This is a genomic window from Phenylobacterium sp. (assembly GCF_036563285.1).
GTDB lineage: Bacteria > Pseudomonadota > Alphaproteobacteria > Caulobacterales > Caulobacteraceae > Phenylobacterium.
The window spans coordinates 108,658-329,306 of record NZ_DATCMR010000011.1 but is presented as its reverse complement, the minus strand read 5'-3'; the positions used below and the strand labels follow the sequence as shown (position 1 = coordinate 329,306).

The window sequence follows — 220,649 nt, the reverse complement described above, 5'->3', positions numbered from 1 at the left end:
GCGCCACCCGCACCTGGATGCGGTAGCCGTCGAGCTTCAGCTCGTGCAGCCAGGCCGCGCCGGCCGGCGGCTCGGCGACCAGCTTCGGGTGCTGGAACTCCACGAAGCCGGGCACGGGCTGGGCCACATACTGGCGCTTCGAAGGCGGCAGGCGAGGGGCGGGCATCGAGCCCTGGAGTCGGCTGGCGGGCCGGCGGTTCCGGAACGGCCGCAAGTCCGCGTCTCCAGGTAGAAAACCCGGGTCCGCTACACGCGGAAGGCATCATTTCGGCCCCGTCCGGAACCGGCCGCCGCGGCCTGGACTCACCAATCCGACCGCTCAAAAGGAGGCCGTCTTGGACATCCACCGGGAGCACGAGCAGAAGCTCGCCGCCGCCCTGCGCAACCTCGTCGAGCAGATCGACATCAACGACTACCGCGACAGCATGGGCCACGACGCCAAGAAGAACCGCGCCTTCCGGCAGGCCCAGGCCATCGTGGAGGAGTTCTGCCTTACCCACGAGGACCTGTGCGCGGCCATGCACGAGCACGGCTACGACGTCGACCGCCTGACCCGCCACTTCGCCGCGGCGCACTGACCGCGCGCGCCGAAATCGCGATGAGCGATTTCGGCTGACTGTTGGTGATGGGCTTCGCGGCCGGACCGTTTTGAAATCAGAAGATTTCGAAAAGTCCTGCGGCGCCCATGCCGCCGCCGACGCACATGGTGACGACGCCGTACTTCGCGCCGCGGCGCTTGCCCTCGTAGAGCAGGTGGGCGGTGCAGCGGGCGCCGGTCATCCCGTAGGGGTGGCCGATGGAGATCGAGCCGCCGGAGACGTTCAGCTTCTCGTTGGGGATGCCGAGCTTGTCGCGGCAGTAGAGCACCTGGCTCGCGAAGGCCTCGTTGAGCTCCCAGATGTCGATGTCGTCGATGGTCAGGCCGTTGCGCTCGAGCAGCTTCGGGATCGCGAAGACCGGGCCGATGCCCATCTCCTCCGGCCCGCAGCCGGCGACCGCCATGCCGCGGTAGGCGCCGAGCGCTTCGAGGCCGCGCTTCTCGGCTTCCTTGCGCTCCATGAGCAGGACCGCGGCGGCGCCGTCGGAGAGCTGGCTGGCGTTGCCGGCGGTGATGAACTTGCCCTCGGGGACGTAGCGGCCGCCCTTGAAGACCGGGTTCAGCTTCTTGAGGTCTTCCAGGGTGGTCTGCGGCCGGTTGCCCTCGTCGGCGGAGATGGTGATCTCCTTGTCGGCCGTCTCGCCCGTCTCCTTGTTGACCAGAACCTTCATGACCGTGGTGACGGAGACGATCTCGTTGTTGAACCGGCCTTCCGACTGCGCCTGGGCGGTGCGCTGCTGGGACTGCAGGGCGTACTCGTCCTGCGCCTCGCGGGAGACGCCGTAGCGCTCGGCGACGATCTCGGCGGTCTCGATCATCGAGGTGGCGAGCTCGGGCACGTGGTCGCGCAGCCACGGGTCGCCGGCCATGAAGCGGTTCATCTTGTCGTTCTGCACGAGGCTGATGGACTCGATGCCGGCGCCGATGGCGATCGGGGCTCCGTCGTTGATGATGTACTTGGCGGCGGTGGCCACGCCCATCAGGCCCGAGGAGCATTGGCGGTCGATGGTCATGCCCGAGACGGTGTTGGGCAGGCCGGCGCGCAGGGCGGCCTGGCGGGCGATGTTGTTGCCCGTGGTGCCCTGCTGCAGGGCCGAGCCCATGGCCACGTCGTCGATCTCGCCGGGATCGACGCCGGCCTGGTCGACGACGGCCTTGATGGCCTGGGCGCCGAGGGTCGCGCCATAGGTGTTGTTGAACGCGCCGCGGTAGGCCTTGCCGATGGGGGTCCGCTTGGCGGCGACGATGACGGCTTCACGCATGAGGGTGGATTCCTTGAAACTCAGGCTTGCTTGAAATCGGAGAACTTCTGGCCGTCGGCGGCCAGCTTCTCGAGGAGGGCCGGCGGCTTGAAGTCGTCGCCGTGCTGGCCCTGGAACTCCTGCATCTTGGCCAGCACGTTCTGCACGCCGACCTGGTCGCCGTAGTACATCGGGCCGCCGCGGTAGACGGGCCAGCCGTAGCCGTTGACCCAGACCACGTCGATGTCGCTGGAGCGGATGGCCTTGCCTTCCTCGAGGATCTTCGCGCCCTCGTTGATCATCGGATAGATGCAGCGCTCCAGGATCTCCTGGTCGTCGATCTTGCGCGGGTTACGGCCCGACTTAGTGATGAAGTCGTTGATGATCTGCTCGGTGACGGGGCTCGGCTTGGCGGTGCGGTTCTCGTCGTAGTCGTAGTAGCCCGCGCCGGTCTTCTGGCCGCGGCGGTCCATCTCGCAGAGCACGTCGCGGATGGTCTCGCCCTTGGAGTTCTCCTTCACCCAGCCGATGTCGAGGCCAGCCAGGTCGCTCATGGCGAAGGGACCCATCGGGAAGCCGAAGTCGTAGAGCACGCGGTCGATGTCCCAGGGCATGGCGCCTTCCATGACCAGCTTCTGGGCCTCGCGCTGGCGCTGGCTGAGCATGCGGTTGCCGATGAAGCCGGGGCAGACGCCGGCCAGGACGGCCACCTTGCCGATCTGCTTGGCGAGCTTCATCGAGGTGGAGATGACGTCCTTGGCGGTCTTCTCGCCGCGGATTACTTCCAGGAGCTTCATGACGTTGGCGGGCGAGAAGAAGTGCAGGCCGATGACGTCCTGCGGCCGGCTGGTGACCGAGGCGATCTCGTCGACGTTCAGGTAGCTGGTGTTGGTGGCCAGGATCGCGCCCGGCTTGCAGATGCGGTCGAGGTTGGTGAAGACGTCCTTCTTGATGTCCATCCGCTCGAAGACCGCCTCGATGACGAGGTCGCAGTCGGCCAGCGCCTCCTGCTCCAGCGCGCCGGTGAGCAGGCCCATGCGCTTCTCGGTCACGGCGGGGTCGGCGCCGCGGGAGCGCTCGTAGTTCTTGCGGATGGTGGCCAAGCCGCGGTCGAGCGCGTCCTGCTTCAGCTCGACGATCGTCACCGGGATGCCGACGTTGGCGAAGTTCATGGCGATGCCGCCGCCCATGGTGCCGGCGCCCAGGATGCCCACCTTGTTGATGGCGCGGCTGGGGGTGTCGTCGGGCACGTCGGGGATCTTCTGGGCCTGGCGCTCGGCGAAGAAGTAGTAGCGCTGGGCGGCCGACTGCGGGCCCATCATGAGCTCGCCGAACAGCCGGCGCTCTTCCTTCAGGCCCTCGTCGAACGAGCTGGCGTTCACCGCGGCCTCGACGGCCTTGATGTTGTTCTCCGGGGCGTTGAAGCCGCGCATCTTGCGCGCATTGGCCTTGCGGAAGTTGGCGAAGATCTCGGGCTTGCCCTTCGCCTCTTCGAGCTTGGCGTTGTTGTCGCGCACCTTCACCAGCGGCTTGCCTTCGGCGACCGCACGATTGGCGAAGTCGAGGGCGCCCTGGCGCAGCTGGCCTTCGGGGACGATCTCGTCGACGAGGCCCATCTCGGCCGCGGCTTTGGCGGGCACGTGCTGGCCGGAGGTGACCATCTCCAGGGCCTTCTCGACGCCGACGATGCGGGGCAGGCGCTGGGTGCCGCCGGCGCCCGGCAGCAGGCCGATGTTGACCTCCGGCAGGCCGACCTTCGCCGAGGGCACGGCGACGCGGTAGTGGGCGCAGAGCGCGACTTCCAGGCCGCCGCCCAGCGCCGTGCCGTGGATCGCGGCGACGACGGGCTTGGGCGCGCCCTCGATGATGTCCTGCACCTCCTGCAGGGACGGGCCCGACATCTGGCCGCCGAACTCGGTGATGTCCGCGCCGGCGATGAAGGTGCGGCCGTCGCAGATCAGGACAATGGCCTTGGCCGGCGAAGCGATCGCCTGCTTGAAGCCTTCCGCCAGCCCCTCGCGGACCTTGGCCGACAGCGCGTTCACCGGAGGCGAGTTGAGCGTGATCACCGCCACGTCGCCATCTTGCGTCAGCGTGGTCACCGGATTGATCTCGGGCATCGAAGCGTCCCCTCGAGTGAAGAATTCAAACGCTTGTTAGCGAGCCGGCCGCAGGCGCGCGAGTCAAATGTGCGACGGCCTGTCGCGCCTGCTATGAAGCCGCTTCACCACGAGGAGGAGGACGGGGATGGCGCTTAATCTGTTTTCGCTGGAGGGGCGCGTGGCGCTGGTCACCGGCGGCTCGCGCGGCATCGGCAAGATGATCGCCAGGGGCTTCGTCGACGTGGGCGCGAAGGTCTACATCTCCTCGCGCAAGGGCGCCGACTGCGACGCCACCGCCGAGGAGCTCGGCCCCAACTGCATCTCCATGCCCCAGGACATCTCAACGGTAGAGGGGGTGAAGTCGCTGGCGGCGCGGATCACCGCCGTCGAGCCGAAGCTGGACATCTTAGTGAACAACGCCGGCGCCGCCTGGGGGGCGGACTTCGACGAGTTCCCGGAGAGCGGCTGGGACAAGGTCATGGACCTGAACCTGAAGTCGCCCTTCTTCCTGACCCAGGCGCTGCACGGGGCGCTCAAGGCCGCAGCCAGCGACGACAAGCCGTCGAAGGTGATCAACATCGCCTCGATCGACGGGATCGCGCTGAACCCGCTGGAGACCTATTCGTACCATGCCTCCAAGTCGGCCCTGATCTACCTGACGCGGCGGCTCGCGGCGCAGCTGGTGAAGGACCGCATCGTGGTCACCGCCATCGCGCCGGGGCCATTCGCCAGCCAGATGAACCGCGCGGCCCGCGACCACGGGGACGAGGTCGCCAAGCGCGTGCCGCTGGGCCGCATCGGCCACGACGAGGACATGGCGGCCGCCGCCATCTACCTGGCCAGCCGGGCCGGGGACTATGTGGTCGGCGCGACGATCCCGGTGGACGGCGGCGTGGCGCTGGCCACGCTCCCGCGGGAGGCGATCAGCGGCTGATGTCACATCCCGTGTCAGGCCTATTTGCACGACTCAGCGCGACATCTATCGAGGCCATCTAAGTCTTTGATTCGCTTTGTCAAAGATCGTCTCTTGAGTGTATCGCATGGTGTGCCGGACGCCCCAGGGCGGCTGTTCACGATTTGTGTCAGCTCGCGCGCCACGCGGTTGGGGGGCACGGATTGCGGCTGACTGCGCTATGAGCGTGGTGACCTGACGCGAACCTGACCGCCCCTTGCCCGACGCGCCTCCCAAGACGACCGCCCGAAGAGCCGGCCTGGTGCTGGCGATCGTGGGCGTGGTCCTGCTGGTGATCGCGGTGGCGCTCTACGCCTCGCGCAAGATCATCGCCCGCGAGGCGCTGACCGGCTGGCTGGAGAGCCGCGGCATCGCTTCGGAGGCGGAGGTGCAGGCCTTCGGGCTGACGGGCTTCACCGGCCGGCTGCGGGTCGGCGACCCGAACAACCCGGACCTTACGGCCGAGCGCGCGGAGGTGACCTACGCCCTGCGCGGCCTGCGTGTGGAGGTCCGCTCGGTCAAGCTGGTCAAGCCGGTCCTGAAGGCGAGCTTCCGGGGCGGCAAGCTCAGCGCCGGCGTCCTCGATCCGCTGATCGATGAGTTCCGGCGCCGGCCGCCGCAGCCGGACGCGAGGAAGCCGCGGATCGAGATCGAGGACGGGCTGCTGCTGCTGGCGACGGACTACGGGGCCTTGCGGGTCTCGGCGGACGCGGTGTTGGAGGACGGGCGGCTCGTGACGCTGTCCGCGGCCTCGGCGCCCACGCGCATCCAGGTCCAGGACGCGGGGATCGATGCGGGCGTGGGGGCGGCGCGACTGCGCGTGGTCAGCCGCTCGAACCGGCTGGACGCCACCCTTGACGCGCCGATCCGCGCCGCCACCACGCCGGCCGCCGCAGTGCGCAACGGGCGGCTGCGCGTGGCGTTCACCGGTCCCTATCCCGACCTGGAGAAGAAGCGGGGCGAAGGTCCCGTCGTGCTGCGGGCCAACCTCACCGGGGAGCAGGTCTCGGTCGGGGGCCAGCGGCTCGGCTCGGCGCAGATCTCGGCGGCTTTCGACGGGCGCACCACGGGCTGGATCGACACCCTGGCCGTCAAGGGCCGGGCGAGCGCCGACCTGCGCGCCTCGTCCGGCGACTTCGGCCCCGCGAGCGCAGAGGGCCTCCGCGTGGCGGCGAGCGCCACCGAGGTGAGCTGGACGCGGCGCGGCGGCGACGCCGTCTCCGCCCGGCTCAAGTTCAACGGAACGGCCGATGCGGTGGCGGCGCAGGACCTGAGGCTGCAGCGGGTGCGCGCCGCCTTCTCGGGCCCGCTGACGGTGGACGGCGACGGCGCGTCCGTCTCTCTCTCCGGGGGCGCCAACGGCCACGGCGGATGGAGCGGCCTGGGCGCCCCCGTCGCCGGCGACTCCCGCGAGATCGTCGCCGTGAAGCGCGGCGTGCGCAGCTTCGCCTTCCAGGCGCCCGGGGTGGCGCTGAGCTACGACCGCGGGCCAATGCGGCTGGCCATCCTGCAGCCGATCTCTCTGCGGCCGGACGCCGGCGGCCTGGTCCGGCTCGCGCCGCGCGACGACGACTATCGGCTGACCATGGCCGGCGGCGGCCTGCCGCAGGTCGACGCCTACGTCACCCGGTTCGCCCTGCAGTCCGGCGGCGCGACGGTGGGCGGGCGAGCGAAGGCGGGGTTGTCGATCGGGCCGGTGGAGCGCGGCGTCTTCGACGTGGCCGGCACGGTGCGGATCGGCGACGGGGTGAAGTTCACTGCCGACCGCTGCACGGTGTTCAGCGCCGCGAAGCTGGAGCTCGGCGAGAATGACGTCGAGGGCCCGTCCGGCCGGCTGTGCCCCGACGGCCGCCCGATGCTGGAGCTGGGCAAGGGCCGCTGGACCCTGGCCGGGCGCGCCCAGGGCGCGGCGGGCGCGGTCCCGTTCCTGCAGGCCAGGGTCACCGAGGGCAGCGGCCGGATCGTGCTCGGCCAGGCCTCCGGCCGCCTGCACCTGACCGCGGCCGTCTCGGACGCCCTGGTGGCGGACGCCGCCCCGAAGACCCGGTTCTATCCCGTGCGGATGGCCGGCCGCGCCCTGCTGGCGCGCGAGCGCTGGACAGCGGACCTGGCGTTCCGTACGCCGGCCGGCGCGCCGGTGGCCACCGCGCGGCTGGAGCACCTGGGCCTGGTGGGCTCCGGCGGGGTGGACATCGACACCGGGGCCCTGACGTTCGCCGACGGCGGTCTGCAGCCGCGGCAGCTCTCCCCGCTGGCCGAGGCGCTGGGGCCGCCGGTGACCGGCTCCGCCCGCTTCCGCGGCGGCTTCCGCTGGATCGTCGGCGAGGTGACGAGCTCGGGCGTGGTCGACATCCCGCGGCTGGATTTCGCGAGCCCCGCCGGCCGAGTGACGGGCCTGTCCGGCCAGGTCGCCTTCACCAGCCTCGCCCCGCTGATCGCCGCGCCCGGCCAGCAGCTGCGCGCCGAGGCGGTCGACGCCGCCCTGCCGCTCACCAACGTCACCGCCACCTTCGCCCTGCAGGACGAGGTGCTACGCATCTCCGGCGGCGAGGCGGCGGTCGGCGGCGGCCGGGTCCTGGTGGAGAGCCTGGAAGTGCCGCTGGACCCGAAGCAGCCCACCAAGGGGGTGGCGGTGTTCGAGGGCGTGCAGCTGCACGACATCGTCGAGGCATCGCCGTTCGGCGACCGCATGGAGCTGGACGCCAAGGTCTCCGGCCGGGTGCCGTTCGAGGTGACCGGCCAGCAGGTCCGGGTGCGCGGCGGCAGCCTGCGGGCCATCCAGCCCGGCCGGATCTCCATCCATCGCGCGGCGCTGACGTCGGTGGCCGCCGAGGGCGCCGTGGAGACGCCGGCCGGCGCGCCGACGCCGGAGGCCACCACGGACACCTTCACCGACTTCGCCTACCAGGCCATGGAGAACCTGGCCTTCGACAAGCTCGACGCGACCATCGAGAGCCGCGACAACGACCGCCTGGGCGTGCTGTTCCACATCGTCGGCCGCCACGATCCGCCGCAGCACCAGGAGATCAAGCTGTCGATCATGGAGCTGATCCGGCGCGACTTCATGAACCGCAAGCTGCCCCTGCCGTCCGGGGTGGGGGTGGACCTGACGCTCGATACGAGCTTGAATCTCGACGAGCTGCTGCGCGATTACGCGGAGTACCAACGGCTGCGCAGTTCAGGCGCCGTTCAGCCATGAGTCGCCAAAAAGGGTCCCGGGAAGATGGAGACGACCGCATGATCGCGCGACGCCGATCGCTGGCGGCCTTGGGGGCCCTAGCACTCACCACGGCCGGGCTCGCCGCCTGTTCGCCGACCGTCACGGTCGACGTGAAGCCGATCACCATCTACGCCAAGCTGGACGCCGACGTCCGCTTGCGTCTGGACGAGGAGGTCAAGGCCTTGATCCAGAAGAACCCGAACCTCTTCTAAGGAGGGGTCAGAAAAATGCAGGGACGTGATTTCATCGGGATCGGCGCGGCCGTTATGGCAGCGCTTGTTCTCCCCTCCGCGGCGATCGCCCAGTCCGCAGCCGCCAAGGCCACCGTCGACCGCGCCAAGGCGGCCGGCGTCGTCGGCGAGCAGGCCGACGGCTTCCTGGGCTTCGTCACCGACGCCGCCGATCCGGCGATCCGCTCCGCCGTGGCCGAGATCAACGCCGGCCGGGCGCAGGTCTACCGCGAGGCCGCGGCGCGCACGGGCGTCAGCCCCGAAGCCGCGGGCGCGGCGGCCTATGTCCAGGTCGTGCAGACCAAGCTGAGGCCCGGCGAGTTCTACAAGCCCGCCGGCGGCGGCTGGCAGCGGAAGTAGACGGCAGCGCCTAGCTTGTGTCATCCCCGGTCGTCGCCTCGCGGCGTAACCGGATGACGCCGGGTGGGATCAGCGCGGCGGCTGGGCGGCCATGCGCTCGAGTTCGTCGTCGTCCGGCAGCTGTCCGGACGGGGTGATTTCGTTCACCGCCTCCGGCAGTTCGCGCGAGAGGTCGGCGAGCAACTGCTGGCGGGGCAGGCCGGTCTGCTGCTCGAGCTCGTGGATGGTGTCTTCGCCGAGCGCGTCTTCCAGCTCCGCGGGCGCGAGCGTCTGGTTTGGCTCCGTGGACACCCAGGAATTCACCTGCTGGCCATAGCCCTTGCGCTGCATCTGGCCGATCAGGCCACCGAGCGCGCCGGCGCCGCCCAGGCCGCCGAGGATCGACCCCAGGCCGCCACCGCCGCCGAGGATGCTCCCGAGGCCGCCGCCCATGCCGCCCGCTTGCGTGGAGGCGGCGCGGCCCTGACCGCCGGTGTCGAAGCTGCGGTCCTCCTGCGGCCGGGTATGGCTGCGGGCCGCCTTCACGAGGAGGGCCAGCAGTACGCCCGCCGCGAGCGTCTGGCCCATGCCGCCGCCGCGCCCGTGGCGCATGCCGCCCCCGAACATGCCGCCGCCCAGGCCGCCGCCGAAGCCGCCGCCTCCCATGCCGCCCATGCCGCCTCGCATGGCGCCGCCGATGATGCTGTCGAGAAGTCCCATGATCTCACCTCTTGTCCGGGGTCGGCGCGCCAACCCGCAGGTGAGACCGATGGTTCTAGCGAAGCCTAGTCGAGCGCGCGGTAGGCCGGCAGCGTCAGGAACTCCTCGAAGGTCTCGGAGAGGCTCATGTCGGTGAAGATCTTCACCGCTTCGGCAAACCGGCCGCGCTCGAAGGCTTCGGCGGGCAGGGTGGCCTTCAGGGCCTGCATCTCCTCGTCCAGCAGCTGGCGGAACAGCTCGGGCGTGACCTCGCGGCCGTCGGACAGGGTCGCCTTGTGGCGGATCCACTGCCAGATCTGGGCGCGGCTGATCTCGGCGGTCGCGGCGTCCTCCATGAGGTTGTAGAGCGGCACGGCGCCCTTACCCCTGAGCCAGGCCTCGATGTACTGGACGCCGACGCGGATGTTCTCGCGCAGGCCGTGCTCGGTGCGCTCGCCCTCGTGGACGCGCAGCAGGTCCTCGCGGGTGACGGTGACGTCCTCGCGCAGCTTGCCGAGCTGGTTGGGCGCCGGCATCAGGCGGTCGAACACCTCCATGGCCACGGGGACGAGGTCCGGGTGGGCGACCCAGGTGCCGTCGTGGCCGTTGCCGGCCTCGCGCTCCTTGTCGGCGCGGACCTTGGCGAAGGCGGCCTCGTTGGCGGCCGGGTCGCCCTTGACCGGGATCTGGGCCGCCATGCCGCCCATGGCGAAGGCCCCGCGGCGGTGGCAGGTCTGGATCAGCTTCAAGGAGTAGGCGGATAGGAAGGCCGAGCCCATGCCCATGACGCCGCGGTCGGGCGTCAACGCCTCGGGGTGGGTCTTCAGGCGCTTGATGAAGGAGAAGATGTAGTCCCAGCGGCCGCAGTTGAGGCCCGCCATGTGGTCGCGCAGCTCGTAGAGGATCTCGTCCATCTCGAAGGCGGCCGGCAGGGTCTCGATGAGGACGGTGGCCTTGATGGTCCCGTTGGGCACGCCGAGCGCTTGCTGGGCGTAGACGAAGACCTCGTTCCAGAGGCGCGCCTCCAGGTGGCTCTCCATCTTCGGCAGGTAGAAGTAGGGGCCCGTGCCGGCGGCCAGCGTCGCCTTGGCGTTGTGGAAGAAGTACAGGCCGAAGTCGAAGAGCGAGCCGCTCATCTCCTCGCCGTCGACGAGGGCGTGGGCCTCCGGCAGGTGCCAGCCGCGCGGGCGGACGATCAGGGTCGCGACCTGGTCCTTGAGCGCATAGCTCTTGCCGGTGGTCGCGTCCGTGAAGCCGAGCTTGCCGGCCCAGCGGTCCTTCAGGTTGAGCTGGCCCTCGATCATGTTGGCCCAGACCGGCGAGGAGGCGTCCTCGAAGTCGGCCATGAACACCTTCGCGCCGGAGTTCAGGGCGTTGATGATCATCTTGCGGTCCACCGGCCCGGTGATCTCCACGCGGCGGTCCTGCAGGTCCGCGGGGATCGGGGCGACCGTCCAGTCGCCGGCGCGGACCTTGGCGGTCTCGGCCAGGAAGTCGGGGGCGGAGCCGGCGTCGAAGCGGGTCTGGCGCTCTTCTCGCAGCGCCAGGAGCTCGAGGCGGCGGTCGTTGAAGCGGCGGTGCAGCTCGGCCAGGAATTCCAGGGCTTCGGGCGTCAGGATCTCCGCGGCGCGGCCGCCGAGCTCCTGGGTGATCTGGACCGCGGGACGGGTGGCGAGGTCGACGGACATGGGCGCGCTCCGGACTCGGGCGGGAAACTCTGGGAGAGGCGAAAAGGTGGAGGCCCCGCCGAGATCGGCAGGGCCTCCGTTAGAGCGCTTAGACGTTGGCGAACTGGTTCATCGTGTTGTGGACGCCGCCGGCCTTCAGGGCGGCTTCGCCCGCGAAGTACTCCTTGTGGTCGTCGCCGATGTCGGACCCGGACATGTTCTGGTGCTTCACGCAGGGCACACCCTTGCGGATCTCCTCGCGCTGGACGCCAAGCACGTAGCCGAGCATGCCCTGCTCACCGAAGTATTCCTTCGCGAGGTTGTCCGTAGACAGAGCAGCCGTGTGGTAGGTCGGCAGGGTGATGAGGTGGTGGAAGATGCCCGCCCGCTTGGCGCCGTCCGCCTGGAAGCTGCGGATCTTCTGGTCGGCCTCGATACCGAGCGGGGTGGCGTCGTAGTCGGCGCTCATCAGCTTGGCCTTGTCGTAGGCCGAGACGTCCTTGCCTTCCTTCTCCCAGGCTTCGAAGACCTGCTCGCGGAACTTCAGCGTCCAGTTGAAGGACGGGCTGTTGTTGTAGGCGAGCTTGGCGTTCGGAACGACCTCACGGATGCGGTCGACCATGCCGGCGATCTGCTCGACGTGGGGCTTCTCGGTCTCGATCCACAGCAGGTCGGCGCCATTTTGCAGCGAGGTGATGCAGTCGAGGACGCAGCGGTCCTCGCCCGTGCCGGGGCGGAACTGGAAGAGGTTGGACGGCAGGCGCTTGGGACGCAGCAACTGGCCGTTGCGGTTGAGGACCACGTCGCCGTTCTTCATGTCGGCGGGCGAAATCTCTTCGCAGTCGAGGAAGCTGTTGTACTGGTCGCCAAGGTCGCCCGGCGCGTTGGAGACGGCGATCTGCTTGGTGAGGCCGGCGCCGAGCGAGTCGGTGCGGGCCACGATGATGCCGTTGTCGACGCCGAGCTCCAGGAAGGCGTAGCGCACGGCGCGCAGCTTCTGGATGAAGTCCTCGTGCGGGACGGTGACCTTGCCGTCCTGGTGGCCGCACTGCTTCTCGTCGGAGACCTGGTTCTCGATCTGGATGGCGCAGGCGCCGGCCTCGATCATCTTCTTGGCCAGCAGGTAGGTGGCCTCGGCGTTGCCGAAGCCCGCGTCGATGTCGGCGATGATCGGGACCACGTGGGTCTCGAAGTTGTCGATCTTGTCCTGGACCTGCTGCTCCTTGGCCGCGTCGCCGGCCTTGCGGGCGGCGTCGAGGTCGCGGAACAGGCCGCCCAGCTCACGAGCGTCGGCCTGCTTCAGGAAGGTGTAGATCTCCTCGATCAGCGCGGGCACCGAGGTCTTCTCGTGCATGGACTGGTCCGGCAGCGGGCCGAAGTCGGAGCGCAGGGCCGCGACCATCCAGCCGGAGAGGTAGATGTAGCGGCGCTTGGTGGAGCCGAAGTGGCGCTTGATGGCGATCATCTTCTGCTGCGCCACGAAGCCGTGCCAGCAGCCCAGGGACTGGGTGTAGTTGGCCGGGTCGGCGTCGTACTCCGCCATGTCCTTGCGCATGATGTCGGCGGTGTACTTGGCGATCTCGAGGCCGGTCTTGAACCGGTTCTGCAGCCGCATGCGGGCCACGGCCTCGGCGTCGATGCCGTCCCAGGTTCCGCCCTTGCTCTTGATGAGCTGGCTCATCTCGATGATGTGGTCTTGATAGGCCATCGCCCCGAATCCTCACGCACAAGAGAAATGCCCGTCGTTGACAGGCGTCACGTGGGCTTAACGCTTGAAATCCTTGGGGCGAAGCAGAGCCGTGGCGCCAAAAGGATTGTTTGTCACAGTACATCGTTGTCATAGTTGTAAATCTGTGACAATCAGACAGACATGGCCCTGGCGAGCACCGACCGAAAGCTGTTCCTCGGCGCGAGGATGAAACGCCTGCGCCGCGAGCTGGGGCTCACCCAGACGCGGATGGCCGAGGACCTGGGCGTCTCGCCCAGCTACCTGAACCTGCTGGAGCGCAACCAGCGGCCGGTGACGGCCCAGGTGTTGCTGCGGCTGGCGGAGGCCTACGACCTCGACCTGAAGAGCCTGTCGTCGGACCCGGAGTCGGCCAACGCCACGGGGCTTTCGGAGGTGTTCTCCGACCAGATGTTCCGGGACTTAGGGGTCGCCCGCCACGAGATCGCCGAGGTGGCCGACAGCGCGCCGGGCGTGTCGGAGGCCATCGTGCGCCTCTACCGCGCCTACCTCGACCAGCGCCGGATGGGCCAGCTGGGGAGCGTGGGGCGGCCGGAGGACGGGACGCTGGACAGCCCGGTGGTGACGCCGTCGGACTGGGTGCGCGACTACATCCAGGCGCAGCGCAACTACTTCGGCGAGCTGGAGGACGCCGCCGCCGAGCTCGCGGCCGAGCTGAAGCCGGAGCCGCAGGACTTCCCCGGAGCCGCGCGCGAGCGGCTGTTGAAGCGCCACGGCATAGGGGTGCGGGTGGTGCCGGTGGACGTGCTGCCGGAGAGCGTGCGCCGGTTCGACCACCATCGCCGGCGGCTGTTCCTGTCGGAGGTGCTGACCGGCGCCGGGCGCGCGTTTTCGCTGGCGTATCAGCTCAGCGTGCTCGAGCACGGCGAGCGGCTGAACGCCATGGCCGACCGCGCGGCGCCGCCCGACCGGCCGACCCGCAACCTGCTGAAGGTGAGCCTGGCCAACTACCTCGCCGCCGCGGTGCTGATGCCCTACGCGGCCTTCCAGGAGGCGGCGGAGAAGACCGGCTACGACATCGAGCTGATCCGCGCCCGCTTCGGGGTCTCCTTCGAGCAGGCCTGCCACCGGCTGACGACGCTGGCGCGGCCAGGCGCCCGCGGCGTGCCGTTCTTCATGGTCCGCGTGGATTCGGCGGGCAACATCTCCAAGCGGTTCGCCGGCGCGACCTTCCCGTTCTCGCGGTTCGGCGGGGCCTGCCCGCGGTGGAACATCCACTCCAGCTTCCGCACGCCCGGGCGGATCGTCACCCAGATCATCGAGACCCCGGACAACCAGCGCTACTTCACCATCGCCCGCACGGTGGCGCGGGTGGCGACGCCCTACGCCGGCGACGAGAACGAGCTGGCCATCGGGATGGGCTGCGAGCTGAAGTACGCCGAGCGGCTGGTGTACTCGCGCGGCCTGGACCTGCGCGAGCCCATGGCCACCGCGATTGGGCCGGCGTGCCGCATCTGCGAGCGTCCGGCGTGCCCGCAGCGGGCGGCCGAGCCGATCAGCCGCACGCTGACGGTCGACGACTTCACGAAATCCATCTCGCCCTATCCGTTCGCCTCGGCCTGACGTGGCGTAACCTACTGGCGCAGCACGGTTTCGCGTGCGCAAATGACCGTCGAGGGAGGGCGGCATGGCGGCCAAGAATGCGGTCAAGGCGACCGACAGGTTCGAGCGCAAACGCGAGGCGATCCTGGACGCGGCGACGCCGATCCTGAACCGGCTCGGCGTGAAGGGGCTGACGCTCGGCGTGGCGGCTGCGGCCGTGGACCTCTCGACCACCAGCGTCACCTACTATTTCCGCCGCAAGGACGACCTGGCGGCGGCCTGCATGCTGCGCGGCGTCGAGGCCATGCAGCAGATGGTGGAGACGGCGCTGGCGGAGCAGACGCCGCAGGCGCGGCTGCACCGGCTGCTGGCGCTCTACCTGGAGCGGATGAGGGCGACGGCGATCCGCGAGGCGCCGCCGCTGCCGCTGCTCAACGACCTGCGCGCGCTGGCCCAGCCGCAGCGGGGCGAGGTGGGCCAGGCCTTCGGCCGCATGTTCCGCAAGGTGCGCCAGGTGTTCGACGCGCCGGAGCTGTCGTTCCTCACCCGGGGGCGGAAGACGGCGCGGACGCACATGCTGCTCGAGCAGCTGTTCTGGTCGTCGGCCTGGCTGTCGAAGTTCGACCCGGAGGACTATCCGCGGCTGACCGAGCGGATGTTCGACATCCTGGTGGGCGGGCTGGCGGCCGAGCGCTCGGACTGGGCGCCGCAGACCATCGCGATGGCCGAGCTCGCGCCGCGCGACCGCCACGAGGCCAACCGCGAGACCTTCCTGCTGGCGGCGACGCGGCTGATCAACGCCCGGGGCTACAAGGGCGCGTCGGTGGACAAGATCTCCGCCGAGCTGAACGTGACGAAGGGCAGCTTCTACCACCACAACGAGGCGAAGGACGACCTGGTGGTCGCCTGCTTTGAGCGCAGCTTCGAAATCATGCGGCGCGTGCAGCGGCTGGCCTTCGCCCTGCCGGCCGACAACTGGACGCGGCTCTCCAGCGCCGCGGCGACGCTGGCGGAGTTCCAGCTCTCCGACCACGGGCCGCTCCTGCGCACCACCGCGTTGACGGCGCTTCCCGAGCCGATCCGCAAGCGCATGGTGACCCACGCCAACCGGGTGTCCGACCGGTTCGCCTCCACGGTGTCGGACGGCATCGCCGACGGATCGATCCGGCCGGTGGACAGCTTCATCGCCGCCCAGATGATCAACGCCACCCTGAACGCCGGCTCCGAGCTCGGCTACTGGGTGCCGGGGATCAAGCAGAAGGCGGCGCCGGCGGTGTTCGTCCGACCGCTGCTGATGGGCGTCTTCGAGCGCTAGGCCGGGTCGGGCATGCCGTCGCGGTCGCGGTCGCGGCGCGCCATGATCTCGTTCGGCTCCAGCTCGTCGAGCCTGGCCATCTCCGTGCGCGCTTCCGGGAAGGCCCGCAGCAGCTCGTCGATCTTGGCCTGCAGCGCCTGGGTGTCGCGGGTCTCGGCGCGCTGGATGAACAGCGTCATGAGCCAGGTCACCAGGGTGGCGATCCCGTGCATGTCCATGCTCTCGCGGTCGAAGACCACCCAGGCGACGGTGTAGAGGCCCAGCACCAGGAAGGCGGCCGGATGGCCGGTCATCGCGCCGAGGCGGGTGAGGTGATGCCAGGGGGACTTGTCAGCCATGCCGCGCCAACGCGGGGCGGTGTGGGCCGTTCCGGCTCAGCGCAGCTTCGACGTGGCGGAGGCGGCGAGCTTGCGCAGGGTCTCGCCGTGGCTCGTGCGGCTGATCCTGTAGCCGACGAGCAGCAGGACGGCGGTGCCGTAGAGCACCGTCTGCACCGGGATGTAGACCAGGCCGAGGCTGCGGATGACCGCCTCCGGCACCGCGCCGGGCGCCACGCCCTTCGGGAACTGCACCGCGCCCACGATCAGGCCGGCGGCGAAGATGCCCAGGCCCGTGGTGGCCTTGTTGGCGAAGGCGATGGCGGCGAAGAACAAGCCTTCCTGCCGGCGCCCGGTCTTCAGCTCCTCGTCCTCCACAACGTCGGCGATCATGGAGGAGAACAGGATGTTGGCGACGATGCCCAGGCCCACCGACAGCATGTTGGTGACGAAGATGGTCGGGAAGATCAGGTCGGACTCGTTGGACGGGAAGGCGCCCAGCAGGCGAAGCCCGATCGGGCCGATGGAGAAGGCCAGGCCCAGCGGCAGCAGCAGCATGGCGGCGGGCTTCTTGTCGAAGCGGGCGGCGATCCGCGGCGCGAGGATGAAGGCCAGCACGGCCGCCGTCAGGCTGGAGAAGCTGAACAGCGCGATCTCGGCCGAGGTGAACTCCCAGTAGTAGGTCGCAAAGTAGAGGTTGATGGCGAACCCGAGCCCGATGCCGGCGTAGAGGAAGAAGGCCGAGCCCAGGATGGCCAGGAAGTTGCGGTTCTTGAGCGTGCCGAAGAGTTCGCGGGAGAGCCGGGCCAGGGTGACCCGCTCGGCGGGCGGGGCGCGCAGGTTGGGGATCTGGCGGTGCGTGCCCACCGAGGTGACCAGGATCGCGAACAGCATCAGGCCGGCGGCGAACAGGCCGTAGCTGGCGTAGCCGGCGGAGTTCAGCTGGCCGACCGGGAACTGCGCCGTGGGCTTCAGGAAGACCGCCAGCGCCAGGCCGTACATGGCGAGGCCGCCGGCCCAGCCGAACAGGTACCGCCAGCTCAGGAGCCGCGTGCGCTCGTCGTATTCGGTGGTCAGCTCCGCGGCCAGCGCCGCCGACGGGATCTCGTAGCAGCTGATGAAGGTCCGGATGAGCACCGCCACCCCCACCAGGTAGGCGAGCAGGGCCCCGTCGCTCCACCCGGCCGGCGGGTTCCACAGCAGCAGGTAGGAGATCGCCACCGGTATGGCGGCCCCGTACATCCACGGATGGCGCCGGCCCCAGCGCGAGCGGGTGTTGTCCGAGAGCTGGCCGATGATCGGGTCGATGAAGGCGTCGAGGATCAGCGCCAACATGATCGCCAGCCCCACCGCCTGGGCCGGCAGGCCCATCACCTGGGCGTAGAAGAACGCCAGGAAGTAGGAGAAGCCGTTGTCCTTCACCCCGAAGGCCACCGAGCCGAAGCCGTAGAAGAACCGAGTGGGCAGGCTCAGGCGCCTGGCGTGCCGGCCGATGACGGCGTCGTTCAAGGGCGTCCTCCGTCCGGCTCTCGCGGCCGTCTGAGGCGACGGTCGGCCACACGCGCAGGAGCGTCAACGCAATTCCGACCGCCCGGTACGGCCTAAAAGGAAAGGGCGCGCCGCGAACGGCGCGCCCAGTGCTGTCAGCCCTGGGGAGGCTGCCTAGAAGCGGTATTGCAGCTCCACGCCGTAGGTGCGCGGCGGGGTCAGGGCGTAGGTGAAGCCCAGGCCCTGGAAGCCGAAGGTGCGGTTGGGCGTCGGCGCCGGCAGGCCCGGCGTAACACCCGGCGTGCCGGTGGCGTAGGTGCCCGTGCGGCGCGAGCCGCCGGCCCCGCCCGCGTAGCCCAGCTCGTCGAAGACGTTCTTCACATAGCCGATGATCGAGTACCGGTTGTCCCGGTCCCGCCAGGTGGCGCGCAGGTCGACCTGGTCCCAGGCCTTCGAGGCGTTGGTGTCCCGCTCGAACAGGCTGGAATACTCCTTGTCGCGCCAGATGTAGCTGACCGAAGGCGTCAGCGTGCCCGCGTCGAAGTCGAAGGTGTAGGTGGCGTTGATCGCCACCTTGTTCTTCGCCGCCTGCGGCAGGCTGTTGCCCGAAAGGTTCTGCGGCCGGGAGAAGAAGCCGGTGTTCACGTCACATGAGCCGACGGTCGGCGCCGGGACCGTGCCGCAGGCCACCAGCGGGGTGTACGGCGTGGCGCCGGGCGCCTGCGCCAGGGGGTCGTCCGGATCGAACACGCCGGTGAGTTCTTCGACGTGGGCGTCGTTGTACGAGTAGTTGAACAGGATCGTGAGGTTGTCGATCGGCGCCCAGGTGGTCTCCAGCTCGACGCCCTGGCTGATCGACTTCGGCACGTTGAGGAAGCGGCTCTGGCTGACCGCCAGGGTGCCCGTGTTGTTGGCCACCGTCAGCGGCGCCTGCAGGTTCTCGTAGTTGTAGTAGAAGACGGCGAGGTTGGCCTGGAGGGTGCGCCCGAAGGTCTTCTTCAGGCCGACTTCGAAGGAGTCGATGAACTCCGAATCCGTGAACGGGAACTCGCCGAGCGTGGTGGTGATGCCGGAGTTGAAGCCGCCGGCCTTGTAGCCGCGGCTGTAGCGGGCATAGGCCATGGTGTCGGGATCCGGATCCCACTGCAGGCCGGCGGTGCCGGTCACCGCCTCCCATTCCGCCGCATAGTAGCGGGTGGCGAAGCCGAAGCTGTCGAAGGTCACGCCGCCGCGGCTGCCGGGCCGCGCCACCACGCCCTGCGGCGTGATGTTCGTGGCCCCGCCGGTGTAGACGACCGCCGCCGTCACATCGACCGGAGGCGCGAGCGTGCCGAGCGTCTCCGGGGTGGTGCCGCAGGCGGTGGTGGCGAAGCAGATCACCCGCACGGATTCGACGCCGGTCTTCTCGTCGTGGCTGTAGCGCAGGCCAAGCGTGGTCTTGAGCGTCTCGGTGAACTGCCAGTCGATCTGGCCATAGGCGGCGTAGGAGACCATCTCGAAGGTGGGTCGGTCGTCGTAGAGCCGCCGCTCGAAGGAACGCGGCACCGGGCCGGTGAGGGCAGGGACCGCCGGGGTCGGCACGTTCAGGATCTGCGGCTGCTCGTGCAGGGTCGTGAAGACCGGCTGGTCGTAGCCTTCCTTGTAGTAGTAGAGGCCGCCCAGCCACTGGAAGTCGCCGTCGCTCGAGGAGCTGAGGTTCAGCTCGTGGCTGTAGTTGTAATACTTCTCCTGGTAGGTCGACGTCTGCCGCGGGAAGATCGTCAGGGGACCGCAAATGCCCGCGGCCACCAGTGCGGGCGAGCAGGTGGCGCCCGTCCGCAGCGGGATCTGGAACGAGACGATGGCGCCCGTCCCGTTGTCCTGGAACAGGGTGTATTCGTAGTGGTTGCCGCCCACCACGTACCTCAGGTCCATGGTGTCGAAGTGCCAGGTCCACTCGGAGGCGACCACCCAGGTCTCGTCGAGCGAGACGGACTGGGCGATCCGGTTGGCGAACTTACGCGGGTCGGAGCTCGCGGGGTTGACGCAGCCGGCGGGTGAGGCGTTCACGACGTTGATCACCGTCGGTCCGGCTGCCGTCGCCGGCGCGCAGGCGAACCCGGCGCTGACGTTCTGGGCGCCGAACTCGCCGAAGGCCGTAGGGCTGGGCGAGAACCCGGCGCGGGCGCCTGGTCCGCCGCCGCCATTGTTCCAGCCGGACAGGGCGAGCTTCGCCCAGGCGTCCAGCTTGCCGTCGAACATCTGGGCCTGCAGCTGGCCCTCGGCGTACCACTGGTCGACCACGTTGCCTTCCGAGGGCATGCCCGGGACGATGTTCTCGTAGTAGCCCTCGCGCTGCTTCTCCCAGTTGATGCCGAAACGCGCCTGCAGGTCGGGCGCGAGAGAGCCCGAGAAGGCGGCTTCGAAGAGGGTGCGCTCGTAGTTCGCAATCGTCGCGCGGACTTCACCGTAGAAGTCCTCCGTCGGGCGCTTGGAGATCACGTTGATCGCGCCGCCGATCGAGTTGCGGCCGTAGAGGGTGCCTTGCGGGCCGCGGAGGATCTCCACCCGGTCCACGAAGATCGGCGTCTTGCCCGCCTCGACGGTGGAGGTGGTGTAGATGCCGTCGGAATAGGTGGCGACGGCGGTGTCGATCGGGTGGGCGTTGGTCAGGCGGCCGACGCCGCGCAGGCTGATGCGGTCCGTGGCAGTGGAGTAGTTCAGGCCGGGCGTGAAGTTGGTCAGGTCCTGGACGGTGTTGATGCCCACCAGGTCACGCCGCTCGGAGGTGAAGGCGGACACCGCCACGGGCACGTCCTGCAGGGACTGCTCCCGCTTTTCGGCGGTCACCACCAGCTCCTCGATGGTGTTGGTGCGCTCCTGCGCCTGGACGGTCGTGGCCGCCAGACAGGCGCTCGCAAGCGCGCTCATCGCCATTAGGCGGTGTTTGAATTGCATTGGTTCCTCCCCCGAAACCCTGGTTTTTGACGCTTATGTCTGCGCCTCGGGGGGGAGCCTGCGCCTAAGCTGACGCTTCCGTCAACCAGCGTGTCCGACCGTCCATTCTGAGCGGCGCCCTGACAGCTCCGTCGCCCTGGGTTGCCCCGGCCGCTGCCGCGTACCGCAGATACAAAAAGGGCGCGCCGTCGCCGGCGCGCCCTCAGTGTTCGTGTCTGAACCGTCTAGAAACGCTTCTGTAGCTCGATCCCGAAGGTCCGAGGCGGGATGAACGAAACGCCCTGCGTGATCAGGCCACGGTTCGGGCCTACGTTGCTCAGGGTGCCGCCCCCCATACCGACTTGGCCGAGGTTGTCGGTGAGGTTCTTCACGAACCCGATCACTGTGATGTCGCCGTCCGCATTGTTCCAGATCGCCCGCAGGTCGATCTGCTCCCACGCCTTGGCCTTGTTGTAGTAGCGATTGAAGACCGAATAGTACGTCTCGGAACGCCAGACGTAGCTGGCGGAGGTCGTCAAGCCGCCCCCGAACAGGTTCTCGATCGTATAGTTGACGTTCAAGGCAACGCGGTGCGGCGTCGAGGCGCCGAGGGTCTGGCCAGCCAGGTCCTGCACCTTGTTGGTCGGGGTGAAACCCGGATCGGTCGGGACGGGCTGGGCGCCGGGCTGAATGGCCAGGGGATCTTCCGGATCGAGGAAGCAGCAGCCCTCGTCCACCTTGGCGTCTAGGTAGGCGTAGGTGAAGTTGACCTGCAGGTTGTCAATCGGCTGCCAGATCGTCTCCAGCTCGAAGCCTTTAATCGTAGCCTTCGGCAAGTTGGTATAGAAGCTCTGGTTGTTTTGGGTGAACTCGTTGAACGCGCTCATCACGGCCTGGATGTCCGTGTAGCCATACCAGAATGCGGAGACGTTTGTCTGGAAGTTGCCGAAGAAAGTCTTCTTGGCGCCGACTTCGAACGCGTCGACTTTCTCCTCGGTGGTGGTGACCAGCGGGCTCAGTGTCGTGGTCGCCGAGTTGAAGCCACCCGCCTTATAGCCGCGGCTGTACTTGCCGTAGACGAGGGTGTCGGGATCGGGTTTCCAGTCGAGGCCCAGGGTGCCGCCCCAGCCTTCCCAGCTGTTCTTCAGCACCCGTGTCCGCAGGCCAGTGCCGGGATCCACGAACGGGTTGACGATCTGCGACGGATCGAACGGCGTGCCGTTGGGGCGCAGAGTGCCGGTGCCGACCGCCAGGCTGGTGAAGTCCAACGGACGGCCGGTGGTGCGTGAGAAGACGGCGGGGCAGGCGGCGCTGGTGCCCAGGAAACAGATCAGGCGTGCGCCTTCGACAACCGTCTTCTCGTCCCAGGTGTAGCGCAGGCCGGCGTGCAGGACGAAGGTTTCGCCGAAGTCCCAGTCGAGCTGGCCGAATACCGCATAAGATTCGCTGCGGGTGTCGGAGTCGGCGATCGCGTACGTGCGGTTCGGGTTGGCCGGCGTGGGTCCGCCAGTCGAGGCCAGCAGCGGGGTCTCGAAGCGGGCGTCATCACGCACCCGGGCGTCCGTGGGCGTGTAGTTGGACTCTTCGCGGAACTGGAACAGGCCCAACAGCCAATGACGCGGGCTGTCGCCGGTCGAGGCCAGGTTGATTTCGTTCGAGAACCACACCGGTTCTTCATTGTAGATGTTGTAGAGCGCCGGGAAGATGGTGGTGCCGGCAGTCGGCACGATCTGGGTCGAGGTGCCCGCAAGTCCGCCTGGAGCGCCAACCGTGCAGGTGGCGGTGCCGGGCAGAGGCGTGCCAGGCGGGCAGGGCGGCCGCAGGGTGTACGGCGTCGACCTCGCGGTGCCGTCAACGTCCGTCTGCAGGCGATAGTTGTACCACGTCCGGCCGGTCACGTAGCGAACGTCCCAGCCTTCGAGGTGCAGGTTCGCGTGGAGGATGTAGGTCTCTGAGTCGATGTTGATCTGGTTCGGCGTATCGCTCTCGAAGCATCGATCGCAAATGCTGCTCGCCACCGGCGAGGTGTTGTTGAACTGAGCCCATGACGACCCCGGCGTGGTGCTCGGGAACACGCTGGTGGGCGCGTTGATGTTCGTGACCATCGCGGTGTTACGGGCGCCCCAGGTCACACCCTGGCGGCCGCCGGCCCCGCGGCCGAGCGCGTCCCACTTCGTCTGCTCGCGCTTGAAATACCAGTCGAACTTGTCGGTGATCTCACCCTCGAGGCTGAACTCGTAGTTCCAGACGGTGCCGCGGCCGCCCTCGGAGGGCCCGCCCCCAACGTTGGTGTAATACCCCTCGGCCTGATCAAGCCAGGCCCCGGCGAAGCGGCCGCGCATGCCCCAGAAGAGCGGCCCGCCAACGGTGGCCTCGTATTGCTGGTAGTCATAGTTTTGCCAGCCGGCCCTGACTTCGGCCTCGAACTCGTCCGTCGGACGCTTGGAGATGAAGTTGATGGCGCCGCCGATGGCGTTGCGGCCGTAGAGGGTGCCCTGCGGGCCGCGGAGCACTTCCGTCCGCTCGACGAAGATCGTCGACTTGTTCGCGTTGTACACGGACGAGGTGTAGAAGTTGTCGTTGTACATCGCCACGCCGCCTTCGGAGGCGCGGTTGTTGGTCAGGCGGCCGATGCCCCGCATGGTGAGGCGGTCGTTGCCGGTGTTGTAGGCCAGGCCCGGCGTGAAGTTGGTCAGGTCCTGCGCCGAGGTGATCCCCAGCACTTCGCGCCGCTCGTCGGTAAAGGCGGTGATGGCGACCGGCACGTCCTGCAGCGACTGCTCGCGCTTTTCCGCGGTCACCACCAGCTCTTCAATCGTGGTGCCCGACTGGGCCTGGGCGAAGGCGGCGGTCGCCGCCATGGAAGCGCTCACAAGCGCGGTCATCGCCAGAAGGCGGCGTTTAAAGAGCATGGTTCCTCCCCAAAGGACTGAAATGACGCTTGTTGTTCGCGCTTGGAGGAACCCTGCTGCGCTGCGGCGCGGGCGTCAACCGTCGCATAACCGCGATCACATTTCGCAGGCGTGTCAAAAGCCGGCAGTGGCCGCCAAACCACATATTCAAAGTCGCGGCGCCGACATTGGGGCTCCTGCCGTTGCCGGCGCCCATAGAAAAGGGGCGCGCCGCGAACGGCGCGCCCCCCAAAGCTGCAGTCCTGCGACGGACTAGAAGCGGTACTGGACCTCCACGCCGAACTGGCGCGGGGGGATGTAGGAGAGCGACTGGTTGACGAAGCCGTTCAGCGGTCCCGGCGAGGTGATCCGCGATGCGCCTGCGCCCACCTGGCCGTTCTCGTCGAAGACGTTCTTCACGTAACCGATGACGGTGACGTTGCCGTCCTGCTGGTTCCAGAGCGCCCGCAGGTCGACCTGATCCCAGGCCTTCGCGCGGTTCTCTTTGGTGTTGAAGACCGAGTAGTAGGTCTCCGAGCGCCACACGTAGCTGCCCGACAGGGTCAGGTCGCCGCCCACCAGGTCCTGGATCGTGTAGTTGGCGTTGAAAGCCACGCGGTGGGGCGTGGAAGCGCCCAGCGTCGCGCCCGACAGGTCCTGCAGGCCGAGCGTCGGACGATCCGGATCCTGGTAGCAGCCAAGGCCGGTCGCCTTGTTGCAGCCGGCGTCGTCCACCGTCGCGTCGAGGTAGGCATAGGTGACGTTCAGCTGCAGGTTGTCGATCGGCTGCCAGATCGTCTCCAGCTCGAAGCCCCAGATCGTGGCTTCGGGGAAGTTGACGTACAGCGCCTGGTTGGTGCCGAGGATCGGGTCCGGGGTCGACATGACCGCCTGAATGTCCTTGTAGGCGTAGTAGAAGGCCGAAGCGTTGGCCTGCAGGTTGCCCATGAAGGTCTTCTTGGCGCCGACTTCGAAGGCGTCGATCTTTTCGGAGTCCGTCGTCACGCTCGGCGACAGGGTGGTCGTCGCCGAGTTGAAGCCGCCGGCCTTATAGCCACGGCTGTACTTGGCGTAGACCAAGGTGTCCGTGTCGGGCTTCCAGTCCAGGCCCAGGGTCCCGCCCCAGCCCGACCAGTCGGACTGGAGGACCCGGTAGACGAAGCCTGTGGTGGGGTCGAACGTGGGGTTGACGATCTGCGAGGGGTCGACCGGCTTGCCCGCGTTCGGGTTGGGCTGGCCGTTCGGCAGGGTCGCCGGCTGCAGGGTGCTGGTGCCCACCGCCAGGCGGGTGAAGTCCAGGGCCGCGCCGCCGGTGAGGTTGGTCACCGCCGCCGGGCACGCCGGGCTGGGGGCCGTGCGGCAGATCAGGCGAGCGCCTTCAACCACCGTCTTGCTGTCCCAGGTGTAGCGCAGGCCGGCGTGCAGGACGAACTGCTCGCCCAGCTCCCAGTCGGTCTGGCCGAAGATGGCGTAGCTGTTGCTGCGCGTCTTCGAGGTGGCGACCGCATAGGCGCGATCGGCGTTGGGCGCAGCCGGGAGACCCGTCGTGGCGACGCGAGGCGCGCCGAAGAAGGGGTCGTCCGGCGCACGGGCGTCGATCGGGGTGTAGTTGGACTCTTCGCGGAATTGGTAGAGGCCGAGCAGCCACTGGGCCGGACCGTCGCCAGTCGAGGCGAAGTTCAGCTCGTTGGAGAACCAGGTCGGCTCTTCGTTGTAGAGGTTGACCAGGCGCGGATAGAGGGTGGTCCCGGCCGCCGGCACGAAGAACGACGGCGCACTGCAGACGCCCGCCGCGTTCGGCGTGGACAGATAGGGCAAGCCGGTCGGGTTACAGGCCGACGGGGTGATCACGTTGGGCGTGGCGCGGGTGATGTTGATCGGCGCAGATCGCGCCGTGCCATCCACGTCGGTCTGCAGGCGGTAGTCGTACCAGGTGCGGCCGCCGACGTAGCGCACGTCGAAGCCGTCCAGGTGCAGGTTTGCGTGCAGGATGAACGTCTCGGAGTCGATGTCGATCTGGTTGGGCGTGTCGGCTTCGAAGCAGCGGTCGCAGAGCGAGCTCGCGAGCGGGCTGGTGTTGTTGAAGTTCGCGTACGCCGCCGTCGGCGTGCTCGCGCTCGCCAGGAACAGCTGCTGGGCGGTCGGCGTGACGCCGACGGTGACCCCCTGGCGTCCGCCGGCCCCGCGGCCGAGCGCGTCGGTATTGAACTTCTGGTAGCGCGCCCACCAATCGAACTTGCCTTCGAACAGCTCGCCGTCGAGTTGGGCGTCGATGTCGTAGACCGTGCCGCGGCCGCCTTCCGACGGGCCGCCGGCGACGTTCTTGTAGAAGCCTTCGCCCTGCTCGAACCAGGAGCCGCCGATGCGGCCGCGCAGCGCTTCGCCGAGGATCGGGCCGGACATGGCGAACTCGAACTGCCGGGTGTCGTAGTTGGCGATCTGGCCCCGGACCTCGGCGTAGAACTCGTCGGTCGGGCGCTTGGCGATGAAGTTCATCGCGCCGCCGATGGCGTTGCGGCCGTAGAGGGTGCCCTGCGGACCCCGCAGCACTTCCGTCCGGTCGATGAACAGCGAGGAGCGCGACGCCGAGTAGACCGACGAGGTGTAGAAGTTGTCGACGTACATGGCCACGCCGCCTTCGGAGGCGCGGTTGTTGGTCAGGCGGCCGATGCCGCGCATGGTCAGGCGGTCGTTGCCGGTGTTGTAGCTCAGGCCCGGCGTGAAGTTGGTCAGCTCCTGGGCATTGGTGATGCCCAGAACTTCACGGCGTTCGTCGGTGAACGCGGTGATGGCGACCGGCACGTCCTGCAGCGACTGCTCGCGCTTTTCGGCCGTGACGACCAGTTCCTCGATGGTGTTGCTCGACTCGTCCTGAGCCAGGGCGGCAGTGGCCGTCAGCGACGCGCTCACGAGCGCGGTCATCGCCAGAAGGCGGCGGCGGAAATTCATGAATCACTCCCAAAAAAATCTTGGCCGGCTCGAAACGAGAGCGCGGGCGCCGGACGCTGATAAGGAGCGCTTCGGGCGGTCAACGGCCGCCTCTGCAGTGGACGTGGTAAATTCATAAAAACGGTATTGGCGGCTCTGACAGTTGCCGCAAAGACGCACTTTTTGACCCAACTGAACGAGGTTCAGTGTTCGCGGTTACGTCAAAAACGGCGGGGTCAGCCGACCGTCAGCACGATTTTGCCCAGGTGCGATCCGCTCTCCAGGTGCGCGTGGGCCTGCGCCGCCTGCGTCAGGGGGAAGGTGCGGTCGACCTGCGGCTTCACCTTGCCGGCCGCGATCCAGGGCCACACGACCCGCTCGACTTCGGCCGCCAGCCGGGCCTTCTCGTCCGCCGGGCGCGGCCGCAGGGTGGAGCCGGTGACCACGGCGCGCTTCTGCATCAGCCGCCAGATCTGCAGGGCGACCTCGCCGCCCCCCAGGCTGGCGATGAAGACGATGCGGCCGCCGGTCTTGAGGGCGTCCAGCTCCTTGGCGAAGTAGTCGCCGCCGACCATGTCGAGGACGACGTCGACGCCGCCCTCGCGCTTGGCGACCTCGGCGAAGTCCTCCGCCGTCACGTCCACGGCCACGTCGGCCCCCAGCCCCCGGGCCGCCTGGGCCTTGTCGGCGCCCCGCGCCGTGGCGATCACCCGGGCGCCGGCCGCCTTGGCCATCTGGATGGCGGTGACGCCGATGCCCGAGGTGGCGCCGTGCACCATCAGGGTCTCGCCGGCCTTCAGCGCGCCGTGCTCGAAGACGTTGGCGTAGACGGTGAAGACGGTCTCCGGGAGGCTGGCGGCCTGAACCAGGTCAAGTCCGTCCGGGATCGGCAAGGCGTGCCGGGCGTCCACGACCGCATATTCCGCATAACCCCCGCCGCCCAGCAGGGCGCAGACGCGGTCGCCCGCCCTCCAGCGGCCCGCCGCCTCGACCACCTCGCCGGCGACCTCCAGGCCCATGGTCTCGGGCGCGCCCGGCGGCGGCGGATAGCCCCCCATGCGCTGCAGGATGTCCGGGCGATTGATGCCGGCCGCAGCCACCTTGATCAGGATCTGCCCGGCGGAGGGCTGCGGGCGGTCGATCTGCACGGGCTTCAGGGCCTCGGCGGGGCCCTTGCCGCCCTCCACCGCGATGGCGGTCATCGTTTCGGCCATGGGTGTGTCCCTCGTGATCTTGCGTCCGCGCGCCTAGCGCGGTTGGATAGCCACATAAGCGGGGGCCGGCCAAGGAGGCTCGCGAAAGACATGGAAGAACCGGCGGAAATTCGTCTCGGCCGCGGCCAGCGGCTGCTCGAGGCCGTCCGTGAGGACCTGGACCTGTTCGGCGTCGCCGAGCTGGAGGAGCGCATCGAGGTGCTGCAGTCCGAGATCGCCCGGGTGCGCGCCCAGATCGAGCGCAAGCGGGCCGGACGGGCGGCGGCGGACGCGCTCTTTTCGTCGCGTCCCGCTTGAGGCGGACTTGCGCTATGACCCTTGGCACAACGGTTGCACGGCCGCGCAGGACATGATGCGCGCGTTCAACTGCAGGAAAGCCGGGGCTAAGGTAACAAGATGAACGATGTCGTCGCGGCCCCCTGGCGCGCCCACGTGATCCAGGACTTCGCCCGCTCGGAGCTGTTCGAGCGGACCTTCGAGGAAGGCATGGCCCTGGTCGAGGAGACCGCCGCCTACCTCGATGGCGCGGGGCGCCAGGAATCCAAGCTGCTGTCCCGCAACGCAGCGCTCGCCTACGCCTCGGAAAGCATGCGGCTTACGACCCGGCTGATGCAGGTGGCCTCGTGGATGCTGGTGCAACGGGCGGTGCGCGAAGGCGACATGGACCCGGAAGCCGCCTGCGAGGACCGCTACCGCCTGGCTGCCGAGGAGGTGTGCCGCGGGGCGCCGGCGGAGGCGCCGGAAGAGGAGCTCCCGCCCGGGCTGCTGGCGCTGCTGGCGCGCTCGGAGAAGCTCTACGAGCGGGTCCGCCACCTGGACCGGCGGATGTATGTCGAGGGCGTCGACACCCCGGCGATCGCCAGCCCGGTGCTCTCGCAGCTCGACCGGCTGAAGACGGCGCTCGGCGGGTTCTGAGCGCCGATCTCAGGACAAAGAAAAACGCCGCGGATCGCTCCGCGGCGTTTTCGTTTTCCGGATCTGGCTGCCGCCTATTTCCGCGTGAACGCGCCGAACTTGGCGTTGAAGCGCGATACGCGCCCGCCGCGGTCCATCAGCTGGTGACCGCCGCCGGTCCACGCCGGGTGGGTCTTCGGGTCGATGTCCAGGTTCAGCGTCGCGCCTTCCTTCCCGTAGGTGGAGCGCGTCTGATAGGTGGTGCCGTCCGTCATCACCACGGTGATGAAGTGGTAGTCGGGATGGGTGTCTTGTTTCATCGGAGCGGCCAAACTGATGCGGCCGCCTGCGAGGGCGGCCTTGAAGGAAGCGCGCGTATAGCCGAAACCCGCCCCCGCATGCAAGATGTGAGCGTATGAGCGAGCCGGGGACGGATGTCGCGGCCCGTGGACGGCCGAGCGCGGGGCAGACCCTCGCCCAGACGGTCTCGGAAGCCGCCGAGCGCCGGGCCCGCAGCCGCAATGTCGGTGCGCTGCGCCGGCTGGCGCCCTACGCCCGCATGCATTGGGGGGATGCGAGCCTCGCCGGCGTCTTCCTGATCCTGTCGTCCAGCGCCACCTTGGGGATCACCGGGGCCGTGCGGCTGCTGGTGGACAACCTGACCAGGCCCGGCGCCATGGAGGGCGCGGCGGCGGCCGGCATGGACCGTTGGTTCCTGCTGATGGCCGCCGTGGCGGTCGGGCTGGCCCTGGCCACGGCGCTGCGGTTCTTCTTCGTGACCAAGTTCGGGGAGCGCGTGGTCGCCGACCTGCGGATCGCGGTCTACCGGCACATCCTCACGCTCGATCCGGCCTTCTTCCTCTCCACGCGGACGGGGGAGGTGCTGTCGCGGCTGACGACCGACATCCAGATCGTCGAGAGCCTGGTGGGCACCTCGATCTCGATGGCGCTGCGCAACCTGCTGACCCTGATCGGCGCGTTGATCCTGCTGGTGATCGTCAGCCCGAAGCTGACCGGAATCGTCCTGCTGACCTTCCCGGTGATCATCGCCCCGATGTTCCTGTTCGGCCGGCGGGTGCGCAAGCTCACCGCCACCACCCAGGACCGCTTCGCCGAGGCGATCGGCTTCGCCGGCGAGAGCCTGGATGCGCTGGAGACCGTGCAGGCCTTCGGGCGCGAAGGCTTCGCTGCCGCCCGGTTCGGCCGCGCCGTGGAGGCGGCGTTCGGCAAGGCGCTGCAGCGGATCACGGCCAGGGCGGTGATGACGGCGATGGTCATCGTGCTGGTGTTCGGCGGCATCGTCGGCGTCTTCTGGCTGGGCGTGCACGCGGGCCTCAGGGGCGAGATGAGCTGGGGGGCGCTGTTCCAGTTCGCATTCCTGGCCTTCCTGGCCGCGGGCGCGGTGGGGGCGCTTGGCGAGACCTGGGGCGACGTGCAGAAGGCGGCCGGCGCCATGGAGCGCATCGGCGAGCTGCTGGACGCCCGACCCGGGGTGGCCGCGCCGCCGAAGCCCACGCCGCTGCCGGTCCCCGCGCGGGGGGAGGTGGCGTTCGAGGATGTGACCTTCGCCTATCCCGGGCGTCCGGACCTGCCGGCGCTCAAGGGCTTCTCGCTATCGGTGAAGGCCGGCGAGCGGGTGGCCCTGGTGGGCCCCTCCGGCGCCGGGAAGAGCACGGTCTTCCGCCTGCTGCTGAGGTTCTACGATCCCCAGGCGGGCGTGATCCGGGTGGACGGCGTCGACCTGCGCGAGGCCGACCCGTCGCACGTGCGGGCGCGCATGGCCCTGGTGGCCCAGGACTCCCCACTGTTCTCGGGCTCCGCGGCGGAGAACATCCGCTTCGGCCGCGAGGCGGCCTCCGACGAGGAGATCCGCGCCGCCCTGCAGGCCGCCCAGGCCGAAGCCTTCCTGGCGGCCCTGCCGCAGGGCCTGGACACGCCGGTCGGCGAGCGCGCGCGGGGCCTCTCCGGCGGCCAGCGCCAGCGGCTGGCGATCGCCCGCGCCCTGATCCGCGAGGCTCCGATCCTGCTGCTCGACGAGGCGACCAGCGCGCTCGACGCCGAGAACGAGCGCCTGGTGCAGCGGGCGCTGGATCAGGCGATGCAGGGCCGCACGACCCTGGTCATCGCCCACCGCCTGGCGACGGTGCTCAAAGCCGACCGCATCGTGGTCATGGACGAGGGCCGCGTGGTGGAGGAGGGCACCCACCAGGAGCTGGTGGCGAAGGCCGGCCTCTACGCCCGCCTGGCCGCCTTGCAGTTCGGCGAGGCCGCCTAGCCGCGGGCCTGGACGGCGAGTGCGGGGAAGTCGCTGAACACCCCGTCCACGCCGGCCGCGTAGATCGCACGCAAGAGGGCTTCGGTGTCGCCGTGCTCCGCCGCGGCGGTCCCGCGCTTAAGCTTCGGGGGCAGGAAGGCGTTTTCGGCGCGCACGGTCCAGGGATGCACCTGAAGCTTTGCGGCGTGCGCCCAGGCGACCAGCTGGGTGGGCGGGCCGAGGCCGCCGTCGACGATCGGCACCACCAGCGGCCACTCGGGGCCAACCCCATCGGCGAAGGCGGCGATGGCCTTCAGGCCCTCGGGCGACTTCACGTCCACGGGCGCGGGGCCCTGGCCCACCAGCATCACCCGCCGCGCGCGGCAGATGCTCAGCAGCGTGCGCAGCGGCCCCGGCTCAAAGCACTGCACGAAGACCGGGGCGGTGGGGCTGTTCAGGTCGTTGCGCGCGAGCAGGGTCGTGAGCCGCACCTCCATGTTCAGGCCGATGCGGCTGAAGTAGGTCGGGTGCTTCATCTCCGGATAGAGGCCGATGGTGCGCCCGGTCCGGCGGGTCTCGGCCCTGGCGAGGTCGATCACCTCCTGGAAGGTCGGGATCGCCTCCTGGCCGTCGAACGTCGCGCTCCCCGGCCGCAGCGCCGGCAGCCGCTCGCGGGCGCGCAGGGTCTTGAGTTCCGCCAGGGTGAAGTCCTCGGTGAACCAGCCCTCGACCTTCTGGCCGTCGATGTCCTTGGTCGTTTTGCGGGCGGCGAACTCAGGCCGCTTCGCCACGTCCGTGGTGCCGGAGATCTCGTTCTCGTGGCGGGCCACGAACTGGCCGTCGCGGGTCAGCACCAGGTCGGGCTCGATGAAGTCGGCGCCCTGCTCGATGGCCAGTTTGTAGGCCATCAGCGTGTGCTCAGGCCGCAGCCCACTCGCGCCGCGGTGCGCGATGACGAGAGGCTTCGGCTTCGGCTGGGCGAGAACCGGAGTGGCGGCCAGGGCGGCGGCTCCGGCGAGCGCAGTGCGGCGAGTCAGGTCCATGGGCGGACCTTAGCCCGATTATTTGGCGGCGCGCAGACGGTCCAGCAGCAGGGGGTGGATCTCCAGGTTGCCCGCGCAGACCGAGCCGGCCGCCACCACGTCCGTCCCGCCCTCGGCGTCGGTGACCTTGCCCCCGGCCTCCGAGACCAGCAGCGAGCCCGCCGCGATGTCCCAGGCCTGCAGGTCGCGCTCCCAGTAGCCGTCGTAGCGGCCGGCCGCGACCCAGGCGAGGTCGAGCGCTGCTGAGCCGAAGCGGCGGACGCCCGCCACCCGCTGGCTGAGCTGGTGCAGCTCCTTGAGGAACCGGGCGTGGCTGCCGTGGCCGAGGTAGGGGATGCCGGTCGCCAGCAGCGCCTCATCCAGCCGCGAACGGCCGGCCACGCGCAGGCGCTTGTCGTTGACGAAGGCGCCCTTGCCCTTCTCGGCCCAGAACAGCTCGTTGGTGACCGGGTTGTAGGTCACCGCGGCCACCACGGCGCCCTCGCGCTGCAGGGCGATGTTGATGGCGAAGTGCGGGATGGCGTGCAGGAAGTTGGTGGTGCCGTCCAGCGGGTCGACGATCCAGGTGTGGGTCTTGTCGGTGCCCTCGATCATCCCGCGCTCTTCGCCCAGGAAGCCGTAGCCGGGCCGCGCCTTGGTGAGCGCCTCGAAGATCACCTGTTCGGCGCGCAGGTCGGCGGCGGAGACGAAATCGGCCGGCGCCTTCTTGGCCACCTGCAGCTCGCCGATCTCCCCGAAGTCGCGGTTGAGCCCGCGCGCCGCCTTGCGCGCGGCGTCGCTCATCACCTTCAGGAGGGCCGACTGGGTGCTCACGGTGTAAAAGATCTCGTCGCGCTTTAGAGGGCGCGGAACCTAGTGGCGGGGCGGGATCGGCGCAATGGGGATGAACGAAGGCAAGATGTGGGAGGCGCGCTGCGCCTGCGGAGAGCTGTCGATCCGGCTGGCGGGCGATCCGCAATACGTATCGAGCTGCTGCTGCCAGGCCTGCCAGCGACGGAGCGGCAGCTTCTATGCGGTCACCGCCTTCTTCGCGCACGACCAGGTGCTGGAGCAGCGGGGCCCAAACACCGTGTTCCGTCGGATCGGCGACAGCGGGAAGCCACTGGACTTCCACTTCTGCCCGAGCTGCGGGTCGACGGTGTGGTGGGAGCCCGGCGCGCGGCCGGACCGCATTGCGGTGGCCGGCGGCTGCTTCGCCGACAAGAGCTTCCCCTCGCCGCAGCGGCTGATCTGGACCGAGGAGCGCCACCCCTCGATCTGCGTGGCGGACGACCTGCCGACGTTCGAGCGGGCGCCCTCCTAGCCGCGGTCGGCGAGGCCCAGGGCGATCTCCTCGTTGAAGCGCTTCACCGCGGCGGCGGGCCCCTCGGCGTGGCTCCAGATCCCTGCCGAAACCGCCAGGAAGTCCGCGCCGGCGGCGGCGAGCCCACGGGCGGTGTCCACCGTGATCCCGCCGATCGCGACGCAGGGGACCAGCATGTCGGCCTGCCAGCCGGTGAGCAGCTCGGGCTCGGCGCGGGTCGGCGCGTCCTTGGTCCTCGTCGGGAAGAAGGCCCCGAAAGCCACGTAGTCCGCGCCACCCTCGGCGGCCTCCATCGCCAGGTGCAGGCTGTCGTGGCAGGTGACCCCGACCATGGCGTCCTTGCCCATGATCCGGCGCGCCTCGGCGAGCGGCGCGTCCTCCTGGCCCACGTGCACGCCGTCGCAGCCGAGGCGGGCGGCGAGGTCGGGCCGGTCGTTGAGGATCACCGCCACCCCGCGGGCCTGCGCGATGGGCGCGAGCGCGTCGACGGCTGCGGCGATCACCTCGTCGGGCGTGTCCTTCAGCCGGATCTGCAGGGCCGCCACGTCGCCGGCGTCGAGCGCCTGGGCCAGCAGGTGGCCGAAGCCGGCCAGGTCTTCGAGCCGGGGCGGGGTGATCAGGTAGAGGCGGCAGAGCGGCGGAGCCATGCTCCCTTATGCCTAGATGATGAGCGCTCTCAACCCATAGGCCACGGCCGCGGTGGCCGCGGACCCGGCGATGGCCAGTCCCACGAACCAGGCGAGCCGCTTCCAGAGCGGGGGCAGGGGGGCGCCGGGCTCCGGCGGCGGCTCAATGATAGCCCGCATCGGCGCTCACCTTGCCGCGGAAGATCCAGTAGACCCAGACGGTGTAGCCGAGGATGGCCGGGAGCAGGATCGCCACGCCGACCAGCATGAACGCGAGCGCATTGTCGGCCGAGGCCGCCTCCCGGAAATCCATGTCGTACGGGACGATGTTCGGGAAGAACCCGGCGGCGAGCCCCAGGTAGCCGGAGAAGAACACCGTGAAGGCGCCCACGAACGGCCAGCCGTGCGAGCGGCGCCTCAAGCCGATCGCCAGCACCGCCAACCCGAGCACGCCAACGAGCGGGATGGGGGACAGCATGGCCAGCCTGCCGAGGTCGAAGACGCCGTCCTCGAAGCCCCAGCGCGCGGCGATCCGCGGATGCACCACGAGCGTCGCCAGGCTTACCGCCGCCAGCAGGATCGCCGTCGCCGCCGCCGCGATCCAGGCCCAGCGCCGCGCGCGGCCGTGGAGCTCGTCCTGCGTCTTCCAGATCAGCCAGCAGGCGCCGAGCAGGGCGTATCCGGCCAGGAGTCCTGCCGCCACCAGCAGGGTGTAGGGCGTCAGCCAGTCGAAGCGGCCCCCGGCGAACCGGCCGTTCTCCAGCGTCACCCCCTGGATGAAGCCGCCCAGCACCAGCCCCTGGGCGAGGGTTGCCAGGATGGAGCCCGCCGCGAAGGCGGCGGTCCAGAACCGCTTGCCGCGCCGGCGGCCCCTCAGCCGGAACTCGAACGCCACGCCGCGCAGGATCAGCGCCAGCAGCATGATCAGGATCGGGATGTAGAGCGCCGGCATCAGGGCCGCGTACGCGTAGGGGAAGGCCGCCAGCAGGCCGCCGCCGCCCAGCACCAGCCAGGTCTCGTTGCCGTCCCAGACCGGCGCGACGCTGTCCATCATCACGTCGCGCTCCTGCGGCGAGCCGGCGAAGGGGAAGAGGATGCCGACGCCGAGGTCGAAGCCATCCAGCAGCACGTACATCAGGACCGCGACGGCGATGATCCCGGCCCAGATCAGCGGCAGGTCGAGGCTCATGTACGCTCCTTGGGCCGGTCCTCCGGATCGCCCGGCGCGGCGCCCAGGGCGTACCCGGGTGGGCGCGGCTTCAGCGGCGGCTCGGTGTCCTGCGCCGGGACCGGCTGCGGGCCCTCGGCGATCAGCCGCAGGATGTAGAGCACGCCGGCCGAGAAGATCACCGCGTAGACGATCAGGAAGGCCAGCAGCGATCCCGAGACCTCGCCACCGGTGATCGGCGAGACCGCGTCGCGGGTGCGCAGCACGCCGGTGATCACCCAGGGCTGCCGGCCGACCTCCGCCACGATCCATCCGGCGATCACCGCCACGAAGCCCATCGGCGACATCAGGATGGCGGCGCGCAGGAACAGCGGCCGGTTCTCCGGCCCGCCGCGCCAGATCAGCCATGCGCCCCAGAGGCCGAGGCCGATCATCGCCAGCCCCAGGCCCACCATCACCCGGAACGCCCAGAAGACGATGAACACCGGCGGCCGGTCCTGCGGCGCGAACGACTTCAGGCCCTTGATCTCGGCGTCCGACCGGCCCGCCACGATCCAGCTGCCGATCTTCGGGATGGAGATCTCCCAGCGGTTCCTCTCGGCCCCGCGGTCCGGCCAGGCGGCGATGTGGAAGGCCTGTTCGGTGCGGGTCTCCCAGAAGGCTTCGATGGCGGCGAGCTTCGCGGGCTGCACCTCCAGCACCTCCTTGCCGGAGAGGTCGCCGACCACGAGCTGCAGCGGGGCGACTACGGCGAACATGCCGATCGCCATGCGCAACGCGATGCGCGACTCCGCGTCCTCCCGCTCCTTCAGCAGTCGCCAGGCCGAGGCTCCCCCGACCACCAGGGCGGTGGTCAGGAAGGCGGCCAGCAGCATGTGGGCGAGCCGCTCCGGAAAGGTGTCGGTGAAAACCACCTGCCAGAAGTCGGTGGCCCTGAGCGTGCCGTCCGCCAGCCGCTCGAAGCCCTGCGGGTACTGCATCCAACTGTTGGCCGCGATGATCCAGAACGCGGAGATGATGGTGCCGATGGCCACCAGCGAGGTGGCGGCGAAGTGCAGGCGGGGTCCCACCTTGCGCCAGCCGAACAGCATGACGCCCAGGAAGCTCGCCTCCAGGAAGAAGGCGGTCAGCACCTCGAAGGCCAGCAGCGGTCCGATCACCGGCGACGCCACCGCCGAGAACTCGCTCCAGTTGGTGCCGAGCTGGTAGCTCATCACCACCCCCGTCACCACGCCCATGCCGAAGGAGATCGCGAAGATCTTCACCCAGAAGAGGTAGAGCGTCTTGAACGCGTCCTTCTTCGTGAACAGCCACAGCCCCTCGAGCACGGCCAGGTAGCTCGCCAAGCCGATGGTGAAGCTCGGGAAGATGATGTGGAACGCGATGGTGAAGGCGAACTGCAGCCGCGACAGCAGTAGCGCGTCGAAATCCATGACCCGTGGCCTCGCGGGCGCCGCAGCGCCGCTCCCGGCTTCCAAACGTCCGGGCGCGCCCTTCAGTGCATAGCCAGCTCAATTGCTAAAGCGACGGTTTCTCACGAACTCCGCGCCCCAGAGCGGAACCATTCAGTTGCGAATGACTTGCATCCGCGTTCGCAACTGAGTAGATGTGTCTGCGAAGGTCAGGAGCCAACAAGGCCCATGTACGTCTGCAACTGCAACGGCATCCGGGAGCGTGAGGTCCGCGCGGCGATCGCGGCGGGCGCCAGCCGTCCGGCGGAGATCTTCAAGGCCTGCGATTCCAAGCCCCAGTGCGCCCGCTGCGTCTGCGACATGCGCGAGATGCTGCAGGAAGAGCGCGAGATGCTGCGCTACGCGGCCGAATAGGGCCTCTGCCGCGCCCGTTTCAGCGAGCGCAAATCACTTGCAAACATAGGCTTTGACAGCCTCCGCGGGCGGGCCGAGTTTCCGCGCCTGTCCATCCAGCGGAGGCATATCGTGCAAGGCGACAAGGCGATCGTCCGGCTCCTGAACCAGGTGCTCACCAACGAGCTGACGGCGGTCAACCAGTACTATCTGCACGCCCGGATGTACGAGAACTGGGGCTTCGCCAAGCTCGGGAAGATCACCTACGAAGAGTCGATCGGGGAGATGAAGCACGCCGACAAGCTCATCAAGCGCATCCTCTTCCTGGAAGGCCTGCCCAACCTGCAGGACCTGCACAAGCTGCGCATCGGCGAGAGCGTTGGAGAGGGCCTGGCGGCGGACCTCGAAGTGGAGGCTGGCGGACGGCAGCTGCTGGTGGACGGGGTGAAGCAGTGCGAGCTCGCCCAGGACTACGTCTCCCGCGACCTCCTGGCGGAGATCCTCCGCGACACCGAGGAGCATATCGACTTCCTGGAGACTCAGCTCAGCCTCCTCAAGAGCTTGGGCGAGCCCAATTACCTGCAGAGCGCCATGGGCGAGCTCGGCGACGAAAGCTGAGCCGGAACCAAGGGTCCGGTTCCCGACTTTCGAAAACGAGGGATGTCAGGGAGGCCGCGATGCCCGCCGAGACCTATCCGCCTGCGCCTGGATTTTCGGTGCGCCCGGTGCTGACCGGCGTCGCCATCGCCGCGGGCGCAGTGGCCGTCTCGGCGCTGCTGGCCCGCAGCCTGGCGCCGCCCGAGGACAGCTATGAGGTCTACTCCGACTACGACGCGCCAGCGGCGAAGCTCGAGAAGCCGCAGCGGAAGCTGTTCGGCCTGGTGTGGGCGCCGGCCTTCCTGGTGCTGACGCTGTCGGGCCTGCGCCTCTGGTTCGCGCCGCGCAGCCGTCAGCGCACCGAGGCGCTGACGCTCTGGGGCCTGACCCAGGCGATCAACGCGGTCTGGATGGCGCTTGGCCCAGCCCGGCTCGGGGGCCGGCTCGCCACCGCGGTGGCCTCGCTGGGCGCCGCCGGCGCCTACGCCTGGCGCGCGCACCGGGTCGACCTCAGCGCGGCGCGCATGGCCGCGCCCTACCTCGCCTGGTTACCGAGCACGGAAGCCAAGCCGGCCAAGGTCACCGTCCACTAGGCAAGGCGAGCGGCCGCTTCTAGGCTCCCCCCAAGAAAGACAAGCCTTTGGGAGAGGGGCGGGCATGGCGGCTGCGGCTGAACAAGCGCAAACGCGCGTGGGTGGAAGCCACCTGAGGGTGATCGCCGGGGCGTCGGCCGGCACGGTCTTCGAGTGGTACGACTTCTACCTCTACGGCTCGCTCGCGGCCTTCATCACCCAGCACTTCTTCTCGGGCGTCAACGAGACCACCGGCTTCATCCTGGCCCTGATGGCGTTCGCGGCGGGGTTCGCGGTGCGGCCGCTGGGGGCCGTGATCTTCGGCCGACTCGGCGACCGCTGGGGCCGGAAGAACACCTTCCTCGTCACCATGGTGCTGATGGGGCTCTCCACCTTCACGGTAGGCCTGCTGCCCAGCTACGGGCAGATCGGGGTCGCCGCGCCCGTGCTGCTCGTGGTGATGCGGCTGATCCAGGGCCTGGCGCTGGGCGGGGAGTACGGCGGGGCGGCCACCTATGTGGCCGAGCACGCGCCGCCGGGCCGGCGGGGCTTCTACACCAGCTGGATCCAGACGACCGCGACGCTCGGCCTGTTCCTCAGTCTCGTGGTGATCCTGCTGGTCCGCCACTGGCAGGGCGAGGAGGTGTTCAAAGCCTGGGGCTGGCGCATCCCGTTCCTGGTCTCCGCCGTCCTGCTGGCGGTCTCCCTCTGGATCCGGCTGAAGCTCAACGAGAGCCCGGTGTTCCAGCAGATGGTCGACGAGGGGAAAGGCACGACGAAGCCGTTGGCCGAGAGCTTCCTTCGCTGGCCGAACCTGAAGCTGGTGATCCTGGCTCTCGTGGGGCTGACCGCCGGCCAGGCGGTGGTCTGGTACACGGGCCAGTTCTACGCCCTGTTCTTCCTCGAGCGGATGCTGAAGGTGGACGGGCCCACGGCCAACAGCCTGGTGGCCATCGCGCTCCTGCTTGGCACGCCTTTCTTCGTGGTGTTCGGCTGGCTGTCGGACAAGATCGGACGCAAGCCGATCATCCTGGCCGGCTGCCTGCTGGCGGTGCTGACCTACTTCCCGGTGTTCAAGGCGATCACCGGCGCGGCGAACCCGCAGCTGGCGGCAGCGACCGCCAGCGCCCCGGTCACCGTGGTCGCCAACCCGGACGACTGCAGCTTCCAGTTCGATCCGATCGGCAAGGCTGCCTTCACCAGCGGCTGCGACGTCGCGAAGTCGACGCTGGCCAACGCCGGCGTCTCCTACGCCAACGCGGCCGCACCCGCGGGCCAGCCGGCGTCGATCACGATCGGGCAGAAGACCGTCCCCAGCCTCGAAGGGCGCGGCATGGCGCCGGCGCAGTTCAAGGCGGCCAAGGACGCCTGGACCAAGGGCCTCGCCGCTGAGCTGAAGGCGGCAGGCTACCCCGCGAAGGCCGAGGCGGCGCAGGTGAACAAGCCGCTGGTGGTGGCACTGCTCTGGCTCCTGGTGCTCTACGTGACCATGGTCTACGGCCCGGTCGCCGCGGCGCTGGTGGAGATGTTCCCGGCCCGCATCCGCTACACCTCCATGAGCCTGCCCTACCACATCGGCAACGGCTGGTTCGGCGGCTTCCTGCCGACTACGGCCTTCGCCATGGTGGCCGCCACCGGCAACATCTACTACGGCCTCTGGTACCCGATCGTGGTGGCGGCGGTGACCTTCGTTGTGGGGCTGCTGTTCGTGCGCGAGATGCGCGGCAATCCGATCGAGGCCTAGTCGCGTTCGTCCAGGTCGTGCCGCGCGGAGTAGAAGGCCAGCCAGGTCAGGAAGCCGCCGAGCGCCAGCGCCAGGACGGCCGCGCCAACCAGGTACGGCCACAGCGGCCCGAGGCTCCAGCCGTTCGGGGTCGGTTCTGACGCGGAGAAGAAGAACCAGCCCGCGGCGACGGCGAAGGCGGCCAGCGCCGCAAACGCGATCCCGAGGACGAGGATGTGCCTGCCCATCGCGCAGGCAACCGCGGCGGGCAGGCGCTTGTTCCGGGCGGCCTACTCGGCCGCGACGCGGGTGATGCCGATCTTCGGCGCGAGCTCGCCGGCGGCGTAGCGTTTGGCCATCGCCGACATCGGCAGCGGCTTGATCTTGCCGGCCCAGCCCGCAGTGCCGAACTCCTCGAAGCGCTGGATGCAGACCTTGCGCATGGCTTCCTTGGCGGGCTTCAGATAGCTGCGCGGGTCGAACTCGCCCGGCTTCTCGGCGAACACCTTGCGGATGGCGCCGGTGATGGCCAGGCGGTTGTCGGTGTCGACGTTGATCTTGCGCACGCCGTTCTTGATGCCGCGCTGGATCTCTTCCACCGGCACGCCCCAGGTCTGGGGAATCTTGCCGCCGTGCTCGTTGATGATGTCCTGCAGTTCCTGCGGCACCGACGAAGAGCCGTGCATCACCAGGTGGGTGTTGGGCAGGCGGCGGTGGACTTCCTCGATGACGTGCATGGCCAGCACGTCGCCGTCGGGCTTGCGGGTGAACTTGTACGCGCCGTGGCTGGTGCCCATGGCGATGGCCAGCGCGTCGACCTCGGTGGCCTTCACGAACTCGACGGCCTGGTCCGGATCGGTGAGCAGCTGGTCGTGACCCAGTTTGCCCTCGAAGCCGTGGCCGTCCTCCTTCTCGCCCATGCCGGTCTCCAGCGAGCCCAGTACGCCGATCTCGCCCTCGACGGATGCGCCCACCCAGTGGGCCATGTCCACCACGTTGCGGGTGACCCGCACGTTGTACTCGTAGTCGGCCGGCGTCTTGGCGTCGGCCATCAGCGAGCCGTCCATCATGACACTGGTGAAGCCGTACTGGAGCGCGGTGGCGCAGGTGGCTTCGTTGTTGCCGTGGTCCTGGTGCATGCAGAGCGGGATGTCCGGATACATCTCCGCCATCGCGTCGATCAGGTGCTTCAGGACGATGTCGTTGGCGTAGGACCGAGCGCCTCGGGAGGCCTGCATGATCACCGGCGAGTCGGTGGCCTCAGCGGCCTCCATGATCGCCAGCGCCTGCTCCATGTTGTTGATGTTGAAGGCGGGCACGCCGTAGCCGTTTTCGGCGGCGTGATCGAGGAGCTGTCGAAGGGTAATGCGAGCCATTTCCTAGCCTTGCTTTTCTATCGGGCCAGGGCCGCCACCCCAGGCAGCTCCTTGCCTTCCATCCATTCCAAGAACGCGCCGCCGGCCGTGGAGACGAAGGTGAATTCGTCCACGACCCCGGCTGCGTTGAGGGCTGCTACCGTATCACCCCCGCCGGCCACCGCCACCAGCTTGCCAGAAGTCGCAAGCCGGGCAGCTTCCTGCGCAGCTTGAACGGTCGACTTGTCAAAGGGTTGCACCTCGAACACGCCAAGCGGGCCGTTCCAGATCAGGGTATGGCTCTGACGCATCGCCTCGACGATGTCGGAGAGCGTCTGCGGGCCGGCGTCGAACACCTTGCGGCTCTCGCCGAGCGGCGTCTCCTTCGAGAGCGCCACCACTTCGGAGGCTGCGCCGGGCTCCAGCGCCTCGGCCACCACCACGTCGCGGGGCAGGATGATCCTGCAGCCCGAGGTCTCCGCCTTGGCGAGGATCTCGCGGGCGGTATCGGCCATATCCTTCTCGCAGAGCGAGCCGCCGATGTCGTAGCCCTGGGCGAACTGGAAGGTGTTGGCCATCCCGCCGCCGATGGCGAGGTAGTCCAGCTTGCCCACCAGGTTGTTCAGCAGGTCGAGCTTGGTGGAGACCTTCGCCCCGCCGACGATCCCCATCACCGGCCGCTGCGGCTTGCCGAGCGCCGCGTCCAGCGCCTCCAGCTCGCGGCGCATCTGCTCGCCGGCGTAGGCGGGCAGCAGGCGGGCGATGCCTTCCGTGGACGCGTGCGCCCGGTGGGCGGCGGAGAAGGCGTCGTTCACGTAGAGGTCGCCGTTGGCCGCCAGCGCCTGGGCGAACTCGGGGTCGTTCTTCTCCTCGCCCGCATGGTAGCGGACGTTCTCCAGCAGAAGGACGCCGCCGCCCGGCAGGGCCTGGATTGCGGCCTTGGCCTCCTCGCCCACGCAGTCGTCGGCGAAGGCCACCGGGCCGCCCACCAGCTTGGCCAGCGGCTCAACGACCGGGCGCAGGCTCATCTCCGGGACGCGCTTGCCCTTGGGGCGGTCGAAGTGGGCGAGCAGGACCACCTTGGCCCCGCCGGCGCGCAGCTTCTCGATGGTCGGCAGGGCGGCCCGCAGGCGGGTGTCGTCGGTGACCCGGCCGGCATCCATGGGGACGTTGAAGTCGACGCGGACCAGCGCCCGCTTACCGTTCAGGTCAGCGTCGTCGAGGGTGCGGAAAGCCATGGCGATGCTAGGCGATCAGCTTCGCCATATGGACAGCGGTGTCGCTCATCCGGGTCGAGAAGCCCCATTCGTTGTCGTACCAGGAGAGCACGCGAGCGAGCTGGCCTTCGATGACCTGGGTCTGGGGCAGGGCCGCGCAGGACGAGAAGGCGATGTGGTTGAAGTCGGCGGAGACCAACGGCTCTTCCGTGACGCCCAGGATGCCCTGCAGCGGCTTGGTCGAGGCGGCGGCCTTCAAGGCCTCGTTGATCTCGTCCTTGGTGACGCTGCGGCCCGGCACGAACTTCAGGTCCACGACCGAGACGTTCGGCGTCGGCACGCGGATCGACGAGCCGTCGAGCTTGCCGGTCAGCTCGGGGATGACCAGGCCCAGCGCCTTGGCCGCGCCGGTGGAGGTCGGGATCATCGACATGGCCGCGGCGCGGGCGCGGTAGAGGTCCTTGTGCAGGGTGTCTAGGGTCGGCTGGTCGCCCGTGTAGGAGTGGATGGTCGTCATGTAGCCGCGCTCGATCCCGCAGAGGTCGACGAGCACGCGGGCGACCGGCGCCAGGCAGTTCGTGGTGCACGAGGCGTTGGAGATGATCAGGTCGTCGGCAGTCAGGCTCTCGTGGTTGACGCCATAGACGATGGTCTTGTCGACGCCGTCGGCCGGGGCGGAGACGATCACCCGCTTGGCGCCGGCTTCAAGGTGGGCGGCGGCCTTCTCCTTGGTGGTGAAGAGGCCGGTGCACTCCAGCGCGATGTCGACGCCGAGGTCCTTGTGCGGCAGCTCGGCGGGGTTGCGGATCGCCGTCACCTTGATGGGCCCCAGGCCCACGTCGATGGTGTCGGCGGTGGTGGTCACCTGGCCGGGGAAGCGGCCGTGCACGCTGTCGTACCGCAGCAGGTGGGCGTTGGTCTCCACCGAGCCCAGGTCGTTGATCGCCACCACCTCGATGTCGCGGCGCGCGTGCTCGACGATCGAGCGCAGGACCAGACGGCCGATGCGACCGAAACCGTTGATGGCGACGCGAACGGGCATGCGAAGGGCTCCTCAGGTGACGACTTGGCGCAGTTGGCGGGCGTTCTTGAGGGCGGGGGCCCCCAAGTCAACCCCTGCAAAGGTCAAGTCTGGCAATGGATTGTGACGGGCCGACCCCCGGCCGCCCCGCGTGGCTCAGCCTGTACAATCCACGAGCCGGGCGATGGTGCCCCGCCTGCCCTCAGGCGCCGAACAGCCAGCCTGCGCCCAGCGAGGAGAGCTGGACGTTCTGCAGGACCAGCTCGCCGCCGCCGGCCGTGGAGACCACCACGTCGGCGCCAACCTGAGCCACGCTGTACTGCGCGCCGGACAGCAGCTGCACCCGGTCGCCCTCGGCGAAGCTGAAGTCGGTGACCAGGTCGCGGCCGGCCTCGCCGAAGGTGTGGAAGACGTCCGCGCCGGAGCCCCCCGACAGGGTGTCGACGCCGCGGTCGCCGGAGATCCAGTCGTCTCCGCTCCAGCCGAACACCAGGTCGTCGCCCTGGCCGCCGCGGACCACGTCGTCGCCGCCACCGCCGTCGACCAGGTCGTCGCCGATGTTGCCCAGGACCACGTCGCCGCCGTCCTCGCCGAACAGCTGGTCGTCGTCCTTGCCGCCCACGACCCAGTCGCCGCCGGCCCCGCCCGCGAGGGTGTCCTCGCCCTGGTTGCCGTGCATGTCGTCGAAGTCGTCGCCGCCGGCCATGCGGTCGCGGCCGTCGCCGCCGCGCATGAAGTTGCGGCCGCCGCCGCCGGCGATGCGGTCGTCGCCGGCGCCGCCCAGCAGGGTGTCCGCCCAGGGCGTGCCGTTCAGCTCCTGGCCGGGCCCGCCCGCCCAGGGCGGCGGCCCGGGTGGCCCGCCGGGGCCCGCGCCGCGGAAGCCTTCGAAGAGGTCGGCGAAGCCGCGGCCGATGTCGCGCAGGCCCTGGGCCGAGAAGTGCAGGGCGTCTTCCTGGCGGCCGAACGCCTCGGTGTCGAAGCTCGCCGCATTTGGGTCGCGAGCGTCCACCGCCGTCTGGGCCCCGCGGACCTGGCCGGCGAACGGCGCGGTGGTGTTGATCTGGAAGAAGCCGATCTTTCCGTTGGGGTCCTCGAGCCACTGGCCCCGGATGGCGGAGAACAGGGCCTGCAGGTTGGCGCCGTAGTCGGCGGCCTTGTCGTAGCGGGTGGCGTCCTCCTCGCCCTGGCCGAAGAAGACCGCGTCAGGCCGCGCACCGCCGATCGTCGCGCGCGCCTGGGAGAGGACGCGGGTGACCTCGTCGAAGATCTCGCCGCGGCTTTCCGGGGACCAGTCGCTGACCCACTGGCCGTCGTCCCTGTCGAGGCCCGTGCCGCCGTGGGCGACCTTGACGATGCGCAGCTCCTCCCCGGGATGGCGGGCGCGGAACTCCAGGGCGAACTGGACCTCGGGGCCCCAGGCCTGGGCCTGGGCGCCGAAGCCGGTGTTGACGCCGGGCTGCATCGGCTCCCAGGCGCCCGTGGACGGGTTCCAGATCAGGATGTTGGGGTCATAGGTCCACGCCTGCTGGAGCGTGGACGCGTTCATGGCATGGCCGCCAGTATTGGACTGGCCAGCGAAAACGACAAAAGCCAACTCGTTGGTCCCTCGGGCCGCGATGGCGACCGCCGCCCCTCGGCAAACGCCGTCCGCTATTGTCGGGAAGCCGCCACAGCGGCAAGCGGGGCTATTTCAAAGGTTTATGACTTGACCGGCTTCACCTTGGCCGCCGCCTCCCGGGCCCGGCGGCGGGCGTCGTCTATCTCGCCGCCGCGGGCCAGCGCCACGCCCATGCGGCGGCGCTCGTAGCTCTCCGGCTTGCCGAACAGGCGCAGGTCCACATTGGGAACCAAGAGGGCCTCGGCGACGCCTTCGAAGGCAATGCCCTTGGCGTCCAGGCCGCCATAGATGACGGCGCTGGCGCCCGGCTCGCGCAGGCTTGTGTCCACCGGCAGGCCGAGGATGGCGCGGGCGTGCAGGCAGAACTCGCTCATGTGCTGGGTGGCGAGGGTGACCAGGCCGGTGTCGTGCGGCCGGGGCGAGACCTCCGAGAACCAGACCTCGTTGCCCTTCACGAACAGCTCGACCCCGAACACGCCGAGGCCGCCCAGCTCGCCGGTGACCGCGCGAGAGATGTCGCGCGCCTTCTTCAGCGCGGCGGGGCTCATGCCCTGCGGCTGCCAGCTCTCCACGTAGTCGCCCTTCACCTGCCGATGGCCGATCGGGTCGCAGAAGCTGGTGACGATCTCGCCCTTGATGACGCTGCGCACGGTGAGCTGGGTGATCTCGAAGTCGAAGTCCACCAGCCCCTCGACGATCACCCGCGGCTGCTCGACCCGGCCGCCTTCGAGCGCGTAGCGCCAGGCCTCGGCGATCTGGTCGGGCCGCTCGATGAACGACTGGCCCTTGCCGGACGAGCTCATCACCGGCTTCACGAAGCAGGGGAAGCCGGTGACCTCCTGGGCCGCGGTCGCCAGTTCTTCCTCGGACGAGGCGAAGGCGTAGGACGAGGTCGGCAGCTTCAGCTCTTCGGCCGCCAGCCGGCGGATGCCCTCGCGGTTCATGGTGAGCTGGGCGGCGCGGGCGGTGGGGATGACGGTCGCCAGCCCCTCCGCCTCGATCCTGACCAGCTCGTCGGTGGCGATGGCCTCGATCTCCGGCACGATCAGGTGCGGCCGCTCGGCCTCCACGAGTGCGCGCAGGGCCATCCCGTCGGTCATCGCGATCACATGGCTGCGGTGCGCCACCTGCTGGGCCGGCGCATTGGCGTAGCGGTCGACCGCGATCACCTCGCAGCCGAGCCGCTGCAACTCGATGGCCACCTCCTTGCCGAGCTCGCCCGAGCCCAGCAGCATGACGCGCACGGCGGTGGGGCTAAGCGGAGTTCCGAGGCGAGGTGAGTTCATCGAGCGGATCCCACTCAGAGGCGGCGAAGCCGCTTTGAAACACGAAGATCAGGAAGGGCTCAAAGACCACGAAGAAGCTGAGGACCCTTGGTGGTCTTCGTGCCCTTCGCGGTCTTCGTGTCGAATAGGGCTGCGCGCGGCTTAAAGCTTGGCCTTCGCGGCGGCGGCGACGCCTTCGGGGGTGATGCCGAAATGCTTGTAGAGCGCCTTGTCGGTGCCGGACGCGCCGAAGCCGCTCATGCCCACGAACGCGCCGTCCACGCCGATGAAGCGGTCCCAGCCCATGCGGACGCCGGCTTCCACGGCGACGCGGACGGGTGTCTCCCCTATCAGCGCTTCCTGGTAGTCGGTCGGCTGGGCCTCGAAGAGTTCGAAGCAGGGGACGGAGACCACCCGCGTGCCGATGCCCCCCGCCTCCAGCAGGTCGCGCGCCGCCATGGCGACGGCCACTTCCGTGCCGGTGGCGAAGAGCGTCACCTGGGCGGGGGAGCCAGCGCCGGCGAGCTGGTAGGCGCCGCGGGCGCTCATGTTCTCGGCGAAGGGCGTGGTGCGGACTGCGGCGGTCTTCTGGCGGGAGAGCGCCAGGATCGAGGGCGTGGACGTCGCCGACAGGGCCAGCTTCCAGCACTCCGCCACCTCGACCGCGTCCGCCGGACGGAACACGTTGACGTTCGGCATGGCCCGCAACGCCGCCAGGTGCTCCACCGGCTGGTGGGTCGGGCCGTCTTCGCCCAGGCCGATGGAATCGTGGGTGCCGACGTGGATCACCCGGATGCCCATCAGCGCCGCCAGCCGGATGGCCGGGCGGTTGTAATCGGTGAACACCAGGAAGGTCCCGCCGTAGGGGATCACCCCGCCGTGCAGGGCCATGCCGTTCATGGCCGTGGCCATGCCGAACTCGCGCACGCCGTAGTTCACGTAGCGGCCGGAGTAGTCCGGCGTGTCAAGGATCTTGGTGTTCTTCACGTAGGTGTTGTTGGAGCCGGTCAGGTCCGCCGAGCCGCCGACCATCTCCGGCACGGCTGGGAAGAGGACGCTGAGCACATTGCCGGAGTGCTGGCGCGTCGCCGCGGCCGGCGCGGTCTTCTCGGCGTCCGCGATGAAGGCGTCCACCGCCTCGAAGGCGCGCTTCGGCAGCTCGCCGGACACCGCGCGCTCGAACTCGGCCTTCATCGGCGAGGCGGCGAGGCGGGCTTCCCAGGCCTTCAGGTCCTTGCGGCCACGGCGGCCGGCGGCGCGCCAGGGGCGTACGGCCTCGTCGGGCAGCACGAAGGGCTCGTGCGGCCAGCCGAGGTTGTCGCGGGTCTTGACCACCTCGTCCTTGCCCAGCGCCTTGCCGTGCACGTCGTGGGTGCCTTCGAAGGTGGGCGAGCCCTTGCCGATGACCGTCTTGCAGGCGATCAGCGTCGGCCGGTCCTGGCGCGTCGCCCAGGCCAGCGCCCGGCGCACCTGGCCCACGTCATGGCCATCAATCCGCTTCACCGCCCAGCCGGCGGCCTTGAAGCGGGCGAGCTGGTCGGTGGCGTCGGAGAGGCCCACGTGGCCGTCGATGGTGATGTCGTTGTCGTCCCACAGGATCGTGAGCTTGGCGAGCTTCAGCCGCCCGGCCAGGCTGATCGCCTCGTGGCTGACGCCCTCCATCAGGCAGCCGTCGCCGGCCACCACCCAGGTGCGGTGGTCCACCAGCTCGTCGCCGAAGCGCGCCGCCATGTGCCGCTCGGCGATGGCCATGCCGACGGCGGTCGCCAGGCCCTGGCCCAGCGGGCCGGTGGTTGTCTCGACGCCGGGGGTGTGGCCGTACTCCGGGTGTCCGGGCGTGTTGGAACCGACCTGGCGGAAGTTCCTGATCTGGTCGAGGGTGACCGCCTTCACGCCGGTGAGGTGCAGCAGGCTGTAGAGCAGCATCGAGCCGTGGCCGGCGGACAGCACAAAGCGGTCGCGGTCCGGCCAGTCGGGGCGGGCGGCGTCGTACTTGAGGAACTTCGTCCAGAGCACCGTGGCCACGTCGGCCATGCCCATGGGCATCCCCGGGTGGCCCGAGTTGGCCTGCTCGACGGCGTCCATGGAGAGCACGCGGATGGCGTCGGCCATCAGTTTCAGGGGCGCTGGCATCGAGGTCCCGAGTCGGCGGCGGCGTTAAGGAATGGCGCGGCCTCGCACGCACAGGCGCAGGGGTCAACTGGGGCGGAAAAACCCCAGGATTCACAAAGGCCGCGACGCAGCGCTATATCAGGACAGCCAGGACCTGCACCGGAAGGACGGCGGATGAACGGCGGAGACAGCGCGCTCGATCTTGCGGCCAAGCGGCTGGAGCGCGCGATCGCCCTCCTGGAGCAGCGGCTTTCCGAAAGGCTGAAGCACGCGGCGGACGGCGACCTGTTCGACCAGGACCGCGCCCGGCTGGCCGCCGAGCTGGACCAGGCCCGCGCCCGCGAGCGGGAGCTGGAGGAGGCGGGCGCCGAGGCCTCCGCCGCTCTGGGACGGGCGATCACCGAGATCCGGGCGGCCCTGAACGGCCACGCGGGGCAGGAGCACTGACATGGCGCAGATCAACGTCGAGGTGAACGGCCGGCCCTATGCGGTGGGCTGCGAGGACGGCCAGGAGCAGCACCTGATCGAGTTGGCGAAGATGTTCGACCAGCAGGTGCGGATGGTCAGCCAGGACATGGGCCAGCTGGGCGACACCCGGCTGTTCCTGATGGGCGCCCTGCTGCTGGCCGACGAGCTCGCCGACGCCAAGGGCCGCCTGGCCGCGCTGCAGGCCGAGGTCAGCCGCATGCAGGCCGACCGCTCCAAGCTGGAGACCCGCGCGGTCTCGGCCCTGGAGAGCGCGGCCAAGAAGATCGAGGGGCTCGCCGCCTGATTTCCCTCCCCTCCTGGGACGGACAGCCGCGCAGCGGCCAGGGCGAGGAAGTGTGGGGCAGGATCTGGGAGTCAGCGCCTGATCGCGACTGCCTCACCCGGCTCGCCTCCGGCGAGCTGTCCCTCCCCAGGAGGGGAGGGAAACCTTGAGACTGCGCCCCCGGCGCACTACCTTGGGGACGGCGGGTCTGCTGCGGCCCTCGTCGAAGGCAACATATCCCAGAGACCTTAATTCACTCTACGGGAGCTGTCCCTGTCCGGAGCCGTGGCTCCGGGCATACGGCGCCCACCTGGTCTACCAGGTCCGAGGGGATTAGAACGCCCTTCACGGTTCTCGCGGCGCCGCCACCCGTCCTCCCACGTTAGGGGACCCGTGGCCTCGAACCCCGCCAAGTCTACCCTGCGCAAGCACATGCGCGCGCTGCGCGCCCAGCTCGCCGCCGCTGCCCCCGACGCGGGCGCGTTGGCCGCAGCGCGGCTGCCGGTCGAGCGGCTACAGGCGCACCGCGTGTTCAGCGGCTACCATGCCCTGGGCGACGAGATGGACGCCTACCCGCTCATGCGGCGGCTGGCGGACGCGGGCCTCGCCGCCTCCCTACCGGTCGCGAGCCGCACCGAGCCCATGACCTTTCGCCTCTGGGACCCACGCTCCCCCATGGAGCCCGACGAGTTCGGCATCCCCGCGCCGCCGCCGCACGAGGACGTCGTCTACCCCGACCTGGTGATCTGCCCGCTCCTGGCCTTCGATCGCCGCGGCCACCGGCTGGGGCAGGGCAAGGGCCACTACGACCGCACGGTGGAGCAACTTCGCGAGCGGCAGCCGGTTTTCCTCTTGGGCCTCGCCTACGCGGGCCAGGAGGTGGACGCGGTGCCGGCCGAGCCGCACGACCAGCCGCTGGACGCCATCCTGACCGAGACGGAGTACATGGAGGTCAGGTAAGGACCGCTTATGAAATTCGCCTTCTTCGGAGATGTGGTCGGCCGCGCAGGGCGCGAAGCCCTCGGCGAGCATCTCCCCGCCCTGCGTCGCCGCCTGGGCCTCGAGTTCGTGATCATCAACGCCGAGAACGCCGCCGCCGGCTTCGGCATCACCGAGGCGACGGCGCGCGAGCTGTTCGACGCCGGCGCCGACTGCCTCACGCTGGGCAACCACTCGTGGGACCAGAAGGAGGCGCTGACCTACATCGTCCGCGAGCCGCGGCTGATCCGGCCCCTCAACTACTCCGCCTTCTCGGCCGCGCCGGGGCGCGGCGCCCAGCTCTTCGATACGGAGAGCGGCAAGCGGATCCTGGTGGTGAACCTGCTGGGCCGGGTGTTCATGGACGCCCTCGACGACCCCTTCGCCGCCGTGGACAAGGAGCTGGAGGCCTGTCCGCTGGGCGCGGTCGCCGACGTCGTGGTGGTCGACATCCACGCCGAGGCCACCTCCGAGAAGATGGCCATGGGCCACTTCTGCGACGGCCGGGCCAGCCTGGTGGTCGGCACCCACAGCCACGTCCCTACGGCCGACGCGCAGATCCTGCCCGGCGGGACCGCCTACCAGACCGACGCGGGGGCCTGCGCCGACTACGACAGCGTCATTGGCAACCAGAAGGAAGAGCCGCTGCGGCGCTTCACCACCCGCATCTCCGGCGGCCGCTACAAGCCCGCCGAAGGCCCGGCCACGGTTTGCGGCGTCTATGTGGAGACCCACGACTCCACCGGCCTGGCGCGGCGCATCGAGCCCATCCGCATCGGCGGGCGGCTGTCGCAGACCATCCCCTCGCTGGAGACCGTCGCGGCCGAGTAGGCTTGCAATCGCGCGGCGAGGGGCCACCTACAGCCAAGCTTCTGAGGGGAGGGGCCATGCTCGCCCGGTTCATTGTGCGCGCCATCTTCGCGGCGTTCGGCCTGTGGCTCGCCTCGGTCCTGGTGCCAGGGGTGAGGGTGGACGACACCGTCACCCTGATCCTGGCCGCCATCCTGCTGGGGGTGGTCAACGCCTTCGTCCGGCCGGTGGTGTTCGTGCTCACCCTGCCGCTGACGATCGTGACGCTGGGCCTGTTCCTGCTGGTGCTGAACGCGGCGATGATCGGCCTGGTCGCCGTGCTGCTGAGCGGCTTCGAGGTGAACGGCCTGATCGCCGGCGTGCTGGCCGCCATCGTCACCGGCGTCACCAGCTGGATCGGCGACATCGTCACCGGCGGCGAGAAGCGCGAGCGCCGCAGCTAGGCCGGCTGCGCCCCCACCGCGGCGTCGATCTCCGCGTCCGTCAGCCCCTTCTCGCGCAGCACCTCGCGGGTGTGCTGGCCGAGCTTGGGCGCCGGGCGGCGGGGGCTGGTGTCCAGGCCCGGGAAGCGCACCGGCGAGGCCGGGCTCCAGAACGTCCCGCCCGCGCCATCGCCCACCTCCACGAAACAGCCGGCCTCGTGCGCCTGCGGGTTCATCTCCAGGTCGAGCAGGGAATCCATCGGCGCCCAGGCGACGTCGAGGCTGTTCAGCATCGCGCCGGCCTCCTCCAGCGTCAGGGCGTCGAAGGCGGTCTCCAGCGCCGCGCGGACGTAGCGGACCTTGTGCACGTCGGTCATCGGCGGCAGGCACTCGGGATCGTCCAGGATGTCGGCCCGGTCGATGGCCTTGAGCACGTTCGGATAGTCGTCCGCGCTCTTCACCACCACCACGAACCAGCGGTCGTCGGCCGTGTGGAAGAAGCCGGACAGCGCCACCATGCGGTCCTTCTTCGGCTGGGCGGTGAGCACGTCGCCGTAGCGCAGCTGCAGCGACAGGTCCCAGCCGATGGCGTAGGCCCCCACCCGCAGCAGCGCCGTCTCCACCTGCCGACCGCGGCCCGTCTGGCTTCGCTCGTGCACCGCCGCCAGGATTCCGGACAGCGTCGCCAGCGCCGTGAAGTGGTCGCCGAATCCGGGGCGGCTGGGGAACGGCTCCTGGTCCGGCGGGATGGTGGAGTGCGCCACGCCGGAGCGGGCCCAGAAGGCGGTGATGTCGAACGCCGCGGTGTCGGCCATCTCCCCGGTCAGCCCATAGCCGGTGACGTTGGCGTAGATCAGCCGCGGGAAGCGGTCCTTCAGGCTGTCGTAGTCCAGCCCCAGCTTCTTCAGCGAGCCCGGCCGGACGTTGGTGACCAGGACGTCGGCGTCCTCCAGCAGCCTCACCAGCGCCGCGCGGCCCTCGGGGCGGGTGGTGTCCAGCACGATGCCGCGCTTGCCGCGGTTCTCCAGGGTGAACACCGGATTGCCCGGGCTCTCGGCGGTGTCCGGATAGAAGGCCCGCGTGGCGTCGCCGATCGGGCTCTCGACCTTGATCACCTCAGCGCCCCAGTCGGCCATCAGCCCGGCGCAACCCGGCCCGGCGACCCACGTCGCCCACTCCACCACCTTCAAGCCTGACAAGAGCATCGGCGTCCTCCCGGCCGCACAGTGGCCGAGCCGCCGGCAAAGAAAAAGGGCGGGACCCTTAGGCCCCGCCCTAATCTTCAGAGACGTTGGTCGACTGGACTTAGAAGTCCATGTCGCCCATGCCGCCCATGCCGCCGCCCGGCATGCCGCCGCCGCCCGAGTTCTTCTTCGGGGCTTCGACGATGGCGGCTTCCGTGGTGATCAGCAGGCCAGCCACTGAAGCGGCGTCCTGCAGAGCGGTGCGGACCACCTTCGCCGGGTCGATCACGCCGGCCTGCACGAGGTCGACGTACTCTTCCGTCTGGGCGTTGAAGCCGAAGGTCGCCGAGGCGTTCTCGAGGACCTTGCCGACCACGATGGAGCCTTCCACGCCGGCGTTCTCGGCGATCTGGCGGATCGGGGCCTGCAGGGCGCGGCGCACGATGGCGACGCCGGCTTCCTGGTCGTCGTTGTCACCCTTGAAGCCGTCGAGAACCTTCGAGGCCTTCAGCAGGGCGACGCCGCCGCCGGGGACGATGCCTTCTTCCACGGCCGCGCGGGTCGCGTTCAGGGCGTCGTCGACGCGGTCCTTCTTCTCCTTCACCTCGACTTCGGTCGAGCCGCCGACGCGGACCACCGCAACGCCGCCCGCCAGCTTGGCGAGACGCTCTTGCAGCTTTTCCTTGTCGTAGTCGGAGGTGGTGTCCTCGATCTGCTTCTTGATCTGGGCCACGCGGCCTTCGATGCCCGACTTGTCGCCAGCGCCGTCGACGATCGTGGTGTCGTCCTTGGTGATGGTGACCTTCTTGGCCTTGCCGAGCATGTCGAGGGTGACGTTCTCGAGCTTGATGCCGAGGTCTTCGCTGATCAGCTGGCCGCCGGTCAGGATGGCGATGTCTTCCAGCATGGCCTTGCGGCGGTCGCCGAAGCCCGGAGCCTTCACGGCCGCGACGCGCAGGCCGCCGCGCAGCTTGTTGACCACCAGGGTGGCCAGGGCTTCGCCTTCCACGTCCTCGGCGATGATCAGCAGCGGACGGCCGGACTGCACGACGGCCTCGAGGACCGGCAGCAGCGGCTGCAGCGAGGAGAGCTTCTTCTCGAACAGCAGGATCAGCGGCTCTTCGAGGTCGGCCTCCATCTTCTCCGCATTGGTGATGAAGTACGGGGAGAGGTAGCCGCGGTCGAACTGCATGCCCTCGACCACGTCGAGCTCGGTCTCGGCGGTCTTGGCTTCCTCGACGGTGATGACGCCCTCATTGCCGACCTTCTCCATGGCGCGGGCGATCATCTCGCCCACTTCCAGGTCGCCGTTGGCGGAGATGGTGCCGACCTGCGAGATCTCGGCGTTGGTGGTGACCTTCTTGGCCGAGGAGCGGATCTCCTCGACGACCTTCGCGACCGCCTTGTCGACGCCGCGCTTCAGGTCCATCGGGTTCATGCCGGCCGCGACCGACTTCAGGCCCTCGGTGACGATGGCCTGGGCCAGGACCGTGGCGGTCGTGGTGCCGTCGCCGGCCTTGTCGTTGGTCTTCGAGGCGACTTCACGGATGAGCTGGGCGCCCAGGTTCTCGAACTTGTCGGCCAGCTCGATTTCCTTGGCCACCGACACGCCGTCCTTGGTGGAGCGCGGGGCGCCGAAGGACTTCTCGATGACCACGTTGCGGCCCTTGGGGCCGAGGGTGACCTTCACCGCGTTGGCGAGGGTGTTGACGCCGCGCAGCATGCGGTCGCGCGCGTCGGAGGCGAAATAGACGTCTTTGGCAGCCATGGTTGCTGTCCCTTTTCTGAATGCAGTCGCTAGGGCGGTCGGTGCTTAGGCGGCCTTGGCGGCCTTCTCGGGCTCGACCACGCCGAGGATGTCGCTTTCCTTCATGATCAGCAGGTCCTGGCCTTCGAGGCGGACCTCGGTGCCGGACCACTTGCCGAACAGGATGCGGTCGCCGGCCTTCACGTCGAGCGGCTGGATCTTGCCGCTTTCGTCGCGGGCGCCGGGGCCGGTAGCGATCACTTCGCCTTCCTGCGGCTTCTCCTTCGCGGTGTCGGGGATGATGATCCCGCCCCGGGTCTTCTCTTCTTCCTCGACACGCCGGACGAGGACCCGGTCACCAAGAGGACGAAACGCCATGTGTAGTTCTCCGTTCGAGACGGTTGGAATGAGCTCGCGCGCACTTGCGGGGGAGGCTGTTAGCAGTCCCGGCCCTTGAGTGCTAACGACGCTGTGGAGGTAAGAAAACGGCGCTCCGGAGTCAAGACTGCGGCGCCGAGATCGGTCAGGTGGGAGGCCGCCCGCAGAGGCGCAAGCCCGCCGCCGCCTGCCGTAAATCGCCTCAGGCGCCTTGATCCTGCCGTTCCCGTCAGGTTCAACAGACGCGACACTGTTCCTGGAGAGAAACGTCCATGCGCCGCGCCCTTGCGCTTGCCACCCTGACCGCCGCGGTCGCCTTCGCCGGCGCCGCCTCCGCCGAGAAGTGGTCGAAGTTCGCCGACGTGGCCGCCAACGGCACCGCCTGGTCCTACGACAGCGACTACACCTACAAGGACAAGGCCTCCGGCCGCCTGGTGGTGATGCAGGCGATCTCCAAGCCCGACGCCAAGCTGGGCCCGAGCGGCCCCGGCAAGCCGGACGGCGTGGGCAGCGTGGTGGCCATCGACTGCAAGGCCAAGAACCTGATCACGGTTGCGGCCTACCGTCCGTCGGCCGAGTTCGCGATCCCGGCCAACTGGCGCTCGAGCTCGCCGAAGAAGGCCCAGGGCGCCGAGAACGAGGCCCTGCTGGCCGCGGTCTGCCCGCACATCGACCACGTGCCGGTGAAGTAAGGGCCCGTGAGGTAGGGCTGCGCCCCACCTTTCGAAAGCTTAACTGGAAGCCCTGCCGACCCATGCCCTATCCAAAGGCATGGGGCGGTGGCTGAAGCTCATTCCGGTCCTGGCGATCCTCGCCCTGGTGGCGGCCCTGATCCTGTTCGGGACCGACCCCGCCGCGCTGTTCTTCACCTGAGAGAGTCGTGAGCGCTTCGCGGCCGGCGGCATTTTCGCGGCGCGGCCTCAAACGCTTGTTTGATTCTCTTGGAAAAGGGCGCCAAAGGTTACGTCACGCAAGCCCGCCAAGAGCGCTTTGGGAGACCCCCGGATGACCATGACCGCCGAACGGCCGCCGCAAGAGGGCGGCTTCAAGCTGAACCCGCAGGACGACCTCAACGACCTGCGCATGAGCGACAAGGCGCTGCCGCTCTACAACAAGGTGAAGCAGTTCATCCGCGAGGTCGCCGAGCCGGCGTCCGAGGAGTTCCACCGGCTGGGCGAGGGCCGCCCCGACGTGTGGCAGTACGCGCCGGGCCAGCTGGAGGTGCTCGAGGCGGCCAAGGACAAGGCGCGGGCGGCCGGCCTCTGGAACTTCTTCCTGCCCAACGCCGAGACCGGCGAGGGCCTCTCCAACCTCGACTACGCCTACATCGCCGTGGAGCTGGGCAAGGTGCGCCTGGCCTCGGAGATGATGAACTGCGCGGCGCCCGACACCGGCAACATGGAGGTGCTGGAGCGCGTCGGCACGCCGGAGCAGAAGAAGCAGTGGCTGGAGCCGCTGCTGGAGGGGAAGATCCGCTCGGCCTACTGCATGACCGAGCTGAACACCGCCAGCTCCGACGCCAAGAACATCGACACCCGCGCGGTCCGCGTCGGCGACGAGTACATCATCAACGGCGAAAAGCACTACATCTCGGGCGCCGGCGACCCGCGCTGCAAGATCATGATCTGCATGGTCAAGACAGGCGAGGAGAACGCGCCGCCCCACCTGCAGCAGTCGCAGATCCTGGTGCCCCTCCCCACCGAGGGCGTGGAGATCATCCAGGGCCAGCAGGTGTTCGGCGACCCCGACGCCCCGCACGGCCACATGCACATCCGCTTCAACAACGCCCGCGTGCCGGCCTCCAACATCCTTCTGGGCGAGGGCCGCGGCTTCGAGATCAGCCAGCTTCGCCTGGGCCCGGGCCGCATCCACCACTGCATGCGCGCCATCGGCTCGGCCGAGAAGGCGCTCGACCTGATGGTGACCCGCGGCATGAGCCGGGTGGCGTTCGGCAAGCCGATCATCCAGCTCGGCGGCAACATCGAGAAGGTCAGCCGCGCGCGCATCGAGATCGAGGCCATGCGCCTGATGGTGCTGAAGGCCGCCAAGGCCATGGACGTGCTGGGCAACCGGGAGGCCCGCGTGTGGATCCACATGGTCAAGGCCATGGTGCCCGAGCGGGTCTGCCAGATCATCGACCAGGCGATCCAGATGCACGGCGCGCTCGGCGTGTCCCAGCACACCCCGCTGGCCCGCATGTACGCCAACACCCGCACCCTGCGCATCGCTGACGGCCCCGACGAGGTCCACCACATGGTGGTCGGCCGCAACGAGCTGCAGCAGTTCCGCGAAGGCCCGCACGACAGCTCGATGTCGGCGGTCTTCCGCAACTAGGACCCTGGCTCCCTCTCCCGCGGCGCGGGAGAGGGAGGCGGATCGCTTCCGCCCTAGGCCGACCTCACAAGCTGTGCTGAACTCTCCCCAACGAAAGACAGGGGAGGGATCACCATGAAGCGGCTGCTGTTCGCCGCGGGCGCCGTCGTCGCGCTCGCCGCGCCGGGCCTGGCCCACGCAGAGACCGACTGCGCCTCCCTGAAGCAGACGCGGCTCGACCGGGCCGAGGTCACCGCCGCCAGCGTCGAGACCGCGGGCGGCAAGCAGGTCTGCAAGGTCTCGGTCACCAGCCGGCCCACTTCCGACTCCGACATCCGGATCGAGGTCTGGATCCCGCTCGGCCAGGCCTGGAATGGCAAGTTCGTGCAGGTGGGCAACGGCGGGTTCGCCGGCCGCGTCCCCTCCGGCCAGCTCCGCGCCCTGGCGGGCCAGGGCTACGCCGCCGCCGGCACCGACAACGGCCACCAGAGCAATGTGGTGACCTCCGCCGCCTGGGCCCTGGGTCATCCGGAGAAGTTCGTCGACTTCGGCTGGCGCTCGATCCGCGAGACCACGGTGCTCGGCAAGGCCGTGCTGGCCGCACAGAAGGGCCAGCCGCACCAGAAGGCCTACTTCATGGGCTGCTCGGACGGCGGGCGCGAGGCGCTGCTGAACGCCCAGCGCTTCCCCAACGCCTTCGACGGCATCGTCGCCGGCGCGCCTGCGAACTACATGAGCGAGCTGTTCGGCTTCGGCGCTGCGCACCACCAGGCGCTCTCCGCGCCAGGCGGCTACCTCGACGCGCCCAAGCTGCAGCTGCTGCAGAAGTCGGTGCTGGCGCAGTGCGCCGACGGCGGCCCCTTCGTCCGCGATCCGGCGTCGTGCCGCTTCGATCCACGTGCGCTGCAGTGCCGGCCCGGCCAGGACGAGAGCCAGTGCCTTACGCCGGCCCAGGTGCGCAGCGCCACGGTGCTCTACGGCGGCCGGACTGACCCGCGCACGCGGCGCATCGTGTTCCCGGGCTTCACCCCCGGCGCCGAGGCCGCGCCTGGCGCCTGGAACGGCTGGATCACCGGGCCCAACCAAGGCGCGCACAGCGGCGCCACCGGCTACCAGTTCTCCTCGAACGCCTTCAAATATTTCGTCTTCGAGGACCCGACCTACGACTTCCTGAAGCTCGACCTCGGCCGCGGCTTCCAGCGGGCGAAGGCGAAGATGAGCCCGATCATCGACGCGGAGAGCCCCAACCTGCGGGCCTTCAAGGCGCGCGGCGGCAAGCTGATCCAGTACCACGGCTGGAACGACCAGGGCATCCCGGCCAGGTCCTCGATCCGCTACTACGAGGACGTCTCGCGGACCATGGGCCGGACGGACGACTTCTACCGGCTCTACATGATCCCGGGCATGCTCCACTGCGGCGGCGGGCCGGGGCCATCCAACGTGGACTGGCTCTCCGTGCTCGACCGTTGGGTGACCCAGAACCAGGCCCCGGCGGACCTGACGGCGGCCGGCGCCAACAACGCCAGCCAGCTGCTCTGCCCCTATCCGGGCGTGGCGCGGAAGTCCGGCGAGGCCTGGGCCTGCGCGGCGCCGCGGCGTCGGAGCTGAGGCGCATGAAACTGCTCGTCCTCGCCGCCGCGGCGCTGTTCGCCGCGCCCGCGGCCGCCCACGCGGAAGCCGCCTGCGCAGACCTCGCAGCCACGCGCCTGCCGCACGCGGAGGTCACCTCCGCCACGGAGATGAAGGCCGGGAACGTGGACGCCTGCCGCGTCCTCGTCACCAGCCGGCCGACCTCCGACTCCGACATCCGCATCGAGGTCTGGATCCCGCGGGGGCAGGCGTGGAACGGCAAGTACGTGCAGGTGGGCAACGGCGGCCTGGCGGGCGCGATCCCGTCGGCCCAGATCCGCCAGCGCGCGGCCTCCGGCTATGCGTCTGCCGGCACCGACGACGGGCACCAGGCCAATTCCCGCTCGGCGGCCTGGGCGCTCGGCCATCCGGAGAAGATCAAGGACTTCGCCTGGCGCTCCCTGAAGGAGACCAACGACGTCGCCAAGCTGCTGGTCCGCGCGCAGAAGGAGGCGCCGCCGAAGTTCTCCTATTTCGTGGGCTGCTCGGCCGGCGGCCGCGAGGCCTTGATGGTGACCCAGCGCTATCCCGGCGACTTCGACGGCGTCGTGGCCGGCGCGCCGGCCAACTACAACACCCTATCCACCGGCGGCCGCGCCTACATGCAGCAGATGCTGGCCAGGCCCGGCGCCTACCTGGCGCTGAAGGACCTGCAGCTCCTGCAGAACGCGGCCCTGAAGCAATGCGCCAACGGCGAGCCGTTCATCCGCGACCAGCTGGCCTGCCGCTTCGATCCCGCCGTGCTCCAGTGCAAGGTCGGCCAGTCGGACGGCTGCCTGAACGCCGCCCAGGTGGCGGCGGCCCGCGCCCTCTACTTCGGTCGGCTGGACAGCCGCGGCCGGTCCATGTTCCCCGGCTACACGCCCGGCGGCGAGGCCCTGCAGGGCGGCTTCCAGGCCTGGAACACGGGCCCGTCCAAGGACCGCAACTTCGAGGCCTCGGGCCACGCGATTTCGTCGCAGTTCATGAAGTACTTCGTCTACAACGACCCGGCGTTCGACTTCCTGAAGGCGGACCTGGGGGCGAAGTACGACCGTGACCGGCTGAAGGTCGCCCGTGAGCTCGACGCGGTGAACCCGGACCTTTCGGCCTTCCGCCGCCACGGCGGCAAGCTCATCCAGTGGCATGGCTGGAACGACCCGGCGATCCCGCCGCTCGGCTCGATCCGCTACCACGACGAGGTGCGCGGCCGGATGGGCGAGGTCTCGGACTTCTACCGGCTCTACATGATCCCCGGCCTGCTCCACTGCCGCGGCGGCCACGGCCCCGGCGACGTGGACTGGCTGGACGTCATCGACCGCTGGGTCACCCGCGCCGAGGCGCCGACGACGCTGAAGGCCAGCCACGAGAACGGCTCGTCCCAGCTGCTCTGCCCCTACCCGGGCGTCGCCCGCGGCCAGGGCAATCAGGCGGACGGCTATCGCTGCGCCAGCCCGACGCGTCGCCGATGAGCGAGGCCGCTGCGCCCACCGAAGCTGCCGTCCTGCGCAAGGCGGCGCTCCGGCTCGTGCCGTTCCTGGGCCTGCTCTACTTCACGGCCTACCTGGACCGGGTGAACGTCGGCTACGCCGCGCTCACCATGAATGCCGACATCGGCCTCTCGGCGGCGGCCTACGGGCTGGGAGCCGGGATCTTCTTCATCGGCTACTTCCTGTTCGAGGTGCCCTCGAACCTGATCCTGGAGAAGGTCGGCGCGCGGGTCTGGATCGCGCGGATCATGGTCACCTGGGGACTGCTGTCGGCGGGCATGGCCTTCGTGGACGGCCCCACGGCCTTCTACGTCCTGCGCTTCCTGCTGGGCGTCGCCGAGGCCGGCTTCTTCCCCGGCATGATCCTCTACCTGACCTACTGGTTCCCCTGGGCGCAGCGGGCGAAGATCGTGGCCGCCTTCATGATGGCCATCCCGATCTCCAGCGTGATTGGCGCGCCGCTCTCGACGGCGTTGCTGGACACTTCGCTGTTCGGCCTGAAGGGCTGGCAGACCATGTTCATCCTCGAGGGCGTCCCCGCCGCCGTCCTCGGCGTGGTGGTGTTCTTCGTCCTGGCCGACCGGCCGGCGGCGGCGAAGTGGCTGACGCCGGCCGAGAAGCAGGTCCTGCAGACTGCCGTCGACCGCGACCAGCAGGCCGCGCCGCATCACCTCAGCGGGCTCGGCGCGGCGCTCGCCCAGCCCAAGGTGTGGGGCCTGGCGATCGTCTATTTCGGGGCCATCATGGGCAACTACGGGCTCGGCTTCTGGCTGCCGCAGATCGTCAAGGGGTTCGGTGGCCTCACCAACGTCCAGACCGGCCTGCTCAGCGCGCTGCCCTACCTGATCTCTGCCGTGGCCATGTTCCTGTGGAGCCGGCACTCGGACCGCACCGGCGAGCGTCTCTGGCACTTCGCCGGGCCCGCCGTCTTGGGGGCAGCGGCGTTCGTGGTGGCGGCCCAGACCACCGACCCCGTGGCGCAGTTCTCGGCCCTGGCCTTGGCGACCATCTGCATCAACTGCGCACTGCCGATGTTCTGGAGCTTCCCGACCCAGTTCCTGCGCGCGGCCGCGGCCGCGGGCGGGATCGCTTTCATCAACTCCATCGGCAACCTGGCCGGCTACGTCGGCCCCTCCGCCATGGGCTTCGCCAAGGAGGCCACAGGCTTCTACGGCGGCGGCCTGCTGGTGCTGGCCGGCTCGCTGGCCCTGGCGGCGGTCCTGGCCGTGGTGATCGGGCGGCGCAGCGCCGCGGCGACCGTCTGAGCTTGGCTGTACCGCCCGACCGGGTGTAAGCGAACCGCGTTCACTGATGGCTGCGCCCTTGACCATACGGCGCCTCGACCCCGCCGAGGCGCAGGCCGCCGCGTCCGCGCTCGCAGACGTGCTGGTGGATTGCGTGGAGGGCGGAGCCTCGGTCAGCTTCATGGCCGGCCTGGGTCACGGTGAGGCGAAAGCCTTCTGGCGAAAGGAAGCCGCCGCTGGCGACGGACGCGCCATCCTGGTCGCCGAGGACGACAGCGGGCTGGTTGGCGTCGTGCAGCTGATCCCCGCCTGGCCGCCCAACCAGCCGCACCGCGCCGACGTCTCCAAGCTGCTGGTCCACCGCCGCGCCCGGGGCCGCGGAGTCGGCGAGGCGCTGATGCGGGCGCTGGAGGACCAGGCCCGCGCGATGGGGCGCACCCTGCTGGTGCTCGACACCGTCACCGGGGAGGCCGGTGAGCGGCTCTATGCGCGGCTCGGCTGGACACGCCTGGGAGTCATCCCGGACTTCGCGCTGTTCCCGGACGGCCGGCCCTGCCCAACGACGGTCTTCTACAAGGCGGTGGGTGCGTGAGCGGTCTCGCCGCGGCCTTCATCGTCGCCGCGGCCTTCCTCACCGCAACCCTGTCCGGCGTCTTCGGCATGGCCGGCGGCCTGGTGCTGATGGGGGCGCTCGCGCTTGTCCTCCCCGTCTCGGCGGCCTTCGTCACCCACGGCCTGCTGCAGCTGGTCGCCAACGGCTGGCGGGCGATCCTGCACAGGAAGCATGTCCGCTGGGCCATCGTCGGCTGGTACGCGCTGGCGTCGGCGGTCGCCGCACTCGTCGTGTCCCTGCTGAGCTTCGTGCCGTCGAAGCCGCTGCTGTTCCTGCTGCTGGGGCTCGTGCCGTTCCTCACCTGGCTGCCGCAGCGCTGGATCAATCTCGACGCCGCCCGGCCGCCGCAGGCCTTCCTCTCGGGCCTGTCGGTCACGGGCCTGAACCTAACCGCCGGCGTCGCCGGGCCGCTGCTCGACATCTTCTTCGTGCGCACCGAGCTCACCCGCCACGCCATCGTCGCCACCAAGGCGGCCACCCAGGTCTTCGCCCACCTGGCCAAGGTCGTGGTCTACGGCTCACCCCTGCTGGTCGGCGGCGCGGTCGGCCTGCCGCCCTGGTGGGTTTTCGCCATGGCCGTGCCGCTGTCGATGCTGGGCACCTACACCGGCGGCCTCATCCTCGACCGCATGAGCGACGTGAACTTCAAGCGCTGGACGCGCTGGATCGTGACCGCAGTGGGGGTGATGTACCTCGTGCAGGCGGCTCAGCTCTTCGCCGGCCGCTGAGGGCAAAAAAAACACCCGGGACCTTGGGGGTCCCGGGTGAAGTCATTAGGGAGGAAACGCCCAGGATGGGCGAACCTCCAGATATGTACGGAATGGGGCGGCGCAATGGCTCCGCTTGAATTTTTTTTCGAGGAGGCCCGATGGAGCTGAACGCGCAGGTGCTGGAGAACCGCTTCGTGCGGCTGGAGCCGTTCGAGGAGCGCCACAAGGAAGGCCTTCGCGCCGCCTGCGCCGCGGACCCCGACCTGTGGCGCGACCTCTACATCATCTCCATGCTCGGCGAGGATTTCGACCGCCATTGGGCGCGCCTCCTCAAGGAGCGGGAGAAGGGCGTGACGCTTCCGTTCGCGGTCGTGGTCGACGGAGCCGTGCGCGGCATGACCACCTACCTCGGCATCGACCGCACCCACCGCAACCTGGAGATCGGCTCCACCTACTACGAGCCCTCCGCCCGCGGCGGCGCGGTGAACCCGGCGGCCAAGCGCCTCCTCCTGGCCCATGCCTTCGAGGCCGGCGCTGAGCGGGTGCAGTTCCGCGTCGACGCCCTCAACGCCCGCTCCCGCGCCGCGGTGCTGAAGCTCGGCGCAGTGCAGGAAGGCATCCTGCGCCGCGATCGCATCACCTGGACCGGCCGCTGGCGCGACACCGTCCACTTCTCCGTGCTCAGGGACGAGTGGCCCGCCGTGCGCGACCGCCTCGACGCGCGCCTGACTGCATTCAGCTAGGCGACCGCCGCCGCCTTCAGCCGGTGCACGTTCTCCGGCACGTCGAAGAACACCTTGTCGGCGGCCGCCGCGACCTCCTCGGCCGTGTAGGGCCGCCCCGGTGCGAAGCCCTCGGTCTCGACCATCTTGATCTCGCGCACGCCGCGCGACGAGACGCCGAGAATCTTGCCTGAATGCTCCGCCGCCAGGTCCGAGACCATGTACAGCACGCCCGGCGCCACGTTCTCCGGCAGGGACAGCGGATCGGGCTCCTTGTCCTTGCGGCCGGGCAGGTCCGACGTCATCCGCGTGTAGGCCCCGGGCGCGAGGCCCATGACCCGGATGTTGTACTTCCGCCCCTCGATCGACATGACCCGGACCATCCCGTAGATGCCGGCCTTCGCGGCCCCGTAGTTGGTCTGGCCGAAGTTGCCGTAGAGGCCCGACGTCGAGCTGGTCAGCACCATCGACCCGCCGCCGTGCTCCTTCATGTACTTCCACACCGGCATCGCGCAGCAGTAGGTCCCCTTCAGGTGGACCTTGATCACTGCGTCCCAGTCCTCCTCGGACGTGTTGGCGAAGGTCTTGTCGCGCAGGATGCCGGCGTTGCAGACCAGGATGTCCACCTTGCCGAAGTTCTCCAGCGCGGCGTTGCAGATGTTCTCGCCGCCCTGGAGCGTCGAGACGTCGTCGCCGTTGGCCACGGCGCGGCCGCCCGCCGCAACGATCTCGTCGACCACCTTCTGCGCCGCGGAGCGGTCCGCCCCCGTGCCGTCGCGCGCACCGCCCAGGTCGTTGACCACGACCGAGGCGCCTTCCTTGGCGAACAGCCTGGCGTAGGCCGCGCCCAGGCCGTTGCCGGCCCCCGTGATGATCGCAACCTTCCCGTCCAGCAGACCCATCACCATCCTCCCTTGATCTCGTTGGGCGGCATCTTCCCGCCAGCTTCCGCGGGAAGGCAAGGGCTCAGGGCTTGATCCGGGTGTAGCGCCACTCATCGCCCTGCAGCTTGCCCTTCACCTGCCCCTCGACCCGGGCGCAGAGGTCCGCCCCGCAGCGCCGGTAGATCACCCGCTGCGGGAAGTCGTGCGCCAGGTTCTCGAACACCGCCTCGCCGTCGGCGCCCGGCTTGAGCACGAACGGCGTCGGCGGCTGGCTGCCGACGATGGCGGTGAAGGTCACGCCGGCCGGCTCCGCAGTGATCCGGGTGAACTCGATGGAGGGCTTGCGGCCCGGCTGGTTGGTCTGGGCGGCGCCTGCCATCGCGCCGTCCCGCGGCGCCAGCCAGGTTTCCCGCACCACGACGCCATCCCGCTCGCTGACCCAGGAGCCCGCCATCCACTCCAGCTTGGCCACCTCCGCGGCCCCATCCAGGGCCAGGGCCGCGATCAATGCTGCGATCATCCCGCCGCTCCCTTGCGCCTGGCCTTGAAGAACGACTTGAGCATAGCCGAGCTCTCGTCCGCCAGCACGCCGCCCTCCACCTTCGGCCGCCAGTGGCAGGTGGCCTGCTCGAAGAACTGCGGCCCGTGGACCACCGCCCCGCCCTTCGGGTCCTCGGCCCCGAACACCACCCGACCGATCCGCGCGTGGCTGATCGCCCCGGCGCACATCGCGCAGGGCTCGAGGGTGACCACCAAGGTCAGCCCCGTCAGCCGGTAGTTGCCGAGCTTCCGGGCGGCGGCTCGCATCGCCACGATCTCGGCGTGCGCGGTCGGATCGTGGGCCCCGATCGGCTGGTTCGCGCCCACCGCGATCACCTCGCCGGAGGCGGGGTCCACGACCACGGCGCCCACCGGCGTCTCGCCGGCCTCGGCGGCGGCTTGCGCGGCTTCCAGTGCGATGCGCATGGTGCGCGCGTCATGGTCCATGATCCGCACCGAACCGACGGGGGCGCCTCCGGTCAAGCCCGCGCAGGAGAACGCGTCGCCAAGATGCTGGCGCGGGCCGGCGTCGCCTCGCGCCGCGACGTGGAGCGCTACATCGCCGAAGGCCGGGTGGCGCTGAACGGCAAGGTGCTGACCACGCCGGCCGTGAAGGTGGAGCCCGGCGACATCCTCACCGTCGACGGCCAGGTGGTGAACGAGGCCGAGCCCACCCGCCTGTTCCGCTACCACAAGCCCGCAGGCCTGCTGACCAGCCACAAGGACCCCAAGGGCCGCCCGACGGTGTTCGAGGCCCTCCCGGCGGGCCTGCCGCGGCTGATCTCGGTTGGCCGCCTCGACCTCAACTCCGAGGGCCTGCTGCTGCTCACCAACGACGGCGAGCTCGCCCGCGCCCTGGAGAAGCCGCAGACCGGCGTGGTGCGCCGCTACCGCGCCCGCGCCCACGGCCGCACCACCCAGGAGCGGCTCGACAAGCTGAAGGACGGCATCACCGTCGAGGGCGTCCATTACGGCTCCATCGACGCCCGCCTGGACAAGGCCAAGGAGGGGCCGCAGGGCGCCAACCTGTGGATCACCGTCACCCTGTCGGAGGGCAAGAACCGCGAGGTCCGCCGGGTGCTGGAGGCGCTGGGCCTGAAGGTGAACCGGCTGATCCGGCTGGCCTACGGCCCCTTCGCGCTGGGGACCCTCCTGCCCGGCGAGATCGAGGAGGTGGGCCCCCGGGTGATCCGCGAGCAGCTCGAGGGCTACATCGCGCCCGAGAACCTGCCCAAGGGCGACCGCCCGCTGTTCCGCAAGGCGGCCACTGCAACGCCCGGCCGCCGCCAGCGCGTCGAGGCCGCGACGCCGCCGGGCTCCAGGCCGCCGCGGGGCGCAGCCCCGCCCCGCAACGCCGCCGGCAAGCGCGGCCCCGGCATTCTGGAGGGCCGTCCCGCCGCCAAGGGCGAGGCGCCCGCGAAGAAGACCTTCAAGGCGGGCTGGGCCAAGCCGAAGCCCAAGCCGAAGCATCCGCCGAAGAAGCCGGGCGGGCCGAAGCGGCGGGGCTAGATGCGCATCGTCTCCGGCGAGTTCCGCGGCAAGACCCTGGCCGCGCCGGCGGGGGCGAACACGCGCCCGACCTCCGACCGCGCGCGGCAGGCGATCTTCAACATCCTCGAGCACGCCCCCTGGTCCAAGGGCGTTCGCGACGCGCGCGTGATCGACCTCTTCGCCGGCTCCGGGGCGCTGGGCTTCGAGGCGCTCTCCCGAGGCGCCGCCTTCTGCCTGTTCGTGGAGACCGACGAGGCGGCCCGCGGCGCCATCCGCGAGAACGTCGACGCCATGGGCCTGTTCGGCCGCACCCGCGTGCACCGCCGCGACGCCACCCAGCTCGGTGTCCGCCCCGGCGCCGACGGCCCGGCCTTCGACCTCGCCTTCCTCGATCCGCCCTACGCCAAGGGCCTGGGGGAGACGGCGCTCGCCAAGCTGGGGGAGGGCGGCTGGCTCGCCCCTGGCGCGGTCGCGGTGTTCGAGCGCGGCGCGTCGGAGCCGGCCTTCGACGTCGCGGGCTACGAGCTCCTCGACGCCCGGGACTACGGCGCGGCCCGCGTGAGCTTCCTGCGGTACGGCGCCTAGGTCCCGCCCGCGAACTGCACGAAGCTCGGCGGCTTGCGGTAGGCGACGTGCAGCGACGCGCTCAGGGAGAAGGCCGTCAACCCGATCTTCGCCCACATCCGGCGCAGGGACTCGCGCGTATGAAGGCTGATGTGGCCGTTGCGCGGGCCGATGTACCACCAGCGCATGCCGACGACGTCGAACACGTCGGGCTGGGTCACCGTGGAGAAGACGATCACCCCGTCATCGTCCAGGAACGAGGCGATGTCGGCCGCGCCAGTCACGGGATCGGGCATGTGCTCCATCGCCTCGAAGCAGGTGACCAGGTTGTAGCGACGTTCAGGTCGGACACTGTGCGCGGGCGTGAACGGATCGTAGGTCTCGGCCACGGTGAAGCCCGCCTTGCGGAGCTCGCCGGCCAGGACGCCGTTGCCCCCGCCGTAATCCAGCGCCGCCAGCCGCCCAGCGAGGTTAGCGAAGGTCTTCAGGATCATCTGCGCGTTCGCCTGCGGGCGGACGGTGTCGTAGTCCGGGTCCACGGCCGAATAGCCGTCGTTGTAGATCGCCTGCGCGAAATCCTCCGGCGACCAGTCGTCGAAGGCGTCGGTGAAGAGGAACCCGCAGTCGCCGCAGCGCCGGTAGACGACCAGCAGCCCGGCGCTCGGCAGGAACTTGCCGCGCACCTCCTCGCAGCTGCGGTTGAAGTCATGCCCGCCCAGGACGCGGGCCGCCCCGCCGCAGATCTTGCAGGGCAGGTCGTCGGCCGTGAACCGGCGCAGGCGCTGGAGCGGGGGGAGGTCGGCCAAGGCTCAGCGGCGTCCGAACAGCCGCTCGATGTCGGCGAGCTTCAGCTCCACGTAGGTGGGTCGGCCGTGGTTGCACTGGCCGGAGTGGGGGGTGGCTTCCATCTGGCGCAGAAGGGCGTTCATCTCCGGCGCGGTCAAGCGCCGCCCGGCGCGCACCGAGCCGTGACAGGCCATGGTCCCGCAGACCTCCTCCAGCCGCTCCTTCAGCGCCAGGGCCTGGCCGTTCTCGGCGAGGTCGTCGGCGATGTCGCGCACCAGGCCGCAGACGTCGGTCTCGCCGAGCAGGGCCGGGGTCTCGCGCACCAGCACCGCGCCGGGCCCGAAGGCCTCCAGCACCAGGCCCAGCGCCGCCAGCTCATCGGCGCGCGCGGTGACCCGCTCGGCCTCGGCCGGGTCGAGCTCGACCACCTCCGGCAGCAGCAGGGCCTGGCGGGACACGCCGCCCTCCGCCATCTCCGCCTTCATGCGCTCATAGACCAGCCGCTCGTGGGCGGCGTGCTGGTCGACGATCACCACGCCGTCCCGGGTCTGGGCGACGATGTAGGTCTCGTGGACCTGGGCGCGGGCGGCGCCCAGCGGATAGTCCACCGGATCGAACACCGGCGCGGGCGCGTCCGCGAAACCCGGGACCTGCTCCAGCTCGGCGCGGGCGGAGACTTCCGACAGCCCCGGGATCGCCTGGGCGACGGCCGCGACCGCGCCGGGGCTCCAGCCGCCCTGGCGCCAGGCCGAGAACCCGGCCGGGGAGGGCCCGGGCGTGTAGCTCTGTGGGCGGAAGCCGCCGAGCGCCGCGGTCGCCACGGTGGTAGAGGCGCGATGCCCCGCGCCGGCCAGAGCGTGCCGCAGCCCGCCGATGATCAGCCCGCGCACCAGTCCCGGATCGCGGAAGCGCACCTCGGCCTTGGCCGGGTGGACGTTGACGTCCACGAGGCTCGGTTCGAGCTCGACGTACAGCGCCGCCAGCGGGTGGCGGTCGCGGGCCAGGAAGTCGGCGTAGGCGGCGCGCAGCGCGCCCTGCAGCAGCCGGTCGCGCACCGGCCGGCCGTTGACGAAAAGGTACTGGTGGGCGGCGTTGCCGCGGTTGTAGGTGGGCAGGCCGGCGAAGCCGGAAAGCCGCACGCCCTCGCGCTCATGCTCCAGCGCCAGCGCATTGTCGGAGAACTCCCGGCCCATGATCGCCGACAGCCGCGCCAGCCGTCCTTCGGGCCCGGAGGCCTCCGCCGGCAGGCGCAGGGTGCGGCGGCCGTCGATGTCGAGGGCGAAGCTCACCGCCTCGTGCGCCATGGCCTGGCGCTTCAGCTCCTCGGTGATCGCCAGCGCCTCGGCGCGTCCCGACTTCATGAACTTCAGCCGCGCCGGCGTGGCGTAGAAGAGGTCGCGCACCTCCACCCTCGCCCCGTGGGGACCGGGGAAGCCGGCCGGGGCCACCGCGCCCACTGCGCCGCCCTCCACGAATATGGCATGGGCATCCGCCTGCCCCTTCGCGCGGCTGGTGATCGAAAGCCTGGCCACCGACCCAATCGACGGCAGAGCCTCGCCGCGGAAGCCGAGCGTCAGGATGCGGAGCAGGTCGTAGTCGCCGTCCTCCCCGGGCGCGAGCTTCGAGGTGGCGTGGCGCTCCACCGCCAGCGGCAGCTCGTCGGCCGCCAAACCCTGGCCATCGTCGGCCACCAGGATCCGCGACAGCCCGCCGCCGTCGGCCTGCACCTCGATGTTCGTCGCGCCGGCGTCCAGCGCGTTCTCCACCAGCTCCTTCAGGGCGCTGGCAGGCCGTTCCACCACCTCGCCGGCGGCGATGCGGTTGATGAGCTCGGGCGGGAGGCGGCGGATGGGCATTGGAAAGGACCGGTGAGACCCGCCAGTATAGGACGATTCCGGAAAGGCCGATGAGCGTGCGAAATCGTCTCGGCGCCCTCGTCCTGGCGCTGTTCCTCGTAGGCCCCGCCGCAGCGCAGGCCCCGGCGCCGCCGGTCGATCCCGACGCCGTGCTGGTCGAGGAGCTGGTGGTGGTGGGCCGCGAACCCGGGCCCGCCTGGTGGCGCGTGGTGGACGCCGACACCACCGTCTACGTGATGGGGGTGCCCTCGCTCGCGCCCAAGCGCATGGAGTGGGACCGCATGGTCTTCGAGCGCCGCCTGGCCGGCGCGAATGCGGTGATCCTGCCGTTCGTCAACGTCCGCGCAAAGGGGCTGGGAACCGTCGGCTCGGCCTTCAACCTCATGCGCCTGCGCTCCGGCGGCCCGTACGAGGAGAAGCTGGACCCCGCCACCCGGGCCCGCTTCGCGGCCGTGCGCACCAGGCTAGGCCAGCCGGCCCGGCGCTACGCCACCGGCAATCCCTTGGCCGCGGGCGTGCAACTCGCCATCGACTATCGGGACCGCTCGCAGCTCACCAACATGGACCCCGCCAAGCTCGTGAAGCTGCTGGCCGGCCGCGCCGGCGTGCCGGTGGTGGAGAAGAGCTACGATCTGGCTCCGCAGTTGGGGGGCATCCTGCGCACCCCGCCGGCCGTCGGCCGGATCTGCTTCGACGAGGTCCTGGCCCAGGCGGAGGCCGGCCCGGGCGTCACCCTGCAGGCCGCCAAGGCCTGGGCGCAGGGCGACGTCATCGGCGCCCTGGACAACGAGCGTACCTACGAACGCTGCCTCGCCACCATCTCTGGCGGCCGCAGCTACGATGAACGCATGAAGGCCGACCAGGCCGCCGCCATCGAGCAGGCCCTGCAGCGGCCCGGACACGCCATCGCGCTCGTGCCGCTGCGTCCCCTGCTGGCGCAAGGCGGGGTCCTCGACCGGCTGCAGGCCAAAGGCTACGACGTGAAGACGCCCGGCGAGCTGTAGGTCCGGCTAGACGACTATTGTTCTTCACGCCGCCGCTGTTGGGATAAAGTCCCCGTCCGGAAGAGCCGCAGTTTAGGCGCTAGCCGCCGAGGAGCGGACACTGCGGACGTCAGCAATGGGTGGAACGCGGACGTTACGGTCGGTCGGCACTCCCCGCGCCGAGAGTGGCCCGAAGATCAGCGCTGAAGGAAATCCAGTCAAAGCCCTTCGGCACCCTCGGCGGAGCACCCGCTAGCCGTTGCGCAATCTTCGCTGCGAAGAGGCTGGTCAACTCGGCGAGCGTACGTCCCGTCAGGCAGCTCGGCGGCAGCTGGACCGCGACGCAAAGCTGCTTGAACTCCTTTCCGTCCGCGTCTCTGTCCATCCCCAGCCGATTGTAAGGCTTCGCCAATCGCGCGTTATCTTCTTCGTCTACGGCGACGATGACGGCCAGAAACGCATCGACGCCGCTCCCGTAGTTCCTGCTCCTCATCGAAGCCGCGCGATCTTTTAGGGATCTGAGAGCATTCCTCGCCTCCTCAGCGACGTCCTCCCATACAATGCTCGTGAAGCGAACGCGCATGACGGCTCCTACCGCCGTGGATCAAAAGAAGCCACATGCATGTGGTCCAAGGTCCGCCATGGGTCGAAAGCGGACCGCCGCCTGAAGCCGGCAAGCGGATACTCATACCCGCGGCACGAACAGCGGACACTCCGAAGGTCACCTAAGGGTGGAAAGCGGATGTTGCACAATTGGATACCGCAAGTACCCTTCGCCGGACTACCGGGAGCCCACCATGAACCTGCTTCTCGGGATGCCGAAATGGATACCTTGGACATGGCTTGTCGGCTCGCTTGTATTCGTTGTCCTGGGCGAGCTTCGGCAAGCGATCATTGGCCTTGTGGTGGCCTGCTTTTCCTTCTTGCTGAGCTACCGCGTCGCAGCCGTGTTTGGGGTGCGGTTACCTTGGATTGAGAAGGAGGAGCTACCTTCCGAGGGCCGGCACGACTGAAGGTCCGCAACGGGTGGAAAGCCGACCTAAATTTCTGCCAAGCGACGCAGCCAAGCTTCCGCCTGCTTGGGCTCCCCAAGAGCATTAGCGTCGCCCCGGCCTCGCGCTGCCTCAAAGTCCCGATGGAGCGGGAATTGGCCCTCCCCGGCGCGGGCCCTCAACTGATCGATCGTTCCGGCCAGATGCCGCAGATCGTCCAGTTCCGGTGGGTTGCTGGCCGACCGAAGGTGCTCATTCTGCCCGAACAATCCCCACCGACCAGCCGCGCAATCTGTCAGCGCTTTCCTGAGGAGGGCGACGTACTCAGCCTCCAAAGCATGGATCTGCCTGCCCAGACGCTCCGCCCTCGCCATGAGCCGAGGTTAAGGCGCGGGCGTGAATTTCCGCAATGGGTCGGGAGCGGACGTTGGCCTGGATTTGCGAGCGGACGTTCAGCGATGCCCCTCACAGCCGAGCTGCTCGAATCCACGAGCCGCTCGGGCGGGACAGCTTCATGGCCTGCTGAGGACGGCGCTACAGCCCCGGCAGCTTGATGCGGCCGGCGCGTTCGCGCTTGATGACGATCGGCTTGTTCCCGGTGAGCGTGGCGATGCGCTCCGCTTCCGTCGCCGCGTCGACCGGCGCAGGCGTGTTGTCGACGGCCGCCGTGGCCGGGGCCTTCGCGGGCGCCTCGTCCTTCTTCCAGAACATGACGCGGTCGGCGAAGCTCTTGTCCTTGTGGGCCACGTCTCCGAACTCGTCGTCGACCACGTAGCGGATCAGCGGGTCGGCCTTGTCGGCGCCGGCCTTGGAGACCAGCAGCTTCTCGCCGTCCGAACGGATCTGGGCCTCGCGGACGCCGAGCAGGGCGGTGCGCGCGGCGCTTTCCGGCTGCAGCTCCTGCGGACGGGGCTCGCCGGGCGCCGGCGGGCGCAGAGCGTAGTCCGGCGGCACCACTAGCGGCGCCTTGGTCACCACGCGGAACTCGTCGGGGGTCACCTTGCTCATGCCGAGCGCCGCCTGCGTGGACTGGCAGCCGGCGAGGCCGACGCCCGCGGTCAAGGCCGCGATCACGACTGCTCGATTGAAGCTCATCAGAATCAGACGCTCCGAATGGCCGCCCCCGGCCGAAGAGGACGTTTGCCATACCTCAAAGGCGGCATCGAGGCCAAGAACCCTTTAGGACGCAGCCTGCTTCGCCCGCTTCTGGCGGCGCTCGGTGGTCAGCATGTCGATCAGCAGCAGGCCGATGCCGATGTTGATGGCCGCGTCGGCGACGTTGAACACCCACGGGAAGAACCCCAGGGCGGAGACGTCGATGAAGTCGGCCACCGCGCCGAAGCGGATGCGGTCGATGACGTTGCCCAACGCTCCGCCCATGATGAAGGCCAGCGCCCAGGCCATCAGCGGCCGCTCGGCGCGGCGCACCCACACCGCCAGCATCACCGAGACGGCGATCGAGAACGCCGCCAGCGCCCAGCGCACGATGTCGTGGTTTGCCCACAACAGTCCGAAGCTCACCCCCTGATTCCACACCATGGTGAGGCTCAGGGGCCCGGCCACCTGGGTGGAAGGTCTGAGCGGCAGCTGGAAGACCTCCAGGACCCAGTACTTGGATCCCTGGTCGGCCAGGATCACCAGGAGCGCCACGACATAGGCCGTCCACCCCAGCCGGCTTATGCCCTTCATGCCTCGACCTTTTCCCGTTCAGCGTCCCACTCGGCCACCGCCCCGTCGCAGCGCAGGCAGAGCATCTTCGGCGGCGTCACCTCCGGCAGGTAACGCCAGCAGCGGGCGCACTTGCAGCCGTCCGCCTTCGCGGGCTCTACCGCCACCGCCTTCACCTCGGCGAGACGGAAGGCGGCGGCCGGGCCTTCGCCCGACCCCAGTTCCGCCTGGCTGGTGCGGAAGACCTCGGCGGGGTCGAGGCCGCCGAACGCAGACGCCAGGTCCGCGTCGGCCACGTACACCCGCGGCGCGGCCTCCAGCGCGGCGCCCATCCGCTTCTCACGGCGCTCCACCTCCAGCGCGCCGGTGACGACCGAGGTCACCTGCTGCACCTTGCGCCACCGCGCCGCCTCGCCGTCGTTGCGCCAGGCGTCGGGCGTGGCCGGGAACACGCGCAGCGAGTTCGAGCCGCCCTCCGGGAACCGCGTCGTCCAGGCCTCCTCCATGGTGAAGGGGATCAGCGGCGACAGCCAGATCGTCAGGCGGTCGAACACCGCGTCCATCACTGTGCGCGCGGCGCGCCGGCGCAGGCTGTGCGGCGGGTCGCAGTAGAGGGCGTCGCGGCGGATGTCGAAGAACAGCTGCGACAGCTCGTTCTGGCAGAACTCCAGCAGGGCGCGCGAGACGTCCTGGAAGACGTAGCGCTCGTAGGCCTGCCGCACCTCGCGGTCGAGCTCCCACAGCCGGTGCAGGATGAACCGCTCCAGCGGCGGCATCTCCTCGACCGCCACCTCCTCCTCGTCGGTGAAGCCGGCCAGCGCGCCCAGCATGTAGCGTACCGTGTTGCGGAGCTTCCGGTAGGCGTCCGACGTGGTCTGCAGGATGGTCTTCCCGATCCGGCTGTCGTCGGCGTAGTCGATCATCGCGGCCCACAGGCGGATGATCTCGGCGCCGCTTTCGCGGATGACGACCTCTGGGTCGACCGTGTTGCCCCGCGACTTCGACATCTTCTCGCCGTTCTCATCCATGGTGAAGCCGTGGGTGAGGATGGCGTCGTAGGGCGCTCGGCCGCGGGTGCCGGCGCTCTCCAGCAACGACGACTGGAACCAGCCGCGGTGCTGGTCGGAGCCTTCCAGGTAGAGGTCGGCGGGCCAGCGCGTGTTGGGGCGGTTCAGCACGAAGGCGTGCGTCGAGCCGGAATCGAACCAGACGTCGAGGATGTCCTCCACCTTCTCGTAGCGGCTGACGTCGTGATCGCCCAGGAAGTCGCTGTCCGGCCGCGTGAACCAGGCGTCGGCGCCCTCCTTGGCGATGGCCTCGACGATGCGGCGGTTGACCTCGTCGTCGTGCAGCGGCTGGCCTGTCTCCTTGTCGACGAACATGGCCAGCGGCGAGCCCCAGGCGCGCTGGCGGCTGATCAGCCAGTCCGGCCGGCTCTCCACCATGGACCGGATGCGGTTGCGCCCGGCGTCGGGGAAAAAGGCGGTGGCCTCGATGGACTCCAGCGCCGCCTCGCGCAGGGTGCGGCCCTTGTGCTGCGGCGTGTCGATCGGCTCGTCGATGCGGATGAACCACTGCGGCGTGTTGCGGAAGATGACCGGCGCTTTCGACCGCCAGGAGTGCGGATAGCTGTGCTCCAGCCGACCGCGAGCCAGCAGCTTGCCGGCCTCGATGAGCTTGCCGATGACCGCGTCGTTGGCCGGCCCGAACTTCCCGGCCTTCCTGCCCTCGGTCTCCAGCACCTTCAGCCCGCCGAACAGCGGCACATGCTCGTAATAGGCGCCGTCCGGATCGACGGTGTCGGGGATCTCGCGGTGGCCGTGGGCGATCCAGACCAGGTAGTCGTCGGCGCCGTGGCCGGGGGCCGTGTGGACGAAGCCGGTGCCCGCGTCCTCGGTCACGTGGTCGCCGGCCAGCATCGGCACGCCGAAGCCGTAGTGGCGGTCGAGGCCGGCCAGCGGATGGGCCAGCGACATGCCCTGGCAGTCGACCCGCTCGACGCGGTGGAAGCTCGCGACCTTGGCGGCCTTCATGACCTCGCCGGCCAGCTTCTCGGCCAGGATCAGCCGGTCGCCCGGCTTCGCCCACGGCTCGAAGGCGAGCTCGGTCTCCATGGCGTCCACCTCGAACACCGCATAGGCGATGTCGGGGTTGTAGCTGACCGCCCGATTCGCCGGGATCGTCCAGGGCGTGGTCGTCCAGATCACCACGTGGGCGTTCGCTGCGGCGTCGGAGCCCTGGGTTACTGGGAACTTCACCCAGATCGTCGGGCTGGTGTGGTCGTGGTACTCGACCTCCGCGTCAGCGAGCGCCGTGCGCTCCACCGGGCTCCACATCACCGGCTTCGAGCCGCGGTAGAGCTGGCCGGTGGCCACGAACTTGTGGAACTCCGCGACGATCGCCGCCTCGCTCCCGTAGTCCATGGTCGAGTAGCGGTTCTCCCAGTCGCCGATCACGCCCAGGCGCTTGAAGCCGGCCATCTGCACGCCGATCCAGTGCTCGGCGTACTCGCGGCAGCGGGCGCGGAACTCGGCCTTGGAGACCTCGTCCTTGCGCCGGCCCTTGGCGCGCAGCTCCTCCTCGACCTTCCACTCGATGGGCAGGCCGTGGCAGTCCCAGCCGGGCAGGTAGTCGACGTCGTAGCCGAGCGCGAAGCGCGAGCGGACCACGAAGTCCTTCAGCGTCTTCTGCAAGCTGTGCCCGATATGGATCGCGCCGTTGGCGTAGGGCGGGCCGTCGTGCAGCACGAACAGCGGCGCGCCGGCCGCCTGCCGGGCCTTGCGGATCGAATGGTAGAGGTCGGCCTTCGCCCACTGCTCGAGGATCTGGGGTTCCTTCTGCGGCAGGCCTGCGCGCATCGGGAACGGGGTGTCGGGAAGGAAGACGGTCTCGCGGTAATCGCGCGAAGGCTGCTGCTCGGCGTCGTCGGCCATAACTCTATCCAGCTGGTTCGGACTTCAGGGGATGCGGGAAACCCGGCGCGCGCTGGAGGTCGTCCGGCGGCGTCACGCCGGGCGGTTAATTCGCAGAGCTTTCCGAACCGAGGTCATCGGGCGTGGCTCTAACAGAGAGCGTCAGCGAACCCAAGCGCCAGCGTCGGCAAGCGGAGCCGCATAACAGCGTTACCCTAGTTCATCCGCCAGTCAGGAAGAGTCGGGCATCTGGCGGCCCAAGCCCACTGGAGAGGGCAACCTGGTCGTTCCGTCTGCGCTGGTCGCGCCCGACGGGCGACTGTCTCCATGCTCCTTGCGGCCGCGTGGAGGCAGGGGCGGTTCCCTGACCCGGGGACCGCCCCACGCTGTTCGACTCGACCTTGCCGCAGGATGCGCGCACCCTTTTCCGGACGAGGGGGCTCGGGTCCATGAACAACCGGTGGCTGGTGGCGGCAGGCGTGTTGAGCCTCGCCGCGGCGGTGCTGCACCTGGCGGTGATCGTCGGCGGGCCCGATTGGTACCGCTTCTTCGGCGCGGGCGAGCGGATGGCGCGGGCGGCCGAGCGGGGCTCCCCCATCCCGGCGCTGACCACCGTCGCGATCGCCACGATTCTGGGCGTATGGGCGGCCTACGCCTTCTCAGGCGCGGGGCTGATCCCGCGCCTGCCGCTTCTGAGGACGGGGCTGGTGGCGATCACGGCCGTCTACTTGGTTCGAGGTCTCGTGCTCGTGCCGGGCCTGCTGTTCCGGCCACAGCTCGTCGACGCCTTCGCCGTCTGGAGTTCGTTGATCGTGCTGGTCTACGGCGTCGCCTACGCGGTCGGAACCTGGCAGGCCTGGAGCAGCCTCGGGCGTGCGGCCGCGGCCGGTTAAGGCGCCCAGCGCCTCGCGCGCCTGCGCGGCGTCCTTCATGACCTGCTCGGTCATCGCCTCGAGGCCGGCGAACTTCTCCTCGGGCCGCAGGAAGTGGACGAGGTCGGTCTCGATGACCTGGTCGTAGAGGTCCTCGTCGAAGTCGAACAGCCAAACCTCCAGCAGCGGCTTGGTGATGCCCTCGACGGTCGGATTCACGCCGATGTTGGCCACGCCCGGCAGCTTGCGGCCGTCCTGCAGCCGGGTGCGAGTGGCGTAGACACCAAACCGCGGCACGACGTAGTCCGCCAGGTCCACGTTGGCGGTCGGGAAGCCGAGCTTCCGGCCGAGCTGCCGGCCCCGCTGCACCACGCCCTCGATGGCGAAGGGCCGCCCCAGGATACGCGCGGCCTCTTCCGGCCGGCCGTCGCGCAGCGCCTCCCGGATGGCCGTGGAAGAGAACTTCTCCCCGTCGCGGTCTTCCACCGGCTCGGCCACCGAGACGCCAAAGCCCAGATCCTCGCCATAGGCCCGCATGGTGTCCGGGCTGCCGGTGCGGTCCTTGCCGAACGAGTTGTCGAAGCCCACCGCCACGTGCCGCGCGCCCAGCCCCTCGTGCAGCACGCGCGTGGCGAACTCCTGGTCGCTCATGTTCGCGAGCTCGGCGTTCCACGGCAGGACGTAGAGCGTGTCGACGCCCAGCGCCTCGAGCGCGCGCGCCTGCTGGTCGAACTTCATCAGCCGGAAGGCCGGCTCCTCGGGGCGGAAATAGGCGCGCGGGTGCGGGTCGAAGGTGATCACGCCCACGGGAGCCCCCAGTCCCTTCGCCGCCTCGGCGGCGAGCGCGATGACCTTCTGGTGGCCCCGGTGCACCCCGTCGAAGCTGCCCATGGCCACGGCCGCGCCGCGGTCGCCCGCGGGCAGGTCCTGCCAGCCTCGGATCACGCGGACCCGGCTCATGCGCCTCGTCGGGGGACCATGACGACCGCCTCGCCGTCCACCACCGTCTTGCCGTTCACCTGGCAGACGGTCTCCAGCGTCACGTGCCCGCGCTTGTCGTCGAGCGCCTTCACCGTGGCCCGCGCCGTGACGGGGTCGCCGATCTTCACCGGCCGGCGGAAGCGCATGGTCTGCGACAGGTAGATCGCGCCCGGGCCCGGCAGCTTGGTGCCCAGCACGGCCGAGATGTAGGCCGCGCTCAGCATGCCATGGGCGATGCGGCCGCCGAAGGTGGTGGTCCGCGCGTAGGCGTCGTCCAGGTGCACCGGGTTGGTGTCGCCGGAGACCTCTGCGAAGGCCTCGATGTCGCCCACGCCGACCACCCGTGTGATCTCGGCGCTCTGACCCTCGCTCAGGTCGTCGAAATAAAGCCCCTGCACGGCGTCGCTGCTCCCCTGTCCGCCAACCCTTACCAGACGAGGTCGGCCATCGCCCAGCGGGCGGCGAGCCCCTCGATGCTGAGGAGATGCTGGACGATGGCTGGATCGAGGCGGCCATCGCGGATGGTCTCCTCGCCATGGATGCCGCTGGCGATGAACAGGGCGTCGAGGCCCTGGGCGTTGGCGCCGCGGATGTCGGTCCCCAGGCCGTCCCCGATGCAGAGGATGCGGCGCTTGTCGACCGGCCCGCCGAGCAGCTCGCACGCCCGGGCGCAGGCCAGCTCGTAGATCATCCTGTGCGGCTTGCCGGCCATCAGCACCCGGCCGTCCAGCGCCTCGTAGAGCTGCGCCAGGGCCCCGCCGCAGTAGATCAGCTTGTCGCCCCGCTGCACCACGATGTCGGGGTTGGCGCAGATCATCTCCAGTCCCTTGCTTACAGCGTAAGCAAACCGCTCCCTATAGTCCTCCGGCGTCTCCGCCTCGTCGTCGAACGGCCCGGTGCAGGAGATAAAGCGAGCGTCCTCCAGATCGGCAAACTCCAAGTCGAGTCCCTCGTAGAGCGGCGCGTCCCGCTCCGGCCCCAGCCACCAAGCCGGTCCCGGGGCCCGCTCGGCGAGCAGGGTCCGCGTGGCGTCGCCTGAGGTCACCACCTCGGTGAAGGAGTGCCAGGTGACCTCGAAGCCGGCCAGCTGGGCGACCACCGGCGCGTTTGGGCGCGGCGCGTTGGAGATCAGGATCACGGGCCCGTGCTCGGCCTTGAACCGGGCGAGCGCCTCGCGGGCTTCGGGGAAGCTTTCGCGGCCGTTGTGGATCACCCCCCAGATGTCGCAGAGCAGGACGTCGTACTGGTCGGCGATCTCGGAAAGTCCGGAGACGAGGGCGGGCGCGGTCATGGCCGCCGGGCCTAGCCCGCGGCGGAGCGCCGGGTCAATCGCCCGCGTACTCCCAATGCCAGGGCTCGTACGGATAGCCCACGAAGCCGTAGCGGCCGGCGTTGGCCGTAAGCCATCGGTAGATCGGCGTCTGCGCCTGCCATGAGCGGTTGGCGTCCGCCGTGCTGGTGGGATCCGATCCAGGCAAGGCGCCGACGTAGAGGTCCAGCGCGGTGCCGGTGCGGTGCGCCGAGCAGCCGGCCCGGGCCGCCCCGCCGCGCACGTAGACCGCATCCGGCGCGCGGAAGCCGGACACCAGCACCAGGAAGTTCCGGTCCGACCCGGCGCCCGGAACCTCGCGCCGGGCCGCCTCGCGCATACGGCGGTAGGCGGCGAGCGCCTGCGGGGCCAGGTGCACCTGCTTGCGCCAGTAGCCCTCGTCGCGCTCGGCCGGTTGCAACGCCGCCTCGCTTGCTCCCGGCGGGCAGCTCCCGTCGCGGGTCTGGCGCACGAAGGGGCGGCGCAGCATCCAGATGACCCGCATCTTCTCGAAGGTTGCCGGCTCGATCCGCCCTGTGGCCGGCAGGCCGTTCTTTGCCTGCCAGGCCTCCAGCGCCGCGGCGAAACCGGGCGTGCCGCCGCCGCAGGTCGTGCCGATGTCCGCGGCGATCACCGGCTCGTAGACGTCCCAGCCCTGCTCCGGCGGGCCGAACGGCGCCCAGTCGAGGTCCTTCAGCGCCGCGCCGTTTGCCCGCGCGGCCTCAGCGAGGCGGGCGGGCTGGGGGCAGGGAACGGCGGGCGCCGCGGCCGGCGCCGCGGCCGACGCGCGCTCCCGCGGCGAGTCCGCCGGCCGACGCCACAGGTCGCGCGTGGCCAGGAGGCCCACGACCAGCAGGACGACAAGGAGCGCGAGCCACTTCTTCATAGCTCCGGCTCAACGCGCGGAGTTCGGCTTTAGGTCAGCCACGACCGCCGATGGCCCGGCGCAGCGCCGGCTGGCGCAGGAAGGCGGGCGGCGGGTCGGTCTCCGCGAGGACAGCTTCCTTGATCGCCCGCGGCTCGCCGAACAGGTGACCCTGGCCGAAGCGGACGTCGAGCTCGAGGACGTCCACCACCTGGCGCTCGGCCTCCACCTTCTCGGCGATCAGCTCGACGCCGTAGCGGCGCAGGAGGGCGGCGTAGTCCTCCGCCGCCAGGTCCGGCATGGCCCGCAGCACCAGGCGGTCGTCCACCTCGGTGAGCTGGTCGAGCAGCGCCTGGGCGCCGATCTTGACGAACTTCACGTCCGAGCGGGCCAGGTCCTGCAGGTCGAGGTCCAGGTCCACCACCTTGTCGAGGCTGAAGCGGAAACCGAGCTCGGCCAGCTTCGACATGTTGCGCGCTTCGACGGAGCCGCGGCTGTCGAACGCTGCCTGGCCGACCTCGAAGATCAGCGCGCCGGCGAGATCGCGGTTGGTGGCCAGGAGCTCGAGGAACTGCGGGAAGAAGCTCTCGTCGGCGAGACTGGCCATCGAGACGTTGCAGAAGATCCCGACCTTGCGGTCCTTGGTCGCCAGGCGCCGGACGATCTGCACGCAGCGGAACAGCAGCAGGTTGTCGATGGCCGTCACCAGGCCACCCGGTTCGGCGACCATCAGGTACTCGGCAGGCATCATGACCCGGCCGGTATCGTCGCGAAGCCGCGAGAAGCTCTCGTAGAAGACGGTCTTGCGCTGCGGCAGCGCCACGACCGGCTGCAGGTAAAGGTCGACGCGGTTCTCGGTCAGGGCCTCGCGCACCGTGTCCATCAGAGCCGAGGCCTGGCTCGATTGGTGGACCGAGTTGTGGCCCATCCGGCCGTTGTAGGCGGGGATCTCCGAGCCGCGCTCATCCAACCGGTCCTGCATGCGCCCGACCAGCGTCTCCAGCAGGTGGACCTCGGTCTCCAGCTCCTCGCCGCGGTGGTGGTCGAGCTCGACGGCCTCGATCACCTCGCTGACCTTCGCGTCCAGGCGCTCGACCTGATCGATGAGGATCTTCTGGGCCTCGCGCACCGCGTCGATCTCGCTGCGGATGCCGGCGTTCTCGAGCGCACGTGCGATCAGGCCGTGGAAGGCGAAGCAGAGGCCGAAGGCGCCCACCAGCGCTGCGACGCCCGCGCCCCAGCCGCCGCCATTGCGCCACAGCGTCAGCGCCACGGTCAGCGACACGCAGAGGTAGGTCGCGACTAAGAGGCCGAGGGTGAGCCTGCGCATGGTCCCGCCATTCGAATCACCCAGGAGTATCCGACGGCGAATCTTCGGGTGTCGAATGGATTAACGCCGCAGCGGCCGCGCTTGCATCGGGGGGCGGGCGACAACTTATCAACGTTCAGGTATGGATGCGGCAACGAGAAGGCGTGGGGGACTCCATGGCGGTTGAGCACTTCGACGTGGTCGTGGTGGGCGCGGGCCTGTCCGGCGTCGGCGCCGGCTACCACCTGCAGGCCGAGGCGCCGGACCGCAGCTACGTCATCCTGGAAGGACGCGACGCCATTGGCGGCACCTGGGACCTGTTCCGGTATCCCGGCATCCGCTCGGACAGCGACATGTACACCCTGGGCTATTCGTTCCGGCCCTGGCGCGAGGCCAAGGCGATCGCCGACGGACGGTCCATCCTCAACTATGTGCGCGAGACGGCGCGGGAGTACGGGATCGACCGGCGCATCCGCTTCCGCCACCTGGTGAAGCAGGCGTCCTGGTCGACCGAGGACGCGCTCTGGACGGTCGAAGCCGAGGCCGACGGCAAGCCGGTCCGCTTCACCTGCAGCTTCCTGTTCCTCTGCGGCGGCTACTATTCCTACGAGGGCGGATACCTCCCGCAGTGGCCCGGCATGGACCGCTACAAGGGCGCCCTCGTCCATCCGCAGCAGTGGCCGCAGGACCTAGACTACTCGGACAAGCGCGTGGTGGTGATCGGCTCCGGCGCCACTGCCGTGACCATCGTGCCGGAGATGGCCAAGGCCGCCGCCCACGTGACCATGCTGCAGCGCTCGCCGACGTACGTCGTCTCGCGGCCGGCCGAGGACAAGCTCGCCAACACCCTGCGCGAGAAGCTGCCCGCCAAGCTCGCCTACGACGTCATCCGCTGGCGCAATGTGCTGTTCGGCATGTGGTTCTTCCGCCTGGCGCGCCGCAAACCGGAGGCGGTGAAGAAGCGGATCATCGAGATGGTGCGCGCCGAGCTCGGCCCCGACTACGATGTCGAGACCCACTTCACACCCCGCTACAATCCCTGGGACCAGCGGCTCTGCCTGGTGCCCGACAGCGACATGTTCAAGGCGATCAGGTCTGGCGCCGCCTCGGTGGTCACCGACCACATCGAGACCTTCACCGAGACGGGCCTGAAGCTGAAGTCCGGCAAGACCCTGGACGCCGACATCATCGTCACGGCGACGGGCCTGAACCTGCAGGTGATGAACGGCCTGGAACTCGTCGTCGACGGCCAGCACATCGAGCCCGGCCGGACGCTCTCCTACAAGGGCATGATGTACGAGGGCGTGCCGAACCTCGCCTCGGCCTTCGGCTACACCAACGCCTCGTGGACCCTGAAGTGCGACCTGACGTGCGAGTACGTCACGCGCCTGCTCAACCACATGAAAAAGACCGGCCTGCGCCAGGCGACCCCGGTGAACACCGATCCCGGCATCGAGACCCAGCCCTGGCTCGACTTCACGTCCGGCTACGTCACTCGCGCCATGGCCAGCTTCCCCAAGCAGGGGAGCAAGGCTCCCTGGAAGCTGCACCAGAACTACGCCCTCGACCTGATGACCCTGCGCTACGCCAAGCTTGAAGACGGCGTCATGCAGTTCTCCAACCCTGCGCCGAAGGGCGCGAAGGTCCGGTTGAAGGAAGCCGCCTAGCGGGTCGGGATCGGGGTCTCGCCGCGATAGTCGTAGAAGCCGCGGCCCGCCTTGCGGCCGAGCCAGCCGGCCTCGACGTACTTCACCAGCAGCGGGCAGGGCCGGTACTTGCTGTCCGACAGCCCCTCGTAGAGCACGTTCATGATCGACAGCACCGTGTCGAGGCCGATGAAGTCGCCGAGCTCCAGCGGGCCCATCGGATGGTTGGCGCCCAGCTTCATGGCCGTGTCGATGGCGTCCACCGTGCCGACGCCCTCGTAGAGGGTGTAGATCGCCTCGTTGATCATCGGCACCAGGATCCGGTTGACGATGAAGGCCGGGAAGTCCTCGGCGTTGGAGGTGGTCTTACCCAGCGACTTGGCGAAGTTGACGGCGGTCTCGTAGGTCTCCGGACCCGTGGCGATGCCCCGGATGATCTCCACCAGCTTCATCACCGGCACCGGGTTCATGAAGTGCAGGCCGATGAACTTGTCCGGCCGGTCGGTGGCCGAGGCCAGGCGGGTGATGGAGATCGACGAGGTGTTCGAGGCGAGCAGCGTCTTGTCCCCCAGGTGCGGCGAGAGCGCCTTGAAGATGGTCTTCTTGACCTCCTCGTCCTCGGTGGCCGCCTCGATGGCCAGGTCGGTCTGGCCGATGGTCTGCAGCTCGTCTGCCGGCTTGATGCGCTTCAGCGCCTCGTCCATGGCCGCCTGGTCGATGATGCCGCGCACCACCTGCCGGCTCATGTTGCGCTCAATGACCGAGATCCCCTGCCGGATGCGGTCGCGGCTCACGTCGTGCAACATGACGTCGTAGCCGCCGAGCGCCACGACATGGGCGATGCCCGATCCCATCTGACCGGCGCCGATGACGCCGACCGACCTGATTTGAACCATCTAGCCTAGAGCCTCTTGGGCGGTGCTCTTCGCACTCGCGGTATGGGGCGCGCACTTAACAATGGCTACGCCCCTCGCGACAAGGGCTTTGCTGCGCCGCAGCGTAAGACAGCTTGAGTGTGGCGCCTATGCCCCGGCAGGCTCGGGCTCGGCGGCGGGGTCGGATGCGGACGCCTCGGCCAGCAGCCAGTCGCGCAGGGCCTGGATGCGCGCAACCTTGCGGCTGTCGGCGCGCCAGACGACATACATGCCCAGCTCCGAGGGCGCCTCGGCCTCCACGGCGCGGACCAGCCGGCCGCTGCGCAGGTCGCCCTCCACCAGCGTCGAGCGCGCCAGCGCCACGCCCAGGCCCTGCCCCGCGGCCTCCACCAGCATGAGGGAATCGGTGAACACCAGACCCTCCGGCTGCGGCGCGGTGACCTGGAACGGCGCGAACCACAGGGTCCACGGCCGGTGCCGGTGGTGCAGCAGCGGCGCCTTGGCCAGGTCCGCGGGCGAGAGGCAGCCGAGCTTGCCGGCCAGCTCCGGACTGCACACCGGGATCAGCGTCTCGGCGAATAGCCGGACCGCCTCCACGCCGTCCCACCGGCCCGCACCGTAGCGGATGCCCACGTCGATCCCGTCGGTGACGAAGTCGGCGCGGCGCTCCTCCACCTGCAGCTCCAGGTGCCGGCCGGCCGGGTGGGACAGCAGCCGCGGCAGGCGGCTGGGGAACCAGCGGCTGGCGAACTGCGGGTCCATGCTGACCACCAGGGGGTCGCGCTCGGCCGCCTTGGCGAACTCGGCGACTGCGTTCTGCAGCACGCCGACCGCCCGGGTAACCTCGGCCGCGAGCCGCGCGGCCTCGGCGGTGGGGATCATCTCGTTGCCGCGGCGCTCGAACAGCCGGGCGCCCAGCTCCTCCTCCAGCTTGCGGATCTGCTGGCTCACCGCCCCGTGGGTGACCGCCAGCTCCTCGGCCGCGCGGCTGTAGCTGCGGTGGCGGGCGGCGGCCTCCAGGGCGCGTAGTCCGAAGAAGGGCGGCAGGCGGGTGACCATGGCCAAGGTTGTTAGCTCACCTAACGGCCCAAGGCAAAATCTATCGTTCGCTCACGGCCCTGCCCGCACCTACATCAGTGTCACGGCGCGCCGCTCGAATGACCAGCAAAAACAAGGACAAGTGACCCATGAAGAGCCATCTCATCTCCCTGGTCGCGGCCGCCGTTCTCGCCGTCGCGCCCTTCGCCACTGCCCATGCCGCACCGCCGGCGGAGGTGCAGGACTTCCTCGGCCACGCCGCGGCCTCGGCCGACGCAAAGCTCGCTGCGGCCGGGGTGAACCTTGCCGGCCAGCCGGTGAAGGTCCGCGCCACGGTCGGCTCGGATGGGCGCCTCAGCGGGCTTTCCATCGCCGAATCCACCGGCTCGCGCGACACCGACGCGGCCGTCGAAGCCGCCCTGAAGCGTCTGGCAGTCGGCCCCGTGCCGGCCCAGGTCGCCGGGCGCAAGGTGATGCTGACCCTCGGCCAGGCGCCGATCGTCCAGGCCAAGGCGCGCTGAGAGGGGTCCGGCGCGACCCCACAGGCGCCGAACCTCTCTCCAGCGTCTGGGGCGGCCCCTCGCGGGCCGCCCCTTTTTCATTGGCGCCCCCGGCCGGTGCTTCGCGCCCAGACGCCTAGGCCTCCAGTACGTCGCTCCGACGGCTACGTGACCTGCGGTGGGCGCATTTTGACCGTCCGGCGACGCATGTGATGACTGCGAACCGCCGAACGGGACTTGTCGGAACCCCGACTTGGCCGCACCCTAGCGTCGACGAGAGGGAGGCACGGCAGTGAGGAACTATCTCTGGGCCATGGCGGCGGCTGTCATGCTGATGGCTCCGGCCGCCCATGCGGCGCCCAGTCCAGAGGTCACGGAGTTCCTGCGCAAGACCGCTGCCCGCGCCGAGGCCCGGGTCGCCGCCGCTGGCGTGCGGCTGGCGGGTGGTTCGCTCAAGGTCCGCGCCCAGGTGGGCGTCGACGGCCGGCTGGGCAACCCCTACGTGGTGCGCAGCTCCGGCTCTCGCTCCACTGACACCGCGGTGGAATCCGCGCTGCGCTGGATGCCGGTCTATGCCCCGGCCGGCCTCACCGGCCGCAGTGTCACGCTCACGCTCGGCAACGGCAGCCTCGCCCAGCTCGATCCGCCGCCGCAGAACGGCCCGCCGACGGGCACCCGCATCGGTCCGCCGAAGCCGCGGGGCGGCCCGCCGCTGATCCTGCGCCCCGACGCGGCCTACCTGCCGAGCATGGTGAGCTCCTCGCCGATCCGGGGCGAGCCCTCGTAGCCCACAAAGCGAAAGGGCGGCCCCTCGCGGAGCCGCCCCTCTGTCGCCTGGATCCCGGCCCGGCCTGCGGCCGTCGGGATGACTTAGCTCACGCGGTCACTTCCCGACCTTGGTGAGCTCGGCCATCAGCTCCGGGACGGCGGCCTTGTAGTCGGCCACCAGGCCGTAGTCCGCCACCTGGAAGATCGGCGCGTCCGCGTCCTTGTTGATCGCCACGATCACCTTGGAGTCCTTCATGCCGGCCAGGTGCTGGATGGCGCCGGAGATGCCGATCGCCACATAGAGCTCGGGCGCCACAACCTTTCCGGTCTGGCCGACCTGGTAGTCGTTGGGCGCATAGCCCGCGTCCACCGCGGCGCGCGAGGCGCCCACCGCCGCGCCCAGCTTGTCCGCCAGCGGCTCGATGACCTTCTGGAACTCCTCGGCCGATCCCATAGCGCGGCCGCCTGAGACCACGATCTTGGCGCCCGAGAGCTCGGGCCGGGCCGACTTCACCAGCTGCTGGTCGACGAAATGGGACTTCGCCGGCGCGGCCGGGGCCTGGACCGTCTCGACGCTGGCCGAGCCGCCTTCCGCCGCCGCCTTGAAGACGGTTGGTCGCACGGTGATCACCTTCTTGGCGTCGGAGGACTGCACGGTCTCCAGCGCGTTGCCGGCGTAGATCGGCCGCACGAAGGTGTTGGCGTCCACCACGTCGACGATGTCGGAAATCTGCGCCACGTCGAGCTTGGCGGCGATCCGGGGCGACACGTTGCGGCCCTGCGACGTTGAGGGGACCAGGATGGCGTCGTAGCCCGCGGCCAGCGGCACCACGAGGGCCTCGAAGGCCTCGGCCAGGCCCTGGCCCAGCTCGGCGCTTTCCGCATGCAGCACCTTGCGCACGCCCTGGATCTTGGCGGCGGCCTCGGCAACGGCCTTGGAGCCCTGGCCGGCCACCAGCAGGTCCACTTCGCCCGACAGCTTCAGCGCCGCCGTGACCGTCTTGTGGGTGTTGTCCTTCAGCGACGCGTTGTCGTGATCGGCGATGACGAGAACGGCCATTTAGAGGACCCCCGCTTCGTTCTTCAGCTTCATGACCAGGTCGGCGGCGGTTTCCACCTTGATGCCGCCGGCGCGCTTCGGCGGCTCGGTGACCTTAACCACCTTCAGCCGCGGGGCCACGTCGACGCCCACGTCCGCCAGCGGCTTCACGTCCAGCGGCTTCTTCTTGGCCTTCATGATGTTGGGCAGGCTCGCGTAGCGGGGCTCGTTGAGGCGCAGGTCGGCGGTGACGATCGCCGGCAGGTCCACCTCGAGGGTCTGCAGGCCGCCGTCCACCTCGCGGGTCACCTTGGCCTTGCCGCCGGAGGCCTCGATCGCGCTGGCGAACGTCGCCTGCGGCCAGCCCAGCAGTGCGGCCAGCATCTGGCCCGTCGCGGCGTTGTCGCCGTCGATGGCCTGCTTGCCCATGATCACCAGGTCCGGGCTCTCGTCGGCGATGACCTTCTGCAGCACCTTGGCCACGGCCAGCGGCTCGATGTCCTGGGTCCCGGCGTCGATCAGCACCGCGCGGTCCGCGCCCATGGCCAGCGCCGTGCGCAGCGTCTCCTGCGCCTGCGTTGGGCCGATGGAGACGGCGACCACCTCGGTGGCCACGCCCTTCTCCTTCAGGCGCACGGCTTCCTCGACGGCGATCTCGTCGAAGGGGTTCATGGACATCTTCACATTGGCGAGGTCGACACCCGTCTGGTCGGGCTTAACCCGCGCCTTGACGTTGTAGTCGATCACACGCTTGACCGTGACCAACACCTTCATGGGTTGCTAGCGCCTCAAATGAATGGGTGAAAAATGGGTCGGAGGCGGGAATAAAGGTTCCGGCGCGCATTGCAAGCCGGGCGTCTTCGCAGGCGCCGCATTTCCGTCTTTTGCAGGCGCTAGGGCCGGCTTAATAGAGGACCGATGAACCCGACCATCAACCGCATGACCCTGGTCTTCCTCGGCGTCTTCGTCGTGGCCGTGATCGGCGTCGGCGTCTGGACGGTCGGCTGGGCCATCCCCGCCAAGCGCTGCGAGTCAAACCACAAGTGGTGGGACCACGCCCAGCGGGTCTGCGCCACGCCGGTGCTGATCAGCGACATCACCGGCCGCACCATCCAGGACAAGCAGGCCGAGGCCGCCGCCCGAGCCGCCGTGGGCCGGCCGGTCTCCAAGCAGCCCTAGCGGGTCGCTCCGGATCTCCAGAACACCTCGGCCGCGCCGCGGTCATTGGCGAAGCGCGCCGCCACGAACAGGAAGTCGGAGAGCCGGTTGAGGTAGCGCATCGCCGGCCCGCTCACCGCCTCGCCGGCTTCCGCTAGGCGCACGGCCTCCCGCTCCGCGCGGCGGCATACCGTGCGCGCCAGGTGCAGGGCCGCCGCCGCCGCCGTGCCGCCCGGAAGCACGAAGGACTGCAGTTCCGGGAGGGCCCCGTTCAGCTCGTCGATCTCCGCCTCCAGCCGCCCCACCTGGCTCTCGACGATCCGCAGCACCGTCCCTTGGGCCTCGTCGGTCTTCGCGGGAGTCGAGAGGTCGGCGCCCAGGTCGAACAGCTCGTTCTGGATCCGCGCGAGCATTGGGTCGAGCACCGCGTCGGACGCGGTGTGGAGCCGCGCCAAACCCACGCAGGCATTGGTCTCGTCCACCGCGCCGTAGGCCTCCACCCGCAGCGAGGCCTTGCTCACCGGCTCGCCGGTGGACAGCCGCGTCGAGCCCTTGTCGCCCGTGCGGGTGTAGATGCGGTTCAGGGTGACCACGGCCGCCTCAGTGGTTGGCCCGCCACAGGATGGCGCCCACGAGAATGGCCACCGCGATCGCCTGCACGAGCACCCGCAGCCGCATCAACTTGTTGGAGTACGAGCGGCCGAAGTCGCCGCCGCGGTAGAGCGCATAGATGCCGAAGGCGAGCACCAGGGCCACGGCCGCCAGCGCCGCCGGCACGAGGAAATCGAACACGTCCATAGACCCAATCTAGGCCCCAAGGGGCTTTTCGGCCACGCCGAACACCGCTCAAAGAACGGCGCGCAATTCCAAGCTTGACGGGAAGGCCGTCGATCATGTTCAACGACCCCGGATTGGTGGGTCGCGTCGCAAAACAGCCATACTCGGAAGGCAGAACCCAAGGTAGCAGTCCGCCGGTGGTGCGTCGCCCCGCGGACCGGCTCCCTGGAAGTTTGGGGGAAGCCTACCCATATGGCGCTAACGGGGAAATCTGAACACGTTCAGCTAACGTGGCGTGCGAAACGCCCAAAGGCTGACATCGCTCGACCGGCCGGCTTCTACAGCTGACCGGCCATCCTCAAATTGCCAGCTGCCGGGGCGCATGGGACGCCCCATCGAAGGACAGAAATGAAGCACGTCTCTCCGCTTGAAGCCGCCGCCGAGGCCAAGGTGAAGGTCCCGACCCGCCGCGCGCTCGCCAAGCAACAGACCCGCGGCAAGGTGATTGCCGCCGCCCGCCGCCTGTTCAGCGAGCAGGGCTATGAAGGCGCCACGATCCGCGACATCGCCGCGGCCGCGGGCATGTCCACGGGCGCGGTGTTCGCCAACTTCACCGACAAGTCCGACCTGTTCCGCGAGATCTTCGTCAGCGACGTCATCGCCCTCACCGAGGCGATGCGCGACGCCGCCCAGCGCGGCCGCACCGTCGAGGACAGCCTGCTGCGGATGTTCCAGGCCGGCTACGCCTTCTACAAGAACCAGCTCCCGCTGGCCCGGGCGGCGTTCACCGTCTCCTGGTCGCCGGAAGAAGGCCCGATGCTGCGCAACCACGCCGCCGTCCTCGAGCTGCAGGAGCTGATCGTCGACCAGCTCAACGCCGCCGTCGACCGTGGCGAGCTGCGCCAGGAATCGGAAGTGAAGCTGCGGGCGGCCATGCTGTTCGACGCCTACCTGTCGAACTTCCCGCAGGCGATCTTCCAGGGCTGGAGCCTGGAGGCCCTGCAGGCCCGCGCTCGCGACCAGATCCGCATCCTGCTCGCCGGCGCGCGGCGGGGCTAAGGCTTGGCGGGGGGGCGTCCTTTATCCGGGCCGGCCCCCCGTCGTGGCCAGGCCGCACGGCCGCGTGTGGACGCGCCGCCTGCGGCCGACGGCGGCGAGGCGGGCGTCCGCCGCACCCAGAAGGAAGCCACCCGCCGCCGCGTGCTCGAGGCGGCGCGCGAGCTCTTCGACACCGTCGGCTACCAGGGCGCCACGATCCGCGAGATCGCCCGTCAGGCCGGAGTCTCGGTCGGCAGCGTCTTCACCACCTTCGCCTCCAAGGGCGAGATCCTCAGCCAGGTCATGCAGGAGCGGCTCGCTCCGCTCTATGCCGAGCTCGACCGCGTCATGCCGCACCTGCGCGGCTCCACGGCCGACCGGCTGCGGACCATGTTCGGGATCCACTTCGCCTTCGAGACCCCGCGCACGCGCCTGTTCCTGACGCACATCGCCGCCGCGTACGACTGGACCCTGCCGCCCGAGGCCAAGCCCTACGGCAAGACCCCGCGCCTCCAGGAGATCATCCGCGAATGCCTGCAGAAGGGGGTCGTGGAGGGCGACGTCGACCCGGTCCAGGACTTCCAGGAGATCGTCGACCTCCTGATGGCGGCCTATGCCTGGACTTATCGCCTTGCCATCACCCAGAACGCCGACGCCGAGGCCATGACCGCCGTCATGGACCGCCAGATCGGCCTCATCGCGGAGGGCTTTCAGCCCCGCTAATTCGCGCCTTCCAGTAGCCTGCGCGCGATGACCTGCGCCTGGATCTCGCCGGCGCCTTCGAAGATGTTCAGGATCCGCGCGTCGGCGAGCACGCGGCTCACCGGCTGCTCGACCGCGAAACCCGTCCCGCCGTGGATCTGCACGGCGTTGTCCGCCGCCCCCCAGGCGATCCGCGCCGCCACCAGCTTCGCCATCCCGGCCTCGAGGTCGCAGCGGCGGCCCTCGTCCTTCGCGCGCGCGGCGAACCACGCCAGCCGCCGGGCGCCGAGGATCTCCGCCGCCATCATCGCCAGCTTGTTGGCCACCCGCGGGAAGCCGGCGATCGGCTGGCCGAACTGGCGGCGCTGGGCGGCATAGTCCACCGCCAGGTCGAGCGCGTTCTGCGCCACCCCGATGGCCCGGGCCGCCGTCTGGATGCGCGCGCTCTCGAAGGTCGCCATCAGCTGCGCGAAGCCCTGGCCCTCCTGGCCGCCCAGCAGGTTGGCGTTGGCGACCTCGAAGCCGTCGAAGCCGATCTCGTATTCCTTCATCCCGCGGTAGCCGATGACCCCGATCTCGCCGCCGCTCATGCCCGCCGCGGGGAAGGGGTCGGCCGGCGTCCCGCGCGGCTTCTCCGCCAGGAACATCGACAGCCCGCGATGGTCCTTCGACGACGGATCGGTGCGCACCAGAAGCGTCATCACGTCGGCCCGCGCCGCGTGGGTGATCCAGGTCTTGGCGCCGGTCACCCGCCAGACGTCTCCGTCGCGCACTGCCCGGGTGCGCAGGGAGGCCAGGTCTGACCCCGCCTCCGGCTCGGTGAACACCGCGGTCGGGATGATGGCGCCGCTGGTGATTCCAGGCAGGAACCGCTGCTTCTGGTCCTCCGTCCCATGCGCCAGGATCAGCTCCGCGGCGATCTCCGAGCGGGTGCCCAGCGAGCCCGTCCCGATCCAGCCGCGGGAGAGCGCCTCTGAGACCACGCACATGGCCACCTTGCCCAGCCCCGAGCCGCCCCAGGCCTCTGGCGCCGTCAGCCCGAACACGCCCAGCGCCCCCAGCTCCTCGTAGAGCTCCAGCGGGATCAGCTCGTCGCGAAGGTGCCAGCCGTGGGCGTAGGGGGCGATCTTCTCCGCCGCGAAGGCCGTGAACTGCTCGCGCACCGCCTCCAGCGTCTCGTCGAGGCCGCTGGCCTCCAGCGAGGGGCGACCGCGGGCGTCCTCCAGCAGCTCGACGATGCGCGTTTTCACCGCCTGCGAAGCGCCCGGCGCCAGCCGCGCGATGACCGGCCCCAGCCGCTCCGCGGAGACGCCCACGTCCGCCGGCCGGAACATCTCCCCCTGGTTCATCGGCAGGCCGCCGGCGAGCTGGCTCAGGTACTCGTGCGCCAGCAACTGGGCGGGGAGGGCCTCGGCCTCGCCCAGCCGCTCCAGCCCGCGCGCCCAGCCCGCCGTCTGGCGCAGGGTCTCGGCGTAGGCTGCGGCCCAAGCGAGCCCGTGCGCGGCGTGCTGCTCGGCGTCCAGCGTGGCGCGGTCCACGCGGCCCTCGCGGCGGACGCGCGCGTTCACCGCCGCCTGCAGCTCGGCGACCAATGCCGAGGCCTCGCGCGCAGCGAGGTCCAGCAGGTCCGTAAGGGCGGGGAGGGCGAGGCTCATCGGCGGCGACTATAGGGGAAGCTTGCCTTGCGTGGCGTCAGGGGTCTTTGCATAGCCGACACCTGCAGGGAGCCGCCATGATCGTCGTCCACCACCTCAACGACTCGCGCTCGCAGCGCATCCTTTGGCTGCTGGAAGAGCTCGGCGCCCCCTACGAGATCAAGCGCTACGACCGCGACGCGGCGAGCCGGTTAGCGCCGCCCGAGCTGAAGGCAGTCCACCCGCTGGGCAAGTCGCCGGTGATCGCCGACGGGGATCGCACCGTCCACGAGTCCGGCGCCATCATCGACTACCTCGTGCGCCGGCATGGCGGCGGCCGGCTCGCGCCGGCGCTCGGCTCCGACGCCTACGAGACGTACCTGCAGTGGCTGCATTACGCCGAGGGCTCGGCCATGCTGCCGCTGATGCTCAACATGTACGTGGCCCGGCTCGGCGACGCCGGGGCGCCGCTGCACCCGCGTATCCAGAGTGAGATGGCGAACCACCTGGGCTACGTCGACGGCGCGCTGCAGGGCCGCGACTGGCTGCTGGGCGACGAACTCTCCGCCGCCGATATCCAGATGAGCTTCGTGGGCGAGGTCACCGGCGCCTTTGGCCAGCTCGACAGGTACCCGAACATCAAGGCCTGGGTCGCCCGCTTCCAGACCAGACCCGCCTACAAGGCCGCCCTCGAAAAAGGCGGCGCCTACTCGTTCGTGAGGCAGGACGCCTAAAACCGCCCCTCGAACGGGTCATCGAGCAGTCCGTCGAGGAAGTCGAACACCGTCGCCTTGGTGAGCGCGTGCGGGATGGCCGAGAAGTGGTCGCAGCCGACCACCGACACGCCCTTGCCGTGCGGGAACGCCCGGGCGAGGTCCTCCGGGTCTCCGGCGCTGTCGTCCCGCTGGCCGGCCACGATCAGCACCGGCATCGGCAGCGCGCCCATGGCGCCCACGTCCAGCGGCGGGTTCTGCGTCTGGGCGAAGGCCGCCAGCGCCTTGCGATCCTCCCCCTGCTCGTCGGCAAAGTAGCGGAAGCTCCGCTGCATCGGGTTTTCGATCGTCTCCGGATCGTCGGCCAGCATGGCCTCGACGATGCTCGCTCCGCGGCCGGGCGGCGCGGGCTCCAGCATCTTCCCGCCGACACCGCCGAGGATCAGGTTCGAGACGCGGTCCGGCGCATCCAGCGCCACCTGCAGCGCCGTGCGCGTGCCCATGGAGTAGCCGAACACGTCTGCCCGGTGAACGCCGAGGTGGTCGAGCAAGGCGAGGGCGTCCTTCGCCAGGTTCGCCCGGGTGTAGGCTTCCGGCTCATGGAACTTCTGGCTCTCGCCGTGGCCGCGCTGGTCGAGCCCGATCACCCGCATCCGCCGCCGCTCGAAAGCCGTGTACCAGCCGGTCCTGCGCCAGCCCTCGTTGCGGTTGGAGGCGTAGCCGTGCAGCAGGAGGATCGTGCGCTCGGCCCCGCCCGGGGGCTGGATGTCGTCGAACGCCAGGGTGACGCCGTCGGCCGTGGTGAAGCTGCCCATGCGGCGCGACCCTAATTGCTACCGCCGCGCGTGCAAGGACAACTCAGGGGTTTTCCCCAGTCCATTCCCAGTGCCACGGCTCGAACGGATAGTTCACAAACCCGAAGCGGTGCGCATTGGCCAGCAGCCAACGGTAGGTCGGCGTCTGGGTCATATACCGCCGGTTGGGGTCAGCGCTGGAATCCGGCCCGTAGCCCGGCGCCTGGCCTACATAGATGTCCATCGCTAGTCCTGTCCGGTGCGGCGAGCATTTGGCGCGGACGATGCCGTTGCAGTTCTTCTGGGTGGCGCAGCGCGCCGCGTCGTAGGACGGGCTGCGGAAGGCCGAGAAGATGGTCAGGTTGCGCGGGTCGCGCGCGATCTCCGGGTTCTCGGCCTTGGCCGCGGCGACCATCCGGCGGTAGGCCGCGAAGGCGCCGGGCCGCAGCTGCACCTTCTTGCCGGCGTAGCCCTCGAGCGGCGAGCCCGCCGCCAGGTGGATCTCGTTGGCCGGGCGCGGGCAGATGCCGCGCGCCGACATGCGCACGAACGCCCGTCGCGTCTGCATGATCCCCTTCATGCGCACGAAGTCCGGCTCGCTCACCACCCCGTCGGGCAGCAGCCGCTGGTCGCCCTGCCAGGCGGCGAAGGCGGCCGCGAACCCCGCGGTGTCCGGCGCGCAGCCCGTGCCGATCTCGCGCTGGATCAGCGGGACGTAGACCTCCCAGCCGGTCTCCGGCCGGCCGAACGGCGCCCACCTGAGCGTCTTCAGGCTCGCCCGGTTGATCTCCGCGGCGCGGCCCCAGCCGCGGGCGCTGCATTCTTCGACCGGCTTCGGCCTCGGCGCGGCGGGCGTGGGGGCGACGGCCACCTCCTGCGGCGGTTTCACCACCTCCTTCAGCGGGGTCTGGGTCACGCGGAAGAAGACGAAGGCGATCAGCACCATCGCCGCGGCGAAGGCGATCAGGAACCGCAGGACGAGTGAAGGCTTCCTCCTCACGACGCCTAGCAACCCACAAATGATGTCCGAAGGTCCACCATGAAGCCAAACCTGGCCGCCGTCCTCCTGGGCGGGCCTCTGCTCCTCCTGAGCGCCTGCTCCGAGCCTGCGCCCGGCGGTGCGGCCGACGCGCCGGCCCCGCCGCCCGTCGCAGCCGCGCCCGCAGCGACGACCGCGGCCGCCGGGCCGGTCACCGGCTCGAGCACGCCCGCGGGACAGGCCATCGACCAGGCGGCCTGGAGCGCCCAGGCCATGACCCCGGACCAGAAGCGCAACCTGCTGATCCGCGCCCAGGTGCTGCTGGCCCGCGCCGGCTTCTCGCCCGGCGTCGTCGACGGCCAGGACGGCGACAACCTGAAGGACGCGCTCACCGCCTTCGAGACCGCGCAGGGCCTGCCGGCGGACGGCGTGATGGACGCCGAGGCCTGGGCCCGGCTCTCCCAGGGCGCGGGGCCCGTCACCTCGGACTACACCGTCACCCAGGAGGACGTCGCCGGCCCATTCGCCGAGAAGATCCCGACCAAGTACGAGGACATGGCGAAACTGGAGAAGCTCAGCTTCACCACGCCGTCGGAGGCGCTGGCCGAGAAGTTCCACATGGACGAGGCGCTGCTCAAGGCGCTGAACCCGGGGGTCGATTTCGCCGCCGCCGGGACGAAGCTTCTCGTCGTCTGGCCGCCGCTCGACCGGCTGACCACCCCCGTCACCCTGGTCGAGGTGGACAAGTCCAAGCGCCAGGTCCGCGCCTTCGCCGCCGACGGCAAGCTGGTGGCCACCTATCCGGCGACCATCGGCTCGTCCGACATGCCGACGCCCTCAGGCTCCTGGGACGTCACCGCCGTGACCTTCGACCCGGTCTGGAATTACGACCCCAAGAAGCTGAACTTCGGGGACAAGAAGGCCGGCAAGCTGACCATCAAGCCCGGGCCCAACAACCCCGTCGGCGCCGTCTGGATCGACCTGTCCAAGGACACCTACGGCATCCACGGCGCGCCCGAGCCGCGCACGGTCGGCAAGGTCGCCAGCCACGGCTGCGTGCGCCTCACCAACTGGGACGCCCGCCAACTCGCCAGCGCGGTCTCCAAGGGCACGAAGGTGGTGTTCGTGGGGGGCGGGAAGGCGGCGCAGGCGAAGGTCTAGCGGCGCATGTCCCATGCGCCGTCAGGCCTAGTTGCACGAGTCAGCGCGACAACTCTCGAAGTCGCCTAAGCGCCTGATATACCATGGGAAAGATCGTCTCAGACAGTACACGGAGGCGCTCTTTTCGGCAAAGATTCGCTTTGCTGATGTCGGTTCAGCTGCGCCAGCGCAGCACCGCCGGCTCGACGGGGTTAGCGAAGGCGCGGCCCTCGCGGCGGCTGGCGGCCCACTCGCGCTTCAGCTGCTGGTACCACTTGGCCTGGCGGTCGGCGTCGTCGACCCAGAGCAGGGCGGGGTCGTACTTCAGCCCCTGGTTCTGCAGGTTCACCATGTCTCCGTCCTGGCGCAGGAAGGCCCGCGCGCCGGCGGCGATGAACGGCTTCAGGACCAGGAAGGCGGGGTGGTCCGACCAGACGATCTGGGTGATCCGGGTCTTCTTCTCGCTGACCGGGGTCAGGCAGGTCAGCGACAGCACCTGGCGCTTGCCCACCGTCACGTGCTCCCAACGCAGGCCCGGCAGCCGGAAGGTGATCTCGGTCAGCGGCTCGCCGCCCAGGATCGCGTAGGCGCGGGAGTTCTTCGACGGCTCGTGGCGGACCATGGCGAAGCCGGCCTGGCGGGGCTCGAACTTCTTGGCCTTCTCGTGCTGGGAGTGCTTGGAGCGCCACCACCACTGCTGGTGCACGTAGGGGCCGTGCGCCGGGTCCATCAGCCCCACGACGGCGTGGTCGATGTGGCTGTCGAAGTCCATGTGGTCCACGAGCTTGGGCCCGCCGCCCACCACCCCCGGGAACACCGGCGGCGGCTCGGTCGGGTCCGCCTGCCCACGTGGGTCCGAGCCCATCCAGACGAAGACCAGCCCCTGGCTTTCCGCCACCGGATAGCGCCGCACCCGGATGCGCTCGACGTCGAACTGCTGGTCGGCCACCAGGCTCGGGATGGCCGCGCAGGCGCCGTCGGCCCGGAACCGCCAGCCGTGGTAGGGGCACTCCACCGTCTCGGCGCCGCCGGCCTCCTCGTGGAAGCGGCCCGCCGACAACGGCGCGGCGCGGTGCGGGCAGATGTCCCGAAGCCCGAACAGCGCGCCGCCCTTCGAGCGGCCCAGCAGCACCGGCTCGCCAAGGATCTCGTAGCGGGCGAGCTTGCCGGGCTTGAGGTCGGTGGCGAGGGCCGCGAAGTACCAGATGTCAGTCAGGAACCCCTGGCCGAACTTCGACTCCGCCTTGCCTGCCCTGGTGTCGCCCTCGGCCATGAGGGCCTTCTAGCGCGCGTCGGCCCTAGCTCGCCAGCCGGACGAACGCCGCGGCGTAGGGGCCCAGGCTCAGCGTCCCGCCCGCCAGCGCCGCCCCGCGGCTCACGGGCAGCAGCTCGCCTTCGAGGGCCAGCGACTGCGCCTCGGGTCCGAAGTTGAACACGCAGGCGATCGCGTCATCGTCCTCGCGCCGCTCGAAGGCCAGCACCGGGTCGGCGGCATCCAGGAAGCTCAGGTCGCCGGCGGTCAGCGCCCGCGAGCCCTTGCGGAAGGCGATCAGCGCCCGGGCGTAGGCGAGGGTGGAACCTGCGTCGGCGTCCTGAGCCGCGACCGTCAGGCCTTCGTGCTCCTTCGCCGCCGGCAGCCACGGCGCGCCCGTGGTGAAGCCGAGGTTCTCGCCCGGCGCCCAGGGCATCGGGGTGCGGCAGCCGTCGCGGCCGTGGGTATAGGGCCAGTAGAGGTCGCCCACCGGATCGCGCAGCTGGTCCCGCGTCAGGTGCGCCTGCGGCAGGCCCAGCTCCTCGCCCTGGTAGATCAGGGTCGTACCCTTGAGACTGACCAGCAGGGCGAACAGCATCCGCGCCAGCTCGGGCGAGGCGTCGTCCCCGCCGAACCTGCTGACGGTGCGCGGGACGTCGTGGTTCGAGAAGCTGATCGTCGGCCAGTGGAACGGGTAGTCCTTCAGCGTGCGGTAGTGCTCCTTCACGAAGGCCGGCGTCAGCTTCTTCGCCAGCAGCATGACGAAGGTGTAGCCGGAGTGCAGGCCTTCCTCCGGCGTGCAGTAGGCGCCGCAGCGGGCCTCCTCCTCGGAAAACTCCCCGAATACGAACCGATCCCCGTGCGCCTCCACCCGCCGGCGGATGATCTCCAGCATCTCGACGTTTTCCGGGAGATTGGAGTCGTGCAGGTGGCGCTGCAGGTTGCCGGCGTGGCCCCACTCCAGCGGCCCGCGTTCGGCCATCGGCACCGCCGGGTTGTCGGTCAGCGCCTCATCGTGGAGGTAGGTGCCGGCGACGTCGAGCCGGAAGCCGTCGACGCCCTTCTGCAGCCAGTAGTCGAGCACCGACAGGGCCGCTTCCCTAGCCGCAGGCGTGCGCCAGTTCAGCTTTGGCTGCTGCCGCAGGAACTTGTGGTGGTAGTGCTGGCGCCGCTTCGGCTCGTAGGCCCAGGCCGGACCGCCGAACACCGACAGCCAGTTGTTCGGGGCCGTTCCGTCCTGCGCCGGGTCGGCCCAGACATACCAGTCGGCCTTGGGCCCGTCGCGGCCGCCGGTCAGGCTCTCCACGAACCAGGGATGCTCGTCGGAGGTATGCGAGAGGACCTCGTCCAGCACGACCTTCAGGCCCTTGGCGTGGGCGGCGTCCAGCAGCCGCTGGAAGTCCTCGAGCGTGCCGTAGTCGTGCTGCACGCCCTCGAAGTCGGCGATGTCGTAGCCCCAGTCGCGGTTCGGCGAAGGGTGGATCGGCGACAGCCAGATGCCGTCGACACCGAGACTCTGGATATAGTCCAGCTTGGCCAGCACGCCCGGCAGGTCGCCGTGCCCGTCGCCGTCCGAGTCGAAGAAGGAGCGGACGTAGACGTGGTAGAGGACGGCGCCCTTCCACCACGGCTGCGTCACCGCCTCAGACCTCCGCCGCGTCGCGGATGATCCTGCCGACCAGGCCGTACTCGACGGCCTCCTCGGCGTTCAGCCAGTAGTTGCGCTGGGTGTCCTTGGCGATCCGCTCGGGCGACTGGCCGGTCTCGCGGGCGATCATGGCGTTCACCCGGTCGCGCATCTTGATGATCTGCTCGGCCTCGATCTGGATGTCGGAGGCCTGGCCGCGCATGCCGCCGGCCGGCTGGTGCAGCATGAAGCGGGTGTTGGGCAGGCACAGCCGGTTCTCCTTGGCCGCGCCCAGGAAGATCGAGACGCCGGCGCTGGCCACCCAGCCGGTGCCGACCACCTTCACGGGCGCGCCGCAGAAGCGGATCATGTCGTGGATGGTGTCGCCGCTCTCCACGTGGCCGCCCGGCGAGTTGATGATCATCCGGATCGGCTTGTCGCTCTCGGCCGCCATGGCGGTGAGCTGGGCGGTCACCCGCTCGGCCAGGCGCATGTCGATCTCGCCGAACACCAGCACGGTGCGGGACTTGTAGAGCGCGTTCTGGACCGGCCCGGCGGTCAGGGGCATGTCGGGCAGGCGGCCCTTGTCCTCTTCGCCGTCATCGTCGTCGTCGTCGAGCCGGCGGCCCGTCACTTGGTCGACCATAAAAACCTCTCGGGGTGGAGAGACGGAGTTATTGGCCCGCGGGCCCCAGGGCAAGGGGCTTGCTGAACCATTGGGCGGGACGCCACTTACTGGGGCGTGCGCCTGACCCTGCCGAAGCTCAAGCCCGTCTCGCCCGAGGCGCTTCACCTGGCGGGCCTCTGGGCGACCCTGCTCGACCTCGCGTTTGCCGCCGCCTTCCTGGTGGTGGCGGTGGACGCCTGGGCGCCGCCGCAGGACCTGCCCTGGAAGCCGCTGCGCCTCGACCAGCCCGTCGGCATGGCCACCCGGGTGAAGTTCGCCCGCGCCGCCCGCGACCCGGAACTGTGCCGGAAGGTGCTGGCGGAGGGGCGGGTGAGCTTCGTCGAGGTCCCGGAGCGCGACTACGGCGAGTGCGCAACCGAGAACACTGTCCGGGTGCGGGACGGGGCCGCCGTCCCGCTGGCGCCGGCCGCACCCGTGATGACCTGCCCGGTGGCGCTGGGCTACGCCTTCTGGACTCGGCACGTGGTGCAGCCGGCGGCCAGCCAGCACCTGGGGCAGCGGATCAGCCGGATCGAGCACTACGGCACCTACTCGTGCCGCAACGTCTATGGCCGCAAGGAAGGGCGCCGCAGCCAGCACGCCTTCGCCAACGCCGTCGACGTGGCGGCCTTCCGCACCGCCTCGGGCCAGCAGGTCAGCGTGCTGCGCGACTTCCGGCGCGAGGACGGGCGCGGCCGGTTCCTGCGGGAGGTGCGTGACGGCGCCTGCCCCTGGTTCCGGGCGGTGCTCAGCCCCGAATACAACGCCGCCCACCGCGACCACTTCCACCTGGACCACGGCGGGTTCTGGGCGTGCCGGTGACGAGCGCGGGCTCCGCCGATCCCCAGGGTGTCGTCCCGGTCTTCGGCTGCGCCGAAACCGGGATGACACCTCAGCGCTTGGGCCTGAAGGCCAGCATCACGTTGCCGGGCGCCTGGCCGAACATGCCGTAGCCGGAGTTGACGAAGACCAGGCCATTGGCCGCGACGATGGAGGCCGAGTCGATCGACCCGCCCTTGCCCTTCACGCCGTTCACGGTCTGGAAGTCGCGCAGGGTGTCGTAGCGCCAGAGCTCGTCGCCCGTCGCCGCGTCGATGACGAACAGCCGCCCGTCCAGGCTGCCCTGGATCACCGCGCCGTCGATCACCGTGGGCGCGCCGGAGAAGCCGTAGAGCCGTTCGCAACGCGGCGCCTTCTTGTCGCGGCCGTTGGCGCACTCGGGTTTGGCCGAGTAGTGCCACTTGATCTCACCGGTCTTTGCATCGACGGCGTACATGCCGGGCTGCAGCTTGGGATCGATGGGCTCGCCGCCGGGCAGGGGGCGGCCGATCTGGGCGACGGGGACATAGACGGTGTCCTTGTCGAAGGCGATGCCCCAGTGGATGCCGCCGTTGGGCGCGCCGGTGCCGATGTCGCGGCGCCAGACCACCTTGCCGGTCTCCGGCTCCAGGGCCCAGACGGTCCCCGACTTCTGTCCGGCCAGCACCAGCTCGCGGCCGTTGGAGAGCCTGGCCAGGATCAGGGACGCCCCGAAATCGACGTCGCGGTAGACGGTCTCCTTGGGGCCGACGCAGTTGTACTGGTTGGGCCTGGGGTTCGGCCCGCAGCCGGCGTTGAAGATGTCGTTCGGCGTGGCCTGGTGGCTCCAGACCTCCTTGCCGTCCCTCAGTCGGATGGCGATCAGCGCATTGGTGTTGCGGTGCGCCGGGGGCGAGTTGGCTTCGCCGGTGCCGAAGTAGATCAGGCCGCGCTTCTCATCCACCACCGGCGAGTTCCAGATCGGCGCGCCGGAGGGCCCCATCAGGGGCTTGCCGTCGCCGCGGTCGCGGATCGGCTTGGCGTCCTCCATGGTGTCGTAGCGCCACTGCTGGGCGCCGGTCTTCGGGTCCAGCGACAGGACGAAGCCGTGGTTGGTGCAGCAGGTGACCGCGTTGTTGGCCGCCTCCATGATCTCGTACTGGCTGACCGGCACGATGATCCGGTCCTTCAGCACCCGCGGCGTGCCGGTGGTGAGCGTGTAGGAGTAGGCGCCCACCCCCTTGGTCCACAGCGCCTTGCCGGTGCGGGCGTCGACCACGTGCACCGTCGAGTCCAGGCCGGAGAAGGCCAGCACGGGGCGGCCGTCAGCGATCACGCCGTAGGACGCGCTGGTGCGCAGCGGGGCGCCGCCGGGGGTCTTGTAGATCCACTGGACGCACGGCCGGGCGGGATCGCTGACGTCGAAGGCGTACATCGCCGCCGCCTCCGCAACCGGCAGGAACAGGTTGTGGCCCACCACGACCGCTTGCGAGCGCATCATGGTCACGTCCGGGAAACCCACGGCCCAGGCGAGTTCCAGGTTCTTCAGCCCGGCCTTGGTGATGCCGGTCTGCTTGGGGGTCAGCACACGGGTGTTGCGGGCGTCGAAGCCGTAGGTGGCGACGGCGGGGGGCGCCTTCAGGTCGACGGCCTTGCGGGGGCCCTGGCACATCAGGGCGCCCGACCAGGTGTCGACCGTGTCCGTCGAGCGGCCGGTGAGGAAGTTGATCAGCTGGCCCCGCTGCTCGTCGTTCAGCGCGGAGCCCTGCATCTTCATCTTGCCCAGCGTCAGGGCGTAGTTGATCGACTGGAAGCTCATCTTCGAAAGGGTGTCCTTCGAAGGCGAGCGGGTCTGCTCAGGGTTGTCGTGGCAGCCGGCGCAGTTGGTCCGGTAGAGGGCCTGGCCCGGATGCGGCAGGGGCGTCTGCGAAATCGCGGAGCCGGCCCAGGCCAGACCGGCCGCGGCAACGGTTAGGGCGGCAGCCGCCGCCATGTGCTTCAACGAAAGCATCGACGCTTCCCCCAACTTGATGGGCCCTCTGACCGGGGCTTCCCCGCCACGATAGGTGATCGGCGGTCAGGAAGTCGACCCGCCGCGTCGGGCGCTTGACCGGGCGCGTCACGGCGTCGCAAATGGCCGGGAGTCAAACAACTGTTTCAAGGGATGAGCGCCATGAGCGAGGTGATGGACAAGCCGACGGTGCTGCAGGGCGGCCTCTTCGACCTGACCGGCAAGGTGGCGGTGATCACCGGCTCCTCCCGCGGCATCGGACGCGCCATCGCCGAGCGGATGGCCGAGCAGGGCGCCAAGGTGGTGATCTCCTCGCGCAAGGCCGGGCCCTGCGAGGAGGTGGCCAACCTTATCAACGAGAAGAGCCCGGGCCACGCCATCGCCGTGCCCGCCAACATCTCCTCGAAGGACGACCTGCAGCGCCTGGTGGACGAGACCCGCCGGGCGTTCGGCAAGATCGACATCCTGGTCTGCAACGCGGCCTCGAACCCCTACTACGGCAGCCAGCTCGACATCACGGACGACGCCTTCGGCAAGATCCTCCAGAACAACATCGTGGCGAACAACTGGCTGATCTCGATGGTCACGCCGGAGATGCGCGAGCGGAAGGACGGCTCGATCATCATCGTCTCGTCGATCGGCGGCCTGCGCGGCTCGACGGTGATCGGCGCCTACTGCATCTCCAAGGCGGCCGACATGCAGCTGGCCCGCAACCTCGCCCAGGAGCTGGGGCCGGACAACATCCGGGTGAACTGCATCGCGCCGGGCCTGGTGAAGACCGACTTCGCCCGCGCGCTCTGGGACACGCCGGAAGGCGAGAAGCGCGCCAGCTCGGGCACCCCGCTGCGCCGCCTCGGCGAGCCGGACGACCTCGCGGGCGCGGCCATCTACCTGGCCTCGCGGGCCGGGGCCTGGACGACCGGCCAGACCATCGTCGTCGACGGCGGCACGACCTGCTGAGCTAGCGGGCGCGGCTGAGGTCGCGGGCCTTGGCGAGGCGCTCGACGCCGGCGTCGAGGGTGGCGTCGTGCTTGGGGAAGCACAGGCGCAGGATCGTGGTCACCGGCTGCTCTTCGTAGAAGGCGGAGACGGGGATCGCGGCGACGCCGGCGTGCTTCACGGCGCGCAGGGCGAAGTCGCGGTCGGCTTCGGTGACGCCGGAGGCGGGCAGGTCGACGTTGACGAAGTAGGTGCCCTGGCAGGGGAGGACGGCGAAACCCTCGCGGCTGAGGCCGTCGACCAGGCGGTCGCGGGAGCGCTCGAGGTCGCGCGGCATGTCGCGGAACCAGGCCTCGGAATTCTCCAGGCCCCAGGCGACGGCGGCCTGCAGGTTCGGCGGGGTGGTGAAGGTCAGGAACTGGTGGGCGCGGGCGAGCGTGTGGGTGAGCTGCGGCGCCGCGCACAGGAAGCCCACCTTCCAGCCGGTGAGGCCGAACATCTTGCCGGCCGAGCCGATCTTCACGGTCCGCTCGCGCATGCCAGGAAAGGCGATCAGCGGACGGTGGACCGCATTGCCGAACACCACCTGCTCCCAGACCTCGTCGCAGATGGCGACGGCGTCGTGGGCGACGCAGAATTCGGCCAGGAGGGCCAGGTCCTGGTCCGGCAGCACGACGCCGGCCGGATTGATTGGGTTGTTGAGCACCACGAACTTCGCCCCGCCGGAGAAGGCCTCCTCCAGCATGGCGCGGTCGAAGCGCCATGACGGCGGCTGCAGGCTGACCAGGCGCGGGACTCCGCCCGCGCGGCGGATCAGCGGCAGGTAGGCGTCGTAGAAGGGCTGGAAGACCACCACCTCGTCGCCGGGCTCGACCAGGCCGAAGAAGGCCGCGGCCAAGGCCTCGGTGGCGCCGGAGGTGACGGTGACCTCCGCCTGCCAGTCGAGGTCGAGACCCTGGTGGCGGCGGTAGTGCCCGGCCACCGCTCGGCGCAGCTCCGGGATGCCGGCCATGGGCGGATACTGGTTGTAGCCGGTGAGCACCGCCTCGGCGGCCTTGGCGCGGATCGCCTCCGGCCCCGGCGCGTCGGGGAAGCCCTGGCCGAGGTTCACCGCGCCCAGGGTGCGCGCCAGTCCCGACATCTCCTCGAAGATGGTCGTCGGGATGGTTGAGAAAATCGCATTGGTCATCGCGGCCGGTTTTCGCTTCACTTGTCGGCGAAGACCAGCCCGACGGAGGCGCGCATGGAGATCGTCGAGTATCGCCCCGAGCACGCCGAGGCGTTCCGGATGCTCAACGAGGCGTGGATCGCCAAGCACTTCGTCATCGAGCCGAAGGACCGTGAGGTGCTGGAGGACCCGCAAGGCAAGATCCTCGCGAAAGGCGGCAGGATCTTCATGGCGGTGCGGGACGGGCGCGCGGTCGGCTGCGTAGCCATGCTGAAGATGGGGGACGGCGGCTACGAGGTGGCCAAGATGACGGTGTCCGAAGACCTGCGCGGCTCCGGCCTGGGCAAGGGTTTGATGCAGCGGTGCATCGAAGAGGGGGAAAGGCTGGGCGCTCGGCGACTCTACCTGGAGACCAACTCGGGCCTGGCGCCGGCCCTGGCGCTCTATCGGTCGATGGGGTTCAAGGACCTGGCGCCGGCGGAGACGGAATACGCCCGCGCCGACGTCTTCATGGAGCGGCCGTACTAGCTCCGCGCGGCCAGCACCACGCCCAGCAGCACCGCGGCCCAGTGCGCGCCGGCGGCGGCGACCACGTGGCCGTGCCAGATGGCGCGGGCGAACTTCAGGCGCTTGTTCACGTAGAAGACCACGCCGGTGGAGTAGAGCACGCCGCCGGTCAGCAGCAGGGCCAGCGCATACCAGGCGAGGTTGTCGATCATCGGCCCGAGCGCCACGACCACCATCCAGCCCAGCGCCAGGTAGACGCCCACCCAGACCTTCCGGTCGACCCCTTTGAGGAACAGCTTGCCAAGCGCGCCGAAGGCCGCGATCGACCAGACCGCGCCGGTCATGCCCCACGCCCAGGCGCCCGGCAGGTGCAGGGTGAAGGGGGTGTAGGAGCCGGCGATCATCAGGAAGATGCCGGCGTGGTCGAGCCGGCGCAGGACCGGCCGGTACTTGTGGTGGCCGAAGTTGTAGGCGGTGGAGAACGCCAGCATGGCCAGCAGGCCAGCGGCATAGATGGCGCTGCCCACCACCAGGCTGATGCGCCCGGCCGCCACCGCCAGGATCAGCAGCACGATGCCGCCGACCAGGGCCAGCGTCAGGCCGACCACATGCACCACCAGGTCGGCGCACTTGGCGGCCGGGGTGGGGTAATGGCGCGGCGGCTTTACGAGGGGAGCGTCCATGGAGCCTCCATAGAGGCCCCAGATGTCACGCGTATGGCGGCGGCCGTCTAGTCCTCGCGCACGCGCTTCTTGCGGAAGCTGGGGTTGAGCACCTTCTTGCGCAGGCGGATGGACTTGGGCGTCACCTCCACCAGCTCGTCCTCCTCGATGTAAGCGATCGCCTGCTCGAGGGTCGGGCGGCGCGGCGGGGTCAGGCGGACGGCCTCGTCCTTGCCGGAGGCGCGCACGTTGGTGAGCTGCTTGGCTTTCATCGGGTTGACGTCCAGGTCGTCGGACCGGGAGTTCTCGCCGATGATCATGCCCTGGTAGGTCTTCTCGCCGGCGCCGACGAACATGGTCCCGCGCTCCTCGAGGTTCCACAGGGCGTAGGCCGCGGTCTCGCCGTCGGAGTTGGAGACCAGCACGCCCTTGCGGCCGGCGTCGATGGGGCCCTTGTACGGCTCGTAGTGGCTGAAGACGCGGTTCAGGACGCCGGAGCCGCGGGTGTCGGTGAGGAACTCGCCCTGGTAGCCGATCAGCGAGCGGGACGGACTCATCAGCAGCAGGCGGGTCTTGCCGGCGCCGGACGGGCCCATGTCCTTCAGCTCGGCCTTCCGGGCCGACAGTTTCTCGATGACGATGCCGGTGAACTCGTCGTCCACGTCGATCATCACCTCCTCGATCGGCTCCAGCCGCTCGCCGGTCTCCGGGTCGGTCTGGAACACCACCCGCGGGCGGCTGATGGAGAGCTCGAAGCCCTCGCGGCGCATGCTCTCGATGAGCACGCCCAGCTGCAGTTCGCCGCGGCCGGCGACCTCGTAGGCGTCCTTCTCGGCGGTCTCGCTGACCCGGATGGCGACGTTGGACTCGGCCTCCTTCAGGAGCCGGGCGGCGATCACCCGGCTCTGCACCTTGTCGCCTTCGCGGCCGGCGAGCGGGCTGTCGTTGACCGAAACGGTCATGGAGATGGTCGGCGGGTCGATGGGCTGGGCCGGCAGGGCCTCGGTGACCTCCATGGCCGCCAGGGTGTCGGCGACCGTGGCCTTCGACAGGCCCGCGATGGCCACGATGTCGCCGGCCTCGGCGCCCTCGTCCACCGGCTGGCGCTTCAGGCCGCGGAAGGCCAGCACCTTGGTGATCCGGCCGCGCTCGATCTCCTTGCCGTCGATGCCCAGCGCATGGATCGGCAGCCCGGGGACCGCCTTGCCGGACTCGATGCGGCCGGTGAGCAGGCGCCCCAGGAAGGGATCGTTCTCGATCAGCACGGAGAGCATCTGGAAGGGCTCGTCCTTGCGCATCGCCGACCTGGGCTCCGGCACATGGTCGACGATGAGGTCGAACAGCGGCGCCAGGTTGTCGTTCGGCTTGGCCATGTCCAGCGTCGCCCAGCCGTTCTTGCCCGAGGCGTAGAGGTGCGGGAAATCCAGCTGCTCGTCGGTGGCGCCCATGGCGGCGAAGAGGTCGAAGGCCTCGTTCAGCACCCGGTCGGGATCGGCGTGCGGCCGGTCGACCTTGTTGAGGCACAGGATCGGGCGCAGGCCCATCTTCAGCGCCTTGCCCAGCACGAACTTGGTCTGCGGCATGACGCCTTCCTCGGCGTCCACCAGCAGCACGCAGCCGTCCACCATGCCGAGGATCCGCTCCACCTCGCCGCCGAAGTCGGCGTGGCCGGGCGTGTCGATGATGTTGATCCGCGTGTCGCCAGCCTTCCCGTGCCACAGCACGCTGGTGCACTTGGCCAGGATGGTGATCCCGCGCTCGCGCTCCTGGTCGTTGGAATCCATCGCGCGTTCGGCATGCGCCTCGTTGGCGCGGAACACGCCGGACTGGGCGAGCAGCTGGTCCACGAGCGTGGTCTTGCCGTGGTCGACGTGGGCGATGATGGCGATGTTGCGGAGCGACATGAGGACTTCGGGACTTTTCAGGAAAGGCGCGCTTGTAAGCGAGGCGAGGCCGCGCCGCCAGCCGAAGTTGTTCGGGGCGGGCGCGACGACTTGTGCGCTGCACCTAAGTGGGCGCGATGGCCGCTTGCAGCAACGTGCGGGAATGACGCACGTTTTTGCCGGATCTCCGTCAAATGGTGAAGTTTTTTGACGCCCATGGTTGCGCTTGGGTGCAGTGCAGCGTAATAGGATATGTGAGGCGTCGCTGACGTCTCCTGCCCTTGTTGGGCGTTTCCTCCCTATGAACTGGCCGCGCCCGCAAGCGCGGCCTTCTTTTTTAGGCGCTCTTCAGCGCGCTCCAGTCCGCCTGGGCGAGGGTGCGGGTGAGCGCCTCGATGTCGCCCTTCAGCTTGTCGAAGCCGCCGGTGGGGACGAGCTTGGCCTCGTCCAGGTAGAGGGCGCGGTTGATCTCGATCTGCAGGGCGTGGGTGCGCCGGGCCGGACGGCCGTAATGCTCGGTGGTGTATCCGCCGGCGTATGGGGTGTTGCGCGCCACCCGGTAGCCCAGCGCCTCCAGCTCGCGCTCCACCCGGGCGGTCAGCAGACCCGCGCAGGCCGCCCCGAAGCGGTCGCCCAGGACGATGTCGCAGGGCCGTTCGCGCCCCCCGGCCTTAGCCGCCGCGGCCGGCATGGAGTGCCAGTCGATCAGGATCGCGAAGCCGTGGGCGGCGTGCGCCTCGGCGATCAGCCTGGTCAGGGCCGAGTGGTAGGGCCGGTGGGCGCCCTCGATCCGGGCCCGGGCCTCGGCGAAGGTGAGCTTGCGGGCGTAGATCTCCTGGCCCTCCGACACCACCCGGGCGATGGCGCCCAGGCCGGCGGCGACGCGGGCGGTGCGAGCGCGGGCGAACTCCGGCAGCTCGTCGGCGAACATCGCCGGGTCGAGCTCGAAGGCCTCGCGGTTCAGGTCAATGTAGGCGCGGGCGAAGCGGGCGGCGATCACCGAGGCGCCGAGCCCGGCCGAGCCGGCGATCAGGTCGTCGACGAAGGCGTCCTCCGATCGGCGGATGGAGACCGCGTCCAGCGCGGCGGCGGCCATCATGTCGTCGGGGTAGAGCCGGCCGGAGTGCGGCGAGGCGAAAACCAGCGGCGTGGGCGGCGGCTCGCCGTCGGCCTGGGCGCGGCGCAGGTCAAAGGGATCCGCGCACGCGGCCGCATCCCCGGCGACGATCGGCTCCCAAGCGTTCATGCCGTGCATAGAACGCTCAGCGCCCGCATGGGTCAAAGGGTTCATCGCGCCTTTACTCCTGAAGCCTTAGGGTGGAGGCTTCATCCGCCAGCCGAACCGCTCGAGACATGCCCAGGATCCTCCTCGCCGAAGACGACGATTCCCTGCGCGGCTTCCTCGCGCGTGCGCTCGAGCGTGCGGGGTACGAGGTCACCGCCTGCGCCGACGGCGACGAGGCGGCCTCCATCCTGGACCAGGACTGGGACCTGCTGCTGACCGACATCGTCATGCCCGGCATGGACGGGATCGAGGTGGCCAGGCTCGCCGCCGCCCGTCACCCCGGCCTGCGGATCATGTTCATCACCGGCTTCGCCGCGGTGGCCCTCGCCGCCGAGGAAACCGCCCCGGCCGGCGCCAAGGTGCTGTCCAAACCCATCCACCTGCGCGAGATCGTCTCCGAGGTGGAGCGGATGATCGCGGCCTAGCCACGCGTCTGCTTGCGCCCCACGGGGCGCCCCGTTATATCCCCGCCTTCCCGAGACGACCGGATAAGGACGCGTAGCTCAGCGGGAGAGCACCTCGTTGACATCGAGGGGGTCGCTGGTTCGATCCCAGCCGCGTCCACCATCCTCCTGCCTGCCTCCAAATGATCTACAACCGGCGCATGGACGACCGTGCGCTGGAGGCGCTGCGCTGGCAGTTCGAGATGACGTGGCGGCTGGCCGAGCAGCACGTGCTGCCGCCGCTGACCGACGAAATGTGCCTGTGGGCGCCGGCGCCCCGGGCGTGGACGGTGCGGCGGGTGGGCGCCGAATGGGTCGCCGACTGGGCTGACGCGGAGCCGGATCCGCCGCCGGCAACCTCCATCGCCTGGATCGCCTGGCAGGCCGCCTGGTGGTGGTCGGAGGCGCTCGCCCGCGCCGAGGGCGCCCCGCCGCCCCGCCGCGAGGGCGTGCGCTACCCGGGCACGGCCGAGGGCGTGCGCGCGCAGCTGGGCGGGCTGGCGGTCCGCTGGCGCACCGTGCTGGCCAGCCTCGACGCCGAGGCGCTGGCGCGGCCCTCGACGTTCCCGTGGACTGAGCCGCAGCCGTTCGCGACCACGGTCGCCTGGGTCAATTCCGAGCTGATGAAGAACCTCGCCGAGATCGGCCTTCTCGGCCGGCTTCACCTGTCGCGCGAAAAATAATCGAACGGCGCTCGGCCAAAGCGGAACAATGGCCAGACCTCCACAGTTGGGCGCCGGCAAAACAAATGGCGCAGCTGAGGACGGATCACCCTTCCGAGTGCGCCCCAGATGGTCACGCTTGGAGAGCTACACACTATGGCCCACTACCTGAAGATCGCGACGATCGCCCTGGCCGGCCTCGCCGCCACCGCCTGCGCCTCTGGTCCGCGCGAGATGGCGCGGTCCGAGGCCATCAGCCTCGCCAACAGCGCGCCGAGCGTCGCCGCTTCGCGGGCCCATGAGACCACCGGCCTGGCGCTGATCACCTCCGGCGATCGCTGGACCGGCGCGAACATGCTGGAGAAGGCCGTCGACGGCTACGGCGATATCAGCTCGCGCTTCAACCTCGCCACCGCCTACATGCAGACCGGCCGCTACGCCGAAGCCGCCAACCTGTACCGCGGGCTCACCAACGACGGCCAATTCGTCTGGGCCACCACCCGGCGCGACGTCCGCAACCAGCTGCCGCCGCGGCGCTTCAACATCGCCGACGAGTCGGCCCGCCGCCTGGCGCTGATCGAAGGCCGCACGACCTTCGCGTCCGCCAGCGGAGCGGTCGCCGCCGGCGCGTTCGGCACCCCGGTCGCCGCCGTCGTCGGCGTGCCGGCGACCAGCGGCCGGATCTCGGACGCCGAGGCGCTGCGGCGCGACGGCATCCAGTAAGCGCGTTCCAGGAGAGCAGGGGAGGGGCCGGGACGGCGACGTCCCGGCCCTTCTTCGTATCAGCCGCTGTAACATCCGTCCCAGCTGCGCCGCATGCGACCTGCGGCTGTAAAATGTAGGGCGACACGGGTGTTGCGCAGGCGCCGCGTTCGCCGTCCATCGTTAGGCGAACGCTGACATTCCACTGGCGCAAGTCCTGGCTTTCCCCCCTCATTCGTGACGCTCAGCCACCCCGCGGCCCCTGGCCGGAGAGGGGGGCGACGGGAGGAAAGCGATGACCAAGAGCAGGTTCTTCTGCAGCGCGTCCGCCGTTGCGGCGACGCTGGCTTTGGGCTGGGCGGCCGAGGCGGCTGCGCAGCAGGCCTCGGCCGCGCCCACGAACGAGGTGACCGAAGTGGTGGTCACCGGCTCCTTCATCCGCGGCACGCCGGAAGACGCGGCTCTGCCGGTGGACGTGCTGGGCGCCGAAGAACTGGAGAAGCAGGGCTCGCCGTCGACGGTCGAGCTGATGAAGGCGCTGCCCGCCTCCAACGGCGTGATCGGCGACACGAACCAGTTCGACGCCCGCGCGCAGGGCGCGGAAGGCGCCGCCACCGTCAACCTGCGCGGCCTGGGCGCCGCGCGCACGCTGGTGCTGTTCAACGGCCGGCGCATGGTGACCGCGCCGATCGGCCAGGGCGCGCCGGACATCAACCTGCTGCCGTCGGCCGCTATCGGCCGGATCGAGGTGCTGAAGGAAGGCGCTGCGGCGACCTACGGCTCCGATGCCATCGGCGGGGTGGTGAACTTCATCACGCGCAAGAACTTCGACGGGCTGGAGGTCGGCGGCTCCTACCGCTTCATCGACGGCTCCGACGGCGACTGGAACGCCCAGGCGCTGTGGGGCAAGGACTTCGGCAGCTTCAACATCCTGCTCTCGGCCGGCTACCAGCACCGCTCCGAGCTCTCGATCCTGGAGCGCGACTTCACCCAGGTGCCCTACTTCACCAGCCCCGAGAGCGGCTGGTCGACCGGGAACGCCGTCTCGACCTTCCTGCCGCTGGCCCCGACAGCGACCGGCGGCTTCACGCCCGCGGCGGGGCTGCAGCGGGACGTGGGCTGTGCGCCGCTGGGCGGGGTGCCCACCTTCAGCGGCACGACCCCGGCCTGCGCCTGGAACTACACGCCCTACGACAATCTCGTGGAGCGCGAAGACCGGTTCCAGCTCTACGGCGAGCTGAACTGGGACATCGCCGACAACCACCGCTTCCACCTGGAGGGTCTCTACTCGGAGACCGACACGCCGGAGTGGGCCACCTCGCCCTCGTACCTGGCGCTGCAGGCGCCCACCGCGACCACCAGCCCCGCCGTCGCTTCCGGGCTCGCCGCCGGCTACTTCGTGCCGGCGACCAATCCGGGGTTCGTGCTCTACCGGCAGCAGAACCCGACGCAGCTCCCGGCCTTCGCCACCGGCGCATATTTCCCGGGCGTGCTCTACCGGCCGCTCAGCTTCAGCGGCAACCCGCTGTTCGGAGACGGCTCGTCGCGGGGCACGCGTAAATTCAAGGCCTGGCGCCTGTCGGGAGGCTTCAACGGCGAGTTCGACAACGGCATCGGCTACGACGTGGCCGCGACCTACATGACCGACAACCTGGTCCGGGTGGGCTACGACACCGTGGTCAGCCGGTTCCAGCTCGCGCTGCGCGGCCTTGGCGGCCCGAACTGCACCGGGACCACGCCGGGCGCCAACGGCTGCATGTGGTTCAACCCGTTCTCGAACGCCATTCAGACCAACTACATCACCGGCCAGACCAACCCGAACTTCAACGCCTCCGTCGCGAACAGCCCGGAGCTGATCCGCTGGTTCTTCCAGCCGACGGGCACGGACCTGACGAGCACCATCTTCGTGGCCGACGCCGTGCTGAATGGGGAGCTCGGCTTCGAGCTCGGAGGCGGCGCGATCGGCTGGGCCGCGGGCATGCAGTACCGGAAGGAGTGGTATGAGGCCGAGTACGACCTGCTGACCGACCTCAACCGCACCCCCTGCATCGACACGCCGGTGAACGGCAGCACCACCTGCACCGTCCGCAACGGACCCTTCATGTTCCTGGGCGGCGGCACGCCTGCGGACCTGTCGGGCGACGTGTGGGCGGCCTTCGGCGAAGTCAGCCTGCCGTTCTCCGACGCGATCCAGGCCCAGCTGGCGGCCCGCTACGAGGACTATGGCGGGGCGGTCGGCTCGACCTTCAACCCGAAGCTCTCGGTCCGCTGGCAGCTCACCGACATGTTCGCCCTGCGCGGCACGGTGAGCACCACCTTCCGGGCGCCGCCGTTGACCAGCCTCGATCCCGGCCAGGTGACCAGCCTGCAATTCCTGGGCGGCGCCTTCCGGGCCGTGGACATCAGCGGCAATCCGGACCTCGAGCCGGAGACGGCCGACACCTATTCGATCGGCTTCCTGGCGAAGACCGGCGGCTTCCAGGCGGCCATCGACTTCTGGAACTTCGACTTCGCCAACCCGCTGGTGACCGAGCCCGTGGGCGGCATGTTCGCGACCCTCTTCCCGACCGGCGCAGGCACCGGCAACTGCGGCAACGCCGCCTTCGCGGGCCTGCAGTCGCGGTTCGTGTTCGGCACGGGACTAGCGTGCAACGTGGCCAACCTGTCGCGGATCCGCACCTTCGTGGTCAACGGGCCGGCGGTGCAGACCAACGGCGTCGACATACTGGTGAATTACGACGTCGACGATATCTGGGGCGGCCGCGCCGCGGTGGGCGCGACGGTCACCTATACGAACAAGTACTCGGTGGCCGCGACCACGGTGGAGGGCGTCGTTGTGTCCCCCGCCTTCGAAGGCGTGAACAAGCTCAACTACCAAACCCAGATCGTGCCGGTGCCGAACTGGAAGGCCCAGGCCTTCGCGGAATACTCGACCGGGCCGCACAACATCCGCCTGACGCTGAACCACATCGACAGCTACGTGGACCAGCGGACCTCGCCCTACCTGCCCAACGTGCTGCAGGACGCGACGGGCGCCCCGGTGCCCAAGTCCAACAAGGGCCAGAAGATCGACGCCTTCACGACGCTGGACGCCACCTACCGCTTCCAGGCGCCGTGGGACACGACCATCATCCTCGACATCGACAACCTGTTCGACACCGACCCGCCGTTCGCGCGGCTGGACCTGGGCTACGACCCGTTCACTGCCAACCCGCTCGGCCGGACCATCAAGCTGAGCGCGACGAAGCGGTTCTAGGCGCGGCCGATACCCCCTTCTGCGACGCCGCCGGTGCACCGGCGGCGTCTTCTTTGGTGCGCGGCTTTTATGCCACAGCCCCGATCGGCTGCTCGTTTGAGTCGCTGGAACGTGGCGGCCGGAACGGCTGGAGGCTCGGAATGCGCCCGTGAACCTCACAAGTTTCGCGGCCCTGGCTCCGAACGGAATATTTCGAAACTGCGGTATGAGAACGTTGTTTTGAGTGAGTAGTCTGACGCTGCGGAATCAAACACGTAGCGCAAAACCTCGTTCGGGCCCGCCGCGCCTGGTCCTCCGCATGTGTCGCCGCCGAAAAACTCTGGCGGCATTGGTTAAGCCGTCGGATGATCGGCGTGCTCAGGGTCTGAAAACCCCCGCGTCAGACGGGGCGAAGGGCCTCTTGAGGGGAGGAACATCATCATGTTGAAGAGCACATACTTCTGTGGCGGCTCCATTCTGGCCGTCGTTCTGGGCCTCGGCATTTCCACGACCGCCGCCGCCCAGGCCCCCTCCGAAGTGGAGGAGGTCATCGTCACCGGCTCGTTCATCGCCGGGACGCCCGAGGACGCGGCCCTGCCCGTCGATGTCGTCAACGCCCAGGAGATCGAACGTCGCGGCTCGCCCAGCATGGTGCAGCTCATCAAGACGATCCCCTCGTCAGGCGCGGTGATCGGCGAGAACAACCGCTTCGGCGCCGGCAACGGCACCGCCACCATCAACCTGCGCAACCTGAACTCCGCCGCCACCGGCGCGCGCACGCTGGTGTTGTTCAACGGCCGGCGTGTGGCTTTTACCACCCGCTCGCTCGGCTCGGTCGACGTGAACAGCTTTCCCACGGCCGCCATCGCGCGGGTCGAGGTGCTGAAGAGCGGCGCGGCCGCCACCTACGGCTCCGACGCGATCGGCGGTGTGGTGAACTTCATCACGCGGAAGAACTTCGACGGCCTGGAGCTCAACGCCAATTATCAGTTCATCCGGGGCTCCGACGGCGACTATGACCTCAGCGCAGTATGGGGTCACGCCAACGACCGCGGCAGCGTGCTGCTCATGGCGGGACACAGGGCGCGATCCCAGCTTTCCGTGTTCGAACGCGACTGGGCGATCCGGACCGGACCTGAGGGGTACCTGCAGAACCCGCTCGGCGGCTGGGCGGGCACCGGCAACCCGGGCCTCTACAACACCTCGCCCACGGCGCCCGTGGGCTCGCCCAACACCGGCTTCTCCAGCGCGAGCTTCACCGGCAACCTGATGGATATCGGCTGCGCCGTGAACGGCGGCGCGCCCTACGCCCTCACCACGGCCACCGTCAGTCCCACCGCGTGCAATTTCCAGTACACGGTGTTCGACAACCTGGTGGAGAACGAGAACCACTACACGCTCTACGGCGAGGTGAATTACGAGTTCACCGACGACATCGAGTTCCACGCCGAAGCGCTCTGGAACCGCAACCAGACGCCGCTGCAGCACTGGGCCCTGACCGGCCCCAACCAGTATCCGGCGCCGATCCTTGCGTCCGGCGCCTCGCCCGGCGGCGGCGTGTCGCCCTATCCGGCGACGGGCACCTCGGAGCAGTCGCGCTTCTACATCCCGAACACCAACCCGGGCCTGGTCGCGCTCGTCCAGCAGATCAACGCCGCCAGCTGCACGTCGGGACCCCTGCCGTACGGGGTCGACGCCGCCAGTTGCGCCACGGGCCTGGCCGCCGCGCGCGCCCAGGTCGCCAACGCGGCGCTCCATGGCGTGACCGCCAGCCAGACGGCCTGGCGGCCGGTGGGCTTCGCCGGGGCCGCCCACGAGGACGACCGGCACTCGCACTACACCTACAACACCGACACCTGGCGTGCAGTGGGCGGCTTCCGCGGCAAGATCTGGCGCGACATCGGCTTCGACGCCTCGCTGGCGTACCAGGAGATCGACTACCGCTATAACCTCGAGGACACCTCGGTGAACCGCCTGCAGCTGGGCCTGCGGGGCTACGGCAGCCGGGATGGGCACGCGGACCAGTGCACCGCCGCCGAGACGAACAACTTCACGACCAACGCCGGCAACGCCTCGCTGGGCTGCTTCTATTTCAACCCCTTCGCCAACGCGATGGAGCAGAGCCTCTCGGCCGTGCCTGCCAACCCGTTCTACATCGGGTCGAGCGCGGTCCCCGGTTTCAACGAGGCCCAGGCCAACCGGGCGGCGCTGCTCGATTGGATGGTCGAGAAGCAGTACCAGACCAATACGACCAAGCTCTTCGTCGCCGACCTGATCTTCAACGGCGATACCGGGTGGCGACTCTGGGGCGAGGACTCCATCGCCTGGGCCGCCGGCGCCCAGTACCGGTGGGACCGTTACATCGAGAACCCCGACCCGCTGTACGACACCGAGGCGACGCCCTGCGTGGACAGCCCGCCGTTCGGCGACGGCGTGCCGCCCTGCCCGACCACGGGAACCGGCCCCTTCCTGTTCAACGCCAACAACAGCCCGTCCGACGTCTCACGCCAGATCACCTCGCTGTTCGCCGAAGTGCGCGTGCCGGTGACGGACGACCTGGAGGTGACGCTGGCGGGCCGCTACGAGGACTACCAGGGCCTGGGCAGCACCTCGAACCCCAAGCTCTCCGCGCGCTGGCAGGTCAACGAGTGGCTCGCCCTGCGCGGCTCGGTGGGCTCGACCTACCGCGCCCCTCTGGCGACCATCACCCAAGCGACCTTCGACCGGGGCCTGACCAACGCCAGCGGCACCTATCGGGCCAACGATCTCTACGGCAACCCGAACCTGAAGCCCGAGACGGCCGACACCCTCGACGCGGGCGTCATCCTGACGATCGGCCGCTTCAACGCGACCCTCGACTACTGGCAGTTCGACTTCAAGGACCAGCTGACCAGCGAGGCCACCGCCGACCTCCTGGCGCTGGCGATGCCCACCACCGGCGGCTGCGGCCCAGCGGCCCTGCTGGCGAGGCTCACCCTGACCTCGCCGTGCGATCCTGCGGCGACGGCGGCGGTGAACCGGGCGCGGATCCTCTCGTACCGCACGCAGTACATCAACGGCGGCGGCATCAAGACCTCCGGTCTGGACTTCCAGGCCAACCTGGACATCGGCGAGGCGCTGTGGGGCAACCTGCAGGCCGGCTTCGACGGCACCTGGCTTCTGGAGTACAAGGAAGCGCCGTACACGATCGAGGGCGTGCCCTCGAACGCCGCCGGCGTGATCGACCGGGTGGGCACCTTCCGCGCCTCGATCTTCACCGGCTACCACCAGCTCCGGGCCAACGCCTACGTGAACTGGTCGCGGGACGTGCATAACCTGAGGTGGCAGGTGCGGCACATCTCCTCGACCCGTCAGAGTGAGGCCACGGCCCTGTCGCTGGCGCTGAACGTGCGTAGCACGTCGAAGATCGACGAGTACTGGCAGCACGACCTGACCTACACGGGTCAGCTCCCCTGGGACGTCACCCTGACCCTGGGCGTGCAGAACATCTTCGACGCGGAGCCGCCCTTCGCGATCGGCACCCAGTACAACTACGATCCCGGCAGCGGTAACCCGCTGGGCCGCGTCTTCGTGGCTGGCGTCAAGAAGCGCTTCTGACCACCTGCGCGTCTGCCCCTCCCCGCTCGCGGGGAGGGGTTCTCGCTTACGGCCGCGCGCCCTTGGGCAGGGCGGCGATCTCGGCGGGCGTCAGCTTGCGCACGCTGCGCACCATGCAGCGTTGCGGGCCGAGCACCGAGGGCGAGATCACCTCGGCGTCCATGCCCGTGCAGATCGTCGAGCCGCCGCGGCTCCTGAGCGCGATCTGGTGGGCCCAGTCGATCTCGTGGCACGGCCCGAACATCTCGAACTGGAAGACCTCGCGAACGCCCACGCGCACGTTGAGGGTGCGGTCGTCCGGCGCAGCGAAGCCGTTGGCGTTGCGCGCCCAGAAGCACTGCTTCGCGGGCTTGGCCTTGGCGGGCGGCTCCACCGGCGAGGTGGCGCCGGCGAACTGCGGGGCGGCGGCGAGCGCCAGGACGGCCGCCACGGGCGCCGCCCAGATCAATTTCTTCAGCATTCCTTCGGTCCCTGGCTGGGTGTCCCCCGAAGACCTTGGAATATAGGGCGCGGTTCCGGCTTTAGGAATTGCTGCGCCGGGCGGCGCGGCGGGCGAAGCGGCCGGGATCGACCAACTCGGCGAGGTCGCGCGGCAGGGGCGAGGGCGCGCCGAGCGCCAGGGCGGCCACGTGCTCCGCCAGCAGGGGCGCGTGGGCAAAGCCGCGCGAGCCGAAGCCGGTGAGCAGCAGGACGCCGTCCGCCCCCGCTCCGGCCAGGGGCAGGCGGTCGGGCGTCATAGCGCGGATCGAGGCGCGGCCGGCGAGCTCGGCGCCTTCCAGCCGCGCGGCGAGGTCGGGAAAGGCGGCGGCCAGGGTCTCCAGGTTGCGGCGGTGGTCCTCGGCGCGGACGTCGATGGCTCCATCGCCGCGGTCGTGGGTGGCGCCGAACAGCAGGCCGTGGCGGATGGGCAGGACGTAGCCGCCCCACGCGGTCGCCGGGATGGGGGCCAGGCGGGTGTCGGTCCAGCTCGCCTGCCCGCGCACCGCCGTCAGCGGCAGGTCGGGCGCCAGGGTCGCGGAGTCCATGGCTGCGGCCACGATAACGGCGTCGGCCCACAGGATCTCGCCGCCTTGGGGGGTCTCGACCAGCCAGGCGTCGCCGTCGCGGCGAACCCCGCCCACCGTCGCGTGCACCACGGCCCCGATCCAGGCGTCCAGCACCGGGGCGGGCTCCAGGACGAGCGCGGTGCGTTGGTCCAGGCCCGCGTCGGAGGCTTCCAGGGCCTCGGGCTCGAAGAGCCCCGAGGCGGCGATCTTGGCGAACCGCTCGGCGTCGCGTGGGCCGGCGGCGAGTTGCCGAACGCCGCGCCTGAGGATCGCCTCGGGGCCGTCCTGTTCGTAGAGGCGCACGGCGCGTCCGAAGGCCTGGGCGAACAGGCGCGCCGGCGCGCCCAGGCCGGCGTCCAGGCGCGGCGTGACCAAGGCCGCGGGATTGCCGGAGCCCCCGGCGCCGGGATGGTCCTTCTCGATGACGACCGGCTCCGCGCCCAGAGCGCGCACGGCCCGGGCGGCCGAGGCGCCGGCGATCCCGCCGCCGATGACGGCGACGCGGCGCACGGCGGGATCCGGCGGCGCGCGCCCCGGCAGCCGGGCCTCCAGTCGCTCACGCTTGCGGCCGTAGCCCGGCCGCTTCTCCACCTCGAACCCCGCCGCCACGAGGCCGCGGCGAACCTGGCCGGCCACGGTGAAGGTGGCGGCCCGCGCGCCGGGCGCCGAGCGGGCCGCGACCAGGGCCAGGACATCGTCGCGCCACATGCCGGGATTAAGCGCCGGGGAGAAGCCGTCGAGGAACCAGGCGTCGGCCGCGCCTGACCAGCCCGCCAGCGCCTCGGCCACGTCCATCACCGCCACGTCGAGGATCGCGCCGAGCTCAGGTAGGTCGACCCGGTGGACGCCGCGGGCGCGGCCGGGCCAGCGCCTGGTCAGCAGCTCGACGACCGCGGAGAGCTCGGGCCAGCGCGCCAGGGCGCGGACGGACTCCTCGGCGGCGATCGGGTGCGCCTCGACGCTGAAGACGTGCAGTCGCGCGCCAGGCTCTCGGGTGCGGCCCCAGAGGTCGAGCAGGGCTGCGATGTTGAGGCCGGTCCCGAAGCCCAGTTCGGCCACCGTGAAGCGCCGGCGTCCGCTCCAGGCCTCGGGCAGTCCGCAGCCGGCCAGGAAGACGGTGCGGGTCTCGGCCAGGCCGTCCTGCGCCGAGAAGTAGACGTCGCCGAAGATCCGCGAGCGCGGGTGGCCGTCCTCGGTCCAGGTGAGCGGGGTCTGCGGCTCGTCCATGTCCCAAACGCAAAGAGGGCCGCCCTTTCGGGCGGCCCCCTCGTTAGCAGCGATCGCTGCCGGAAGCTTAGTGCTTCTCGGCCGGAGCGGTCGTGGTCGTGGTGGTGGTCGACGCAGCGGCGTCGCCGGCCGGCGCGGCCGGGGTCGCGGCGGTGTCGCCGGCGGCCTGGGCAGCGTTGGCAGCCGCGTCAGCGGCGGTGGCGGCGGCGTTCTGAGCCGTGTCGGCGGCGGCCGCGGCGGTGTTCGCCTCGGTGGTCGCTTCGGCGGCGGCGTCAGCCTTTTCCTCGGCCTTCGGGGTGCAGGCGGCGACGCCCAGAGCGGCGACGACGGCGCCGGCGATGGCCAGCTTGCGGAGCACTTCGGTCATATCCCTGATCCTCATCTAGGAGTGTCAACTGCGCCCGCCGGGCTTTGCGGAGTCCCCTCAGACGCGAGTGGGATATTGCGCTCGTTTGACGTGGGGGCAAGCCCTTTAATCACGGTTTCGTGATCACTTTTTTAGGCTTTGTGTCGCAGGCAGGCCGCGGCCGCGAGCGGCGCGCCTCTATTCGTTCGGCATGTTCGACAGCGCCTCTTCCAGCTCCAGGAAGCTGGGTTGGGCGCCGGATGGCACGCTGCCGCGGCCGATCTCCACCGAAATCTGGGCGGCGTTGCCGTGCAGGTGAGCGACCAGGACGGATTGGATGATCTTGTAGAAGGAGCTCTCCTCCTCGACGATCTCCTTCATCCGGGTCGCGATCGGTCCGACCATGCCGTAGGCCAGGAACACGCCGAGGAAGGTGCCGACGAGCGCCGAGCCGATCATTTCGCCGAGGATCTCCGGCGGCTCGGTGATGGCGCCCATGGTTTTGATGACCCCCAGCACGGCGGCCACGATGCCCAGCGCCGGGAGCGCGTCGGCCAGGCTCTGCATAGCGTGCGGCGGCTGCAGCGCCTCGTGGTGGTGCTTCTCGAGTTGCTTCTCCATCGCGTCCTCGACCTGGTGCGGATCCTCCAGGTTCATGGTCATCATCCGCAGGGTGTCGCAGATGAAGTCGATGGCGAAGTGGTCCTTCATGATCTTCGGGAAGCGGGTGAAGATCGTGGATTCCTTCGGGTTCTCGATGTGGCTCTCGAGCGCGATGACACCCTTCGTCTTCATGGTCTTGGTGAGCAGGAAGAGCAGGGAGAGCAGGTCGCGGTAGTCGGCAGGCTTCCACTTCGGGCCGGCGAACGCCTTGCCCACGCCGGCGCCGGTGCCCTTGATGACCGGCAGCGAGTTAGCGATCAGGAAGCTCGCCACGCCCGCGCCGCCGATGGCCATCATCTCGTGAGGCAGGGCGTGGGTGATCACGCCCATGTTGCCGCCGGAAATGATGTAGCTGCCGAAGACCAGCGCGAACAGCAGCACCAGGCCGATGATCTGGAACATGGACGTAGGGGCTCCCGGTAGTCCCGCGGAGCATCGGGGTTAATGCTTAATGGCCGGTGAGCACGCATTCGGGGTGGCGCCCGGCGCCGGCCGCCCTTAAGCCCGGACCATGCCCGCCCCCGCCGCCCCCGAGAGCGCGCTCCCGCGCAAGGCGTTCGCCATCATCTTCGGCGTCTCGCTGGCGACGGCCATGGGCAACACCGGCCTGATCTCGGTGCTGCCGGCGATCGGGCGGTCCATCGGCATCCCGGACGAGCTGGTGGTGGCGATCTTCTCGCTGTCGGCCCTGCTGTGGGCCTTCTCATCGCCCTGGTGGGCGAGGGCGTCGGACCGCTACGGGCGCAAGCCGCTGATGCTGGTGGGCCTGGCCGGCTTCATGGTCTCCATGGCGCTGTGCGGCGTGGTGGTCAGCGCGGGCCTGCGGCACCTGGCGGCTCCCCTGGTAATCTTCGTGCTGTTCCTGCTGGCCCGGGCGCTGTTCGGCCTGTTCGGGGCGGCCTCGAACCCCGCTACCCAGGCCTATGTCGCGGAGCGCACCCCGCCGGAGAAGCGGACCCAGGCCATGGCCAACCTGGCGGGCGCGTTTGGGCTCGGGACCGTGATCGGCCCGTTCCTCGCGCCGCTCTTCATCTTCCCCGTCGTGGGACTCGCCGGGCCGCTGTTCACCTTCGCGCTCATCGCCGGCGCCATGCTGCTCGTCGTCTGGCGCTATCTGCAGGACGCGCCGGTGCCGCAGGAGGCCAAGCGGCCGCGCCGGCCCGTGACCGGTGCGAAACGCGACACCCCCATGTGGCGCGACCCCCGCGTGACGCCCTTCCTGATCTACGGCTTCGTCGTCGCCTCGTGTCAGACCGCTCAGGCCCAGACGCTGGGCTTCCTGATCATCGACAAGCTCGGGTTCTCCCCGGCCCAGGCCCAGGGGTTCATCGCCATTGCCATGATGTTCGGGGCGGTCGCCGGGCTGCTTGCGCAGTGGGGTGTGATCCGCATGTTCGAGATGACGCCGCGCCAGCTGCTGCGCTGGGGCGTGGGCGTGGCGGCGCTGGGCAACCTGATGGTCGCCCTGTCGCCCGATTACTGGACCGTGGTGGCGGGCTACGCGGTCTCGTCCCTCGGCTTTGGCCTGGCGCGGCCCGGGTTCACGGCCGGCGCCTCGCTGGCCGTCGGCATGGGCGAGCAGGCCCGCGCGGCCGGGGCCATCGCGGCGGTGAACGGGATCAATGTGGTGCTCGCGCCGCTGTTCATGAGCCTCTACCGGCACATGCAGTCCGCGCCTTTCCTGCTGAACCTGGCCCTGCTGATCGGCATGGGCGTATTCGCCTTCACCAACCGCCAGTTAAAGAACGCCGACCCGCAGCCCGCCAGCCGCGAGGCGGCGACGATGGCCACCCTGGAGAAGAGCGACGAGGGGGGTTCGCCCTAGCTCGCGCCGGCTTCGGTCTTAAGCTTCTGGACCATGGCCGGCGAGAGGTAGCCGTCGGCGACGAGGCCGCGGGCCTTCTGCCAGTCGCGCAGCGCCTTGCGGGTGCCGGCGCCCACGACGCCGTCCGGCTGGCCGGGATCGAAGCCCAGGGCCGCCAGCGCCCGCTGCGCGGTCATGCGGTCGACGAGGGCGAGCGGGGTCTCGTCGGGCCAAGCCCTGGCGAGCTTCCCCTGGCCGGTGAAACTGTCGGCGAGCATGCCGACGCCCAGCGCATAGGCCAGGCTGTTGTTGTACTTGCGGATCGCGAAGTGGTTCGGGAACAGCAGGAAGGCGGGCCCGCCGGCGCCGGCGGGGGCCACCAGCTGGGCCTGGGCGGTGGCGTCCCCCGGGCTCCAGGGCAGGCCGTCGGCGCGCTTGACCCCCTTGGCCTCCCACTCCGAGGGCGTGAGCCGCGGGCCCTCGGTGACGCTCCAGTCGAAGCCGTCAGGGACAGAGACCTCGCGCGCCCAGCTCTGGCCGGCCACCCAGCCGGCCTTCTTCAGCAGGTTGGCGGCCGAGGCCAGGGCGTCGGCCTGCGAGCCCCAGATGTCGCGCTTGCCGTCGCCGTCGAAGTCGACTGCCGTGGAGGCGAAGGTCGTGGGGATGAACTGGGTCTGGCCCATGGCGCCGGCCCAGGAGCCCTTCAGCCGGCTCCGCGGGTGCTCGCCGGCCTGGATCACCTTCAGGACTGCGATCAGCTCGCCCTCGGCCCAGTCGCGCCGGCGGCCCTGCGCGGCCAGGCTGGCCAGGGAGCGGACCACGTCCATGTCGCCCTGGATCGCCCCGAAGCCGCTCTCCAGGGCCCAGATGGCCAGCAGGATGTCGCGTGGGACGCCGTACTTCTCCTCGACGGCGGCCAGGAACGTCAGGTCGGCGCGGCGGCGGGCCCCGATCGCCGCCCGGTCGCCGCTGACCACGCCCTTGAGGTAGTCGCTGACCGGCTTGGAAAACTCCGGCTGGCGGCTGTCGAGGCTGGTGGCCCGCGGATCGGGCGTCAGGCCGGCGAGTTCGCGGTCCAGGGTCTCGCGGGTGACGCCCGCGGCGAGCGCGCGGGCGTAGAACTGCTGCGCCCAGACGTCGAACACCATGTCGCCGGAGGCGGTGGGCGGCGTGATCGGCCCGGCCGGCGCCTTCGGGACCTCGGCGACGTGCGGCGGCGTGGACTCCGGCGCAGGCGGCACGGGCGTCTTGCCGGCGGGCGTGGCGCAACCGGCCAGGACGTAGAGGAGAATCAGGGCGTATCGGCGGCGCATGGGCAGAGTCTAGTATCCGACGGCTGGGGCCGGAACATGACAACGCGGTCGCAGGCGAAACCGTTGACTCAAGGCAGGCCCGCCCGTATATGCCGCCGCTCTCTTGTTGAACCCAAGGACGCGGGGCGCGTCCATGCGCCCAGAGATTAGGTCATGAAGGTCAGAAGCTCGCTCAAGTCGCTCAAGACGCGTCACCGCGACTGCAAGCTCGTGCGCCGCAAGGGCCGGGTCTACATCATCAACAAGACCGACCCGCGCTTCAAAGCCAAGCAGGGCTAAGCGCCGCTTCGGCCATGCCGAAGGCGGTTGGCCCGAAGGCGGTCGTTTGGGATTTCGGCAACGTCATCGTGCGCTGGGACCCGCGCACGCTCTATTCGAAGATCTTCTCCGACCCGGCCGAGCGCGACCGCTTCCTGTCGGACGTCTGCACGCTGGAATGGCATGCCGCGCATGACGCCGGCGTGCCTTTCGCCGAGAACCGCGCCCCGCTCCTGAAGGCATTCCCACAGTACGAGGCCCAGATCCTGGCCTGGGAGCAGCGCTGGGGCGAGATGTTCACCGGGGCGATCGCCGAGACCGAGGCGGCCATGCACGAGCTGGCTGTGCGCGGCGTGCCGCAGTTCGGCCTTTCCAACATCTCCCACGAGACGCTGGCCTCGACAAAGGCGATCAGCCCGGCCTTCGCGCACCTGCGGGACGTGGTGGCGTCGGGCGAGGTGAAGCTGATGAAGCCGGATCCGGCGATCTTCCGCCTCGCCTGCGAGCGGTTCGGCTATGCGCCCGCCGACCTGCTCTTCTTCGACGACGGCCTGAAGAACATCGAGGCCGCCCGCGCCGAGGGTTGGGACGTCCACCACGTCACTGATCCGGCGACGATCCGACCGGCGCTCGAGGCCCGGGGGCTGCTCTAGCCGGCAGCGAGGGCCTGCTCGGGGGGCGGCAGCGGCCCGATGAGGTTGCGGCCGGCGCGCTTGGCGTCATAGGCGGCTTCGTCGGCGCGTCGCATGAGGCTCTGCAGCGGCTCTCCGGCGCTCAGTTCCGCGATCCCGCCGCTGACGGTGACCCGCGGCAGCCCGTTCTCGCCGGGCTGGGCGCAGGCGCTGCGCACGCCCTCTGCCAGCAGGCGCGCGCCGGCCAGATCGGTGGCGGGCAGCAGGACCACGAATTCCTCGCCGCCGGCCCGGCCGATCACGGCGTCCGGCGGCGCAACCTGGCGCAGGCGCTGCGCGAAACGTTCGATCACCGCGTCACCGACTGAGTGGCCGAGGGTGTCGTTGACCCGCTTGAAATGGTCGAGGTCGAAGACGACGGCAGCCAGCGGGAGGCGCGAGCTCTCGGCGCGACGAAGCGCCAGGTGGGCAAGCCGGTCGAAACCCCGGCGATTGAGGAGCTGCGACAGGGGATCGGTCTCCGCACTCTGGCGAAGGTCGCCGATCGTCTTCTGCGCCACGATCAGCAGCAGGATCAGGCCCGCCGCCAGCATCAGGATGCCGGTGCTCGCCTGGGAGACCAGGGCGTAGCGAGTGGTGATGTAGGCGCCCAGGCTCGCGCCCGAGCCCAGCGCCACCAGCAGGAAGGGCTTGGTCAGGAAGTTCAGCGCCAGCGTCGCGAAGACAGCCATGAGCGCCAGGTTCAGGGGCCGCCGGGGCCCCGCCCGATAGACCGCGGCCACGGCCAGCAGCGCTGCCACGCAGAACGGGATCTGGTAGGAAAAGCCATAGGCTAGGCTGTCTCGCGGCAGGGTCCAGGTGAAGGCCCGCAGCGACAGGCCCATCCAGATCAGGGTCAACAGCACGTCGAAGCGGGCCTTCTCGCCATGGTAGGCGCCGAAGGCGAAGGAGATGGAGAGGGTTGCGGCAAGGAAGGCGCCGTAACTGACCCATTCGAACACCGCCGGCTGGCCGGAGGTGGCGACCAGGAACTCGGCCGCCGGCGACAACATGCCCAGCACGTAGCAGAGGCTGAAGCCCAGCGCGCGGCGCTGACCCGGGTTGGTGATCGCGAGCAAGGCGTAGCCGGCCGCGAACATGCCCGCGACAGCCACGTTGATCGCAAGAACCCCCTCGGCCCCGTTCATCCGCCGCCCTACGTCTCCGGGCCCACAGCCCGCAGCCCAAAGGATCGCAGGGGCGCGTGTAGGGCGGCTGAAGATTTAAGGTTACCAAATCCTCAGTTACGCCGTTCTTCAGTAGGGGCCGCCGCGGACCAGCTCGAAGAACTCCTGGCGCGTCCGCGGGTCGTCGCGGACTTCGCCCAGCAGGTGGCTGGTGGTCAGGCGCGAGCCGGGGGTGTTGACGCCGCGCATGGTCATGCAGCTGTGCTCGGAGACCAGCACCACGCCGACCCCCTTGGGGTCGAGGATGTCCTGGATGGCGCCGGCGATCTCGGCGGTGAGCTTCTCCTGGATCTGCAGCCGGCGTGCGAAGCCGTTCACCACCCGCGCCAGCTTGGAGATGCCGACCACCCGGTTGCGCGGCAGGTAGCCCACGTGCGCCTTGCCCAGGAACGGCAGCATGTGGTGCTCGCAGAAGCTGACCACCCGGATGTCCTTCAGGATCACCAGCTCGTCGTAGCCGCCCACCTCCTCGAAGGTGCGCTCCAGGTACTCGCGCGGATCCACCTCGTAGCCGCCGAACAGCTCCTTGTAGGCCTTGGCGACCCGCTTCGGCGTCTCGAGCAGGCCCTCGCGGTCGGGGTCGTCGCCGGCCCACTCGATGAGCGTGCGGACGGCGGCTTCCGCGTCCTCCCGGGTCGGCCTGGTCTTCGCTGAATCCGCCATCAAGGGCCCTCCGCGTCGATGCGTCTCAACGGCTGGCATCCAGCCAAGGTTCATGCTCTGGATGACAGGTGGGGCCCCGATCAGTAGGGTCCGCCGCTTCCCGTTCCCTACGACCTGCGAGAGCCTTTTTCCATGGCCGACGACGCCTCCGCCCATCCCGACGTCCTGAACGCCACGGCCCAGGGCCAGATCAAGAGCATCATCGAGCGCGTCGAGCGCCTCGAGCAGGAGAAGTCCGAGATCGCCGAGCAGATCAAGGAGGTCTTTGCCGAGGCCAAGGGCAACGGCTTCGACGTCAAGGTGCTGCGCAAGGTGATCCGCATCCGCAAGCAGGACCGCGCCAAGCGCATGGAGGAAGAGGCGATCCTCGACCTCTACCTCTCGGCGATCGGAGAGATTTGAAGCGGTCCCAACCCGACCCTAAGGCGCAGGCCAAGCGGGCCGCGCTGAACGCGCTGAAGCGCGCCCGCCGCATGGCCGAGCGCGCGGGCGTGAAGCTCTCCGACTGGGAGGGCGAGTTCCTCGGCTCCGTGAGCGAGCGGGTGAAGACCTACGGCCGCGCCTTCGGCGACCCGGAGAAGGGCGCCCCCGGCCAGGCGCTGTCGGCCCTGCAGGCGGTGAAGCTCAAGGAGATCGCCGCCAAGGCCAAGGGCGAGAAAAGAGAGCTGAAGCGGAAGCCGATGCGGCGGAAGCCGAAGGGCTGACGAGCTTCTTTGTTCATGTTTTGTTCTTAATAGTGAAGCTCGACGGCTATATGCTGTTCGAGCGTCGATCCCTGCGCCGCCACTCGCCCTGAGGCGAACAAGGCCGCAGCAGCAAAGAGCCACGCAACTCCCCAGTCCCACCGCCGCAGCGGCCGCGCCGCTGCGCAAGCCCGCTTCTGTGCAGCGCGGGTCAGCCCCTGAAGGAGAGCTTGCATGGCCTATGGCCAGATCGATCCCGCACGCCTGCATGGCGAGGCCTTGCGCCGCTGGTACGAACGAAGCCCAGCAGAGTTGGAAGCGGCGCGCGAAACGAGCGCTGCGAAGCGACATGCGAAATTTTTCGACCAACTACCTCACGAAGAGCCCGACGAGCGGTCGGCGAGTCCGACAGGCAGGAGCCAGGCTCGCGTCGACGGCCCCTCACCGGCATCGCTAAATATGTATCAGCCGGCCGCCGCCTCCCCTTCGCCCGGCTTTTGGGACTACTGGTCGTTCCGCGGCTGCCGTAGCTGCCATGGCTACACTCCGAAGACGCTGCCACCCGTCGGAGGACATTCCCCTTTTCGACGGGACAATAGCGTCCATCGAGGGGACGCAGGCCGACCGAGACCCCGCCGAAGCCTGGGGACGACAGCCTCACTGCGAACAGCAACGGGCTTCAGACACCCGGATCTGCGGCCAGCAGCCTACCCAGCGCGCGATCAGAGTTCTCCCGCGACCCACGGCATGATGTTTTTGCCGACGTCGCGGGAGAACGAAAAATTTCTTACGTCCGCACCTGTGGCGTCGTCCCCGAATTCCAGAGCTGATTGAGGCAGCAAAAGAGTGAGGCTGAAGTCACGTTCGTCCGGGCGTGGCAGGTAGAGCTGGCCGACATTGTCATCCAAGCTGAACTCCAGGTCCGGCGCGAAGGGTTGCAGCCGAATGCGTATCCCTCGATCTCGAAGGGGCGCCGGAGCAACTATTCGACCTTGCACGTTAAGGCTTCGAACATACATCAAGCCACCCTGAAACCGGTACTCGAGGGGGATCGCGTCAGAACTCAAACCCACGTGAAGGGTGCCGTCCCACGTGTCGATCTCAATCAGATAGCCTCCATCGAAGAAGCCGGGATCGCGCGCCGCATTCCGATCGTCGCTGGGGGTCATCGCCGTTTACCTACAAGGTAACAGGCGCTTCGTACTCATTTTGTTCAGGGCCGACAATGCGGCTGTAACGGCGCGTTGAGGTCGCTGCCAATCCTACTGGCTTGATGCGACAGCGTTCGGCTGAGCACCGGCAGCGTTCACCACCTCTTCCAGCCCCTGCTCCTTCACCTTCCTGTAGAGCGTGGAGCGGCCGATGCCGAGCCTACGGGCGACCTCGCTCATGTGTCCGGCGTAGATGCCGATGGCGAGTTGGATGAGGTCGCGTTCGATCTCCTCAAGCGTGCGCAGATGGCCGCGCGCGTCGAGGATGCGCACGGGGGCATCCTTCGGCATCTCGGCCATGAGCTGCTCGGCGGTCGGCAGGGACGCAGGCATGGCCAGCGGCGCGGCCGGCGCGGCCTGCGCCTCCGGGGGAGGAGCGGCCACGCCCGAGATGGCCGGGAAGTCGTGCGGCTGCAGGTAGGGGGCGTCGGCGAGCACGATGGCGCGGTAGACTGCGTTCTCCAGTTGGCGGACGTTGCCGGGCCAGTCGAAGGCGGTCAGGAACGCCATCGTCTCCGGGCTCGCGCCCACCACGGACTTGCCTTCCTCCACGTTGAACCGGCGAATGAAGTGGTCGACGAGGGCCGCGACGTCCTCTTTGCGCTCGCGCAGGGCCGGCGCCTCCACGGGGAAGACGTTCAGGCGGTAGAACAGGTCCTCGCGGAAGCGGCCCTCGGCCACCGCCTGGCTGAGGTCGCGGTTGGTGGCCGAGACGATGCGCACGTCCACCTTGATGGAGCGCTTCGAGCCGATGGGGTCGATCTCGCTCTCCTGCAGCGCGCGCAGCAGCTTTACCTGGATGTCGAGCGGCAGCTCGCCGACCTCGTCGAGGAACAGGGTGCCGCCGTTGGCCTCCTGGAACTTGCCCAGGTGCTTGTCGGAGGCGCCGGTGAAGCTGCCCTTCTCGTGGCCGAACAGGATCGACTCCACGAGGTTCTCGGGGATGGCGCCGCAGTTCACGGCCACGAACGGCTTGCCGGCGCGCTCCGAGGAGCCGTGCACGGCGCGGGCGATGACCTCCTTGCCGACGCCGCTTTCGCCGGTGATCAGGATCGGGATCGAGGACTTGGCCGCCCGCTCGCCCATGCGCTTGACCATGGTCATGGCCGGCGAGGAGCCGATCAGGTCGTCGAAGGTGGTCCGACCCGACTGGTGTTTCTTCAGTCGGTCGACCTCGCCCTTGAGCGCGCCCATGGAGAGCGCATTGCGGATCGAGACGATGATCCGTTCGGGCGCGGCGGGCTTGACGAAGAAGTCCATGGCGCCGGCCTGCATGGCCTGGACGATGGTCTCGACGCCGCCGGTGGCGGTGACCACGATGACGGGCTGGTTGAAGCCGCGGGCGCGCATCTCGGCGAGCGTCTCCTGGCCGGAGATGCCGGGCATCACCAGGTCGAGGAGCACCACGTCGGCCGGCGCGCCGGAGCCAAGACGCTTGATCGCGTCGTCGCCGCTCTCGGCATGCGCCACGTCGAAGCCTTCACGCTCCAGGACAGCCTGGATCAGGCGACGTTGCGTAGGATCGTCATCGACGACAAGGACCGTCTTGGCCATTTGAAAACACCCACCTGCATCGGACGCTCGTCTCGTTGGACGAGGCTCTTATTGGCCCGAATTGGTACAGGGGCGGGGTAAAGGCCGGGTTTCGGAGACCTGAGTCAGGGGTTAACGGCGACGGCGGCCGGCTCCGGCGTTTCCACCGTCTGGACGGCGCCGGCCCCGCTCGTGGCTTCGACCGACGGCTCCGGCGCCGCAGGGGCTGTGTCGGCCGCCGGGATGGCGGCGGCCTCGGCGGCCTGCGCAAGCGGTGCGGCCTCGACCACAGCCGGGCCGGCGGCCGTCGTGGTGACCGGCGCAGTCTCCTCGCCATCGACGCAGTTGCGGGTCAGGCCGCGCAGGAAGCCCCGGCGGGCCCAGCCGGCCATCACCGCCTGCTGCAGGGCGCTCTCCTTGCGGCCGGCGCCGGTGACGAAGCGGATGATGTCCTTGTGCGGGATGGCGCCGCGGATGGCGCGGGTGACCAGCTTAGCGGCCTGGTTGGTCTTCGGCGGGGGCTCGTTGGCGTCAGGCCCCAAGGTCTCGTTCAACGCCGCGAGCTCGGCCGTCGCCGCGGCGCAGACGTCGCCGACCGGCGCGGCATAGGGATCGGCCTTCGCCTGCTTGAGGACGTCGGGCACCTCCGGGCCCCAGAGGCCCAGGCCGGACGGCTCGCCGACGCGGACCGGTCCGGCCCAGGCGCTCAGCGGGCAGGCCACCGCGCCTGCGGCGAGGAGGCTCGCGGCGAGCTTGGCGGTGGGACGGCGCATCCAGGGTCATCTCCGGTCTAAGCCGGAGGGATAAATCCCCCACAAGCCGTAAGGGTTCATGGCGAAGGCCTATCAAAAGCGAACAAAAACCGCGCTTCCCGAGTTGGAGAGGCGGCCAAGGGGGCTCTGACACCGGTGACCGACTGAGGAGAAACCCTGATATGCGTAACTTCATGCGAACGGCCCTGCTGGCCGGTTCTGCCTTCGCCTTGACGGCCGGCGCCGCCGCCGCCCAGGGCTGGATGCCGATGGAACAGCGCCACCAACGGCTGGAACAACGGATCGAGACCGGCGTGCAGAGCGGGCAGCTGACGCGCCGCGAAGCCGTGCGGCTGCGCACCGAGTTCGATGCGCTGCTGCGACTGGAAGACCGCTACATGGCGAATGGCCTGTCCAACTGGGAGCGCTCAGACCTCGACCAGCGCTATGACGCCCTTTCCGCCCAGATCCGGGTGTCACGGCGCGACGACGACCGCCGCGACTACGCCCGCAACGACGACTGGGGCCGCTGGTACGGCGGCGCCAACTGGCGCGACGAACGTGGCCAATGGGTGTCGCTCGACCGTCGTCGGGCGCAGCTCGAGCGCCGCATCAACCAGGGCCTGCGCAACGGCCAGCTCACGGCCTCGGAGGCCGCCCGCCTGCGGGCCGACTTCAACGGCCTGATGCGCGTCGAAGCCCGCTATCGCCGCAACGGCTTCACGCCCGCGGAGATGGCCGACCTCGACCGCCGCTTCGATACGCTGGCGCAGATGATCCGCTTCGAGCGGAACGACCGCGACCGGACCTACGGCTACAACAACTACCGCCGCTAAGCGGTGACCCGCACCTCGGGGGCGCCTTCCAGAAGGCGCCCCACCGCCGCCGCGTGGTCGAACCCGCGGCGGCGGACGAGGTCCAGAACCGAGTCGGCCGTCTCCGGAGCACAGGCGATCAGCAGGCCGCCGCTGGTCTGAGGGTCGGTGAGCAGGTCGCGCCTCCAGTCTTCCAGCCCCTCGCGCAGACGCACCGCGTCGCCATAGCTGGCCCAGTTGCGTCCTGACGCCCCGGTCCGCACCCCCGCGCGCGCCAGCGTCTCGACACCGGGCAGGAGCGGCGGCTTTTCGGTGATCGCCGCCGACAGCCGCGCGCCGCGGCACATCTCCAGCGCATGGCCCAGCAGGCCGAAGCCGGTCACGTCGGTGACCGCGTGCACGCCCGGCGTCTGCGCCAGCTCGGCGCCCACGGCGTTCAGCTGGGTCGTCGAGGCGATCAGCGCCGCATAGCCCTCGCTCGACAGCCGCTCCTGCTTGAACGCCGCGGAGAGCACGCCCACGCCCAGCGCCTTGGTGAGGATCAGCACGTCGCCGGCGCGCGCCGTGCGGTTGGTCAGCACCCGGTCCGGGTGGACGAGGCCCAGCGCCACCAGCCCGTAGATCGGCTCGACACTGTCTATGGAATGGCCGCCGGCCACCGGCACCCCGGCCGCCGCGCAGACTGAGGCTCCGCCCTCGAGGATTCTGCCGATGGTCTCTGTGGATAGCTGCCCCACTGGCATCCCGACGATGGCCAGCGCCAGGATGGGCGCGCCGCCCATGGCGTAGACGTCCGACAAGGCGTTGGTCGCCGCGATCCGGCCGAAGTCGTAGGGATCGTCGACGACTGGCATGAAGAAGTCGGTGGTGGCCACCAGCGCCTGCTGGTCATTCAGCCGCCAGACCGCCGCGTCGTCCGAGGTCTCGGTGCCCACCAGCAGGTTCGGGAAGGCCGCCGCGGCCGGCATCGACTTCAGGATGTCCTGCAGGACCGAAGGCGCCAGCTTGCAGCCGCAGCCGCCGCCGTGGGCCAGCGAGGTCAGGCGGACGGGCGCAGGAGTGGGGCTTGGGTCGGCGAGGCTCATGGGGTCACTATAGGGCATGGGGATCGAGATCATCGAGCGGGCGGACGCGGCGAGCCTGGCGCCGTTCGATATGATCATCGACGTCCGCAGCCCCTCCGAGTTTGCCGAGGACCATGTCCCGGGCGCGGTGAACCTGCCGGTGCTCGAGGACGCCGAGCGCGCCCAGGTGGGGACCATCTACGTCCAGGAGTCGCGCTTCCGGGCCCGGCGCATCGGGGCGGCGCTGATCGCCCGCAACGTGGCGCGGCACCTGGAGACGGCGCTGGCGGACAAGCCCGGCTCCTTCCGGCCGCTGGTCTACTGCTGGCGCGGCGGACAGCGCTCCAACGCCATGGCGACGATCCTGTCCCAGGTGGGCTGGCGCACCGGCGTGCTCGCCGGGGGCTACCGCACCTACAGGCGCCACGTGCAGCACCGGCTGTACGAGGGAGGGTTCGCGGGACAGGTGGTCCTGCTCGACGGCGGCACAGGCTGCGGCAAGACCGAGCTGCTGGAGCTGCTCTCGCAGAAAGGCGTCCAGACCCTCGACCTGGAAGGCCTCGCCGGCCACCGCGGCTCTCTGTTCGGCGGCCTCGGCCGCGCCCAGCCCAGCCAGAAGATGTTCGAGAGCCGGCTGCTGGCCGCGCTCGATGGACTCGATCCCACGCGGTCGGTGGTGGTCGAGGCCGAGTCCAGCAAGATCGGCGACCGCATGGTGCCGCCGGCGCTCTGGCAAGCCATGGCCCAGGCCCCGCGGATCGAGGTCTCCGCCCCCCGTGAGGCCCGCGCCCGCTATCTCGTGCAGACCTACCGCGAGATCGTCGAGGACCGCGCCGCCCTGGAAGAAGCCTTCAGGCGCCTGCCGGTCTATCCGGCCCGGAAGCGCCTGGAGAACTGGCGCCGCCTGGCCGACGCCGGCGAGTACGAGACCCTGGCCGAGGCGCTCATCGAGCTGCACTACGACCCCGCCTATGCACGCGCTGCGACGAAGGAAGAGCGGCCCCGTCTCGAACGTGTCCAGCTGCCGGACCTTGCCCCCGCCGCCTTGGCCCGGGCCGCCGACCAGATCGCGCGGAAGATTGATGCCGGGGTGACCGCCGGGCCGTGCTAGGGACGCGGTCATGAAGACACACAAGGGCACGATCACCCCGAACCGCCGCGACCTCTCCGATCCGCGGTCCTCGCGCCCGTCGTCGCCGACGCCCCGCGCGCCCCTGCTGAACGACCGCCGCAGCACCCGCTAGGGAGACCGCCATGGCCAAGGGTCAGAAACGTTCGAACAAGGAAACCCGCAAGCCGAAGCAGGAGAAGGCCAAGCCGGCCGAGTCCGTCTCGGTCCTACACGTCGAGCGCAAGAAATAGCCGGGCGCTTGCGGCGGGCGCCGTCCCGCGCCTAACTGACGCCCAAGGCCGAGCTGAACGGCCGGGGAGGGCGGACGATGAAGGTCATGAAGCTTGCGCTGGCGCTCGCGCTGGCGGCGGGGATCGGCTCGTGCGGCAAGCCGTCCGGGCCCGGCGCGGTGGACGCCGAGCGGCTGGCCGCGGCCGACCAGAACGCCGAGTGGCTCTCCTATGGCAAGGGCTACTCCGAGCAGCGCTACTCGCCGCTGGAGCAGGTCACCACGGCCAACGTGGGCCAGCTGGGGCTCGCCTGGTACGCCCAGTTCGACACCGACCGCGGCCAGGAGGCGACGCCGCTGATGGTCGACGGCGTGCTCTATACCACCACCGCCTGGTCCAAGGTGTTCGCCTTCGACGCGGCGACCGGCAAGCTGAAGTGGTCCTATGACCCGCAGGTCGCCGGCGCGAAGGGGTTCGACGCCTGCTGCGATGTGGTCAACCGCGGCGTCGCCGTCTGGAAGGGCCGCGTCTTCGTCGGCACCATCGACGGGCGGCTGATCGGGCTCGACGCCAAGGACGGCAAGGTCCTTTGGCAGACCCAGACCACGGACAAGTCGCGCCCCTACACGATCACCGGTGCGCCCAGGGTCGTCAAGGACAAGGTGCTGATCGGCAACGGCGGCGCCGAATACGGCGTGCGCGGCTACCTGTCGGCCTACGACGCCGGGACCGGCAAGCTGCTCTGGCGCTTCTTCACCACGCCCAATCCCACCGGCGCGGCTGACAACGCGGCCTCCGACAAGGTCATGCGCGAGCGCGGCGCGTCCACCTGGGGCGACGGCGAGTGGAAGAAGACCGGCGGCGGCGGGACGGTCTGGGATTCCATGGCCTACGATCCCACCCTCGACCTGCTTTTCTTCGGGGTCGGCAACGGCACGCCGTGGAACCACCAGCGCCGCTCCGGCGGGGTGGGCGACAACCTGTTCCTTTCGTCGATCGTGGCCGTGAAGCCCGACACCGGCGAGTACGTCTGGCACTACCAGACCACCCCGGCGGAGAGCTGGGACTACACGGCCACCCAGCACATCATGCTGGCCGACCTGAACATCGCAGGCCAGACCCGCAAGGTGGTGATGCAGGCGCCGAAGAACGGCTTCTTCTACGTGCTCGACCGCGCCACCGGGAAGCTGATCAGCGCCAAGCCCTACACCAACATCAGCTGGGCGACGTCGGTCGATCCCGCCACGGGCCGGCCGGTGGAAACGCCCAACGCCCGCTACGGGGCGGGGCCCGCGCTCGCGGTTCCGGGTCCGCTTGGGGCCCACAACTGGCAGCCGATGGCGTTCAACGCCAAGACGGGCCTGGTCTATATCCCGACCAACGTCACCCCCTTCGCCTACACGGACGACCGCGGGTTCTCGTACAAGCCCGGCGCGTGGAACGTCGGCGTCGACTTCCTGGCCAACGCGCTCCCGACGGACGCGGCGACGCAGAAGGCTGTGGCCTCGATGATCAAGGGCCAGCTGGTGGCCTGGGACCCGGTGCAGCAGAAGGCGGTCTGGACGGTCGACCACCCCTACTTCTGGAACGCCGGCGTGCTCTCCACCGCGGGCGGCCTGGTGTTCCAGGGCAACGCCCAGGGCGAACTGGCCGCCTACGACGCCGCGAAGGGTGCGAAACTGTGGACCTACAAGGCCGGCAACGGGGTGATCGCCGCGCCGATGACCTACCAGCTGAACAACGAGCAGTACGTGGCGGTGATGGTCGGTGTCGGCGGCGGCGGTCAGATCTCGGCGCCAGGCTTCATGCCGAACCGGCCCAGGCTGCCGGGCCGGCTGCTGGTGTTCAAGCTGGGCGGCAAGGCGACCGCGCCGGAGTTCAAGGTCCCGGTGCGTCCGGCGGCGGACCTGACCAACGTCAATTCCACGGGGGACGTGCAGCGCGGCTTCGCGCTCTTCCACCAGAACTGCCAGGTCTGCCACGGGCCGAACGCGGAGGGCTCGTGGCTGCCCAACCTGAAGGCCTCGCCGATGCTGACGACGCCGGAGGACTGGCGCTCGGTGGTGATCGAGGGCGCGCTCGCGCCTCGCGGCATGGCCAGCTTCGCGCGGTTCATGACGCCGCAGGACGCCGAGGACGTGCGAGCCTTCGTGATCTCGGTCGCCAAGGCGCCGGCCGCGGCCCCGGAAGCGCCGACCGGCGCAAGGGCGGCGCCGGCGGCGAAGTAGCTAGGGCAGCACCGCCGCGAACTGCTCGGCGATCCAGTCGGCCTGGGCCTCGGTGAGGATCAGGGGCGGGGCGATGCGGATGGTGTGGTCGTGGGTCTCCTTGGCGAGGAGGCCGCGCGACTGCAGGGCCTCGCATACCGGGCGGGCGCCGCCGGCTTCGGGGTGCAGCTCGACGGCCAGCATCAGGCCCCGGCCGCGGACGTCCTTCACCGAAGGCGCCTTGATGCCGGCGAGCGAGGCCTTGAGGCGGTCGCCGATGCGGGCGGCGTTGTCGATCATGCCTTCCTCGACCAGGACCCGCACGGCGGCGCGGGCCACGGCGCAGGCCAGCGGATTGCCGCCGAAGGTGGAGCCGTGCTCGCCGGGATGCAGCACGCCCATGACCTCGGAGTTCGAGAGGACCGCTGAGACTGGATAGAAGCCGCCGGAGAGCGCCTTGCCGATCAGGGTCAGGTCGGCCTCGACGCCTTCGTGCTCCTCGGCCAGCAGCTTGCCGGTGCGGCCGAGGCCGGTCTGGATCTCGTCGAGGATCAGGATGACCTTGTGCTTCGTGCAGAGCTCGCGCGCCCGCTTCAGGTACCCGGCCGGCGGGATGATCACCCCGGCCTCGCCCTGGATGGGCTCGACAAGGAAGGCGACGGTGTTGGGTCCGATCACCTGCTCGAGGGCGTCGGCATCGCCGTAGGGGACCACCTTGAAGCCCGGCGCGAAGGGGCCGAAGCCGCCGCGCGAACCCGGGTCGGTGGAGAAGCCCACGATGGCGACGGTGCGGCCATGGAAGTTGTCGGCTGCCACGATGATCTCCGCCTGATCCTCGGGCACGCCCTTGACCTCGTAGCCCCACTTCCGCGCCACCTTGATGGCGCTCTCCACCGCCTCCGCGCCCGAGTTCATCGGCAGGACCTTGGTGGAGTTGGTGAGCGCGCAGAGCTCTTCGTAGAAGTGGCCGAGCTGGTCGTTGCGGAACGCCCGCGACGTGAGCGTCAGGCGCTTCGCCTGCTCGGTCATGGCCTCGAGGATCTTCGGGTGGCAGTGACCCTGGTTCACGGCGGAATAGGCGGACAGGCAGTCAAGGTAGCGCCGGCCTTCCACGTCCCAGACGTAGACGCCTTCGCCGCGGGTCAGGACCACGTCGAGGGGCTTGTAGTTCTTCGCGCCGTAGAGCGCCTCGAGCTCGATCAGCTCCTGGGTGCGGCTGCGGCGAAGGGCGATGTCGTTCATGGGGCTACTCGGCGGCGAGGGTTGCGGCGGAAGGGACGCTGGTGCGGTCGAGGCGCAGGGTCATGCAGTAGGCCGCGCCTCCGGAGAGCATGAAGGGGGAGAGGTCGATCTCGACGAGGTCGTAGCCGTGGGCCCGCAGCTTGGCCTTCAAACTGGCAGGCGCGCGGGCCATGACGACCTTGTGGCCGAGGTTCACGGCGTTGACGCAGAAGGCCTGGGCCTCCTCGTCGGTGGCCTCGACGCGGTGGTGCGGGGCCACGCGGGCGTGGATTGCGGCCAGGCCCGCTTCGGTGAAGGCGGGCGGGTAGTAGAGCACCTCGCCGCCTGACAGCGGGCAGAAGCAGGTGTCCAGGTGGTAGTAGCGGTCGGTGGCCAGCTGCAGGGGCACGACCTCCTGGCCGAAGACACCCTGGATGATGGCCAGCGCGCCGCGGCTGGAGCGGGGGCCGTAGCCGGCCCAGAAGAGCTGGCGGCCGAGGTCCCAGATGCAGTCGCCGGCGCCTTCCTGGAAGAGGCCTTCGGGCAGGTCGATGATGTCCTGGACGATGCCGCGCTTCTTCAGGCGGCTGAAGACGGAGCGGAAGATCGCCTCCTCGCCCTGGCGCTCGGGGCAGCGGAAGCGGGCGAGCAGGACGCGGCCGTCGAGGACGATGGCGGCGTTGGCGGGGAAGACGAGGTCGGGGAGGTCGCGGACCGCGCCTATAGTCTCCACTTGGGCTCCACAGTCCTTGAGGGCTTGCTTTAGATCGGCGGAGGCGGAGCGGGCTTCGGCGAGGCAGGCCTTGGGGTCCTGCTTCCAGGCGCGGGGCTGCATCCACGGGTTGATCTGGTAGCAGACCTCGAAGTGGTCGGGGTCGGTCATGAGGAAGAAGGGGCGGGCGCTCATGGAGATGAGTCTCTCCCGCGGCTCCGCTAGCGAATAGCAGTAAAGCTGCTACTATCTGCGGGAAATGATGGCAGTTTGCGCAGATGAATTGGCGAATCTGATGGATGATCTGGACCGAAGCCTGGTGGCGCTGCTCCGGGCTGATTCGCGGCAGTCGGCGGCGGGGCTGGCGGCCAAGCTGAAGGTCTCGCGGGGTACGGTGCAGAACCGGATGGACCGGCTGCTGGCGCGCGGCGTGATCCAGGGCTTCACGATCAAGACCCGGCCGGAACTGGAGGCCCAGCGGGTGCGGGCGATCATGTGCATCGCCATCGACGGCGAGCGGTCGCAGGCCGTGACCAGGGCGCTCGCCGGCTTCCCGGAGGTGGAGGCGATCCACACCACCAACGGCCGCTGGGACCTGGTCGCCGAGCTCGACACCGGCAGCCTGGCGGAGTTCAGCGCCGCCCTGGACCGCATCCGCACCATCGAGGGCATAGCCTCGACCGAGACCTCGATCCTGCTGGCCACCCAGAAGATGTGACGGCGGCGGCCCGGAGCGTTAAACCGCCCGCCATGAACGCTCCCTTCGCGACCGAGACCCTGCCCGAGTGGCGGCTGGACGACCTCTATTCCGGACGTGACGACCCGCGGATCGAAGCCGACCTGCAGAAGGCGGCGGAGATCACCCGCACGCTGGGCGAGCTGAAGGACCAGTTGATCGCGGCCCGGGCACAGCCGGCGCTGCTGGGCGAGCGGCTGGACCGGGGGATCGCACTCTACGAGGAGGCGACCAACGCCCTCTATGGCGTCGGGGCCTACGGGGCCCTGGCCGGGTCGACCGCGCGGGACGATCCCGCCTGGGGCAAGTTCGAGGCCGACCTGCGCGCCCGCTCGTCCCAGATCGCGGCCGAGAGCCTGTTCTTCACCCTGGAGATCAACCAGCTGGAGGACGCCGAGGTGGAGGCCGCGCTGGCCGCGCATACGCCGGCGGCCCGCTGGCGGCCGTGGATCCGGCGGGTGCGGCTCTCGCGGCCGCACGAGCTGTCGCCGGACCTGGAGCGCCTGCTGGTGGACCGGGGGCCGGCGGTCGCCAACTGGAGCCGGCTCTCCGAGGAGACGCTGGCCAAGCTGACCGCCACTGTGGGCGGCGAGACGCTGACGCTGTCGGAGGCCTTAAACCGGCTCTCCGACCACGAGCGCACGAAACGGCGAGAGGCGGCGCTGGGGCTCGGCGAGGCGCTGGAAGCGCGGAGCGACACCCTGGCGCTGTGCCTCAACACGCTCGCCTTCGAGAAGCAGGTGGAGGACCGCTGGCGGAAGTACCCGGACCCGGCCGCCTCCCGGCACCTGGCCAATGAGGTGGACGCCGACGCGGTCGAGGCGCTGGAGGCCGCGGTGGTGGAGGCCTATCCGGCGGTCAGCCACCGCTATTACCGACTGAAAGCCAAGGCGATGGGGCTGGAGGTCCTGGAGCACTGGGACCGCAACGCCCCGCTCGAGACCACCCAGCCGCGCGCCTACGCGTGGGGCGAGGCCCAGGACCTGGTGCTGGAGAGCTTCGCCGCCCTGGCCCCGAAGTTCGCCGACACCGCCCAGACCTTCTTCGCCCAACCCTGGATCGACGCGCGGCCTCGGGCCGGCAAGCAGTCGGGCGCCTATTCGCACCCGGTGGCCGCCGACCGGCACCCCTATGTGTTCATGAACTTCATGGGCGAGCGGCGCGATGTGCTCACCCTGGCCCACGAGCTGGGCCACGCGGTGCACCAGACGCTCTGCGCGCCGCTGGGCACCTTGTTGTCGGACACCCCGCTGACGCTGGCCGAGACCGCCTCGATCTTCGGCGAGGGGCTGGTGTTCGAACGCCTGCTGGCCAACGCCTCGCCGGCTGAGCGCCGCGGACTGCTCGCCGGCCGCATCGAAGACGGGCTCAACACCGTGGTGCGCCAGATCGCCTTCCACCGGTTCGAGCGCCGCTTCCACGCCGCGCGGCTGGCCGGCGAGCTGTCGCCGCAGGAGCTGTCCGGCCTGTGGCTGGAGGTGATGGGCGAGAGTCTCGGGCCCGCGATCCGGCTGGGCGAGGGCTACGAGCACTACTGGGGCTACATCAGCCACTTCGTGCACGCGCCGTTCTACGTCTACGCCTACGCCTTCGGGGACCTCTTGGTGCGCGGGCTGATGGAGGCCAGGCGGGCGGACCCGGAAGGCTTCGCGCCGCTCTACGAGCAGCTCCTGGCCGCCGGCGGCACGAAGACCTACGTCGAGGCGCTGGCCCCCTTCGGCCTCAACCCGCGCGAGAAGGCGTTCTGGGCGGCCGGCATGAAGCAGCTGGAGCGGCTGGTCGACGAGTTCGAGGCGCTGGTCTAGCCCGGCTTGCGCGCGAAGAAGGCCCAGTAGAGATCGGGGCCGGCGCCGGTCTTGAACTGCAGGTCCGACGCCCGCGGCTCGACGAAGCCTGTGCGACGCATCAACTCCAGCCACATGCTCTTCGGGAGCACGCTGTAATGGTTCGGATTGGCCTGGTGGGCGCAGGCGGTGTCGGGCGCGGGCACCTCGACGTAGAGCACGCCGCCGGGCTTCAGCACCCGGTGCATCTCGGCCAGCGTGAAGTAGGGGAAGATGGAGTGCTCCAGGGCGTGGCGGCACCAGACGAGGTGGAAGCTCTCGTCGGGGAAATCGAGGAAGGAGAAGTCCATCTCCACCACATCCAGCCCCTTGCCGCGGCAGACCTCCAGATCCTCGCCCAGCGTGATGCCCACCGGCGCCAAGCCCGCGTCGCGGAAGAGCTCCAGGGCCAGGCCCTGGCCGCAGCCCACGTCGAGCACCTTGGCGCCCGGCGGGAGGCCTGCGGTCTTGAGCAGGTAGGCGGCCATCTCGCGGGTGACCTTGTCATGCAGGTCGAAAGCGGGCTCGGCGTAGATCTCGCCGCGCACCCGCTGCAGGAAGGCGTCCAGGCGCCGGTAGCGCTCGGGGATGCTCATGAGCCGGCGACCTCCACGATCAGGTCCTTCATCTGGCGCGCCGTCTCCGCCCAGGTGAAGCGCGAGAGCGTCTGGGCGCCGCGGCCCCCGCGAAGGCGCGCGTCCTCGCGGTCGGCGTAGGCGCGTTCCAGCGCGTCCACCAGCTCGTCGGGATCGCTTTCGCCCCAGCCTTCGATGTCCCCAACAGGCGCTTCGACGCCCGACAGCGGCCGCTGTATCTGCAGGACGTAGCTGTTGCCGTCCTCGATCAGGTCCAGGTGGCCGGTGTTGCGCGACAGGACGGTGGGCACGCCGCAGGCCATGGCTTCCATGGCCACCAGGTTGGTGCCGCCCTCGCAGCGGTTGGGGAAGACCGCCACGTCCATCTCGCGCAGCACGGCGGGCAGCATGGGGTTCGGGATGACGCCCAGGTCGAGCAGGTTCTGGGGCTTCACGCCGCTGGCCTGCCCCCAGGCCGCCACGTCCAGCCGGCCCCGGGCGGTGAAGGCCACCGGCGCCACGAGGCCGCTCTCATCGAGGGTGCTCGCCACCGCCGGCCATGGGCTGTGCCAGGCGGTCACCAGCAGCGCGTCGGGGCGGCGCTCGGCGAACCTGCGGAAGGCGGCGAGCACGATGTCCTGTCCCTTGCGCCGCTCGAGCTTGCCGCCGGAGAACACCAGGAAGCGTCCGGGGAACATCCCCTGCCGCGCGCCGGGGTGGAACAGGCTGGGGTCCACCCCCTGGATGATCAGCCGGACGTTGCTCAGACCGTAGGCTTCGAGCAGGCGGCGCTGCCAGTCGGAGCCCGCCACCATCACGGGATAGGCCGCTGCCCGCTGCACGGCCTCGGGCGCCAACCGGGTGTCGTTGAAGAAGGTGACACCGATGGTGGGGGAGCCGTGGAGCACCGCGCCATGCATCGTGGGCTCGGGCTCGAAGCGGTGCTCCAGGCAGTGCAGGACCACGGCCCGGGCGCGAGCTTCCCCTTTCAGGGCCTTCAACTGCTCCACGAGCTCGGCCGAACGCTGCGCGAAGGGGGCGAACGCCAGCTTCCGCAAGGGGTCCAGGGCCAGGTGGTTGTCGACGATGGGATAGGCGCAGGCGGCCTCGATCTCGGGATCGTTCGCCCAGGCGAGCGCCAGGTGTTGGCCGTAGACCCCCCAGCCGTAGAAGCTGGAGATGCTCCAGTTGATGATCACCTGCCGGGCCGCCATGCGCCCTCATCGCGCGGGCCCGTGACAAAGATCAAGGCGGAGCGCTGCCGTAGGGACCAACTTGGCCGTCGCGCGTTTGGGCGGCCGAGGGGCGCCGCTGGTCCGAGGTTTGTGGATGACGATGAGTAAGGTGCGGGCAGGACAGAGGAAGTTCCGCTCGGCAGTGCTCGCCCTGGCGGCCGTCCTGGCCTCGGGCGCGCCGGCGGTGCTGGCCCAGCCGGCGGCTCCGGCGCTGGCGCCCCAGGCCGTGCAGCTCAGCCCCGAGCAGCTGATCGCGGCGGCGGACCTGCTGGCCCGCGCCGACGAGCACGGGCTGTCGCCCGCTGCCTACCTCCCCGCACGACTGCGCGAGCCCGGCGCTCTGCCGGGCCCGGAGGACCATGCCGCCGTGGTGGCAGGCCTGCTGCGCTACGCCCGCGATGTCCACGTGGGCCGCATGGACGCCTCCGAGTTCCCGAAGATCTGGCAGCTGCGCCCGGACCCGTATGATCCCACCGGGGAGCTGTCGCGGGCGCTGGCCTCTGGCCGGCTGGAGCCTTGGCTCGAAAGCCTTGCGCCGCGTTATTCCGGATATGCGGCGCTCAAGAAGGGCCTGACGAAGTACCGGCAGATCGCTGCGAACGGCGGCTGGACGGCCATTCCCGAAGGCCCGGACCTGGCGCTGGGCGCCAGCGGCCCGCGCGTGGCGGCGCTGCGCGCCCGGCTGGTCGCGGAGGACCCCGCGGCGCATGGCCCTGCGGTCTTCGACACCAGCCTGCAGCAGGCGGTGGTCCGCGCCCAGAAGCGCTACGGCATGAAGCCGGACGGGATCGTCGGGAAGCCCACCCTGGCGGCGCTGAACGTCCCGGCCGAGCAGCGGGTGCAGCAGATCGTGGCCAACATGGAGCGCTGGCGCTGGATGCCGCAGAAGATGCCGGCGACCCGCGTGCAGGTGAATTCGGGCGCGGCGATCGTCACCCTGTTCCGCGACGACAAGCCGGTGCTGTCGATGAAGGCGGTCTCCGGCAAGCCGGGCGACGAGACGCCGATGCTGGTCTCCGAGATCCACTCGGTGGTGCTGAATCCGCCGTGGAACGTGCCGACCTCGATCGCCAGCGAGGAGCTGTGGCCCAAGGAGCGGAAGAACCCCGGCTACCTGGAGCGCGCCGGCTACCGGGTGATCTCGACCGAGGGCGGCAGCCGGCTGCAGCAGCGGCCCGGGCCGGACAGCGCGCTGGGCCTCTACAAGTTCGACTTCGAGAACCCGTTCGCCGTCTACCTGCACGACACTCCGGCCAAGACCGGGTTCGAGCGGGTCGCGCGCCAGGCCAGCCACGGCTGCGTGCGCATCGAGAAGCCGGCGGAGCTCGCCAGGGCGCTGCTGGCGGGCGACCCGAAGTGGACGCCCGAGGCGATCGCCGACGCCGTGGCCGGCGGCGAGACCCAGCGGGTGCGCTTGCCCTCCGGCGTGCCGGTCTACATCCTGTACTGGACCGCATTCGCAGGCGCCGACGGACAGATGAACTTCCGCACCGACCCCTATGGCTGGGACAAGCTGCTGCTGCAGAAGGTCGGCGCGCTCGGCTCGGGCAAGCAGGTGGTGGCCAGGAACTGATGCTGCGCTGGGCGCTGATCCTGTCGGCGGTCTGCGTCGTGCTGATCGTCGTGATGGCGCTCACGCGCGGCGGCGAGCGGCCCGCGCTCACCCGCGGCGAGCCGCCGCAACAGGCGCCCGCAGCCGAGCAGGCCGCCACGCCTGCAGCCGCCACCGTAGCTGAAGCCAAGGCCGAGACGCCGCCGGCGGCGAAGGTCGAGCCTACGCCGCCGGATCAGCAGGTCGAGGAAGATGCAGCCGCCGTGGGCATGACCACGGTCGAGCCGCCGCCGGCCGAGCCGGCCCCGGAGAGCCCCTAGGAGCCCGACCAGCGGCGCACGCGGCCGGTGTCCACGTGCACGAAGTTGGAATTCGGATAGTAGCCGACACCACCGGCGCTCACGTCGAGGGCCGCCTTGTGCACGTGCTTGAGATCGACGCCCGCAACGCGGATGTCGATGGCCTGGCCGGTCATGTGCAGGCTCTTCTTGGCCACGCCGCTGCTCTTGGAGTTCAGCTTGGCGTTGGTGGCGGGCGAGCGGTAGCCGGAGATGATCCCGTACGGGCGGTTGCTCTCCAGCCGGGTCTGGATTGCGTGCAGCGCGTCGTAGAGCTTGGGGTCGATGAAGTGGGTGTCGCCGGTGCGCCAGTCCCGCATCACCTTGTTCAGGTCCGCGAGCGCATCGGGAAGATAGCGGCCGTTCTCGAAATAAACGTCGTTGAAGCGGTCGCCCGTGTGCAGGTTCTGCAGCGCCGCGCGGCGGGGGCCCGGCGTCGAGGCCCAGCCCACGGCCGGGGTCACGAGACCCGCCAGGAGGGCGCCGCCGCCCAGGCGCAGCGCATCACGACGAGCAATAAGCTTTTGACCCTGCATGCTTTCCCCGACTTGCAAGCTACGGGCCGAAGATGGCGGAGGCGGTGTTGAGGAACAACCTGAGCCACGGCCCGGTGCGACAGCCTGACGCACCTGCTCGCCGGGAACAATACCGGAGGCGCCAGCGCGCCCTCTCCCGCCAAAGGCGGCAGAGGGTTGGGTGAGGACCGGCTGGGCTGTCTCCGGATGCCAGGACCAAGGGCCCTCGGGCCGGCATCCGGCGCGATCCATCTGCACGAGCCGGCCCTCACCCCGGCCCTCTCCCAAGTCTTCGCTTGGGAGAGGGTGTCGGATATGACGCCCCCATGCCCTGGACCCGCCGCTACGACGAGGCCGAGCCGCAGCGGGTGAACCGCTGGCTGGCGCAGAGCGGGGTGTGCTCCAGGCGCGAGGCCGAGGCGCTGATCGTCGAGGGCCGGGTGTCGATCGACGGGGAGCGGGTGACCGACGCGGGGCGCAAGATCCTGCCGGGCCAGACGCTGACCCTGGACACGCCCGGGGAGGGCCAGGCGCCCACCGGCTTCAGCGTAGTGCTCAACAAGCCGGTGGGGATCGTCTCCGCGCAGCCGGAGCCGGGGCAGGTCCCGGCGGTGCGGCTGCTGACCAGGTCCGCCCTGATGGGCGAGAGCCCGATGATCCCGGACGCCAAGACCAGCCTGGCGCCGCTGGGGCGCCTCGACATGGACTCCCACGGCCTCCTGCTGCTCTCCGATGACGGGGTGCTGGCCAAGGCGGTGATCGGGCCGGAGTCGCAGGTGGACAAGGAGTACCTGGTGCGCGTCACCGGCCAGGTGACCGATCAGAAGGTTGGCCAGCTCCGCTACGGCCTGAAGCTGGACGGGCGGCAGCTACGGCGGGCCAAGGTGGACGTGCTGCGGCCGCAGGTCCTGCGGTTCACCCTCACCGAAGGGCGCAACCGGCAGATCCGGCGGATGTGCGAGCTGGTGGGGCTGCACGTGGTCGACCTGCAGCGGGTGCGCATCGGGCCGCTGAAGCTGGGCGGGCTGCCGCAGGGGCGCTGGCGGGTGCTGACGCCGCAGGAGCGCGAGGCGCTGATCCAGGCCTCGCGCGGCTGAAGCGGCTTGCCATTTTTCAAACGGTTGTTAGTCAGCCTCATGGCTGACGAAGCATCGCCGACGAACCGCGAGACCTACGACGACCGGCCGATCTCCTTCGACCCGAACGAGATGCCGCCGGAGGTCCGCGCGCCGCTGGAGCCGTTCAAGGGCGAAGAGCCGCCGGCGCCGCAGTGGTTCAGGGACGCCATCGCCGTCGAGCCGGAGCGCAGCTTCGTCGACAGCCTGGGCACGAAGCTCGAGGTGCTGACCTGGGGCGAGGTGGGCAAGCCCGGGCTGCTGTTCGTGCACGGCAACTCGGCGCATGCCGACTGGTGGAGCTTCATCGCGCCGTTCTTCGCCGACGATTACCGGGTGGCGTCGATGTCCCTGGCCGGCATGGGCGCCTCGGACTGGCGCGAGCGCTACGCCTTCTCGGACTTCGCGGAGGACGCCGAGGCGGTGAGCCGCGCCGCGGGGCTGTACGAGGGCGGGCGCAAGCCCGTCTACGTCGGGCACTCGTTCGGGGGCGGACAGGTGTTCTACACCGCCGTGAACCGGCCCGAGCTGATGCACGCCGCGGTGCTGGTGGACACCGGCTTCGGGCCGCCGCCGGAGGAGCTGAAGCGGCGCGAGGAGGAGTTCCGCAAGCGCCAGATCGCCAACATCCCGACCCCCGACCGCGGCGGGCGCGTCTATCCCACCCTGGAGGCCGCGCTGGCGCGCTTCCGGCTGATGCCGCCGCAGCCGGCGGAGAACGTCTACATCGCCGACTACATCGCGCGCCGCTCGCTCAAGAGAGCCCCGATGGCCGACGGGTCCGGCGAGGGCTGGACCTGGCGGTTCGATCCGAAGATGTGGGAGAAGCTCGACCGCACGGGCATGGGCCAATCCCCCACGCCGATCCCCGAGGTGCACACGCCGATGGTGCACTTCTACGGGGCCAAGTCGCGGATCGTGCAGATGCGGAAGATGGGCTACCCCTCGCCCTTCCCGCCGGACATGCTCGAGATCGAGATCCCCGACAGCCACCACCACGTCATGATCGACCAGCCGCTGGCGCTGGTGGCGGCGCTGAAGACCCTGCTCGCCCACTGGCCGCGGTAGGCGGGCGGCTTGAGCGGCGCGGCGGTCTCGTGTAGCACCCGCCCCACACACCGGTTCGAGAGACAGGACGAGCGCTTTTCCGATGGCCCAGCACGGTTCCGACTACCACCGCGGCGAGATGGACATCCATGAGCAGCAGTCGACGTTCCACCTGGTGATGGGCATCACGAAGTGGGGCTCGCTGGCCGTTGCCGTGTCCGTGCTGTGGCTGACCATGTGGTTCTGCACGCCCGCGGGCTTCCTGGGCGGGTTCGTCGCCGCCGTGGTGCTGACGGTGGTGGGCATCATCCTGCTGCGCGAGAAGAAGGGCGCCGCGGGGCACTAGCCCGCTCGCTGGACAGACTCCGACGGACGCCCCTATAGCTGGACGAGAGCGTAGGGGGACGAACGCCGCATGCCCGTGATCGCCGTCACGAAAGAGCGTCGCGCAGGCGAGACCCGCGTGGCCGCGGTCCCGGAGACCATCAAAAAGCTCGTGACCGCTGGATTCTCGGTCACCGTCGAGGCCGGCGCCGGCGACGGCGCCTCCTATCCGGACGCCGACTACAAGGCCGCGGGCGCGACCATCGCCAAGACTGCGAAGGACTGCGTCGCCAAGGCCGACATCCTGTTCAAGGTGCGCGGCCCCGAGGCCGACGAGATCGCGGCGCTGAAGACGGGCGCCGTGGTGGTCGCGCTCCTGAACCCGCACCAGGACAAGGCCACGGTCGCAGCCCTGGCCAAGAAGGGCGTCAGCGCCTTCGCCATGGAATTCGTGCCGCGGATCACCCGCGCGCAGGCGATGGACGCGCTGTCCTCGCAGGCCAACCTGGCGGGCTATCGCGCGGTGATCGAGGCGGCCGAGGCCTACGGCAAGGCGCTGCCGATGATGATGACGGCGGCGGGCACTGTCGCGGCCGCCAAGGTCTTCATCATGGGCGTGGGGGTCGCGGGGCTGCAGGCGATTGCGACCGCTCGGCGGCTGGGCGCGGTGGTCACCGCCACCGACGTGCGGCCCGCCACCAAGGAGCAGGTGGAGAGCCTGGGCGCCAAGTTCGTGGCCGTGGAGGACGAGGAGTTCAAGGCCGCCGAGACCGCCGCCGGCTACGCCAAGGAGATGAGCAAGGAGTACCAGGCCAAGCAGGCCGAGCTGGTCTCCAGCCACATCGCCAAGCAGGACATCGTGATCACCACGGCGCTGATCCCGGGCCGGCCCGCGCCGCGGCTGGTGAGCGCCGCACAGGTGGCGTCGATGAAGCCCGGCTCTGTGATCGTCGACCTGGCCGTCGAGCAGGGCGGCAACGTCGAGGGCGTGAAGCTCGGCGAGACGGTGACCACCAAGAACGGCGTGAAGATCCTGGGGACGCCGAACCTGCCCGGCCGCGTGGCGGCCGACGCGTCCGCGCTCTACGCCCGCAACCTGTTCGCCTTCGCCGGCCTGTTCCTCGACAAGGACGGCCAGTTCGCGCCCGACTACGAGGACGAGATCCTCAAGGCGGCCCTGGTCTGCCAGGGCGGCGCGGTCGTGCATCCGCAGCTCAAGGCCTGATCCATGGAAGCCGCCCTGGTCGATCCCACCATCTTCCGCCTGGCGATCTTCGTGCTGGCGATCTTCGTGGGCTATTACGTGGTCTGGAGCGTGACGCCGGCGCTGCACACGCCGCTGATGGCGGTGACCAACGCGATCTCCTCGGTGATCATCGTCGGCGCCCTGCTGGCGGTGGCGGCGCGCGCGCCGGGCGGCGAGCTGACCGGCTCGATCCTGGTGTCGAAGGGCTCTGGCGCGGTGGCCGCGGCCTTCGCCTCGGTGAACATCTTCGGCGGCTTCCTCGTCGTGCGCCGCATGCTGGCCATGTACAAGAAGAAGGCGAAGTAGGCTCATGAACGCCAACGTCGCCGCCATCCTCTATCTTGTCTCGGGCGTGCTCTTCATCCTGGCGCTGCGCGGGCTGTCGTCGCCGACCACCAGCCAGGCGGGCAACCGCTACGGCATGATCGGCATGGCCATCGCGGTGGGCACGACGCTGTGGCTGCTGGGGCCGAACCTCGACCCGCTGACCGTGGGCATGATCCTGGGGGGCGTGGCGATCGGCGGCGTCATCGGCGCGGTGATCGCGCGCCGCGTGGCGATGACCGCCATGCCGCAGCTGGTGGCCGCGTTCCACAGCCTGGTCGGCATGGCCGCCTGCCTGGTGGCGGTGGCCGCGATCCACACGCCGCAGGCCTACGGCATCGCCGGGGCGGACGGCGTGGTGCACCTCAATTCGCTGATCGAGCTGTCGCTGGGCCTCGCCATCGGGGCGGTGACCTTCACCGGCTCGGTGATCGCCTTCGCCAAGCTGAACGGCAACATGAGCGGCGCGCCGATCCTGCTGCCCATGCGCCACCTGCTGAACATCGCGATCGCCGTGGCGATCGTCGTGCTGGTGGCCATCCTGGTGATGAGCGGCGGCTCCGCGCTCTGGGCCTTCTGGGCGATCTTCGCGCTCAGCCTGCTGATCGGCGTCACCCTGATCATCCCGATCGGCGGGGCGGACATGCCGGTCGTGGTGTCCATGCTGAACAGCTACTCCGGCTGGGCGGCGGCGGCGCTGGGCTTCACGCTCGAGAACATCACCCTGATCATCACCGGCGCCCTGGTGGGCTCGTCGGGCGCCATCCTCAGCTACATCATGTGCAAGGGGATGAACCGCAGCTTCGTCTCGGTGATCCTGGGCGGCTTCGGCGGCGACGACGCGGCGGCGGCCTCGGGCCGCGTCGAGACGCGGCCGGTGAAGCAGGGCTCGGCCGACGACGCGGCCTTCATTATGAAGAACGCCAGCAAGGTGATCATCGTCCCCGGCTACGGCATGGCGGTCAGCCAGGCGCAGCACGCCCTGCGCGAGATGGCCGACAAGCTGAAGGAGGAGGGCGTCGACGTGAAGTACGCCATCCACCCGGTGGCCGGCCGGATGCCCGGGCACATGAACGTGCTGCTGGCGGAAGCGAACGTCCCCTACGACGAGGTCTTCGAGCTGGAGGACATCAACGCCGAGTTCCCGACCGCCGACGTGGCCTTCGTGATCGGCGCCAACGACGTCACCAACCCGGCGGCCAAGACCGACAAGACCTCCGCCATCTACGGCATGCCGATCCTCGACGTGGAGAAGGCCCGCACCGTGCTGTTCGTGAAGCGCGGCATGAGCGCGGGCTACGCGGGCGTGGAGAACGAGCTGTTCTTCCGCGACAACACCATGATGCTGTTCGGCGACGCCAAGAAGATGGTCGAGGGGATCCTGAAGTCGCTCTAGCCCACAGGGTCCGGATAGCTGAACCCCATGCCCGGCAGGTGCTGCGGCGCGCCGGCGTCCGGCACCGGCGGCGGCCCGCGCAGGATCACGTAGCCGTCGACCATCCCGTCCCCGTCGATGTCCACGTCGACGCGGCGGTCGCCGCCGCTGGCGGTGGGGGCAAGGGTGGTGAGCGTCCCGGGACCGACGCCGGAAGGGGTGACGCCTTCCGGCGGTACGGGACGGCCCTCGTGGGTGACGATCCGGTCCCCTTCCGCTGCACGGAAGTCGAGGATCACGCCCAGCAGGGTGTCGGCGTGGCCGAGCACGTGCGGCGACACGACGACGAAGGTGTCGGCGCCTTCGCCGCCGTCGGCGGTGACCTGTTCGCCGAGCTCCAGGCGGTCGTCACCTGCGCCGCCCTGCAGAAGGTCCGCGCCGCCGCCGCCTCCGGAGAGGGTGTCGTCGCCGTCGCCGCCGATCACGACGTCGGAGCCTGCGCCGCCGACCAGGCTGTCGTCGCCCGACGAGCCCTGCACGACGTTCGTAGAGGCCGAGGCGACCAGCGTCTCGCCTGCATCGGCGGCCCGGGTCTTGGCCGTGACCGGTTCAGGCGCAGGCAGCGGAGCCTCGGGCGTGACGGCGGCGGCGAGTTGGAGCGGGGCGGCCGCCACGACCTGCGCCGTCGGCAGGGGCTGCGCCTCGTCAGCGTCTGCGGCCATCGCGTGGGCGGCGACCTCGCGGCGATCCGGTGAGGCGTCGTCCTCGATGAGCGCAGGCGGCGGCGGGGTCTCCGGTTCCGGGCTGCGGTCCTCGTGGCGCTCGGGCCCGGTCGGCAGGCCGACGGCGGACTCGTAGAAGAAGGCGGTGGCCACCACCAGCGCGATGAAGGTCTGCGCCTGGCGGGAGAAGGGCACCACGACGGCGGCCTCCCGCTCGGCGCTCCAGGCCAGCCGCTCGCCAAGCGCGCTGGGCAGGTCCTGGGCGCTCGACAGGATGTCGTCGACCGCGTGGTGAACGACGAAGGCGGAGCCGATGCGGGCCACGTGGACCAGCACCTCCTCGTTCTCGTCCTTGACCACGCACCAGGGGTCGCCGTCGTCGGTCACGCCGTAGACGATGTCCACGTGGACGCCGGCGGCGGCGAAGCGCTGGGCCAGCTCTTCCAGGCGCGAGCGCTCGTCGGCGGTCCAGTCGCCGGCGGCGCGTACGCGCTGAACGAAGGGAAGGATGTCACCCATGGAGGCTTGGGAGGTCCTTTAGGAGGGAGGGGGCGTCAGGCCTGCTGGGCTGCGGCCTGTCCCGGCTCGTCGAAGAGGAGCCGGTAAAGCTCAGGTTCGTAGTAGCGCAAGAGGGTGCGCGCGAATTCCTTCGGGTCTTGCCCGAGCGCCACAGCCCAGGCGCCCTGGGTCTCGATAGGGAGCCGGCCGAGCCCGCTCTCCACCTGGCTCACGAAGGTGTAGTAGCGCAGCCCCACCCGCTCGGCGAGTTCGGCCTGGGTCAGGCCGGCGGCCTCGCGGGCGCCCTTCAGCCATCTGCCCGCCTGCTGGCGCAGCCGTTTGGTATGTGCGGCCTTTGCGGCGTCGGGGGCGGGTCTCGGCATCCGGGCTCCAGGAAAGCGAGCGCTTGCAACGGCCGGAAACCGGCGCTACAAGCTGCGTACAGTTATAACTGAACAATCAGTAACGTCACGCGTAGTCGCTTGTCGCATATACCCCCAAACCCCGCAAGCGACGTGACGGAATCGGAGATCTGAGGACCATGAAGCGCCTGTTCCTGTCGGCTGCCGTCATCCCCTTGCTGACGGCTGCAGCGGCCCAGGCCGAGACGAAGATCTCCACGGCCACCACCTCCCCGGTGGCGACCGCTACCCTGGCCAACGGACAGCCTGACGACCTGACGGTGGAGGCCCAAGGGTCCATCAAGCCGACGTCGGCCGGGGTGGCGGTGACTCTCAACTCGAACAACAAGGTGACCAACGCCGGCCAGATCGGCTTCACGGGCGTGAACGACGCCACCGGCGTGCTCGTCCTGGGCGGGTTCACGGGCTCCGTCGCCAACAGCGGCACGATCAGCCTGCTGGAGGACTTCACCCCCGCGGACAGCGACAACGACGGCGACCTGGATGGGCCCTTCGCCCAGGGTTCGAACCGCTTCGGCCTGCGGCTGACCGGAACGAGCCCCTTCGTCGGGAACATCACCAACTCGGGGACGATCAACGTCGAGGGCAACGACTCCGGCGCCATCCGCCTCGACGGTCGGCTGCAGGGCAGCCTGCTGAGCTCGGGGTCGGCGGCCGTGACCGGCGACCGGTCCACCGCGATCTCGGCGGCTTCCGTCTCAGGCGACGTGCGCATCACCGGCGCCGTGTCGGCCCAGGGCGAAGGCTCGGTGGGCGTGACGCTGGGCGACGTGGACGGCGCCGTCGTGCTGCAAAGCCTCATCGCCGCCACCGGCTACCGTTCGGCGACGCGCGCCGCCGACGCGGCCCGCGCGAAGCTGGACGCCGACGACCTGAAGCAGGGCGGCCCGGCGGTGCGCATCTCGGGCAACGTCGCCAAGGGCGTGCTGCTCGACCGGCCGCCGGCCGACAACAGCACCACCGACACCGACGAAGACGATGACGGCGTGGCCGACGCCGCAGAGGGGACGGCGACGCTCACCGCCTATGGCGCCGCGCCTGCGCTCGACATCGGCGGGACCAGCGCTATCGCGCTCGGCGCAGTCGGGACCGGCGATCTCGCGGTTGGCCTGGTCAATCGCGGCACGATCGCGGCCGACGGAGTCAACGACGCAATCGCGGCGACGGCGCTGCGGATCGGGCAGGCCAGCGGCGCCGGGGTCACCGTCCAAGGCGGCGTGAACTCCAGCGGCACGATCCGGTCGCTGGCCTACGGGGCGACCTCGACGGCGGTGCTGGTCAATCCGGGCGCCTCGGTCGCGGCCTTCCGCAACTCCGGCGACCTCCAGGCCAGCGAGCAGGGCGGAAAGCACGACGCGCGCGCCCTGGTCGACCTCTCCGGGTCACTTGCCCTGGTCGAGAACCAGGGGAACATCGCCGCCGTGGTGACGCCGAAGACCGGCGAGACCGCCACCGGCAAGGCCGTCGCCATCGACCTGTCGGCCAACACGACGGGCGCCACGGTGCGCCAGTCGAAGCTCACCGCCACCAGCGCGCCGGCCATCAAGGGCGAGGTCCGCTTCGGCTCCGGCGCCGACCGCCTGGAGCTGCTGGGCGGGACGCTCGCCGGCGACCTTTCGTTCGGCTCCGGCGCCGACGCCTTCGTGATCGACGGCGGCGCGACCGCAACGACCCGGCTGAGCGACGCCGACGGCCTGCTGGCGCTGGACCTGCGCGACGGCCGCCTGGCGCTCTCCAACACCGGCGCGGTGCAGCTCTCCAGCCTGTCACTGGGCGCGAAGGGCGTGCTGGCGGTCACGATCGACGACGCGGCCGGGACGGCCACCCGGCTGAACGTCTCCGGCGCGACGACCGTGGCCAGCGGCGCGCAGCTCGACCTGACCCTCGCCTCGTTGGTGAAGACGGCTAAGTCCTACGAGATCGTCCGCGCGGGCTCTCTGCAGGCGGGTTCGGCGACGGCGAACCTGGTGGGCGCGCCGTTCCTCTACACGGCCACGCTCCGCGCAGACGCGGCGCAGAACGCCCTTGTGGTGGACGTGAAGCCGAAGACGGCCGCCGAGCTCGGCCTGAACCGCTCCGGCGCGCAGGCCTATTCGGCGGTCTTCGCCGCGCTCGACAAGGACGACGGCGTGGAGGCGACCTTCCTCGCCCAGAAGACCCAAACGGGCTTCCAGGCGGCGTTCGACCAGATGCTGCCCGATCATTCCGGCGGCGCCCTGATGTCGGCCCAGGCGATCTCCAGCGCGATCTCCTCGGCCGTCGCCGAGGCGCCTTCGCACGACGACGGCGGCGGCAACGGGATCTGGGCCCAGCAGATCATCTTCCACATCGACCGCGACCGGGACCAAGCGCAGGGCTTCAAGTCGCAGGCGTATGGCCTGGCCGCCGGCGCCGAGATGGTCGGCGACGCCCAGGCCCTGGGCGTGAACCTCAGCTTCGTCACCGACACCTACAAGGACCAGGGCGCCGCGGCCGACGAGCGTGTGGTGATGAACTTCCTGGGGGGCGGCGCCTATTGGCGGGTCCATGCCGGCGGGCTGCGGGCCGGCGCCCGGGCAGGCGTGGCCTATGTGAAATTCGACAGCGACCGCCGCTTCGGCTCGACGCAGGCGAACCTCGCTGCCAAGGCCGACTGGACCGGATGGGCGGCGGAGGCCCATGCCGGCGTCCGGTACGAGGCGCAGCTGGGTTGGCTGGTCGTGCGGCCGGAGCTCAGCCTCGACTACCTGCGGCTCAACGAGGAAGGCTACCGCGAGAGCGGCGGCGGGGCGGGCTTCGACCTGACGGTCGGCGACCGCGAGAGCGACCTGCTCACCGGCCAGGCGCTGCTGGCGATTGGCGCGAGATTCGGCGAGGAGAGCTGGGTGGCGCCGGAGCTGAAGGTCGGCTGGCGCGCAAAGCTGGCCGGCGACGCGGGCCGCACCACGGCCCGCTTCGGCTCCGGCGATCCCTTCACCCTCGATCCGGAGGAGCCCTTCGACGGCGGGCTCGTGGCGCGGGTCGGGGTTCGCGGCGGCGCCCCGCGGGTGCTCTGGTCGGTGGATGCCGGCGGCAGCTTCGACGAGGGCTACAGCGAGTACGACTTCCGGGCCCTGATCCGCTACCTGTTCTGACCTCCTCCCGCCCCCCGGGTGAGCACGGCCGAACTTTTTGTGATGGCCGCACGGCCAAGATTTCGCCTAGAACGTGCGACAGTTCACCGCAGGTGAAGCTGGTGGCCGACGCCGGGGCCCTGGGGACGGGGCGGGCCTCACTCTATGGCGCGGCCGGGCTGGGAGACAGGCGTTTGAGTGAAGCGAGCTTGCCGTCCGACGAGCGCGCGCGACATTGGGTGCTGGAGGCGGCCTTCGGGGCCGCCGCGGCGCTGGCCGCCATCACGGTCGCCCAGGCGGCCTTGCCCGACCGGGTGGAGCTGACCAGCCACAGGCCCCCGCCGCAGGTCATGGCCATGGGCGCGGTGTCGGCGCAGGCGCCTGAGCCGGCGCACCTGATCGCCTTCGCAGATCCCGTGCAGGGCCGCGAGATCGTCTCGCCCTTCGGCCTGCGCCAGCTTCCCTGGGAAGAGAACGGGCGGCTGCACGAGGGCGTCGACATCGCCGCGCCGTTCGGCTCGCCGGTGCTGGCTGCGGCCGATGGCGTCGTGGTCGATGCGGGCCGCAGCTACACCTACGGACGCTATGTGCGGGTGAAGCACGCAGAGGGCCTGACCAGCCTCTATGCGCATATGGGCGCGGTGGCGCCCGACATGGCGCCGGGCCGCGCGGTGAAGGCGGGGATGCCCGTGGGCGAGATCGGCTCCAGCGGGACCTCGACGGGGCCGCACCTGCACTTCGAACTGCGCGACGCCAAGGACCGGCCGCTGAACCCCGGGCTGTTCCTGGGCGAGCAGTTCGCGACCGCCGACGACCTGCCGCTAAAGCAGGCCCGGCGCATTCCACGCGGCGTCCGCAAGGCCTGGGTCTCGCGCATCCCCGAAAGCAAGCGCGAGCAGATGGAGGCGCTGCTGCTCGCGCGCAATTCGCCCAAGGGCGATGGGCCGTTCGGCGCGGTGGCCAAGGGCGGCAAGGGGAGTGTGACCGTCTTCTACGGCGACGGGCGGCCGCACGCGCGCTTCAACGTCGCTCCGATGAAGACGCCGCCGCCCGCCGCCGAAACCGAAGAAGACGCGCCGGTCGCCACGGCCGAGCAGCCGCCGATCTAGCCCGGTGGCCGCAAGCGCCCTTCGCGGGCGGATGGTGGACATCGGCGGCCGGCGGCTTCGCGCCGTCCCGGCCGGTCCGGAGGACGCCTCGCCCCTGATCCTGCTGGAGCACGGCGCTTTCGGCTGCGCCGCGGACTGGGGGGTGGTGCAGGGCAGGCTGGCCGCCAAGGGCCTCCGCAGCCTATCGTACGACCGGGCCGGGATGGGCCTCTCCGAGCCGGGCCCGCGGCCGCGTGACGGCCGTGCAGGGGCCGCGGACCTCGACGCCTTGCTGGCGGCGCTCGGGGAGACCCGGCCGATGGTGCTGGTCGGCCATTCGATGGGCGGGCTCTACGTGCGCCACTACGCCCTGACGCGGCCTGAGCGCGTGCTGGGCGTGGTGCTGGTGGACGCCATGACGCCGGAGGTGATCCGGCTCCCGGCGGGCCCGCAGGCCATCGGCTCGTTCGGGGCGCTGCTGAAGCTGGCGGCGGTGAGCGCGCGCTTCGGCCTGATGCGGCCGGTGGCCTGGATCACCCATGACCTGATCGGGCTGGAGGGCGAGGCCAAGGCCGAGAAGCGCGGCATCCATGGCTCGTCCAGCCATGCCCGCTGGGCGGCGGAGGAGGTGGCCAACTGGACGACCACCTCGCAACTGGCCGGCGCGGCCGACTTCCCACCCAAGCTGCCGGTGGCGGTGGTCACCGCCGGGAGCGAGCGGAACAAGCCTTGGCTGAAGCGCCTGCAGTCGGCGCCGGCGCTGGCATCGGATCATGGCTACCTGGAGCACGTGGCGGGATCGACGCACGCCAACCTGCTGGGCCGCCGGTTCGCCGACCCGGTGGTGCGCGGCGTGGAGCACGTGCTGCGGTTCGCGGGCTAGGCAGGCTCGCGCTCGATGAGGCCACAGGCGGCGACCAGCCGGCCGTGGACCAGCGCCGTCACGCTCACCCCCGCCACGGGCTCGAGGGTGGGGCAGGCCACCCGCCCGTCCTCCACGATGGTGGGCAGGCCGGGTCGGGCGCTGGCGGGCAGGGCCATGACCGCGCGTTTGACGTCCGCGTCCAACTTCCGCGAGCGGCCTTCGAGGCGCTCGACGTAGAGGCCGGGGCGCGTGGCGGTGAATTCGAAGCGGCCGTCCCAGACCACCGCCTGGTCCGGCGTCAGGTAGAGGGAGGTCAGCCCGCCGCGGCGCGCCTCGCCAGCTTCGCGAACGAAGTAGATGTGCTCGTCGTCGGCCTCGATGCGGGCGCCGGCCAGGCTGGCGGTGACCGTCTCGGTCCCGAGAAGCAGGTGGGCGAGGCGCTGGAGCCGTTCGCCGGCCGAACGCTTGTCGCCGCCGCCCGCGCAGACGGCCGCCATGCCGATGAAGGCCACCGCGTCGTCCGGGGGGGCCTTTCGCAGGGCGCTGCGGGCGAGGCGCACCCCGCCCGCCGCATCGAAGCGGCAGGCGTCGCCGAGCGGGTTGGCGCCGGCGCGTGGGATCGGCGGCAGGTCGCCGTCGGCGGTCGCCGCGCGGGCCTGCACCCGCGCCGACTTCGGATCCGCGTTGGCGGGATCGTCGATCCACGTCTCGCCGCGCGCCTGCAGCCAGCCCCGGACCTCGGCGCGGCTCACGCCCAGGAGCGGCCGCAGCAGGAACAGTCCATGGCCTTGCGGCCACGCCGGGGAGGGGCCCCAGTCCTTCGGATCGGGCGTGGTGGAGCCGGCCTGGCGCATCGCCGCGGCCTCGGCCACGTCGCTGCCGGTGTGGCCCATCAGGATCACCCGGGCGCCGGCCCTGCGCGCGGCGTCCGCCAGCAGCCGGTGGCGGGCGGCGCGGGCGGCGGCGGCGAGGCCTGTCGCCGGCTTGGGTTGGTCCCAGGACAGCGCCTGGAAGGCCGCGCCCAGACGCTGGGCGGTGGCGCGGCAGGCCTCGGTCCAGGCGGCGCTCTCGCGGCGGAGCCTGTGGTCCACAGTGAGGATCAGCAGCGGACGGTCTGCGTCTTTGGCCCATTCCGCCGCGAGCAGCGCCAGGGCCAGGCTGTCGCCGCCGCCCGACAGGGCGACCGCGATCGGCTCGTCGGCGTTGCGGATCAGCCGCCGGTCCAGGATCGGCCGGACCAGGGCCGCGAGATCTAGGCCGCGCACTTCGCCTGCGTGGCGGCCGCCTTGGCGCGGGTGTTCACCGCAGCCGGCGCCTTGGGATAGCGCTTCGGCAGCTCGGCCAGGGTCTGGCAGGCGTCCTCGGGCTTCTTCAGCGCGATCAGGGCGCGGGCCAGCTCGACGACGGCGTCGGGCGCCCAGCTCGCCTGCGGCCAGTTGCGGATCGACGCGAGGTAGGACGACGCCGCCTGGGCATGCTGACGGCGGGCCGTCTGGGTCTTGCCCAGCCAGTAGCGCGCCTCCGCCTGACGCGGACCATCGGGGAACTGCTCGAGGTAGGCCTCAAAGGCAGCGCCCGCGCCAGCGTTGTCGCCGGCCTGCATCAGGCCGCGCGCCTCCGTGAACGCCTCCGAGGCGGTCCTTGGCTTGGCGTCCTCGATTGGTGGGGGCGGAGGCTCCGGCGGCTTCTCGAGCGTCGCCACCCGCTGCTCGGCGGCGGCCAGCTTCTCGGTCAGCCCGGCGAGCTGCTCCTTCAGCCTGGCGTTCTCGCGCTTGGTCAGATCCAGCTCGTGGGCGGTGGTCTCCATCGAGCCGTTGATCCGCCGCAGGGTCTGCTCCAGGTCGGCGATGCGGCTGGAGAGCTCCAGCATCCGGGCGTCGGTGTCGGCCGGCTGGACGACCACCGGAGCGCCGGTCTTCTGGGCCTTGAAGACGATGTCGCGCAGTTCGCGCACCACCTTCTCCATCCGCTCCACCCGCCGCGCGTCGCGGGCGTCGAGCGGGTCGTCCATCGGCGTCTGGGCGAGCACCGGGGCCGCCGCCATCGCGAGAATGGCGGCGGGGAGCGCGAGGCGGCGGAGGAGCGGGAAGCGGGACATGGCGACCTAGCGGGCGCCGCTCACGATGTCGGTGTGGGCGTTGCGGTTCTTCGCGTGCGCCTCTTCGCTCGGGCCCGTGTCGATCGGCCTCTCCTTGCCGTAGGAGATGGTGCTGATCCGGTCGGAGGTGACGCCGCGGCCGACCAGGAAGTCGCGCACCGCGTTGGCGCGCCGCGCGCCGAGCGCCAGGTTGTATTCCCGCGTGCCGCGTTCGTCGGCGTTGCCCTCGATGCGCACCCGCACGGCCGGATAGCGCCGCAGCCACTGGGACTGGGCCTCCAGGATGGGCTGGGCGTCGGCGCGGATCTCGTAGCTGTCGTAGTCGAAGAAGACGCGGTCGCCGACGTTGACCGTGAAATCCTGCAGCGAGCCCGGCGCGACCTGCGCCGCGCCGCCCGGGACGGTGCTCTGGCCGATGCCGGTGTCGGGCCGCGTGCTCGGCGCCGCGCCCTTGGGCGCCGGCTTGGTGTCGAAGCTGGGCTTCGGGCGCGTGCAGGCCGTCATCGAAACGGCCGCGGCGGCGAGGAGCGCGATGGCGACGGCGCTCTTGCTGTGGATGGCCTTCATGGTCGTCTCCTTCGGTCTTGTTGTCGGGGTCTCTTGAGCTGGACGCAACCTAGTTGAGCAGCGGCGACCAAGCGGGGTCGGAACCGGACTGCGGGTACGGCACGGGACGCAGGATCCGGCCGGTGACGTCGACGGTCCAAAGCCGCGGCGCGCCGCCGGCGGTCTCGCGCGAGAACATCAGCACGCGCCCGTTCGGCGCCCAGGTGGGGCTCTCGTCGAGGTAGCTGGAGGTCAGGATGCGCTCGTCCGTGCCGTCGGGGCGCATGACGCCGATGTGGAACTGGCCGCCCTCTTCCTTGGTGAAGGCGATGAACTCGCCGGTGGGGCTCCAGACCGGGGTCGTGTAGCGGCCGGCCGCGAAGCTGATCCGGCGCGGGTTCGAGCCGTCGGCGGCCATGATGTAGAGCTGCGGCTGGCCCGAGCGGTCGGAGTTGAAGACGATCTGGCTGCCGTCCGGCGAGAACGAGCCCGAGGTGTCGATGCCCGGGTCGGCGGTGAGCCGGCGCGTGGCGCGGCTCCTCAGGTCCATCACATGGATGTCGCTGTTGCCGCCGCGCTCGACGGAGAACACCACCCGGGTCCCGTCGGGCGAGAAGCGCGGCGCGAAGACCATGCCCTGGAACTCGCCGAGGCTCTCGCGGCGCGTGGTCTCCAGGTTCAGCAGGTAGACCGAGGAGCCTTCGGGCCGCAGCGCCATGTAGGTGATCTCCTGGCTGGTGGAGGAGAACCTGGGCGTCATGACGATGGAGCCGCCGTCGGTGAGGTAGCTGGGGTTGGCCCCGTCCTGGTCCATGATGGCCAGACGCTTGGTGCGTGCGCCGCGCGCGCCGCTCTCGGCGACGAACACCACGCGGGTGTCGAAGTAGCCCTTCTCGCCGGTCAGGCGCTCGTAGATCTGGTCGGAGATCTTGTGCGCCACGCGCCGCCAGTTCTCCGGCGAGGAGGTGAACTGCAGGCCGAGCAGCTGCTGGCCGGCGAAGACGTCCCAGAGGCGGAAGTCGACGGTGAGCTTACCGTCCACCACGGTGACCTTGCCGTTCACCAGGGCCTGCGCGTTGATCTGCTTCCAGCTCTCGAAGGTCGGCTGCACGGCCGGGTCGAGATTGCGCTCGACGAAGCTCGCCGGGTCGATGGGCCGGAAGAGGCCGGAGCGTTCCAGGTTGGCGCTGATCACGCCGGCGATCTCGGCGCCCGAGGCGTCGCCGCCGAACGCGGGGATCGCCACCGGCAGCGGCTGGACGTCGGCGCGGTTCACATTGACCACGATCTCGGCGCGGGCGGGCTGCGCCGCCAGCAGGCCGGCCGCACACGCCAGCGCCACCATCAGGGTCCTCAGGAACGTCATGTCGAGCAGGCCTCGCGGGCGTTGAAGATGACGGCGATGCGGTCGCCATAGAACTCCCGCGGCAGGTTGCGGAAGGGGGCTGCGGCATAGACGGCGCGCACGGCGCGCTCGGCGGCCGCCTGGCCGACGGCGCTCTGCGGGCCGCGTAGGATCTGCCAGCCGGGCTCGCCGGCCACCTGGCCGCCGGCGCTGAGCATGAAGGTGACCTTCACCTGCATGTCGCGGCCGCCCTCGACGGCGCAGTTGGGGTTCCAGCGGCGCTGCAGGTCGTCCACCAGGCCGGCGAGCGCGGCCTGGGCGGCGGCAGGGTCGGTGCCGGTGGTCTCGCGCGCCGTGGTGGCGGTGGACGGCCGGGTGGGGCCCTTGGGCGCGGAGGAGGCCTTCGGCTGACTGCGCGGCACGAGCTTCGACAGGCTCTTTTCCAGCGCGGCGAAATCGAGCGACTTCTCCGGCTTGGCGGGCGTCTTCGGCGCCGGCGTCTGGGCCGCCTTCGGCGCCGGCGCGGGAGTCGGAGGCGTTGGCGTGGGCGGCGGCGGGACGACTTCGGCCGGCGCGTCGGCTACGGGCGCTTCCGTCATGGCGGGCGCCTCGATCTCGTCCTGCACGGCCGGCGGCGGCTCGCCCTGCGGGCCGTTGGAGACGATGGTCACCGGGACCACGCTGCCCACCTGCAGGTCGCGCGCCCAGGGCCAGGAGATGAGCAGGGCCGCGGCGACCGCGCCGTGCAGCGCGACCGATCCCACCATGGCCGGCGACAGCTCGCGCTTGATCACGCCGGCGCCTCCTCGCCCGTCGACACCGGGCCGCCGGTGTCGGTGATCAGGTTGATGGAGGTGAAGCCGGAGGTGGAGAGCGCCGCCATCACCTGGGCGACGATCTCGTAGGAGGCCTTGCCGTCGGCGCGGACGTAGACGGGCTTCTTCGCGTCGGCGCCAGCCTGGGCGCGCATGCGGCCGGTGAGCTGGCTGAAGGCCACCTGGTCCTCGCCGAGGAAGATCGAGCCGTCGGCGCGGATCGAGACGGTCAGCGGCTCCGGCTGGTCCTGCATGGCGCCGGCCTCGGTCTTGGGCAGCTCCACCGGGACGCCGACGGTGAGCAGGGGCGCCGAGATCATGAAGATGATCAGCAGCACCAGCATCACGTCCACGAGGGGCGTGACGTTGATCTCGCTCAGCGTCCCGCGCCGGCCACGGCCGTAGCGGCGGCGGCTGCGGCGGCCTCCGCCAGCGGCGAAGGCGTCGTGGGCGGACAGGCCCATGCCGCTACACCCGGTCCGCCAGCCGCCGCTGGATGGCGGTGGAGAGGTCGTCGGCGAAGCCCTCGAGCCTGGCGGCGAACTTGCCGGCCTTCGTGGAGAAGGCGTTGAACGCGATGTACGCCGGGATGGCCGCGACGAGGCCTATAGCGGTGGCGAACAGGGCCTCGGCGATCGAGGGGGCGACGACGGCGAGCGAGGTGTTCTTCTGGATCGCGATCGACTGGAAGGCGTGCATGATACCCCACACCGTGCCGAACAGGCCGATGAAAGGCGACGCGGTCGCGACGATGGCGAGCAGGCCCAGGCCGTCTTCGACGCGCTGGCTCTCGCGGGCGATGATGGTGTCGAGGACGCGGTCGATCCGCTGGATCAGGAAGGCGGCCTGACTGTCGGAGGCCTGGCCCTTGGCGCGGGCGTCGCGCCACTCCTTCAGGGCGCCCTGCAGCATGCGGGGCAGCGCATGGCGGGGGCGCTCGCCGGCGTCGGCGGCGATGTCCTCCAGGCTGCGGCCCGAGCCGATGGCGTCCTCGAACTTGTCGGCCTGGCGGTTCAGCGCGGCGAAGCGGAAGGTCTTGTCGAGGATCACCGCCCACGACCACAGCGAGGCCAGCGCCAGGCCGACCATCACCAGCTTCACCACCCAGTCCGCCCGCAGGAACAGCGAGACGGCGTTGAAGCTCTCTGGGCTGACGGCCGTGGGGTCCATGCGGGCTCCGGGTGAGTCGTGGGGCTGTGGTTGCCTGAGCCGGTGGCGACTTTAGGGCGCCCCTGCCAACAACGGTTCGACTGCGGCGACAAGTCCCGCCGGCGGTTTTCTGGGCCGTCCGTCGAGGCCGATGCAGGCGGCCTCCACCGCAGCCTCGGCGATCAGGTCGGCGCCGCGGACGATCCGCTGGCTGATGAACAGCCGCGGGCCCTTCATCCGGTCGTAGGTGGTGCGGACGAGCAGCGCGTCGTCGATGCGCGCCGGGCGGCGGAACTCCAGGCCCATGCGCACCACGGTGAAGGCGCCGGGATCCTCGCGCTGCAGGAGGTCGGCGTGGCTGACGCCGGCGACCCGCAGGAAGTCGCTCCGGCCGCGCTCGAAATAGCGCAGGTAGTTGGCGTGGTAGACGACGCCGGTGAAGTCGGTGTCCTCGTAGTAGATGCGCACCGGCAGCACGTGCTCGCGGCCTTCGAGCCAGCCGGCGGAGGGTGCGGTCTCTTTCATTCCTCGAACAGGTCTCCGCGCGCCGGCTTGCCGGTGGGCGGAGGTGCGGTCAATCCCAGATGCTCGTAGGCGCGCGCACAGGCCATGCGGCCGCGCGGCGTGCGCTGGATGAAGCCCTGCTGCAGGAGGAAGGGCTCGATGACGTCCTCGACCGCGTCGCGGGCCTCGGCGATGGCGTAGGCGAGCGTCTCCACGCCGGCCGGCCCGCCGGCGTAGTTCTCGATCAGGGCGCGCAGATAGCGGCGGTCGAGGCTGTCGAGGCCGTGCTCGTCCACCTCCAGCCGGGCGAGGGCCGAGGCCGCCACCTTGCGCTCGATGTGGGCCTCGCCGTCCGCGGCGGCGAAGTCTCGGACCCGGCGCAGCAGGCGGCCGGCGACGCGGGGCGTGCCGCGGGCGCGGCGCGCGATCTCGGCGGCGCCGTCGGGGGTGAGGTCGAGGCCCAGCTTGGCGGCGGCGCCGGTGAGCACCAGCTGCAGCTCTTCGGGCGTGTAGAACTCCAGGCGCAGCGGGATGCCGAAGCGGTCGCGCAGCGGCGTCGCCAGCAGTCCCGCCCGCGTGGTCGCCGCTACGAGCGTAAAAGGCGCGAGGTCGATGCGGATGGAGCGCGCCGAGGGCCCGTCGCCGATCACCAGGTCGAGGACGTGGTCCTCCATGGCCGGGTAGAGGATCTCCTCCACGTTGGCGGCGAGGCGGTGGATCTCGTCGATGAACAGGACGTCGCGCGGCTCGAGATTGGTGAGGATGGCCGCCAGGTCGCCGGCCTTGGCGAGCACGGGGCCGCTGGTGGCGCGGAAGTTGACGCCGAGCTCGCGGGCGACGATCTGGGCGAGCGTCGTCTTGCCCAGGCCCGGGGGGCCGAACAGCAGCACGTGGTCCAGCGCCTCGCCGCGCTGCTTGGCGCCTTCGATGAACACCGAGAGGTTGGCCTTGGCCTGCTGCTGGCCGACGAACTCGGCGAGCGTCTGCGGGCGCAGCGCCCGGTCCTGCGGCTCGAAGGGCTGGGGCTCGCCGGAGACGATGCGGGTCATGACATTCCTCCGCTCATCCCGGCGAAGGCGGGGACCCATGGGGCGTGGCGGATTTCACGCCGCGCTGAGGACGTCCACGGAGTCAGCTTGGGTGCCCGGCTCCGCGGGGATGAGCGGGTTTTAAAAGTCACCGCCCCAGCTCCTGGAGCGCCGCCTTGATGAGGGCGGCGGGGGCGGCGTCTTCGCCGAGCCGGACGGCGGCGGCTTCGACCACGCGGCGGGCGTGGGGCTCGGCGACGCCTAGGCCCATCAGGGCGGCCACGGCCTCGCCGGCGAGGCTCGGCTTGGCGGCTTCGGCGGCGGGAATGGACGCGTGGAAGGCCTGCACCGGGCCGTCGTGGATCGGCTTGTCCTTCAGCTCGATGGCGATGCGGGCGGCAAGCTTGGGTCCCACGCCCTGGGCGCGGGCGATGGCGGCCTTGTCGTCGCGGGCGCAGGCGGCGGCGAGCTCGGGCGGGGAGAGCACGTCGAGGACGGCCAGGGCGGCCTTGGGGCCCACCCCCTGGATGGTCTTCAGGATCACGAAGGCGCGGCGCTCGTCGCGGCTCAGGAAGCCGTAGAGCGTCATGCCGGTCTGCTCGCCCCAGATGGTCTCCACGTGGAGCAGGGCCTCCGAGCCGATCTCCGGCAGGCGGGTGAGCGTGCGCGAGCCGCAACGGACCACATAGCCCACGCCGACCACGTCGATCAGGGCGTCCTCCTCGCCCACCTCGGCGACGACGCCGCGCAGCCGGCCGATCATCATGCCGCCCCGCGTAGCTGACCGCGGGTGCGCGAGTGGGCGTGGACGATGGCGACGGCGAGCGCGTCGGCGGCGTCGGCGGTGGTCTTGCCGGCGGTGGGCAGCAGGCGGGCGATCATGAAGCCCACCTGGGATTTATCGGCTCCCCCCGTCCCGACGACCGCCTTCTTGACCACGGTGGCGGCGTATTCGCCCACCGGCAGGCCGGCGCGGGCCGGGGCCAGCATGGCGCAGGCCCGGGCGTGGCCGAGCTTCAGGGCCGACTGGGCGTTGGAGTTCATGAAGGTCTCCTCCACCGCCGCCTCGTCGGGGGCATGGGCCGCGATCACCGCGGCGATCGCGTCGTAGAGGAAGCACAGCCGCTCGGCGAAGGGCGCCTCGGTGGGCGGGGTGATCACCCCGTGCGCCACGTGGGACAGGCGCGCGCCCAGGCACTCCACCACGCCCCAGCCGGTGCGGCGCAGGCCGGGATCGAGGCCAAGGATGCGGATGGGGCGAATCGGGTTCATGGTCTGTTCCGAAGGTGCCCCATCCGACGCGGGAAAGCTTGCGGAAAGGTGGATGGGAGGAGGCCGCGTATGAGCGGCGCCGCGAGGCCCGCTGCCGGCCGGGCCCGCGCGCCCTAGCCGCGACGGCCTGAGCCCGCACAAAAGCGCCCCCGGGGCCCTGCGGCGCCGGGGGCGTGAGATCGAGCGCAGCGCCGAGGGCTCAATCCCGCGCTGCCCTGTCCCAACTCGCGCCGCTCGCCGCCGTTCCCGGGCCGCCAAACGAAAGGAGCCCGCCGTCTCCGCCGGTCTCCCCTTACGCACTACTCTGAACCGATCGCTTTCGGCGCGATGTCGATGGTCGCGTGACGGTTCAGCGGTTCCTTCACGCCGTCGCCGGTCTGACCGATGAACTGCTTGGCCTCATACGACGGCGTCCGCGGCCGTTTCGCACTGTGGGCGCGGTTCACTTGCCCGACAGCCCCGCACCGGTAGAAAGCTGAGGAGACCGTCGATCAACGGGGATTCTTGGTGAACAAGCTCTTGCTTTGCACTGCTAGTCTGGCGCTTGTTGCAGTGTCTGGCGCGGCTGACGCCCGCAAGATGCCCAAGGCCGCGCCGGTTCCGGTCACGTCGGTTCCGGTCGCGGCAGCGCGGGTGGCTCCGACCGACCCGGTCGAGCTCTACTATTTCCAGTATGGCGATGCTCCGATCTGGCTGCGCAGCGACGCCACCCGGGCTGCGGCCAGCCGCCTGTCGGGCCTCCTGCGCCGGTCGACCATCGACGGCTTCGCCGCCGGTCCGGCGCTCGCCGCCGATGTCGATGCCGCGCTCGCTTCGGCGGCTCCCGGCAACGCGGAGGCGACCCGCGCGTCCGAAGTGCGCATCAGCAAGGCCTGGGTCGCCTACATGCAGCACCTGCGCACGCCGCCCAAGGGCCTGGTCTACGGATACGAGTTGCTCGCTCCGCACCGCCGGCCGGATCAGATCCTGCTCGCCACAGCTGCGGCTCCGGACCTCGGCGCGGCGTTGACCCGAATGTCAGACGTCAATCCGATTTACCGGTCGTTGCGTGACGCCGCGCTGGCCGCGGGAATGACGACTGCGACGCCGGAGCTTCTTTCAAACCTTGAGCGCGCGCGGGTGCTTCCGGCCGTGGGCCGGTTCGCGGTGGTGGACGCGGGCAATGCGACCCTGACGATGTATGAAGATGGCCAGGCGGTGGACCGGATGAAGGTGATCGTCGGAACCCGCGAAACGCAGACGCCGATGATCGCGAGCATCATCCACTATGTTGTGCTCAATCCTTATTGGGAGGTTCCGCCCAGCCTGACCAAGAAGATCATCGCTCCCGGCGTCCTGAAAGGCGGCAACGCCTATCTGAAGCGCAACGGCTATGAAGTGATGAGCAACTGGACCAATGAAGCCACGGTTGTTCCCGCGTCCGAGGTGAAGTGGGCGGCGCTGGCCAAGGATCCCGGGCTGGTTCGGGTCCGGCAGCGCCCGGGCCCGCTGAACAGCCTTGCAAGCATGAAGATCCCGTTTCCGAGCGGGCAGGACATCTTCCTCCACGACACGCTGGACAAGTCCAAGTTCAGCCTCGCCGACAGGCATCTCTCCAACGGCTGCGTGCGACTGGAAGATGCCCAGCGCTTCTACCGCTGGCTCCACGGCAACACCCCGGCGCCGAGCACCAAGGAAGCCGACGTTCTCGTCAAGCTCCCCGAGGGCGTGCGGATCTATGTGACCTACCTGACCCAGGAGGCCGGCCCCGACGGCAAGCTGGCGTCGCGTGGCGACCCCTATGGGTGGGACGGCCGCCCAGACCGGCAACTCGCCGCGGCGACCTACACCAGCCCGACGCGCGGGGCCCCCTGACCTCCCTGCGGGCGTTAGTTCCGGATATCAGCGAGGGCGGGGCGCCGGGCAGGCGCTCCGCCCTTTGCTTTGTCCGAACAAAGCGACGGGCGCTTTCCTGAAGGCATAAAAAAACGGGGCGGAGCCGAAGCTCCACCCCGTTCTCGTTCTGCCTTGCTGCAGGAGGCAGGTTCCCGAGAGAGCCTGCTCCTTTCGCTTAGCCGCGGACCGGCGCAACCGGCGGCGGCGCGGGCGGCGGCGCAACCGGGCACGTGTCCGTCGCCGGGATCACCGACCCATCCGGGCACGTCTGCGTGGCAGGCGGCGGCGGCGGCGGCGGAGGCGGAGGCGGAGGCGGCGGAGGCGGCGGCGGCGGCGGCGGCGGGGGAGCCGCGAAGGTGTAACGCACGCCCAGCGAGAGCGAGGTCTCGCGGTAGTCGCCCTCGAACGTGCCGACGTGGGTAATCGCCCCAGCCGTGCCCGGGCCAACGCCGGCATTGCGGGTGTTGGAGCCGAAGTCCAGGTCGCCGGTCATCAGATAGCGGCCGGTCAGGTCCAGGCTCCATTGCGGAGCGAAGTTCCAGGCCAGGCCGGCGATGACCTGGGCGGCGAAGGCGCCGTCGACGTCATCGAAGCTGGTGTTCTGGAACGGCGCCGCGCCGGCGGGCACGCCGGAGAGTTGGCCGTAGACCTTGTTGTGCGCTTCAGCCCAGCCGACGCCCACGCCCAGGAACGGGTTGAACGTCGCTTCGGGCATGAAGTCGTAGAGCACGTTCAGCATCGCGGTGCCGACGCGGAATTCGCCCGCAGGCGCGCCGCAGGTCGGGGCCGCCGCCGTACGGCGGATCCCCGCCGTGCAGAGGCCGATCGGCTGGACGGTGTTGCTGCCGCGGACCGACTCGATGTCGCTCTTGCGGTAGCTGCCTTCCAGCTCGACGCGCCAGCTGGGCGCAATGCGCGTGCCGAGGCGCAGCCACGCGGCCGTCGCGTTCTCCGGAGAGAAGGTCCAGTTGTAGGGCTGGCCGTTCGATGCGTTGACGTCGGACGTCCCCTCGAAGCCTTCCGGCCAGGTGTAGCCGATGTCGCCGGCGATATAGCCGGCGGGCCACCAGGATTGCGCGTTGGCGGTGGTAGTGATGGCCGAGGTGGCGACGAGGGCCGTCCCTGCCAGCAGCATTCGTCTGATCATATATCAACCCCAAGTTCACCGCGGCTCCCCGCGGGAGCGCCACACTCCAAACGCTCGCCTGGCGAAAATGGGTGTCGCCCAAAGGCCACACACCGCGACTTCCGGGCCGCGGACCGCGGAGCGCAGCCATGGATCCCCCACCGCCCGCCCGCCGCCGCCGTCAGGCGACGTCCGCTTTCCACCCTTAGCGGACCTGCGCAACGTCAACTGTTCGGCCGTCGTCATCTGGCCGCCGGGACGAATAGCCGCCCGGTCGAGGCTGGCGTTCTGCTGGCCGCCGCGTTAGCGGACCGCCGCATGATCCGCCTCGACAACATTTCCAAGCAGAACGGCCACCAGATCCTCTTCATCGAAGCCTCGATGGGGGTGCAGAAGGGGGAGAAGGTCGGACTGGTCGGCCCGAACGGGGCGGGCAAGACGACGCTGTTCCGGATGATCACGGGCCAGGAGCAACCCGACGACGGCCTGGTGGTGATCGATCCGGGGATGACCATCGGCTACTTCAGCCAGGACGTCGGCGAGATGTCCGGCCAGAGCGCGGTGGCGGCGGTGATGGACGGCGTCGGTCCCGTCAGCGCGCTCGCCGCGGAGATGGCGAGCCTCGAGGCGGCCATGGTCGACCCGGCCCAGGCCGACGCGCTGGACGCCATCATGGAACGCTACGGCGAGGTGCAGCACCAGTTCGAGGAGCTGGACGGCTATGCGCTGGAGGCCCGCGCGCGCGAGGTGCTGGCCGGCCTGAGCTTCAGCCAGGAGCGGATGGATGGCGACGTGGGTCTGCTGTCCGGCGGCTGGAAGATGCGCGTGGCGCTGGCCCGCATCCTGCTCATGCGGCCCGACGGCATGCTGCTCGACGAGCCCAGCAACCACCTCGACCTGGAGAGCCTCATCTGGCTCGAGGCCTTCCTGAAGAGCTACGACGGCGCCCTGCTGATGACGTCGCACGACCGCGCCTTCATGAACCGGATCATCGGCAAGGTGGTCGAGATCGACGGCGGTTCGCTGATCACCTATTCCGGCGATCTCGACTTCTACGACCAGCAGCGCGCGCTCAGCGAGCAGCAACGCCAGGCGCAATACGAGCGGCAGCAGGCGATGCTGGCCAAGGAGATCAAGTTCATCGAGCGGTTCAAGGCGCGCGCCTCGCATGCCGCCCAGGTGCAGAGCCGGGTCAAGAAGCTCGACAAGATCGAAAGGGTAGAGCCGCCGCGCCGCCGCCAGTCGGTCCAGTTCGAGTTCAGGAGCCCGCCGCGCTCCGGCGACGACGTGATCAGCCTGCGCCAGGTGCACAAGGGCTACGGGTCGCAGACGATTTATGAGGGTCTCGACTTCCTGGTGCGCCGCAAGGAACGCTGGTGCGTGCTGGGGGCCAACGGCGCCGGCAAGTCGACGCTCCTGAAGCTGGTCGCCGGCGCCACCACGCCCGACCGCGGCGCGGTAAGCCTCGGGGCGAGCGTGAAGATGGGCTATTTCGCCCAGCACTCGATGGACCTGCTCGACGGCGAAGACACGGTCTTCGAGTCGCTGGACGGCGCCTTCCCCCACGCCGGCCAGGGCGCGCTGCGCACGCTGGCCGGGTGCTTCGGCTTCTCAGGCGACGACGTGGAAAAGCCCTGCCGCGTCCTGTCGGGCGGCGAGAAGGCGCGGCTGGTCATGGCCAAGATGTTGTTCGATCCGCCGAACCTGCTGGTCCTCGACGAGCCGACCAACTACCTCGACATGGCCACCAAGGAAATGCTGGTGGCGGCCCTGGCGGACTTCGAAGGCACGATGCTCTTCGTCTCACACGACCGGCATTTCCTGGCCGCCCTGTCGAACCGCGTGCTGGAGCTGACGCCGGAGGGCGTCCATCAGTACGGCGGCGGCTACACGGAATACGTGGCCCGCACGGGCCAGGAAGCGCCGGGGCTGCACCCGGGCGGGTAGCGACCTAGCCCGCCTCACCGCCCACACCTCACAAACGTGTCCGTCACCCCCTGCGACCGCACGCGCCCGCCGGCCAGCACCAGCTCCTGCCGCCGCTCGGCGCAGGTGGTGCGGCGGGTTGCGCCGGTCGTGATCTGCGAGGTGACATAGGCGAGGACCTGCGCGCTGCGGCCGTCGGGGGAAAGCGTGATGCGGACGATGCGGTGGGTTTCGGCGACCTTGGACCTGGCGCGGAACTTGGTGGTCTGGGCGCGGGCCTGGGCCAGCGTGCTCGTGCCGTAGGGGACGAGCTTGCCGGCGGGGGTGCGGTACTGGTCCGTGAAGGTCGCCTTGGGCTCGAAGGCTGAGAAGTAGGCGGGCAGGGCGGCGGTGTTCCAGGCCTTCTCCTGCTGGGCGAGGAAGGCGCGGATATGGGCGTCCGTGAGGGCCGGGGCGGCGGCGGCGGGGGTGGCGAGCGTCGCGGCTGCAACGGCTAGGGCAACGAGCGGGTGCATGCTGGCCTGTAACATAGCGCCGTGCGGCCGCGTTCGTCGGGCCGACCGCTCCACTGGAGCGATCGGATACCGATTGCGTTGCCGCAATCGGTCCCTCCTCACCCCCTCCACCGCTTCGCGGTCCCCCTCCCCCGCTTGCGGGGAAGGATTTCGGTGAGGTTTTTTGCCGGGTTTCAGCTGGTGGCGTGAGACCCTGGCGGGATGTCTCGGTCATCCATGCGCCCGCAGGCGCGGCGGACGTTGCGCAAGCAGGCGCCGCCGGCGGGGATCTTTGCTTCGAAGTACCGGCCGGAGCTGGGGGCCGCGATCTGCCGGCGGATCGCGGCGGGGGAGAGCATCGCCTCGATCTGCGCCGACCCGGCGATGCCGACCGGCAAGACCATCTGGAACTGGGCCCGCGCGCATCCGCCGTTCGCCGCGATGAAGCGCCATGCGCTGGAGACGGCGCGGGCCCGGGCTTTGGCGGAGCGGGATGCGAAGCTGGCGGCGCGGCCGGTTGTGCCCGCGGGGGTGCGGCGGCGCAGCGCCTGGAACGACGGGCTCGACGGCTACTTCCTCGACCACCATGTGGCGGGGCGGATCCTCGAGCAGCTGGCCGAGGGGCGCACGCTGGCGCAGGTGTGCCGCGAGGACTGGGCGCCTTGCCCGGGCACCTTCTACAACTGGCTGAAGCGGTATCCGGAGCTTCGGGCGCCCTATGCTCACGCGCGGGCGACGGCGGCCTGGGTGCTGGCGGAGGTGGCCGTCGAGGAGGCGCCGTGGCTGGGGACGGAGGCCGCGTCGGAGCGCAACCTGCGGCGGGCCGAGCGGGCGGCGAGGCGGCGGGCGGCGCGGCTGGCGACGCTGCGCTACGCCGCGCCGACGGGGCCGGAGCGGGTCAGCGTCGAGGTCGGCGGGCAGGTGGTCTACGACGGCGTGCGGACCTTCGGCGCGGACTCGTGCATTGATCCCGCGCCATGAGGATCGCCACGTTCAACATCAACGGGATCGGGGCCCGCCTGCCCAGGCTGCTGGAGTGGCTGGACGAGGCGCGGCCGGACATCTGCTGCCTGCAGGAGCTGAAGGCGCCAACCGAGCGGTTCCCACAGGCCGAGCTGAACGCCCTGGGCTACGAGGCCATCTGGCACGGGCAGAAGAGCTGGAACGGGGTGGCGATCCTGAGCCGCGTCGGCGCGCCGGCAGAGCGGATCCGGGCGCTGCCGGGCGACGCGGAGGACGCGCACTCGCGCTACATCGAGGCGGAGGTGGGCGGGCTGGTCGTCGCCTCGCTGTACCTGCCGAACGGCAATCCCGCGCCGGGGCCGAAGTTCGACTACAAGCTGGCGTGGTTCGCGCGGCTGCAGGCCCATGCCGCCGGGCTGCTGGCCAGCGGGGCGCCGGTGGTGCTGGCCGGCGACTACAACGTCATGCCCACCGACCTCGACGTCTATGCGCCGGAGCGCTGGCGCGACGACGCCCTGTTCCGGCCGGAGGTGAGGGACGCCTATGCGCAGCTGCTGGCGCAGGGCTGGACCGACGCGCTGCGGACGCTGCATCCGGGCGAGCGGATCTACACCTTCTGGGACTACTTCCGGAACGCGTTCGCGCGCAACGCCGGCTTGAGGATCGACCACCTGCTGCTGAGCCCATCGCTGGCGCCGAAGCTGAAGGCCGCCGGCGTGGACCGCGAGGCGCGGGCGAAGGAGAAGCCGAGCGACCACGCGCCGACGTGGATCGAGCTCGACCTCTAGACGCCATGGCCAAGAAGCCCACCGTCGCCAGCCTGAAGAAGGTCACGCCGGAGAACCTGGCCAGGCTCGGGCCCGAGCGGCTGGCGGAGCTTTTGGCGGCGGCGGCGCAGAACCGGCCGGAGCTGAAGCGGCGGCTGCGGATGGAGCTGGCGGCCGAGCAGGGCGTGGAGCACCTGACGCTGGAGATCGACAAGCGGCTGGGCTCGCTGCAGGGCAGCGGCGGGCGGGTGTCGTGGCGGCAGAGGGGCGCGTTCGTGCGCGACCTGGAGGGCCTGCGCGGACTGATCGCCGGGCGGCTGGCGGGGCTGGACGGCGAGGCGGCGCGCGAGCGGCTGTTCGTGTTCCTAGGCGTGGCGCCACGGGTGCGGACCCGGGTGCGCGACAAGGACGGCGGGATCGCGGCGGTGTTCGCCCGCGCGGCGGGGGACCTGTCGGGGCTGGTGCAGGCCGACGACGCCGGGCGGCTGGCGGACGCCATCGCCGCGTCGCCGGGGGACTGGGCGGCCTGGCTGCCGGCGGTGCTGGAGGGCGCGCCGGCGGAGCTGGCCGAGGCGGTGCTGACCCGGCTCAGCGCGCGGCCGGGGGCGTCGGCGACCTGGATGGGGCCCCTACGCCGGCTGGCGGACGCGGCGGGCAATGTGGACGCCTACCGGGCGACCTGGACGGCTGCGGCGCTGAAGACCCCGGAGGCGGCGGCGGAGGTGGGCCGCAGGCTGCTGACGGCGGGGCGGGTGGAGGAGGCCGGCGAGGTGCTGAAGGCCGCGGCCCCGAAAGGCAAGCTGCTGGGCCGGGCGACGCCCGACTTCGGCTGGGAGAGCGTGTGGATCGATTGGCTCGAGGGCTCGGGGCAGGCGCAGCCGGCGCAGGATGCGCGCTGGGCGTCGTTCGAGCGGACGCTGTCGGTGGAGCGGGCCAAGGCGTTCGTCAGCCGGCTGACCGGCTTCGACGACGTTGAGGCGGAGGAGAAGGTGTTCGCGCTGGCCGCCGGGCATGCGGACTTCGCGGCGGGGCTGAGGCTGCTGATGGACTGGCCGGCGCTGCCCGAGGCGGCGCGGATGATCCGGGCGCGCGCCGACGAGGCCGGCGTGGCGGCGGAGCTGGCGGAGCTCTGGGCCGGGCGGCTGCGGGCGCGGTTTCCGGAGGCCGCCAACGTGCTGCTGCGCAAGGCGGCGGCGGCGGCGTTCCGCCGGCGCGAGTTCGCCGCCTGCGACCGGCTGACGGCGGAGGCGGACTCCATCGGGGCCTAGCCGACGACGACGTGCTCCTCGCCCCACCAGAGTGGGGAGCGGGCGAGGTCGATGAATTTGCGCTCGTCGGCCAGCAGCAGGGCCGCGGCCTGGCGGGCCTCCTCGCGGGCGCCGTTGGCGGCGACCACCTCGAGGCTGTCGAACCACAGCTCGGCGACGCCGTCGAAGTCGTCGGGCGCGCCGCGGGAGGCGGCGAGCGGGGCGCTGAGCTCGGCCGGGACGCTGTGGAGCTGGACGTAGCGGCGGATCTTCAGGGTGTCGGCGACGCTGGCGACCAGCGGGCCGTGGGTGTTCCGCCAGTAGGCCTGGAACTGCTCGCGGCTGAGGTGCGGCAGGCGCTTCAGGCAGAAGGTGAGCTTGATCATGCTTGCTCCGCGCACGTGTCCCGGCGCAGGCTAAGCGCAGCAACGGGGAGGGGCCATGATGATCTTGCGGGCTTTGGCGCTGGGGGCCGCGGCGGCCCTGGCGATGGCGGGCGGCGCGGCGGCGCAGGGGAAGCCGGACGTGCGGCTCTATGCGATCGACTGCGGGAAGTTCGACCTGCCGGATGCGGACACCTTCGCCGACGACGGGGCCTACAAGGGCGTGCCGAAGAAGCTGGTGGTGCCGTGCTACCTGATCCGCCACCCGAAGGGGGACCTCGTATGGGATACCGGGCTGCCGGTCCCGGCGACGCCGCCGCCGGGCGCGGCCAAGCCGCTGGTGGACAGCCTTAAGGAGCTCGGCCTGGCCCCGAAGGACATCGAGTACCTGTCGGTCTCGCACAGCCACTTCGACCACATCGGCCAGGCCGGCGTGTTCGCCGGCTCCACCTGGATCGTGCACGAGCGGGAGAAGGAATACGCCTTCCGGCCGCAGGCGCGGGCCAACGCCTCGCAGTTCGGCGCCTATTCGGCGCTGGAGGGGGCCAAGACGGTGGAGATCAAGGGCGAGGCGCCGCACGACGTGTTCGGCGACGGCTCGGTCATGGTGATCCCGGCGCCGGGGCACACGCCGGGCCACACCCTGCTGCTGGTGAAGCTGCGGCAGGCCGGCAATGTGCTGCTCACCGGCGACCTGTGGCACATCGCCGAGAGCCGGGCGGCCAAGCGGGTGCCGCGGTTCAACTTCAACCGCGAGCAGACGCTGAAGAGCTACGCGCTGGCCGAGCAGATCGCGGCGAAGGAGAAGGCCCGGGTGGTGCGCCAGCACGTGCCGGAGGACTTCGCGGCCATGCCGAAGTTCCCGCAGGCGCTGAGGTAGGCTAGCGCCGGGCCGGATGATCAGCGACCCGCTGTTCTACGCGCTGGCCGTGCCGGCGGTCGTGCTGATGGGGCTCGCCAAGGGCGGGTTCGCGGGCGTCGGCGCCATGGCCATGCCGCTGCTGGCGCTGCGGGTGTCGCCCGTGCAGGCCGCCGCCATCCTGCTGCCGATCCTGATCCTGCAGGACGTGGTGGGGGTGTGGGCGTTCCGGCGCGAGTGGGACAAGGGCGTGCTGGCGCTGATGATCCCCCCGGCGGCGGTGGGCATAGGGCTGGGCTGGCTGCTGGCTGCGCGGGTGTCGTCGACGGTGGTGCTGGCGGTGCTGGGCGGGATATCGATCGCGTTCGCCGCGCACCGGCTGTGGACGTCGCGCGGCGGGCGGGTAGTGGCGCCGCGCAATGCGCCGCCGGCCGTGGGCGCGGCGCTGGGCGTGGCGGCGGGCTTCACCAGCCAGATCGCCCACGCCGGCCAGCCGCCGTTCCAGATGTGGGTGCTGCCGAAGGGCCTGGCGCCGGGGGTGCTGGTGGGGACCACGGCGATCTTCTTCGCGGTGATCAACTGGCTGAAGGTCCCGGCCTACCTGGCCCTGGGGCAGTTCACGCCCCAGAACCTGGCCACGGCGGCGGTGCTGGCGCCGGTGGCGATCGCCTCGACCATAGCCGGCGTCTGGCTGGTGCGGCGGGTGGATGCGCAGCGGTTCTACACGATCATCTACGTGCTGATGATCCTGGTGGGCGGGCAGCTCATCTGGCAGGCGGCGCGCGGCGGCTAGGGCGTCATGCCGCGGCGCCGGGGCGGGCCTGCGACTGCAGGTCGCGTGGCGCAACCGGGGGTTTGGGTGACTCGGTGGCGGCCGCCGCAAAAGCGCGCAAACACAATGGCTTAGCTTGGCCGTAGGGACGCGGCCGTAGCCATTGGATGGAACCTGCCATGCCGGACACCGTCTACACCCGCACCTACGACGAAAGCGTCGAGTCCCGCTACGGGGACGCCGAACACCTCGGCGCCGTGTCGCTGATCGAGGAAGGCCCGCAGGTCTTCACCAACGTCGCCGAGATCTCCAGCGCCACGGTCTACGACTGCTATGGCGCGCCGCAGCTCTCGATCGCGGTCGACCAGGCGGTGAGCCTGATCATCACGCGCACGCCGACCCAGGTGACGGTGAACTTCACGCTGTCGACCGTGGTGGACGTCGACTATTCGACCAAGGCCGGCGGGTCGGGCCACTTCTCGGGCACGCTCGCCCTGGTGGGCGAGCTGACGTTCGATCCGCGCACGTTCTCCTGCGCGGACCTGAAGACCTACTGCGGCGACCAGCGCAGCTGGTGCGGCGATGGCTATGGCGGCTCGAGCGCGACGACCGGCGGCTACAGCGGCTTCAACGTCGACGTGGATTCCGCCTACACCTTCCTCGACGGGACGGCGCTCGGGAACGGCGCCCTGATCGTCGACGACAACCGGATCGACATGTTCGCAGGCGTGGTCGTCGCCGGCGACGGGGCGCAGGGGGCGCCGTCGGTCTACGCCGGAGCCCTGGCGCTGGGCTTCCTCCTGAGCGGCGACGAGCCGTTCGAGGGCATCTCGCCCATGGACATGATCCTCATCAAGGCGATCGGAGCGGCGGCGGCCATGATGAGCGCCAACCCCACCGAGGCCGGGGCGCAGGCCGCCACCCTGCTGGCCACCTACACCGGCATCGCGACCGTGCTCGACTACATCCAGACCTCGCTGGCGGTGGCGGACGTGACGCCCGGCAATGTCTCGCTGGCGGCGTCCAGCGACAGCGGCGCCAAGGGCGACGGGCTCACCAACGACCGCACGGTCACCATCACCGGCGTGGCCGGGAAGTACGCCGCCGTCACCCTGCTGGACGGCGACAAGGTGGTGGCGACCGGCCGCGCAGACGGGGCGGGGACCTTCACCCTGACCTCCACCGCGCTCGCCGACGGGACGCACAGCCTGACCGTGGTCGGGAAGGACGCCGCCGGCATTTCCGGCGCCTCGGACGCCGTGACGGTCACCGTCGACAGCAAGGCCCCGGCGGCGTCCGTGGGCGCGGTGAGCGCCCAGGGCGTCTCCGGCCTAGCGGAGGCCGGGGCGAAGGTGGCCGTCTATGACGGCTCGACCCTGATCGGCACGACGACGGCGGGCGACGACGGCAAGTGGAGCCTGGCGGCTAACCTCGGGACCAAGAGCGTGCACGCCGTCACCGCGCGGGCGACCGACGCGGCCGGCAACAGCGCGACTTCCGAGGCGACGCTGTTCGGCTCCTATTTCGGCAAGCTGACGGGCACGGGCGAGGACGACGTGCTGGTGGCCACGCCGGACACGACGCTGACCGGCGGCTACGGCAAGGACCTGTTCGTCTTCGAAGGCGCCTGGGGCAAGTCGGCGGTGTCCGACTTCCGGCCGGGCTGGGACAAGGTGCAGGTCGACGACGCGCTCGCCGACACCTGGGCCGAGCTGAAGGCCATCGCCAAGCAGCAGGGGGCGGACGTGGTGATCACGCTGGATCCCACCCACGCCATCACGCTGAAGAACGTGGCGCTCTCCAGCCTCTCGGCCGGCGACTTCCTGTTCGGCTAGGGCCGTTCACCAGCCGCGGCCGCGCGCCTCCAGCACCAGGGTGGCCGCGGAGGTGGGCTTGTAGGCGAGGATGCGGTCGGGATGCACCCCGGCGGTGACCAGGGCCGTGCGGACCGCGGCCACGCGGGCGTTGGCCAAGGCCCTGCGCGCCTCCGGCGTCCCCTGGGCGTCGTCCTGGCCGTTGATCGTGGCCCAGACCGCCGGATTGCAGTTCAGCCAGACGGCGGCGCGGGTGAGCTGCTCGCGTTCCGTCTCGCTGAGCTCGGCCCTGTTGTACGGGAAGGGGACCCTCACGGGGGCCGAGGTGACGAAGGTGTAGAGGCCGCAGCGCTCCGGGGCCTTGCCCTTGGCCGCCTGGGCCTTGGCGCGCGCTTCGAGGATGGCCGGCGACGGGGGCGGGTCGATCCTCTTCGTCGCGCACGCGGCGAGGCCCAGGGACATCGCCAGCACGGCGAAGGGAACGGCAGTCTTCATGGGCGCGCATGTTGCTCAAGGCGGGCGCGAACTCAACCTCGCGACGGCGCCTGCTCAGCATACACCGTTACTTAAGCGTGGCGCCTCATGCTCCGCGGTAACGCGCAAAACAGCGCAATTCCGCTGGGCCAGATCCGATGTCGAACGAAAACAACCCCCGCCTGCTCGTCGTCGACGACGTCGAGGAGAACCGGGAGATCCTGCGGCGCAGGTTCTCAAAGCTCGGCTACCACGTGACCGAGGCCCAAGACGGCGAGGGCGCGCTGGCGAAGATCGCGGCCGAATCCTTCGACTGCGTGCTGCTGGACGTGATGATGCCCGGCATCGACGGCCTTGAGGTGCTGCGCCGGGTGCGCACCGAATACACCGAGGCCCAGCTGCCGGTGATCATGGTCACCGCGAAGTCGGCCTCCGAGGACGTCGTGGAAGCCCTGCTGATGGGCGCCAACGACTACATCACCAAGCCGGTGGACATGGAGATCGCCGGCGCCCGCGTGGAGATGCAGCTGCGCCGCAAGCGCGCCGAGGATCAGGCGCAGGTCGCGTACCGCGAACTGGAACAGACCCTCGAGGGCCTGAAGGGCGCCGTCACCGACGCCGAGAACAAGTCTGCGGTCCTGGCGGAGCTGGAGCCGGAAGTCCGCGCGCCGCTCGACGGCCTGCTGGGCGCCGCCAAGGTGCTCACCCGCGTCTGCGACACGCCCGACCTGAAGCGCATGGTCCAGGTGATCGAAGGGGCCGCGGCCTCGCTCGACCGCCTGGTGGCCGACGCCCTCCTGGAAGACGGCCGCAAGCCGGTCCTGAAGGCCGTGCCCGGCGGCCGCATCCGCGTGCTCTCCGTCGACGCCGACTCCGCGCGCCGCCAAGCCACCCGCATGGTGCTGGCCGAGGCCGAGGTGGAGATCGAGCTCTCCGAAGCCCACACCGGGGCCGAGGCTGCGGCCATGTCGCGCGCCGCGGCCTTCGACCTGATCCTGATGAACGCGGAGATGGCCGACGGCCTCGCCGGCGTCACCGAGATCCGCCGCGCCGAACGCGAGGCGGGCGGCAAGCGCACGCCGATCCTGGCGGTATCGAAGGACGGCGCCGCCGCCGCCAAGGCCGTCGAGGCCGGCTGCGACCTGCACATGCCCATGCCGATCACGGCGGCGGGCCTGCTCACCGCCCTGGCGCGCGCGCTATCGCGCGAGAGCGAAGACCTGTCCGCGGTGGCGTAGTTCTTTCCCTCCCTTAATGGGGAGGGACGGCCGCGCAGCGGCCAGGGTGGGGGAGTCAGGTGACGAAACTCCCACGCCTGCGCTTGATCCATACTCCCCCACCCGGCTCGCCTAGCGGCGAGCTGTCCCTCCCCATTAAGGGAGGGAAGGGGCTGTGGCCGGCGTTGCCGCCAGGCGCCGCGCGGTGGTGATGCGCACCGGCTTGACCAGCATCTCGCCTTTCATGGCGCCTTCTCCCTTCTTCGGGTCGCGGTCGCCGGAGAGGATCTTCTTGACCACGTCCATGCCCTCCACCACTCGGCCGAAGGCGGCGAAGCCGGGGTTCTTGGCGCCTTCGGCGTCGAGGTAGGGCTGGTCGCCCACGCAGATGAACCAGTCGGCCTGGGCCGAGCCCGGCGCGTGCCGGCCCATGGAGATGGTCCCGTCGACGTGCTTCAGCCCGGTCTTCGCCGTGCTCTCGTGCGCAATGGGGGGAAGCACCTTCTTGGGGTCGTTCTGAAGCCCGCCCTGCAGGACGCCGTAGTCGGCGGGACCGCTGGCGCCCGGCGGCCGTGAGGCCCTGTAGAAGGTCGCCCCGTCGTACAGCTTGCGGTCGACGTACTTCAGGTAGTTGGCCGCGGTGACCGGCGCCTTGTCGGCATAGAGCTCCAGCACGATCACGCCCTCCGGCGTGGTCAGCGCCACACGCGGGTTGGCGGGCTGGGCGAGGGCCGGCGCAGCCGCCAGGACGACGGCGGCGAGCAGGGTTCGGCGGAGGATCTTCATGGCCGCCAGACTAGCGTCGGCGCCGCGTCCGAACAGCCCAAAACCGCCCTGCGCCCAAGGTGTGACGGCGGACACAGGCAGCCGCCAAGCCCGGCCTTACTGATGGGGCCGTCGCAACACAGCGACTTCCCATTGGAGAGCGAGAAATGAACAAGCTGACCCACGTCGCCGCGGCCTTCGCGGCAATCTCGATCCTCGGCTGCGCCGGCGCCGCCCAGGCGGCCGACGACACCATGGTGGTCCGCCTCGGCGACCTGAACACCTCGAGCCAGCAGGGCGCCGAACACGCGCTGCGCCGCATCAAGCACGCCGCCAGGAGCTTCTGCGGCCCGGCCTCGCGCGAGATCGGCCGCCGCTTCGCAGGCAAGGTCTGCGAGAAGCGCATGACCAACCAGGCCGTCGCGGTGCTGGACGCGCCCCTCGTGAGCGCGCTGAACACCGCCGGCCAGCGGATTGAACTGGCTCAGGCCGAGGCCGCCGCGCGCTAGGCCGCGCCGTGGCTTCGAACGCGAACGACGACGCCAACAGCGCCCCGGGGCGGCCGGTATGGTCTGGCCGCCCGGATCGGGGCATGCTGACGCCTGCGCCGTTCCTCATCTTCCACCCCAGAGCCCTTGGCATGAGCCCACCCGTGTCCGACGCCCTCGCCCAGGTGATCGCCGCCCTCGCGTCCAGCGAGGTGCTGCACTCGCTGTCCGCCGGCGCCTGCCAGGCGCTAGCCAAGCGCGGCGGCCCGGTGGACCTGACGGCGGGCCAGCTGCTGGTGCAGGCCGGCGACCCGGGCGACGCCGTGTTCGTGGTGCTGGAGGGTGAGCTGGAGGTGCGCGCCACCTCCGTAGCCGGGCGCGAGCTGCGGCTGTCGGCTCTGGGCAAGGGGGCGGTGGCGGGCGAGATGGCCGTGCTCGACGGCGGCGCGCGGTCGGCGGACATGGTGGCCACGCGGCGCACCCGGCTATGGCGCATCCCGCGGGCTGCGCTGCTGGAGGTGCTGGAGGCTGAGCCCAAGGTGGCGATCGCCCTGGTGGCCGAGCTGTCGCGCCGGCTGCGCTCGGTGAACTCGGCGCTCGAGGCCCGCAGTTCCCTGGACCTCGGCGGACGACTCGCGCGCCTGCTGCTGGCGGAGCAGAACACCCGCGGTGTGATCTCGCTCACCCAGACCGAGATGGCGCGGCGGGTCGGCGTGAGCCGCGAGAAGGTCAACCGCAAGCTGTCGGACTGGATGCGCGAGGGCTGGGTGGAGAAGACCCGCGCCGGCGTCCGCGTGATCGCCACCGACCGGCTCAACGCGGTGATGCAGGACCGCGGCTGACCCGCCGCAGGCTGACTCATTTGAGAAACCGGTTATCGTGACGCCCGAGGGCTGTTGCGACCAACAGTACGACGGGGGACGACCATGCCGATATTCCAGACACTGCTCTGCGAACTGAACGTTCACATGGGCAAGGAGAAGATCCAGGGTCTCGCAAAGCGCGCGGACATGTTCGCGCCCGGCAAGGACCCGGACTACACCTTCCTGTTTCCGGAAAACACCCGGGCGGCCGGCGCCTGGATGGCGCACCTGAAGGAGATGCCGCCGGGAATCCGCGCCGGGATCCACGCGGTCGTCCACCACGCGCTGAAGACCGAGCCGCCGACCCAGGTGACCTTCGCGTGGGCGCCCGGCTACGACTACGAGTTCACGGTGTGGCAGGCGCCGGACACCAAGACCACCAAGGGCGGGATCACGATCCTGGTGAAGTCGCGCTATCCGCGTGACACGCACCCACTGGACGCGACCGACACCCGCGCGACGGCCAGCTAGCGCGCTAGCGTCGTCTCGCCGTCCGCCGCGAGGCGCACGGCGTCGACGAAGTTGCGGCGGTCGGCCTCGCTGGCGTAGGGCGCCGCGGCGCTGCCGGTGCGCTGGCGTGCGGCGGCATAGAGATCCTGGCTGAACAGGCGCTGGGCCTCCTCCACCTTTCCGAGCTTCACCAGGGACGCCGCCATCACTGCGGCGGCGGGCACGTCGTTGAGGCGCAATGCGTTCTCGGCCTCGGCCACGGCGCGCTCGTAGTCGCCCGCATGGAACAGCGTGAAGGCGAGCATGCGGTACATGGCGCCGAGCTGCGGATCGTAGGGGCTGTAGCGGATCGACCGCTCAATCGGCGCGACCCCTTCGCTGGCGCGGCCGGAATAGACCAGCACCTGGCCCAGCCGAAAATGGCCGAAGCCGAAGTTCGGATTGAGCGCGATGGTCTTGCGCGCCTGCTCAAGGGCCTCGCGATGGCGGGCCAGGAACAGGGAGCAGCCGGAGGCGGCGAAATAGCCGTAGGCGTCGCGGGGATCGAGCTGGATGGCCGTCAGACCCGTGGCGTGGCCCTCCAACAGGTCCTGGCGCGGCTGCTCCGACCAGCCTGAGACCACCCCGCCGTACAGCGCACGCGCCAAGCCCACGTGGCCGAGCGCGAGGTCAGGGTCCCGATCGATGGCCTGCCGGAACAGCTGCAAGGCGGCGCGCCAGTTCTCCTCGGACAGCTTGTGCAGCCGCCACATGCCACGCTGGAAGCAGTCGAAGGCGGTGAGGTCGGCCGGGTTCTTGCGCGCGACGCGGGCGTTCTCAGACTGCAGCATGGCCGGCTCGATGGCGCCGACCACCTGTTCGGTGAGCTCGTCCTGCAGGGCGAATATGTCGACCATCTGGCGGTCGAAGGTCTCGGCCCAGATGGCCGCGCCGGAGGCGGCGTCGACCAGCTGGGCGTTCACCCGCACCCGGGGCCCGGCCTTGCGCACGCTGCCCTGCAGCACGTAGCGGACGCCGAGCTCCTCGGCGACGCGGGACGGCTCCACGGTCTTGTCCTTGTAGGCGAAGCTGGTGTCGCGGGAGATCACGAAGAACCAGCGCCAGCGCGACAGGGCCGTGATGATGTCCTCCGAAAGCGCGTCGGCGAAGTACTCCTGCTCCGGGTCGCCGCTCATGTTGTGGAACGGCATTACCGCGATCGACGGCTTGGCGGGGAGGGGCAGGGAGGTGCGGACGTCGAGGCTGTCCTCGGACCCCGGGGGCACGACGCGGAAGACGCGGATCGGCCGCGGGATGTTCTTCAGCGGCTGGTCGCCGAGGTCGTGGAACGCAGCCTCGATACGGCCGACGGTGTCCTCGTGCACGCGGGCTGAGACGCAGACCCCGCCGGGCAGGGCCAGGCCTTCCAGCCTTGCTGCGATGTTCACCCCGTCGCCCAGGATGTCGTCGCTTTCCACCACCACGTCTGCCGTGTGCAGGCCGATCCGGAACTCCAGCCGCTGGTCGGGCAGGACAGGGCGGTTGCGCTCGCTCACCCCGGCCTGGATCTTCAGCGCGCAGCGCAGGGCGCCCACGACGCTGGCGAACTCGGCCAGGAAGCCGTCGCCCATGGTCTTGAAGATGCGCCCGCCGTATTCGTCCACCGCGGGCTCGATCACCTCGCGGAAGTGGGCGGCGAGCTGGCGCAGCGCGCCCTCCTCGTCGCGGGCCACCAGCCGGCTGTAGCCCGCCACGTCGGCGGCCATGATGGCCGAGAGCCGTCGCTGGATGATGCGCCCTGCCAGAACCGTCTCCTGCCCTACACGCACGACGCAGGGGACCCGAGGATGCGACCCAGGGTCGTCGAACGCAATGATCCAACAGAGATCATTGTGCAACTGCACAATGAAAGGCCTGGGCGCATCAGCCCAGCCAGCGCATCCGGTAGGCGTTCACCGCGTAGTCGCCGACCCGCTCGGTGAGCCGCCAGTTGACCATCGCGCCGATGGGCGCGCCGACCAGCGGGATCAGCTGGGCGAGCTTCGCCAGGTCGATGTAGTCCCGGTACTCCTGCTGGAAGGTGCGCCAGTCGAACTCGTCGAGGCCGTGCGGGTGCTCGCGGGCGTCCCAGTCCTGCAGCAGGTGGAAGACCTCGGCGCGGCGGGTGGGGCTGGAGAACGCCAGCTGGAAGACGTGCAGCAGGAACAGCCGCTCGGCGAAGTCCTGGCCTGAGCGGCCGTAGACGCCGGCCAGGTCGAACAGCAGCTTGATCTTGATGGCGATCAGCGCCGGGAAGTCGGCCGCGGCCAGCCAGAAGCCTCCGGCGCCGGCCACCCCGCCTTCCACCGCCGCGGTGGTGCGGTAGGTGGCGATGACCTCGCGGGCGCGGGCGTCACGCACGCTCAGCGGGGCGTCCATCATCGGCGCCGCGGTCGTCCAGTCGGCGCCGACCAGCATTCCGCGGGTCATCTGCTCGATCACCCGCGTGACGGCGTCGTGCACCGCCTCCGGGATCACGCGGTTGATCCGGCTCTGCACGCCCTTGGCGGCGCGGTCGAAGACCCCCGGCGGCCTGAGCATCTCGGCGCGCCAGTGGGCGACCTCGCCGCGGGCCCAGTCCTGGTAGGCGGGCTCGGCGATACCGAAGGGCGGGGTGGCGGCCATCAGCCCACCCTAGCCGGGCGTGTGACGCCCGTCACAGGCGCCGGGACGCAGCAGGCGCATACCGCGGCCCTCATCGCTCTCCGGCGGTGAAGTGGGCGTAAGCGGGAGATCGTGCTGTGATGTGTGCGGAGGACAATCGTGCGTGGGCGTGGCTGAGACGCCTGACCCGCGCGCGGCCGGAGGGCGAGTGGCCCCGGCTCGTGTGGCAGGACTTCATCGGGCTCTGCGCCCTGGGCGCCTTGCTGGCCGCCCTCATCGCGCTGGCGGGAGGCGGCTAGCGCCAGAACTGGAACTGGCCCCAGCCGTACTGCAGGGCCTGGGGCGAGAGCCCGAGGGCGACGCCGAGCTCGGCCGCGACGCTGAACAGCTCGGCGCTGGCGCCCGGGATCAGGAAGATCAGAGCCAGCAGCAGCAACAGCGACAGGCCCTCCGCCTTGCGGATGACGCGGCCCCACCGCCTGGGCAGGAACGGACGGATGGCGTTGAAGCCGTCGAGGCCCGGGATCGGCAGCAGGTTGAGGATCAGGGCCATCGCCTGCAGGAAGGCCAGCACGCTCAGCGCCGGGAACAGCGGCCCCGAGGCGCCCAGCGTCCACCAGATGCGCAATATGAGCGCCAGCAGCAGCAGCACGATCAGGGTGGCGAACGGCCCGGCCAGGGAGGCGGCGGACCGCCAGGCGGCGCTCCGCATCAGGTCCGTGCGCAGATAGACCGCCCCGCCGGGGAAGCCGACGCCGCCCAGCAGCAGGGCGAGGATCGGGATCACCAGGCTGGTCCCCAGGTCGCCATAGCGCCGCGGGTCGAAGGCCAGATAGCCCTTCGCCTTCACGGTCCAGTCGCCGCCCAGGTAGCCCACCAGGGCATGGCCGAACTCGTGGGCCATCACCGCCAGGATCCAGCCGGCCAGGACGAATCCGAAGGTCAGCGGTCCGATCGGCCCCGCGCCCAGCTGAAGGGCCACCGCGCAGGCGACGCAGACGGCCAGGATCGCGACGCCGATCAGGTTGTTCGGCGGCTTGGTCTTCGGCGGCGCGGCGGCGGAGGGGGCGGTGGTGTCGCTCAACTCACATCGGCGGCTTCTTGCCGTTCTCCCCGATCGAGACGCCGCCGGCCATCACCTGGCCGTCGGGGCGCTTCTGGACCACCAGGAACACCGGAACGCCCGGCTTGATCTGCTCGCGCTTGCCGGGCGTGATCTGCACCACCGGCACGTTGGCGGGCACGGTGATGTGGCGCTTGCCATAGGTGTAGTTCACGTCGAGCTCGCGGCTGCCCTTCTTGCCGGCCACCACCGTCCCGACCGTGCCGTTGGTCATCATCGAGCCCTTCTTCAGGTCCCAGCCGTAGTGGCCCTCGCCCATCTTCACGCCGGGCGGGAAGACATGGACCTCGAGGCTGCGGCCGCCGCCGTCCTTGGTCGGCATGTTGGAGGTGCCGATGAAGCTGCCCGGCTGGATGGCGTCGATGGGCACCGGCTTGGTGACGGAGACCACCCAGGTGGGCGTGAGCGTGATCGCCTGGGTCGGCCCGCGGTCGGTCTTGACGGTCAGGGTGTTGCCGGAGAGCGCGGCGACCTTGCCGCGGACGACGCTGGGGGTGGGCGGGGTCTGGGCGAGCGCCACGCTGGCGGCGGCTGCGGCGGCGAGCGCCAGGGCGGCGGTCTTGAGCATCTGGGGGTTCCCCTAAGGATCGTTGTCACGGGTGAAGTGGGCCGCCGCCGGCACAAGGTCAATGCTGACCCCGCGGCACGGACCCGGCCAGGCTGTGACCGCCGTCACAGTGTCCCCGGCCTGGCGGGCGGATAAGCAACCTGACCTTGGGCCTGTCCCGGTGGCGGCGGCGACTCCTCCTCCCCGGCCCAATGTCGTCACAGGCGTCGCTCGCGGCCTCCTGCGCCGACCAGCCCCAACAGGCGGTGCAGGCAGGACGCGGGGGCGTTTGAGGGACGGGCGCGCGAGGGGACGTGGCCGGGCGCAAACGGAGAGGCGCCCGGCCACGGACTTCGTCCGATCAGCGCCGCTGGGCGGCGGTCTCCGCGCGCAGCGCCTTGAACTCCGAACCTGCATTCCAGTCCGGCCAGCGGCGCGAGTTGGCGAGTGCGCGGCCAGCCTCGTAGACCAGCGCCACGTCCTGGGCCGCGCCCCGCAGGTCCCAGTCGCTCGTCACCTTGTCGCAGGGCTGGTGATAGCAGCGGGCGGTGTAGTCGGTGACCCAGGCGTCGCCGGCCGCGCGGCCGCCCTCCACCAGGTCCGGGCCGCCGCCCAATCCCATCAGCAGCAGCACCGGTACGCCGCGGCGGGCGACGCTGAAGTGGTCGGCGCGGTAGAACAGGGCCCGCTCCGGCTTCGGGTCCGGCGTCACCGTTCGGCCCTGGGCGCGGGCGGCGCGGGCGAGGTCCTGCTCCAGCTCGTTCTGGCCGGCGCCCACCAGCACCACGTCGCGGGACGGGCCGCGGGTCTGCAGCACGTCCAGGGTGAAGTTGGCGACGCTGGTGGCCAGCGGATAGCTCGGATGCTGGGCGTAATACTCGCTGCCGAGCAGGCCCCGCTCCTCGGCGGTCCAGGCGGCGAAGACGATGGTGCGCTCCGGCCGCGGCCCCCTGGCGAAGGCGCGGGCGATCTCGATGACGCCGGCCACGCCGATGGCGTCGTCGGCCGCGCCGTGTCGGACGGTGTCGCCGGAGGCGTCTGGCGCGCCCACCCCGAAGGCGTCCCAGTGGGCGGCGTACATGATGCTTTCGCTCGGATGCTTCGAGCCGGGCAGGGCGGCCAGCACGTTGCGGCTGACGAGGCGCTGGACATCGAGCTGGAAGTCGGCGGCGAAGGTCGCGCCCTTCAGCTCCACCGGACGGAATCCCTCGGTGCGGGCCCGGGCCTTCTCGGCCTCGAAGTCCAGGCCCGAGCGGCGGAACAGGTCGACGGCGACGTCGCGCTGCATCCAGCCCTGAAACGCGAGCTTCTCCTTGGCGGGATCGGGGCGGACCACGTCGTAGCTCTCCCCGGCAGGCGCGATGACCGTCGACCAGCCGTAGGCGGCGCCGGCGGTCTCGTGGACGATCAGGGCGCCGACGGCGCCGCGGCGGACGGCTTCCTCGTACTTGTAGGTCCAGCGGGCGTAGTAGGTGGCGGCGGGGCCGCCGAAGCGGCCGGCCACGGGCTCACCCGCCTTCGCCTCGAAGTCAGGGTCGTTGATCAGGAAGACGGCGACCTTGCCCTTAAGGTCATGGCCCTTGAAGTCGTCCCAGCGGCGCTCCGGGGCGGTGACGCCATAGCCGACGAAGACCAGCGGGGCGGGCGCGACCTGGATCCGCGCCTCGGGGCGCAGGCCGGTCACCATCACGTCCTTCGATTGCTCCACCGGCCGGCTCTGCCCGGCGGCGGTGAGGGTGTACTTCGAGCCCGGCTTCACCTGGGTGCGGACCAGGGCCACATCCTGGGTCCAGCCGCCGTTCTCGCCGGCGGGCTTCAGGCCGAGCTTTTTGAACTCGCCGGCGATGTACTCGATGGTCTTCGGCTCCCCGGCGCCGCCGGGCGCGCGGCCGGCGAAGTCGTCCGAGGCGAGGACGCGGGTGTGCTCCAGGAGCCGGTCGGGCGAGATCGGTCCGGACGTCTGGGCGGCGGCGGGGGCGGCGAGGGCGAGGGCCGCGAGGACGGGGATGAGACGCATGGGCGAGGTTTAGCCCCTCGGCGCCGGGGCCTGCACCCCCGAATTCCGCGGAACGGGCCGGCGTGCCCGCCGGTTGATGCGCCGAAACCATCAAACCGCAAACTGGAGGCGCGCCATGATCAAGCTGCCGCCGCTGCCCTATGCCTACGAGGCCTTGGAGCCCGCGATCTCGGCCGAGACCATGCGGACCCACCACGACAAGCATCACGCCAAGTACGTCGAGGCGGTCAACAAGCTGGCGGGGGAGGCCGGGCTGGACGGCCGCGACCTGGAGGCGATCATCGCCGGGGCGGAGGCCCGCAAGGCCACGAAGCTGCTCAACAACGCCGGCCAGGCCTGGAACCACGCCTTCTTCTGGGACTGCATGACGCCTGAGCGCGGCGCGCCGGGCGGCGAGCTGGAGAGCGCCATCGGCGAGACCTTCGGCACCCTGGAGGGCCTGCGCGACGCCTTCGTGAAGGAGGGCGCCGACCACTTCGGCTCGGGCTGGGTGTGGCTCGCTTGCGACCAGGGCCGGCTCAGCGTGCTGTCCACCCACGATGGCGGGACGCTCGCCAACCGCCCGCAGACGCCACTCCTGGTCTGCGACCTGTGGGAGCACGCCTACTACCTGGACTACAAGCAGGACCGGAAGACGTTCCTCGAGCGGTGGTTCGACACCGTGGCCAACTGGGCCTTCGCCGAATCCCAGCTGGAAGCCGCCCAGGGCCGCCACGAACCCTGGCATTTCCGGATGGCCGCCTGAACCGGCGCTGTGCGGGCGCGTTGGAAGGCCGAAGGAGCCACCCATGATCCGCACCCTCTGCCTGGTACTGGCGATCGGCGCCCCGCTCGCCGCCTGCAACTCGACGACCTCGGCCAAGACCGGCCAGCCCACCGCGACCCACAAGGCGGTCTCCGCCGTGGTCGTCGACGAGGAGAAGCGCGCCGAGGCCGCGCAGACGGCGGAGTCCACCGGCAGCTCGGCCGCGGGCGTCGCCAGCGTGACCGAAGGACCGAAGGACCAGAAGCCGGTCCCCTAAGGACCGGCTCCAGCCTCCCAAACCCGCCGGATCACTTGGCCTCGGCGATGCCCTTCATGGTGTTCACCACATTGGTGAACTGGGTCTTCCGCCGCGCCTGGTCGGCCGCCTTGGCTTCGGCGCTGGCCATGTTCGCGACGTCGTAGACCAGGGTGTAGAGCAGCTTCGACTTGTTCTTGCCGTCGGCCCGGACCTCGACCGTCCCGTGGTAGTCGATCGGGCTCTTGGGCTGGGCGTAGGTGTAGGACATGGGCGTGCGCGCCACGAGCACTTCGTCCACGCGGTTGGCGATGCGGCGCACCGAGCCGACCTCACCGTCCTTGCCGGAGGTGATGACGCAGGTGGTCTTCATCCACGAGCCGATGTCGCAGTAACCGCCGATCTTCTTCCAGGCCGTCTCGGCCGAGACGTTGAGGGTCGCCTCGAGCGGGACGGTCACATACTCGGTGGGCTTGGCGGCCGGCGGGGCGGCCGGAGCCGCAGCGGGCTGGGCCAGGGCGGTGGAGCCGCAGAGCGCGAGCGCGGCGGCGGCGAGGCAGGTCTTCAGGATCGGCGACATAGGCAGGTTTCCCCCAACTGGTGTTTGGACTGCGAGTTTGGCCACATGACGTAGCGGCGGCCAAGCCTCGCGACAAATCGACATGGCACGGCTTGATCCCCGGAGCCGGGTGATTAGGGTCGGGCGCTCGACTTAGGGGGCGCTGCCGGCTTGGCCTCGGATCTCGATCTTGCAGCCTTCGTGCGCGAGCACGTGCGCTCGGTCTGGGCGCTCGAGCTGCTGCTGGCGCTGAAGCGCGAGGCGGACCGGTGCTGGCGGGTGGACGAGCTCGTCCGCGACCTGCGCGCATCGACCATGCTGGTGACCACCAACCTCCCGGCCTTCGAACGCAGCGGCCTGGCCGTGCGCGACGACAGCGGCTGCTTCCGCTATGCGCCGGCCAACGCGGTGCTGGACGAGCTGGTGGCCGCCCTCGAGCAGGCATACCGCGAGCGGCCCGTGGCGATCATCAACCTCATCTCACGCCCCGCGGACGCGGTGCAGTCGCTGGCGGACGCCTTCAAGTTCAGGGGGGACGGGAAATGACCCACTGGGGTCCCATAGCCGTCTATGGGCTGTGCCTGCTGACCAGCGCGATCTGCGCGGCGCTCCTGCTGCGGGCATATCGGGCGGGGCGCAGCAAGCTGCTCCTCTACACCGCCGGCGGTTTCGGCTTCCTGGCGGTCAACAACCTGTTCCTGGTCGCCGACATGGTCGTGTTCCCGGACGTGGACCTCTGGTTCTGGCGCCAGGCCGCCTCAGTCCTGGCCGTAGCCGTGCTGCTCTACGGGTTCATCCACGAGGTGGAGTCGTGACCCAGGATCCCGCCCTCGTCGGCTTCATCGCCGGCGCGATCAGCGCCGGCTACCTGGCCGTCAGCCTGCTGTTCCTGAAGTTCTGGCGGCGCACCCGCGATGGGCTGTTCCTCGCCTTCGCGGCCGCCTTCGTGCTGCTGGCGACCAACCAGGCGATCCCCGCGCTGGCGGACATCCCCAGCGAGAACCTGAGCGGCGTCTACCTGCTGCGGCTGGCGGCCTTCCTGCTGATCATCTGGGCGATCCTGCGGAAGAACATGCGTCGCAGCTAGTCGTTGCGGGGCAGGATCTCGAACTCCAGCACGCGGGCGTCGGCGCAGAGGCGCTCGGCCAGCGCGCGGGTCAGCCCGCCTCGGCCGCGCAACGTCGAGGCGAGCTCCACCATCTCACCGCGATCGATCAGCCGGTGGCTGATCGCCGAGGGCCTGAGCTCGAGTTCATCCACCAGCGCGCGGAACTCGTCCTCCGAGGTGACCGCCTCGCGCCGGTATCGAACCTTCACGTCGACGATGGCGATCTGCGGCACGTTCTTGTCGAACCAGCGGAAGCCCGCCAGCACCAGCAGGGTGGCCAGGGTCCCGCCGGCGGCCAGGCCATAGGCGCCCACGCCGTAGAGGGTGCCCAGCGCGGACGTAATCCAGAGCGAGGCCGCGGTCGTCAGACCGTGGACGTTGAAGCCCTGCCGGAAGATCACACCGCCGCACAGGAAGCCGATCCCCGTCAGGATGCCGTGGGCCATCCGGACCGGGTCGATGCGGATCACCTCGTCGGTGGCGCCCTTGATCCAGTGCAACTGGTGAACGGCCGACAGCATCAGCAGGGAGGAGGCCAGGCAGACCAGGATGTGGGTGCGCAGCCCGGCCGGGCGGCCGCGGTACTCCCGCTCCAGCCCGATCAGCCCGCCCGCCAGGGCGGCGCCGGCGATCGGCAGGACGTAGTCGGTGAGGAGGGCGGGCCAGGACTCCATGCGCCGGCCAATAGCGCCCGCAGGGCCCGGCCGTTCCCGTTAACGGGATGGTTCCGGGTCTCGGGCCACAACAGCAGAAGTATGCCTATGTTAAGATGGCCTCCGCTCTCCGAACTCGATCCGGTCATGGCTGGATCGCGCCGCATCACCCTGCCGAGGGTGGCGGTGTTCGTGTTCATTGCGGCGCTGGCCAGCGTCGGCTGGGGGTGGAAGGTGGGCGCCGCCTGGCTGGGCGCCATGGCGCTCACCGAGGTCGGGATGTGGTGGGCGAGCAACACGCTGGCGCGCGGGCTGGCGGCGACGCAGGCGCGGCGGCTGGCCTATTCGGCCTCTGCGGTGGCCAGCGTCTTCACCCTGCTCAGCCTCAGCCTCATCTTCTGGAACGGCGCCGGCGGCTCCGGCGGACAGTTCATCGCGCTCGCCATGTGGGGCGTGCTGCTGGTCAACGCCATAAGCTTCGCCTTCCGCTCGCTGCTGGCGATGATGATCTTCTTCGTCCCCGTCGGCCTCGTCATGTGCCTCACGCCGCTGCTGGCCCCCAAGTTCGAGGGGCCGCAGCAGGTCATGGCGGTATTCGGGGTGGTGGCCTTCACCCTCTACGCAGGCCTCTCCGGCTGGCGTGACGCCATAGCCGCACGCGCACTCACCGCCGCCAACGAGGAGCTGGAGCGGGCGCGGGCGGCTTCGGAGGCGGCCAATGTCGCCAAATCCGACTTCCTGGCCACCATGAGCCACGAGATCCGCACGCCCCTGAACGGCGTGCTCGGCATGGCGCAGATCATGGAGCGCGGCAGCCTGCCCAAGGCGCAGCGCGAGCGGCTGACCACCATCCAGCGGAGCGGCGAGACCCTGCTGGCGCTGCTGAACGACCTCCTGGACCTCTCGCGCATCGAATCCGGCCGCCTGGAGCTGGAGGAGGCCGTCTGCGACATCGACGACGTCGCAGAAGGGGCCCGGGACACCTTCGCCGGGATCGCCGCCGCCAAGGGGCTGGACCTCGACCTCACCGTGGAGGCCGCCGCGCGTGGCCGCTGGCGCGCGGACCCCACGCGGCTGCGCCAGATCCTGCACAACCTGATCTCCAACGCCGTGAAGTTCACCGAGCAAGGCCGCGTGGCGATCCGCGTCGGCCGCGAGGGCGACGCGCACGTATTCCAGGTCTCCGACACGGGCATCGGCATCGAGCCCGAGGACCAGGCGGCCCTGTTCGAGCGCTTCGTGCAGGCCGACACCTCCATGACCCGCCGGTTCGGCGGCTCCGGGCTGGGGCTGTCGATCTGCCGCGAGCTGGCGCGGCTGATGGACGGGGACATCTCCGTCGCCAGCGCGCCGGGGCAGGGCAGCATCTTCACCGTGAAGGTGGTCCTCAAGCCCGAGCGGCGGAAGACGCCCAGGGCCCCGGCCAAGGCGCCCAAGCCCGCCGCGGATTCGTCTAAGGGCGTGCGGATACTGGCCGCCGAGGACAATCCCACCAACCTGCAGGTGCTGGCCGCCCTGCTGGAGGACATGGGCGCCGAGGTGCACGCGGTGGAGGACGGCGAGGCGGCGTTCGACGCCTACCTGACCGGACGCTGGGACGTGGTGCTGATGGACATCCAGATGCCCAAGCTCGACGGCGTCGCCGCGGCGCGCGCGATCCGGGAGCTGGAGGAGATGAAGGGCCTGCCGCGGACGCCTATCCTGGCGGTGACCGCCAACGCCATGCCCCACCAGATCGCCCAGTACCACGAGGCCGGCATGGATGGCGTCGTCGCCAAGCCGGTCCAGCGCACCGACCTGGAGCGGCAGCTGCAGGCGGTGACCGCGCCGCAGAAGCGGGCGGCCTAGAAGATCTGCCCGATCAGCCCGGCCACGGTCGGGCCCAACCACAGGACGAACAGCACCAGGACCACCAGGACCAGGATCGGGCCGGCGTTCTTCCGCCCGCCCAGCAGGGACTGGGACTGGTTGGGGGGCCGGGGCGGCGGCTGGCGGCGGGCCCGCTCGCGCGCCTTGCGGTAGCGGCGAAGGTCGGTGATGCGCGGATCCTGGCCGTTCGACATCAGCTCGCCAGCTTCTCCAGCTCCTCGGCCGAGATGTCCTCGTTCGAGTAGACGTTCTGCACGTCGTCATCGTCCTCGAGGGCGTCGATCAGCTTCATGAGCGTGGCCGCGGCGTCGCCGTCGACCGGTGTAAGGCTCTTGGGCCGCCACGCGATCGCCGTGGACTTGGCCGCGCCGAGCTTGCCCTCCAGCGCCTGCGCCACCTCGTTGAGGCTCTCGAAGGCGGTGAAGACGGTGTGGGTCTCCTCGTCAGACTCCACGTCCTCGGCGCCGGCCTCGATGGCGGCGTCCATGATCGCGTCCTCCGAACCGGCGGCGGCCGGATAGACGATCTGGCCCACCCGGTCGAACATGAAGGAGACGGCGCCCGTCTCGCCCAGGTTGCCGCCGTTCTTGCCGAAGATGGAGCGCACGTTGGAGGCTGCGCGGTTGCGGTTGTCGGTGAGCACCTCGACGATCACGCCGACCCCGCCCGGCCCGAAGCCCTCGTAGCGGATCTCCTCGTAGCTCTCGGCGTCGCCGCCCTGCCCCTTCTTGATCGCCCGCTCGATGACGTCCTTGGACATCGATTCCGCCTTGGCGTTGGCGACAGCCAGTCGCAGGCGCGGGTTCATGGCCGGGTCCGGCAGGCCGTGCTTGGCGGCCACCGTGATCTCGCGGGAGAGCTTGGAGAACAGTCGCGAGCGGGCCGCGTCGGCGCGCCCCTTGCGGTGCATGATGTTCTTGAACTTTGAGTGGCCGGCCATGGTCCCTGTCGGCAGAGGTCGAAACGAGCGGGTTGCGGGCTTGTAGCCTTGGCGGGGCCTGCGCGGAACCCCCGCACATCCGGCGGGTTAGTCCGGGGAGGGAGCCACCAGCGGCAGAGGCTGTTTCGCATGAGCGACCAAACCTACGCGGACTACGACGACGTCCTGCCGAACGAGCCGAACGGCGAGATCGTGCACTGGATGGAGCCTAAGCCGCTGCGCGTGGGCCCCGGGGGCATCACGATGACGGCGGCGGGCGCCCTGATCCTGGGGGCCGTCGTCACCATCGGCGTGCTGGCCTACATGCACTGGCTGGGGCCGGAGCGGGACGAGGACGAGCCTCCCCGCCGCCGCCGCCGGGCGACCGCGGACTGGTTCTAGCCCTTCCGCACCTTCACCCTCAGCGGCAGGCCGCCCTTGGGCCTGAGCGCCACATCCGAGGCCACTTCGACCTGGCGGCCCGGCGCGGGGGCGAACTCGTAGCGAGCCAGCCACTCGGCGGCGATCAGCAGGGCCTCTGCCGTGGCGAACTGCGCCCCGATGCAGATCCGGGGGCCTGCGCCGAAGGGGATGTACTGGAAGCGGTGATGCCTGGCCTTGGCCTCGGGTGAGAAGTTCTCGGGGTTGAAGGCGTCGGGGTCGTCCCAGAGCAGGCGGTGGCGGTGCACGACCCAGGGCCAGATGCCCAGCAGGTCGCCCTTCCTCACCTGAATGGGCCCGAGTTCGTCGTCCTCGGCGGCCTCGCGCTCGATCCGCGGCGCGGGCGGGTAGAGCCGCATGGCCTCCTCCAGCACCCAGCGCAGGTAGACGAGCCCGTCCAGCACCTCCTGCGGCGTGGCGCCGGGCCTCAGGGCCGCGCGGGCCTCCTCTGCGCACCAGGCCTGGGCCTGCGGCTGCTCGCTCAGCAGGTAGAAGGTCCAGGCCAGCGCATTGGCGGTGGTCTCGTGGCCGGCGACCAGGAAGGTGACGGCGTTGTGCAGGGCGAGCTGGGCGGCTTCCTTCGGCTCGTGCTCCGCCGAGAACGCGGCGATCAGCCGGGTCATGAAATCCGGCGGCGGGTCGGGGTTGGCCTGTCGCCGGGCGATGAAGGCCGCGATCCGCTCGCGGATCACGCCTTGGGCCTCGCGGCCGCCGCGGCTGCCGGGATCGAGGTCGGCGAGGCCCAGCAGCACGCTGATGCGCGGCTGGCCGGCGGCGGCCAGCGCGGCGTGCACGTGCCGGGCGGCCTCGTCGCCGCTCAGCCCATGCTCGGAGGAGAACAGCGCCGCGCTGATCACGTCGAAGGTGGCCCCTGTGGCGTCGCGCGCCACGTCGACCACGCCGGGGACCTGGCGGCTCCAGCGGTCGGCGACGCCGCGGCCGACGTCCTGGAAGATCGGCATGAACTCGGCGACGTTGGCCGGGGTAAACACCGGCGCCATCAGCCGGCGCTGGCTCTTCCACTCCGCCCCGTCGGCGCCGAACAGGCCCTTGGCGATCAGCGGCAGCAGGCGCGGTAGGAAGCTCGGGCGGACGTAGTTGGGCTGGTTGTCGAGCAGGACCCGCTTGATCCCGTCGGGGTCCTGCACCGCATGATACATCCGCCCCATGATCCGGCGGCTGGCGTAGGGCAGGTCGTAGGAGACGTCGGCGACGGTCGCGATCGGGTTCTTGGCCATCTCGCCGACGAACAGCCGCCAGACGGGCAGGGGACCGTGCTCCGGCGGCTTGGTCGGCACAAAACGCTCGGCGGTGGGGGTTCGCGCATCCATTGGCGTCTGGCTCCGTCAGCGCGCTTGCAAGATGGGGGCGGCGCCGCGCTGCAGCAAACGACAAATGGGCGGCGGGTCCGTGAGCTCAGCTCACGGAAGATCGTTGAGTGGCTCGCAGTCGAAGCGGTCCAGCTGGCCGTCCGCGAGGCGCCAGACGGCGTCGTGGGGCGCGTCGAGCTCGACAGCCTGCTCGTCTGGGACGCCCGCATATTGGCCGCGCAGCACGCGGCCGGTGACCCCGTGGCTGACCAGCACCACGCGCCTATCCGGTTCCGGCGGCAGGTCGGCGAGGAAGCTCGCGATGCGCGCCTGTACGTCGGCCAGGGTCTCGCCGCCGGGCGCCTCGAAGATGCGGCCGCGCGACATCGTCCCGCCGGCGCCGGTGAGGATGTCGGTGAAGAGGGCGCCTTCCCACTCCCCACAATTCACCTCGGCGACGCGCTCGTCGTACTCGACGGCCAGGCCCGTGGCGGCGGCGATCGCCTCGGCGGTGGCGACCGTGCGGCCGAGCGGGCTGGAGATCAGCCGCCAGCCCTCGCCTCCGTCGTGGGCTATCAGGTCGCGGATCAGGCGGCCCATGGCGCGCACCTGACGGCGTCCGCGCTCGGTCAGAGGGGAGTCGCTGCGCCCCTGCAGGCGGCGAACGACGTTCCACTCGGTCTCGCCGTGGCGCACCAGCAGGATCATGCGCGGCGGCGGACGACCGGATGCGAGGTGGAGAGGCCGCCGTCTACGGCGATCACCTGGCCGTTGACGTAGGAGCTCTCGTCCGAGGCTAGGAACAGGCCCGCGTAGGCGATCTCGTCGGGCACGCCGTAGCGGGTGAGCGGGTTGAGCTGGCCGATCTTGTGCTCGTTGCCGCGGGCCCGGGCGCCCTCGAAGATCGGCCTGGTCATCCCCGTCTCGATGAGGCCCGGCGCCACGGCGTTGATCCGCACGCCGGTGCCGTAGAACTCGTTGGCGGCGGTCTGGGCCAGGCTGATCACCCCGGCTTTCGAGGCGGAGTAGGGCGAGCCGCCGGCCCCGGAGCGGATGCCCGCCACCGAGGCGGTCATGATGATCGAGCCGCGGCCGTTGGGGATCATCACCGCGGAGGCGTGCTTCACGGCCAGGAACGCGCCGATCAGGTTCACCCGCAGGATCTCGGCCCAGTGGGCGGCGTCCTGCTCGGGATAGGGGACCCAGCCGCCGGAGATGCCGGCGTTGGCCCAGACCACGTCCAGCGAGCCGAACTCGGACTGGGCGCGGGCGATGTACGCCTGCACGAAGGCCTCGTCGCCGGCGTCGCCGGTGAGCGCGGCGGCCCGCCCGCCGGCGGCCTGTACGGCGCTGGCCGTGTCGGCCACGGCCTCGGCGCGGTCGACGCACAGCACGCTGGCGCCTTCTTTCGCGAAGAGCAGCGAGGCGGCGCGGCCGATGCCGCTCGCCGCCCCGGTGATCACGGCCGTGCGGCCTTCCAGACGTCCCATGGGAGCTCCTATCAGGGGATCAGCAGCACGCGGCCGACGGCCTGGCGGCTTTCGATGTAGCGGTGGGCCTCGGCGGCTTCGGAAAGCGGGTACTCGCGGTCGATGAGCACCTTCAGCTCGCCCCTGGCCACGTCGCCGATCAGCCTGGCGATGTTGTTGTAGACGCGGTCGGTGGTGATCTCGGCGCCCAGGAAGACGCCCGACAGGCTGCGGTTGCCGCCCATCATCGTGCCCACGTCCACCTTCATCGGCTCGCGGCCGGCCTGGCCGACCATGGAGACCCGACCGCGGTAGGCGAGGCTGAGGATCGAGGACTGCAGGGTCGGGCCGCCGACGCTGTCGACGATCACGTCGGCCATGTGCTTGTCGGTGAGGCGGGCGACCTCCTGCACGACGTCCTTCTCGCGGTAGTTGATGCCGTGGGTGAGCCCGAGCGGCTTCAGCCGCTCCAGCCGCTCGTCGGAGGAGGCGGTGGCCAGCACCATGGCGGCGCCGGCCCGCGCTGCGAGCTGGATGGCGGCGACGCCGACGCCCGAGGCGCCGGCCTGCACCAGGACGATCTCGCCCTTCTTCATGCGGCCGAACTCGAACAGGCAGTCGTCGGCCGTGCCGAACGGCACCGGGATCACCGCGGCCTGGCGCACGTCCATGCCGTCGGGGATCACCCAGGCGGTGCGGGCGGGGACGGCGCGCAACTCGGCGTGGCTGCCGAAGCCGCCGGTGGTGACCACCTTCTGGCCCACGCGGAGGGTCTGGACCTCCTCGCCCACCTGCACCACCTCTCCGGCGGCCTGGTAGCCTACGATGTGCGGCCTGGTGACCAGCGCGCCGCGGAAGCGGTTGAGGGTGTCGCCGCCCTCGATCGAGACGGCCTCCACGCGGATGACGACGCCCTTACGGTGGCACTCGGGGTCGGGGACGTCCTCGTAGCGGAAGACCTCTGGGCCGCCGTTCTCGTAGTAGACCGCCGCCTTCATCGCCCGCGCCCCTCCGATCAAACGCTTGTTTGAAGCAACGCTTCTCATGCGCGGGGTGACAGGGCAAGCCGCTTCGCGCCATTGTGCGGGGGCCTGGAGGACGACGAGATGACGACGCGCGCGCTGGTGTTGGGCGGCGGCGGGCCGGTGGGCATCGCCTGGGAGTGCGGGCTGCTGGCCGGCTTCGCCAAGGCGGGGGTGGACGTGGGCGGCGCGGACTTCATCCTCGGCACCTCGGCCGGGTCATTCGTGGGCGCGCGGATCGCGCTGGGCGCGGACGTCGCCGCGCTGGCGGAGCCGATCCTGGCGGAGGCGAACCGGCCGCCGCCCCCGGCGCCGGGCCCGGGACCCAAGGACCAGCCACCGGACCTCGGCAAGCTCATGCAGTTGATGGGCGAGGCGCAGGCGGGCGTGCGCAATCCCACCGAGGCCCGGGCGGAGATCGGCGCCTTTGCCCTGCAGGCCCAGACCATAAGCGAGGACGATTTCATAGCCAGCTTCGGCAAGTCCTTCGCCGGCCTCGCGCCCGACGCCTGGCCGGAGAAGGACTTCGCCTGCACCGCGGTCGACGCGCAGGACGGCGGGTTCCGGCTCTGGACCAAGGCCGCCGGGGTCGGCGTCACCCGGGCGGTGGCCTCGAGCTGCAGCGTGCCCGGGATCTATCCGCCGGTGACCATCGCCGGGCGCCGCTACATCGATGGCGGCATGCGCTCCTCGACCAACGCAGACATGGCGACCGGCTACGACGTGGTCGTGGTGGTGGCGCTGCGGGTGGCGGGCGGCGGCCCGGTCAGCGACCGCATCGCCGCGCGTCTCGACGAGGAAATCCAGACGCTGAAGGACGGCGGCTCGACGGTCGTGGTCGTGCGGCCCGACGACGCGAGCGTCGAGGCGTTCGGGCCGAACCTGATGGACTTCCGCCGCCGCCCGGACGCGGCGCGCGCCGGCCTGGCGCAGGGCGAGGCGCAGGCGGCGACGCTGAAGGAGCTCTGGGGCTAGCCGTTCTTCTTCACGAACGATCGGACCGCGGCGATCACCTGGTCCTGGTCGTCGGCGCTCAGGTACGGGTGCATCGGCAGGCTGATCACCCGGCCCGCCTTGGCGTCGGTGACGGGTAGCCCACCGGGCGCCGTGGGATGGCCCGAATAGACCGCCTGCCGGTGGATCGGGATGGGATAGTAGACGGCGGTGGGCACGCCCTGCTCGCGCAGGTGGGCGGCGAGGCCGTCGCGGTTCTCGGTCTCGATGGTGTACTGCGCCCAGACACTGACGCCGCCGTCGATCACCTTGGGGACGGTGACGACGTCGCCGAGCTCGGCGGCGTAGCGGTCGGCGACGCGGTTCCGCGCCTCGATCTCGTCGGCGAAGATGGACAGCTTCTGCAGCAGGACCGCGGCCTGGATTGTGTCCATGCGGCTGTTCGTGCCGACGCGGACGTTCAGGTACTTCGGGTCGTGCTCGAAGGTGCGGCCCTCGATGTCGGACTTCACCGCCTGGCCGTGCACGCGCAGGCTGACCAGCAGCTCGTGGAAGCGGTCGTCCTTCGACAGGATCGCCCCGCCGTCCCCGTAGCAGCCGAGCGGCTTGGCCGGGAAGAACGAGGTGGTGGCCACGTCGGCCCAGTGGATCGGGTGCTGGCCGCCCAGCGTGCAGCCGAAGCCCTGGGCGCTGTCGGCGATCAGCTTCAGCCCGTGCCGGCGGGCGACCTCGGCGATGGCGGGGTAGTCGGCGGGCTGGCCGAAGAGGTCGACTGCTATGACCGCCTTGGGGCTGTAGACGCCGTCCTTCTTCACCGCCTCGATGGCGGCCTCAAGGCTGGCGGCGTCCATGTTGTAGGTGTCCGGCAGGATGTCGACGAACACCGGCGTCGCGCCCACCAGCGGCATCACCTCCGCGGTCGCCGCGAAGGTGAAGGACGGGCAGAAGACCGCGTCGCCGGGACCAATCCCGAACGCCATCAGCGGCAGGATCAGGGCGTCGGTGCCAGAGGCGCACGACAGCGCGTGCGGCGCCTGGCCGAAGGCGGCGAGCTCCGTCTCGAATTCGGCGATCTCCGGGCCCATGATGTAGGCGCCGGAGCGGACCACCTTCAGGATCGCGTCCTCCAGCGGCTGGCCGAGGCGCTGGCGCTGGGCCTGCAGGTCGATGAAGGGAATCGGCATGGATCGGGCGCCTCGCGAATCTAGCGGGGGCCATATGCCACCCGAGGTCCGGCCGCGCCAAACACGATGGGTGACGCTCTGTTGCGTCGCAGGGCCGACTTACCAAAGCTTCACTTGAGCGAACGCCGGTCTGCGGCGAGGCTGCCCAAAAGAGGGGACGCCCAGATGATCGAGACCACGCGCCGCGCCATGCTGGCGGGAGGCGGCCTGGCGCTCGCCGCCCCGTTCGCCGCCGCCGCCCAGCCGCGCCGGGCCGGAGGCGCCAGGGCGGCCACGGCGGAACTCGCCCGCCTCAACAGGGAGCTCGGCATCCCGGCGGTGTCCGCCGCCGTCGTGCGCGGCGGCCGGGTGGTGTGGGCGCAGGCCTCCGGCCTCGCCGACCTGGAGCAGGCGCGGCCCGCCAGCCCCGAGGACCGCTACCGGATGGGCAGCACCTCGAAGGTCGTCACCGCAGCCATCCTGATGCGGCTGGTCGAGCGCGGGACGGTCGCGCTGGACGCGCCGATCGGGCGCTACCGGCCGACGCTGCCGGAGCAGCATCGCGCCACGACGCTGCGCCAGCTCGCCGCCCACCTCGGCGGCGTCCGGCACTACGGCGTCCGCGATATGAGCTGGCCCAGCATCGACCTGCGCAACTACCGCACCACCGACGACATGCTGGCCATCTTCGTCGCCGACCCGCTGCTGAAGGCGCCGGGCGAGAGCTACAACTACTCGACCTTCGGCTTCACCCTGATCGGCGCAGTGCTGGAGAGCGCCTCGGGCAGGAGCTTCCCGCAACTGATCCAGGACGAGGTGAGCGGGCCGCTCGCCCTGCGCATCGAGGCCGAGATCCCGATGAACCTCCAGGCCGGCCGGATCAGCCCCTATGTCCCGACCGGCTCGCGCTACACCGCGATGGAGCCCAGGCTGACGGGGAAGGTGCTCAACGCCCCGCCGGTGAACCCGACCTACAAGTGGCCGGGCGGGGGCATGATCGGTCGCGCCAGCGACCTCGCCCTGTTCGGCGCCACCCACCTGGCCCCCGGCTACCTCAAGGCGGAGTCCCTGCGCGAGCTGATGACCCCGCTGAAGGCCCGCGACGGCAAAGTTCCCGTGCCGGTGGGCGTGGCCTGGCGCATCGACAGCGACAAGCAGGGCCGGCGACGCTGGCACCACGCCGGCGCCATCGACGGCGGCCGCTCGCAGCTGGTGGTCTATCCGGACGCGGGCATGGCGGTGGCCCTGATGAGCAACCTCGCCGAGAACCCCATGGACCCGCTGCCGTCCTGCGCACGGATCGGGGAGGCGTTCGGGCTGCCGGCCTAAGGTCCCTTGTGGACCACGCCTTCCTTCATCACGAAGCCGACGCTCTGCAGGACGGAGACGTCGCGCAGCGGGTCGCCCTTCACGGCCACGATGTCGGCGGAGTGGCCGGGGGTCAGCTTGCCGGCGACGCCGTTGAGCTGCAGGTGGTCGGCCGCATTGACGGTCGCCGTCTGGATGGCCTGCAGCGGGGTCAGGCCCGCGCGGCTCAGCAGCACGAACTCGTAGGCGTTGTCGCCGTGCTTGGCGACGCCGTTGTCGGTGCCGAAAGCGATCTTCACGCCGCCCTGGTGGGCGCGCCGGGCCATGTCCAGCATCTTCGGGCCGGCCTCCAGCGCCTTGGCCGACTGCGCCGGGGTGAGGAAGTTGTTCGGACCCGCGGCGACCCGGGCCACGAAGTCGCCCGCCATCAGGGTGGGCACCAGGTAGCCGTTGTTCTTCTTCAGGAGCGCGATGCCCTCGGCGTCGAGGTAGGTGCCGTGCTCGATGGAGTCGCCGCCGGCCTTGAGGAAGCTGACGATGCCGTCGGCGCCGTGCGCGTGGGCGGTGACGCGGCGGCCCATCCGGTGGGCGCTCTCGACGATCGCGTCGAGCTCGGCCTGGTTGAACTGCTGCGCCAGGCCCGCGGCGGTATTGGAGAGCACCCCGCCGGTCGCCGTGATCTTGATCAGGTCGGCGCCCTTCCAGACCTGCTCGCGTACGGCTCGGCTGCAGTCGGCCGCCCCCGAGCAGACCGAACCGGGCCGCAGCACGTGCATGACGTCCTCGCGGTAGCCGTTTACGTCGCCGTGCCCGCCGTGCACCGAGATCGCCGATCCCGACGCCAGGATCCGCGGCCCCGCCACGTCGCCGGCGGCGATGGCGCGCTTCAGCGCGAAGATCGCCTCGTTGTCCGCACCGAGGTCCGCCACGGTGGTGAAGCCGGCGAGCAGGGTGCGCCTGGCGAAGCGCACGCCCATCATCGCCTGGTCGGCTGAGGTTTCTGTGACCTCCTGCAGCCGGGCGTTGGGGTTCTGCTCCGACGTGATGTGCACGTGGCTGTCGATGAAGCCCGGCAGGACGAAGCTGTCCTTGAGGTCCACCACGCGCCCGCCCGGCTCGGCCACGTAGCCATCGACGATGCGCGCCACCTTGCCGTTCTGCACGACCAGGGTCTTGGCCGTCTCGACACGGCCGGTGGCAGGATCGGCCAGCACCCGGCCTGCCTGCACGAAGGTGGTCTGCGTCTGCTGCGCCGCCGCCGGCAGCGCAAAGGCGGCGGCCATAAGCGCGCCGGCGAGAAGTCGTTTCATGGAGGGCCCCGCAGAACTGGTGGGGGGATGTAACAGCGCGAGCGGCGCCGGTGGAAGCCTCTCCCGAGCGAAGACTCGGGAGAGGGTAGGGTGAGGGCCGGCTCGTGCAGAGCAGCCGCGCCGGATGTCCGCGCGAGGGCCCTGGCGGGATCGGACACCTCGCTGCCTCCGGGTCTGACATCCGGAGTAGGCCCAGCCGGCCGTCACCCTACCCTCTCCCGTTCGCTGCCGCTCTCGGGCGAGGTGATCTTCAGATCTGCCGCGCGCGGCCTTCCCAGTATGGCGCGCGGACCTTGTTGCGCATGATCTTGCCGGCTTCGGAGCGCGGCAGGTCGGTGACGAAGTCGATCTTCTTCGGGACCTTGAAGCCCGGCAGGTTGGCGCGGGCGAAGGCGAGGATCTCCTGCTCCAGCTCAGGCGTGGGCTCGTAGCCGGGCTTCAGCATGATCACGCCGCGCACCTGCTCGCCCCACTGGTCGTCGGGGACGCCGACGGTGGACGAGTCCGCCACCGCCTCGTGCTTGATCATCTCGTTGTCGACCTCCTGCGGGTAGATGTTCACCCCGCCGGAGATGATGGTCTCCGCGTTGCGACCGGTGAGGAACAGGTAGCCGTCCTCGTCGAAGTAGCCGACGTCGCCCATGGTGAAGTAGTCGCCGACCCGGCTGGCCTGGGTCTTCGCCTCGTCCTTGAAGTAGGTGAAGCCGCCGCCGGGCGGCAGCTGGTGGTAGATGGCCCCGGGCACCCCGGGCGGGCACTCGTTGCCCTGTTCGTCCAGGATCTTCGAACCCAGCAGCTCCGGGCGCTTGCCCACGGAGCCCGGCTTCCGCAGCCACTCCTCGGAGTTGATCATGAAGCCCGCGCCGCCCTCGGAGCCGGCGTAGTACTCGTTCAGCACCGGGCCGAACCACTCGATCATCGCGATCTTCACCTCGGGCGGGCAGGGCGCCGCGCCGTGGACGATGTATTTGACGCTCGAGAGGTCGTAGCGGGCCTTCACCTCGTCGGGCAGGCCAAGCAGCCGCTGGAACATGATCGGCACGAGGTGGAGGTGGGTGACCTTCCGCTCGGCGATGGTCCTCAGCACCAGTTCGCTGTCCCACTTGTCGAGGAACACCAGCGGGCAGCCGGCGCCCATGGCGGCGCGCACATCGAAGGCCAGCGGGGCGGCGTGGTAGGCGGGGCCGGCGCAGAGCTGGACGGAGTTTTCGTCGTAGCCGCGCTGCTGGTAGACGCCCGGCGGCGCCAGCACCGGCTGGGCGCGGTACACGCCCTTCGGCCGGCCCGTGGTGCCCGAGGTGTACATCATCTGGTTGCCGAGGACGGGGTCCTCGATGTCCGATCCGTCGAGGCCGGCCAGCGCCTCGTCGTAGTCCACGAACCCGTCGATATCGCCGCCGACGGCGACCTTCAGGACCAGGTTCGGCGCCAGCGCTGCGGCCGCGGGGGCCGTCGCCACCCGCGCCTCGGCGAACAGCGCTTTGGCCTCGCAGTCATTGATGATGTAGCCGATCTCGTCGGCGGTCAGGTGCCAGTTGACGGGCGTGATGCGCAGCCCGGTCCGCAGGGTGGCGGCGAGCACCTCCACGAACTCGGCGCGGTTGGAGCAGACCAGCGCCACGGCGTCGCCGGCCTTCAGTCCTGCGCCGCGCAGCAGCCGGGCGATCCGGTTGGCGTTGGCGTTGACCTCGGCGAAGGTGCGCTCGCGCCCGTCGGGATCCACGACGGCCGTCCTGTCCGGCTGGACCTCGGCCCACACGGCCATGGTCATGCCGCTCGTCTGCGCGGCCGCCAGCCGCGCATCCAGGTCGACGCGCTCCTTCACATCCTGCATCGAAATCGTCCTCCACACCCTTACGCGGCGCCTTGAATACGGCGCCTTGGGGGCCAAGCGGGCGCGGGAGGACATGATCCCGCGCGTTGAGCTCGCCGGCCTCGGGCCCACCAAATCATGGCCGGCGGCCCACGTGCAATGTCGGCTGCGTCTGCGTCAGATCGTCCTTCGTACAGCTGGAATACAGGACGGTGACCTCGGTCACCTCCCGTTCAGGTTCAGCCGCGCGATCCTGGAGCACGGCTGTAGGAGGTCTTGGGATGCACGGGGCCACGTCACTTTACGAAGGCGAGATCACCGAGGCGTGGGCGCGGCCGCGCAGCGGCTGGCGCCGCCGGCGGGCGGCCATGCTGCTGGTCGAGCTGGACGACAGCGGCAGGTCTGGCCTCACGGCGAAGTCCGAAGTGGAAGGCGAGCTGGCGCGGGCCGGCCTCGCGTACGGCGGCCCGGTGGTCGCCCTGTGGAGCCGTGGGTTCTGCCTCTACCTCTGCCACGCCGCCGACGGAGCCTTGTCGGCGGTGCGCTTCGTCGACGGTCACGGCGAGGTGCATCTCGCGCCGGCCTCGGTCCAGGGCGGGACGGTCCGGCTCCAGTCTGGCCGGTCGTGCGACACCACCCATTCCCTCAACATCCGCGAGCCGGGGGAGACGCTGCAGCTGGTCATCGACGTGGCGGAAGCCGGGCGCGGGTTCGCCTACGCCGCGACCTTCCTGGCCCGCCGCCGGCCGGTCAGCCGCTGGAGCATGTGGCGTGCGGCGGCCTCGCGCTTCGGCGGGCTCGGTGGCCGGGTCGCCGACGTGATGGCGTGCTGCGAGGGCGTCCAGCCGCAGCCCGAGGAGCGCCGCCTGGCGGCGTAGCACTGGCGCGGCGACGCCCGGCGCCTCACAATACGCCCCCTGGCAAGTGGACAATCTGGATGGGTGATTCGCCGCCCGAGCGGCGAGGCGAGGCGCTGTCTGACGTCCAGAGGGTGGACGTCGCGGCCATGCCTTCGGTGCTGGCCCGGATCGCCGGGCTGGCGATGCGCTACCCCGGCCGGGTGGCGCTGGCCGTGGGCGCGTCCGTGCTGGGCGCGATCGCCAGCCTGACGCTCCCCAAGCTGTTCGGCCGTGCGGTCGATCAGGCGAGCCGCCTCCTGGAGCATGATGTCGCCGACGAGGCGCGCTCGGCGCTGGTGGTCAGCGCGGCGCTGGTGATCGTCGCCACGGTGCTGCGGGGACTGCTCACCATGACCGCCGGCTACCTCGGCGAGGCGCTGTCCCAGCGTGTGGCCTACGATCTGCGCCTGGCGTTCTTCCAACAGCTGCAGCGGCTGTCCTTCGGCTTCCACGACAGGATCCACTCGGGCGACCTGATCACCCGCGGCATGCTCGACCTCGAAGGCGCCCGCGTGTTCATCCAGAACGGCCTGTTGCAGGCGCTGTCGCTGATGCTGCTGATCGGCTTCGCGGCCTGGATGATGTTCACCGTCGACCCGCTGATGGCGGTGATCGGGCTCTCCTTCGTGCCCGTCGCGGGCTGGGCGCTGGCCCGGATGGGCTTCCTCCTGCGGGTGACCTGGCTGCGGGTGCAGGAGCTGATGGCCGGCCTCGCGCTGCGGATGGAGGAGAACCTCCAGGGCATTCGCGTGGTCCGCGCCTTCGCCGGCCGCGAGTTCGAGCTGGGGAAGTTCGACCGCGCCACCGACCAGGTGCTGGAGACCCAGTACCGCCGGATCACCATCCGCTTCCGCGGCGTGGCGGCGATGATGACCAGCTTTCACCTGGCGCTCGGGCTGCTGCTGTACATCGGCGGCCGCAAGGTGCTGGCCGGCGAGATGACGGTGGGCCGGCTCACCGAGTTCGTGGCTTACATGACACTCTTGCAGGCGCCGATCCGGCAGGTGGCCATGATCTTCAACACCGCGGCGCGGGCCACGTCCGCCGGCCAGCGGGTGTTCGAGGTGCTCGACCTGGAGCCGGAGATCGCCGACGCGCCGGGCGCCCGGCCGTTGCAGGCCCGCGAAGGCGTGCTGCGCTTCGAGCACGTGGACTTCGCCTACGAGCCCGGCGGCAAGCCGGTGCTGAGCGACATCAGCTTCGAGGTCGGGCCCGGCCGAACGCTCGGCATCGTGGGACCGCCGGGCTCGGGCAAGTCGACCATCGCCCAGCTGATCCCCCGCTTCTACGACGTGACCGGCGGGCGGATCACCATCGACGGCCAGGACGTGCGTGAGGTGACGCTCGCCAGCCTTCGTGAATACGTCGGACTGGTGCAGCAGGAGGCGTTCCTGTTCGACGCCTCGGTGGGCCACAACGTCGCCTACGCCGATCCCTGGGCCGAGGATGAGCGCATCGAGCAGGCGGCCCGCACGGCGCAGATCCACGAGCACATCGCCGCCCTGCCAGAGGCCTACGACACGCGGGTGGGCGAGCGTGGCGTGGCGCTGTCCGGCGGGCAGCGCCAGCGGATGAGCATCGCCCGCGGCGTCGTGCCGGGGCCGGGGATCATGATCTTCGACGACAGCACGGCGGCCATCGACGCCGTGACCGAGCGCAAGGTCCGCGACGGCCTGGCGCGCGCGACGCAGGCGAAGACCACGGTGATCATCGCCCACCGGCTGTCGTCCCTGATGCACGCCGACGAGATCCTCGTGCTCGACGAGGGTCGTATCGTGGAGCGCGGCGGACATGAGGAGCTGCTGAAACAGGGGGGCGTCTACGCCGACCTCTACGAGCTGCAGAGCCGCACCGACGCCAAGCTGGACGAGGAGGCGGTGGCGTGAGCCTGGAGGCGGCCGCCGGCCCGACGGAGGAACGCCGCAAGGCGCCGCGCGCCTCGCTGGGATCGCCGGAGGGCGACGACATCTTCGGGACCTTCGATCCGAAGGTCGCGCGGCGGTTCCTGGCCTACCTCGCGCCACACAGGAGGAGCGTCGCCATCGCCCAGGCCGCGGTGCTGCTCTCGGCGGCCTCCAACGTGGCGATCCCGCTGCTGGTCGGCCAGGCGGTGGACTCCGTCGTCAAGGGCGACGCCGCACGCTTCCAGCTGATGGTCGGCCTCTTCGCGCTGGCCGCCGCGGCCTTCGCCGCCTTCTTCTTCGTCGAGCAGTGGCTGTCGCAGCGGCTGGCGAACCGGGTGGTGTTCGACGTCCGCCGGGCCATGTTCGCCCACCTGCAGGACGTCAGCCTGTCCTTCATGGACAAGACCCACGTCGGCCGGATGATGGCGCGGCTGCAGGGCGACGTGGGCGCGCTGCAGGAGTTCCTGGAGAGCACGACAGGCGCTGTGGGCGACTTCGTGATGCTGGTGGGCATCGCCGCGGTGCTGGTCTCCCTTGACCTGAAGCTGGGCCTGCTCACCCTGGCCTTCCTGCCCGCGCTGATCATGATCCGCGCGGTCTGGCTGCCGTTCTCGAAGGTGAGCTTCCGGCGGGCGCGCGACGCCTCCTCGACGGCCAACTCGGCGCTGGCGGAGAACATCAACGGCATCCGCACCGTCCAGGAGACCCGGCGCGAGGCGCTCAACTTCGAGCTCTACGAGCGCATGGCCTGGGACAACTACAAGGCCCAGACCGGCGCGGCCTGGATGAGCCAGATCATGGTGCCGACGGTCGACGTGCTCACCGGCCTGGCCATGGCGGTGGTGATCGTGGTGGGCGGCAATGCGGTGCTGGGCGGCGGGCTCGAGGTGGGCGTGATGGTCGCCTTCGTCCTCTATGTGCAGCGGTTCTTCGATCCCGTGCGCATGCTGTCGATGCAGTACACGATCATGCAGCGGGCGATGGCCGCCGGTCACCGGATCTTCGAGCTGCTCGACGTGCCGGTGACCATCACCGAGAAGCCCGGCGCCGTCGTGCTGCAGGACTTCGAGCCCACCGTCGAGTTCAGGAACGTCACCTTCGGCTACGATCCGACGCGGCCGATCCTGCACGACGTCTCGTTCAAGGTGCGGCCGCGCGAGGTGGTGGCGCTGGTCGGCCCCACCGGATCGGGCAAGACCTCGATCATCTCGCTGACCCACCGCTTCTACGAGGCCGACCGCGGCCAGGTGCTGGTGGGCGGCCACGACGTGCGCGACGTCACCATCGACAGTCTCGGGCGCAGCATCGGCATGGTGCTGCAGGAGCCGTTCCTGTTCTCCGGCACGATCGCCGAGAACATCCGCTACAACACGCTCTCGGCGAGCCGGGAGGACATCGTCGACGCGGCCAAGGCGGTCCGCGCCCACGATTTCATCATGCGCCTGCCGGAGGGCTACGAGACCCAGCTCGGCCAGCGGGGCCGCAACATCTCCATGGGCCAGCGGCAGCTGATCAGCTTCGCCCGCGCCCTGGTGGCCGACCCGCAGATCCTGATCCTCGACGAGGCCACCGCCAACATCGACAGCTTCACCGAGCAGGCCATCCAGAAGGCGCTGAAGGTGCTGTTCGCCGGCCGCACCTGCATGGTGATCGCCCATCGGCTGGCGACCATCCGCGACGCCGACCGGATCATCGTCCTGCAGCAGGGCCGGATCCTGGAGCAGGGGAACCACGAAGAGCTGATCCGGCTGGGCGGCCTCTACCACCGCCTCTACACCTCGGCCCACGCCAGCTTCGACGACCAGCAGGTCGCCACGCAGACCTAGGGCCGGCGGAACACCCAGACCTGGCCGGCGCCGCCGAGCGGGATCGGCGGACCCTCCGACGCCAGCGCCGCGGCCTCGGCGAACGGCCGCGGATCGGCGACGTGGTAGGTGAGCCGCTCGGTCGAGCGGCGGCGCACCTCGCCTCCGGGCCCCCGCTCCACATAGTCCACGCGCTGGTCGAGTCGGCCCGAGGCGTCGTCGAAGGCGCGGTCCCGGATGTGGAGCTGCAGCCGTCCTCCGCCCGGCAGCGGCCGGTCGAACACCACGCGCCCGGGATCGGGCGGCGGCAGCGCCATCAGCCGGCGCAGCGGCAGGTGGAAGGCCGCCCGGCCGCCGGGCCTCAGATGCCGCGCCGCGACCTGGAACGTGTCGCGCCAGCCGGGTTCCGGCGCCACGTGGGCCAGGGTGAAGAACGGGCAGAGGACGAGGTCGAAGGTCCGCCCCAGGTCGAGCGCGGTCATGTCGGCGTGGAGGAGCTCCACGCGTGCGGCGGCCGCCGCGGACCGCGCTTTCGCGAGCATGGTCGCGGAGATCTCGACGCCGGTGACCCAGAAGCCCAGGGCGGCGAGCGCAAACGTCAGCCGACCCGATCCCGCGCCGAGCTCAAGCACTGAGCCGCCCGTCGGCGCCAGCCCGGCGTAGAGTTCCAGATCGCCCGCCAGGCTCCCGTCGGCCGCCGTGACCAGGTCGTAGAACTCGGCGCTCAGCGAGCCTTCGGCGTAATAGTCACGATCCCCGCTCATTGGGGCTTCGATGGCCGCTCCATTGCGCGGGATCAATCCCGGGGCCAAATAGTTGTGCGCAAGCTTTGCTTGCACTCATCGGGGAGCCCCACAGACGTGAACACGCTTCGCAAACGCCTGGCGCTTGCCGCCGTCCTGCTGATCGCGCCCATCCTGGCGTCCTGCGGGATCAACACCATCCCCACCAAGGAGGAGCGCGCCCGCGCCGCCTGGGGCGACGTGCAGAACCAGTACCAGCGCCGCGCCGACCTGATCCCCAACCTGGTCGAGACGGTGAAGGGCTACGCCGCGCAGGAGCGGACCGTGCTGCGCGAGGTGATCGAGGCCCGCGCCTCGGCGACCCAGGTGCAGGTGGACGCCTCGACGATCACCGACCCGGCCGCCTTCCAGCAGTTCCAGGCCGCGCAGGACCGGCTCTCCGGCGTTCTCGGCCGGCTGATGATGATCCAGGAAGCCTATCCGGACCTGAAATCGAACCAGAACTTCCTGGCCCTGCAGAGCCAGCTCGAGGGCACCGAGAACCGCATCGCGGTGGCGCGGCGCGACTACAACGAGGCGGTGCGCGACTACAACACCAGCCTTCGGACCTTCCCCACCGTGCTCTGGGCCAAGACCATCCACGGCGGCTCGAAGCCCATGCAGCTCTTCCAGGCCTCGGCCGCGGCGCAGAGCGCGCCCACCGTAGACTTCGGCGGGGCCAATCCCGGCGCGCCGGTCCAGCCCGGCGCCGCGGCGCCGGGCTCCGCGCCGCCGGCTCCCACCATGGCTCCGGCCACGAAGTGATGAACCGCCTCCCGGGAGCGCGCGGGCTCGCCCTCGCGCTCCTGATCCTCGTCTCTGCCTCGCTCGCCTACGCGGCGCCGAAGTTCCCGCCGCTCACCGGGCGGGTGGTCGACAACGCCAACGTCCTGTCGCCGGCCGCCGAGCAGCGGCTGACCGAGCAGCTCGCCGGCCTGGAGGCCCAGACCGGGCGCCAGGTGGTGGTGGCCACCATCGGCGACCTGCAGGGCTACGAGATCGAGGAATACGGCTACCAGCTCGGCCGCGCCTGGCAGATCGGCCGCAAGGGCGAGGACGACGGCGTGGTCTTCCTGGTGGCGCCGTCCGATCGGAAGGTGCGCATCGAGGTGGGCTACGGCCTCGAAGGCGTGCTCACCGACGCGCTCTCCAGCGTGATCCTGCAGCGCGCCGTGCTGCCCGAGTTCAAGGCGGGCCGGATGGAGCAGGGAATCGTCCGGGGAACGGACGCTATCGTCCAGCAACTGGCCCTGCCCGACGAGGAGGCCAAGGCGCGCGTCGCCCAGGCGGCTGCGCAGCCGCAACGCCAAGGCGGCGGCGGGCTGTCTTTGGGGACGATCTTCACCCTGATCGTCATCTTCTTGGTCCTGAGCGGCGTCCTGCGCAGCTTCGGCGGCGGCCGCCGGCGCGGGCGCCGCGGCGGGGGGAGCGGCATGTGGTGGCTGCTTCCCATGATCCTGTCTTCTGGCAGCGGGCGCCGGGGCGGCGGCTGGGGCGGCGGCGGCGGCTTCGGAGGCGGCGGGTTCTCCGGCGGCGGCGGCTCGTTTGGCGGCGGCGGATCCTCGGGGAGCTGGTGAGATGAGCGAATCCTTCAGCCCCTCCGACCTGGCCGCGATCGAGGCCGCGGTGCGCGAGGCCGAGGCCCGCACCACGGGCGAGATCTACTGCGTCGTCGCCGAGGAGAGTTCGGACTACGCCGAGACGCCGCTGGCCTGGGCCGCGGGCGTGGCCCTGCTCGGCCCTATCCTCCTGCTGCTGATCGGGGTCACCGTCGAGCTGCCGAACCTGTTCGGCGGCTGGACCGCGGCGCAGGCGGACGCCGGCCGGGCGGCGGCGCAGGCGGCCCTGGTGGACGCCGTGCTGCTGCAGGGCCTGCTGTTCCTGGCGACCTTCCTGCTGGGCTCGATCCCGGCGGTGCGGCGGCGGCTCACCCCGCGCGGCCTGAAACGCGAGCGGGTGCGCCGCCATGCGCAGGAGCTGTTCGCGGCCAAGAACCTGCACGCCACGCGGGAGCGGACCGGGGTGCTGATCTACGTCTCCGCGGCCGAGCACATGGCCGAGCTGATCGCCGACGAGGGGATCGCCGCGGTGGTGGAGCCCGGCGTCTGGGAAAGGGCCATGGCGGCCCTGGTCGCCGGGCTGAAGCGCAACGAGCCCGCGGCCGGCTTCGCGGCGGCCATCGGGCTGTGCGCCGACGTGCTCGCCGAGCACTTTCCGGCCCGGCCCGGCGACAACCCCAACGAGCTGCCCGACGCGGTTGTGGTGCTGCCTCGAACCTGAGGTTGCAGGAAAGGCTTGATTTTGAGCGTGCCGATGCGGCGAATCGCCCGTGGGGGCGGGCACGGCCTCGAAACGTTGTTGTGTTGAGCTAAGTGGGGCGCGCCCGGGAGGGGCAGCCTGGCCCAACCGCCGCGGAGCCGAAGTGGACGACGCAGCCGACACGATCGACGAGCTGGGGCCCGCGGTGCGGCGCGAGCCGGACGCCGGCGCGCTCGGCATGGCCTATCAGGTGGTCATCGGCGCCGACGGCTCCCGCCGCTGGACCTTCGTGGGCCAGCGCTGCCTGGGCCTGAACGGCGTCTCGGCCGAAGAGGCGATGCAGAACCCCATGCTGCTCTACGAGATGATCCTCCCGGAGCACCGCGAGGCCTTCGTCGCCGCCGAGAGCGAGGCCATCGCGGCCGGCAAGCCCTTCGACATCGAGGTCGCCATGCGCCGCGCCGATGGCGAGGTCCGCTGGCACCGCATCGCCTCCATGCCGCGGCCTCTGCCGGACGGCTCCACCGCCTGGGACGGGCTGCAGATCGACGTCACCGAGCGCCGCCGCATCGCCGGCGAGCTCGCCGAGCAGCGCCGCCGCCTGGAGGTGGCCGTGGAGGCCACCGGCCTGGGCTTCTGGGAATGGGACCCGCACGGCGAGCTCGTGATCTGGTCCGAGCGCAACAAGGCGCTCTTCGGCTTGCCGGCCGACGCCGAGATGACCATCAGCCGCTACATGGAGCTGCTGCACCCGGAGGACCTGCCGAACGTACGGGAGGTCTACGAGAACGCCGTGGCCCACGGCGGCGGCGACTTCTCCGTGGAGCACCGCGTCGAGCTGCCCGACGGCGAGACCCGCTGGATCCTCACCCACGGCCGGGTGATCACCGACGGCGACGGGGCCAAGCTGGTGGTCGGCACCTCGCTCGACGTCACCGGCCGCAAGGCCGCCGAGGAGCGCCGGGCGCTGCTGATGGGCGAGCTGGCGCACCGGGCGAAGAACGGCATCGCTGTTATCATGGCCATCGTCCAGCAGTCCGCGCGCTCGTCGCAGACGGTGGAGGACCTCGAGTCCCTGCTGATGGCGCGGCTGCAGTCCATGGCCATCGCCCAGGACCTGGTCACCGGCTCCGGCGGCCGACCGGTGCCGCTGGGCGAGGTGGTGAAGCAGACCTTGAGCCCGTTCGGCCTGGCCCGCATCGAGATGTCCGACGAGTTCGAGGACGTGTTCGTGATCGGCGACATCGCCGTCGGCCTGGGCCTCTTGCTGCACGAGATGGCCACCAACGCGGTGAAGTACGGCGCGCTCTCCAACCGCACGGGCAAGGTGAAGATCGTCCGCGCCGACACCCAACCCGGCATGATCGTCATGCACTGGTGCGAGAGCGAGGGACCGGAGGTGAAGCCTGGCCCCCGGAAGGGCTTCGGCACGCGGGTGCTCGAGAGCGCAATGCGCACCCAGGGCGGAAAGGTCGACTTCGCCTTCGAACCGCGCGGCTTCGAAGCCCGCGTCGAGTTCCCCAGCGCCGACCCCAACAACCCGCTGGGCCGCACGCGCCGTCCCGAAACGCCGTAATACGAAGCTGAAACACGGCTTTCCTTGCGGGGAAAGCCCTCGCGGCCCTACCATGCCGGTGCTCTTAGGGAGGAGCGCTCCATGGCCTTCAAGCTCAACGTCAACGGCAAGGTGCAGACGGCAGACGTCGATCCGGACACCCCGCTGCTCTGGACCCTTCGCGACACCCTCGGGATCGTGGGTCCCAAGTACGGCTGCGGCATCGCCGCGTGCGGCGCCTGCACGGTCCACATGGACGGCCAGCCGATCCGCTCCTGCGTGACCCCTGTGTCGGCCGTGGGCTCCGCCAAGATCACCACCATCGAAGGCGTCGGCGCCGACCCGGTGGGCAAGAAGGTGCAGGCCGCCTGGTCCGAGCTCGACGTGGCCCAGTGCGGCTACTGCCAGCCCGGGCAGATCATGAGCGCCACCGCGCTCCTCAAGAAGAACCCGAAGCCTACGGACGCCGACATCGACGCGGCCATGAGCGGCAACATCTGCCGCTGCGCGACCTACACGCGCATCCGCGCCGCCATCAAGAAGGCCTCCGGCCAGCCGGTGAAGGCATAAGCCCATGACCCAGATCGAAACCGGCGCGAACCGGCGCCAATTCCTCACCGCCTCGGCCGCCGCCGGCGGCGGCCTGATGCTGTCGTTCTCCATCGCCGCCAAGGCCGAGGCCCAGTCGCGCGGCGCGCAGTCGCTGAACGCCTACGTCACCGTGGCGCCCGACGGCATCGTCACCATCGTCGCCAAGAACCCGGAGGTCGGGCAGGGCGTGAAGACCATGCTGCCCATGATGATCGCCGAGGAGCTGGACGTGCCCTGGGAGAAGGTGCGCGTCGAACAGGCCGACAACGATCCGAAGGCCTTTGGTCGCCAGTTCGCCGGCGGCTCCATGGCCACGCCGCTGCACTGGGAAGAGCTGCGCCGCGTGGGCGCGGTCGCCCGGGTCATGCTGATCCAGGCCGCGGCCCAGGCGTGGAACTGCCCGACCGGCGAGTGCACGACCGACTCGAAGGGCGCGGTGCTGCACAAGGCGTCCAACCGGACGGCGAGCTATGGCTCCCTGGCCAGCGCCTGCGCGGGCGTCACGCCGCCGGATCCCAAGTCGGTCACGCTGAAGGATCCCAAGGACTACAAGATCATCGGCAAGGCCAAGGCCCAGTACGACACGCCAAAGATCGTCACCGGCGCGCCGCTGTTCGGCATCGACATCCGCCGTCCGGGGATGCTCTACGCCACCTACGAGAAGGCGCCGGTGTTCGGCGCGAAGGTGGCCAGCGCCGACCTCGCGGCCGCGCAAGGCGTCAAGGGCGTCCGCAAGGCCTTCGTGGTCGAGGGCGGGACCAACCTTTCCGGCCTGCTGCCCGGCGTCGCCGTGGTGGGCGACAGCTGGTGGGCCGCCCGCAAGGGCCGCGACCGGCTGAACACCAAGTGGGCCGCTCACCCCACCTCCAGCCAGTCCAGCGCCGGCTTTGCCAAGCGCGCCGCCGAGCTGGCCGCGGGCGCCCCGCAGCGCAACGTCCGCAACGACGGCAACGTCGACCAGGCCCTGGCCGGGGCGGCGAAGACGGTGGAGGCGGCCTACGCCTACCCCTTCCTCAGCCACGCCCCGCTCGAGCCGCAGAACTGCACGGCCGAGTTCAAGGACGGCAAGATGGAGATCTGGGCTCCGACCCAGAACCCCGAGCCGGGCCGCCAGCTGGTCGCCCAGACCCTCGGCCTCAAGCCGGAAGACATCACCATCCACATGATCCGCGGCGGCGGCGGCTTCGGCCGGCGCCTCTCCAACGACTACATGGTCGAGGCCGCCTGGATCGCGCGGGAGACCGGCGCGCCGGTGAAGCTCCTGTGGACCCGCGAAGACGACATGAAGCACGACTTCTATCGTCCGGCCGGCTTCCACTACCTGAAGGGCGGCGTGGACCAGTCGGGCAAGCTGGTCGCCTGGCAGGACCACTTCGTCACCTTCGGCGAGGGGACCCAGGTCGCCAACTCGGCGGGGATGAGCAACAACGAGTTCCCGGCGCGCTTCGTGCCGAACTGCAAGCTCGACGTGTCCGTCATGCCGCTCGGCGTGCCCACCGGGCCGCTGCGGGCGCCGGGGGCCAATGCGCTGGCCTTCGTCATGCAGTCCTTCATCGACGAGCTGGCGCACGCCGCCGGCAAGGACCCGGTTGCCTTCCGCCTGGCCCTGCTGGGCGACCAGAAGATGGTCGGCGAGGGCGCCGCCGCCTACAACGCCGAGCGCATGCGCGGCGTGGTGCAGGCCGCCGCCGACATGTCCGGCTGGGGCAAGGCCAAGCTGCCCGCGCGCACCGGCATGGGCACGGCCTTCCACTTCAGCCACCTGGGCTACTTCTCCGAGGTGGTGCAGGTGCGCGTGGCCAACGACGGCGCGATCAAGGTGGAGAAGGTCTGGGTGGCGGCCGACGTCGGCGGCCAGATCATCAACCCGTCTGGCGCCATGAACCAGGTCGAGGGCTCGGTGATCGACGGCATCTCGGAGGCTCTGCACCAGCAGATCACCATCGAGAACGGCGCCGCCGTGCAGGGCAACTTCAACGACTACCCGCTCATCCGCATCAACGATGCGCCGAAGATCGAGGTGAAGTTCCTGAAGACCGCCTACCCGCCCACGGGCCTGGGCGAACCCGCCCTCCCGCCGGTGATCCCGGCGCTGACCAACGCCATCTTCGCCGCGACCGGCAAGCGGATCCGCTCGCTGCCGGTGGATACCAACCTGCTGAAGGCCTGAGGCAGGCGCAGTTTTCCCTCCCCTCATGGGGAGGGACAGCTCGCCGAAGGCGAGCCGGGTGAGGGAGTCGCGATCAGGCGCCGACTCTGCAGTTCTTGCCGCAGACCTCCTGACCCTGGCCGCTGCGCGGCCTGCCCCTCCCCAGGAGGGGAGGGAAAGGCTTGGCGCCTCCGCCCGCGCCTGCATGATGCGTCCCAACAAGTGTTTGAGGGACGCCGGTGAAGAAGCTGCTGATCGCCAACCGCGGCGAGATCGCCGTCCGCATCGCCCGCACGGCTGCGGAGATGGGGATCGCCACCGTCGCGGTCTTCTCCGAAGACGACGCGGCCTCCCTGCACACCCGGAAGACGGATGAGGCCGCCGCGCTGAAGGCCGCGGGCCCCGCGGCCTACCTCGACATCGCCGGCGTCGTGCAGGCGGCGAGGGACACCGGCTGCGACGCCGTGCACCCCGGCTACGGCTTCCTCTCCGAGAACGCCGGCTTCGCCCGCGCCTGCGCCGACGCCGGCCTCACCTTCGTCGGGCCTTCGCCCGAGACCCTGGAGCTCTTCGGCGACAAGGCCCGCGCACGGTCCCTGGCGCAGCAGTACGGCGTGCCGGTGCTGCCCGGCACGGAGGGCACCATCTCGCTGGAGGCGGCGCGGGCGTTCCTCGCCGAGCACGGCGCGCTGATGGTCAAGGCCGTGGCGGGGGGCGGAGGACGCGGCATGCGGCCCGTGACCTCGCCGGACGAGCTCGAGGCGGCCTGGAAACGCTGCGCCTCCGAGGCCAAGGCGGCGTTCGGCAATGACGCCCTGTACGTCGAGCGGTTCCTGCCCCGCGCCCGGCACATCGAGGTCCAGGTCGTGGGGGACGGCGCGAGCGTCTCGCACCTCTGGGACCGCGAGTGCAGCCTGCAGCGCCAGCGGCAGAAGGTGGTGGAGATCGCGCCCGCCGACATGCTGCCGGGCTGGCTGCGCGAGCAGCTGTTCTCCGCCGCCGTGGCGCTGGGTGAGGCCGCCGGCTACCGCGGCCTCGGCACCATGGAGTTCCTGGTGGACGCCGAGGCGGCCGACGGGGGCTTCGTCTTCATCGAGGGCAATGCCCGCCTGCAGGTGGAGCACACCGTCACCGAGGAGGTCACCGGCCTCGACCTTGTCCGCATCCAGCTGCAGGTCGCTGCCGGCCGCGGCCTGGGCGAGCTGGGCCTCGGGCAGCGGCAGGTCCCGGCGCCCCGCGGCCACGCGGTGCAGGCCCGGGTGAACCTGGAGACCATGGCGCTCGACGGGTCCGCGCGGCCGGCCGGCGGGACGCTGGACGTGTTCGAGCCGCCCTCGGGCCCGGGCGTCCGCGTCGATGGGTTCGGCTACGCCGGCTACACGACGTCCGCCCGGTTCGACAGCCTGCTCGCCAAGCTGATCGTGCACGCCGGCGCCGGCGGCCTCTCCCGCGCCGTGGCCAAGGCCTACCGTGCGCTGTCGGAGTTCCGCATCGAGGGCTCCGACACCAACATCGCCTTCCTGCAGAACCTGCTGGCCCTGCCCGCGGTGGCGGCCGGCGACGTCCACACCCGCTTCATCGAGGAGCACATGGGCCAGCTCGCCCATCCGCCGGAAGCCCACCCGAGGCTCTACTTCGACGCGGCCGCCCAGGGCTCGCGGGTGACGCGGACCGGCGCGCCCCACGCCGAGGGACCGGAGGGGACCATCCCGCTGCGGGCGCCGCTGCAGGGCACCGTCATCGGCCTGCAGGCGCAGGTCGGCGACACGGTGCGCAAGGGCCAGGCCCTGATGATCCTCGAAGCCATGAAGATGGAGCACGTAGTCGCCGCCGAAGCCGGCGGCGTGGTGCGCCAGCTCGTGGTCCAGCCCGGCGACACCGTGTTCGAAGGCGATCCCGTGGCCTTCATCGAGGCGGCCGGGGAAGGCGAGGCCCTCGCGGAGGCGGAGCAGCAGATAGACCTCGACGCCATCCGCCCCGACCTCGCCGACGTGATCGAGCGTCACCGGCTCACCCTGGACGAAGCCCGCCCCGAGGCCGTGGCCAAGCGCCGCCGCACCGGCCAGCGGACGGCCCGCGAGAACCTTGCCGACCTTTTCGACCCCGGCAGCTTCAGCGAGTTCGGCGCCATGGCCGTCGCCGCCCAGCGCCGGCGCCGCTCGCTGGAGGACCTGCGGGTCAACACGCCCGCCGACGGGATCGTCGTCGGCGTCGGGGCCGTGAACGGCTCGCTGTTCGACGAGGACCGCGCCCGCTGCGTGGGCCTGGCCTACGACTTCACCGTGCTGGCCGGCACCCAGGGCCACTTCAACCACAAGAAGACCGACCGGATCCTGGAATTCGCCGAGCACTGGAAGGCGCCGATCGTCTGGTTCACCGAGGGCGGCGGCGGACGGCCAGGCGACGTGGACGGCGGGCAGCTCTCGGCCTCGGCCCTGGACACCACCAGCTTCACCACGTTCGCGCGGCTGTCGGGCGTGGCGCCCAGGATCGCCATCAACTCCGGCCGCTGTTTCGCCGGCAACGCGGTGTTCTTCGGCTGCGCCGACATCACCATCGCCACCCGCTACTCCAACATCGGCCTGGGCGGCCCGGCGATGATCGAGGGCGGCGGCCTGGGCGTCTTCACGCCGGACGAGATCGGGCCGTCCGACGTGCAGTACGCCAACGGCGCCTTGGACCTCCTGGTGGAGGACGAGGCCGCGGCGACGGCGGCCGCCAAGCAGCTGCTCGGCGTCTTCCAGGGCGCCGTGCCCGACTGGAGCTGCGCCGACCAGCGCCGCCTGCGCCACCTGATCCCGGAGAACCGGGTGCGGGCCTACGACGTGCGCGAGGTGATCCGCACCCTGGCGGACGACGGGAGCTGGATGGAGCTGCGCGGCGGCTACGGGCGCGGGATGATCACCGGCTTCCTGCGCGTTGAGGGCCGGCCGCTCGGCGTCATGGCCAACGACCCGCGCCACCTGGGCGGCGCCATCGATTCCGAAGGCGCGGAGAAGGGCGGGCGCTTCCTGCAGCTGTGCGACGCCTTCGACGTGCCGGTGCTGTCGCTGTGCGACACGCCGGGGTTCATGGTGGGCCCGGCCAGCGAGACGACGGCCGCCGTGCGCCGCGGCTCGCGCCTGTTCGTCACCGCCACCAGCCTGACCGTGCCGCTGTTCACCGTCGTGCTGCGCAAGGGCTACGGCCTGGGGGCCCAGGCCATGGCGGGCGGCGACTTCTCCGCGCCCGCCATGACGATCGCCTGGCCCACCGCCGAGTTCGGACCCATGGGCCTGGAGGGCGCCGTGCGCCTCGGCTACCGCAAGGAGCTCGAGGCCGAGAGCGACCCCGCGGCCCGCCAGGCGCTGTTCGAGAAGCTGGTCGGCCGCATGTACGAGAACGGCAAGGCCCTCTCCGTGGCCTCCGTGGTGGAGATCGACGCCGTCATCGACCCAGCCGAGACCCG

At 70.2% G+C, this 220,649-nt stretch carries 213 protein-coding genes, 1 tRNA gene, 1 other RNA gene and 1 pseudogene (2 of these 216 only partly in view); 104 read left to right on the top strand and 112 right to left on the bottom strand.

Features of this window, described 5'->3' with window-relative positions:
- On the bottom strand, positions 1-166 hold the 5' end (the start) of the coding sequence (gene ligD / locus VIL76_RS12295) for a non-homologous end-joining DNA ligase (protein ID WP_332045325.1). It extends 815 nt beyond the left edge of the window; 166 of the gene's 981 nt are visible here — the first part of the coding sequence; it begins with the start codon at positions 164-166; its stop codon lies beyond the left edge, outside the window.
- Between the two features lie 169 nt (positions 167-335).
- Between ligD and VIL76_RS12290 the strand changes: the two genes are divergently transcribed.
- Complete coding sequence (locus VIL76_RS12290; RefSeq protein ID WP_332045324.1) at positions 336-578, top strand: hypothetical protein; 243 nt, start codon at positions 336-338, stop codon at positions 576-578.
- 76 nt (positions 579-654) lie between these two features.
- Here VIL76_RS12290 and VIL76_RS12285 read toward each other — a convergent pair whose 3' ends face one another.
- Together VIL76_RS12285 and VIL76_RS12280 are read right to left on the bottom strand one after the other, a co-directional pair.
- Positions 655-1,860, bottom strand: coding sequence for an acetyl-CoA C-acyltransferase (locus VIL76_RS12285; RefSeq protein ID WP_332045323.1), 1,206 nt, complete (start codon positions 1,858-1,860; stop codon positions 655-657).
- 20 nt (positions 1,861-1,880) lie between these two features.
- Positions 1,881-3,959 carry a 3-hydroxyacyl-CoA dehydrogenase NAD-binding domain-containing protein gene (locus tag VIL76_RS12280; RefSeq protein ID WP_332045322.1) on the bottom strand — a complete coding sequence of 693 codons (2,079 nt, stop codon included), beginning with the start codon at positions 3,957-3,959 and terminating at the stop codon, positions 1,881-1,883.
- A 127-nt stretch (positions 3,960-4,086) separates the two neighbouring features.
- Here VIL76_RS12280 and VIL76_RS12275 point away from each other — a divergent pair, with 127 nt between their 5' ends.
- From VIL76_RS12275 to VIL76_RS12260, 4 genes are all read left to right on the top strand, one after another.
- Positions 4,087-4,875: an SDR family oxidoreductase gene (locus tag VIL76_RS12275; protein ID WP_332045321.1), complete on the top strand. Its 789-nt coding sequence runs from the start codon at positions 4,087-4,089 to the stop codon at positions 4,873-4,875.
- Between the two features lie 280 nt (positions 4,876-5,155).
- Positions 5,156-8,092 carry an intermembrane phospholipid transport protein YdbH family protein gene (locus tag VIL76_RS12270; protein WP_332045320.1) on the top strand — a complete coding sequence of 979 codons (2,937 nt, stop codon included), beginning with the start codon at positions 5,156-5,158 and terminating at the stop codon, positions 8,090-8,092.
- Positions 8,093-8,130: 38 nt separating this feature from the next.
- Positions 8,131-8,325: a YnbE family lipoprotein gene (locus tag VIL76_RS12265; protein ID WP_332045319.1), complete on the top strand. Its 195-nt coding sequence runs from the start codon at positions 8,131-8,133 to the stop codon at positions 8,323-8,325.
- A 15-nt stretch (positions 8,326-8,340) separates the two neighbouring features.
- Positions 8,341-8,703: a YdbL family protein gene (locus VIL76_RS12260; RefSeq protein WP_332045318.1), complete on the top strand. Its 363-nt coding sequence runs from the start codon at positions 8,341-8,343 to the stop codon at positions 8,701-8,703.
- Positions 8,704-8,772: 69 nt separating this feature from the next.
- On the opposite strand, the gene VIL76_RS12255 is transcribed toward VIL76_RS12260, so the two are convergent.
- From VIL76_RS12255 to VIL76_RS12245, 3 genes are all read right to left on the bottom strand, one after another.
- Positions 8,773-9,402, bottom strand: coding sequence for a YidB family protein (locus VIL76_RS12255; protein ID WP_332045317.1), 630 nt, complete (start codon positions 9,400-9,402; stop codon positions 8,773-8,775).
- Positions 9,403-9,467: 65 nt separating this feature from the next.
- On the bottom strand, positions 9,468-11,069 hold the full coding sequence (gene aceB / locus VIL76_RS12250; protein ID WP_332045316.1) for a malate synthase A: 1,602 nt from the start codon (positions 11,067-11,069) through the stop codon (positions 9,468-9,470).
- An 88-nt stretch (positions 11,070-11,157) separates the two neighbouring features.
- Positions 11,158-12,756, bottom strand: a complete 1,599-nt coding sequence (locus VIL76_RS12245; RefSeq protein ID WP_332045315.1) for an isocitrate lyase — start codon at positions 12,754-12,756, stop codon at positions 11,158-11,160.
- 162 nt (positions 12,757-12,918) lie between these two features.
- Here VIL76_RS12245 and VIL76_RS12240 point away from each other — a divergent pair, with 162 nt between their 5' ends.
- Together VIL76_RS12240 and VIL76_RS12235 are read left to right on the top strand one after the other, a co-directional pair.
- Positions 12,919-14,358, top strand: a complete 1,440-nt coding sequence (locus tag VIL76_RS12240) for a helix-turn-helix domain-containing protein (protein ID WP_332045314.1) — start codon at positions 12,919-12,921, stop codon at positions 14,356-14,358.
- A 64-nt stretch (positions 14,359-14,422) separates the two neighbouring features.
- Entirely contained in the window at positions 14,423-15,652 is a 1,230-nt protein-coding gene (locus VIL76_RS12235) for a TetR/AcrR family transcriptional regulator (RefSeq protein ID WP_332045313.1), read from the top strand.
- Here VIL76_RS12235 and VIL76_RS12230 read toward each other — a convergent pair.
- The 6 genes from VIL76_RS12230 to VIL76_RS12205 form a co-directional block, all read right to left on the bottom strand.
- Positions 15,649-15,990 (bottom strand): low affinity iron permease family protein, encoded by a 342-nt coding sequence (locus VIL76_RS12230; protein WP_332045312.1) that lies wholly within the window; start codon positions 15,988-15,990, stop codon positions 15,649-15,651. The two genes, VIL76_RS12235 and VIL76_RS12230, sit on opposite strands and share 4 nt — an antisense overlap.
- A gap of 36 nt (positions 15,991-16,026) precedes the next feature.
- Positions 16,027-17,478 carry an MFS transporter gene (locus VIL76_RS12225; RefSeq protein ID WP_332045311.1) on the bottom strand — a complete coding sequence of 484 codons (1,452 nt, stop codon included), beginning with the start codon at positions 17,476-17,478 and terminating at the stop codon, positions 16,027-16,029.
- A 153-nt stretch (positions 17,479-17,631) separates the two neighbouring features.
- On the bottom strand, positions 17,632-20,394 hold the full coding sequence (locus VIL76_RS12220) for a TonB-dependent receptor (protein WP_332045310.1): 2,763 nt from the start codon (positions 20,392-20,394) through the stop codon (positions 17,632-17,634).
- A gap of 224 nt (positions 20,395-20,618) precedes the next feature.
- Positions 20,619-23,234 (bottom strand): TonB-dependent receptor, encoded by a 2,616-nt coding sequence (locus tag VIL76_RS12215; protein WP_332045309.1) that lies wholly within the window; start codon positions 23,232-23,234, stop codon positions 20,619-20,621.
- Positions 23,235-23,537: 303 nt separating this feature from the next.
- The gene (locus VIL76_RS12210; RefSeq protein WP_332045308.1) at positions 23,538-26,213 is read right to left on the bottom strand and encodes a TonB-dependent receptor; all 2,676 of its coding nucleotides are present in this window, start codon (positions 26,211-26,213) and stop codon (positions 23,538-23,540) included.
- Positions 26,214-26,428: 215 nt separating this feature from the next.
- A complete protein-coding gene (locus VIL76_RS12205) occupies positions 26,429-27,406 on the bottom strand; it encodes an NAD(P)H-quinone oxidoreductase (protein WP_332045307.1) in 978 nt (325 codons plus the stop codon).
- Between the two features lie 90 nt (positions 27,407-27,496).
- Here VIL76_RS12205 and VIL76_RS12200 point away from each other — a divergent pair, with 90 nt between their 5' ends.
- Both VIL76_RS12200 and VIL76_RS12195 read left to right on the top strand, forming a co-directional pair.
- Entirely contained in the window at positions 27,497-27,703 is a 207-nt protein-coding gene (locus VIL76_RS12200) for a DUF1192 domain-containing protein (protein WP_332045306.1), read from the top strand.
- A gap of 99 nt (positions 27,704-27,802) precedes the next feature.
- On the top strand, positions 27,803-28,321 hold the full coding sequence (locus VIL76_RS12195) for a DUF1465 family protein (protein WP_332045305.1): 519 nt from the start codon (positions 27,803-27,805) through the stop codon (positions 28,319-28,321).
- A gap of 74 nt (positions 28,322-28,395) precedes the next feature.
- Here VIL76_RS12195 and rpmE read toward each other — a convergent pair whose 3' ends face one another.
- Positions 28,396-28,620, bottom strand: coding sequence for a 50S ribosomal protein L31 (gene rpmE / locus VIL76_RS12190; RefSeq protein ID WP_332045304.1), 225 nt, complete (start codon positions 28,618-28,620; stop codon positions 28,396-28,398).
- A gap of 95 nt (positions 28,621-28,715) precedes the next feature.
- Between rpmE and VIL76_RS12185 the strand changes: the two genes are divergently transcribed.
- Positions 28,716-30,575 carry an ABC transporter transmembrane domain-containing protein gene (locus tag VIL76_RS12185; protein WP_332045303.1) on the top strand — a complete coding sequence of 620 codons (1,860 nt, stop codon included), beginning with the start codon at positions 28,716-28,718 and terminating at the stop codon, positions 30,573-30,575.
- Here VIL76_RS12185 and VIL76_RS12180 read toward each other — a convergent pair.
- On the bottom strand, positions 30,572-31,597 hold the full coding sequence (locus VIL76_RS12180; RefSeq protein WP_332045302.1) for a glycerophosphodiester phosphodiesterase: 1,026 nt from the start codon (positions 31,595-31,597) through the stop codon (positions 30,572-30,574). The two genes, VIL76_RS12185 and VIL76_RS12180, sit on opposite strands and share 4 nt — an antisense overlap.
- A gap of 18 nt (positions 31,598-31,615) precedes the next feature.
- A complete protein-coding gene (locus VIL76_RS12175; protein WP_332045301.1) occupies positions 31,616-32,410 on the bottom strand; it encodes an inositol monophosphatase family protein in 795 nt (264 codons plus the stop codon).
- Between the two features lie 70 nt (positions 32,411-32,480).
- Between VIL76_RS12175 and VIL76_RS12170 the strand changes: the two genes are divergently transcribed.
- A complete protein-coding gene (locus VIL76_RS12170) occupies positions 32,481-32,900 on the top strand; it encodes a GFA family protein (RefSeq protein ID WP_332045300.1) in 420 nt (139 codons plus the stop codon).
- On the opposite strand, the gene thiE is transcribed toward VIL76_RS12170, so the two are convergent.
- From thiE to VIL76_RS12150, 4 genes are read right to left on the bottom strand one after another with little or no spacing between them, the layout of a single operon-like run.
- Positions 32,897-33,547, bottom strand: a complete 651-nt coding sequence (gene thiE / locus VIL76_RS12165) for a thiamine phosphate synthase (RefSeq protein WP_332045299.1) — start codon at positions 33,545-33,547, stop codon at positions 32,897-32,899. The two genes, VIL76_RS12170 and thiE, sit on opposite strands and share 4 nt — an antisense overlap.
- Positions 33,548-33,559: 12 nt before the next feature.
- A complete protein-coding gene (locus VIL76_RS12160; RefSeq protein ID WP_332045298.1) occupies positions 33,560-33,706 on the bottom strand; it encodes a hypothetical protein in 147 nt (48 codons plus the stop codon).
- Positions 33,690-34,715: a cytochrome d ubiquinol oxidase subunit II gene (gene cydB, locus VIL76_RS12155; protein WP_332045297.1), complete on the bottom strand. Its 1,026-nt coding sequence runs from the start codon at positions 34,713-34,715 to the stop codon at positions 33,690-33,692. Before cydB ends, VIL76_RS12160 begins: the two co-directional genes overlap by 17 nt.
- Entirely contained in the window at positions 34,712-36,127 is a 1,416-nt protein-coding gene (locus tag VIL76_RS12150; protein WP_332045296.1) for a cytochrome ubiquinol oxidase subunit I, read from the bottom strand. Before VIL76_RS12150 ends, cydB begins: the two co-directional genes overlap by 4 nt.
- A 207-nt stretch (positions 36,128-36,334) precedes the next feature.
- Here VIL76_RS12150 and VIL76_RS12145 point away from each other — a divergent pair, with 207 nt between their 5' ends.
- From VIL76_RS12145 to VIL76_RS12130, 4 genes are all read left to right on the top strand, one after another.
- Positions 36,335-36,520 (top strand): (2Fe-2S)-binding protein, encoded by a 186-nt coding sequence (locus VIL76_RS12145; protein WP_332045295.1) that lies wholly within the window; start codon positions 36,335-36,337, stop codon positions 36,518-36,520.
- 111 nt (positions 36,521-36,631) lie between these two features.
- Entirely contained in the window at positions 36,632-37,117 is a 486-nt protein-coding gene (gene bfr, locus VIL76_RS12140) for a bacterioferritin (RefSeq protein WP_332045294.1), read from the top strand.
- A gap of 59 nt (positions 37,118-37,176) precedes the next feature.
- Complete coding sequence (locus VIL76_RS12135) at positions 37,177-37,689, top strand: TspO/MBR family protein (protein ID WP_332045293.1); 513 nt, start codon at positions 37,177-37,179, stop codon at positions 37,687-37,689.
- A gap of 64 nt (positions 37,690-37,753) precedes the next feature.
- Positions 37,754-39,412, top strand: coding sequence for an MFS transporter (locus VIL76_RS12130; protein WP_349257484.1), 1,659 nt, complete (start codon positions 37,754-37,756; stop codon positions 39,410-39,412).
- Here the strand turns inward: VIL76_RS12130 and VIL76_RS12125 are convergent.
- From VIL76_RS12125 to tkt, 7 genes are all read right to left on the bottom strand, one after another.
- Positions 39,409-39,639, bottom strand: a complete 231-nt coding sequence (locus VIL76_RS12125) for a hypothetical protein (protein ID WP_332045291.1) — start codon at positions 39,637-39,639, stop codon at positions 39,409-39,411. The genes VIL76_RS12130 and VIL76_RS12125 overlap by 4 nt on opposite strands.
- 42 nt (positions 39,640-39,681) lie before the next feature.
- Positions 39,682-40,767: a class II fructose-bisphosphate aldolase gene (fba, locus tag VIL76_RS12120; protein ID WP_332045290.1), complete on the bottom strand. Its 1,086-nt coding sequence runs from the start codon at positions 40,765-40,767 to the stop codon at positions 39,682-39,684.
- A gap of 17 nt (positions 40,768-40,784) precedes the next feature.
- Positions 40,785-41,984, bottom strand: coding sequence for a phosphoglycerate kinase (locus VIL76_RS12115; RefSeq protein ID WP_332045289.1), 1,200 nt, complete (start codon positions 41,982-41,984; stop codon positions 40,785-40,787).
- A 7-nt stretch (positions 41,985-41,991) separates the two neighbouring features.
- On the bottom strand, positions 41,992-43,005 hold the full coding sequence (gene gap, locus VIL76_RS12110; RefSeq protein WP_332045288.1) for a type I glyceraldehyde-3-phosphate dehydrogenase: 1,014 nt from the start codon (positions 43,003-43,005) through the stop codon (positions 41,992-41,994).
- Between the two features lie 181 nt (positions 43,006-43,186).
- Positions 43,187-44,578, bottom strand: a complete 1,392-nt coding sequence (locus VIL76_RS12105; RefSeq protein ID WP_332045287.1) for a sialate O-acetylesterase — start codon at positions 44,576-44,578, stop codon at positions 43,187-43,189.
- A 104-nt stretch (positions 44,579-44,682) separates the two neighbouring features.
- Positions 44,683-45,888: a formate-dependent phosphoribosylglycinamide formyltransferase gene (purT, locus tag VIL76_RS12100; RefSeq protein WP_332045286.1), complete on the bottom strand. Its 1,206-nt coding sequence runs from the start codon at positions 45,886-45,888 to the stop codon at positions 44,683-44,685.
- A 141-nt stretch (positions 45,889-46,029) separates the two neighbouring features.
- Entirely contained in the window at positions 46,030-48,000 is a 1,971-nt protein-coding gene (gene tkt, locus VIL76_RS12095) for a transketolase (protein ID WP_332045285.1), read from the bottom strand.
- Positions 48,001-48,153: 153 nt separating this feature from the next.
- Between tkt and VIL76_RS12090 the strand changes: the two genes are divergently transcribed.
- The 6 genes from VIL76_RS12090 (at position 48,154) to VIL76_RS12065 (ending at position 50,961) form a co-directional block, all read left to right on the top strand.
- Positions 48,154-48,426 carry a DUF4164 family protein gene (locus VIL76_RS12090; RefSeq protein ID WP_332045284.1) on the top strand — a complete coding sequence of 91 codons (273 nt, stop codon included), beginning with the start codon at positions 48,154-48,156 and terminating at the stop codon, positions 48,424-48,426.
- 1 nt (position 48,427) lies between these two features.
- Positions 48,428-48,751, top strand: a complete 324-nt coding sequence (locus VIL76_RS12085; protein ID WP_332045283.1) for a cell division protein ZapA — start codon at positions 48,428-48,430, stop codon at positions 48,749-48,751.
- Between the two features lie 184 nt (positions 48,752-48,935).
- Positions 48,936-49,097: non-coding RNA, 6S RNA (ssrS, locus tag VIL76_RS12080), on the top strand.
- A 26-nt stretch (positions 49,098-49,123) separates the two neighbouring features.
- A complete protein-coding gene (locus VIL76_RS12075; protein ID WP_332045282.1) occupies positions 49,124-49,690 on the top strand; it encodes a 5-formyltetrahydrofolate cyclo-ligase in 567 nt (188 codons plus the stop codon).
- A gap of 9 nt (positions 49,691-49,699) precedes the next feature.
- Positions 49,700-50,539, top strand: coding sequence for a TIGR00282 family metallophosphoesterase (locus tag VIL76_RS12070; protein ID WP_332045281.1), 840 nt, complete (start codon positions 49,700-49,702; stop codon positions 50,537-50,539).
- A gap of 56 nt (positions 50,540-50,595) precedes the next feature.
- Positions 50,596-50,961, top strand: coding sequence for a phage holin family protein (locus tag VIL76_RS12065; RefSeq protein WP_332045280.1), 366 nt, complete (start codon positions 50,596-50,598; stop codon positions 50,959-50,961).
- Here the strand turns inward: VIL76_RS12065 and VIL76_RS12060 are convergent.
- The 3 genes from VIL76_RS12060 to groES form a co-directional block, all read right to left on the bottom strand.
- On the bottom strand, positions 50,958-52,145 hold the full coding sequence (locus VIL76_RS12060) for a CaiB/BaiF CoA-transferase family protein (RefSeq protein ID WP_332045279.1): 1,188 nt from the start codon (positions 52,143-52,145) through the stop codon (positions 50,958-50,960). The genes VIL76_RS12065 and VIL76_RS12060 overlap by 4 nt on opposite strands.
- Before the next feature lie 100 nt (positions 52,146-52,245).
- A complete protein-coding gene (gene groL, locus VIL76_RS12055) occupies positions 52,246-53,892 on the bottom strand; it encodes a chaperonin GroEL (protein WP_332045278.1) in 1,647 nt (548 codons plus the stop codon).
- 45 nt (positions 53,893-53,937) lie between these two features.
- A complete protein-coding gene (gene groES / locus VIL76_RS12050; RefSeq protein WP_332045277.1) occupies positions 53,938-54,249 on the bottom strand; it encodes a co-chaperone GroES in 312 nt (103 codons plus the stop codon).
- Positions 54,250-54,521: 272 nt separating this feature from the next.
- Here groES and VIL76_RS12045 point away from each other — a divergent pair, with 272 nt between their 5' ends.
- From VIL76_RS12045 to VIL76_RS12010, 8 genes are all read left to right on the top strand, one after another.
- Positions 54,522-54,941, top strand: a complete 420-nt coding sequence (locus tag VIL76_RS12045) for a hypothetical protein (protein ID WP_332045276.1) — start codon at positions 54,522-54,524, stop codon at positions 54,939-54,941.
- Between the two features lie 313 nt (positions 54,942-55,254).
- Positions 55,255-56,583 (top strand): acyl-CoA dehydrogenase family protein, encoded by a 1,329-nt coding sequence (locus VIL76_RS12040; protein WP_332045275.1) that lies wholly within the window; start codon positions 55,255-55,257, stop codon positions 56,581-56,583.
- A 114-nt stretch (positions 56,584-56,697) separates the two neighbouring features.
- A complete protein-coding gene (locus VIL76_RS12035; protein WP_332045274.1) occupies positions 56,698-58,170 on the top strand; it encodes a tannase/feruloyl esterase family alpha/beta hydrolase in 1,473 nt (490 codons plus the stop codon).
- A 5-nt stretch (positions 58,171-58,175) separates the two neighbouring features.
- A complete protein-coding gene (locus VIL76_RS12030) occupies positions 58,176-59,642 on the top strand; it encodes a tannase/feruloyl esterase family alpha/beta hydrolase (RefSeq protein WP_332045273.1) in 1,467 nt (488 codons plus the stop codon).
- Positions 59,639-60,925, top strand: coding sequence for an MFS transporter (locus VIL76_RS12025; protein ID WP_332045272.1), 1,287 nt, complete (start codon positions 59,639-59,641; stop codon positions 60,923-60,925). The genes VIL76_RS12030 and VIL76_RS12025 overlap by 4 nt, the downstream gene beginning before the upstream one ends.
- 58 nt (positions 60,926-60,983) lie before the next feature.
- Complete coding sequence (locus VIL76_RS12020; RefSeq protein WP_332045271.1) at positions 60,984-61,496, top strand: GNAT family N-acetyltransferase; 513 nt, start codon at positions 60,984-60,986, stop codon at positions 61,494-61,496.
- Positions 61,493-62,245, top strand: coding sequence for a TSUP family transporter (locus VIL76_RS12015; protein ID WP_332045270.1), 753 nt, complete (start codon positions 61,493-61,495; stop codon positions 62,243-62,245). Before VIL76_RS12020 ends, VIL76_RS12015 begins: the two co-directional genes overlap by 4 nt.
- 140 nt (positions 62,246-62,385) lie before the next feature.
- Positions 62,386-62,970 (top strand): GNAT family protein, encoded by a 585-nt coding sequence (locus VIL76_RS12010; protein WP_332045269.1) that lies wholly within the window; start codon positions 62,386-62,388, stop codon positions 62,968-62,970.
- On the opposite strand, the gene VIL76_RS12005 is transcribed toward VIL76_RS12010, so the two are convergent.
- The 3 genes from VIL76_RS12005 to tadA form a co-directional block, all read right to left on the bottom strand.
- Positions 62,967-63,851, bottom strand: a complete 885-nt coding sequence (locus VIL76_RS12005) for an SDR family NAD(P)-dependent oxidoreductase (protein ID WP_332045268.1) — start codon at positions 63,849-63,851, stop codon at positions 62,967-62,969. The genes VIL76_RS12010 and VIL76_RS12005 overlap by 4 nt on opposite strands.
- A gap of 64 nt (positions 63,852-63,915) precedes the next feature.
- Positions 63,916-64,353: a DUF6265 family protein gene (locus tag VIL76_RS12000; protein ID WP_332045267.1), complete on the bottom strand. Its 438-nt coding sequence runs from the start codon at positions 64,351-64,353 to the stop codon at positions 63,916-63,918.
- The gene (gene tadA / locus VIL76_RS11995) at positions 64,350-64,820 is read right to left on the bottom strand and encodes a tRNA adenosine(34) deaminase TadA (RefSeq protein ID WP_332045266.1); all 471 of its coding nucleotides are present in this window, start codon (positions 64,818-64,820) and stop codon (positions 64,350-64,352) included. Before tadA ends, VIL76_RS12000 begins: the two co-directional genes overlap by 4 nt.
- Positions 64,821-64,883: 63 nt before the next feature.
- Between tadA and VIL76_RS11990 the strand changes: the two genes are divergently transcribed.
- Together VIL76_RS11990 and rsmD are read left to right on the top strand one after the other, a co-directional pair.
- Complete coding sequence (locus VIL76_RS11990; RefSeq protein WP_332045265.1) at positions 64,884-65,882, top strand: pseudouridine synthase; 999 nt, start codon at positions 64,884-64,886, stop codon at positions 65,880-65,882.
- Complete coding sequence (gene rsmD / locus VIL76_RS11985) at positions 65,883-66,449, top strand: 16S rRNA (guanine(966)-N(2))-methyltransferase RsmD (RefSeq protein WP_332045264.1); 567 nt, start codon at positions 65,883-65,885, stop codon at positions 66,447-66,449. It begins immediately after the preceding gene.
- On the opposite strand, the gene VIL76_RS11980 is transcribed toward rsmD, so the two are convergent.
- Together VIL76_RS11980 and mutL are read right to left on the bottom strand one after the other, a co-directional pair.
- On the bottom strand, positions 66,446-67,234 hold the full coding sequence (locus VIL76_RS11980; RefSeq protein WP_332045263.1) for a class I SAM-dependent methyltransferase: 789 nt from the start codon (positions 67,232-67,234) through the stop codon (positions 66,446-66,448). The two genes, rsmD and VIL76_RS11980, sit on opposite strands and share 4 nt — an antisense overlap.
- Before the next feature lie 3 nt (positions 67,235-67,237).
- On the bottom strand, positions 67,238-69,070 hold the full coding sequence (gene mutL, locus VIL76_RS11975) for a DNA mismatch repair endonuclease MutL (RefSeq protein WP_332045262.1): 1,833 nt from the start codon (positions 69,068-69,070) through the stop codon (positions 67,238-67,240).
- 50 nt (positions 69,071-69,120) lie between these two features.
- Between mutL and VIL76_RS11970 the strand changes: the two genes are divergently transcribed.
- Positions 69,121-70,074 (top strand): TraB/GumN family protein, encoded by a 954-nt coding sequence (locus VIL76_RS11970; RefSeq protein WP_332045261.1) that lies wholly within the window; start codon positions 69,121-69,123, stop codon positions 70,072-70,074.
- Positions 70,075-70,207: 133 nt separating this feature from the next.
- Here VIL76_RS11970 and VIL76_RS11965 read toward each other — a convergent pair whose 3' ends face one another.
- Positions 70,208-70,636, bottom strand: coding sequence for a hypothetical protein (locus tag VIL76_RS11965; RefSeq protein ID WP_332045260.1), 429 nt, complete (start codon positions 70,634-70,636; stop codon positions 70,208-70,210).
- A 214-nt stretch (positions 70,637-70,850) separates the two neighbouring features.
- On the opposite strand from VIL76_RS11965, the gene VIL76_RS11960 reads away from it, so the two are divergent.
- The gene (locus VIL76_RS11960) at positions 70,851-71,066 is read left to right on the top strand and encodes a hypothetical protein (protein ID WP_332045259.1); all 216 of its coding nucleotides are present in this window, start codon (positions 70,851-70,853) and stop codon (positions 71,064-71,066) included.
- 513 nt (positions 71,067-71,579) lie between these two features.
- On the opposite strand, the gene VIL76_RS11955 is transcribed toward VIL76_RS11960, so the two are convergent.
- The 8 genes and pseudogenes from VIL76_RS11955 to VIL76_RS11920 form a co-directional block, all read right to left on the bottom strand.
- Entirely contained in the window at positions 71,580-72,140 is a 561-nt protein-coding gene (locus tag VIL76_RS11955) for a DUF3035 domain-containing protein (protein WP_332045258.1), read from the bottom strand.
- Between the two features lie 84 nt (positions 72,141-72,224).
- A complete protein-coding gene (gene lspA / locus VIL76_RS11950; protein WP_332045257.1) occupies positions 72,225-72,734 on the bottom strand; it encodes a signal peptidase II in 510 nt (169 codons plus the stop codon).
- Complete coding sequence (gene ileS / locus VIL76_RS11945; RefSeq protein WP_332045256.1) at positions 72,731-75,646, bottom strand: isoleucine--tRNA ligase; 2,916 nt, start codon at positions 75,644-75,646, stop codon at positions 72,731-72,733. Before ileS ends, lspA begins: the two co-directional genes overlap by 4 nt.
- 878 nt (positions 75,647-76,524) lie before the next feature.
- Positions 76,525-77,457, bottom strand: a pseudogene (locus VIL76_RS11940) (bifunctional riboflavin kinase/FAD synthetase); the annotation flags it as partial.
- Positions 77,454-77,876, bottom strand: coding sequence for a MaoC family dehydratase (locus tag VIL76_RS11935; RefSeq protein ID WP_332045255.1), 423 nt, complete (start codon positions 77,874-77,876; stop codon positions 77,454-77,456). The pseudogene VIL76_RS11940 and the gene VIL76_RS11935, both read right to left, overlap by 4 nt.
- A gap of 29 nt (positions 77,877-77,905) precedes the next feature.
- Positions 77,906-78,769, bottom strand: a complete 864-nt coding sequence (locus tag VIL76_RS11930) for a TIGR01459 family HAD-type hydrolase (protein WP_332045254.1) — start codon at positions 78,767-78,769, stop codon at positions 77,906-77,908.
- 34 nt (positions 78,770-78,803) lie between these two features.
- The gene (locus tag VIL76_RS11925) at positions 78,804-79,673 is read right to left on the bottom strand and encodes a M15 family metallopeptidase (RefSeq protein WP_332045253.1); all 870 of its coding nucleotides are present in this window, start codon (positions 79,671-79,673) and stop codon (positions 78,804-78,806) included.
- Positions 79,674-79,707: 34 nt separating this feature from the next.
- Positions 79,708-80,982 (bottom strand): EAL domain-containing protein, encoded by a 1,275-nt coding sequence (locus tag VIL76_RS11920; protein WP_332045252.1) that lies wholly within the window; start codon positions 80,980-80,982, stop codon positions 79,708-79,710.
- A gap of 155 nt (positions 80,983-81,137) precedes the next feature.
- Between VIL76_RS11920 and VIL76_RS11915 the strand changes: the two genes are divergently transcribed.
- Positions 81,138-82,628 (top strand): NAD(P)/FAD-dependent oxidoreductase, encoded by a 1,491-nt coding sequence (locus tag VIL76_RS11915; protein ID WP_332045251.1) that lies wholly within the window; start codon positions 81,138-81,140, stop codon positions 82,626-82,628.
- Here the strand turns inward: VIL76_RS11915 and VIL76_RS11910 are convergent.
- A complete protein-coding gene (locus VIL76_RS11910) occupies positions 82,625-83,503 on the bottom strand; it encodes a 3-hydroxybutyryl-CoA dehydrogenase (protein WP_332045250.1) in 879 nt (292 codons plus the stop codon). The genes VIL76_RS11915 and VIL76_RS11910 overlap by 4 nt on opposite strands.
- A gap of 126 nt (positions 83,504-83,629) precedes the next feature.
- On the bottom strand, positions 83,630-84,541 hold the full coding sequence (locus tag VIL76_RS11905) for a LysR substrate-binding domain-containing protein (RefSeq protein WP_332046493.1): 912 nt from the start codon (positions 84,539-84,541) through the stop codon (positions 83,630-83,632).
- Positions 84,542-84,669: 128 nt separating this feature from the next.
- On the opposite strand from VIL76_RS11905, the gene VIL76_RS11900 reads away from it, so the two are divergent.
- Together VIL76_RS11900 and VIL76_RS11895 are read left to right on the top strand one after the other, a co-directional pair.
- Positions 84,670-85,041: a TonB family protein gene (locus VIL76_RS11900; RefSeq protein WP_332045249.1), complete on the top strand. Its 372-nt coding sequence runs from the start codon at positions 84,670-84,672 to the stop codon at positions 85,039-85,041.
- A gap of 271 nt (positions 85,042-85,312) precedes the next feature.
- Complete coding sequence (locus VIL76_RS11895) at positions 85,313-85,807, top strand: hypothetical protein (RefSeq protein ID WP_332045248.1); 495 nt, start codon at positions 85,313-85,315, stop codon at positions 85,805-85,807.
- 96 nt (positions 85,808-85,903) lie between these two features.
- Here the strand turns inward: VIL76_RS11895 and VIL76_RS11890 are convergent, their stop codons facing one another.
- The gene (locus VIL76_RS11890) at positions 85,904-86,848 is read right to left on the bottom strand and encodes an electron transfer flavoprotein subunit alpha/FixB family protein (RefSeq protein WP_332045247.1); all 945 of its coding nucleotides are present in this window, start codon (positions 86,846-86,848) and stop codon (positions 85,904-85,906) included.
- The gene (locus VIL76_RS11885) at positions 86,849-87,601 is read right to left on the bottom strand and encodes an electron transfer flavoprotein subunit beta/FixA family protein (protein WP_332045246.1); all 753 of its coding nucleotides are present in this window, start codon (positions 87,599-87,601) and stop codon (positions 86,849-86,851) included.
- Between the two features lie 144 nt (positions 87,602-87,745).
- Between VIL76_RS11885 and VIL76_RS11880 the strand changes: the two genes are divergently transcribed.
- Positions 87,746-88,006 carry a hypothetical protein gene (locus VIL76_RS11880; protein ID WP_332045245.1) on the top strand — a complete coding sequence of 87 codons (261 nt, stop codon included), beginning with the start codon at positions 87,746-87,748 and terminating at the stop codon, positions 88,004-88,006.
- Here the strand turns inward: VIL76_RS11880 and VIL76_RS11875 are convergent.
- Together VIL76_RS11875 and VIL76_RS11870 are read right to left on the bottom strand one after the other, a co-directional pair.
- On the bottom strand, positions 88,003-88,578 hold the full coding sequence (locus VIL76_RS11875; protein WP_332045244.1) for a cob(I)yrinic acid a,c-diamide adenosyltransferase: 576 nt from the start codon (positions 88,576-88,578) through the stop codon (positions 88,003-88,005). The genes VIL76_RS11880 and VIL76_RS11875 overlap by 4 nt on opposite strands.
- A 7-nt stretch (positions 88,579-88,585) precedes the next feature.
- Complete coding sequence (locus VIL76_RS11870) at positions 88,586-88,783, bottom strand: twin transmembrane helix small protein (protein ID WP_332045243.1); 198 nt, start codon at positions 88,781-88,783, stop codon at positions 88,586-88,588.
- Between the two features lie 387 nt (positions 88,784-89,170).
- Between VIL76_RS11870 and VIL76_RS11865 the strand changes: the two genes are divergently transcribed.
- Together VIL76_RS11865 and VIL76_RS11860 are read left to right on the top strand one after the other, a co-directional pair.
- Positions 89,171-89,821, top strand: coding sequence for a helix-turn-helix domain-containing protein (locus tag VIL76_RS11865; RefSeq protein WP_332045242.1), 651 nt, complete (start codon positions 89,171-89,173; stop codon positions 89,819-89,821).
- A 66-nt stretch (positions 89,822-89,887) separates the two neighbouring features.
- Positions 89,888-90,523 (top strand): TetR/AcrR family transcriptional regulator, encoded by a 636-nt coding sequence (locus VIL76_RS11860; protein ID WP_332045241.1) that lies wholly within the window; start codon positions 89,888-89,890, stop codon positions 90,521-90,523.
- Here the strand turns inward: VIL76_RS11860 and VIL76_RS11855 are convergent.
- Entirely contained in the window at positions 90,520-92,157 is a 1,638-nt protein-coding gene (locus tag VIL76_RS11855; RefSeq protein ID WP_332045240.1) for an acyl-CoA dehydrogenase family protein, read from the bottom strand. The two genes, VIL76_RS11860 and VIL76_RS11855, sit on opposite strands and share 4 nt — an antisense overlap.
- 77 nt (positions 92,158-92,234) lie before the next feature.
- Between VIL76_RS11855 and VIL76_RS11850 the strand changes: the two genes are divergently transcribed.
- The gene (locus VIL76_RS11850; RefSeq protein ID WP_332045239.1) at positions 92,235-92,870 is read left to right on the top strand and encodes a glutathione S-transferase; all 636 of its coding nucleotides are present in this window, start codon (positions 92,235-92,237) and stop codon (positions 92,868-92,870) included.
- On the opposite strand, the gene VIL76_RS11845 is transcribed toward VIL76_RS11850, so the two are convergent.
- Positions 92,867-93,664, bottom strand: a complete 798-nt coding sequence (locus VIL76_RS11845) for an alpha/beta hydrolase (protein ID WP_332045238.1) — start codon at positions 93,662-93,664, stop codon at positions 92,867-92,869. The genes VIL76_RS11850 and VIL76_RS11845 overlap by 4 nt on opposite strands.
- A gap of 43 nt (positions 93,665-93,707) precedes the next feature.
- Entirely contained in the window at positions 93,708-94,643 is a 936-nt protein-coding gene (locus tag VIL76_RS11840; protein ID WP_332045237.1) for a D-alanyl-D-alanine carboxypeptidase family protein, read from the bottom strand.
- 39 nt (positions 94,644-94,682) lie between these two features.
- Between VIL76_RS11840 and VIL76_RS11835 the strand changes: the two genes are divergently transcribed.
- Positions 94,683-95,783: a L,D-transpeptidase gene (locus VIL76_RS11835; RefSeq protein ID WP_332045236.1), complete on the top strand. Its 1,101-nt coding sequence runs from the start codon at positions 94,683-94,685 to the stop codon at positions 95,781-95,783.
- A 154-nt stretch (positions 95,784-95,937) separates the two neighbouring features.
- On the opposite strand, the gene VIL76_RS11830 is transcribed toward VIL76_RS11835, so the two are convergent.
- The 3 genes from VIL76_RS11830 to VIL76_RS11820 are packed head-to-tail and all read right to left on the bottom strand — an operon-like array spanning position 95,938 to position 99,287.
- Positions 95,938-97,035, bottom strand: coding sequence for an aromatic ring-hydroxylating dioxygenase subunit alpha (locus VIL76_RS11830; RefSeq protein ID WP_332045235.1), 1,098 nt, complete (start codon positions 97,033-97,035; stop codon positions 95,938-95,940).
- A 25-nt stretch (positions 97,036-97,060) separates the two neighbouring features.
- Positions 97,061-98,653 (bottom strand): alpha-glucosidase family protein, encoded by a 1,593-nt coding sequence (locus tag VIL76_RS11825; RefSeq protein WP_332045234.1) that lies wholly within the window; start codon positions 98,651-98,653, stop codon positions 97,061-97,063.
- Positions 98,654-98,657: 4 nt separating this feature from the next.
- Positions 98,658-99,287 carry an ATP-dependent Clp protease proteolytic subunit gene (locus tag VIL76_RS11820; RefSeq protein ID WP_332045233.1) on the bottom strand — a complete coding sequence of 210 codons (630 nt, stop codon included), beginning with the start codon at positions 99,285-99,287 and terminating at the stop codon, positions 98,658-98,660.
- 96 nt (positions 99,288-99,383) lie between these two features.
- Here VIL76_RS11820 and VIL76_RS11815 point away from each other — a divergent pair, with 96 nt between their 5' ends.
- Positions 99,384-100,130, top strand: coding sequence for an extensin family protein (locus tag VIL76_RS11815; protein ID WP_332045232.1), 747 nt, complete (start codon positions 99,384-99,386; stop codon positions 100,128-100,130).
- 70 nt (positions 100,131-100,200) lie between these two features.
- Here VIL76_RS11815 and VIL76_RS11810 read toward each other — a convergent pair whose 3' ends face one another.
- Positions 100,201-102,117: a PQQ-binding-like beta-propeller repeat protein gene (locus VIL76_RS11810; protein WP_332045231.1), complete on the bottom strand. Its 1,917-nt coding sequence runs from the start codon at positions 102,115-102,117 to the stop codon at positions 100,201-100,203.
- Between the two features lie 174 nt (positions 102,118-102,291).
- On the opposite strand from VIL76_RS11810, the gene VIL76_RS11805 reads away from it, so the two are divergent.
- Positions 102,292-103,077: an SDR family oxidoreductase gene (locus VIL76_RS11805; RefSeq protein ID WP_332046492.1), complete on the top strand. Its 786-nt coding sequence runs from the start codon at positions 102,292-102,294 to the stop codon at positions 103,075-103,077.
- Position 103,078: 1 nt separating this feature from the next.
- Here the strand turns inward: VIL76_RS11805 and VIL76_RS11800 are convergent, their stop codons facing one another.
- Positions 103,079-104,245 (bottom strand): aminotransferase, encoded by a 1,167-nt coding sequence (locus VIL76_RS11800; RefSeq protein WP_332045230.1) that lies wholly within the window; start codon positions 104,243-104,245, stop codon positions 103,079-103,081.
- A 54-nt stretch (positions 104,246-104,299) separates the two neighbouring features.
- Between VIL76_RS11800 and VIL76_RS11795 the strand changes: the two genes are divergently transcribed.
- Positions 104,300-104,752: a GNAT family N-acetyltransferase gene (locus VIL76_RS11795; RefSeq protein ID WP_332045229.1), complete on the top strand. Its 453-nt coding sequence runs from the start codon at positions 104,300-104,302 to the stop codon at positions 104,750-104,752.
- Here the strand turns inward: VIL76_RS11795 and trhA are convergent.
- From trhA to VIL76_RS11780, 3 genes are all read right to left on the bottom strand, one after another.
- Positions 104,749-105,414: a PAQR family membrane homeostasis protein TrhA gene (gene trhA, locus VIL76_RS11790; RefSeq protein WP_332045228.1), complete on the bottom strand. Its 666-nt coding sequence runs from the start codon at positions 105,412-105,414 to the stop codon at positions 104,749-104,751. The genes VIL76_RS11795 and trhA overlap by 4 nt on opposite strands.
- Positions 105,415-105,461: 47 nt before the next feature.
- Complete coding sequence (typA, locus tag VIL76_RS11785) at positions 105,462-107,297, bottom strand: translational GTPase TypA (RefSeq protein WP_332045227.1); 1,836 nt, start codon at positions 107,295-107,297, stop codon at positions 105,462-105,464.
- Positions 107,298-107,613: 316 nt separating this feature from the next.
- On the bottom strand, positions 107,614-108,522 hold the full coding sequence (locus VIL76_RS11780; RefSeq protein WP_332045226.1) for an N-formylglutamate amidohydrolase: 909 nt from the start codon (positions 108,520-108,522) through the stop codon (positions 107,614-107,616).
- Between the two features lie 107 nt (positions 108,523-108,629).
- On the opposite strand from VIL76_RS11780, the gene cpdR reads away from it, so the two are divergent.
- The 6 genes from cpdR to VIL76_RS11750 all read left to right on the top strand — a co-directional run bounded on the left by cpdR (position 108,630) and on the right by VIL76_RS11750 (position 117,200).
- Positions 108,630-108,986: a cell cycle two-component system response regulator CpdR gene (gene cpdR / locus VIL76_RS11775; RefSeq protein WP_332045225.1), complete on the top strand. Its 357-nt coding sequence runs from the start codon at positions 108,630-108,632 to the stop codon at positions 108,984-108,986.
- A gap of 67 nt (positions 108,987-109,053) precedes the next feature.
- Positions 109,054-109,128: transfer RNA gene (locus VIL76_RS11770), tRNA-Val, on the top strand.
- Between the two features lie 37 nt (positions 109,129-109,165).
- The gene (locus VIL76_RS11765) at positions 109,166-109,687 is read left to right on the top strand and encodes a DinB family protein (RefSeq protein WP_332045224.1); all 522 of its coding nucleotides are present in this window, start codon (positions 109,166-109,168) and stop codon (positions 109,685-109,687) included.
- A gap of 135 nt (positions 109,688-109,822) precedes the next feature.
- Positions 109,823-110,389 (top strand): hypothetical protein, encoded by a 567-nt coding sequence (locus VIL76_RS11760; protein ID WP_332045223.1) that lies wholly within the window; start codon positions 109,823-109,825, stop codon positions 110,387-110,389.
- Positions 110,390-110,663: 274 nt separating this feature from the next.
- A complete protein-coding gene (locus tag VIL76_RS11755) occupies positions 110,664-113,624 on the top strand; it encodes a TonB-dependent receptor domain-containing protein (protein ID WP_332045222.1) in 2,961 nt (986 codons plus the stop codon).
- Between the two features lie 420 nt (positions 113,625-114,044).
- Positions 114,045-117,200: a TonB-dependent receptor domain-containing protein gene (locus VIL76_RS11750; protein WP_332045221.1), complete on the top strand. Its 3,156-nt coding sequence runs from the start codon at positions 114,045-114,047 to the stop codon at positions 117,198-117,200.
- A gap of 46 nt (positions 117,201-117,246) precedes the next feature.
- On the opposite strand, the gene VIL76_RS11745 is transcribed toward VIL76_RS11750, so the two are convergent.
- The 4 genes from VIL76_RS11745 to motA form a co-directional block, all read right to left on the bottom strand.
- Positions 117,247-117,660, bottom strand: a complete 414-nt coding sequence (locus tag VIL76_RS11745) for a DUF6491 family protein (protein ID WP_332045220.1) — start codon at positions 117,658-117,660, stop codon at positions 117,247-117,249.
- Between the two features lie 61 nt (positions 117,661-117,721).
- On the bottom strand, positions 117,722-119,473 hold the full coding sequence (gene mnmD, locus VIL76_RS11740; RefSeq protein ID WP_332045219.1) for a tRNA (5-methylaminomethyl-2-thiouridine)(34)-methyltransferase MnmD: 1,752 nt from the start codon (positions 119,471-119,473) through the stop codon (positions 117,722-117,724).
- A gap of 67 nt (positions 119,474-119,540) precedes the next feature.
- The gene (locus VIL76_RS11735; protein ID WP_332045218.1) at positions 119,541-119,840 is read right to left on the bottom strand and encodes a hypothetical protein; all 300 of its coding nucleotides are present in this window, start codon (positions 119,838-119,840) and stop codon (positions 119,541-119,543) included.
- A gap of 177 nt (positions 119,841-120,017) precedes the next feature.
- Positions 120,018-120,884 carry a flagellar motor stator protein MotA gene (gene motA / locus VIL76_RS11730; RefSeq protein ID WP_332045217.1) on the bottom strand — a complete coding sequence of 289 codons (867 nt, stop codon included), beginning with the start codon at positions 120,882-120,884 and terminating at the stop codon, positions 120,018-120,020.
- Positions 120,885-120,993: 109 nt separating this feature from the next.
- On the opposite strand from motA, the gene VIL76_RS11725 reads away from it, so the two are divergent.
- On the top strand, positions 120,994-122,307 hold the full coding sequence (locus VIL76_RS11725; protein WP_332045216.1) for an MFS transporter: 1,314 nt from the start codon (positions 120,994-120,996) through the stop codon (positions 122,305-122,307).
- On the opposite strand, the gene VIL76_RS11720 is transcribed toward VIL76_RS11725, so the two are convergent.
- Positions 122,304-123,599, bottom strand: a complete 1,296-nt coding sequence (locus VIL76_RS11720) for a lytic murein transglycosylase (protein ID WP_332045215.1) — start codon at positions 123,597-123,599, stop codon at positions 122,304-122,306. The genes VIL76_RS11725 and VIL76_RS11720 overlap by 4 nt on opposite strands.
- 153 nt (positions 123,600-123,752) lie before the next feature.
- Between VIL76_RS11720 and ykgO the strand changes: the two genes are divergently transcribed.
- A complete protein-coding gene (ykgO, locus tag VIL76_RS11715) occupies positions 123,753-123,878 on the top strand; it encodes a type B 50S ribosomal protein L36 (protein ID WP_111513452.1) in 126 nt (41 codons plus the stop codon).
- A gap of 14 nt (positions 123,879-123,892) precedes the next feature.
- Entirely contained in the window at positions 123,893-124,510 is a 618-nt protein-coding gene (locus VIL76_RS11710; RefSeq protein WP_332045214.1) for an HAD family phosphatase, read from the top strand.
- Here the strand turns inward: VIL76_RS11710 and VIL76_RS11705 are convergent.
- Both VIL76_RS11705 and folE read right to left on the bottom strand, forming a co-directional pair.
- Entirely contained in the window at positions 124,507-125,676 is a 1,170-nt protein-coding gene (locus VIL76_RS11705; RefSeq protein WP_332045213.1) for a GGDEF domain-containing protein, read from the bottom strand. The genes VIL76_RS11710 and VIL76_RS11705 overlap by 4 nt on opposite strands.
- A 108-nt stretch (positions 125,677-125,784) precedes the next feature.
- Entirely contained in the window at positions 125,785-126,378 is a 594-nt protein-coding gene (gene folE, locus VIL76_RS11700) for a GTP cyclohydrolase I FolE (RefSeq protein WP_332045212.1), read from the bottom strand.
- 132 nt (positions 126,379-126,510) lie between these two features.
- On the opposite strand from folE, the gene VIL76_RS11695 reads away from it, so the two are divergent.
- Both VIL76_RS11695 and VIL76_RS11690 read left to right on the top strand, forming a co-directional pair.
- Complete coding sequence (locus tag VIL76_RS11695; RefSeq protein ID WP_332045211.1) at positions 126,511-126,780, top strand: DUF2312 domain-containing protein; 270 nt, start codon at positions 126,511-126,513, stop codon at positions 126,778-126,780.
- Positions 126,777-127,082 carry a hypothetical protein gene (locus VIL76_RS11690; RefSeq protein WP_332045210.1) on the top strand — a complete coding sequence of 102 codons (306 nt, stop codon included), beginning with the start codon at positions 126,777-126,779 and terminating at the stop codon, positions 127,080-127,082. Before VIL76_RS11695 ends, VIL76_RS11690 begins: the two co-directional genes overlap by 4 nt.
- 701 nt (positions 127,083-127,783) lie before the next feature.
- Here VIL76_RS11690 and VIL76_RS11685 read toward each other — a convergent pair.
- From VIL76_RS11685 to VIL76_RS11675, 3 genes are all read right to left on the bottom strand, one after another.
- Positions 127,784-128,230 (bottom strand): hypothetical protein, encoded by a 447-nt coding sequence (locus tag VIL76_RS11685; RefSeq protein ID WP_332045209.1) that lies wholly within the window; start codon positions 128,228-128,230, stop codon positions 127,784-127,786.
- Between the two features lie 93 nt (positions 128,231-128,323).
- Positions 128,324-129,826 (bottom strand): sigma-54 dependent transcriptional regulator, encoded by a 1,503-nt coding sequence (locus tag VIL76_RS11680; protein WP_332045208.1) that lies wholly within the window; start codon positions 129,824-129,826, stop codon positions 128,324-128,326.
- Between the two features lie 104 nt (positions 129,827-129,930).
- A complete protein-coding gene (locus VIL76_RS11675; protein ID WP_332045207.1) occupies positions 129,931-130,578 on the bottom strand; it encodes a hypothetical protein in 648 nt (215 codons plus the stop codon).
- Positions 130,579-130,739: 161 nt separating this feature from the next.
- Here VIL76_RS11675 and VIL76_RS11670 point away from each other — a divergent pair, with 161 nt between their 5' ends.
- Positions 130,740-131,393, top strand: coding sequence for a hypothetical protein (locus tag VIL76_RS11670; RefSeq protein ID WP_332045206.1), 654 nt, complete (start codon positions 130,740-130,742; stop codon positions 131,391-131,393).
- Here the strand turns inward: VIL76_RS11670 and selD are convergent.
- Complete coding sequence (gene selD, locus VIL76_RS11665; RefSeq protein WP_414695443.1) at positions 131,390-132,457, bottom strand: selenide, water dikinase SelD; 1,068 nt, start codon at positions 132,455-132,457, stop codon at positions 131,390-131,392. The two genes, VIL76_RS11670 and selD, sit on opposite strands and share 4 nt — an antisense overlap.
- Positions 132,458-132,473: 16 nt before the next feature.
- On the opposite strand from selD, the gene mnmH reads away from it, so the two are divergent.
- The 4 genes from mnmH (at position 132,474) to VIL76_RS11645 (ending at position 136,005) form a co-directional block, all read left to right on the top strand.
- Positions 132,474-133,547 carry a tRNA 2-selenouridine(34) synthase MnmH gene (mnmH, locus tag VIL76_RS11660; RefSeq protein ID WP_332045204.1) on the top strand — a complete coding sequence of 358 codons (1,074 nt, stop codon included), beginning with the start codon at positions 132,474-132,476 and terminating at the stop codon, positions 133,545-133,547.
- 10 nt (positions 133,548-133,557) lie between these two features.
- Complete coding sequence (locus VIL76_RS11655; RefSeq protein WP_332045203.1) at positions 133,558-133,680, top strand: hypothetical protein; 123 nt, start codon at positions 133,558-133,560, stop codon at positions 133,678-133,680.
- A gap of 10 nt (positions 133,681-133,690) precedes the next feature.
- A complete protein-coding gene (locus VIL76_RS11650; RefSeq protein ID WP_332045202.1) occupies positions 133,691-133,798 on the top strand; it encodes a hypothetical protein in 108 nt (35 codons plus the stop codon).
- Positions 133,799-133,875: 77 nt separating this feature from the next.
- On the top strand, positions 133,876-136,005 hold the full coding sequence (locus VIL76_RS11645) for a PQQ-dependent dehydrogenase, methanol/ethanol family (protein ID WP_332045201.1): 2,130 nt from the start codon (positions 133,876-133,878) through the stop codon (positions 136,003-136,005).
- On the opposite strand, the gene rocD is transcribed toward VIL76_RS11645, so the two are convergent.
- Positions 136,006-137,226, bottom strand: coding sequence for an ornithine--oxo-acid transaminase (gene rocD, locus VIL76_RS11640; protein ID WP_332045200.1), 1,221 nt, complete (start codon positions 137,224-137,226; stop codon positions 136,006-136,008).
- Positions 137,227-137,230: 4 nt separating this feature from the next.
- Positions 137,231-138,112: a dimethylarginine dimethylaminohydrolase family protein gene (locus VIL76_RS11635; protein WP_332045199.1), complete on the bottom strand. Its 882-nt coding sequence runs from the start codon at positions 138,110-138,112 to the stop codon at positions 137,231-137,233.
- A gap of 100 nt (positions 138,113-138,212) precedes the next feature.
- Here VIL76_RS11635 and VIL76_RS11630 point away from each other — a divergent pair, with 100 nt between their 5' ends.
- Both VIL76_RS11630 and VIL76_RS11625 read left to right on the top strand, forming a co-directional pair.
- On the top strand, positions 138,213-138,635 hold the full coding sequence (locus VIL76_RS11630; protein WP_332045198.1) for an Lrp/AsnC family transcriptional regulator: 423 nt from the start codon (positions 138,213-138,215) through the stop codon (positions 138,633-138,635).
- A 32-nt stretch (positions 138,636-138,667) separates the two neighbouring features.
- A complete protein-coding gene (locus tag VIL76_RS11625) occupies positions 138,668-140,458 on the top strand; it encodes a M3 family oligoendopeptidase (RefSeq protein WP_332045197.1) in 1,791 nt (596 codons plus the stop codon).
- Here the strand turns inward: VIL76_RS11625 and VIL76_RS11620 are convergent.
- Both VIL76_RS11620 and VIL76_RS11615 read right to left on the bottom strand, forming a co-directional pair.
- A complete protein-coding gene (locus VIL76_RS11620; RefSeq protein WP_332045196.1) occupies positions 140,455-141,072 on the bottom strand; it encodes a class I SAM-dependent methyltransferase in 618 nt (205 codons plus the stop codon). The genes VIL76_RS11625 and VIL76_RS11620 overlap by 4 nt on opposite strands.
- Positions 141,069-142,265 carry a glycosyltransferase family 4 protein gene (locus VIL76_RS11615; protein ID WP_332045195.1) on the bottom strand — a complete coding sequence of 399 codons (1,197 nt, stop codon included), beginning with the start codon at positions 142,263-142,265 and terminating at the stop codon, positions 141,069-141,071. The genes VIL76_RS11620 and VIL76_RS11615 overlap by 4 nt, the downstream gene beginning before the upstream one ends.
- Before the next feature lie 115 nt (positions 142,266-142,380).
- Between VIL76_RS11615 and VIL76_RS11610 the strand changes: the two genes are divergently transcribed.
- Both VIL76_RS11610 and VIL76_RS11605 read left to right on the top strand, forming a co-directional pair.
- The gene (locus tag VIL76_RS11610) at positions 142,381-143,859 is read left to right on the top strand and encodes a L,D-transpeptidase family protein (protein ID WP_332045194.1); all 1,479 of its coding nucleotides are present in this window, start codon (positions 142,381-142,383) and stop codon (positions 143,857-143,859) included.
- A complete protein-coding gene (locus VIL76_RS11605) occupies positions 143,859-144,158 on the top strand; it encodes a hypothetical protein (protein WP_332045193.1) in 300 nt (99 codons plus the stop codon). Before VIL76_RS11610 ends, VIL76_RS11605 begins: the two co-directional genes overlap by 1 nt.
- On the opposite strand, the gene VIL76_RS11600 is transcribed toward VIL76_RS11605, so the two are convergent.
- Entirely contained in the window at positions 144,155-144,712 is a 558-nt protein-coding gene (locus tag VIL76_RS11600) for a YcbK family protein (protein ID WP_332045192.1), read from the bottom strand. The genes VIL76_RS11605 and VIL76_RS11600 overlap by 4 nt on opposite strands.
- Before the next feature lie 305 nt (positions 144,713-145,017).
- Here VIL76_RS11600 and VIL76_RS11595 point away from each other — a divergent pair, with 305 nt between their 5' ends.
- The 6 genes from VIL76_RS11595 (at position 145,018) to VIL76_RS11570 (ending at position 150,143) form a co-directional block, all read left to right on the top strand.
- The gene (locus VIL76_RS11595) at positions 145,018-145,788 is read left to right on the top strand and encodes a pseudouridine synthase (protein ID WP_332045191.1); all 771 of its coding nucleotides are present in this window, start codon (positions 145,018-145,020) and stop codon (positions 145,786-145,788) included.
- Positions 145,789-145,827: 39 nt separating this feature from the next.
- Positions 145,828-146,874 carry an alpha/beta hydrolase gene (locus tag VIL76_RS11590; RefSeq protein WP_332045190.1) on the top strand — a complete coding sequence of 349 codons (1,047 nt, stop codon included), beginning with the start codon at positions 145,828-145,830 and terminating at the stop codon, positions 146,872-146,874.
- Between the two features lie 82 nt (positions 146,875-146,956).
- Positions 146,957-147,199 carry an aa3-type cytochrome c oxidase subunit IV gene (locus VIL76_RS11585; RefSeq protein ID WP_332045189.1) on the top strand — a complete coding sequence of 81 codons (243 nt, stop codon included), beginning with the start codon at positions 146,957-146,959 and terminating at the stop codon, positions 147,197-147,199.
- A 69-nt stretch (positions 147,200-147,268) separates the two neighbouring features.
- On the top strand, positions 147,269-148,402 hold the full coding sequence (locus VIL76_RS11580; protein WP_332045188.1) for a Re/Si-specific NAD(P)(+) transhydrogenase subunit alpha: 1,134 nt from the start codon (positions 147,269-147,271) through the stop codon (positions 148,400-148,402).
- 3 nt (positions 148,403-148,405) lie between these two features.
- A complete protein-coding gene (locus tag VIL76_RS11575) occupies positions 148,406-148,729 on the top strand; it encodes a proton-translocating transhydrogenase family protein (RefSeq protein WP_332045187.1) in 324 nt (107 codons plus the stop codon).
- Positions 148,730-148,733: 4 nt separating this feature from the next.
- Positions 148,734-150,143 carry an NAD(P)(+) transhydrogenase (Re/Si-specific) subunit beta gene (locus tag VIL76_RS11570; protein WP_332045186.1) on the top strand — a complete coding sequence of 470 codons (1,410 nt, stop codon included), beginning with the start codon at positions 148,734-148,736 and terminating at the stop codon, positions 150,141-150,143.
- Here VIL76_RS11570 and VIL76_RS11565 read toward each other — a convergent pair.
- Together VIL76_RS11565 and VIL76_RS11560 are read right to left on the bottom strand one after the other, a co-directional pair.
- The gene (locus VIL76_RS11565) at positions 150,140-151,363 is read right to left on the bottom strand and encodes a hypothetical protein (RefSeq protein WP_332045185.1); all 1,224 of its coding nucleotides are present in this window, start codon (positions 151,361-151,363) and stop codon (positions 150,140-150,142) included. The genes VIL76_RS11570 and VIL76_RS11565 overlap by 4 nt on opposite strands.
- A 35-nt stretch (positions 151,364-151,398) precedes the next feature.
- Complete coding sequence (locus tag VIL76_RS11560) at positions 151,399-151,725, bottom strand: helix-turn-helix transcriptional regulator (protein WP_332045184.1); 327 nt, start codon at positions 151,723-151,725, stop codon at positions 151,399-151,401.
- 158 nt (positions 151,726-151,883) lie between these two features.
- On the opposite strand from VIL76_RS11560, the gene VIL76_RS11555 reads away from it, so the two are divergent.
- The 3 genes from VIL76_RS11555 (at position 151,884) to VIL76_RS11545 (ending at position 156,827) form a co-directional block, all read left to right on the top strand.
- Positions 151,884-154,877: an autotransporter outer membrane beta-barrel domain-containing protein gene (locus VIL76_RS11555; RefSeq protein ID WP_332045183.1), complete on the top strand. Its 2,994-nt coding sequence runs from the start codon at positions 151,884-151,886 to the stop codon at positions 154,875-154,877.
- 173 nt (positions 154,878-155,050) lie between these two features.
- Entirely contained in the window at positions 155,051-155,965 is a 915-nt protein-coding gene (locus VIL76_RS11550) for a M23 family metallopeptidase (protein ID WP_332045182.1), read from the top strand.
- Positions 155,966-155,969: 4 nt separating this feature from the next.
- Positions 155,970-156,827 carry an alpha/beta fold hydrolase gene (locus tag VIL76_RS11545; RefSeq protein WP_332045181.1) on the top strand — a complete coding sequence of 286 codons (858 nt, stop codon included), beginning with the start codon at positions 155,970-155,972 and terminating at the stop codon, positions 156,825-156,827.
- Here the strand turns inward: VIL76_RS11545 and tilS are convergent.
- The 12 genes from tilS to VIL76_RS11485 form a co-directional block, all read right to left on the bottom strand.
- Positions 156,824-158,074, bottom strand: a complete 1,251-nt coding sequence (gene tilS, locus VIL76_RS11540) for a tRNA lysidine(34) synthetase TilS (protein WP_332045180.1) — start codon at positions 158,072-158,074, stop codon at positions 156,824-156,826. The genes VIL76_RS11545 and tilS overlap by 4 nt on opposite strands.
- The gene (gene ybgF, locus VIL76_RS11535) at positions 158,062-158,907 is read right to left on the bottom strand and encodes a tol-pal system protein YbgF (protein WP_332045179.1); all 846 of its coding nucleotides are present in this window, start codon (positions 158,905-158,907) and stop codon (positions 158,062-158,064) included. Before ybgF ends, tilS begins: the two co-directional genes overlap by 13 nt.
- Before the next feature lie 6 nt (positions 158,908-158,913).
- Positions 158,914-159,474 (bottom strand): peptidoglycan-associated lipoprotein Pal, encoded by a 561-nt coding sequence (pal, locus tag VIL76_RS11530; protein ID WP_332045178.1) that lies wholly within the window; start codon positions 159,472-159,474, stop codon positions 158,914-158,916.
- 49 nt (positions 159,475-159,523) lie between these two features.
- Complete coding sequence (gene tolB, locus VIL76_RS11525; protein WP_332046491.1) at positions 159,524-160,798, bottom strand: Tol-Pal system beta propeller repeat protein TolB; 1,275 nt, start codon at positions 160,796-160,798, stop codon at positions 159,524-159,526.
- Positions 160,799-160,815: 17 nt separating this feature from the next.
- Positions 160,816-161,592, bottom strand: coding sequence for an energy transducer TonB (locus VIL76_RS11520; RefSeq protein ID WP_332045177.1), 777 nt, complete (start codon positions 161,590-161,592; stop codon positions 160,816-160,818).
- Positions 161,589-162,077: a protein TolR gene (tolR, locus tag VIL76_RS11515; RefSeq protein ID WP_332045176.1), complete on the bottom strand. Its 489-nt coding sequence runs from the start codon at positions 162,075-162,077 to the stop codon at positions 161,589-161,591. Before tolR ends, VIL76_RS11520 begins: the two co-directional genes overlap by 4 nt.
- Positions 162,078-162,081: 4 nt before the next feature.
- Positions 162,082-162,783, bottom strand: a complete 702-nt coding sequence (tolQ, locus tag VIL76_RS11510) for a protein TolQ (RefSeq protein ID WP_332045175.1) — start codon at positions 162,781-162,783, stop codon at positions 162,082-162,084.
- 51 nt (positions 162,784-162,834) lie between these two features.
- On the bottom strand, positions 162,835-163,287 hold the full coding sequence (locus VIL76_RS11505) for a YbgC/FadM family acyl-CoA thioesterase (RefSeq protein ID WP_332045174.1): 453 nt from the start codon (positions 163,285-163,287) through the stop codon (positions 162,835-162,837).
- Complete coding sequence (gene ruvB, locus VIL76_RS11500; protein ID WP_332045173.1) at positions 163,284-164,315, bottom strand: Holliday junction branch migration DNA helicase RuvB; 1,032 nt, start codon at positions 164,313-164,315, stop codon at positions 163,284-163,286. The genes VIL76_RS11505 and ruvB overlap by 4 nt, the downstream gene beginning before the upstream one ends.
- 127 nt (positions 164,316-164,442) lie before the next feature.
- A complete protein-coding gene (ruvA, locus tag VIL76_RS11495) occupies positions 164,443-165,057 on the bottom strand; it encodes a Holliday junction branch migration protein RuvA (RefSeq protein ID WP_332046490.1) in 615 nt (204 codons plus the stop codon).
- Positions 165,057-165,566 (bottom strand): crossover junction endodeoxyribonuclease RuvC, encoded by a 510-nt coding sequence (gene ruvC / locus VIL76_RS11490; RefSeq protein ID WP_332045172.1) that lies wholly within the window; start codon positions 165,564-165,566, stop codon positions 165,057-165,059. The genes ruvA and ruvC overlap by 1 nt, the downstream gene beginning before the upstream one ends.
- 299 nt (positions 165,567-165,865) lie before the next feature.
- Entirely contained in the window at positions 165,866-166,012 is a 147-nt protein-coding gene (locus VIL76_RS11485) for a hypothetical protein (RefSeq protein WP_332045171.1), read from the bottom strand.
- Between the two features lie 133 nt (positions 166,013-166,145).
- Here VIL76_RS11485 and VIL76_RS11480 point away from each other — a divergent pair, with 133 nt between their 5' ends.
- A complete protein-coding gene (locus VIL76_RS11480) occupies positions 166,146-167,420 on the top strand; it encodes a L,D-transpeptidase family protein (protein ID WP_332045170.1) in 1,275 nt (424 codons plus the stop codon).
- A gap of 196 nt (positions 167,421-167,616) precedes the next feature.
- On the opposite strand, the gene VIL76_RS11475 is transcribed toward VIL76_RS11480, so the two are convergent.
- Positions 167,617-168,588 (bottom strand): outer membrane protein, encoded by a 972-nt coding sequence (locus VIL76_RS11475; protein ID WP_332045169.1) that lies wholly within the window; start codon positions 168,586-168,588, stop codon positions 167,617-167,619.
- Positions 168,589-168,885: 297 nt separating this feature from the next.
- On the opposite strand from VIL76_RS11475, the gene VIL76_RS11470 reads away from it, so the two are divergent.
- Positions 168,886-170,514, top strand: a complete 1,629-nt coding sequence (locus VIL76_RS11470) for an ABC-F family ATP-binding cassette domain-containing protein (protein ID WP_332045168.1) — start codon at positions 168,886-168,888, stop codon at positions 170,512-170,514.
- A gap of 14 nt (positions 170,515-170,528) precedes the next feature.
- On the opposite strand, the gene VIL76_RS11465 is transcribed toward VIL76_RS11470, so the two are convergent.
- On the bottom strand, positions 170,529-171,008 hold the full coding sequence (locus VIL76_RS11465) for a hypothetical protein (RefSeq protein ID WP_332045167.1): 480 nt from the start codon (positions 171,006-171,008) through the stop codon (positions 170,529-170,531).
- A 201-nt stretch (positions 171,009-171,209) separates the two neighbouring features.
- Here VIL76_RS11465 and VIL76_RS11460 point away from each other — a divergent pair, with 201 nt between their 5' ends.
- From VIL76_RS11460 to VIL76_RS11450, 3 genes are read left to right on the top strand one after another with little or no spacing between them, the layout of a single operon-like run.
- Positions 171,210-171,968, top strand: a complete 759-nt coding sequence (locus VIL76_RS11460) for a hypothetical protein (protein ID WP_332045166.1) — start codon at positions 171,210-171,212, stop codon at positions 171,966-171,968.
- Entirely contained in the window at positions 171,965-172,738 is a 774-nt protein-coding gene (gene xth, locus VIL76_RS11455) for an exodeoxyribonuclease III (protein WP_332045165.1), read from the top strand. Before VIL76_RS11460 ends, xth begins: the two co-directional genes overlap by 4 nt.
- 5 nt (positions 172,739-172,743) lie before the next feature.
- A complete protein-coding gene (locus VIL76_RS11450; RefSeq protein WP_332045164.1) occupies positions 172,744-173,985 on the top strand; it encodes a DUF6880 family protein in 1,242 nt (413 codons plus the stop codon).
- On the opposite strand, the gene VIL76_RS11445 is transcribed toward VIL76_RS11450, so the two are convergent.
- On the bottom strand, positions 173,982-174,350 hold the full coding sequence (locus tag VIL76_RS11445; RefSeq protein ID WP_332045163.1) for an EthD domain-containing protein: 369 nt from the start codon (positions 174,348-174,350) through the stop codon (positions 173,982-173,984). The two genes, VIL76_RS11450 and VIL76_RS11445, sit on opposite strands and share 4 nt — an antisense overlap.
- Before the next feature lie 55 nt (positions 174,351-174,405).
- Here VIL76_RS11445 and VIL76_RS11440 point away from each other — a divergent pair, with 55 nt between their 5' ends.
- From VIL76_RS11440 to VIL76_RS11430, 3 genes are all read left to right on the top strand, one after another.
- Positions 174,406-175,227, top strand: coding sequence for an N-acyl homoserine lactonase family protein (locus tag VIL76_RS11440; protein ID WP_332045162.1), 822 nt, complete (start codon positions 174,406-174,408; stop codon positions 175,225-175,227).
- A gap of 16 nt (positions 175,228-175,243) precedes the next feature.
- The gene (locus tag VIL76_RS11435; protein WP_332045161.1) at positions 175,244-175,999 is read left to right on the top strand and encodes a sulfite exporter TauE/SafE family protein; all 756 of its coding nucleotides are present in this window, start codon (positions 175,244-175,246) and stop codon (positions 175,997-175,999) included.
- A 158-nt stretch (positions 176,000-176,157) separates the two neighbouring features.
- Positions 176,158-177,813 carry an Ig-like domain-containing protein gene (locus VIL76_RS11430; protein ID WP_332045160.1) on the top strand — a complete coding sequence of 552 codons (1,656 nt, stop codon included), beginning with the start codon at positions 176,158-176,160 and terminating at the stop codon, positions 177,811-177,813.
- Positions 177,814-177,819: 6 nt separating this feature from the next.
- Here the strand turns inward: VIL76_RS11430 and VIL76_RS11425 are convergent, their stop codons facing one another.
- Complete coding sequence (locus VIL76_RS11425) at positions 177,820-178,287, bottom strand: OmpA family protein (RefSeq protein ID WP_332045159.1); 468 nt, start codon at positions 178,285-178,287, stop codon at positions 177,820-177,822.
- Between the two features lie 137 nt (positions 178,288-178,424).
- Here VIL76_RS11425 and VIL76_RS11420 point away from each other — a divergent pair, with 137 nt between their 5' ends.
- Positions 178,425-179,504, top strand: coding sequence for a response regulator (locus VIL76_RS11420; protein WP_332045158.1), 1,080 nt, complete (start codon positions 178,425-178,427; stop codon positions 179,502-179,504).
- A 135-nt stretch (positions 179,505-179,639) separates the two neighbouring features.
- Here the strand turns inward: VIL76_RS11420 and VIL76_RS11415 are convergent, their stop codons facing one another.
- Positions 179,640-180,269, bottom strand: coding sequence for a peptidylprolyl isomerase (locus VIL76_RS11415; RefSeq protein ID WP_332045157.1), 630 nt, complete (start codon positions 180,267-180,269; stop codon positions 179,640-179,642).
- A 146-nt stretch (positions 180,270-180,415) separates the two neighbouring features.
- Between VIL76_RS11415 and VIL76_RS11410 the strand changes: the two genes are divergently transcribed.
- The 3 genes from VIL76_RS11410 (at position 180,416) to VIL76_RS11400 (ending at position 182,070) form a co-directional block, all read left to right on the top strand.
- Positions 180,416-180,757 carry a UrcA family protein gene (locus VIL76_RS11410; RefSeq protein WP_332045156.1) on the top strand — a complete coding sequence of 114 codons (342 nt, stop codon included), beginning with the start codon at positions 180,416-180,418 and terminating at the stop codon, positions 180,755-180,757.
- 131 nt (positions 180,758-180,888) lie between these two features.
- Positions 180,889-181,578 carry a Crp/Fnr family transcriptional regulator gene (locus VIL76_RS11405; RefSeq protein ID WP_332045155.1) on the top strand — a complete coding sequence of 230 codons (690 nt, stop codon included), beginning with the start codon at positions 180,889-180,891 and terminating at the stop codon, positions 181,576-181,578.
- 84 nt (positions 181,579-181,662) lie between these two features.
- Positions 181,663-182,070 carry a hypothetical protein gene (locus tag VIL76_RS11400; protein ID WP_332045154.1) on the top strand — a complete coding sequence of 136 codons (408 nt, stop codon included), beginning with the start codon at positions 181,663-181,665 and terminating at the stop codon, positions 182,068-182,070.
- On the opposite strand, the gene VIL76_RS11395 is transcribed toward VIL76_RS11400, so the two are convergent.
- The 5 genes from VIL76_RS11395 to VIL76_RS11375 all read right to left on the bottom strand — a co-directional run bounded on the left by VIL76_RS11395 (position 182,067) and on the right by VIL76_RS11375 (position 188,358).
- A complete protein-coding gene (locus VIL76_RS11395) occupies positions 182,067-183,857 on the bottom strand; it encodes an adenylate/guanylate cyclase domain-containing protein (protein ID WP_332045153.1) in 1,791 nt (596 codons plus the stop codon). The two genes, VIL76_RS11400 and VIL76_RS11395, sit on opposite strands and share 4 nt — an antisense overlap.
- Positions 183,858-183,951: 94 nt before the next feature.
- Positions 183,952-184,692 carry an EcsC family protein gene (locus VIL76_RS11390; protein ID WP_332045152.1) on the bottom strand — a complete coding sequence of 247 codons (741 nt, stop codon included), beginning with the start codon at positions 184,690-184,692 and terminating at the stop codon, positions 183,952-183,954.
- 274 nt (positions 184,693-184,966) lie between these two features.
- Positions 184,967-185,755, bottom strand: a complete 789-nt coding sequence (locus tag VIL76_RS11385; protein WP_332045151.1) for a site-2 protease family protein — start codon at positions 185,753-185,755, stop codon at positions 184,967-184,969.
- A gap of 1 nt (position 185,756) precedes the next feature.
- Positions 185,757-186,362, bottom strand: coding sequence for a hypothetical protein (locus VIL76_RS11380; RefSeq protein WP_332045150.1), 606 nt, complete (start codon positions 186,360-186,362; stop codon positions 185,757-185,759).
- 340 nt (positions 186,363-186,702) lie between these two features.
- Positions 186,703-188,358 (bottom strand): M28 family metallopeptidase, encoded by a 1,656-nt coding sequence (locus VIL76_RS11375; protein ID WP_332045149.1) that lies wholly within the window; start codon positions 188,356-188,358, stop codon positions 186,703-186,705.
- Positions 188,359-188,473: 115 nt separating this feature from the next.
- On the opposite strand from VIL76_RS11375, the gene VIL76_RS11370 reads away from it, so the two are divergent.
- Positions 188,474-189,103, top strand: a complete 630-nt coding sequence (locus VIL76_RS11370; protein ID WP_332045148.1) for a superoxide dismutase — start codon at positions 188,474-188,476, stop codon at positions 189,101-189,103.
- Between the two features lie 43 nt (positions 189,104-189,146).
- Entirely contained in the window at positions 189,147-189,380 is a 234-nt protein-coding gene (locus VIL76_RS11365; RefSeq protein WP_332045147.1) for a hypothetical protein, read from the top strand.
- A 31-nt stretch (positions 189,381-189,411) separates the two neighbouring features.
- Here VIL76_RS11365 and VIL76_RS11360 read toward each other — a convergent pair whose 3' ends face one another.
- The gene (locus VIL76_RS11360) at positions 189,412-189,939 is read right to left on the bottom strand and encodes an SRPBCC family protein (RefSeq protein WP_332045146.1); all 528 of its coding nucleotides are present in this window, start codon (positions 189,937-189,939) and stop codon (positions 189,412-189,414) included.
- A 150-nt stretch (positions 189,940-190,089) separates the two neighbouring features.
- Between VIL76_RS11360 and VIL76_RS11355 the strand changes: the two genes are divergently transcribed.
- Genes VIL76_RS11355 through VIL76_RS11345 form a run of 3 tightly spaced genes read left to right on the top strand, consistent with a single transcriptional unit; the run spans position 190,090 to position 191,005 of the window.
- A complete protein-coding gene (locus tag VIL76_RS11355; protein ID WP_332045145.1) occupies positions 190,090-190,464 on the top strand; it encodes a hypothetical protein in 375 nt (124 codons plus the stop codon).
- Positions 190,461-190,733: a DUF5985 family protein gene (locus tag VIL76_RS11350; protein WP_332045144.1), complete on the top strand. Its 273-nt coding sequence runs from the start codon at positions 190,461-190,463 to the stop codon at positions 190,731-190,733. Before VIL76_RS11355 ends, VIL76_RS11350 begins: the two co-directional genes overlap by 4 nt.
- Entirely contained in the window at positions 190,730-191,005 is a 276-nt protein-coding gene (locus VIL76_RS11345; protein WP_332045143.1) for a DUF5985 family protein, read from the top strand. The genes VIL76_RS11350 and VIL76_RS11345 overlap by 4 nt, the downstream gene beginning before the upstream one ends.
- Here VIL76_RS11345 and VIL76_RS11340 read toward each other — a convergent pair.
- Entirely contained in the window at positions 191,002-191,700 is a 699-nt protein-coding gene (locus tag VIL76_RS11340) for an MgtC/SapB family protein (RefSeq protein ID WP_332045142.1), read from the bottom strand. The genes VIL76_RS11345 and VIL76_RS11340 overlap by 4 nt on opposite strands.
- 126 nt (positions 191,701-191,826) lie before the next feature.
- Between VIL76_RS11340 and VIL76_RS11335 the strand changes: the two genes are divergently transcribed.
- Positions 191,827-193,527 (top strand): ATP-binding protein, encoded by a 1,701-nt coding sequence (locus tag VIL76_RS11335; RefSeq protein ID WP_332045141.1) that lies wholly within the window; start codon positions 191,827-191,829, stop codon positions 193,525-193,527.
- Here the strand turns inward: VIL76_RS11335 and VIL76_RS11330 are convergent.
- A complete protein-coding gene (locus tag VIL76_RS11330) occupies positions 193,524-193,742 on the bottom strand; it encodes a hypothetical protein (RefSeq protein ID WP_332045140.1) in 219 nt (72 codons plus the stop codon). The two genes, VIL76_RS11335 and VIL76_RS11330, sit on opposite strands and share 4 nt — an antisense overlap.
- The gene (locus tag VIL76_RS11325; RefSeq protein ID WP_332045139.1) at positions 193,742-194,488 is read right to left on the bottom strand and encodes a YebC/PmpR family DNA-binding transcriptional regulator; all 747 of its coding nucleotides are present in this window, start codon (positions 194,486-194,488) and stop codon (positions 193,742-193,744) included. Before VIL76_RS11325 ends, VIL76_RS11330 begins: the two co-directional genes overlap by 1 nt.
- 129 nt (positions 194,489-194,617) lie before the next feature.
- Between VIL76_RS11325 and VIL76_RS11320 the strand changes: the two genes are divergently transcribed.
- A complete protein-coding gene (locus tag VIL76_RS11320; protein ID WP_332045138.1) occupies positions 194,618-194,869 on the top strand; it encodes a hypothetical protein in 252 nt (83 codons plus the stop codon).
- Here VIL76_RS11320 and VIL76_RS11315 read toward each other — a convergent pair.
- From VIL76_RS11315 to VIL76_RS11300, 4 genes are all read right to left on the bottom strand, one after another.
- Entirely contained in the window at positions 194,866-196,239 is a 1,374-nt protein-coding gene (locus VIL76_RS11315; RefSeq protein ID WP_332045137.1) for a cytochrome P450, read from the bottom strand. The two genes, VIL76_RS11320 and VIL76_RS11315, sit on opposite strands and share 4 nt — an antisense overlap.
- Positions 196,240-196,329: 90 nt before the next feature.
- Positions 196,330-196,926, bottom strand: coding sequence for a histidine phosphatase family protein (locus VIL76_RS11310; protein WP_332045136.1), 597 nt, complete (start codon positions 196,924-196,926; stop codon positions 196,330-196,332).
- Complete coding sequence (locus VIL76_RS11305; protein WP_332045135.1) at positions 196,923-197,708, bottom strand: SDR family NAD(P)-dependent oxidoreductase; 786 nt, start codon at positions 197,706-197,708, stop codon at positions 196,923-196,925. The genes VIL76_RS11310 and VIL76_RS11305 overlap by 4 nt, the downstream gene beginning before the upstream one ends.
- A gap of 11 nt (positions 197,709-197,719) precedes the next feature.
- Entirely contained in the window at positions 197,720-198,685 is a 966-nt protein-coding gene (locus tag VIL76_RS11300) for a zinc-binding alcohol dehydrogenase family protein (RefSeq protein WP_332045134.1), read from the bottom strand.
- Between the two features lie 108 nt (positions 198,686-198,793).
- Between VIL76_RS11300 and VIL76_RS11295 the strand changes: the two genes are divergently transcribed.
- Complete coding sequence (locus VIL76_RS11295; protein ID WP_332045133.1) at positions 198,794-199,684, top strand: patatin-like phospholipase family protein; 891 nt, start codon at positions 198,794-198,796, stop codon at positions 199,682-199,684.
- On the opposite strand, the gene VIL76_RS11290 is transcribed toward VIL76_RS11295, so the two are convergent.
- Positions 199,681-200,847, bottom strand: a complete 1,167-nt coding sequence (locus VIL76_RS11290; protein ID WP_332045132.1) for a DegT/DnrJ/EryC1/StrS aminotransferase family protein — start codon at positions 200,845-200,847, stop codon at positions 199,681-199,683. The genes VIL76_RS11295 and VIL76_RS11290 overlap by 4 nt on opposite strands.
- A 165-nt stretch (positions 200,848-201,012) precedes the next feature.
- On the opposite strand from VIL76_RS11290, the gene VIL76_RS11285 reads away from it, so the two are divergent.
- Positions 201,013-202,155 carry a serine hydrolase domain-containing protein gene (locus VIL76_RS11285; protein ID WP_332045131.1) on the top strand — a complete coding sequence of 381 codons (1,143 nt, stop codon included), beginning with the start codon at positions 201,013-201,015 and terminating at the stop codon, positions 202,153-202,155.
- Here the strand turns inward: VIL76_RS11285 and VIL76_RS11280 are convergent.
- Positions 202,152-203,444, bottom strand: coding sequence for a metal-dependent hydrolase family protein (locus VIL76_RS11280; RefSeq protein WP_414695430.1), 1,293 nt, complete (start codon positions 203,442-203,444; stop codon positions 202,152-202,154). The two genes, VIL76_RS11285 and VIL76_RS11280, sit on opposite strands and share 4 nt — an antisense overlap.
- Before the next feature lie 250 nt (positions 203,445-203,694).
- Entirely contained in the window at positions 203,695-205,278 is a 1,584-nt protein-coding gene (locus VIL76_RS11275; protein WP_332045130.1) for an AMP-binding protein, read from the bottom strand.
- Positions 205,279-205,538: 260 nt separating this feature from the next.
- Between VIL76_RS11275 and VIL76_RS11270 the strand changes: the two genes are divergently transcribed.
- Genes VIL76_RS11270 through VIL76_RS11260 form a run of 3 tightly spaced genes read left to right on the top strand, consistent with a single transcriptional unit; the run spans position 205,539 to position 209,886 of the window.
- The gene (locus VIL76_RS11270) at positions 205,539-206,135 is read left to right on the top strand and encodes a hypothetical protein (protein WP_332045129.1); all 597 of its coding nucleotides are present in this window, start codon (positions 205,539-205,541) and stop codon (positions 206,133-206,135) included.
- A 59-nt stretch (positions 206,136-206,194) separates the two neighbouring features.
- Positions 206,195-208,042 (top strand): ABC transporter ATP-binding protein, encoded by a 1,848-nt coding sequence (locus tag VIL76_RS11265; protein WP_332045128.1) that lies wholly within the window; start codon positions 206,195-206,197, stop codon positions 208,040-208,042.
- Entirely contained in the window at positions 208,039-209,886 is a 1,848-nt protein-coding gene (locus tag VIL76_RS11260) for an ABC transporter ATP-binding protein (RefSeq protein WP_332045127.1), read from the top strand. Before VIL76_RS11265 ends, VIL76_RS11260 begins: the two co-directional genes overlap by 4 nt.
- Here the strand turns inward: VIL76_RS11260 and VIL76_RS11255 are convergent.
- A complete protein-coding gene (locus VIL76_RS11255; protein ID WP_332045126.1) occupies positions 209,883-210,629 on the bottom strand; it encodes a class I SAM-dependent methyltransferase in 747 nt (248 codons plus the stop codon). The two genes, VIL76_RS11260 and VIL76_RS11255, sit on opposite strands and share 4 nt — an antisense overlap.
- Before the next feature lie 96 nt (positions 210,630-210,725).
- Between VIL76_RS11255 and VIL76_RS11250 the strand changes: the two genes are divergently transcribed.
- The 7 genes from VIL76_RS11250 to VIL76_RS11220 all read left to right on the top strand — a co-directional run.
- Positions 210,726-211,412 carry a LemA family protein gene (locus tag VIL76_RS11250; protein ID WP_332045125.1) on the top strand — a complete coding sequence of 229 codons (687 nt, stop codon included), beginning with the start codon at positions 210,726-210,728 and terminating at the stop codon, positions 211,410-211,412.
- On the top strand, positions 211,412-212,224 hold the full coding sequence (locus VIL76_RS11245; protein ID WP_332045124.1) for a TPM domain-containing protein: 813 nt from the start codon (positions 211,412-211,414) through the stop codon (positions 212,222-212,224). The genes VIL76_RS11250 and VIL76_RS11245 overlap by 1 nt, the downstream gene beginning before the upstream one ends.
- Before the next feature lies 1 nt (position 212,225).
- Positions 212,226-212,927, top strand: a complete 702-nt coding sequence (locus VIL76_RS11240) for a TPM domain-containing protein (RefSeq protein WP_332045123.1) — start codon at positions 212,226-212,228, stop codon at positions 212,925-212,927.
- 142 nt (positions 212,928-213,069) lie between these two features.
- On the top strand, positions 213,070-214,482 hold the full coding sequence (locus VIL76_RS11235; protein WP_332045122.1) for a sensor histidine kinase: 1,413 nt from the start codon (positions 213,070-213,072) through the stop codon (positions 214,480-214,482).
- Positions 214,483-214,563: 81 nt separating this feature from the next.
- Positions 214,564-215,031 (top strand): (2Fe-2S)-binding protein, encoded by a 468-nt coding sequence (locus VIL76_RS11230; protein ID WP_332045121.1) that lies wholly within the window; start codon positions 214,564-214,566, stop codon positions 215,029-215,031.
- A 4-nt stretch (positions 215,032-215,035) separates the two neighbouring features.
- Positions 215,036-217,222 (top strand): xanthine dehydrogenase family protein molybdopterin-binding subunit, encoded by a 2,187-nt coding sequence (locus VIL76_RS11225; protein WP_332045120.1) that lies wholly within the window; start codon positions 215,036-215,038, stop codon positions 217,220-217,222.
- 218 nt (positions 217,223-217,440) lie between these two features.
- On the top strand, positions 217,441-220,649 hold the 5' portion of the coding sequence (locus tag VIL76_RS11220) for a carboxyl transferase domain-containing protein (protein WP_332045119.1). The gene runs 85 nt beyond the window's last position; only the first 3,209 of its 3,294 coding nucleotides appear in the window; the start codon lies at positions 217,441-217,443; its stop codon lies off the right edge, out of view.

Excerpts from the sequence above, each read along its gene's own strand:
- VIL76_RS11565 (WP_332045185.1), bottom strand. The coding sequence starts at position 151,363 with ATGGGTGACATCCTTCCCTTCGTTCAGCGCGTACGCGCCGCCGGCGAC.
- VIL76_RS11270 (WP_332045129.1), top strand. The coding sequence starts at position 205,539 with ATGCACGGGGCCACGTCACTTTACGAAGGCGAGATCACCGAGGCGTGG.
- motA (WP_332045217.1), bottom strand. The coding sequence starts at position 120,884 with ATGTTCCAGATCATCGGCCTGGTGCTGCTGTTCGCGCTGGTCTTCGGC.
- VIL76_RS11720 (WP_332045215.1), bottom strand. The coding sequence starts at position 123,599 with ATGCGCCGCCGATACGCCCTGATTCTCCTCTACGTCCTGGCCGGTTGC.
- VIL76_RS11930 (WP_332045254.1), bottom strand. The coding sequence starts at position 78,769 with ATGACCGCGCCCGCCCTCGTCTCCGGACTTTCCGAGATCGCCGACCAG.
- VIL76_RS11965 (WP_332045260.1), bottom strand. The coding sequence starts at position 70,636 with ATGCGCGTTCGCTTCACGAGCATTGTATGGGAGGACGTCGCTGAGGAG.
- VIL76_RS11920 (WP_332045252.1), bottom strand. The coding sequence starts at position 80,982 with ATGCGCAGGCTCACCCTCGGCCTCTTAGTCGCGACCTACCTCTGCGTG.
- VIL76_RS11280 (WP_414695430.1), bottom strand. The coding sequence starts at position 203,444 with ATGAAACGACTTCTCGCCGGCGCGCTTATGGCCGCCGCCTTTGCGCTG.
- VIL76_RS11370 (WP_332045148.1), top strand. The coding sequence starts at position 188,474 with ATGATCAAGCTGCCGCCGCTGCCCTATGCCTACGAGGCCTTGGAGCCC.
- VIL76_RS12090 (WP_332045284.1), top strand. The coding sequence starts at position 48,154 with ATGAACGGCGGAGACAGCGCGCTCGATCTTGCGGCCAAGCGGCTGGAG.
- VIL76_RS11910 (WP_332045250.1), bottom strand. The coding sequence starts at position 83,503 with ATGGTTCAAATCAGGTCGGTCGGCGTCATCGGCGCCGGTCAGATGGGA.
- VIL76_RS11425 (WP_332045159.1), bottom strand. The coding sequence starts at position 178,287 with ATGAAGACTGCCGTTCCCTTCGCCGTGCTGGCGATGTCCCTGGGCCTC.
- VIL76_RS11710 (WP_332045214.1), top strand. The coding sequence starts at position 123,893 with ATGCCGAAGGCGGTTGGCCCGAAGGCGGTCGTTTGGGATTTCGGCAAC.
- VIL76_RS11735 (WP_332045218.1), bottom strand. The coding sequence starts at position 119,840 with ATGACCGAAGTGCTCCGCAAGCTGGCCATCGCCGGCGCCGTCGTCGCC.
- VIL76_RS11480 (WP_332045170.1), top strand. The coding sequence starts at position 166,146 with ATGCCCAAGGCCGCGCCGGTTCCGGTCACGTCGGTTCCGGTCGCGGCA.
- gap (WP_332045288.1), bottom strand. The coding sequence starts at position 43,005 with ATGCCCGTTCGCGTCGCCATCAACGGTTTCGGTCGCATCGGCCGTCTG.
- VIL76_RS12285 (WP_332045323.1), bottom strand. The coding sequence starts at position 1,860 with ATGCGTGAAGCCGTCATCGTCGCCGCCAAGCGGACCCCCATCGGCAAG.
- ruvC (WP_332045172.1), bottom strand. The coding sequence starts at position 165,566 with ATGAACCCGATTCGCCCCATCCGCATCCTTGGCCTCGATCCCGGCCTG.
- VIL76_RS12260 (WP_332045318.1), top strand. The coding sequence starts at position 8,341 with ATGCAGGGACGTGATTTCATCGGGATCGGCGCGGCCGTTATGGCAGCG.
- VIL76_RS11620 (WP_332045196.1), bottom strand. The coding sequence starts at position 141,072 with ATGAGCATCCCCGAGCGCTACCGGCGCCTGGACGCCTTCCTGCAGCGG.
- VIL76_RS11405 (WP_332045155.1), top strand. The coding sequence starts at position 180,889 with ATGAGCCCACCCGTGTCCGACGCCCTCGCCCAGGTGATCGCCGCCCTC.
- VIL76_RS11335 (WP_332045141.1), top strand. The coding sequence starts at position 191,827 with ATGGCTGGATCGCGCCGCATCACCCTGCCGAGGGTGGCGGTGTTCGTG.
- folE (WP_332045212.1), bottom strand. The coding sequence starts at position 126,378 with ATGGCGGATTCAGCGAAGACCAGGCCGACCCGGGAGGACGCGGAAGCC.
- VIL76_RS11460 (WP_332045166.1), top strand. The coding sequence starts at position 171,210 with ATGTCTCGGTCATCCATGCGCCCGCAGGCGCGGCGGACGTTGCGCAAG.
- groL (WP_332045278.1), bottom strand. The coding sequence starts at position 53,892 with ATGGCTGCCAAAGACGTCTATTTCGCCTCCGACGCGCGCGACCGCATG.
- tkt (WP_332045285.1), bottom strand. The coding sequence starts at position 48,000 with ATGCCAGCGCCCCTGAAACTGATGGCCGACGCCATCCGCGTGCTCTCC.
- VIL76_RS11265 (WP_332045128.1), top strand. The coding sequence starts at position 206,195 with ATGGGTGATTCGCCGCCCGAGCGGCGAGGCGAGGCGCTGTCTGACGTC.
- VIL76_RS11605 (WP_332045193.1), top strand. The coding sequence starts at position 143,859 with ATGCTGCGCTGGGCGCTGATCCTGTCGGCGGTCTGCGTCGTGCTGATC.
- VIL76_RS11400 (WP_332045154.1), top strand. The coding sequence starts at position 181,663 with ATGCCGATATTCCAGACACTGCTCTGCGAACTGAACGTTCACATGGGC.
- VIL76_RS11390 (WP_332045152.1), bottom strand. The coding sequence starts at position 184,692 with ATGGCCGCCACCCCGCCCTTCGGTATCGCCGAGCCCGCCTACCAGGAC.
- VIL76_RS11865 (WP_332045242.1), top strand. The coding sequence starts at position 89,171 with ATGAAGCACGTCTCTCCGCTTGAAGCCGCCGCCGAGGCCAAGGTGAAG.
- VIL76_RS11320 (WP_332045138.1), top strand. The coding sequence starts at position 194,618 with ATGAGCGACCAAACCTACGCGGACTACGACGACGTCCTGCCGAACGAG.
- VIL76_RS11760 (WP_332045223.1), top strand. The coding sequence starts at position 109,823 with ATGGCCCACTACCTGAAGATCGCGACGATCGCCCTGGCCGGCCTCGCC.
- VIL76_RS11340 (WP_332045142.1), bottom strand. The coding sequence starts at position 191,700 with ATGGAGTCCTGGCCCGCCCTCCTCACCGACTACGTCCTGCCGATCGCC.
- VIL76_RS11695 (WP_332045211.1), top strand. The coding sequence starts at position 126,511 with ATGGCCGACGACGCCTCCGCCCATCCCGACGTCCTGAACGCCACGGCC.
- VIL76_RS11805 (WP_332046492.1), top strand. The coding sequence starts at position 102,292 with ATGGACAAGCCGACGGTGCTGCAGGGCGGCCTCTTCGACCTGACCGGC.
- thiE (WP_332045299.1), bottom strand. The coding sequence starts at position 33,547 with ATGGCTCCGCCGCTCTGCCGCCTCTACCTGATCACCCCGCCCCGGCTC.
- VIL76_RS11290 (WP_332045132.1), bottom strand. The coding sequence starts at position 200,847 with ATGCCGATTCCCTTCATCGACCTGCAGGCCCAGCGCCAGCGCCTCGGC.
- VIL76_RS11580 (WP_332045188.1), top strand. The coding sequence starts at position 147,269 with ATGCCCGTGATCGCCGTCACGAAAGAGCGTCGCGCAGGCGAGACCCGC.
- VIL76_RS11420 (WP_332045158.1), top strand. The coding sequence starts at position 178,425 with ATGTCGAACGAAAACAACCCCCGCCTGCTCGTCGTCGACGACGTCGAG.
- VIL76_RS12070 (WP_332045281.1), top strand. The coding sequence starts at position 49,700 with ATGAAATTCGCCTTCTTCGGAGATGTGGTCGGCCGCGCAGGGCGCGAA.
- VIL76_RS11905 (WP_332046493.1), bottom strand. The coding sequence starts at position 84,541 with ATGGTCACCCGCCTGCCGCCCTTCTTCGGACTACGCGCCCTGGAGGCC.
- ileS (WP_332045256.1), bottom strand. The coding sequence starts at position 75,646 with ATGGCCGACGACGCCGAGCAGCAGCCTTCGCGCGATTACCGCGAGACC.
- typA (WP_332045227.1), bottom strand. The coding sequence starts at position 107,297 with ATGTCGCTCCGCAACATCGCCATCATCGCCCACGTCGACCACGGCAAG.
- VIL76_RS12265 (WP_332045319.1), top strand. The coding sequence starts at position 8,131 with ATGATCGCGCGACGCCGATCGCTGGCGGCCTTGGGGGCCCTAGCACTC.
- VIL76_RS11275 (WP_332045130.1), bottom strand. The coding sequence starts at position 205,278 with ATGCAGGATGTGAAGGAGCGCGTCGACCTGGATGCGCGGCTGGCGGCC.
- VIL76_RS11375 (WP_332045149.1), bottom strand. The coding sequence starts at position 188,358 with ATGCGTCTCATCCCCGTCCTCGCGGCCCTCGCCCTCGCCGCCCCCGCC.
- VIL76_RS11585 (WP_332045189.1), top strand. The coding sequence starts at position 146,957 with ATGGCCCAGCACGGTTCCGACTACCACCGCGGCGAGATGGACATCCAT.
- VIL76_RS11795 (WP_332045229.1), top strand. The coding sequence starts at position 104,300 with ATGGAGATCGTCGAGTATCGCCCCGAGCACGCCGAGGCGTTCCGGATG.
- VIL76_RS12145 (WP_332045295.1), top strand. The coding sequence starts at position 36,335 with ATGTACGTCTGCAACTGCAACGGCATCCGGGAGCGTGAGGTCCGCGCG.
- mnmH (WP_332045204.1), top strand. The coding sequence starts at position 132,474 with ATGGGGATCGAGATCATCGAGCGGGCGGACGCGGCGAGCCTGGCGCCG.
- VIL76_RS11990 (WP_332045265.1), top strand. The coding sequence starts at position 64,884 with ATGCTGGCGCGGGCCGGCGTCGCCTCGCGCCGCGACGTGGAGCGCTAC.
- VIL76_RS11970 (WP_332045261.1), top strand. The coding sequence starts at position 69,121 with ATGAGCGTGCGAAATCGTCTCGGCGCCCTCGTCCTGGCGCTGTTCCTC.
- ykgO (WP_111513452.1), top strand. The coding sequence starts at position 123,753 with ATGAAGGTCAGAAGCTCGCTCAAGTCGCTCAAGACGCGTCACCGCGAC.
- VIL76_RS11960 (WP_332045259.1), top strand. The coding sequence starts at position 70,851 with ATGAACCTGCTTCTCGGGATGCCGAAATGGATACCTTGGACATGGCTT.
- VIL76_RS11505 (WP_332045174.1), bottom strand. The coding sequence starts at position 163,287 with ATGAAAGAGACCGCACCCTCCGCCGGCTGGCTCGAAGGCCGCGAGCAC.
- VIL76_RS12275 (WP_332045321.1), top strand. The coding sequence starts at position 4,087 with ATGGCGCTTAATCTGTTTTCGCTGGAGGGGCGCGTGGCGCTGGTCACC.
- VIL76_RS12180 (WP_332045302.1), bottom strand. The coding sequence starts at position 31,597 with ATGGACCTGACTCGCCGCACTGCGCTCGCCGGAGCCGCCGCCCTGGCC.
- VIL76_RS11890 (WP_332045247.1), bottom strand. The coding sequence starts at position 86,848 with ATGGCCGTTCTCGTCATCGCCGATCACGACAACGCGTCGCTGAAGGAC.
- VIL76_RS11435 (WP_332045161.1), top strand. The coding sequence starts at position 175,244 with ATGATCAGCGACCCGCTGTTCTACGCGCTGGCCGTGCCGGCGGTCGTG.
- VIL76_RS11380 (WP_332045150.1), bottom strand. The coding sequence starts at position 186,362 with ATGCTCAAGACCGCCGCCCTGGCGCTCGCCGCCGCAGCCGCCGCCAGC.
- VIL76_RS11295 (WP_332045133.1), top strand. The coding sequence starts at position 198,794 with ATGACGACGCGCGCGCTGGTGTTGGGCGGCGGCGGGCCGGTGGGCATC.
- rocD (WP_332045200.1), bottom strand. The coding sequence starts at position 137,226 with ATGAACGACATCGCCCTTCGCCGCAGCCGCACCCAGGAGCTGATCGAG.
- VIL76_RS11680 (WP_332045208.1), bottom strand. The coding sequence starts at position 129,826 with ATGGCCAAGACGGTCCTTGTCGTCGATGACGATCCTACGCAACGTCGC.
- VIL76_RS11635 (WP_332045199.1), bottom strand. The coding sequence starts at position 138,112 with ATGAGCGCCCGCCCCTTCTTCCTCATGACCGACCCCGACCACTTCGAG.
- VIL76_RS12000 (WP_332045267.1), bottom strand. The coding sequence starts at position 64,353 with ATGATCGCAGCATTGATCGCGGCCCTGGCCCTGGATGGGGCCGCGGAG.
- VIL76_RS12125 (WP_332045291.1), bottom strand. The coding sequence starts at position 39,639 with ATGGGCAGGCACATCCTCGTCCTCGGGATCGCGTTTGCGGCGCTGGCC.
- groES (WP_332045277.1), bottom strand. The coding sequence starts at position 54,249 with ATGGCGTTTCGTCCTCTTGGTGACCGGGTCCTCGTCCGGCGTGTCGAG.
- VIL76_RS11830 (WP_332045235.1), bottom strand. The coding sequence starts at position 97,035 with ATGGCCGAGGGCGACACCAGGGCAGGCAAGGCGGAGTCGAAGTTCGGC.
- rsmD (WP_332045264.1), top strand. The coding sequence starts at position 65,883 with ATGCGCATCGTCTCCGGCGAGTTCCGCGGCAAGACCCTGGCCGCGCCG.
- VIL76_RS12030 (WP_332045273.1), top strand. The coding sequence starts at position 58,176 with ATGAAACTGCTCGTCCTCGCCGCCGCGGCGCTGTTCGCCGCGCCCGCG.
- VIL76_RS11360 (WP_332045146.1), bottom strand. The coding sequence starts at position 189,939 with ATGTCGCCGATCCTGAAGACCTGCCTCGCCGCCGCCGCGCTCGCGCTC.
- VIL76_RS11325 (WP_332045139.1), bottom strand. The coding sequence starts at position 194,488 with ATGGCCGGCCACTCAAAGTTCAAGAACATCATGCACCGCAAGGGGCGC.
- VIL76_RS11765 (WP_332045224.1), top strand. The coding sequence starts at position 109,166 with ATGGACGACCGTGCGCTGGAGGCGCTGCGCTGGCAGTTCGAGATGACG.
- VIL76_RS12220 (WP_332045310.1), bottom strand. The coding sequence starts at position 20,394 with ATGCAATTCAAACACCGCCTAATGGCGATGAGCGCGCTTGCGAGCGCC.
- VIL76_RS11465 (WP_332045167.1), bottom strand. The coding sequence starts at position 171,008 with ATGCACCCGCTCGTTGCCCTAGCCGTTGCAGCCGCGACGCTCGCCACC.
- VIL76_RS11685 (WP_332045209.1), bottom strand. The coding sequence starts at position 128,230 with ATGACCCCCAGCGACGATCGGAATGCGGCGCGCGATCCCGGCTTCTTC.
- ruvA (WP_332046490.1), bottom strand. The coding sequence starts at position 165,057 with ATGATCGGCCGGCTGCGCGGCGTCGTCGCCGAGGTGGGCGAGGAGGAC.
- VIL76_RS11915 (WP_332045251.1), top strand. The coding sequence starts at position 81,138 with ATGGCGGTTGAGCACTTCGACGTGGTCGTGGTGGGCGCGGGCCTGTCC.
- VIL76_RS12065 (WP_332045280.1), top strand. The coding sequence starts at position 50,596 with ATGCTCGCCCGGTTCATTGTGCGCGCCATCTTCGCGGCGTTCGGCCTG.
- VIL76_RS11230 (WP_332045121.1), top strand. The coding sequence starts at position 214,564 with ATGGCCTTCAAGCTCAACGTCAACGGCAAGGTGCAGACGGCAGACGTC.
- VIL76_RS12280 (WP_332045322.1), bottom strand. The coding sequence starts at position 3,959 with ATGCCCGAGATCAATCCGGTGACCACGCTGACGCAAGATGGCGACGTG.
- VIL76_RS11595 (WP_332045191.1), top strand. The coding sequence starts at position 145,018 with ATGCCCTGGACCCGCCGCTACGACGAGGCCGAGCCGCAGCGGGTGAAC.
- fba (WP_332045290.1), bottom strand. The coding sequence starts at position 40,767 with ATGGCTCGCATTACCCTTCGACAGCTCCTCGATCACGCCGCCGAAAAC.
- VIL76_RS11555 (WP_332045183.1), top strand. The coding sequence starts at position 151,884 with ATGAAGCGCCTGTTCCTGTCGGCTGCCGTCATCCCCTTGCTGACGGCT.
- VIL76_RS11410 (WP_332045156.1), top strand. The coding sequence starts at position 180,416 with ATGAACAAGCTGACCCACGTCGCCGCGGCCTTCGCGGCAATCTCGATC.
- selD (WP_414695443.1), bottom strand. The coding sequence starts at position 132,457 with ATGAGCCTCGCCGACCCAAGCCCCACTCCTGCGCCCGTCCGCCTGACC.
- VIL76_RS11655 (WP_332045203.1), top strand. The coding sequence starts at position 133,558 with ATGAAGACACACAAGGGCACGATCACCCCGAACCGCCGCGACCTCTCC.
- aceB (WP_332045316.1), bottom strand. The coding sequence starts at position 11,069 with ATGTCCGTCGACCTCGCCACCCGTCCCGCGGTCCAGATCACCCAGGAG.
- VIL76_RS12200 (WP_332045306.1), top strand. The coding sequence starts at position 27,497 with ATGGAAGAACCGGCGGAAATTCGTCTCGGCCGCGGCCAGCGGCTGCTC.
- mnmD (WP_332045219.1), bottom strand. The coding sequence starts at position 119,473 with ATGGACGAGCCGCAGACCCCGCTCACCTGGACCGAGGACGGCCACCCG.
- VIL76_RS11835 (WP_332045236.1), top strand. The coding sequence starts at position 94,683 with ATGAAGCCAAACCTGGCCGCCGTCCTCCTGGGCGGGCCTCTGCTCCTC.
- VIL76_RS11310 (WP_332045136.1), bottom strand. The coding sequence starts at position 196,926 with ATGATCCTGCTGGTGCGCCACGGCGAGACCGAGTGGAACGTCGTTCGC.
- VIL76_RS11755 (WP_332045222.1), top strand. The coding sequence starts at position 110,664 with ATGACCAAGAGCAGGTTCTTCTGCAGCGCGTCCGCCGTTGCGGCGACG.
- VIL76_RS11570 (WP_332045186.1), top strand. The coding sequence starts at position 148,734 with ATGAACGCCAACGTCGCCGCCATCCTCTATCTTGTCTCGGGCGTGCTC.
- VIL76_RS12205 (WP_332045307.1), bottom strand. The coding sequence starts at position 27,406 with ATGGCCGAAACGATGACCGCCATCGCGGTGGAGGGCGGCAAGGGCCCC.
- ybgF (WP_332045179.1), bottom strand. The coding sequence starts at position 158,907 with ATGTCCCGCTTCCCGCTCCTCCGCCGCCTCGCGCTCCCCGCCGCCATT.
- VIL76_RS12085 (WP_332045283.1), top strand. The coding sequence starts at position 48,428 with ATGGCGCAGATCAACGTCGAGGTGAACGGCCGGCCCTATGCGGTGGGC.
- VIL76_RS12215 (WP_332045309.1), bottom strand. The coding sequence starts at position 23,234 with ATGGCGGCGACCGCCGCCTTCGCCCAGGCCCAGTCGGGCACCACGATT.
- purT (WP_332045286.1), bottom strand. The coding sequence starts at position 45,888 with ATGAACTCACCTCGCCTCGGAACTCCGCTTAGCCCCACCGCCGTGCGC.
- VIL76_RS11475 (WP_332045169.1), bottom strand. The coding sequence starts at position 168,588 with ATGATCAGACGAATGCTGCTGGCAGGGACGGCCCTCGTCGCCACCTCG.
- VIL76_RS12170 (WP_332045300.1), top strand. The coding sequence starts at position 32,481 with ATGAACGAAGGCAAGATGTGGGAGGCGCGCTGCGCCTGCGGAGAGCTG.
- VIL76_RS11255 (WP_332045126.1), bottom strand. The coding sequence starts at position 210,629 with ATGAGCGGGGATCGTGACTATTACGCCGAAGGCTCGCTGAGCGCCGAG.
- cpdR (WP_332045225.1), top strand. The coding sequence starts at position 108,630 with ATGCCCAGGATCCTCCTCGCCGAAGACGACGATTCCCTGCGCGGCTTC.
- VIL76_RS11925 (WP_332045253.1), bottom strand. The coding sequence starts at position 79,673 with ATGAAGAAGTGGCTCGCGCTCCTTGTCGTCCTGCTGGTCGTGGGCCTC.
- VIL76_RS11800 (WP_332045230.1), bottom strand. The coding sequence starts at position 104,245 with ATGACCAATGCGATTTTCTCAACCATCCCGACGACCATCTTCGAGGAG.
- VIL76_RS11670 (WP_332045206.1), top strand. The coding sequence starts at position 130,740 with ATGCGTAACTTCATGCGAACGGCCCTGCTGGCCGGTTCTGCCTTCGCC.
- VIL76_RS11440 (WP_332045162.1), top strand. The coding sequence starts at position 174,406 with ATGATGATCTTGCGGGCTTTGGCGCTGGGGGCCGCGGCGGCCCTGGCG.
- tolB (WP_332046491.1), bottom strand. The coding sequence starts at position 160,798 with ATGGTGGCGCTGGCGTGTGCGGCCGGCCTGCTGGCGGCGCAGCCCGCC.
- pal (WP_332045178.1), bottom strand. The coding sequence starts at position 159,474 with ATGAAGGCCATCCACAGCAAGAGCGCCGTCGCCATCGCGCTCCTCGCC.
- VIL76_RS11675 (WP_332045207.1), bottom strand. The coding sequence starts at position 130,578 with ATGCGCCGTCCCACCGCCAAGCTCGCCGCGAGCCTCCTCGCCGCAGGC.
- VIL76_RS11725 (WP_332045216.1), top strand. The coding sequence starts at position 120,994 with ATGCCCGCCCCCGCCGCCCCCGAGAGCGCGCTCCCGCGCAAGGCGTTC.
- VIL76_RS12135 (WP_332045293.1), top strand. The coding sequence starts at position 37,177 with ATGCCCGCCGAGACCTATCCGCCTGCGCCTGGATTTTCGGTGCGCCCG.
- VIL76_RS11845 (WP_332045238.1), bottom strand. The coding sequence starts at position 93,664 with ATGGGCAGCTTCACCACGGCCGACGGCGTCACCCTGGCGTTCGACGAC.
- VIL76_RS11855 (WP_332045240.1), bottom strand. The coding sequence starts at position 92,157 with ATGAGCCTCGCCCTCCCCGCCCTTACGGACCTGCTGGACCTCGCTGCG.
- VIL76_RS12210 (WP_332045308.1), bottom strand. The coding sequence starts at position 26,213 with ATGAATTTCCGCCGCCGCCTTCTGGCGATGACCGCGCTCGTGAGCGCG.
- VIL76_RS11750 (WP_332045221.1), top strand. The coding sequence starts at position 114,045 with ATGTTGAAGAGCACATACTTCTGTGGCGGCTCCATTCTGGCCGTCGTT.
- VIL76_RS11450 (WP_332045164.1), top strand. The coding sequence starts at position 172,744 with ATGGCCAAGAAGCCCACCGTCGCCAGCCTGAAGAAGGTCACGCCGGAG.
- VIL76_RS11430 (WP_332045160.1), top strand. The coding sequence starts at position 176,158 with ATGCCGGACACCGTCTACACCCGCACCTACGACGAAAGCGTCGAGTCC.
- VIL76_RS11820 (WP_332045233.1), bottom strand. The coding sequence starts at position 99,287 with ATGGTCGACCAAGTGACGGGCCGCCGGCTCGACGACGACGACGATGAC.
- VIL76_RS11850 (WP_332045239.1), top strand. The coding sequence starts at position 92,235 with ATGATCGTCGTCCACCACCTCAACGACTCGCGCTCGCAGCGCATCCTT.
- VIL76_RS12005 (WP_332045268.1), bottom strand. The coding sequence starts at position 63,851 with ATGGGTCTGCTGGACGGGAAGGTTGCGATCATCACGGGGGCCGGCAAC.
- VIL76_RS11645 (WP_332045201.1), top strand. The coding sequence starts at position 133,876 with ATGAAGGTCATGAAGCTTGCGCTGGCGCTCGCGCTGGCGGCGGGGATC.
- VIL76_RS12045 (WP_332045276.1), top strand. The coding sequence starts at position 54,522 with ATGCGCCGCGCCCTTGCGCTTGCCACCCTGACCGCCGCGGTCGCCTTC.
- VIL76_RS11415 (WP_332045157.1), bottom strand. The coding sequence starts at position 180,269 with ATGAAGATCCTCCGCCGAACCCTGCTCGCCGCCGTCGTCCTGGCGGCT.
- VIL76_RS11365 (WP_332045147.1), top strand. The coding sequence starts at position 189,147 with ATGATCCGCACCCTCTGCCTGGTACTGGCGATCGGCGCCCCGCTCGCC.
- VIL76_RS11955 (WP_332045258.1), bottom strand. The coding sequence starts at position 72,140 with ATGAGCTTCAATCGAGCAGTCGTGATCGCGGCCTTGACCGCGGGCGTC.
- tolR (WP_332045176.1), bottom strand. The coding sequence starts at position 162,077 with ATGGGCCTGTCCGCCCACGACGCCTTCGCCGCTGGCGGAGGCCGCCGC.
- VIL76_RS12010 (WP_332045269.1), top strand. The coding sequence starts at position 62,386 with ATGGAGCTGAACGCGCAGGTGCTGGAGAACCGCTTCGTGCGGCTGGAG.
- xth (WP_332045165.1), top strand. The coding sequence starts at position 171,965 with ATGAGGATCGCCACGTTCAACATCAACGGGATCGGGGCCCGCCTGCCC.
- VIL76_RS12255 (WP_332045317.1), bottom strand. The coding sequence starts at position 9,402 with ATGGGACTTCTCGACAGCATCATCGGCGGCGCCATGCGAGGCGGCATG.
- VIL76_RS11900 (WP_332045249.1), top strand. The coding sequence starts at position 84,670 with ATGAAGAGCCATCTCATCTCCCTGGTCGCGGCCGCCGTTCTCGCCGTC.
- VIL76_RS12035 (WP_332045274.1), top strand. The coding sequence starts at position 56,698 with ATGAAGCGGCTGCTGTTCGCCGCGGGCGCCGTCGTCGCGCTCGCCGCG.
- VIL76_RS11560 (WP_332045184.1), bottom strand. The coding sequence starts at position 151,725 with ATGCCGAGACCCGCCCCCGACGCCGCAAAGGCCGCACATACCAAACGG.
- rpmE (WP_332045304.1), bottom strand. The coding sequence starts at position 28,620 with ATGAAACAAGACACCCATCCCGACTACCACTTCATCACCGTGGTGATG.
- VIL76_RS12185 (WP_332045303.1), top strand. The coding sequence starts at position 28,716 with ATGAGCGAGCCGGGGACGGATGTCGCGGCCCGTGGACGGCCGAGCGCG.
- VIL76_RS12150 (WP_332045296.1), bottom strand. The coding sequence starts at position 36,127 with ATGGATTTCGACGCGCTACTGCTGTCGCGGCTGCAGTTCGCCTTCACC.
- VIL76_RS11880 (WP_332045245.1), top strand. The coding sequence starts at position 87,746 with ATGAACCCGACCATCAACCGCATGACCCTGGTCTTCCTCGGCGTCTTC.
- VIL76_RS11240 (WP_332045123.1), top strand. The coding sequence starts at position 212,226 with ATGAGCGAATCCTTCAGCCCCTCCGACCTGGCCGCGATCGAGGCCGCG.
- VIL76_RS12040 (WP_332045275.1), top strand. The coding sequence starts at position 55,255 with ATGACCATGACCGCCGAACGGCCGCCGCAAGAGGGCGGCTTCAAGCTG.
- VIL76_RS11705 (WP_332045213.1), bottom strand. The coding sequence starts at position 125,676 with ATGAACGGGGCCGAGGGGGTTCTTGCGATCAACGTGGCTGTCGCGGGC.
- VIL76_RS12130 (WP_349257484.1), top strand. The coding sequence starts at position 37,754 with ATGGCGGCTGCGGCTGAACAAGCGCAAACGCGCGTGGGTGGAAGCCAC.
- VIL76_RS11780 (WP_332045226.1), bottom strand. The coding sequence starts at position 108,522 with ATGAACGCTTGGGAGCCGATCGTCGCCGGGGATGCGGCCGCGTGCGCG.
- tolQ (WP_332045175.1), bottom strand. The coding sequence starts at position 162,783 with ATGGACCCCACGGCCGTCAGCCCAGAGAGCTTCAACGCCGTCTCGCTG.
- lspA (WP_332045257.1), bottom strand. The coding sequence starts at position 72,734 with ATGAAGGGCATAAGCCGGCTGGGGTGGACGGCCTATGTCGTGGCGCTC.
- tadA (WP_332045266.1), bottom strand. The coding sequence starts at position 64,820 with ATGGACCATGACGCGCGCACCATGCGCATCGCACTGGAAGCCGCGCAA.
- VIL76_RS11445 (WP_332045163.1), bottom strand. The coding sequence starts at position 174,350 with ATGATCAAGCTCACCTTCTGCCTGAAGCGCCTGCCGCACCTCAGCCGC.
- VIL76_RS11870 (WP_332045243.1), bottom strand. The coding sequence starts at position 88,783 with ATGGACGTGTTCGATTTCCTCGTGCCGGCGGCGCTGGCGGCCGTGGCC.
- ruvB (WP_332045173.1), bottom strand. The coding sequence starts at position 164,315 with ATGACCCGCATCGTCTCCGGCGAGCCCCAGCCCTTCGAGCCGCAGGAC.
- VIL76_RS11590 (WP_332045190.1), top strand. The coding sequence starts at position 145,828 with ATGGCTGACGAAGCATCGCCGACGAACCGCGAGACCTACGACGACCGG.
- VIL76_RS12160 (WP_332045298.1), bottom strand. The coding sequence starts at position 33,706 with ATGCGGGCTATCATTGAGCCGCCGCCGGAGCCCGGCGCCCCCCTGCCC.
- VIL76_RS11315 (WP_332045137.1), bottom strand. The coding sequence starts at position 196,239 with ATGGATGCGCGAACCCCCACCGCCGAGCGTTTTGTGCCGACCAAGCCG.
- VIL76_RS11285 (WP_332045131.1), top strand. The coding sequence starts at position 201,013 with ATGATCGAGACCACGCGCCGCGCCATGCTGGCGGGAGGCGGCCTGGCG.
- VIL76_RS12025 (WP_332045272.1), top strand. The coding sequence starts at position 59,639 with ATGAGCGAGGCCGCTGCGCCCACCGAAGCTGCCGTCCTGCGCAAGGCG.
- VIL76_RS11600 (WP_332045192.1), bottom strand. The coding sequence starts at position 144,712 with ATGCAGGGTCAAAAGCTTATTGCTCGTCGTGATGCGCTGCGCCTGGGC.
- mutL (WP_332045262.1), bottom strand. The coding sequence starts at position 69,070 with ATGCCCATCCGCCGCCTCCCGCCCGAGCTCATCAACCGCATCGCCGCC.
- VIL76_RS12240 (WP_332045314.1), top strand. The coding sequence starts at position 12,919 with ATGGCCCTGGCGAGCACCGACCGAAAGCTGTTCCTCGGCGCGAGGATG.
- trhA (WP_332045228.1), bottom strand. The coding sequence starts at position 105,414 with ATGGACGCTCCCCTCGTAAAGCCGCCGCGCCATTACCCCACCCCGGCC.
- VIL76_RS12235 (WP_332045313.1), top strand. The coding sequence starts at position 14,423 with ATGGCGGCCAAGAATGCGGTCAAGGCGACCGACAGGTTCGAGCGCAAA.
- cydB (WP_332045297.1), bottom strand. The coding sequence starts at position 34,715 with ATGAGCCTCGACCTGCCGCTGATCTGGGCCGGGATCATCGCCGTCGCG.
- VIL76_RS11610 (WP_332045194.1), top strand. The coding sequence starts at position 142,381 with ATGACGATGAGTAAGGTGCGGGCAGGACAGAGGAAGTTCCGCTCGGCA.
- VIL76_RS11745 (WP_332045220.1), bottom strand. The coding sequence starts at position 117,660 with ATGCTGAAGAAATTGATCTGGGCGGCGCCCGTGGCGGCCGTCCTGGCG.
- VIL76_RS11245 (WP_332045124.1), top strand. The coding sequence starts at position 211,412 with ATGAACCGCCTCCCGGGAGCGCGCGGGCTCGCCCTCGCGCTCCTGATC.
- VIL76_RS11305 (WP_332045135.1), bottom strand. The coding sequence starts at position 197,708 with ATGGGACGTCTGGAAGGCCGCACGGCCGTGATCACCGGGGCGGCGAGC.
- VIL76_RS11350 (WP_332045144.1), top strand. The coding sequence starts at position 190,461 with ATGACCCACTGGGGTCCCATAGCCGTCTATGGGCTGTGCCTGCTGACC.
- VIL76_RS11810 (WP_332045231.1), bottom strand. The coding sequence starts at position 102,117 with ATGCTTTCGTTGAAGCACATGGCGGCGGCTGCCGCCCTAACCGTTGCC.
- VIL76_RS11630 (WP_332045198.1), top strand. The coding sequence starts at position 138,213 with ATGGATGATCTGGACCGAAGCCTGGTGGCGCTGCTCCGGGCTGATTCG.
- VIL76_RS12060 (WP_332045279.1), bottom strand. The coding sequence starts at position 52,145 with ATGCTCTTGTCAGGCTTGAAGGTGGTGGAGTGGGCGACGTGGGTCGCC.
- VIL76_RS11650 (WP_332045202.1), top strand. The coding sequence starts at position 133,691 with ATGGCCAAGGGTCAGAAACGTTCGAACAAGGAAACCCGCAAGCCGAAG.
- VIL76_RS12245 (WP_332045315.1), bottom strand. The coding sequence starts at position 12,756 with ATGGCCTATCAAGACCACATCATCGAGATGAGCCAGCTCATCAAGAGC.
- VIL76_RS11225 (WP_332045120.1), top strand. The coding sequence starts at position 215,036 with ATGACCCAGATCGAAACCGGCGCGAACCGGCGCCAATTCCTCACCGCC.
- VIL76_RS11615 (WP_332045195.1), bottom strand. The coding sequence starts at position 142,265 with ATGGCGGCCCGGCAGGTGATCATCAACTGGAGCATCTCCAGCTTCTAC.
- VIL76_RS11575 (WP_332045187.1), top strand. The coding sequence starts at position 148,406 with ATGGAAGCCGCCCTGGTCGATCCCACCATCTTCCGCCTGGCGATCTTC.
- VIL76_RS12195 (WP_332045305.1), top strand. The coding sequence starts at position 27,803 with ATGAACGATGTCGTCGCGGCCCCCTGGCGCGCCCACGTGATCCAGGAC.
- VIL76_RS11330 (WP_332045140.1), bottom strand. The coding sequence starts at position 193,742 with ATGTCGAACGGCCAGGATCCGCGCATCACCGACCTTCGCCGCTACCGC.
- VIL76_RS11625 (WP_332045197.1), top strand. The coding sequence starts at position 138,668 with ATGAACGCTCCCTTCGCGACCGAGACCCTGCCCGAGTGGCGGCTGGAC.
- VIL76_RS11470 (WP_332045168.1), top strand. The coding sequence starts at position 168,886 with ATGATCCGCCTCGACAACATTTCCAAGCAGAACGGCCACCAGATCCTC.
- VIL76_RS11885 (WP_332045246.1), bottom strand. The coding sequence starts at position 87,601 with ATGAAGGTGTTGGTCACGGTCAAGCGTGTGATCGACTACAACGTCAAG.
- VIL76_RS12230 (WP_332045312.1), bottom strand. The coding sequence starts at position 15,990 with ATGGCTGACAAGTCCCCCTGGCATCACCTCACCCGCCTCGGCGCGATG.
- VIL76_RS11300 (WP_332045134.1), bottom strand. The coding sequence starts at position 198,685 with ATGAAGGCGGCGGTCTACTACGAGAACGGCGGCCCAGAGGTCTTCCGC.
- VIL76_RS12115 (WP_332045289.1), bottom strand. The coding sequence starts at position 41,984 with ATGGCTTTCCGCACCCTCGACGACGCTGACCTGAACGGTAAGCGGGCG.